Annotated in this window: 160 protein-coding genes (1 of these 160 running past the window's edge); 85 read left to right on the top strand and 75 right to left on the bottom strand. The window is 55.3% G+C overall.

The features are described 5' to 3' along the window. Positions 1 to 260 precede the first annotated feature (260 nt). The gene (locus KSF73_14975; GenBank protein MBV1777020.1) at positions 261 to 845 is read right to left on the bottom strand and encodes a thymidine kinase; all 585 of its coding nucleotides are present in this window, start codon (positions 843 to 845) and stop codon (positions 261 to 263) included. Between the two features lie 105 nt (positions 846 to 950). Here KSF73_14975 and KSF73_14970 point away from each other — a divergent pair, with 105 nt between their 5' ends. Together KSF73_14970 and KSF73_14965 are read left to right on the top strand one after the other, a co-directional pair. Further along, positions 951 to 2105, top strand: a complete 1155-nt coding sequence (locus KSF73_14970) for a hypothetical protein (protein MBV1777019.1) — start codon at positions 951 to 953, stop codon at positions 2103 to 2105. Between the two features lie 23 nt (positions 2106 to 2128). Then, the gene (locus KSF73_14965) at positions 2129 to 2542 is read left to right on the top strand and encodes a hypothetical protein (GenBank protein ID MBV1777018.1); all 414 of its coding nucleotides are present in this window, start codon (positions 2129 to 2131) and stop codon (positions 2540 to 2542) included. A gap of 70 nt (positions 2543 to 2612) precedes the next feature. On the opposite strand, the gene nemA is transcribed toward KSF73_14965, so the two are convergent. Both nemA and KSF73_14955 read right to left on the bottom strand, forming a co-directional pair. Then, positions 2613 to 3707 (bottom strand): N-ethylmaleimide reductase, encoded by a 1095-nt coding sequence (gene nemA, locus KSF73_14960; protein ID MBV1777017.1) that lies wholly within the window; start codon positions 3705 to 3707, stop codon positions 2613 to 2615. A 121-nt stretch (positions 3708 to 3828) separates the two neighbouring features. Continuing rightward, positions 3829 to 4437, bottom strand: coding sequence for a TetR/AcrR family transcriptional regulator (locus KSF73_14955; GenBank protein MBV1777016.1), 609 nt, complete (start codon positions 4435 to 4437; stop codon positions 3829 to 3831). A gap of 162 nt (positions 4438 to 4599) precedes the next feature. Here KSF73_14955 and KSF73_14950 point away from each other — a divergent pair, with 162 nt between their 5' ends. Next, on the top strand, positions 4600 to 5787 hold the full coding sequence (locus KSF73_14950; protein MBV1777015.1) for an NnrS family protein: 1188 nt from the start codon (positions 4600 to 4602) through the stop codon (positions 5785 to 5787). Here KSF73_14950 and KSF73_14945 read toward each other — a convergent pair. Continuing rightward, positions 5784 to 7439: a cellulose biosynthesis protein BcsE gene (locus KSF73_14945; protein ID MBV1777014.1), complete on the bottom strand. Its 1656-nt coding sequence runs from the start codon at positions 7437 to 7439 to the stop codon at positions 5784 to 5786. The genes KSF73_14950 and KSF73_14945 overlap by 4 nt on opposite strands. A gap of 205 nt (positions 7440 to 7644) precedes the next feature. Between KSF73_14945 and yhjQ the strand changes: the two genes are divergently transcribed. From yhjQ to KSF73_14920, 5 genes are read left to right on the top strand one after another with little or no spacing between them, the layout of a single operon-like run. Then, complete coding sequence (yhjQ, locus tag KSF73_14940) at positions 7645 to 8622, top strand: cellulose synthase operon protein YhjQ (GenBank protein ID MBV1777013.1); 978 nt, start codon at positions 7645 to 7647, stop codon at positions 8620 to 8622. Next, on the top strand, positions 8619 to 11153 hold the full coding sequence (gene bcsA / locus KSF73_14935; GenBank protein MBV1777012.1) for a UDP-forming cellulose synthase catalytic subunit: 2535 nt from the start codon (positions 8619 to 8621) through the stop codon (positions 11151 to 11153). The genes yhjQ and bcsA overlap by 4 nt, the downstream gene beginning before the upstream one ends. After that, a complete protein-coding gene (locus KSF73_14930) occupies positions 11146 to 13653 on the top strand; it encodes a cellulose biosynthesis cyclic di-GMP-binding regulatory protein BcsB (GenBank protein ID MBV1777011.1) in 2508 nt (835 codons plus the stop codon). Before bcsA ends, KSF73_14930 begins: the two co-directional genes overlap by 8 nt. 11 nt (positions 13654 to 13664) lie before the next feature. Continuing rightward, positions 13665 to 14807 carry a cellulase gene (bcsZ, locus tag KSF73_14925; protein MBV1777010.1) on the top strand — a complete coding sequence of 381 codons (1143 nt, stop codon included), beginning with the start codon at positions 13665 to 13667 and terminating at the stop codon, positions 14805 to 14807. Continuing rightward, positions 14774 to 18511 carry a BCSC C-terminal domain-containing protein gene (locus KSF73_14920; protein ID MBV1777009.1) on the top strand — a complete coding sequence of 1246 codons (3738 nt, stop codon included), beginning with the start codon at positions 14774 to 14776 and terminating at the stop codon, positions 18509 to 18511. The genes bcsZ and KSF73_14920 overlap by 34 nt, the downstream gene beginning before the upstream one ends. Positions 18512 to 18521: 10 nt before the next feature. Here KSF73_14920 and cheD read toward each other — a convergent pair whose 3' ends face one another. The 4 genes from cheD to KSF73_14900 all read right to left on the bottom strand — a co-directional run bounded on the left by cheD (position 18522) and on the right by KSF73_14900 (position 22874). Next, positions 18522 to 19130, bottom strand: a complete 609-nt coding sequence (gene cheD, locus KSF73_14915) for a chemoreceptor glutamine deamidase CheD (GenBank protein MBV1777008.1) — start codon at positions 19128 to 19130, stop codon at positions 18522 to 18524. 86 nt (positions 19131 to 19216) lie between these two features. Beyond that, positions 19217 to 21940, bottom strand: a complete 2724-nt coding sequence (locus KSF73_14910; GenBank protein ID MBV1777007.1) for a HAMP domain-containing protein — start codon at positions 21938 to 21940, stop codon at positions 19217 to 19219. A 39-nt stretch (positions 21941 to 21979) separates the two neighbouring features. Beyond that, the gene (locus KSF73_14905) at positions 21980 to 22453 is read right to left on the bottom strand and encodes a chemotaxis protein CheW (protein MBV1777006.1); all 474 of its coding nucleotides are present in this window, start codon (positions 22451 to 22453) and stop codon (positions 21980 to 21982) included. Between the two features lie 55 nt (positions 22454 to 22508). Continuing rightward, entirely contained in the window at positions 22509 to 22874 is a 366-nt protein-coding gene (locus KSF73_14900) for a response regulator (protein ID MBV1777005.1), read from the bottom strand. 291 nt (positions 22875 to 23165) lie between these two features. On the opposite strand from KSF73_14900, the gene KSF73_14895 reads away from it, so the two are divergent. Beyond that, positions 23166 to 24278, top strand: coding sequence for a response regulator (locus KSF73_14895; protein ID MBV1777004.1), 1113 nt, complete (start codon positions 23166 to 23168; stop codon positions 24276 to 24278). Between the two features lie 93 nt (positions 24279 to 24371). Here KSF73_14895 and KSF73_14890 read toward each other — a convergent pair whose 3' ends face one another. Next, the gene (locus tag KSF73_14890) at positions 24372 to 27734 is read right to left on the bottom strand and encodes an NPCBM/NEW2 domain-containing protein (GenBank protein MBV1777003.1); all 3363 of its coding nucleotides are present in this window, start codon (positions 27732 to 27734) and stop codon (positions 24372 to 24374) included. A 153-nt stretch (positions 27735 to 27887) separates the two neighbouring features. Beyond that, entirely contained in the window at positions 27888 to 28745 is an 858-nt protein-coding gene (hpnC, locus tag KSF73_14885; GenBank protein ID MBV1777002.1) for a squalene synthase HpnC, read from the bottom strand. A gap of 121 nt (positions 28746 to 28866) precedes the next feature. Between hpnC and KSF73_14880 the strand changes: the two genes are divergently transcribed. The 3 genes from KSF73_14880 (at position 28867) to KSF73_14870 (ending at position 30995) form a co-directional block, all read left to right on the top strand. Further along, entirely contained in the window at positions 28867 to 29493 is a 627-nt protein-coding gene (locus KSF73_14880) for a YchE family NAAT transporter (GenBank protein ID MBV1777001.1), read from the top strand. A 99-nt stretch (positions 29494 to 29592) separates the two neighbouring features. After that, positions 29593 to 30393, top strand: a complete 801-nt coding sequence (gene nudC / locus KSF73_14875) for an NAD(+) diphosphatase (GenBank protein ID MBV1777000.1) — start codon at positions 29593 to 29595, stop codon at positions 30391 to 30393. After that, positions 30390 to 30995, top strand: coding sequence for an SRPBCC family protein (locus tag KSF73_14870; protein MBV1776999.1), 606 nt, complete (start codon positions 30390 to 30392; stop codon positions 30993 to 30995). Before nudC ends, KSF73_14870 begins: the two co-directional genes overlap by 4 nt. Here KSF73_14870 and KSF73_14865 read toward each other — a convergent pair whose 3' ends face one another. The 6 genes from KSF73_14865 to radC form a co-directional block, all read right to left on the bottom strand. Continuing rightward, positions 30996 to 31721 carry an ABC transporter ATP-binding protein gene (locus KSF73_14865; protein MBV1776998.1) on the bottom strand — a complete coding sequence of 242 codons (726 nt, stop codon included), beginning with the start codon at positions 31719 to 31721 and terminating at the stop codon, positions 30996 to 30998. After that, positions 31718 to 32488, bottom strand: coding sequence for an ABC transporter ATP-binding protein (locus KSF73_14860; protein MBV1776997.1), 771 nt, complete (start codon positions 32486 to 32488; stop codon positions 31718 to 31720). The genes KSF73_14865 and KSF73_14860 overlap by 4 nt, the downstream gene beginning before the upstream one ends. Then, positions 32481 to 33626: an ABC transporter ATP-binding protein gene (locus KSF73_14855; protein ID MBV1776996.1), complete on the bottom strand. Its 1146-nt coding sequence runs from the start codon at positions 33624 to 33626 to the stop codon at positions 32481 to 32483. Before KSF73_14855 ends, KSF73_14860 begins: the two co-directional genes overlap by 8 nt. Before the next feature lie 16 nt (positions 33627 to 33642). Then, positions 33643 to 34566: a branched-chain amino acid ABC transporter permease gene (locus KSF73_14850; protein MBV1776995.1), complete on the bottom strand. Its 924-nt coding sequence runs from the start codon at positions 34564 to 34566 to the stop codon at positions 33643 to 33645. A 108-nt stretch (positions 34567 to 34674) separates the two neighbouring features. Next, a complete protein-coding gene (locus KSF73_14845) occupies positions 34675 to 35862 on the bottom strand; it encodes a branched-chain amino acid ABC transporter substrate-binding protein (GenBank protein MBV1776994.1) in 1188 nt (395 codons plus the stop codon). Between the two features lie 208 nt (positions 35863 to 36070). Beyond that, on the bottom strand, positions 36071 to 36757 hold the full coding sequence (radC, locus tag KSF73_14840; protein ID MBV1776993.1) for a DNA repair protein RadC: 687 nt from the start codon (positions 36755 to 36757) through the stop codon (positions 36071 to 36073). Positions 36758 to 36861: 104 nt separating this feature from the next. On the opposite strand from radC, the gene coaBC reads away from it, so the two are divergent. Together coaBC and dut are read left to right on the top strand one after the other, a co-directional pair. Beyond that, positions 36862 to 38058 (top strand): bifunctional phosphopantothenoylcysteine decarboxylase/phosphopantothenate--cysteine ligase CoaBC, encoded by a 1197-nt coding sequence (gene coaBC / locus KSF73_14835; protein ID MBV1776992.1) that lies wholly within the window; start codon positions 36862 to 36864, stop codon positions 38056 to 38058. Continuing rightward, entirely contained in the window at positions 38055 to 38504 is a 450-nt protein-coding gene (gene dut / locus KSF73_14830) for a dUTP diphosphatase (protein ID MBV1776991.1), read from the top strand. The genes coaBC and dut overlap by 4 nt, the downstream gene beginning before the upstream one ends. A 19-nt stretch (positions 38505 to 38523) precedes the next feature. Here the strand turns inward: dut and KSF73_14825 are convergent, their stop codons facing one another. The 6 genes from KSF73_14825 to KSF73_14800 form a co-directional block, all read right to left on the bottom strand. After that, the gene (locus KSF73_14825) at positions 38524 to 39741 is read right to left on the bottom strand and encodes an EAL domain-containing protein (protein ID MBV1776990.1); all 1218 of its coding nucleotides are present in this window, start codon (positions 39739 to 39741) and stop codon (positions 38524 to 38526) included. Between the two features lie 81 nt (positions 39742 to 39822). Continuing rightward, entirely contained in the window at positions 39823 to 41820 is a 1998-nt protein-coding gene (locus KSF73_14820) for a chemotaxis protein CheA (GenBank protein ID MBV1776989.1), read from the bottom strand. A gap of 59 nt (positions 41821 to 41879) precedes the next feature. Further along, positions 41880 to 42485 carry a protein phosphatase CheZ gene (gene cheZ, locus KSF73_14815; protein ID MBV1776988.1) on the bottom strand — a complete coding sequence of 202 codons (606 nt, stop codon included), beginning with the start codon at positions 42483 to 42485 and terminating at the stop codon, positions 41880 to 41882. A gap of 202 nt (positions 42486 to 42687) precedes the next feature. Continuing rightward, positions 42688 to 43077, bottom strand: coding sequence for a chemotaxis response regulator CheY (cheY, locus tag KSF73_14810; protein MBV1776987.1), 390 nt, complete (start codon positions 43075 to 43077; stop codon positions 42688 to 42690). A 66-nt stretch (positions 43078 to 43143) separates the two neighbouring features. After that, a complete protein-coding gene (locus KSF73_14805) occupies positions 43144 to 44079 on the bottom strand; it encodes a chemotaxis protein (protein ID MBV1776986.1) in 936 nt (311 codons plus the stop codon). 23 nt (positions 44080 to 44102) lie between these two features. Continuing rightward, positions 44103 to 45074, bottom strand: a complete 972-nt coding sequence (locus KSF73_14800; protein MBV1776985.1) for a chemotaxis protein — start codon at positions 45072 to 45074, stop codon at positions 44103 to 44105. A 205-nt stretch (positions 45075 to 45279) separates the two neighbouring features. Between KSF73_14800 and KSF73_14795 the strand changes: the two genes are divergently transcribed. From KSF73_14795 to fliJ, 10 genes are all read left to right on the top strand, one after another. Beyond that, positions 45280 to 46446, top strand: a complete 1167-nt coding sequence (locus KSF73_14795; GenBank protein MBV1776984.1) for a GHKL domain-containing protein — start codon at positions 45280 to 45282, stop codon at positions 46444 to 46446. A 145-nt stretch (positions 46447 to 46591) separates the two neighbouring features. Next, positions 46592 to 46897 carry an STAS domain-containing protein gene (locus KSF73_14790; protein MBV1776983.1) on the top strand — a complete coding sequence of 102 codons (306 nt, stop codon included), beginning with the start codon at positions 46592 to 46594 and terminating at the stop codon, positions 46895 to 46897. A gap of 89 nt (positions 46898 to 46986) precedes the next feature. After that, complete coding sequence (locus KSF73_14785) at positions 46987 to 47781, top strand: hypothetical protein (protein MBV1776982.1); 795 nt, start codon at positions 46987 to 46989, stop codon at positions 47779 to 47781. 58 nt (positions 47782 to 47839) lie between these two features. After that, entirely contained in the window at positions 47840 to 49195 is a 1356-nt protein-coding gene (locus KSF73_14780; GenBank protein ID MBV1776981.1) for a sigma-54 dependent transcriptional regulator, read from the top strand. Positions 49196 to 49456: 261 nt separating this feature from the next. After that, positions 49457 to 49783 (top strand): flagellar hook-basal body complex protein FliE, encoded by a 327-nt coding sequence (gene fliE / locus KSF73_14775; GenBank protein MBV1776980.1) that lies wholly within the window; start codon positions 49457 to 49459, stop codon positions 49781 to 49783. Between the two features lie 15 nt (positions 49784 to 49798). Beyond that, complete coding sequence (fliF, locus tag KSF73_14770; GenBank protein ID MBV1776979.1) at positions 49799 to 51541, top strand: flagellar M-ring protein FliF; 1743 nt, start codon at positions 49799 to 49801, stop codon at positions 51539 to 51541. Positions 51542 to 51633: 92 nt separating this feature from the next. Beyond that, positions 51634 to 52650, top strand: coding sequence for a flagellar motor switch protein FliG (gene fliG, locus KSF73_14765; GenBank protein MBV1776978.1), 1017 nt, complete (start codon positions 51634 to 51636; stop codon positions 52648 to 52650). Positions 52651 to 52774: 124 nt separating this feature from the next. After that, a complete protein-coding gene (locus KSF73_14760; GenBank protein MBV1776977.1) occupies positions 52775 to 53644 on the top strand; it encodes a flagellar assembly protein FliH in 870 nt (289 codons plus the stop codon). After that, positions 53632 to 55038, top strand: coding sequence for a flagellar protein export ATPase FliI (gene fliI / locus KSF73_14755; GenBank protein MBV1776976.1), 1407 nt, complete (start codon positions 53632 to 53634; stop codon positions 55036 to 55038). Before KSF73_14760 ends, fliI begins: the two co-directional genes overlap by 13 nt. Positions 55039 to 55047: 9 nt before the next feature. Then, on the top strand, positions 55048 to 55488 hold the full coding sequence (gene fliJ / locus KSF73_14750) for a flagellar export protein FliJ (GenBank protein ID MBV1776975.1): 441 nt from the start codon (positions 55048 to 55050) through the stop codon (positions 55486 to 55488). Positions 55489 to 55505: 17 nt separating this feature from the next. Here the strand turns inward: fliJ and KSF73_14745 are convergent, their stop codons facing one another. Together KSF73_14745 and KSF73_14740 are read right to left on the bottom strand one after the other, a co-directional pair. Beyond that, positions 55506 to 56273, bottom strand: a complete 768-nt coding sequence (locus KSF73_14745) for a hypothetical protein (protein MBV1776974.1) — start codon at positions 56271 to 56273, stop codon at positions 55506 to 55508. A gap of 144 nt (positions 56274 to 56417) precedes the next feature. Then, positions 56418 to 56696, bottom strand: coding sequence for a polyhydroxyalkanoic acid system family protein (locus KSF73_14740; GenBank protein ID MBV1776973.1), 279 nt, complete (start codon positions 56694 to 56696; stop codon positions 56418 to 56420). Between the two features lie 237 nt (positions 56697 to 56933). Between KSF73_14740 and KSF73_14735 the strand changes: the two genes are divergently transcribed. The 7 genes from KSF73_14735 (at position 56934) to KSF73_14705 (ending at position 67610) form a co-directional block, all read left to right on the top strand. Continuing rightward, a complete protein-coding gene (locus tag KSF73_14735) occupies positions 56934 to 58082 on the top strand; it encodes a PLP-dependent aminotransferase family protein (GenBank protein MBV1776972.1) in 1149 nt (382 codons plus the stop codon). A gap of 356 nt (positions 58083 to 58438) precedes the next feature. Beyond that, a complete protein-coding gene (locus KSF73_14730) occupies positions 58439 to 59104 on the top strand; it encodes a TetR family transcriptional regulator (GenBank protein MBV1776971.1) in 666 nt (221 codons plus the stop codon). A gap of 23 nt (positions 59105 to 59127) precedes the next feature. Further along, on the top strand, positions 59128 to 61578 hold the full coding sequence (locus tag KSF73_14725) for an acyl-CoA dehydrogenase (protein ID MBV1776970.1): 2451 nt from the start codon (positions 59128 to 59130) through the stop codon (positions 61576 to 61578). Between the two features lie 88 nt (positions 61579 to 61666). Then, positions 61667 to 63142, top strand: coding sequence for an OmpP1/FadL family transporter (locus KSF73_14720; protein ID MBV1776969.1), 1476 nt, complete (start codon positions 61667 to 61669; stop codon positions 63140 to 63142). Positions 63143 to 63270: 128 nt separating this feature from the next. Further along, positions 63271 to 65640 (top strand): 3-hydroxyacyl-CoA dehydrogenase/enoyl-CoA hydratase family protein, encoded by a 2370-nt coding sequence (locus KSF73_14715; protein MBV1776968.1) that lies wholly within the window; start codon positions 63271 to 63273, stop codon positions 65638 to 65640. An 80-nt stretch (positions 65641 to 65720) separates the two neighbouring features. Continuing rightward, a complete protein-coding gene (locus tag KSF73_14710; protein ID MBV1776967.1) occupies positions 65721 to 66926 on the top strand; it encodes an acetyl-CoA C-acyltransferase in 1206 nt (401 codons plus the stop codon). Positions 66927 to 67043: 117 nt separating this feature from the next. Further along, positions 67044 to 67610 (top strand): chalcone isomerase family protein, encoded by a 567-nt coding sequence (locus KSF73_14705; protein ID MBV1776966.1) that lies wholly within the window; start codon positions 67044 to 67046, stop codon positions 67608 to 67610. A 5-nt stretch (positions 67611 to 67615) separates the two neighbouring features. On the opposite strand, the gene KSF73_14700 is transcribed toward KSF73_14705, so the two are convergent. Then, positions 67616 to 67804, bottom strand: a complete 189-nt coding sequence (locus KSF73_14700) for a hypothetical protein (GenBank protein ID MBV1776965.1) — start codon at positions 67802 to 67804, stop codon at positions 67616 to 67618. Positions 67805 to 67920: 116 nt separating this feature from the next. Between KSF73_14700 and KSF73_14695 the strand changes: the two genes are divergently transcribed. Further along, positions 67921 to 68505, top strand: a complete 585-nt coding sequence (locus KSF73_14695; GenBank protein ID MBV1776964.1) for a hypothetical protein — start codon at positions 67921 to 67923, stop codon at positions 68503 to 68505. 70 nt (positions 68506 to 68575) lie between these two features. Here the strand turns inward: KSF73_14695 and KSF73_14690 are convergent, their stop codons facing one another. The 3 genes from KSF73_14690 to KSF73_14680 all read right to left on the bottom strand — a co-directional run bounded on the left by KSF73_14690 (position 68576) and on the right by KSF73_14680 (position 72134). Continuing rightward, positions 68576 to 70360 carry an acyl-CoA dehydrogenase gene (locus KSF73_14690; protein ID MBV1776963.1) on the bottom strand — a complete coding sequence of 595 codons (1785 nt, stop codon included), beginning with the start codon at positions 70358 to 70360 and terminating at the stop codon, positions 68576 to 68578. A gap of 83 nt (positions 70361 to 70443) precedes the next feature. Then, positions 70444 to 71382 carry an FAD-binding protein gene (locus KSF73_14685; protein MBV1776962.1) on the bottom strand — a complete coding sequence of 313 codons (939 nt, stop codon included), beginning with the start codon at positions 71380 to 71382 and terminating at the stop codon, positions 70444 to 70446. 2 nt (positions 71383 to 71384) lie between these two features. Then, positions 71385 to 72134, bottom strand: coding sequence for an electron transfer flavoprotein subunit beta/FixA family protein (locus KSF73_14680; GenBank protein MBV1776961.1), 750 nt, complete (start codon positions 72132 to 72134; stop codon positions 71385 to 71387). A 356-nt stretch (positions 72135 to 72490) separates the two neighbouring features. Between KSF73_14680 and KSF73_14675 the strand changes: the two genes are divergently transcribed. From KSF73_14675 to gspK, 10 genes are all read left to right on the top strand, one after another. Continuing rightward, a complete protein-coding gene (locus tag KSF73_14675; GenBank protein MBV1776960.1) occupies positions 72491 to 72886 on the top strand; it encodes a MaoC family dehydratase in 396 nt (131 codons plus the stop codon). Between the two features lie 82 nt (positions 72887 to 72968). Then, entirely contained in the window at positions 72969 to 73823 is an 855-nt protein-coding gene (purU, locus tag KSF73_14670; GenBank protein MBV1776959.1) for a formyltetrahydrofolate deformylase, read from the top strand. A gap of 145 nt (positions 73824 to 73968) precedes the next feature. Beyond that, on the top strand, positions 73969 to 74355 hold the full coding sequence (locus KSF73_14665) for a hypothetical protein (protein MBV1776958.1): 387 nt from the start codon (positions 73969 to 73971) through the stop codon (positions 74353 to 74355). A 62-nt stretch (positions 74356 to 74417) separates the two neighbouring features. After that, positions 74418 to 74972 carry a hypothetical protein gene (locus KSF73_14660; protein MBV1776957.1) on the top strand — a complete coding sequence of 185 codons (555 nt, stop codon included), beginning with the start codon at positions 74418 to 74420 and terminating at the stop codon, positions 74970 to 74972. 3 nt (positions 74973 to 74975) lie between these two features. Continuing rightward, positions 74976 to 76187 carry a type II secretion system inner membrane protein GspF gene (gene gspF, locus KSF73_14655; protein ID MBV1776956.1) on the top strand — a complete coding sequence of 404 codons (1212 nt, stop codon included), beginning with the start codon at positions 74976 to 74978 and terminating at the stop codon, positions 76185 to 76187. A 92-nt stretch (positions 76188 to 76279) separates the two neighbouring features. Next, complete coding sequence (gspG, locus tag KSF73_14650; GenBank protein MBV1776955.1) at positions 76280 to 76699, top strand: type II secretion system major pseudopilin GspG; 420 nt, start codon at positions 76280 to 76282, stop codon at positions 76697 to 76699. Positions 76700 to 76701: 2 nt separating this feature from the next. After that, positions 76702 to 77220 carry a GspH/FimT family pseudopilin gene (locus tag KSF73_14645; GenBank protein ID MBV1776954.1) on the top strand — a complete coding sequence of 173 codons (519 nt, stop codon included), beginning with the start codon at positions 76702 to 76704 and terminating at the stop codon, positions 77218 to 77220. Then, positions 77183 to 77578 carry a type II secretion system minor pseudopilin GspI gene (gspI, locus tag KSF73_14640; GenBank protein ID MBV1776953.1) on the top strand — a complete coding sequence of 132 codons (396 nt, stop codon included), beginning with the start codon at positions 77183 to 77185 and terminating at the stop codon, positions 77576 to 77578. Before KSF73_14645 ends, gspI begins: the two co-directional genes overlap by 38 nt. Then, positions 77541 to 78197 carry a type II secretion system minor pseudopilin GspJ gene (gspJ, locus tag KSF73_14635; GenBank protein ID MBV1776952.1) on the top strand — a complete coding sequence of 219 codons (657 nt, stop codon included), beginning with the start codon at positions 77541 to 77543 and terminating at the stop codon, positions 78195 to 78197. Before gspI ends, gspJ begins: the two co-directional genes overlap by 38 nt. Continuing rightward, on the top strand, positions 78194 to 79126 hold the full coding sequence (gene gspK / locus KSF73_14630) for a type II secretion system minor pseudopilin GspK (protein ID MBV1776951.1): 933 nt from the start codon (positions 78194 to 78196) through the stop codon (positions 79124 to 79126). The genes gspJ and gspK overlap by 4 nt, the downstream gene beginning before the upstream one ends. Before the next feature lie 270 nt (positions 79127 to 79396). Here the strand turns inward: gspK and KSF73_14625 are convergent, their stop codons facing one another. The 9 genes from KSF73_14625 to KSF73_14585 form a co-directional block, all read right to left on the bottom strand. Continuing rightward, positions 79397 to 80098 carry a transporter substrate-binding domain-containing protein gene (locus tag KSF73_14625; protein ID MBV1776950.1) on the bottom strand — a complete coding sequence of 234 codons (702 nt, stop codon included), beginning with the start codon at positions 80096 to 80098 and terminating at the stop codon, positions 79397 to 79399. A gap of 71 nt (positions 80099 to 80169) precedes the next feature. Beyond that, a complete protein-coding gene (locus KSF73_14620; protein ID MBV1776949.1) occupies positions 80170 to 81546 on the bottom strand; it encodes a phosphomannomutase/phosphoglucomutase in 1377 nt (458 codons plus the stop codon). Between the two features lie 15 nt (positions 81547 to 81561). After that, positions 81562 to 82617 carry an alpha/beta fold hydrolase gene (locus tag KSF73_14615; GenBank protein MBV1776948.1) on the bottom strand — a complete coding sequence of 352 codons (1056 nt, stop codon included), beginning with the start codon at positions 82615 to 82617 and terminating at the stop codon, positions 81562 to 81564. 144 nt (positions 82618 to 82761) lie between these two features. Further along, positions 82762 to 84120: an SGNH/GDSL hydrolase family protein gene (locus KSF73_14610; protein MBV1776947.1), complete on the bottom strand. Its 1359-nt coding sequence runs from the start codon at positions 84118 to 84120 to the stop codon at positions 82762 to 82764. 435 nt (positions 84121 to 84555) lie between these two features. Continuing rightward, the gene (locus tag KSF73_14605) at positions 84556 to 85041 is read right to left on the bottom strand and encodes a hypothetical protein (GenBank protein MBV1776946.1); all 486 of its coding nucleotides are present in this window, start codon (positions 85039 to 85041) and stop codon (positions 84556 to 84558) included. After that, positions 85038 to 85883, bottom strand: a complete 846-nt coding sequence (locus tag KSF73_14600; protein ID MBV1776945.1) for an FAD:protein FMN transferase — start codon at positions 85881 to 85883, stop codon at positions 85038 to 85040. The genes KSF73_14605 and KSF73_14600 overlap by 4 nt, the downstream gene beginning before the upstream one ends. A 7-nt stretch (positions 85884 to 85890) precedes the next feature. Continuing rightward, positions 85891 to 86457 (bottom strand): FMN-binding protein, encoded by a 567-nt coding sequence (locus KSF73_14595; protein MBV1776944.1) that lies wholly within the window; start codon positions 86455 to 86457, stop codon positions 85891 to 85893. Between the two features lie 95 nt (positions 86458 to 86552). Then, on the bottom strand, positions 86553 to 87923 hold the full coding sequence (locus KSF73_14590; protein MBV1776943.1) for a porin: 1371 nt from the start codon (positions 87921 to 87923) through the stop codon (positions 86553 to 86555). A gap of 50 nt (positions 87924 to 87973) precedes the next feature. After that, a complete protein-coding gene (locus KSF73_14585) occupies positions 87974 to 89257 on the bottom strand; it encodes a diacylglycerol kinase (protein MBV1776942.1) in 1284 nt (427 codons plus the stop codon). A gap of 296 nt (positions 89258 to 89553) precedes the next feature. On the opposite strand from KSF73_14585, the gene KSF73_14580 reads away from it, so the two are divergent. After that, positions 89554 to 90003, top strand: coding sequence for a hypothetical protein (locus tag KSF73_14580; protein MBV1776941.1), 450 nt, complete (start codon positions 89554 to 89556; stop codon positions 90001 to 90003). 231 nt (positions 90004 to 90234) lie between these two features. Further along, on the top strand, positions 90235 to 91596 hold the full coding sequence (locus KSF73_14575) for an MBL fold metallo-hydrolase (protein ID MBV1776940.1): 1362 nt from the start codon (positions 90235 to 90237) through the stop codon (positions 91594 to 91596). 69 nt (positions 91597 to 91665) lie between these two features. Here KSF73_14575 and KSF73_14570 read toward each other — a convergent pair whose 3' ends face one another. Beyond that, positions 91666 to 93363, bottom strand: a complete 1698-nt coding sequence (locus KSF73_14570; GenBank protein ID MBV1776939.1) for an isovaleryl-CoA dehydrogenase — start codon at positions 93361 to 93363, stop codon at positions 91666 to 91668. A gap of 219 nt (positions 93364 to 93582) precedes the next feature. On the opposite strand from KSF73_14570, the gene KSF73_14565 reads away from it, so the two are divergent. Then, positions 93583 to 95712, top strand: coding sequence for a prolyl oligopeptidase family serine peptidase (locus KSF73_14565; GenBank protein ID MBV1776938.1), 2130 nt, complete (start codon positions 93583 to 93585; stop codon positions 95710 to 95712). A gap of 3 nt (positions 95713 to 95715) precedes the next feature. After that, positions 95716 to 96066 carry a DUF3147 family protein gene (locus tag KSF73_14560; GenBank protein MBV1776937.1) on the top strand — a complete coding sequence of 117 codons (351 nt, stop codon included), beginning with the start codon at positions 95716 to 95718 and terminating at the stop codon, positions 96064 to 96066. Positions 96067 to 96170: 104 nt separating this feature from the next. Here the strand turns inward: KSF73_14560 and KSF73_14555 are convergent, their stop codons facing one another. From KSF73_14555 to zwf, 10 genes are all read right to left on the bottom strand, one after another. Further along, a complete protein-coding gene (locus KSF73_14555) occupies positions 96171 to 97778 on the bottom strand; it encodes an oligopeptide:H+ symporter (protein MBV1776936.1) in 1608 nt (535 codons plus the stop codon). Between the two features lie 213 nt (positions 97779 to 97991). After that, positions 97992 to 99770, bottom strand: a complete 1779-nt coding sequence (gene lpdA / locus KSF73_14550; GenBank protein ID MBV1776935.1) for a dihydrolipoyl dehydrogenase — start codon at positions 99768 to 99770, stop codon at positions 97992 to 97994. 108 nt (positions 99771 to 99878) lie between these two features. After that, positions 99879 to 100520: a glutathione S-transferase family protein gene (locus KSF73_14545; GenBank protein MBV1776934.1), complete on the bottom strand. Its 642-nt coding sequence runs from the start codon at positions 100518 to 100520 to the stop codon at positions 99879 to 99881. A gap of 107 nt (positions 100521 to 100627) precedes the next feature. Next, entirely contained in the window at positions 100628 to 102277 is a 1650-nt protein-coding gene (gene aceF / locus KSF73_14540; GenBank protein MBV1776933.1) for a dihydrolipoyllysine-residue acetyltransferase, read from the bottom strand. 66 nt (positions 102278 to 102343) lie between these two features. After that, positions 102344 to 104998 carry a pyruvate dehydrogenase (acetyl-transferring), homodimeric type gene (gene aceE, locus KSF73_14535; protein ID MBV1776932.1) on the bottom strand — a complete coding sequence of 885 codons (2655 nt, stop codon included), beginning with the start codon at positions 104996 to 104998 and terminating at the stop codon, positions 102344 to 102346. Between the two features lie 269 nt (positions 104999 to 105267). After that, the gene (gene pgi / locus KSF73_14530; protein ID MBV1776931.1) at positions 105268 to 106926 is read right to left on the bottom strand and encodes a glucose-6-phosphate isomerase; all 1659 of its coding nucleotides are present in this window, start codon (positions 106924 to 106926) and stop codon (positions 105268 to 105270) included. Positions 106927 to 107009: 83 nt separating this feature from the next. Continuing rightward, positions 107010 to 107858 carry a transcriptional regulator HexR gene (gene hexR / locus KSF73_14525; GenBank protein ID MBV1776930.1) on the bottom strand — a complete coding sequence of 283 codons (849 nt, stop codon included), beginning with the start codon at positions 107856 to 107858 and terminating at the stop codon, positions 107010 to 107012. Between the two features lie 19 nt (positions 107859 to 107877). Then, positions 107878 to 108894: a glucokinase gene (locus KSF73_14520; GenBank protein MBV1776929.1), complete on the bottom strand. Its 1017-nt coding sequence runs from the start codon at positions 108892 to 108894 to the stop codon at positions 107878 to 107880. After that, positions 108884 to 109582 (bottom strand): 6-phosphogluconolactonase, encoded by a 699-nt coding sequence (pgl, locus tag KSF73_14515; protein ID MBV1776928.1) that lies wholly within the window; start codon positions 109580 to 109582, stop codon positions 108884 to 108886. Before pgl ends, KSF73_14520 begins: the two co-directional genes overlap by 11 nt. Positions 109583 to 109588: 6 nt before the next feature. After that, positions 109589 to 111049 carry a glucose-6-phosphate dehydrogenase gene (zwf, locus tag KSF73_14510; protein ID MBV1776927.1) on the bottom strand — a complete coding sequence of 487 codons (1461 nt, stop codon included), beginning with the start codon at positions 111047 to 111049 and terminating at the stop codon, positions 109589 to 109591. Between the two features lie 341 nt (positions 111050 to 111390). Here zwf and edd point away from each other — a divergent pair, with 341 nt between their 5' ends. The 8 genes from edd (at position 111391) to KSF73_14470 (ending at position 119435) form a co-directional block, all read left to right on the top strand. Continuing rightward, positions 111391 to 113232, top strand: a complete 1842-nt coding sequence (gene edd, locus KSF73_14505; GenBank protein ID MBV1776926.1) for a phosphogluconate dehydratase — start codon at positions 111391 to 111393, stop codon at positions 113230 to 113232. Between the two features lie 24 nt (positions 113233 to 113256). After that, positions 113257 to 113862: a bifunctional 4-hydroxy-2-oxoglutarate aldolase/2-dehydro-3-deoxy-phosphogluconate aldolase gene (gene eda / locus KSF73_14500; GenBank protein MBV1776925.1), complete on the top strand. Its 606-nt coding sequence runs from the start codon at positions 113257 to 113259 to the stop codon at positions 113860 to 113862. Between the two features lie 216 nt (positions 113863 to 114078). After that, positions 114079 to 115131 (top strand): type I glyceraldehyde-3-phosphate dehydrogenase, encoded by a 1053-nt coding sequence (gene gap / locus KSF73_14495; protein MBV1776924.1) that lies wholly within the window; start codon positions 114079 to 114081, stop codon positions 115129 to 115131. Between the two features lie 152 nt (positions 115132 to 115283). After that, positions 115284 to 115961: a hypothetical protein gene (locus KSF73_14490; protein ID MBV1776923.1), complete on the top strand. Its 678-nt coding sequence runs from the start codon at positions 115284 to 115286 to the stop codon at positions 115959 to 115961. A 141-nt stretch (positions 115962 to 116102) separates the two neighbouring features. Further along, positions 116103 to 116501 (top strand): response regulator, encoded by a 399-nt coding sequence (locus KSF73_14485; protein ID MBV1776922.1) that lies wholly within the window; start codon positions 116103 to 116105, stop codon positions 116499 to 116501. Positions 116502 to 116544: 43 nt separating this feature from the next. Continuing rightward, positions 116545 to 117342 carry an HD domain-containing protein gene (locus tag KSF73_14480; GenBank protein ID MBV1776921.1) on the top strand — a complete coding sequence of 266 codons (798 nt, stop codon included), beginning with the start codon at positions 116545 to 116547 and terminating at the stop codon, positions 117340 to 117342. A gap of 45 nt (positions 117343 to 117387) precedes the next feature. Continuing rightward, positions 117388 to 117948, top strand: coding sequence for a heme NO-binding domain-containing protein (locus tag KSF73_14475; GenBank protein MBV1776920.1), 561 nt, complete (start codon positions 117388 to 117390; stop codon positions 117946 to 117948). A 2-nt stretch (positions 117949 to 117950) separates the two neighbouring features. Beyond that, positions 117951 to 119435 carry a hypothetical protein gene (locus KSF73_14470; GenBank protein MBV1776919.1) on the top strand — a complete coding sequence of 495 codons (1485 nt, stop codon included), beginning with the start codon at positions 117951 to 117953 and terminating at the stop codon, positions 119433 to 119435. Here the strand turns inward: KSF73_14470 and KSF73_14465 are convergent. The 10 genes from KSF73_14465 to KSF73_14420 form a co-directional block, all read right to left on the bottom strand. Beyond that, on the bottom strand, positions 119432 to 119983 hold the full coding sequence (locus tag KSF73_14465) for a response regulator (protein MBV1776918.1): 552 nt from the start codon (positions 119981 to 119983) through the stop codon (positions 119432 to 119434). The two genes, KSF73_14470 and KSF73_14465, sit on opposite strands and share 4 nt — an antisense overlap. 67 nt (positions 119984 to 120050) lie before the next feature. Then, on the bottom strand, positions 120051 to 121367 hold the full coding sequence (hpnE, locus tag KSF73_14460) for a hydroxysqualene dehydroxylase HpnE (GenBank protein MBV1776917.1): 1317 nt from the start codon (positions 121365 to 121367) through the stop codon (positions 120051 to 120053). Positions 121368 to 121491: 124 nt separating this feature from the next. Continuing rightward, positions 121492 to 121932, bottom strand: a complete 441-nt coding sequence (locus KSF73_14455; GenBank protein ID MBV1776916.1) for a hypothetical protein — start codon at positions 121930 to 121932, stop codon at positions 121492 to 121494. A gap of 110 nt (positions 121933 to 122042) precedes the next feature. Beyond that, positions 122043 to 123152, bottom strand: a complete 1110-nt coding sequence (locus KSF73_14450) for a chemotaxis response regulator protein-glutamate methylesterase (GenBank protein ID MBV1776915.1) — start codon at positions 123150 to 123152, stop codon at positions 122043 to 122045. Then, complete coding sequence (locus tag KSF73_14445) at positions 123149 to 123682, bottom strand: chemotaxis protein CheD (protein MBV1776914.1); 534 nt, start codon at positions 123680 to 123682, stop codon at positions 123149 to 123151. The genes KSF73_14450 and KSF73_14445 overlap by 4 nt, the downstream gene beginning before the upstream one ends. Before the next feature lie 31 nt (positions 123683 to 123713). Beyond that, entirely contained in the window at positions 123714 to 124085 is a 372-nt protein-coding gene (locus tag KSF73_14440; protein MBV1776913.1) for a response regulator, read from the bottom strand. A 49-nt stretch (positions 124086 to 124134) separates the two neighbouring features. Further along, positions 124135 to 125265: a methyl-accepting chemotaxis protein gene (locus KSF73_14435; protein ID MBV1776912.1), complete on the bottom strand. Its 1131-nt coding sequence runs from the start codon at positions 125263 to 125265 to the stop codon at positions 124135 to 124137. 156 nt (positions 125266 to 125421) lie between these two features. Beyond that, positions 125422 to 128727: a PDZ domain-containing protein gene (locus tag KSF73_14430; protein MBV1776911.1), complete on the bottom strand. Its 3306-nt coding sequence runs from the start codon at positions 128725 to 128727 to the stop codon at positions 125422 to 125424. Positions 128728 to 128862: 135 nt separating this feature from the next. Beyond that, positions 128863 to 129444, bottom strand: a complete 582-nt coding sequence (mog, locus tag KSF73_14425; protein MBV1776910.1) for a molybdopterin adenylyltransferase — start codon at positions 129442 to 129444, stop codon at positions 128863 to 128865. After that, entirely contained in the window at positions 129441 to 130034 is a 594-nt protein-coding gene (locus KSF73_14420; protein MBV1776909.1) for a DUF615 domain-containing protein, read from the bottom strand. Before KSF73_14420 ends, mog begins: the two co-directional genes overlap by 4 nt. Positions 130035 to 130091: 57 nt before the next feature. On the opposite strand from KSF73_14420, the gene pmbA reads away from it, so the two are divergent. From pmbA to KSF73_14405, 3 genes are all read left to right on the top strand, one after another. Beyond that, entirely contained in the window at positions 130092 to 131501 is a 1410-nt protein-coding gene (pmbA, locus tag KSF73_14415) for a metalloprotease PmbA (protein MBV1776908.1), read from the top strand. Between the two features lie 220 nt (positions 131502 to 131721). Next, positions 131722 to 133347, top strand: coding sequence for a DUF1800 domain-containing protein (locus KSF73_14410; GenBank protein ID MBV1776907.1), 1626 nt, complete (start codon positions 131722 to 131724; stop codon positions 133345 to 133347). A gap of 10 nt (positions 133348 to 133357) precedes the next feature. After that, on the top strand, positions 133358 to 134689 hold the full coding sequence (locus KSF73_14405) for a DUF1501 domain-containing protein (protein MBV1776906.1): 1332 nt from the start codon (positions 133358 to 133360) through the stop codon (positions 134687 to 134689). Between the two features lie 65 nt (positions 134690 to 134754). Here KSF73_14405 and KSF73_14400 read toward each other — a convergent pair whose 3' ends face one another. Beyond that, positions 134755 to 135489 (bottom strand): beta-ketoacyl-ACP reductase, encoded by a 735-nt coding sequence (locus KSF73_14400; GenBank protein MBV1776905.1) that lies wholly within the window; start codon positions 135487 to 135489, stop codon positions 134755 to 134757. A gap of 209 nt (positions 135490 to 135698) precedes the next feature. On the opposite strand from KSF73_14400, the gene KSF73_14395 reads away from it, so the two are divergent. Continuing rightward, positions 135699 to 136820, top strand: coding sequence for an AFG1 family ATPase (locus KSF73_14395; protein MBV1776904.1), 1122 nt, complete (start codon positions 135699 to 135701; stop codon positions 136818 to 136820). Beyond that, positions 136817 to 137803, top strand: coding sequence for an NAD(P)H-quinone oxidoreductase (locus KSF73_14390; protein ID MBV1776903.1), 987 nt, complete (start codon positions 136817 to 136819; stop codon positions 137801 to 137803). Before KSF73_14395 ends, KSF73_14390 begins: the two co-directional genes overlap by 4 nt. Positions 137804 to 137834: 31 nt before the next feature. Here KSF73_14390 and aroA read toward each other — a convergent pair whose 3' ends face one another. After that, complete coding sequence (aroA, locus tag KSF73_14385) at positions 137835 to 139151, bottom strand: 3-phosphoshikimate 1-carboxyvinyltransferase (protein ID MBV1776902.1); 1317 nt, start codon at positions 139149 to 139151, stop codon at positions 137835 to 137837. A gap of 167 nt (positions 139152 to 139318) precedes the next feature. Here aroA and KSF73_14380 point away from each other — a divergent pair, with 167 nt between their 5' ends. The 5 genes from KSF73_14380 to KSF73_14360 all read left to right on the top strand — a co-directional run bounded on the left by KSF73_14380 (position 139319) and on the right by KSF73_14360 (position 147347). Continuing rightward, a complete protein-coding gene (locus KSF73_14380) occupies positions 139319 to 141583 on the top strand; it encodes a S9 family peptidase (protein MBV1776901.1) in 2265 nt (754 codons plus the stop codon). 172 nt (positions 141584 to 141755) lie between these two features. Beyond that, positions 141756 to 142112 (top strand): FHA domain-containing protein, encoded by a 357-nt coding sequence (locus KSF73_14375; protein MBV1776900.1) that lies wholly within the window; start codon positions 141756 to 141758, stop codon positions 142110 to 142112. Between the two features lie 12 nt (positions 142113 to 142124). Further along, positions 142125 to 144302: a serine/threonine-protein kinase gene (locus KSF73_14370; protein MBV1776899.1), complete on the top strand. Its 2178-nt coding sequence runs from the start codon at positions 142125 to 142127 to the stop codon at positions 144300 to 144302. Positions 144303 to 144440: 138 nt separating this feature from the next. Further along, positions 144441 to 145964, top strand: a complete 1524-nt coding sequence (gene ubiD / locus KSF73_14365) for a 4-hydroxy-3-polyprenylbenzoate decarboxylase (protein ID MBV1776898.1) — start codon at positions 144441 to 144443, stop codon at positions 145962 to 145964. 138 nt (positions 145965 to 146102) lie between these two features. Then, complete coding sequence (locus KSF73_14360) at positions 146103 to 147347, top strand: serine hydroxymethyltransferase (protein MBV1776897.1); 1245 nt, start codon at positions 146103 to 146105, stop codon at positions 147345 to 147347. A 92-nt stretch (positions 147348 to 147439) separates the two neighbouring features. Here the strand turns inward: KSF73_14360 and KSF73_14355 are convergent, their stop codons facing one another. Beyond that, entirely contained in the window at positions 147440 to 148213 is a 774-nt protein-coding gene (locus KSF73_14355) for a transporter substrate-binding domain-containing protein (protein ID MBV1776896.1), read from the bottom strand. A 240-nt stretch (positions 148214 to 148453) separates the two neighbouring features. Here KSF73_14355 and KSF73_14350 point away from each other — a divergent pair, with 240 nt between their 5' ends. Then, entirely contained in the window at positions 148454 to 148888 is a 435-nt protein-coding gene (locus tag KSF73_14350; protein MBV1776895.1) for a YkgJ family cysteine cluster protein, read from the top strand. 13 nt (positions 148889 to 148901) lie between these two features. On the opposite strand, the gene KSF73_14345 is transcribed toward KSF73_14350, so the two are convergent. The 4 genes from KSF73_14345 to KSF73_14330 all read right to left on the bottom strand — a co-directional run bounded on the left by KSF73_14345 (position 148902) and on the right by KSF73_14330 (position 157041). Further along, positions 148902 to 150356, bottom strand: coding sequence for an NAD(P)H-hydrate dehydratase (locus tag KSF73_14345; protein ID MBV1776894.1), 1455 nt, complete (start codon positions 150354 to 150356; stop codon positions 148902 to 148904). Positions 150357 to 150841: 485 nt separating this feature from the next. Then, positions 150842 to 151684, bottom strand: coding sequence for a hypothetical protein (locus KSF73_14340; GenBank protein MBV1776893.1), 843 nt, complete (start codon positions 151682 to 151684; stop codon positions 150842 to 150844). A 250-nt stretch (positions 151685 to 151934) separates the two neighbouring features. Further along, positions 151935 to 155363: a DNA polymerase III subunit alpha gene (dnaE, locus tag KSF73_14335; protein ID MBV1776892.1), complete on the bottom strand. Its 3429-nt coding sequence runs from the start codon at positions 155361 to 155363 to the stop codon at positions 151935 to 151937. Positions 155364 to 155445: 82 nt separating this feature from the next. Further along, positions 155446 to 157041, bottom strand: a complete 1596-nt coding sequence (locus KSF73_14330; protein MBV1776891.1) for a peptide chain release factor 3 — start codon at positions 157039 to 157041, stop codon at positions 155446 to 155448. A 287-nt stretch (positions 157042 to 157328) separates the two neighbouring features. Here KSF73_14330 and KSF73_14325 point away from each other — a divergent pair, with 287 nt between their 5' ends. From KSF73_14325 to KSF73_14295, 7 genes are all read left to right on the top strand, one after another. Further along, positions 157329 to 158114, top strand: a complete 786-nt coding sequence (locus KSF73_14325) for a ferredoxin--NADP reductase (protein ID MBV1776890.1) — start codon at positions 157329 to 157331, stop codon at positions 158112 to 158114. Between the two features lie 14 nt (positions 158115 to 158128). Continuing rightward, positions 158129 to 158593: a hypothetical protein gene (locus tag KSF73_14320; GenBank protein MBV1776889.1), complete on the top strand. Its 465-nt coding sequence runs from the start codon at positions 158129 to 158131 to the stop codon at positions 158591 to 158593. Between the two features lie 388 nt (positions 158594 to 158981). Beyond that, on the top strand, positions 158982 to 160100 hold the full coding sequence (locus KSF73_14315; GenBank protein ID MBV1776888.1) for an aromatic ring-hydroxylating dioxygenase subunit alpha: 1119 nt from the start codon (positions 158982 to 158984) through the stop codon (positions 160098 to 160100). A 10-nt stretch (positions 160101 to 160110) separates the two neighbouring features. Then, positions 160111 to 160560 carry a DUF695 domain-containing protein gene (locus KSF73_14310; GenBank protein MBV1776887.1) on the top strand — a complete coding sequence of 150 codons (450 nt, stop codon included), beginning with the start codon at positions 160111 to 160113 and terminating at the stop codon, positions 160558 to 160560. 309 nt (positions 160561 to 160869) lie between these two features. Further along, on the top strand, positions 160870 to 161490 hold the full coding sequence (locus KSF73_14305) for a hypothetical protein (protein MBV1776886.1): 621 nt from the start codon (positions 160870 to 160872) through the stop codon (positions 161488 to 161490). Positions 161491 to 161746: 256 nt separating this feature from the next. After that, positions 161747 to 162550, top strand: a complete 804-nt coding sequence (locus tag KSF73_14300; GenBank protein MBV1776885.1) for a hypothetical protein — start codon at positions 161747 to 161749, stop codon at positions 162548 to 162550. Between the two features lie 43 nt (positions 162551 to 162593). Beyond that, complete coding sequence (locus KSF73_14295) at positions 162594 to 163388, top strand: MOSC domain-containing protein (GenBank protein MBV1776884.1); 795 nt, start codon at positions 162594 to 162596, stop codon at positions 163386 to 163388. A gap of 68 nt (positions 163389 to 163456) precedes the next feature. On the opposite strand, the gene dapD is transcribed toward KSF73_14295, so the two are convergent. Continuing rightward, the gene (gene dapD / locus KSF73_14290) at positions 163457 to 164281 is read right to left on the bottom strand and encodes a 2,3,4,5-tetrahydropyridine-2,6-dicarboxylate N-succinyltransferase (protein MBV1776883.1); all 825 of its coding nucleotides are present in this window, start codon (positions 164279 to 164281) and stop codon (positions 163457 to 163459) included. A 355-nt stretch (positions 164282 to 164636) separates the two neighbouring features. Here dapD and KSF73_14285 point away from each other — a divergent pair, with 355 nt between their 5' ends. The 8 genes from KSF73_14285 to KSF73_14250 all read left to right on the top strand — a co-directional run bounded on the left by KSF73_14285 (position 164637) and on the right by KSF73_14250 (position 172659). Next, complete coding sequence (locus tag KSF73_14285; protein ID MBV1776882.1) at positions 164637 to 164978, top strand: hypothetical protein; 342 nt, start codon at positions 164637 to 164639, stop codon at positions 164976 to 164978. 56 nt (positions 164979 to 165034) lie between these two features. Next, on the top strand, positions 165035 to 165226 hold the full coding sequence (locus tag KSF73_14280) for a putative motility protein (GenBank protein MBV1776881.1): 192 nt from the start codon (positions 165035 to 165037) through the stop codon (positions 165224 to 165226). A 214-nt stretch (positions 165227 to 165440) separates the two neighbouring features. Then, a complete protein-coding gene (locus KSF73_14275) occupies positions 165441 to 167297 on the top strand; it encodes an ATP-dependent DNA helicase (protein ID MBV1776880.1) in 1857 nt (618 codons plus the stop codon). Positions 167298 to 167394: 97 nt separating this feature from the next. Continuing rightward, on the top strand, positions 167395 to 168354 hold the full coding sequence (gene mltG / locus KSF73_14270; GenBank protein MBV1776879.1) for an endolytic transglycosylase MltG: 960 nt from the start codon (positions 167395 to 167397) through the stop codon (positions 168352 to 168354). A 21-nt stretch (positions 168355 to 168375) separates the two neighbouring features. Next, the gene (gene tmk, locus KSF73_14265) at positions 168376 to 169008 is read left to right on the top strand and encodes a dTMP kinase (protein MBV1776878.1); all 633 of its coding nucleotides are present in this window, start codon (positions 168376 to 168378) and stop codon (positions 169006 to 169008) included. A 301-nt stretch (positions 169009 to 169309) separates the two neighbouring features. Continuing rightward, positions 169310 to 169810, top strand: a complete 501-nt coding sequence (locus KSF73_14260; GenBank protein MBV1776877.1) for a hypothetical protein — start codon at positions 169310 to 169312, stop codon at positions 169808 to 169810. 61 nt (positions 169811 to 169871) lie between these two features. Further along, positions 169872 to 170705, top strand: coding sequence for a glutathione-dependent disulfide-bond oxidoreductase (gene yghU / locus KSF73_14255; GenBank protein ID MBV1776876.1), 834 nt, complete (start codon positions 169872 to 169874; stop codon positions 170703 to 170705). A gap of 355 nt (positions 170706 to 171060) precedes the next feature. Then, on the top strand, positions 171061 to 172659 hold the full coding sequence (locus KSF73_14250) for a M4 family metallopeptidase (GenBank protein ID MBV1776875.1): 1599 nt from the start codon (positions 171061 to 171063) through the stop codon (positions 172657 to 172659). Positions 172660 to 172748: 89 nt separating this feature from the next. Here KSF73_14250 and KSF73_14245 read toward each other — a convergent pair whose 3' ends face one another. After that, on the bottom strand, positions 172749 to 173315 hold the full coding sequence (locus tag KSF73_14245) for a hypothetical protein (protein ID MBV1776874.1): 567 nt from the start codon (positions 173313 to 173315) through the stop codon (positions 172749 to 172751). Between the two features lie 311 nt (positions 173316 to 173626). Here KSF73_14245 and KSF73_14240 point away from each other — a divergent pair, with 311 nt between their 5' ends. The 3 genes from KSF73_14240 to KSF73_14230 all read left to right on the top strand — a co-directional run bounded on the left by KSF73_14240 (position 173627) and on the right by KSF73_14230 (position 175605). Beyond that, a complete protein-coding gene (locus tag KSF73_14240; protein ID MBV1776873.1) occupies positions 173627 to 174391 on the top strand; it encodes an energy transducer TonB in 765 nt (254 codons plus the stop codon). 71 nt (positions 174392 to 174462) lie between these two features. Next, positions 174463 to 175200, top strand: a complete 738-nt coding sequence (locus KSF73_14235; GenBank protein ID MBV1776872.1) for a MotA/TolQ/ExbB proton channel family protein — start codon at positions 174463 to 174465, stop codon at positions 175198 to 175200. Then, positions 175201 to 175605: a biopolymer transporter ExbD gene (locus KSF73_14230; GenBank protein MBV1776871.1), complete on the top strand. Its 405-nt coding sequence runs from the start codon at positions 175201 to 175203 to the stop codon at positions 175603 to 175605. It begins immediately after the preceding gene. 108 nt (positions 175606 to 175713) lie between these two features. Here KSF73_14230 and KSF73_14225 read toward each other — a convergent pair whose 3' ends face one another. From KSF73_14225 to KSF73_14195, 7 genes are all read right to left on the bottom strand, one after another. Continuing rightward, positions 175714 to 176367 (bottom strand): hypothetical protein, encoded by a 654-nt coding sequence (locus KSF73_14225; GenBank protein ID MBV1776870.1) that lies wholly within the window; start codon positions 176365 to 176367, stop codon positions 175714 to 175716. Positions 176368 to 176606: 239 nt separating this feature from the next. After that, positions 176607 to 177077, bottom strand: coding sequence for a cytochrome c (locus KSF73_14220; GenBank protein MBV1776869.1), 471 nt, complete (start codon positions 177075 to 177077; stop codon positions 176607 to 176609). A 65-nt stretch (positions 177078 to 177142) separates the two neighbouring features. Further along, complete coding sequence (locus tag KSF73_14215) at positions 177143 to 177526, bottom strand: hypothetical protein (protein MBV1776868.1); 384 nt, start codon at positions 177524 to 177526, stop codon at positions 177143 to 177145. Beyond that, positions 177523 to 178128 carry a peroxiredoxin gene (locus KSF73_14210; GenBank protein ID MBV1776867.1) on the bottom strand — a complete coding sequence of 202 codons (606 nt, stop codon included), beginning with the start codon at positions 178126 to 178128 and terminating at the stop codon, positions 177523 to 177525. The genes KSF73_14215 and KSF73_14210 overlap by 4 nt, the downstream gene beginning before the upstream one ends. Beyond that, positions 178125 to 178505: a cytochrome c gene (locus tag KSF73_14205; protein MBV1776866.1), complete on the bottom strand. Its 381-nt coding sequence runs from the start codon at positions 178503 to 178505 to the stop codon at positions 178125 to 178127. The genes KSF73_14210 and KSF73_14205 overlap by 4 nt, the downstream gene beginning before the upstream one ends. Before the next feature lie 24 nt (positions 178506 to 178529). After that, the gene (locus KSF73_14200; protein ID MBV1776865.1) at positions 178530 to 179975 is read right to left on the bottom strand and encodes a DUF1501 domain-containing protein; all 1446 of its coding nucleotides are present in this window, start codon (positions 179973 to 179975) and stop codon (positions 178530 to 178532) included. Between the two features lie 57 nt (positions 179976 to 180032). Beyond that, the gene (locus tag KSF73_14195; GenBank protein MBV1776864.1) at positions 180033 to 182510 is read right to left on the bottom strand and encodes a DUF1549 and DUF1553 domain-containing protein; all 2478 of its coding nucleotides are present in this window, start codon (positions 182508 to 182510) and stop codon (positions 180033 to 180035) included. Between the two features lie 341 nt (positions 182511 to 182851). Here KSF73_14195 and KSF73_14190 point away from each other — a divergent pair, with 341 nt between their 5' ends. Further along, positions 182852 to 183322 (top strand): hypothetical protein, encoded by a 471-nt coding sequence (locus KSF73_14190; protein MBV1776863.1) that lies wholly within the window; start codon positions 182852 to 182854, stop codon positions 183320 to 183322. A gap of 17 nt (positions 183323 to 183339) precedes the next feature. Continuing rightward, complete coding sequence (locus tag KSF73_14185) at positions 183340 to 183822, top strand: hypothetical protein (GenBank protein ID MBV1776862.1); 483 nt, start codon at positions 183340 to 183342, stop codon at positions 183820 to 183822. A gap of 16 nt (positions 183823 to 183838) precedes the next feature. On the opposite strand, the gene KSF73_14180 is transcribed toward KSF73_14185, so the two are convergent. Further along, positions 183839 to 184385, bottom strand: the 3' portion of a protein-coding gene (locus KSF73_14180) for an amino acid ABC transporter permease (protein MBV1776861.1). Its footprint extends 128 nt past the window's final position; 547 of the gene's 675 nt are visible here — the last part of the coding sequence; the start codon falls outside the window, past its right edge; its stop codon occupies positions 183839 to 183841.

The following is a 184385-nucleotide window of genomic DNA, read 5'->3' as shown; positions in this document are numbered from 1 at the left end:
CCCACGCCTTCCCATTTCGAACAGGACCGTGAAACGAAGCTGCGCCGATGATAGTGCGGGTTCCCGTGTGAACGTAGGTCACCGCCAGGCTCCACAACATCGTTAGATGTATGCAAACCCCGATCAGAAGACTGGTCGGGGTTTTTGCGTTTGGCCTGGTAGCGGGGATACGAGTCCGGGCATCAGGGGCTGAATAGCGTACCTATAACCAAATGGTCAACCGTGCGACTGAGGATCTGGATCGACCGGTTGCTTTTAATTCAAATAAATTTAGATGTATCCAACGCTGTGTAGAAACATTTTGCGCACATTTGACGATAACGGTCATTCCCGCCAATCTCTACTTGGGCGCCATGAGTGACCGGCCTGCCTTGAGCATCTACTCTTAGATTCATGGTCGCTTTGCGGCCACAGGTACAAATACTTTTCATTTCTTCTATGGAGTCAGCCAGCGTTAATAAGCACGCTGCGCCAGGGAACGGCTCACCCAGAAAATCTGATCTAAGGCCATAGCACAGGACTGGGATGCCCTGTAGTGCCGCTACGCGATGGAGTTGCCTCACTTGCGTGGGCGTCAGGAACTGGGCTTCATCGACAATAAGACAGGCAACGATTTGCTGAGAGGCGGACAGTGCTTGTTCGAAATTAAATTCCGGATCAAAGCATTCTGCATCACGCTGGATTCCTAAACGAGATGCGATTTTGCCCATGCCGTAACGATCATCCATGGCAGCTGTAAACATGCGAACAGACTGGCCTTGTTCTTCGTAATTGTGTGCAACCTGAAGCGCATAAGTGCTTTTCCCTGCATTCATGCTGGCATAGCGAAAGTACAGCTTGGCCATGATCGTAACTTTCTCATGCAAAATCACATTGTACTCTTGTATTAATATTGCATTGTAATTGGATCATGCCTATACCCAAGATGTTTACGGTGCAAGGAGTAGGACATGATTCGTTCTTCGGGTTTCAAAGTTGCCTCGGTTCTATTGGCATGTTCGGGTATCGCAATGGCTGCCGACTTGAGCATGAGCGGATTTGCTACCTTTACGGCAGGAAAGGTGCTGAGTGGGACAGAGCATGTTTGGCAGCCGGGGACTAATTTGCCTATTCAATGCCCATGTAATTTGGCCGGCTGGGAATATGCGCAGCTGTATCATGCGGATGGCTGGCAGTTTAAGCCGGAGTCCGTCGTTGGTTTGCAGATGGATGCGAAAATTGATGAGCAACTGGCTGCAACTGTTCAAATCGCAGCCAGAGGTGCAGAAGATTATAAGGCGGCGGTTGATTGGGCCTATTTAAGTTATAAATTGGACAATCGATTTACTTTGCAGGCTGGCCGTAAGCATTTGCCCATCTATTATCTTTCTGATTCAACATATGTGGGGTACACCTACCCTTGGGTTCGTCCGCCGGGTGAAGTATACGGGTGGGAGATTGCGAACTACGATGGCGTGAATGTCATGTTTCGGGATGCTTCCGGAGATTGGTCTTACTTTGGCAATGCCTGGCTTGGAAGGGAAGAGTCAGCAAATAATCCGGTACAGAGTAAAGTGATTTACGGTGTTCCGATTCAGGAAAACTGGCGCAATATCATGGGGGCATCATTATCCGCGACGAATGATATTGTCGAGATTCGCGGTGTGTACATGCAGAATCAGGTTGATGCATCAGCTATCCAAAGTGATGGTTCTGTCGAGTATTTGTCACAGGGAACGATGACTTATAAAGGCTTGCGGCAAAGGCTGTATGGCGTATATACCGGCATTGAATACAATAACTGGATTGGTAAGCTGGAATACAATATCGTTCAGCGCGGAGAGTCGTACTCTGCGCCAGCGGGGATGCTGGCTGTGGGGTATCGCTTTGGTAGTGTTACTGCAATGTTGAGCGGTGCACGGTATTGGGAAAAACAAGCCGCTGATGATCCCCTGCCGACTCGATTTTCAACAACAAGTGCCTTACTTCGCTGGGATTTTTCAAAATCTGCAGCCTTGAAAGTGCAATATGATCGCACGAGGGATAGTAGTATGAATCCTCCCTCGGGGCGGACCTACCTCGGCGACAGCAATTTGCTGACCGTATCGATTTCAACGGTATTTTGAGCGGAGGGGAGCCAATGAAAACGATTAAGCGGACAATTTGGATGCTGATACTATCCGGCTTTGCCGTGGGTGTGGCACATGCGGGTTCTTACGTTGTCATTGTTCACCCTGCTATGGCGGGTGCGACCAACATGGATGAGGTGCCCAATATTTTTCTAGGTAAAGTCACCTCTTACGCGAATGGCAAGCCTGCAGTGCCTTTTGATGGGGCGGAAGGTGCTACGCGGACAGAATTTTGCGATAAAGTCCTCAAAAAAGAAGCTTCGACGGTAAAGGCTTACTGGGCCAAGATGAAGTTTACCGGTAGAGGTCTGCCGCCTAAGGAACTGGCGAATGATGACGAAATTCGTAAATCTGTGGCGGCAACGCCTGGCGGTATTGGTTATATCAGTAAAAGCGCCGTGGATGGTACGGTTAAAGTTGTTGGCGAGTTCTAGTTTAAGTGCGTGATCTGAAGGACGGGCTGTCAGCATGGCAGCCCGTTTTCAATTGGAAGTAAGTATTGGACTAGCCCATCACTGGGTAGTCGATATAGCCTTCTGCGCCACCGCCATAGAAGGTAGCTGGATTGGGTGGGTTAAGGGGCGCATTGTGCTGCAACCGTTCGACCAGATCAGGGTTGGCAATGTAGGCTCGGCCAAAAGCGACTGCATCAATAAAGCCAGCCTTAAGCATTTGCTCGGCCTTTTCCTTGGTATAGCCACCTGCACCAATGATGACACCAGGATACAGGCTGCGGACTTTGTCGCGGAACGCATCCGTCAGCGCTGGGCCACCAGCCCAATCTGGCTCAGAAATATGTAAAAATGCAAGTTTGCGCTTGGCCAGCTCGGTAACCAGATAGACCGCCAGTTCTTCCTGACCGACATCGGATAAACCATTGAACATGCCCAGGGGTGAGATGCGGATGCCTACATGATCAGCATCCCATTCGCCAACAACAGCATCCACGACTTCCAGCACCAAGCGGGCACGATTTTCAATACTGCCACCATACGCATCCGTGCGATGATTTGCTTCTTCACTCAGAAACTGGTTAAGCAGGTATCCATGAGCAGCATGAATTTCGACATAGTCGAATCCAGCTCTCCGAGCGTTCTCGGTTGCGTGGCGGTAGTCATCCAGTAAGTCCGGGATTTCGGCAATTTCGAGCGCGCGTGGCTCATCGGTAGGCGCGCGGGTGAGGCTGCCATCTTCCTGACGGATGTTGGTGTTGCTATTGGCACGAATGGCGGAAGGTGCCACCGGGGCGACGTGATCTGGTTGCAGTGAACGATGCGAGATGCGCCCCGTGTGCCAGAGCTGAACAGCAATACGACCCGCTCTATCGTGAACTGCATCGGTTACTTTTTTCCATGCATTGATCTGCTCTTCGCTGTAGATACCCGGAGCGCCTGCATATCCCTTTGCGGTCGGCGAGATATGTGTGCCCTCGGCAATCAGTAAGCCTGCGCTTGCACGCTGCGCATAATATTCAGTCGCCAGATCGGTTGGCTGATCGCCCGGCTCTGTATTGCGCAGCCGAGTCAGGGGCGCCATCATGATACGATTGCTCAGGGTTGTCTGACCCACTTTGAGCGAGGTAAACAGCTGCGAAGTCATGCGGGGTTCTCCTTGGGCTGCACCGGCAGCCAATTGACGGTCTGATTGAATTAGACTGGTCGTCTAGTAAATGTGTCAAAAAATGGCGTGTACAAAAGTACAAGCCGGATGAATGATTGAATCAGTGATTGCCTGCAGATTGTTCACCTGACAGCATGTGCTTCGATTGGATCAGCGCAAGCTTCATGGGTTCGGCACTATGCTGAACTTTGGCCAGCAATGCGCTACCCACCCAGAAGGCATACAGATTGGCTGCAAGCTGCTCTGGGGCTTGATCTGTCAGGATTGAGCCATCAAGCACTCCATCACGCAAGCAGGCAGCAAACTTCTCAATTACTCTCGTCATGCCACGCGATAGTGCCTCACGCATGGGCTCTGAAAGATCGGATACCTCGCCTGCAAGTTTGACTGCCAGGCACGACTGTGATGGCATATCGCACTGACGATCGATCCATCCGCCAAAGTAGGCCAGTAGACGATCTCGCGCAGATAACTCGCAACGGTCGACGATCAGGTGCTGAAGTTGATGGGCATACTGTGCAAAGTAGCGCTCCAGCATTTCCACTCCAAAGCCTTCTTTTGAGCGAAAGTAATGATAAAACGATCCTTTAGGCACACCTGCGCTAGACAGGATTTCAGCTAGGCCAACGGCAGCAAACCCCTTGCCCAGGATGATAGCCTCGCCTGTGGCAAGCAGATGTTCACGGGTATCGGTATATGGCTTGTCCACGACTGCAGGATCCGCTGGTTTGGTTAAACAATCTGGGTGCTATTCTATTAGACCAGTCGTCTAGTTGCAATATCATAATCATGACGCTTGTCGGATAAGAACGGAATTGATCAATCTGGCACCATACTAATCACATGGCCCAATAAGCGTATGGAGTGGTCAATGGGCGTAGTTGTTATGGAACCCGGCATGTTGACCCGCTTGTGGCACGTACCACATCGGCTCAGCTTCTTTCTGGGATTACTGTCAATGCAGTTTATGGCGGTGTGGTGGGCCATGGCGTTGATCTGGCCTGGGATGCCGCGGTTTCAGCCTGTGCTGGTTCACGGACTGATGATGCCGCTTGGGGTATTCCCACTGTTTTTCCTCGGATTTTTGCTGACTTCGGGGCCGCGCTGGTTGGCGGTATCTCCTCAGGTGGGCCATCCATTGCCATTGGTAGCCTATTTTGTCGGTGTATGGCTTGCCATGACGGGTTTTTTGCTGGGTAACCGGCTTGCGAATGTGGGCATGCTGGTTATGCAGGCTGGCTGGGCGATCGGCTTGCTTCGCTGGTTGCATTGCATTATCCAAAGTAAAGCCGGAGATAGTCTGCATCCTGTCCGGCTGGCATTTATCATGACCGCCGGGCAGATTGCCATGATGCTGGTGACGCTTTGGACCCGCTCGGGGGATGGGGCGATGTGGACCGCAGCGCGTGAGCTATTGCTATGGGGATTCTTACTTCCGCTTTTCCTGACGATCGCTCATCGCATGATTCCGCACTTTGTGCGTGGCCGAGATCCTGAGTCGGCTTTGTGGCAGCCGCGTCTTTTGCTTGATGGCTGGTTGATCGGCTGTGTATTGATGGTCGCAGGCAGTTGGTTTGATATTGATGGATTGCAGCTCGTGGCGTGCTTTGTCGTGGCCGTCAGCGTTATCTGGACGATCTGGCGATGGGGCTTGTTTGCGACTCCTGCACGTGATCCCTTTTTGTTCATGATGCATTTGGGGTTTTTGTGGGTGGCACCTGCATTGATTCTGGAGGCTATGTTTGTTCTGGGCGCACCCATCGGTGCCTCGGGTGTGCATGCGCTGACGCTGGGATTTTGCAGTACCACGCTGATAGCGTTTGTTAGCCGTTTGTCTCTCGGTAATAGCGGCAGATCATTGCGGGCGGGTCGGCTAGACTGGGTAATTTGTATCGGGATGCATGCGATTGCTATCGCAAGGGTGCTGATTGCGCTAACCAGCACAACGGGATTACTCGTCTCCTTGCTGGCTTGTATGTGGTGGATACTGATTGCGATGTGGACCTGGCGACTGGTGCCGATTTATTGTCTGCCGCGTGCCGATGGTAAAGCGGGTTAGGGCGCCTCGGTATTACGTCGTTTAAGGGGTTCACTGCGAATCATGAACGGAAGCACATCGCCTTGAGACGCGGGGTTCCAGAGCGGTAGAATCGTGTAATGTGCAGGGTCGACTGAATCACGGATATCTTCAGTTTCTGCATCACTTCGCCATGCGCGTACATCTGGGAGCGAGCGAGAATAGTCGGGCACCGGACTCCGTTCGATTCGTCGATATAGGTCGCTCAGAGTGCCCAGAATACCGTCCGAACTTTGCCAGCGCACCTGACCCTCGAATAAATCATTCACGGGTTCGCGGAACATGCGTTTCAGTGCTGCTTCGGCATTGATGTCGCGGCATGCAAAAAGAAAGACATAGATACTGTTTGCATCTGCGGTGGCGATATCGCCGGGGCGGATGGCATGCAAGGCATCCAGTGCTTCAAGGTGGGAGACACCTTTGCGTAGCGTCAGACGAATCAGGACGTTGACCAGATTAAGGCGCGCGGCACGACGCATGATTTCTTTGGCATGCTGGCAAAAGCGCATTGCCGGCAAATATCCAGCTTCTCCTGCAGGCGTGGCGGCCTGATAGGCGCTGAGAAAATCTTCCGGTACATCTCCTCCGTAGCGTGCAGATCTTTGATAATGAATGAGTTCGGGAATGCGGGTAAAAGGTGTACTTTCCTGAATGATCTGATTGGCACCAATATTCAGCAAAAGCCACGATTGGTTGTAACGCAAGCGGAACTCCCGCTCACGAATCAGTATCTTGAGGCGATTACCTCTGGATAACCGCAGATGGTGTACTGTCTTAGCAAGATCGGCCAAATGAAAAGTGCTGGTACCTTCAAGGAGGATGGTTGCGCCAATGCAATCCGCCGCCGCCGAGCGAGCTGCATGATGATCCGGAACTATCATCCAATTTGCTGGAATGTGGGTTTCACCTTCGAGCGCGGCATGTGTAGCAATGACAATATGGAGATCTGGTGGGGTAAAGCTATCCAGATCCGGTAGACCTTTGTCATTGCTGACATACAGTAATCCCCGGCCATCTGCAATCAGATGGATTTTTTCGGTCTCTGTGCCGGGCCAGCGAAGAATTTCCCAGTAAAGGTGCTCCGATTCATCATGCAATGATGCAATGCCATTAAATGGAAGTACGCCGATATTTAAGTCTGGGTTGATGTACTCCACTACCACCAATGTGGTGATGTCATGCATACCCAACTGACTTTGCCAGCGCCTTAGAAATCTGCCGACGCTTGCTGTGTCTTTGCCGAGCCAGCGGAGATCAAGCTCCACGACAAGCAACGCCCGATCAGGCACCAGCGTTTCGAGTTCATCCAGCAAAAGCGGCGCGCCATACTGCTTGAGCATGTGTACCCAATCATGCTGGATATCCAGCACATTGAGCGCCGACGCTGTTAATGCACTGCTAATGTTCCAGCCTAGATGAGCGGCTTCGGTTTGGCGTTGTTCAGGCTTGCTCGTGATGAGGGTTGCGCTACCCCCGTTGGCAATGAAATGTCCTAATGTGGCCATGATAAGTGGCCCTGCAAAGGGACTGCGACCCAGCGCGAGGAGATGAAGTCCACCCGTGCTCAGCTGTGCTTGCTCTGGTGTGAATCCCTCAATCCAGAGTGATGGGATGTGGGTCTGATCGGATGTCATGCCAGCATCAACTATGAGGACATCATGAAGGATAGGATGGAATATCCTAGCATGCTGAAAGCAATCAGTTACTTGCAAATGTTGTAGATTCGATTCACTGCCTGTGATTTTCTGGGGGCGAGTTTACTCACTGTCCCCAGGTAAACTTGCGTTGCTAGCCGCTGGCGTGCAATCTGAACTATCAACGATATGATTGTTCACCTTCATGAGTAGTGACACTAGGACACTTTTCTCTCGCATTGGCAAGGCATTCCCGACCTACCGTGGTTTCCGGCCGGCTCACAATGCGGATGAGGCGAGACAGTCGTCTTTACTCAAAGATGCGGGCATTCGTGCGCCGGCATCGATTGACGAAGGAACGCGAGAGTTTGTTGCTCCTCCGCAACATTGGATCGATTTTGCAACACGAGATACACATGTTGTAACAGTCAGTAGTGTGACTGGCGGGATGGGGCGCAGCACCATTCTGGCGAGTCTTGCTTCGATCATCTCTGATGGCGGCATTGATGTTCTGGTGATCGATTTTGACCCGTGCAATGTGCTGAGCCAGTATCTGGGCGTACCGGCAGGTTATCGCGATGGCATCGTCAGACGCGTGGTGGATGGCGATGACTGGATGAAAGCCGGATTACGCTGCGCTACACATCTGCAGTTGCTGCCATTTGGTTATGCCGACATCGGAGAGATCCGACGTTTCGAGCAGGCAATGCTGCTCCGACCGGACTGGCTGCGTGAACGTGTTGCGGAGATTGAATTTCCTGGGCGCGCCATTATTCTGATCGATGCACCTCCTTTGCCATCATTGTTTGCCCAGCAGGCTATTCGAGCTGCAACGCTCAACGCAGGCGTGTTGCGACCCGATGCAGGTGCACCGTTGCGCCTAGCACGGATGGATGAATGGTTTAAGGGCGAAGGCATGCCCTATCCAGATCCAATTATCATGAGCGGATTTCATCCCGCCCAGCATTTGCATGCCTCTGTCGCTGACTTGCTGCGCCTTCAGCTTAAGCGGCGTCTTGCACCATTTCCGATTCATCACGACAGCGCGGTTCCTGAAGCCATGGCTGCCGAAATTGCGGTGGTCGATTTTGCGCCACACAGTCAGGTAGCACACGATATACAAGGTCTGGCAAGTGCTTTGCTTGCAGATATTTCAGCTCGGGCACTGGAGGCAAGAGGATGAATCCGCGTGCGCGACTTGCCGCGATCCTGATGGCTTTTCGCCAGTGGATCTGTGCAGGCGTATCGGTGCAAAGTGATGCGCCTTGGCGCTTGATCATCTGGCGACTCTTCATTTTGCCCCCCGCATCCGCTGAGGCGATTGCGCGCGATCCGGTATTGCGCTGGGGTTTAATCTTTCATCGCGTCATCGCTCAGGAGTTAGGCATTCCACCGGGAACTCCGCCCGGGCGTTGGCTGTGGCGACTCTTTTTTTTGACACCCGCACGCAAGTTGCCGTGGATCCCTGCGCCGGTGCGCTGGCTGGCGGTGGAACCTGTCCGCATCTTTTGGCGCTGGATCGATCGGATCGATTACGAGCGACTGGCCAGGCATCTGGATGCAGTGACTCCCGTGCTAGCGTCGCATCACCCCTGGCAGCGCGCGGGCTTGCTAATGCTGGCTAGTTTGGGCCTCTGGGTGACGATCTCGACACCGCTGAGTCCGATAGAGCAGGTTGTGCTGGCACTGATCATGTGGCTGGTCACATTAATTGTGGGGCGAATTCCACGTGAGCAGGGTGTCACGCTGATGATTGCGTTATCACTTACCGCTTCATCGCGCTACTTGCTCTGGCGATTGACTGAAACCATGGAAGTCGAAACCAGCATGGATCGTTTCCTCGCGTGGGTGCTGTTTCTGGCGGAGGGCTATGCGTGGCTGATATTGGTGCTGGGTTTTTTGCAAACCGCCATGCCACTCAAACGCAGGCCCGTGGTGATGCCGGCGGATGTTCGCCAATGGCCCAAGGTGGACATATTTGTACCAACCTATAACGAACCGTTGCATGTCGTCAGACCGACCGTACTCGCCGCCATGAGCCAGGATTGGCCTGCGGACAAGTTCAATGTCTACATTCTTGATGATGGCAGGCGAGAACAATTCCGCGAATTTGCCCGGGAGGCGGGCTGTGGCTACATCATTCGCCCAGATAATCATCATGCCAAGGCGGGCAATCTGAATCATGCGCTGAAACTCACTGACGGTGAGGTAGTGGCGATTTTCGATTGCGATCATATTCCAACCCGATCCTTTTTGCAGATGACGGTTGGCTGCTTTATCGAAGATCCGAAATGCGTCATGGTGCAGACGCCACATCATTTCTTTTCGGCTGACCCGTTCGAACGTAATCTGGGTACATTCCGCAATGTACCAAATGAAGGTGAATTGTTTTACGGCGTGATTCAGGACGGCAATGATCTTTGGAATGCGACTTTTTTCTGCGGTTCGTGCGCGGTGATCAGGAAAAAACCGCTGCTGGAGGTAGGGGGCATTGCGGTCGAGACAGTGACCGAAGATGCCCATACAGCACTCAAACTACATCGTCGCGGATACCGAACAGCCTATATCAATTTGGCGCAGGCTGCTGGCTTGGCAACAGAAAGTCTATCAGGACATATTGGCCAGCGTATCCGCTGGGCCCGTGGCATGGCGCAGATTTTTCGGATCGATAATCCATTTTTGGGCAAAGGACTGCACTGGATGCAGCGTGTATGCTACGCCAATGCCATGCTGCATTTTTTCTATGGCATTCCGCGCCTTGTATTTCTGACTGCGCCACTGGGGTATCTGTTTTTTCAGGCACATATCATTGAGACTAATACGGCGTCACTTGCCTGCTATGTGATTCCGCATATTCTGCTGGCCAATCTGACGAACTCGCGTATCCAAGGCAAGCATCGCCATTCTTTCTGGTCTGAGGTATACGAGGCTGTTCTCGCCTGGTATGTCGCACGGCCAACCACATTGGCATTCATCAATCCCAGAATCGGCAAATTTAATGTAACCGCCAAGGGGGGATTGATTGAGGAAGACTTCTTTGACTGGACGATTTCCCGCCCCTATCTCATTTTATTGCTGGCCAACCTGGTCGGGTTGATTTTGGGATGTTTCAGACTGTTTTACTGGAATACCTTTGAAATCGATACGGTATTGTTGAACATGATCTGGACCGTCTATAACCTTGCGATTCTGGGGGCAACACTGGGCGTCGCCATGGAATCCAGGCAGGTACGCGTGTCGCATCGGATTGCTATCCGTTTGCCGGCCGTATTGAGTCTATCCAATGGACGAACCCTTGCATGTGAAACCGAGGATTACTCGGAAGGGGGATTGGGGCTGACGATTCCTGCCGGGATGGATATTCCGGATGGTGCGCTGGTCTCGATCACGCTGACCGCATCAGACAATGAATATGTGTTTCCGGCACGTGTGTCGATATATCGTGCCAGTCGACTGGGATTACGTTTTGAAAATCTGACGATGGAAGAAGAACGTAATCTAGTGCAATGTACATTTGGCCGGGCAGATGCATGGGTTCGCTGGTCGGAAGGACGGGAAGCAGACAAGCCGCTGACGGCACTGAAAGAGATTCTGTTTTTCAGCCTTCAGGGCTACCGGCGTTTCCCGGGTTTCGTTTGGCAGCGACTCTCTATTGAATGGCGGAATGGGCGCAGTGTGATCAATAAATTCTGGTTCAGGTGGGCAAATGGCTGAAATCCTGAAACGACTACTGGCCAAAGCAGGCTTGCTGATTTGCGCACTTGCGGTGCATGCAGCGGATGGTGACTTGCCCAAAGAGGGGGAACGTTACTTTTCGATAGAGATGACGCATGCGGCCAGCGTTGAGGCATTGCGCGACTCTGCGCGGCAGCTCGGTACATTTCAGTGGCTGCGTGCGGTTAAAACCGGTAATGGCTATGCGATGCGTGGCGGTTTCTGGAAAGATCGCAAAAGTGCGGATACGCAGTTAGCTACCGTGCAAAAGCGATTTCCCGATGCTGTGATCGTGCCCTCACAATACTTACGCGACATGATGATTCCACTGGAGGTGATGCCTGCCGCAATGGAAGCGCGAGCCGTGAATCTAACTTTTCAGTCGCTCGGTGTGGCATCCGCAATGAATCTGCGGGGCGTAGAGGGTAGTGGCAGCGTAGGCTTTGGATTGCGGCAAGACGAAGTAGTGAACCGTGCGAAGCTTCATTTGAAATACGAATATTCCCCTGCCTTATTACCCGCGTTGTCGCATCTTAAAGTGTACGTCAATGATGAGGTGATTGGCGTCGTTCCGTTCCCTGCAAATTATCAGCGTGGACAACAGCTGGCTGATCTTGAGATTGATCCGCGTTATTTCAGTAATTACAACACCATTCGTGTGCAGTTGATCGGCCATTACAGCATGGACTGCGAGGATCCGACCCATTCCAGTTTGTGGGCAACCGTTAGTTCCGGCAGTAGCATTGATCTTGCTGTCCAGTCTTTGCACCCTGCAAATGATCTCGCTCAGTTACCCGCCCCCTTTTTTGATCGCTTCGACAATCGACGGGTAGAGGTTTCACTGGCGTTGCCCGTTCATCCCTCTCACACAATCGTGCGCTCGGCGGGCGTGCTTGCCTCTTGGTTTGGGACACTGGCCAAATATCGCGATGCGCGATTTAAGGTACTTGGGGATGCTATTCCCAAAGGAAATGCGCTGGTAATGGCAACGCCATCCAATGCGCCCGCTTTTATGCATGACTGGTTGCTGGCAAATCCCGTGACCGGACCTGCGATTGCTATTATTCCCAACCCGGCTGACCTTCGCAGCAAGCTTCTGCTGATTTTGGGTCGCAATGATGCGGAATTGGCGAAAGCGGCTGACGCCTTGGTGCTGGGCCAGGTGACGTTATCGGGTACGTGGGCCAATGTGCGCGAGGTGCGTTATGGCGATCCGCGCAAACCTTACGATGCACCAAACTGGATGCCAACAAATCGGCCGGTAAAATTTAGCGAGCTGGTAGATTCACCGTACCAATTACAGGCAACCGGACATGCTCCGGATCCATTGCGCATCAATATGCGTATGCCGCCAGATTTGCTTCCTTGGCGGAATCGCGGAGTGCCGCTCGATTTGCGTTATCGCTATACCCCGCCAAGTGATGCGGACAATTCAACCTTGTCGATTAGTTTGAATGAGCAATTTGTGCAGTCGTTCCGGCTGAAGGCACAAAACGCAGCGGGAGGACGGACACTCACCCTCCCATTGCTGGACGACGGCTCAGCCAGCGAACGTGATCAATTGCGCATCCCCTCGTTCAAACTGAGTGGGAATAATCAGCTGCAGGCGGCCTTCAGGCTCGATTTTGTGCGTAAACATGCCTGCCAGAATACAGCCCTGGACAATAGCAAGGCGGCATTAGACCCAGATTCAACCGTGGATTTTTCTGATTTGCCGCATTTCACCACCTTACCTAATCTGGCCTTTTTTGCAAATACAGCGTTTCCTTTCAGCAGGATGGCAGACTTATCGGAAACCGCTATTGTCATACCGGAAAACCCGGATACGCCAACCATTGAGACACTGCTGTTTGTGATGGGGCGTATGGGAATTGCCGTTGGCTTTCCATCCATACGATACACGCTGGTGAATCCAGACCAGTTGGATAGCGTAAAAAACAAGGATCTGGTGTGGATTGCCCAAACCGGACTGGATCCTAAACTTCACGCTTGGGGCGAGTCTCTGCCTGCGCTCATTGAAGGGCAGCGCAAATGGTTTGCTACCCCCTACAGATATCCGGACAAACTCGATCCGGTCGATAAGGTGATTCAAGGGGGAGGAAGCCAGCGGTCTGCGCTGACAGATATGAATACCAATGGCCATTTTGGTGCGGTCATCGGGTTCGAGTCGCCACTGAAGTCTGGCAGGAGCATCGTGGCGCTAAGCGTCAGTGATCCTCAGTCCTGGGGTTTGGTACAGGATGCGCTCGAGAAGCGGGATATGATCGAGCAAGTGCATGGTGATGTCGCTTTGGTACGGGCGCAGCAAGTCGAAAGTTTTCAACTCGGGAAAAACTATGATGTGGGCAGCCTGCCATGGTGGATGTATGTATGGATTTTCTTGTCCAGACATCCACTGGTGCTGGCTGTTCTCGGATTGATGTCCGGGCTACTCATGGGTGGATTCGCTTATATCGCTCTGCGACGCGTTGCAATCAGACGCCTGTCGGGGAAGGGGTGAGGATGTTGGGCATGAACTGGCGACGTGCCTGGAAGCAGCTAGCCCTGACTACCTGCGCGGTGTTCGGTGTACAGGGGGCAGAGTGCAGCGAGTGGGCTGGATGGATTCAATATCGTGATGCGCTCATGGAGCCGTCAGGACGCATTGTCGATCCGGGGGATGCTCGCAAAATAACGACCTCGGAAGGTCAGTCATACGGATTGTTCTTCGCGCTGGTGGCAGGAGATCGCAAGTCGTTTGATCTCATTCTCAAATGGACCGAGGACAATCTCTCTCGGGCAGATCTGACCTCCAATTTGCCCGCATGGTTGTGGGGGAAAAAAGACAGCGGCGAGTGGGCGGTGATTGATAGCAATGCTGCGAGTGACGCAGACGTGCTGATCGCCTATACCTTGCTAGAAGCAGGACGACTTTGGCATATCCCGCGATATGAAGCACTGGGTAAATTGCTTGCGCGCCGCATCCTGAAGGATGAGGTCAAAGAGTTGCCTGGACTTGGCCCGGTTCTGCTCCCAGGCCCTGTCGGGTTCGAGTTGAAAGCAGGTGAGCGGTGGAAACTCAATCCGAGTTATCTGCAACCCTCTATCCTGAAGGCACTCGCCGTGCGGCATCCTGGTTCAATTTGGTCGCAAGTGTATCGCAGCAGCGTACGTATCTTGCAGGAAACAGCGACCAAAGGATTTGCGCCTGATTGGGTGGAGTACCGTGCTAAAGAAGGTTTTCAACCCGATGAGAAAGATGGCGTAGAGGGAAGCTATAACGCGATCCGCGTCTACATGTGGGTCGGGTTGATGGACAAGTCGGAGAACGATAGCAAACTACTCGCTAAACGATTTGCCCCCATGGCAGAAGAGGTAAAGCGGCAGGGCGTACCGCCACGCGTGGTGAATGCGCAAACAGGGGCGCTTGTTGATGGCACTGGCCCTGTGGGGTTCTCGGCTGCGGTGATCCCCTTATTGCGCGCACTAGACGAAAAAGAGGCATTGCAGTCTCAGGTTGACCGACTCATTGCACGTCCGCCCGCCCGTGATGCTTACTATGATCATTCCCTTACCTTATTTGGACAAGGGGCGGTTGAAGGACGATTCGCTTTTCAAGCTGATGGATCATTGATAACAGCATGGCAACATTGCAAACCTTCCTTACCCCGATAGCGCTGGTGTTGGTCGCGCCGCAATGGGTCATTGCCGGCGAGATGTCGCCAGAGTCAGTGCTGCGCGAAAGTGCGACGCTTTGGAGCATCAAGGGGCGCGATGATTTGGCGCGTGCCGCATGGGAGAAGTTGCTGACAGCACGTCCGGGCGATATTGGCGCACAGGCCGGCCTCGCCATGATTGAGGCTAGAGCGGGACAGGTGCCGCAAGCCAGTAGCAAGCTGAAACAGCTTGAGCGGATCGCGCCGACAGATGCCAGTGTAATTGCGCTATCACAACTCTTGCGGATTTTAGGACCGGACAAGGCCAAACTTGCACAAGTGAGGCTGATGGCGAGCACTGGGCGAGGTGCTGATGCACTACCCATGCTCAAGTCCCTGTTCCCGGAAGGATTGCCTCCGGGACCACTTTTGCCAGAATACCTGCGTATTCTGGCCAGTGCGCCAACGGCGCGCCAGGAGGCGATGAGCGAATGGCAGGCTTTGGTGCATCGCTACCCGACTGAGCCACTATTCCGCTTGCGATTGGCACAGCTGCAGCTTGATAAGCCTGCGATGCGGATGGAAGCGCTGGCAACGCTAGAGCAATTGGTGAAAGCCGGCAAACTCAAGGATGAGGCGCTTCCGATGTGGCGGAATGGCCTAGTCGCATTGGATTCCTTGCCTGCAAATGTCCGAATGTACGAGTCCTACCTATTTTTCGATCCGAAAGACTCGGTGGTACGCGAAGCACTAGAGAAAGCTACCCGAATCAGTGTAGAAGTCGCGCGCAAGTCGGCTGATCCGGATGAAAGCGCACTCAAAACAGGGATCACTGCCTTGGAGCAGGATGATGCACTCGGTGCCAGGGCTGCGCTGGATAAGGTCAGTGGCAAGCTGCGCGACGATGTACGCTGGATAGGTGCATGGGGACGCCTGATGCTCAAATCGGGTGAACACTCCAAGGCCGCGAGTCAGTTCCTGCGTGCTGCCGCAAAAGATCCCGATAATCAGCGCAAATGGTCTTCACTTGTGGAAACCGCGACATATTGGGGATTGCGCAAGCACGTACGGCAGGCACTCGATGAAGGAAAAGTTGAACGCGCAGAAGCACTGGCGTTTGAGGTTTACAAGGCACGACCAGAGGATGCAAGTTCACGCCTATTGCTCGCCGAGGTTGCGGAGGCGCGCGGACGACTGGAAGAAGCCGAACGCCAGTATGTCGCGGTACTCAAGCAGTCTCCAGATAACCGGGATGCGTGGGTCGGGCGGATTGCACTGGCCTTGCAGACAGGGCGCGACGCAGAAGCGCGGGATTTAATGACACAAGCCATTGCCCGCGATGCATCCATGGAAACCGACCTTGCTTCTGCGCGCGTCACCTTGGAGCGACATGAGGCTGATCGGCTGCTGATGGCAGGCAAAACGCTCGCAGCCCGACACCTGCTTGAGCAGACGCTTGGTCTGGCACCTCGCGACATCTGGCTGCGTTATGATCTGGCGCGGGTATTGCAGCAAAATGAGCAAGCTCAGCTTGCGAGAGAAACCATGCAGGGTGCGCCCGCCGAGGTGATCGCATCGCCCCAGTGGAAGTATGCCTTTGCATTGATTCTGGCAGGTATGGACGAATGGGCAGAGGCGGGTAATGTGCTTGCTGCTGTGCCCGACCGTGATAGAACCCCATCAATTACCCGACTCGTTCGCCGAATTGCGATTCAATCAAGCCTGCAGGAGGCACTGTTGCAGCGCACTGCAGGCCGGACATCTGCCGCCAATCAGCTATTAGTGCAGGCGGAGGCAGATGCCGCGGGTGATCCTGAGAGTCTAACGGATATTGCACGGGCCTGGATGCGTGCGGGCGAGGTAATGCAAGCCCAATCATTGGCTAAGCGGGGGCTGGCACTGGCTCGACCTGATGATGCAGAACGTATTTTGGATCGGGCAGATCTTGCTGCTGTGGCCAATCTGGTTGAGTCACTCGGCGAAGAGTTGAAGTGGCTGGCCGGGAGATCGCTGGAGCGTGCGCAACAGAACCGGCGTCACGTGCTGGAAATCGACTGGGCGCGACAAACCGGCGACACCCTTGTGGCCACGGGAGATGTCGAAGGCGCCATTACGCATTACAAACGCTTGCTAGCGGTATCGCCAGACGAGGGAGTGCTTCAATCTGCTTTGGCTGAAGCATATGAATCAACTGGTGCCGCGGATAAGGCACTGGTATGGGTGCGCCGGCGCCTGGCTGCGGAGCCGGATAATCTTGACCTCAAGCTGGACGAGGTTCGGCTTCTGGGCAAGACGCGTGCGCGACCAGCAGCCATTCAAGCTTTGCATGCTGTGCGGCCGCGCATTCCGCCGGACGATATTGCCATGCGGCTCACACTGGTGCGCAGGATGGTTGGACTGGGTCTGGATCAGGAGGCGGAACGCGAACTGGCATTGATCGCACAATCTGCACCCGAAGATGCGCGCATCGCATTGCAGGCAGGTCAGATGGCACGTAGCAAAGGGCAATATGATGCGGCGCTTGTCCACTTCCAGCAGGCTAGACAAACACCGTCGGCCAAGGCTGATGCCGAGCGGGCAATGGATAGCATCAGCGACCTGACACGTCCCTATCTAAGCTCATCACTGCAAATCAGAAATAAGCCGGGAGATCCCGGTATCTCAAGTATTCACCAGATTGAGACGCCCCTGGAAGTACGTGGACGCTGGAATGCGGGTATCCGCTGGTTTGCCCAGCTTGATCCGATGCGTCTTGATGCGGGCACTTTGCCTGCCGGGAACTATTTTGCTACCTATCGGTATGGCAAGTATGCAGCCACCCTCGATCGGGCTAGCGGCTTGCAGACACCTACCGGCCAGCGGGCACGTGGAACCGCGATTGGAGTAGGTATCGAAGGTGACCAGTATCGACTCGATGCAGGGACGACGCCGCTCGGTTTCCCAGTAGTGGATCTTGTGGGGGGGGCCAAGTTTGGCGGAGATCTGGAAAATGGTAGCTGGTCGATCATCGCTGCCAGACGACCAGTGACATCAAGTTTGCTCTCATTTGCAGGCATTCGCATGCAAGATGGCACGGTAACGGGTGGGGTAAGGCAGTTCGGTCTTGATAGCCGTATCGCCAAAGATGTGGGCGTATGGAGCATGTCTGCATCTCTAGGTGTACACGGGTATTCCGGACGTCATGTCGAAGATAACCATAGTATCGAGACACGTTTCGCAGCCTCACGTCCTGTCTGGCAGAATAATAGCCAGCGAATCGAAGCGGGCGTGGCGATATCTCACTGGCGTTATGCTCAGGATTTAAGTCACTATACATTCGGGCAGGGTGGCTATTACAGTCCACAGCGCTACACCAGCCTGGCATTGCCTGTGGAGTACAGTGGCTATTCTGGCAAATGGGCTTGGGATATACGTGGCTCACTGAGTGAGTCGCGTACCTGGACGAAGGATATGCCTTGGTATCCGACCGATGCAGCACTGCAGGCATCACAAGGTAATCCCGTCTTTCTGGGCGGGGCAGGGGGCGGAGTAGGACGCAGCCTGAATGGGATGCTGGAATTTCGGCCCTGGCCGGGCTGGCGCTGGGGTCTGGAGGGATCAATGGATCATTCAGCAGATTACGCGCCAAACTATGTTGGCCTGTATTTACGGGTTGATCTGGACAAGCCGGTGCAAGCACCCGCAACACCAGAAAAGGTAGTGACACCCTATACCCGTTATTGAATCCGAGGCACTAGAACAGTTCAGCGTCACCGCTAAAGTTGGCATGGCTGAGACGTGTGCCGTACTCGCGCTCGCGCTGAACGATGGTGTCGTTGTGAACCGACTTCAACTTTTTAATCAGAACGCGGCCGGTTTTGGGGAAGTAGTAGACCTTACGCGGGTAGATGTCGTTCAGATCTTCTGCAAGAATGGGAATACGCTCTGCATCCAGATACTGATGCACAAAGTCGGCATTGCGCTCGCCAATATTTGAGACAGTGAAACCGCGTAGTACCTGTCCGCCGCCAAAGATTTTGGCTTCTAGATTACGACGCTCCGCACCCAGTTTAATCAGATGGTTGATCAGCATTTCCATGGCATAGCTGCCAAATCGGCTAGGCAAACCAATTGGATCCATATTGTCCTGACTGGAGTCCGGTAGCATGAAATGATTCATGCCACCGATCCCATGCTTGCGATCACGAATACAGGCTGATACGCAGGAACCTAAAACGGTGACCAGTAACATATCCCGTTGCGTGGCGAAGTATTCGCCTGGCAACAGCTTCACCGCTTCAATTTCGAAGTACTTGTCGTAATAACGGTGAGGTGACAGTACTTCTTCAAATCCCTGGCTCATCTCGTTTTGTATTTCCCGGCTAACTGCCCCTTATCGGGAACAGGATGCATCCAGTTCGGCGGCGGTTGAGCAGATAGTGGAGACCATTAATATTCCTGCCACTCTCCGTCACCATTGGCTGTCAGGCGAGTTGCAACTGGCTTGCCGCGCGATTGTGGCCCTGCAATCCGGCGTGCCATAGGCGCCTGACCATTGCGAACACCCGCCTCAGCGCCAGACTGCCCCGGTAAGCGGAACACAGATACAGATTCAGCGAGGGACGCCGCTTGCTCGGACATGCTCTCTGCAGCTGCCGCCGCTTCCTCAACCTGTGCTGCGTTTTGCTGAGTGTTTTCATCCATATGGCTGACGGCGATATTGACTTGCTCGATACCCGCGCTTTGCTCGGTAGACGCCAGGGAGATTTCGCTGACCAATTGTGCGACATTGCCAATCGATTCGACGATTTCAGTCATTGTTTTACCGGCCTCGTCGACTAGACGCGTACCGGTTTCCACTTTCAGGACGGAATCACCAATGAGTGCCTTAATCTCTTTGGCAGCAGAGGCGCTGCGCTGGGCGAGACTACGCACTTCGCTTGCCACTACTGCAAAGCCGCGACCTTGCTCACCTGCGCGTGCCGCTTCGACGGCTGCGTTGAGTGCCAGGATATTGGTTTGGAAAGCGATTCCATCCACCACGCTGATGATATCGACCACTTTTTTAGCCGATGTATTGATTTCACCCATGGTTTCGACAACCTGCTCGACCACCTGACCGCCACGTTGGGCGACCCTGGCCGAGGTGATGGCTAGCTGGTTGGCTTCCTGCGCATTGGCTGCATTTTGCTTCACCGTACTGGTCAGCTCTTCCATACTGGATGCAGTTTCCTCGAGACTGGCCGCTTGCGATTCTGTTCGCTCGGACAAGCTCTGATTGCCCTTGGCAATATCGCGCGATGCTGCACGTATGGTTTCTACTGCACCCAGAATATTGGAGATCAGATCGTTCAGATTATCGACGGTGCGATTACTGTCGTCTTTCAGCTTGCCAAACAGCCCATCGTAATCGCGCTCGATTTTGTATGTCAGATCGCCCTTGGATAAATGATCCAGAACAGTTGCGACTTCATGCAGGCCATCCGATGCGGTCTGGACAAATTTGTTCAGCTGCTGCGCCAGTTCGAGGAAAAATCCTTCCTTGTTCTCCAGGGACAGGCGTTGATCAAAGTCACCCGCAGCGGCAGCGGCGATGATTGCAGCAACTTCTTCCTGTGCGGCAACCTCGGCGGTGCGGTCTATCCACTGAATCACTGTACCGAGACGGGCACCATGTTCATCAATGACAGGATTCGCGACAACCTGAACCGTCATGGAACCGACCTTCATATTGGCGGTATGTGTGCTTTTCAAATTAGACAAAAGCTGCGACTGGTGCTCCGGGCGTTTGTGAAACTGATCCATATTGGAGCCCAGAATGCCTGTACTCCTGAATTCTGGCAGCACCTGTCGGAATTCGTGTTCCGCACTCGAGAAGAATTCAAGTACAGCCGGATTGGCGTAGATGATGCGTCTTTCACTGTCCGCAATCATCACTGAGGTGGTGACACTATCCAGTGCAATCCGGATACGAGCATTCTCAGACGCACTCTGGCGCTCGCGTTCAATGGTCTCAGCCAGTTGTTTGCGCATGTCGTCCAGTGCACGCAGCAAGCGGGCGGTTTCACTATTGCCGTTTACTACCTGACCATTGCTCTCAAGATTACCGTCGGCAATTTTGCGTGCATGCTGCATGGCGCGCTGAATCGGAGCGGTGATTGAGCGAGCGATAAAAAATGTCAGCAAGGCCAGGATAATGGCTAGACCCGCAAACTGCAGTGCCATGATGCGGACTTCACCGGCGAGTTTTTTATCACGTGCAATCAGGGCTTCATCTAAATGATCCAGTGCGAGCAAATTGTTCTTTTTGAGCGCCTGATAGGGCGGGTCGATCAGCTCGGTGTACTTTTCGCTGACAATACCGGTGGTTGTGCCGTATACGAGTCCGCGTACCAGTTCAGTGATCTTGTTGGAGCCATCCTTGGTACTCTGAACTTCGCCTTTTAATTGCGCGGCAAGAACCGGATTGGCATCCATGATTTTTGTGGAGATATATTCCAATTGCTCAAGGCGCAGCGAAGTGGTAGCGGCGACTTGTTCAAATCGCTCACGCAGCACCGCATCCGACTTGCCCTCTACAATGACCTGCCGGCCAATAGGGCGCATTTGCGCCATCAGATCGCTTAATTGCGGATGCACAGTGGCACCGAGAAATGCGAGGAAATAGCTATCCGTATCTGGATCAAGCGTGATACCGAACGCGTCTGATGTATCTGAAATCAGGTAGCCTATGCGTCCGATCAACTCCGAGTGGCGCTTGACAGCCTCTGGCCGACTGGGTGTGCCGGCCATAAACTGATCCAGCTGCTCGACAGAGGATTGTAAGGTACGAATATTTGTATTGAGTCTGGTATCACTTGCACTGTCCGCAGCTTTGCTGAATTGTGCAATTGCTTGCAAACTTGCATCTTTGGCCTGGCGATAACGTTCCCGTCCATTCGCTGGGTTGTCCAGCAAAGCATTGGCGGCCGCACGCTGTTTGATAAAGGCGTCCTGTATATCCAACGATGCACGAAGCGCGGGTATGCCTAAGCGCTCCTTGGCGGTAAATGTCTGGTCTTCCCGCTTATGCTTGAGTAGTTCCCATGAGGGAATGCTAAGTGTGGCGACTGCAATTAAGGCAATCGTGGCAATACGGGGCAATAAGCCCACGTTCTGGCTCAATGAACGCATGGTTTCCTCCTGCGATACAACCTGGATAGTTTGACTTGATCAGGCCGCGACTTCGTCGAACAACCCCATATCTTCCGCACTCATCATTTTTTCTATGTTAACCAAGATGATCATGCGGTCTTCTACAGTAGCCAAGCCTTCGATGTAATCACTTTGAACAGCAGCCCCGAACTCGGGCGCCGGGCGGCATTGATCACCTGCGATATGCAGTACATCAGAGACGCCATCTACCACGATGCCCACAACGCGATTCTTGACGTTGAGGATGATGACAACCGTGAACTCGTTGTAAACCGGTTCTGGCAGATTGAATTTGAGGCGCAAATCCACAATCGGGACAATGGCTCCCCGTAGATTCACCACACCCTTGATGTGCGTCGGTGCATTTGCGATGCGGGTTACCGCCTCATAGCCTCGGATCTCCTGTACTTTCAGAATATCCAGACCATATTCTTCTTGGCCAAGCGCGAAAATGAGTACTTCTGTGTCTTGGCCGTTTGCTTCATTGCTCATGTCGTGTGTGCTCCATAAACCACCCGAACATCATCCTGTTGCGTGTGCGACAGACTTAGCCGATCAGTCGTTTGACCACATCAAGCAACTTGGTGGGATCAAATGGTTTAACCAGCCAGCCAGTCGCCCCGGCTGCTTTCCCTTTGACCTTCATTTCGTCGCCCGCTTCAGTGGTGAGTACCAGAATGGGCGTGGACTTGTAGTTGGGTAGCGACCGTAGTGAAGTGGTCAGCCCAAAGCCATCCATACCCGGCATATTGATATCGGTCAGTACGAGATCAAATTGCCCACCTTTGGCTGCATTGAGTCCGGCATTGCCGTCATTGGCCTCAGTGACTTGATATCCGGCAGTACGTAACGTAAAACCGACCATCTGGCGGATGGACGGGGAGTCATCCACCGCAAGAATTTTTTTGGCCATCGCGGTCCTCCTGTGGGTTCAGCCCCAGCGGGCGGAAACAATCAAAAAGCGGTTTACTCGCCCTGAGGGCAAGTTCGCGGAAATTTCCGCTCTCTTTATCATGGCTGGCCTATCTGGAATTTCAACCCGATGTGAAAGGAAAGTGCATGGAAAGCGAGATCCACTAAAAAACTGCCGACTTTGCGATGAGCTGCTATTGTTTTTTTATGAGGATCCACGAAGGTGGGCACCACATGACTGAGCCGACCGGCATCCGTAATGTCGTAACAGGCGGAAACAGGAAAGCACACTATGCGCAAAGCCGTTCTGATCGTAGACGATGACATATACGTCTATGCCATTCTGAAGGCCGTGCTGGAGCACGACTTCGAGGTGCGCTATGCCCGCAGCGGCGATGATGCAATGGAAGCCGTGTCCCGGAGTAAGCCCGATGTCGTCCTGCTTGATATTGAAATGAGCGGTATGGACGGCTACGACGTGTGCAGACTGATCAAAGGCGGTAGCGACCCTGAACCACCGTCCGTCATTTTTGTGTCGGCACATAGTGAAGCAGAAGAGCGATTGGCTGCCTATGCCGCGGGCGCAGATGATTTCATTGTTAAACCGTTGAATGTGGAAGAGGTGTATACAAAGGTCGCGCAAACGCTAGAAGCCAGAAATGAGATCGAAACCCTGCGTTTGTCGGCACGAGAAGCACTGGAGACAGCAAAGCATGCGCTGGGTGGTGATGTCGAGAGCCGGGAGCAGGCGCTACGTGCAGTGAGTAAAATCGTAGAAGCGAGCGCCGCAGAGCAGATTGCCCAGGCGATGTTGAACGCTATGTCGAGTGCGGGGCTGGAGGGCGTAGTACAGATCAGAGGTCAAAACGACTTTACCATGAATTCCGCCGGCAAGCGGAGCACGATGGAAGCAGTGCTTCTGCAAGGGCTGTCAGCGCCTGGTACACCTAAAATCTCGACTTACGGGAGCCGCACTTCGATCACGCAGGGATGTGTTTCCCTCATGATAAAAAATATGCCGGAAGACGCGCCAGAACGAAGTGAAGCCATTCAGAGTCAATTCTGTACCATGGTGGACGTAGCCGACTTACGTGCGTCTGCGCTGAATAACGGCCCTCAGGATGATTTGCTGCAGGCGCTGCGAGAGGTTTCCGACGATCTGTTTGTTCAGCTGCAACGACAACAAAGTACGCGTTCCGATGCACTTGCCGATATTCGGGAACACCTGGAAGCCGAGTTGCGGCAAGTGGGCTTTTTGGGCAGTCAGGCACCTGTATTCAATAGCCTGTTACAGCAGTTGCTCACGGTGGAGAAGGGCGACGGCGGCCAGTTACTATTTGGCGCTCGTCAAAAACTGACTACAGCCATCGCGGCACTGACCAGGGAAGCGCCGCCGGCACCATAGCAGCACTATCCTGGCGGCTATTCTGACGGGATCATCATAAAAAACGGGACATTGCTGTCCCGTTTTCATATTGATGAGGCCGTACCTAGCCTATCAGTGTGTACCGATCGAATCGCCTGATAAACCGGTCACCATTGCATTTGCCCAGTTTCCGCATACCTCGGCAGGCTTGCTGCCTTTGGCGCCCAAGGTGCGCAGACTCAACTGGCGAATGCCGCGAATATCCAGCTCGGGTTTAACAACAGCTGGCGCTTTGATCAGGCCGCTGTCATACAGAAGGCGATCATCACCCCACAACTGGAACTGCAAGCCACCTGCATCTCTACACGCGTCATCCACGCCAATATCCGCACGGAAAAGGTGCCAGTTACCCTTAAGCGTATAGTCGATGCGACTGTTGCCGCTGACGCCGAGCCCCTTACGGAATGCCAGGCCATTCATGCGCATGGAGTCGGCACTGGGCTTCCGCGTACCTGGATGATTGAGTGCAACGGATCGAGCACTATTGTCAGCCTTATCCCACTTAGCCTCGGACAAATATTGCTGTTGCTTAGGCTGATTAGGCTGCTGGAACTCCAGAATCTTGAATGTCGAAATAATCACAGACGATATGTCTTGCGGAATAAAGGCATTAAAAGCCTTAGGTGGCGCATCGCTTGCCTCGGCAGCCAGTACCATTGGATCGGAGTTGTTACCTTCAGCATCTTCGTCATGCGTGCTCAGGATACGTACACGCAGCAGACGACCGGCATGCGGCGCAAACTCGATTGTTTTCAGGCTATCCGATAGTGGCACCGTCCCGCGATAGATCGGCTTGCCCCAATCGCCATTATTGTCGCCGAGGTACAGTTCAATGTCTTTCGGCTGACCATAACGCCAGTGCTTGTCTGTGCGCCCGGTGATCTGGATGCCGTCAATCATCCGGCGCTCACCCAGGCTCAGTACAAATTCATGCGGACCGGTCTTGACGGCCAGATCGCGTATGGTTCGGAACCAGGTATCAGGTTTTTCGTCCAGTGCGTTTTCTAGCGGATAGCCGGGTTCCTCTGCCGGTCGATTCACGACACGAATCGAATCACTTGGTACGGTACGACCAAGATCCGGAGCCGCAGGATAGCCTGCGGTGGGTGTGACGACAGCCTGGGTATCTTGCTGAATCAAAAAGGATGTTGACTGGCGGATTGACGCCCTGCTCGTTTTGATGGTCAGGATGCCGTATTTGTCCGTCGCATCAAAGAACCAGCCTGAATCGGCCTGATCCAATTCAGCACGGCTGGCGAGGGCGCGTAGCGCGGTATCACCCAATTGAACCTGACGTGGTGCTGTGCGTGTATGAATCTGCAAAATGGTGCGACGTTCTGCTTCCTGTCCGTCGTAGCTACCCGCAATTGCACCGACTTCAACTCGGATGCCGGCGGCACTATCGGTGAACACACTGACACGTTGCTGGCTGAACTTGCCTGACTGATAGGCGCGGGTATTGCCATCATCTTCATACAAGGTAAACGCGCTGTTTCCCTTGGGATAGATGTCCCATGTCACAGTATCCTTGGGAACCTGACCGTCAAACAGTGCAGTCGGGTACATCGGAATGATGGCGCCTGCGCGTACGAAAACCGGCAGTGTGTCTAGCTTCACTGCGTAATCGAGCAGCTTGCCATGCTTGTCTGCTTCTACGACGCGACCATCGTTGTAGTCGATCCATTCTCCCTCGGGCAGATACACTCCGCGCCGCCATCCACCGCTTGTCGCCTGGCTACGGTAAACGGGGGCAACCAGGAAATCACGACCGAGGAAGAACTGATACTTGTAGTCTTCAGTGTGGGCGTGCGGATCATTGGGATGATCCCACATCAAACCTCGAACAATCGGTGCGCCGGTTTGTTCAGCGTCATGCGCATAGGTGTAGATGTACGGCATCAGACGCATGCGATGCTTGAGAATCTCGCGGTTAATGCTGCGATAGGGTTCATCAAACCACCAGGGATGCTTGCGTTCGGCATTGGACCAGCCTGACATGCCCATCAGTACAGGTGTAAAGGCCTTCCATTGCAGATCGCGCATAAAGGTTTCCGGACTGCCACCAAAAATGCCATCCACATCACCCGTGGCGTAGACCTGACCGGAAAGACCCGAGCCAATCAAGGTCGGAATATGCCAGCGGATGTAATCCCAGCTACCGGTCTGATCACCTGTCCAGGTAATGGCGTAGCGCTGGATGCCTGCCCAGCCCATTACTGTCCACACAAAGGGGCGGGAGTCCGAGTTTTTCAGAATACCGTCGGCGGCCGCCTGATTGGCATCAAGCGCAAATTGGTAGCCTTTCCCTGTCCATGCTACATCCAGTTTTTGAGCGCGCGTGCCTGCCTGACCGACTTCCCATGCAATTTTGTCGACGCCATTCTCAGTCCACAAGCCTGTTTTGAAACCGTAGTCCTGCAGTCCCTTGACCACTTTGGGGAGATCGGTATAACCGCAGCCATAGCCGTCATTGGGCAGAATCCAGCCACCGGGCATGTCGTGCTCACGGTATTTGGCGGCAACGCTCTTGATTACATCAGGCGTGGTGCCCGTTGGACCATCACTCCAGCCGGTTGGCACGGTACCTGGCTTTTTGACATTGTCGCCATCGTTATAACAGTCAGCATCACCGTATTCGTAACCCCAGCGTGGCAGTTTGCCCGCACGTCCGGTCAAATCAGTAAAAGCGGACAGCAGTTTCGCTGGTGTATCGCCCACAAAGTAATAGGCGTCAAAGCGTTCTTCCTGATGTCCCGCGGTCAGGAATTCCTGGGCTCGGAAATCATAGCTGCCATTTGCCCATGTATTGCGCAGTACACCATAACCACGGGTACTGAAGTAGAACGGGGCAGGGCTGGGGCGATCGCCCTCTTCCCAGCCACCGGAGTAGGATACTTCCAGTGATTTACCCTTGAACTCGAACTGACCATTTTGCTGGCCACCGCCAAAAAAGTGTTCAGCAGTGTTGCTGTCCAGTGTTTGTACGGACTCACGCTTGCTGACCTGCAGTGGCTGTACTTCTTGCCAGATCAGCGTAGCGTTATCTGCCTTGTACAGCGCAAATCGGAGCGGCTTGGAATAGATGCGCAGCGCCATGGCATCTGTGCGCAAGAGCTGATAGTCACCCTCGGTGCTCAGGGTATGGTTGATTTTGTCACCATATTGTTTGATGACGATGGGCGCAGCCTTATCACCCGCGCCTGTGAACTGATCGCCAGTACCCGCCTGAATACGGAACATGTCCGGACGCAGGAGATTAATTTGCACATGCATCCCGTTATCAGTGCGGATATCGACTGATTGCGTCGATGCCTCTGCACGTAGTGTCTTCACATTGCCCGCAGTCAGTGCCTGTGCAGGCAAATGCGTCAGGGCGAGCAATGTTGCAGTTGAAATGAATGAGTGGCGAAAACGAACGCGGGATCGTGGGCTCATGTTATTCCGTACGGTCAGGGAGCGTAACCTTCCTGATCCTAAGTGGTGACGATGGCCAGCATCTTAATCACAAACACCATAAATGAATAGTATTTGAAAATGAAAAGAAAAGAAAACGAAAATATTGTTGTTGAAATGCTATTCATCCATGCATCAGTGTCCGCAGGTGTGATGTCGGCGTTTTTCCGGGCCACGTACTGAGCGCCATACAATATTGAGCCAGTCTCGGGGGCGTAATGCTGGACGATGTCGCCACACATCGCCGTGTGACGCATGCAATTTCCGCAAAATGGTATCGCCGCCCAGCACGGTCAGGCGAATTTCCCAGCCGAGACGTCCCGGGAGTGTCAACGCCAGTGGAGACCCCGCTTCCAGCATCTTTTTAGTACGCTCGATCTGAAACTGCATCAAGGGCCAGAATCCGCCAGAGGTATCACCTGCAAACAGTTGCGCCTCACTGACACCGAATCGCGCCAATTCATCCTGTGGCAGGTAAATCCGGCCTTTTTGCAAATCGATGGCAATGTCCTGCCAGAAATTGATGAGCTGCAGCGCGGCGCAGATACCATCCGATTGTGCCAGCTTGCGTGGTTCGGCCTGACCGGCAATGTGTAATACGATCCGGCCCACGGGATTGGCGGAGCGACGGCAGTACTGCATCAGCTCGCCAAAATCTGCGTATCGCTTTTTCACGACGTCCTGACTGAATGCATCCAGCAGGTCGATGAACAACTGAACGGGAACCTGATAGGCCTCAATCACTTCATGCTGCAAATCCCGAAATAAGGCAGTTTCGGGTGGCGTTCCGTTTGAAATCCGCTGTAGTTCATCCCTGTAAGCTTGTAGTTGCGCAAGCCTGTCCTCATCGCTGGCAACACCTTCGTCAGCAAAGTCGTCTGCACTGCGAGCGAACTTGTACACGATACTGATAGGACGGCGCATCTTGCGAGGTAGCAAGATAGATGCAACCGGAAAGTTTTCGTAATGATCAATGGCGTATTCAGTATTCATGGTCGATGATTATAGCGATTGGGACTGAACAAAGTCTGGTACTTTGATACAACGCAGGAACAGCCAGATATAGAACGGCTATGATGCGCCCTTTGTTTTACTTTTGCTGGTTGCTGCTGCCATGGATGCACTTAAAACTTTCATTTCATTGCTTGTGCTGATTAATCCACTCGGCAATATCCCGATGTTCATTAGCCTGACTGCCAATCAGACACACAAAGAGCGGCGCAAGACTGCGCGCATTGCCTCTATTGCGGTGATGATGGTGATTATTGTGTCAGGTTTTCTGGGCGACTGGATCATTCGCTTTTTCGGCATCAGTATTCCGTCATTTCAGGTGGGGGGCGGCATTTTGATCCTGCTGGTGTCGATATCGATGCTGAATGCGCAAATCGGCAATGCCCGCCAGACCAATGAGGAAAAGGTGGAGGCAGAGCACAAGGCCAATATCGCAGTCGTCCCATTGGCGATTCCGATGCTGGCAGGGCCGGGCGCCATGAGTGCAGTGATCATCTACGCGCAACGCATCCAGCATTGGTACGAATATCTCTACCTCATCGCCGGTGCTACCGGTATTGGCATCCTGATCTGGCTGGCGCTGAGTCTGGCAGATCCGATTTCGCGCGCAGTCGGCCAAACCGGTATCAATATTGCCACACGTATCATGGGTCTGCTTTTGTCAGCGATTTCTGTTGAATTCATGGTCAACGGGCTTATCCAGCTGATTCCTGCTTTGGGTCGCAGCTAACGGTATGTGCTGAAACCGAACTGACATGGATTGTGTGCCGTACATTTGCGTATACTGTGGCCGTCGCGCCTAATTCGCTTTTGTGTGCCGGTACACGCCATGCCTCAATTTGTTGCATCTGTCGTTTCCCCCATCGGCATTCAGTCTGATGCCTATAGGCTGCCTTTTTCCGGGCAGCACTTCCTCAATGCCGATGCATCTATGTCCGTCATGCTTGAAGATGGAAGGCTGGATAAGCAGGCCTCCACTTCGTTGTTTCTAGGTTACCTGGATCAGAGAGAGGTATGGACCATTTCTCTGGATCACGTGCCGGACGGCTATACCGCAGTGTCATTGCGTGCAGCGATGATGCAGATGGATGAAACGGCTTCGGCGTTGGCCGGACGAGCTGCACAATTGCTGGAATGGAGCCGAACTCACCAGTTTTGCGGTGTGTGCGGAACGCCCATGGAGATGCTCGTGGCGGAACGTGCGCGTGCCTGCCCTTCATGCGGGCATCGCGCGTGGCCGAGAATTAATCCGGTCATGATGGCGTTGATTTATCGTGAAGGTGAAATGCTTCTGGCACGTCAGGCGCATTTTGTTCCGGGTATGTATAGCGCGCTGGCAGGTTTTGTCGAGGCGGGAGAGTCACTCGAAGACTGTGTTCATCGCGAGATCATGGAGGAGGTTGGTGTAAAAGTAGGCAATCTCCATTATTTTGGCAGCCAGTCCTGGCCATTCCCGAATAGTCTGATGCTGGCGTTTACCGCCGAGTGGATATCCGGTGAGATTGTCCCACAGGACGGCGAAATTGAAGATGCACAGTGGTTTCCTATCCATTCACTCCCCCTCATTCCTCCCGAATTTAGCATTTCAGGCCGCCTGATTCGTGCGACGTTACGGGAGATGGGCGCATGATTGCGCGTCTAGGGCGGCGGGTGCTTAGCTTGGTGATGGCTGCGGACATCGTACAGGCGGCGCCCCTGCCTGATTACCACTCGATTGCTGTGCATGAAGGAAGCGAGTGGACGCTTAAACTGAGTTTTGTTGTACCTTATTCTGTGTCAGAAGTCTGGCAGGTGATGACCGATTACACGCACATGCCATCCTTCATGCCCGATGTTACGGAAAGCAGAATCGTGTCGGGGAATGAACAGGTATTTCGCCTGTATCAGAAGACGCGATTACGGGCAGGTGTCTTTTCGAATGAAGTCGTATCGACCCGTGATGTCGTGCTCGAACCGATGCGAAGTGTAAAGGCTCACGCGGTGGGTGGCACCGCTAAACATATGGATACAGTCACGACCTTTATGCCAGAAGGCCGACATACCCGCGTTGTGTATGAATCGAGCTGGATTTACGATGGTATCTGGGCATCGTTTGTGACGGATGATCGGGTCAAGCAGCAGGCGCAATCCCAATTCGAGCTGATGTACGACGAAATGATTCGCAGACATGGTGTACTGACTGCCGGGGTTGCGAGCGAGCGCACAGCTGTGGCTCGCTCTGCACACGACTGATTACTCCCCCAGATAAGCCCGCTGCACACCTTCATTATCCAGCAGCGCATCTGCAGCATCGGAGAAAGTGATGCGGCCACTTTCCATCACATAGCCGCGATCAGCTGTTTTCAGCGCCAAACGGGCATTCTGTTCCACCAGCAAAATCGTGACGCCTTCCTCCGAAATCTGTTTGATGATTTCAAAGATCTTCTGCACGATCAGCGGTGCCAGACCCATTGAGGGCTCATCCAGCAGCAGTAACTGCGGACGAGCCAAGATGGCGCGACCCATGGCGACCATTTGTTGCTCGCCTCCTGAAAGGGTGCCTGCAAGCTGGCGGAAGCGTTCCTTTACCCGCGGAAACAGGCCATAGACCTTTTCCAGATCGGCCGCGATACCATCCTTGTCATTGCGATAGTAAGCTCCCATCAACAGGTTTTCTTCTACCGTCAGACGTCCGAAAATACCGCGTCCCTCAGGTACCATGGTCAGGCCATTTGAGATATAGCGGTGTGTATGCATGCGTGCCGTATTTTCGCCACGATACTCAATTGTACCCGCGCTGGGTTTGATCATGCCTGCAAGCGTTTTGAGGGTAGAGGTCTTGCCAGCACCATTGGCGCCAATCAGGGTGACCAGTTCGCCTTTGCGCACCTCCAGATCAATACCTTTCACTGCCTTGATGCCACCATATGCGACTTCGAGACCGCTGACCTTGAGCAGGATGTCTTGCTTGTCGTTCATTCTGCCGCTACTCCCAGATACGCCTCGATCACGCGTGGATTATTCTTCACTTCTTCCGGTATCCCTTCGGCAATTTTTTTGCCGTAGTCGAGCACCGCGATCCGGTTGCACAGTCCCATCATCAGTTTCACATCGTGTTCGATCAGCAAAATGGTGACACCATCGGCACGAATCTTTTCCATTAGCGCACGCAGGTCTTCGGTTTCCTTGCCGTTCATGCCTGCGGCGGGCTCATCCAGCGCAAGTAGCTCCGGATCCGTCGCCAGCGCGCGCGCAATTTCCAGTCGGCGCTGATCGCCATAGGACAGATTACGTGCGAGTTCATCCTGATGCGACTTGATGCCGACATATTCAAGCAGTTCGACTGCACGGGCGCGGATAGCCGATTCTTCGCGTTTAGCGGCCGGCGTGCGCAGGATGGCGCCAAAGGGGCCAGTACTGGTGCGCACATGGCGGCCAACCATCACGTTTTCCAACGCCGTCATGTTGTGAAACAGGCGAATATTCTGAAATGTACGTGCAATACCCGCTTCAACAATGATGTTTGGTTTCTTGCGGAACAGGTCAATGCCCTTGAAGGTGAACTTGCCTTCATCGGGCTGATACAGGCCGGTCAGCACATTGAATAACGTGGTTTTGCCCGCGCCATTGGGGCCGATCAGGCCGTAGATTTCACCACGATTAATGGTCAGACCGACGTCATTGAGCGCGTGCAAACCACCAAACCGTTTGTGAATGCCGGAAATTTCAAGTAGCAGTTCAGACACTGGCTTTCTCCTTCTCCAGGTCGCGAGCCGCCTTGGCATCGCCTTCGTGGAACTCTGCCTTGCGGCGCTTACTTGGCCAGATGCCCTCCGGGCGAACCAGCATCATGACAACCAGTGCGATGCCGAACAGCAACATGCGCAAGTTCTCGGGGTTGATCAGGCGCTGACCAAGGAGCTTATCCTGCAGCGGATCGGCAATGTCGCGCAGCACTTCAGGCGTTGCGAACAGAAGCAGTGCCCCCACAATTACGCCGGGTACATGACCCATCCCACCCAGCACCACCATGGCCAGAATCATGATGGATTCCATCAGGGTAAAGCTCTCAGGGGAGACAAAACCCTGAAAGCCGGCAAACATGGTGCCGGAAATGCCGCCGAAGCTTGCACCCATGGCAAACGCCAGCAATTTCACATTACGCGTATTGATCCCCATCGCATTCGCTGCGATTTCATCTTCGCGAATGGCTACCCAGGCGCGGCCGATGCGCGAATGCTGCAGGCGGATGGATACCATCACCACGACTGAAACCAGCGCCAGGAACAGGTAGTAGTAGAGGTATAACTGCTTGATCTCGAATCCACCGATGGTAATAGCGTCGCTCAGCTGATGTCCGAACAATGAAACCGGCTCGACCATGTTAATGCCCTGTGGGCCATTGGTGATGTTGACCGGACGATCCAGATTGTTCATGAACAGGCGGATGATTTCACCAAAGCCCAAGGTTACGATTGCGAGATAGTCGCCACGCAGCTTAAGGGTAGGTGAGCCAAGTAGCACCCCGAACAATGCCGCTAGCGCTGCACCGATGAGAACTGATACCCACAGTGGCGGATGCAGTAGTCCCATTAGGATGGTGCCCTCGAGGAGCGGCGTGAGGTGAGGTGAGTTGAGCAGGGCGTAAACATAGGCACCCACCGCATAAAAGGCGATGTAGCCGAGATCAAGCAGACCTGCGTAACCCACCACAATGTTCAGGCCTACTGCCAGCATGACGTACAGCAATACCATGTCGATATTGCGTACCCAGGTATTGCCGAATCCGGCACCAATTACCCAGGGCGCAATCGCGACCGCCACGGCAAAGAGCCCATAGCCAATCAGTGCACCCTTGGGCGTTTGTTTCAATTGGGACAACATAAATAGTCTTTCCTCCTCAGGCGCGTTCTGCGACGCGCTCGCCCATCAGACCGGATGGACGGAATACCAGCACCAGAATCAGCACCAGGAAGGCAAAAATATCCTGATACTGGCTACCCAGTACATTGTTTGTGAGTGGGCCGAGATAGCCAGCCCCGAAGCTTTCGACCAATCCAAGCACCAGTCCGCCGATCACTGCACCTGCCAGATTGCCGATGCCGCCCAGCACGGCTGCCGTGAAGGCTTTCAGTCCTACCATAAAGCCCATGGTCGGATAGGCGAGGCCATAGTTGGCACCGACCATGACGCCTGCGACACATCCCAAGCCCGAGCCAATCACAAAGGTAGCGGCCACGATCTGGTTGACATTCACTCCCATGATGCTGGCCACTGACGGGTTTTGCGAGACTGCTCGCATGGCACGGCCCAGACGTGTACGTTCAACCATCAGCAACAGTCCGACCATAATGACGATGGCCAGCACAATGATGCCAACCTGCAACTGGGTAATACTGGCGCCGCCAATTTCGTAGATATCGTGTGGCAACACATCAGGGAAGGTCCGTGGGGTATTGCCCCAGAACAGAACCGCAAGCTGCTGGAGAATGATCGACATCCCGATGGCGGTAATGAGTGGCGCGAGACGCGGCGCTTTGCGCAGGGGACGATAGGCGATCCGTTCTATAGCAAAACCAATCAGCATTGTCAGTGGCATGGCAATCAGCGTCGCCAGCACCAGCGCAACCGGGCCCGGCAAATGTATGGGCGCGATAATATTGAGTGCAGAAATTGTTAGCATGGCGCCCATCATGACAATTTCGCCGTGAGCAAAATTGATGAGCTGCAAAATGCCATACACCATGGTGTAGCCTAGTGCGATCAGAGCATAAATTGCCCCGACTACCAGGCCGTTAATGAGTTGCTGCAGGAAAATGTCCACAACGCCACCCTTTCGATGGACGTAATACACCCGGTCTTTGTGGGACCGGGCTTAACGAATGAATGCGAGAGTCATTGCGGATCCGGGAACGAAGGACCCGCCTGAATATTACTGGCTGTCAGCAGCGTTAACGGTTGCAACGGTTTCCCATTTGCCGCCCTTAACTTGATAGATCGTGACTGCACCGGCTTTCAGATCACCTTTGTTGTCAAAGGTGATATGTCCAGTGATGCCGTTGTAATCAGTTTTGCTGATTTCTTTCAGATACTTGGAGGGTTCTGTGGAGCCCGCACGTTTCATTGCTTCAACCAGTACCATCATGGCGTCATAAGCAAACGGGCCGTAGATCTGGATGTCTGCATTGAAGCGAGCCTGATAGCGTTTGTTGAATGCTTCGAAACCTGGCATTTTATCCTTGGGCAGACCCGGTTGAGATGCATATTGGCCTTCAGCCGCATCGCCAGCATTTTTCAGGAAAGCTGCATCCTGAAAACCATCGCCGCCAATTAGCCTGGCTGCAATACCCAGCTTTTTCATCTGCTGTGCCATCGGCGCAGCTTGCGGATCCATGCCGCCATAGAAGATCAGATCCGGCTTTTTGGCTTTCACATTGGTCAGAATGGCCATGAAGTCAGTGGCCTGATTGGTAGTGAATTCGCGCTGAACGATGTCAACACCATTTGCCTTGGCGGCTTTTTCAAATTCGTCAGCCAGACCTTGTCCGTAGGCGGTGCGGTCATCAATGATTGCCACTTTTTTGGCATGCAATGTCTGGGCTGCATAGGTGCCCAAGGCTTTACCCTGAGCTAAATCATTGGCAATAACGCGGAAGGTGGTGGCAAATCGTTGGTTGGTGTAAGGAACGGCGGTCGCAGATGGGGAAATCTGCGGAATACCTGCTTCAGCATAAATCTTGGATGCTGGAATGGTTGTGCCGGAATTCATGTGGCCAATCACGGCGGCAACCTTAGCGTCGACTAAACGCTGCGCAACAACGGTGGCTGTTTGAGGCGTAGCCTGATCGTCTTCACTTTTGAGTTCGAACGTATACTTTTGGCCACCAATGAGAACGCCGTCCTTGTTCAGATCTTCAATCGCCAAGCGAACCCCATTCTCGTTATCTTTTCCGAGATGGGCCTGGTTGCCGGTGAGCGGGCCGCCATGACCGATCAGGACAACATGATCGCCCGAGGTGGCTGAATGAGCCGCATCTCCTGTCGGGGCTGCATCTTTCTTTCCGCATGCGCCAAGTGCCACAACTGCTGCCGCGATCACGCTATATTTTGCCAACTTCATGTCTTTCCCCTGATGCGCTGCATCTTTTGTTCTGAATCGGGCCGCATGTTGTACAAAAGCCTTAAAATACGAGGCCTGCGGCGCGGCAATATTGCGCTGCCGTTTTGACCCATGTCAACGAACGGACGGGACGGACAGTCAGGGTTGCGAACCTTTTGCAACACCTGATTGAGCATCGTCGCATTTTGTGCTTGCTAAGATGACAGATTCACGACAAACACTCTGACCAGCCACGTTCGGCGAAGGAAACCGACTGATATCGTGATACAACGACATGGTCGAGCAGACGAATGTCCAGCAATCCCAGTGATTGTCTAAGTTGTTCGGTCATGTGCCTGTCTGCGCGACTGGGTTCAGCGACGCCTGACGGATGATTGTGGGCTACGATGACCGCGGCCGCATTGAGGCTTAAGGCGCGCCGGGCGACTTCACGGGGGTGAACGGATGCTTGAGTCAGTGTGCCGCGAAACAGAATTTCCGCAGACAGCACCGCATGTTGGCTATCGAGAAATAGTACGCCAAATGCTTCGCGGGTTTCACTCCCGATCCAAAGGCGCAGATAGTCGCGCACAATGGCGGGGTTGCTCATTACGTCGCGCTGCTGCAGCGGCTCGCCAAGGGCACGACGAGCCATTTCGAGTACTGCTTGGAGTTGGGCATATTTTGCATCTCCCATGCCGGGGACGGCACTGATCGCTGTGTGGCTGGCAGTAAAAAGTCCGCCCAGCGAGCGAAATTCACGCAAGAGATCGTGGGCTAGATCGACAGCACTTTTGCCTCTTATGCCCACTCGGAGGAAAATGGCGAGTAATTCGGCATCACTCAGCATGCCTGCGCCAAGATTCATTAGGCGCTCACGCGGACGCTGGTCATGATTCCAGTCTCGAATGCTCATGGCAGGGCAGACCTGAAGAGTGATTGATATAAAATATATTTGCAGATCAACAAGTCTTGAGCAAGCAACCAAGTGCTTGCCAAGTAGATGGGAGATCCACACGGATGAGCCGTGCAAAAAGACTGCTTTTAGGTGTGACAGGCGGCGTGGCTGCTTACAAATCAGCTGAGCTCACCAGACAATTGATCAAGGCGGGATATGATGTTCAGGTGGTCATGACTGAGGCTGCCACTCGATTTGTCGGCGTCCCGACTTTTCAGGCCTTATCTGGCCGTCCGGTATTTACCGATCAATGGGATAGTCGCATTGACAATCATATGGCGCACATTGATCTGCCGCGTGGCGCGGATTTGATCCTGATTGCGCCCGCCAGTGCCGATATGCTGTTCAAGCTTGCCCATGGTGCCGCGGACGACTTGCTGTCCTTACTCTGTACTGCGCGCAATTGCCCCCTGATGGTGGCGCCTGCCATGAATCGCCAAATGTGGGAAAACCCGCCCAATCTGCGAAATGTCGCGCAACTGAAGTCGGACGGCGTGCTTATTCTCGGGCCGGATCAAGGGGAGCAGGCATGTGGTGAAACGGGTATGGGTAGAATGCTGGAACCGGATGCCATTCTGGATTACGTCAACGCATTCTTCCAGCCTAAGTACCTGAACGGCCTGAAAGTGATGATTACGGCTGGGCCAACCTTTGAACGGATTGATGCCGTGCGCGGCATTACCAATTCCAGCAGCGGAAAAATGGGTTTTGCGCTTGCGCGATGCGCAGCCGATGCCGGGGCGGATGTCACATTGATTGCGGGCCCCACCATGCTGGAAACGCCGACAGGTGTACAGCGTGTGGATGTGGGTAGTGCGCAGGAGATGTTTGATCGTGTGCTTGCCGAGGTATCGCGTACCGATATGTTTATTGGCGTGGCTGCGGTGGCGGACTATCACGTGGTGAATCAATCCGAGCAGAAAATCAAAAAGAGCAGTGAAAATCTGCGTCTGGAACTGGCACCGAATCCGGATATTCTGGCAACGGTTGCGGGACTGGCGGAACCACCTTTCTGCGTGGGTTTTGCGGCAGAAAGTGAAAACCTGCTGGAATATGCCGAGCAAAAACGTCGTCGCAAGAAGCTGCCGATGCTGGTGGCGAATCTGGCACAATCCGCGATTGGCGCAGACGATAACGAAGTCATTCTGCTGGATGATGCAGGACAGCATCGTGTCGGACGAGCGCCCAAAGATGACATTGCGCGTACCATCATCAAGCATGCCGCGCGTCTTTACCAACGATACCACCCTGAATCATGACCTCTATTGACGTAAAAATTTTGGACGCCCGCCTGCATGAGCAGTTGCCGGCCTATGCAACCAGCGGATCCGCCGGCCTGGACATGCGCGCCTGTCTAGATGCCCCTCTAACTTTGCAGCCCGGAGAAACCACTTTGGTGCCGACCGGCATGGCCATCCACATCGGTGATGCGTCGCTTGCTGCGATGCTGCTGCCGCGTTCGGGCTTAGGGCACAAGCACGGTATTGTGCTGGGTAACCTGGTTGGACTGATCGATTCTGATTATCAAGGGCAGATTTTTGTGTCGGTGTGGAATCGAGGCAAGGATGCGTTTGTGATTCAGCCTATGGAACGCATCGCGCAAATGGTGATGGTGCCGGTGGTGCAGGTTGGATTCAATATTGTGGATTCGTTCGAAGCCAGTGAACGTGCCGAGGGTGGATTTGGTAGCACCGGCAAGGGGTGATTACAGGATTGGGCGTGATTTACACGCCCAATTCTTCCACCCACTGCAAGGAAGACACATGTGCCTTGTTTAGCATGTGCGGTGTAATTTGCAGCAGGCTACAGAGGTCGGTGACATCTGCCATTTCGGGGTCCTCACAGGCTTCTGCAAGCTTGAGGAAGGGGCCATACAAGCCACTGCGTTCCAATAGCGCATCCTGCACTGCTGCCGGGAGCAGCAGCGTATCCAGAATGTCCGGCATGGGCATATCGAGCATGACATCCAGTAATGAAAATACGCCCACAATAAACAGGTTATCGAGATCTGGCCCATCCAGCATATGCTGACCCAGTAACTCCACCAGGCGACCGCGTGTAATGGCTGTTTTCATCAATGCAGGCGAACTGCTCGAGTCCGGACTGGCGGTGACCAGCAACAAAGTGAGCCAGCGATACAGTTTCTGGTAACCGAGTATCGTTACGGCATGACGGAAAGAGTTAATTTCGCACGATAAGCCGAAGCCTGCTGAATTGATGTAGCGCAGCAGCTTGAATGACAGTGCAACATCGCGTTTAAGCGCATTCTCGATATCTATCATTTCCGCATTATTGCGGAGCATATTCAGCAGATTAAGAATGTTGGTGTAGGCGGGATTAATGACCTTTGCCGATAGGGTTTCCGGTTTGGCAAAGTAATAACCCTGAAACGCATCCAGTCCGATATCCATGCAATGGCGGAATTCGGTTCGCGTTTCCACTCGCTCCGCAATTTGCAGCATGGAAAATTTGCGTAGCTCGCGCGACATTCCCTGCACATTGTCCAGACCCAAGCTTTGAATATCGAGCTTCGCGTAACTGGCGATTTCCAGAAATGGAGCAACTTGCGATGAATAGGCAAAATCATCCAAGGCGATACCGAAGCCTTTTGCGCGTAGTTCCCTGGCGCGTTGTACCAGCTCCGGTGTGGCATTGACGGACTCGACAATTTCGATCACGACCCGCTGTGGTTGAAGCAGTTCGATGAACTTGCTTTCAAGCATCGAGGCGGCAACATTGATGAAGGCGAGTTTGTTTCCCACCAGCCATTCTGCGCCCATGTCTGACAGGGTGTTGACCAATACGGTGGTGCCTGCCTGCATATCGCTGGAAAACTCGGCGGAATCTGCATGCTGGTCTAGACGAAACAGCAACTCATATCCAATGATTTGCTGTTGTCTGTTGACGATTGGTTGGCGTCCGATAAATGCGCTTTTGTTCATCTTGGCTCACGGATGCGGTTGCGCCATTCGGCATGCTGGGCGAAAGCGGGCTGCATGCGGAAGCCGTGCAGCCCCTTTGGCTTAGCTTGTTTCTTTGCTCAATGCCTGAACGAACAGATCACTCTTGATTGCAGACTGCTCGGAGGTGCTGGATGCCAGCAAATCTTCCATATCCAGTACCAGTACAACCGAACCATCGCCGGACAGTGTTGCACCGGCAATGCCGCGCGGCCGGATATTCTGCAGAGGCTTAATCACCACATCATCACGACCGACAAAGCTATCAATGGCAAGGATGAAAGAGTGTTCGGTCGACTGCATCAGTACGCCGAATTGTGGCGACTGAGTTTCTTCCCAGCCAATTAGACGCGCCAGCGATCGAACCGAGAGTACCTCGTCGCGAACGACGATGGTGGCGCGGCCGGATACTTCCTGCACCTGATCGGAGCGGATCGGGATAATCTCGCGCACCATGGCCAGCGGCACACCAAATGGCTGATTGCAGACCTTGACCACAAGAACCGGCAGAATCGCCAGTGTCAGCGGCAGCGAGATGGTGAAGCGTGTACCTTCGCCGACGGTGGACGAGATATCGATACGGCCGTTGAGCTTCTGGATGTTGGTCTTGACCACGTCCATGCCCACGCCACGACCGGAGATACTCGAAATCTGATCCTTGGTGGAAAAACCGGGCAGGAACACCAGCTGCAGCGCCTGCTTGTCATCCAGACTATTGGCTGCTTCGAGGTCGATAATGCCCTTTTCGACGGCTTTGCGACGCAGCACATCCGGGCGCATACCTTTGCCGTCATCGGCGATATCGATCAGGATATGGTCGCCGACCTGTGTCGCTGACAGCGTCACGATGCTCTTGGGCGGTTTGCCAAGCTGGTTACGTTCCTCGATGGTTTCGACACCGTGATCAACGGCATTGCGAACCAAGTGAACCAGCGGATCATTCAAGTCCTCCAGCATGGTCTTGTCGAGTTCGGTTTCCTCACCGGAAATGACCAGTTCGACGTCTTTCCCGAGTTGGCGAGCAAGATCTCGTGCCAGGCGAGGATATTTCTGGAACAAGCGGCCGATAGGCTGCATACGGGTTTTCATCACCGCATTTTGCAGGTCGCTGACCAGCAGATCGAGCTGGCCAATTGCTTCATCCAGCGCTTTCAGTGTCCCTGTGTCGGTTCGACCCTGCAGGATATCGGTACGCAGTGTGGTGAGCCGGTTTTTGGTCAGGCCGATTTCGCCGGACAAATTCAATACCTGATCCAGGCGGACGGTATCAATCCGAATGGTGGTTTCCTGCGTAGACAATTGCTGTGCCGCTGCAGGCTTGACACCCGTTGGTGCGCTTGCCAAACCACCAGGCGCTGGAGCGGGCATGGGGGGCTTGGGTGCAGGTGCAGGAACCGGCGCTGCCGCGAGTGGAGCGGGCGCGGCGGCAGGTGCGGGTGCAGGCGCTGCAACAGGAGTCGGTGCTGGGGCAGGGACAGGAGCGGTCATGGCAGGTGCTGGAGCTGATGTGGCAGATGGGCCAAGCAAGCCCTCGTAGAGCTGTACCCAGTCCGGTTCATCCGGTCGCTGTGCAGCACTCATGACGGAAGCTGGCGCGGGGGCTGATGCAGGGGCAGCAGCGGGCGCTGGTGCAGGTGCTGGAGGTGGGGGAGCAGATGCGCTTACTTCTTTGCCTTCCAGCGCGGCATCTAGCTGGGCGATCAGGGTAGGATCTGCCGCAGCTGGCATGCGTGCTTGCCCGAGATAACCGAACATGTCCCGCACTACACCTGTTGCGGCGAGAATCACATCCATCAGTTCGGACGTCAGTGAAATCTCTGAGTTTCGCAGCTTGTCGAACAGGTTTTCCGTGCGATGGCACAGGTTGACCAGAGAATCGACATTCAGGAAGCCTGCTCCACCCTTGATGGTGTGAAAGCCACGGAAGATTTCGTTGAGCAACTGCTTGTCGCCCGGACGCTTTTCCAGTTCGACCAGTTTGTTGTCCACGTCGGAGAGCAATTCAGAGGCTTCCATCAGGAAGTCCTGAAGCAGCTCTTCCATACCGCTGAAATCGCTCATGTCCCTATCCTTACAAAGTGAGTCAGGGGCAGCACATTATGCGTGCCCCTTTCCGGGGATCAGAATCCCAGGCTGGCCAGCAAGTCGTCGACCTGTTCCTGATTCGTGACGACGTCGGTGCGGCCTTCTGTCTTGTAAACCGGTCCATTGAGTAGATCGGGTGAAGTATCTGCCACCGTTGGGGTTTTGCCCGCTGCAGGCGAGAATTGCACCAAGAACTCAAGCAGGCCGCCTTCCATTTCCTTGGCCATTTCCACCACCTTCTTGATCACCTGACCTGTCAGATCCTGGAAGTCCTGAGCCATCATGATTTCCAGCAATTGCTGATTAGTCGAGCGAGCCTGGTCGGTGGTGCGCTTCAGATGCTCTCGTGTTTTGATCGCCAGATCGCGGAATTCATCCACAGTCATTTGTTTGTTAAACAGGCGATCCCATTCTCTACTCAGCACTTCGGATTCAGCCTCGACCTTATCCTGAATGGGCTGAGCAACATCGATGGCATTTAATGTCCGATTTGCTGCCTGCTCGGTCAGTGTGGCGATATAAGATAGCCGGTCTCGCGCATCCGGGATGGCTGCCGCAGCTTTCTCTAGGGACTTGTCATACCCAAGCTCTCGCAGGGCATCGTGCATTTTTCGCGTAAGCTGGCCGATGCTTGAGAACATGGATCGTGCGGGCTCGTCCAAGTTCGCGAAATTGGCTGCCACCGCTGCAGCATCCGCAACTGCACCTGCACTCACTTCTACGGGTGAGGGCGCTGCTTCTGGAGGCGCTGCGGGTGTCGAGGCGCTGACGATGCTGTCAAACAGAGCCTGAAGTTCGTCAGAGTCGCCGGTGTTGTTGGTCTGGTTGCTCACACGCGCCTCCTTACTTGTTCATGTTCGCAAAGATCTTGCCGAGCTTCTCATCCAGCGTGGCGGCGGTAAACGGCTTGACGATGTAGCCACTGGCACCAGCCTGGGCTGCTTCGACAATGTTTTCCTTCTTCGCCTCCGCGGTGATCATCAGAACCGGGAGATGCTTGAGTGACGGATCAGCACGAATGGCTTTCAATAGCTCGATCCCTGTCATGTTCGGCATGTTCCAGTCCGTGACTACGAACTCGTAAGTACTGGATTTGAGCTTGTGGAGTGCCACTTGCCCATCTTCCGCCTCTTCGACGTTACCGAACCCGAGCTCCTTGAGCAGGTTCCGCACAATACGGCGCATCGTCGAAAAGTCGTCGACCACCAGAAAGCGCATATTTTTGTCTGTCATAACTCACTCCGTCACGGGTGCGCGAATATCAAGCTGCCAGAGCCTGGGCGGTATCTTGCCCGGGTATTACATTTGCAGGTACGGCATAATGGTTTCGGCCAAAATGACCGGGTCGAACTTGGCGACATAGGAATCCACGCCTACGCTGCTGCCCATTGCCCGATTGGCATTGGATGACAGCGAAGAGTGCATCACTACGGGGATGCCCTTGAATCTCTGGTCCGACTTGATGTGCTTGGTGAGCACATAGCCATCCATTTCCGGCATTTCGGCATCGGTCAGAATCAGTTTCAGGTGATCCTGCAGACGTTCTCCGTCGTGCTGGTAGCGATTGGCCAGATTCTGCAATTTGTCCCAGGCTTCCTTGCCATTGTTGGCCTGATGGTATTTCACGGAAATCTTGTCGAGCACACCAATGATTTCCTTGCGGGCGACCATCGAGTCGTCCACGAAGAACATGAATTTTTCCGTGTCCAGATTGGCCTTCGGAATATCCGGAACAACGGTTTCACCGATGACACTGGACAGAATCTGTTCCACGTCCAGAATCGACACCAGTCTCCCGCCTTCCAGTTCGGTGATGGCGGTAATCAGTGCCTGCGAACCTGCCAGCATCTGCTCTGGTTGCCGAACCTTGTTCCAGTCAACACGGATGATGCGATCAACCGAATGCACCAGAAAGCCCTGAGTGTGCTTGGAGAATTCCGTCACAATCATGGTCTGTTCGGAGTCCTTGTCATATTCGGCAGGACGAACAAAGCGTGTGAGTGAAATCACCGGAATGATATTGCCGCGAAGGGAAATCACGCCCTCAACGCCGACCGGCATATTCGGGGTACGGGTGATCCTGGGTGTTTGTGAGACTTCGCGCACCTTGAACACGTTGATGCCGAAAGTTTCCCTTGAACCCAGGGAAAACAGCAGGATTTCCATCTTGTTCGAGCCGGCGAGCTTGGTTCTCGCGTCAACCGCTTCGAGCAATGTGCTGTTATCAAGCGCCATGAAGAATGTCTCCGGTCGATAGACTAGCGATGCGAAGGCGCATCATAGTTTCCACGCAGCATCGTCGCGACTGCATCGGTGAGCTTTTGTGGCTCGAATTTCGCCACATACGCGTCCACCCCCACTGACTGTCCGAGCTTCTGGTTAGACATGCCCGACAGCGACGAATGCATGAGGACAGGAATGCCAGCAAAGCGCGGATCACTTTTCACTTGCTTGGTCAGCATGTAGCCGTCCATTTCCGGCATTTCTACGTCAGTTAGTATCATATGGACGAGATCCTTAACGGCCTTGCCCTGCGTTTCAGCATAGACGGCAATCTTTTGCAGTGCTTCCCATGCTTTCTTACCGTTGATGGCAAATTCGTAATTGATTTTCAGCGCATCAAGGGTGCGTTCAATCTGTTTGCGTGCAACTGCCGAGTCATCCGCAAAGAAGACCGTTTTTCCGATCAGATCTGCCTGTGGCTGGATCGCGCGGAATTCGTGGGAGTCATCCGCTTCGTTGGTTTCAGCCAGTACTTTTTCAACGTCCAGCATCATCACCAGCTTGTTGTTTTCAAGTTCGGTGACCGCAGTGACTAGTCCGCGCAAGGTATTGGCGAGCATCTCGGGCGGAACACGCATTTGTGACCAGTCCAGACGCAGAATGGTATCAACGGCCTCGACCAGGAAGCCCTGAGTGTGTCCGTTGTATTCGGACACAATCATGATTTCCGGCTTGGTTGTAGTCTGAACACCCACGTATTTAGCCAGATCAATCACTGGAATCAGGATGCCGCGCAGGCTGACCATGCCCTCTACAGCGGGAGGCATGTCGGGCGCCTGGGTAATTTCCGGGGTACGCATGACTTCGCGCACTTTAAAGACGTTGATACCGAAGTTCTCGCGACGACCACTGCGCTCGTCGAGCCCCAGCGTGAACAGGAGGATTTCAAGCTTGTTTGTCCCTGCAAGCTTGGTGCGTGCGTCGATATTCTTCAATAGGTCTGACACTTTACCGCTCCTGTATCCGATGTCGTCGAGCGCTTGTCGATGCGCTGTCCTTAGTCGTTATAGCCACAGAATTGCGCATAAACCAGTTTGTCGATTGCAATCTTTGTGCACGTGTGGGGAAGATGCTCTGTGTAACGTGCAATCAAAGTTGGCAAAGCCTGAGATTTTTATAATGCAAGGTAAGGCAAACCCCCAAGAGGAAATCATGACTCTGGACGACGAGCGCAAAAATGCGGACCGCGCGGAGCTGGAACAGGCCTTTTCTCTGTTCACTGAAGCATCGCGGCAACTGGTGGAGTCCTATCAGGAGCTTGAGCAGCGAGTGACTTCGCTCACCACTGAACTTGCTGTGGCCAATGGTGCTTTACGCAAGCAATTCGAGGAGAAGGCGGCCTTGTCTGCACGCTTGGAAGCATTACTGGATGGCTTGCCCGCAGGTGTGGTCGAAATCGATCCGAGCGGGTGTCTCAGTATGGCGAATGCGGCAGCGCTGGAGTTATTTGGCGACGGTTTGACCGGTAAGGACTGGCATGCAGGCGTCGAAAGTACCTTGAAGGCAACTGCGGTATCTGGCGAGTTCGAGTTTACTGACCCAACCGGCAATGAGCGGCGGATCGGCGTGGTTAACCGGACGCTGGGAGGCGGGGAACGCATTGTGCTGGTGACCGATTTGAGCGAACGCTGGCGTTTACAGCGTCAGCTCGAACACCACAAACGGCTCGCATCCATGGGGGAGATGGCTGCAGGGTTAGCCCACCAACTCCGAACACCGTTATCGACCGCTCTGCTCTATGTCGCAAATCTGTCGCGACAGCAATTGCAGGAGCCAGACCGGATCCGCTTTAGCAACAAAGCGCTTGGGCAGTTGCGGTATCTGGAAAGCCTGATTCAGGACATGCTGAGTTTCGTACGTGGCCAGCAGGCTCATACCGAGCGAATCAATTTGAAAGATTTGGTCAGCGAAGCTGTGCAGACGGTGGAGCCGCAGGAACGGGCGATGCATCGTGATTGGCACATCGCCATGCCGGATGCCCCCATCTGGGTCAATGTATCGGGAAAGGATATGTTGGGCGGCGTCATTAATCTGCTCGAGAACGCGGTTGAAGCAACGACGGACGGTGGCCGGATTGCAGTTCGTCTGAATGTTTATCGGGACAATGCATTCCTGGAGGTTGAGGACAACGGCTGCGGTATTGCTCAAGAGCTTCAGGAGCGCTTGTTTGAGCCCTTTTTCACGACTCGAAAAGAAGGGACCGGGTTGGGATTAGCAATTGTACGGAATTTGGTTACGGCCTATGCTGGAGAAATCGGGGTTCAGTCTGCACTGGGAAAAGGTGCGCGATTTACCATCCGATTGCCTATTGTGAAATAACATCTCCACGAAGCGGGTTGTCTCGTGGCACAATAAAGTTTTTGGGTTTTTCATGCGAGATTGAAAAAAGCTATCAATCTGGCATGGCTAGCCGCCAGCGGATCGTGAAGTCCAGTGGATATTCGTAGAAGGGAAACAGGTCAACATGACAGCAACCGTGCAAATTGAGGGCGCAACAGGGCGCCTTGTTCTGACCGGACAGTTTGATTTCAGTGCACACCGTGATTTTCGTCATGCTTGCGATCAGCTCCTGGCTCAGGATGATGTCAAGGAAATCGTGGTTGATTTTGAGAGCGTGGACTATCTGGACAGTTCGGCCTTGGGGATGTTGCTGTTACTTAAAGAAAAAGCATCGTCCGGCGGTCGTAAGCTGGCATTGGCCAATTGCAAGGATGCGGTTCGGCAAGTGCTGGAAATTGCTTGCTTCGGCAAGATTTTTACCATCCTGTAATTGACGGCTTCCTGTCTGATTCAGTCCATGCCGGAGCTGCTGGTGTGGCACTGGATCAGTGAGGAATCGGCTCATGATCCACGTGCGCAATGTCAGCCAGCCTGCATGGCGTTCATTCGATGGGCCATGGTGAGGGCGATCGCCTGATGGCCAGGGATACTGATACCGATGTCTTGCGGTCGGGGTCCAGATTAGGGCATCTGGATACCGGGGTTCGTCCCGAGCGTCCCGCAGGGCACATGCAGGTTCTTCCTTCACACAATGCGGACGTCATTCTTCCGCTGCAAATCCGCAAACCGGTTATCCGCGAAACGATTATTGCCGTTGGCGCCTCAACAGGTGGAACGGATGCCATCAAGGCATTCCTTCAGCCGATGCCTTCCATTATTCCCCCCATCATCATCACCCAGCATATGCCGGCGCAATTTACGCGCTCGTTTGCCTCAAGATTGGATACGCAGTGTCGTATTCATGTCAAAGAAGCTGAGGATGAAGAACCCATCCTGCCGGGAACAGCCTACATCGCACCCGGGAGTGCGCATCTGATGCTGGTGATGCGCAACAACAAATATCACTGCAGTCTCTCGGAAGGCTTGCCAGTCAATCGTCACAGGCCTTCTGTCGATGTCATGTTCCGTTCGGTGGCCAATCTTGCCGGAGCCAATGCAGTGGGGGTGATGCTCACCGGAATGGGTCGTGATGGGGCTCAGGGGATGCTCGAAATGCGTCAAGCAGGCGCATATAACTTTGCACAAGATGAGCAAAGTTGCGTGGTATTTGGTATGCCTAAAGAGGCGATCGCAATTGGTGCGACTCATGAAGTCATCTCGCTAAAGGAGATGACGCACAGGGTTCTGATGGTGGTTGCCAAGCGCGGGCGCTAAAATTGCTTAAGCAATGCTCCGCGCGTTCGGCATACACGATACGAGGGAGCAGTGTTTCATGGCAGCACTACCGATTCTCATTGTTGAAGATGACAACGACCTGCGCGAGGCGCTGGCCGATACGCTGAAAATTGCAGGCTACCGCGTGATTGAGGCTGATGATGGCAGCCGTGGTCTCGAACAGATATCCAGCCACAAGGTCGGTCTGGTTTTGTCTGATGTGCAGATGCAGCCAATGGATGGCGAAGCACTGCTGTCCCAGATCAAGATAGATTATCCGCATATCCCCGTGATTCTGATGACGGCCTACGGCATGATCGAAAAGGCTGTGGCGGCCATGCATGCGGGCGCGGCTCACTATCTCCCAAAACCCTTCGAGCCTGAGGATCTGCTGGTTCAGGTGGCTCGCTATATGTTGCCTTCGGTGAACGATGATGCCTTGATCGCCGAAGCGCCGGGTATGCTGGATCTGCTGGATGTGGCACAGCGCGTGGCGATGTCGGATGCGTCGGTGATGATCACAGGCGAAAGCGGCACGGGCAAGGAAGTGCTGGCGCGCTATATTCATCGTCATTCGCCGCGCGCCAACGGCCCCTTCGTTGCAATCAATTGTGCGGCCATTCCAGAGAACCTCCTCGAGTCCACCCTGTTTGGCCATGAGCGCGGCGCGTTTACCGGTGCGGCAAATCAGCACATTGGCAAATTTGAACAGGCCAATGGCGGTACGCTGCTACTGGATGAAGTGTCGGAGATGCCACTTGAGCTTCAGGCCAAGTTACTGCGTGTTCTGCAGGAGCGCGAAGTAGAGCGGGTTGGGGGGCGCCACCCCATCCCTGTGAATATTCGTGTGCTGTCTACCTCCAATCGCGACATGGAGCTGGAAGTGGCAGAGCATCGTTTCCGTGAGGATTTGTATTACCGGCTGAATGTGTTTCCGCTGAAATTGCCGGCATTGCGCGAGCGTCCTGACGATATCTTGCCGCTTGCACGTACTATTCTGGCGCGGCATTCGGGGCTGACGCATCGACGGATGCCCACCATCAGTGATCAGGCTGCTGTAGTGCTCAAGTCGCACACCTGGGACGGCAATATTCGCGAGCTTGAGAATGTCATGCAGCGCGCACTGATTCTGGCGCCCGGTGACGATATCGAGTGCGCGCATCTGTTCTTGCCCGGCAGCTCTCGCTTGCGGCAAATGTTACCGGCAAGGATTGCCGCCGAACCGGAAAAGCTTGCCGTTTTCCCGGCAGAACCTGTCACGGATATCAAGGTACTGGAGCGGCAGCATATTCTCGATACCCTGAATGCTGCGCAAGGTGTACGAAAGCTTGCCGCCGAGCGATTAGGGATGAGCGAGCGTACGCTTCGATACAAGCTGCAACAGTATCGCGAAGAGGGTTTTCTGGTTGAATAGGGTCGTAGCGCAATACAAAAGCAGGGGGGAGATGACAAAAATACGACAGCAACCGTTTGTCGTCTACCCCGTGAAAACTGGCTTGGGCGTTCAAGTTTTCACAATTTTTGCCGTTTAAGAGGGTGAAGACCGATTGGGCGTGAAATCTGGCCTGGCAATTGCTTGGCAATGATGAAACTGCTTCCTATATTCAAAATGTAGATGCCGGAAATACCTGATTGCGTTTTGTTGGGGTTTCCGACCTACCGAGGTTCGAGGTGCATGATGGGCACACCAGGTATTGATCAATTGTTGGGGGAACTGAAGGCGATGTCGTCGCTGGCTTCAAGCCAGAAGTCGACACCTGCTGCGGACATTCCTGAGGGCGGAGACTTTGCCTCGGTTCTCAAAAGTTCGATTGATCAGGTAAACCAGATGCAGCTTGATGCGCATGCTAATCAGCAGGCCTTCGAATCCGGCGCACCCGATGCGAATCTACAAGACGTGATGGTCTCGCTGCAAAAGGCGAGTCTGTCGTTCCAGACAATGGTGCAGGTTCGTAACAAACTGGTTTCCGCTTACCAGGACGTGATGAACATGCAAGTGTAATGACCTGGATGAACCATGGATGAGGCAGTTGTAGCTCTAGATCACGCAGAAGCGCCGCCGAACCCGATTACCAAGTTGGTTCAGCGTTTCAACAGACTGTCGAATCCCCGCAAGATTGCAATTCTTGCCGGTGTGGCACTTGCCGTTGCGGCAATGTTTGCCAGCGTGATGTGGTCACGCGATCCCGGATACCGAATTCTCTTCTCCAATGTTGCAGATCGTGATGGCGGCCAGATCATCCAGTCGCTGCAGCAGATGAATATCCCCTACAAGGTCGAGATGGGCGGGGCCATTGCCGTTCCGGCTGACAAAGTGTACGACATCCGACTTCGTCTGGCGTCGCAAGGCTTACCGAAAGCCGGCTATGTCGGCTTCGAACTGATGGATAACCAGAAGTTCGGCATCAGCCAGTTCAACGAGCAGGTCAATTATCAGCGCGCAGTGGAAGGTGAGCTATCGCACAGCATTGAATCGCTTTCTGCGGTGCAATCGGCGCGTGTGCACATTGCCATGCCCAAGGAAAGCGTGTTTCTGCGCGATAAGGTACATCCGACGGTTTCCGTGTTGCTGACACTGTATCCCGGACGTCTGCTGGAGGCATCGCAGGTGGCCGGGATTGTGCATCTGGTATCGGGTAGCATTCCGAGTCTGCAAGCCAGTGATGTTACCGTGGTGGATCAGGACGGCAATATGTTGTCCACCAATCCGGATAATGTCGGCAATAACCCAAACACTGGTACAAATCTCAGCCGCAAACAGCTGGCTTACACCCATCAGGTCGAGGCTGATCTGGCTGAACGCGTACAGAAAATTCTCGAGCCGATTGTCGGGAAAGATAACGTCAAGGCTGAAGTGACTGCCGAGCTGGATTTTTCGGAGCAGGAACAGGCTAGCGAAAATTATCGCCCGAATTCCACGCCCAATGCCTCAGCGATTCGTAGCGAGAAATCGCAGGAATCCAGCAATACGGCCAACAACAATGCACCTGCTTCTGGCGTGCCCGGTGCTTTGTCCAATCAGCCTCCGGGTGCCGCTTCGGCGCCGGTGAATCTACCCAACCCACCCGGTGTGAGTCCGAGTGGCGGTGCTGGACAGACCGGTTCATCTAATAAGGAAATGACGCGTAACTACGAAGTGGATCGTACTGTTGCGCACGTTAAGCAGCCGCTTGGCCAGATCAAGCGCCTGTCCGCAGCTGTCGTGGTGAACTACAAACGTGTGAACCAAAAAGATGGCGGCGTGAAGTCGGTGCCGCTGACCCAGCCGGAAATGACGCAAATCGACCATCTGGTGCGCGAAGCCATCGGCTACAGCGAGTCGCGCGGAGATTCGGCAAAGGTCGTGAATGCAGCGTTTGCCGATCGTATCCTGGATATTGAAGGCAAGTCCTTCCTGGTTAAGCTGACCGAATACCTGATCGCTCATACAACCGACATCATCAAGGTTGCCCTGATTGCGATGGTACTGGCTTACCTGCTGTTTGGTGTACTGCGTCCGATCCTGCGTGATGTGATCCGACCGCAGCGTGAACAGCAGCTGGCCGGTGAGGATGGTGCGGTTGCACTGACTGCGGAAGAGCTGGCACAGAGCGAAGTCGAGGCCGAGGCAGTGGCCGAAGCCGAGGCTAATGCTCAGTTGATTGCCTTCTCCGAGTTGATGCAACGTGCCAAGGAAATGGCTCGCGAAGACCCGCGTATGGTCGCCACCATTATTCGCGAATGGCTGAATGCGGATGCGGGCGATAAGGAAACGACATAAGGTCAGCAACGATTGAGATAGCAGTCTCACCCAGAGACCGACACTAGCATCGGTCACGCCATCGGCGATCAAGAATATGGGAGCGGCAGGACATGGCAGCCAAGGATAGTGGCAATAACGAAGAGGCTATTCGCAAGAGCGCGGTATTGCTCATGAGTCTGGGCGAGGATGCTGCAGTCGAGGTATTCAAATTCCTTGGACCGAAGGAAGTCCAGAAAATTGGTCTGGCCATGGCCAATATGGACAATGTCACCCGTGAACAAGTTGAGGCTGTGCTGGGCGATTTCCTGTCCAGCACGCAAAACCGTGCCAACTTCGGTGCCGCTGACGAATATATCCGTTCGGTGCTGACCAAGGCATTGGGTTCCGACAAGGCGGCCAATCTGCTGGATCGAATTCTGCAGGGTGGTGATAACACTGGCATTGAAGCGCTTAAGTGGATGGATGCGGCTGCAGTGGCCGAACTCATCAAGAACGAACACCCGCAGATTATTGCCACGATTCTGGTGCACCTTGAACCCGATCTGTGTTCCGAAGTGCTGAGCTATTTTGTGGAACGGCTGCGTAATGATGTTTTGCTGCGGATTGCCACACTGGAAGGCGTCCAGCCTGTCGCGTTGCGCGAATTGAACGAAGTGCTGACGCAGCTGCTGTCTGGCGCCGATCGCATCAAGAAGTCTGCCATGGGCGGCGAAGCCATGGCTGCAGAAATTCTCAACTTCATGGGTGGTGTGGTCGAAACCTCGGCGCTCACCGCCATCCGCGAATACGATCCCGAACTCGCTCAGCGCATTCAGGACAAGATGTTCACCTTCGAAAACCTGGTGGATATCGACGACCGCGGCATCCAGACCTTGCTCCGCGAAATTGCATCGGATGCATTGATTACCGCCATGAAGGGAACGAGCGAAGCCCTGCGCAACAAGATCTTCAGAAATATGTCCTCGCGGGCGGCAGAAATGCTCCGCGACGACTTCGAAGCAAAGGGTGCCGTCAAGGTGTCCGATGTGGAAGCCGAACAGCGCGAAATCCTCAAAGTGGTGCGTCGTCTGGCAGACGAGGGACAGATTGCTATTGCCAAGGGCGGTGGCGAAGGCTTCCTCGAGTAAACCGTGTATCTCGGCGAAGGGCAAATCATTTCGCCGGCTGTGTGAAACAAGCGGGTGGACGCAGCTTCACGTACTGGCGTGAGGCTGGGGCGTCTCCGGCAAGAAGTGGATGGGCAGGTGGCATATGAAAGCGTGGGGCAGCAAAAACATTCTGAAAGGCGAAGAAAGCCGTCAGGCGGAACGCTGGAATATGGGGAACTTCCCGGGCGGGTCTATTCAGCATCCATCCCATCATGAACACAGTAATGTGGTGAGACTGGATACCGGACAGGTGTTGCAGCTCGAGCAGCCATTGCCCGAGGTTGCGCCAGAAGTCATTCCAACTCATACCGTGACGACCACTGCGCGAGAACCCGTTCCGGAGGTCGATGAGGCCGAGCTGGACGCAATTCGCGATACTGCGCGCAATGAAGGGTTTGCTGCGGGCATGGAGGCGGGACGCAAAGCGGGCTATGACGAAGGCTATGCACAAGGACGAGATGCTGGCTATAAAGTCGGGCACGCGGAAGGGGTGGAGGCAGGGAAGGAAGTTGGCGAGAAAACCGGGCATGATTCTGCACAGTCGCTGGTTCAGCAAGCTGTTCAGCATTTTGAAACAGTCATTGCCGGGCTAGATGCATTGACGCACGATTGCGAACGGCAGCTTGCACCGATCATGGTCGATCTGGCACTGATGGCCGCGCGGCAGATGGTTCGGGCAACAATCCAGGCGCAACCTGAACATCTGACTCAACTGATTCGGGAGGCACTGCATGAAGCAGGGGAACAGCCGGGCCGGGTAAAAGTTCGACTGCACCCGGACGATGCCGACGTCGTATCACGTATGGCTGAAGAAGAAGTATCGGGTGGGCGCTGGAAGATTATCCCGGATGGCGATATCGAACGAGGAGCATGCCGACTGGATTCTCCCACTATGGAGCAGGAGCTTGATCTTGAAAGCCGGTGGCAGCGTATCACCAGCACGCTTGGGAGCTGTGTACCGTGGAAACAGTAGCGCCCAGTGTTGCGAGGCTGGAAGCCTACCTGCAGGATTGCCGTGAAGCCATTGCCAATGTCGGCTTGCCGCCAGCATGTGGTCGACTGACCCGTGTTGCAGGGATGGTGCTGGAGGCTGTTGGTCTAAAAGTGCCTGTGGGCGAGAGCTGCATGATCATATTGCCCGATGGCGAGCGGGTAGAGGCCGAGGTAGTAGGGTTCAATGGCGATCGCCTGTTTCTGATGCCTGTCGCCGAGATTCATGGCCTTGAACCCGGTGCCATTGTGATGCCTTTCGAGGCACTCGACCAACAGGTTCCCGTCTATGGAGAACCTGTTCATCTTCGCGCATCCAAACATGAGAAAGGGCGCCAGGTTGCCGTTGGAGACAGGCTACTGGGTCGTGTGCTGGATGGCCTGGGCAGGCCACTGGATAAGCTGGGTCCTCTTGCTACCGTAGATCATGTTCCCTTATTCAGTAAACCATTCAATCCACTCGACCGAGCGCCCGTGACTGATGTGCTGGATGTTGGCGTGCGGGCGATCAATGCGATGCTCACAGTCGGTCGCGGCCAGCGTCTCGGGCTGTTTGCCGGTTCCGGCGTGGGCAAAAGCGTATTGCTGGGTATGATGGCGCGCTACACCACGGCAGATGTGGTTGTGGTAGGGTTGATTGGCGAGCGCGGCCGTGAAGTCAAAGAGTTCATCGAAAACATTCTCGGCGAGGAAGGCCGGCGGCGCTCTGTTGTCGTAGCGGCACCTGCTGACACGCCCCCTCTGTTACGTTTGCATGGTGCAGCCTATGCAACGGCGATCGCTGAATATTTTCGTGATCAGGGAAAAAATGTGCTGTTGATCATGGATTCTTTAACGCGCTACGCCATGGCCCAGCGTGAAATTGCACTGGCGGTGGGGGAGCCTCCAGCAACCAAAGGCTATCCGCCATCGGTGTTTGCCAAATTACCCCATCTGGTTGAGCGTGCGGGCAATGGCCGCCCGGGGTCCGGATCGATTACTGCCTTTTATACTGTACTGGTCGAAGGGGATGATCAGCAGGATCCGATCGCCGACTCGGCTCGCGCCATTCTTGATGGTCACTTCGTATTAAATCGATCGCTGGCAGAGGCCGGACATTATCCTGCGATTGATATCGAACAATCGATCAGCCGGGTAATGACTGACCTGGTGAGCCAGGAAGAGCTTTACGATGTACGCAGGTTGAAACAACTGTATTCTCGTTTCCAGCGGAGTCGCGACCTGATTTCAGTGGGCGCCTATGTAAAGGGGAGTGATCCATTGCTGGATGAGGCCATCGCCAGAATGCCTGCCATCCAGGCTTTTCTGCAGCAAGGCATGCATGAACGGGAGCCCTACCTCGGCGCACGTGCGCGACTGGCAGAATTATTGCGCTGAGTGTGATACATGGCGGCACCGTTTCAGTTCGAATTTTTGCTTAACCTGGCACGTGACAAGCGCGAGGACGCGCTGAATCACCTGCGCGACGCGACCCAGAATCTGGAGCAATCCAGGCAACGGTTGATTCAGGTAGAGGCCTATGCGCAGGAATACCGAAATCGTCTGGCCGAAAAGGTGAATCAAGGGATTACTGCGCCGCAATACAGTGACTATCAGCAATTTCTGGCGCGGCTCGACCAGGCCGCCACCCAGCAGGGATTTGACGTGCAGCGCTGCGAGCAGGTGCTGGAAGCAACTCGGCGTTTCTGGCAGGAAACCGAGCGCGAGCTAAAGGCTTACGAAACGCTACAGGAGCGGCATCTTCGCGGAGAGATTGTCCGCGAAGAGCGCCGCGAGCAGAAAATGATGGACGAGTGGGTGTCCATCAGTATCCGTAATAAGCGGTAGCGTATGGTGGACGGTGCTTACTGCTTGATCCAGCCGAAGTAGGGCACCACATACTGCCGGCCGCTGTCAGTTAAGGCACCATAAAGTGCGCCAGTCTTATTTTTAAACATCACGCCCGCGACGGACTGACCCGCGAAAGTGCAGGGTGCAGCCCCGAACGTCAGAGTGACATCAAAGACATTGGCATCGGTACGGGGCTTGATGGTGCCCGTTTGCGCACAGCCATTGACCAAGCCTGTCAGGGCACCCGATTCAGCAATGGTAAGCGTTTGCGATGTATCGACAGCAGTCGCTGCCCAAGTGCCCGCCAAGGATTTCAACGTGGCACCATCTGAATAGGTGCTGTCGTATGGCAGATCAAATCCGATACTTCCGGCGAGCGTGCTCACGATACCGGTGAATGCGCCTTTGCTGGCATAGGTTGCCGCAACCGTGCCGGTGAATCGGGTGGATTTTTCCAGGCTGAACTGAACAGTGTTGCTTGAAGAAAAATAGCCTGCGACGGTCTTATCCGAGATACCGGTTCCCTGAACCACACCGGCGAGCGTGGTTGGGGCATTGATGCCGGAATACAAGAAGACGTAGCCACCATCACTCAAAACCACACCCTGAATCGCACGGCCTTCGGTGGTTTTTCCGCCCCAAAAACCTTGAGCAGAGCCGCTGGTCGCCACTGGTGGTGTGGTATTGCCATTATCCTGTTTGATTTCGCCGGATGTACCACCGCCACACGCCGCGAGCAAGCCCGCTACAGACAAGGTGACCAGTATGGAAGACAGCTTCATGTTTTATCTTTCCTGAAAAGCATCGGTGCCGACGAAACAGCATGGTACAAATTTGACCAAGCGTATGCTACACCGCGCAACTGGTCAGACCAAGCATGAATAGGATGATGTGAATCGAGTGCAGCCATCCGGGCGAAGAATGAATCAAACCGCAAACGATTCCCTAAGCATCCGAGTGGCTTCACTTTCGATTTTGCCCTTTAGACCCTTGAGCAGAAAGCCCAGTGTCACGCTCAGCACTACCTGATCAGACTCGACACTGAAGGTGCCATTTACGCCCAGTCGTTCAAAGTGCAGTACATTTTCTTGCCAGCGATGTTGAATGGAAAACTCCTTGGCGAGTTCGGCTCCAACATGTTCGACGCGTTTCTTTGCGTCATCTTGGGAGAGGGAGTGCGGATGGCGAATCAGAATATCGGGCATGGTCTGCAAAAAAATGTTGGAAAAGTCAGCTGGCAAGTTTACCTGATCCAGACATCATTTGCCGCCCACGCGCCACTGCTGCTTGTGGCATAATTGGCGAATGGTGCAATGGAATGCACTGGCGGATGACCAGCACGCTTCCGTCATTTTCGCCATCTCGGCACGCGCCAATAATGATTCGAGCATGCGTGCACGAACGGGACAACATTTAAAGCCATCTTGCAGGAACACCCCCTTATGCAATTTTCCGAACGCATTAATCGTTTGCAGGGCTCCCTGGTTCGCGAAATTCTCGCGGTTGCTGGTCGCCCGGATGTGATTTCCTTTGCCGGCGGCCTGCCAGCACCGGAAGCCATGCCAAAGCTTGATTTTACGAATGTACCAGCCGGCCTGTCGCAATACGGCCCGAGTGAAGGCGAAGCCTGGCTGCGTGAAGCCATTGCTGCCGATATGAACAAGATCGGTGTACCGGCCAAGCCCGAGCACATCCTGATTCTGACTGGCTCCCAGCAAGGTCTGGATCTGGCTGGCAAGCTGTTTGTCGATCCGGGTACACCCGTTCTGGTAGAAGCCCCGACTTTCCTGGCTGCGGTTCAGGTATTTGGCCTGTTTGGCGCCAAGTTCCTGGAAGTGAACCTGAAGTCATCCGGTCCTGACCTTGAACAGCTGGAACAGTTGCTGATCAAGGAAAAGCCTGTGATGGCCTACCTGATCCCGACATTCCAGAATCCGGCCGGCTTCTGCTACGACGACGCAACCCGCCGCCGCGTGGCCGAGCTGTTCGATGCACACAATGTAGTGTTGCTGGAAGACGAACCGTATCGTGAATTGGTGTACGACAAGTGCGATCGCCAGCCGATCGTGTCGTATCTGAAGAAGGCCGACTGGATTCATTTCGGCACCTTCTCCAAGACCGCGATCCCAGGTCTGCGCGTGGCATGGCTGGCAACGACCGAAAACCTGTATCCGCACCTGTACCGCCTGAAGCAGGCGGCTGACTTGCACACCAACCGCCATGGTCAGTGGGCAATGCATCAGCTGCTGACTTCGCCGGACTACCCGGATCACATCGAGCGCCTGCGTCTGCACTACAAGGAAAAGCGCGATGCGATGCAAGCCGCGCTGGAAAAGCATTTCACCGACATCGCTGACTGGGTGGTGCCGCCGGGTGGCCTGTTCTTCTGGCTGAAGCTGAAGAAGCCGCTGGATACCTACAAGCTGCTGCAACCGGCGCTTGATCGCAAGGTCGCCTTTATGCCGGGTGCACCGTTCTATGCATCAGCCCGTGTATCGAACGAGCTGCGTCTGAACTTCAGTAATGCCAGCCTCGAGCGTATTGAAGAGGGTGTGCGCATCATGGCGGAAGTGATCCGCGAACATTTCTAAGCGTATTTCGCCTAGCGGGACGCGCAGCGTCCGAGCGGGTGTAAACACTCGAAGGCCACTCCAACGGAGTGGCCTTTTTCTTTGCTCATTAGCCAGCTTGAGCGAACCTCATTTGGTGTGAGTGTGGTGAAAGCATCTAAAGAGTCGAGGTGTGATGGTTGATCCAAATATGACACGCAGACGGCATCCACAAGCCAATCTTCTGTTGTGCGCAAACCATAGCGCCGGAAAAATTCAAGCAGTTGCTTGACAGGTTGGAGGGCGGGAACGTAATGTTCAAACAATCGTTTGATTGCCTGCTATGCTTCTTGAGAGAATGTCAGGCAATTCAACTGACTTTCGATACAAGGTGACTGATGGAACTCGGCCTCGAACCCAAACAGACAGATACGGCGACCCGCATTCTTGATGCGGCGGAGGCCCTGTTCGTCGAACACGGCTTCGAAGCCACGTCGATGCGCATGATCACCCAGCGGGCAGGCGTGAACCTTGCAGCAGCCAATTATCACTTTGGCAGCAAGGATGGCCTGTTTCAAGGCGTATTCACCCGCCGTCTGGCGCCGCTGACCGAGCTTGCTGTCCGCAATCTGGACAAGCAGGAAAAGGCAGTAGGCGGCGTTGCGCTGCCGGCGAACGTGATTCTGGGTGCGCTGATTGATTCGGCCCTGGAAATTGCCCGTGACGCATCGCGTGGCGGGGTCATTTTTGTCCGTCTGATGAGCCGGACATTTGTCGAGCCGCATCCTGTGCTGAAGGAGACGCTTCCCAAGCACTATGCGGAACTGGTGGGGCGCTTTACCCGCGCCTTTTCGCGTGCGCTGCCGCATCTCACTGAAACCGAGTTGCAGTGGCGGATTCATTTTGCATTTGGTGCGGTGTTCAATGCCTTTGCCGGCAACGACATCCTGAAGCTCTTTGTGACCGATCCGGTGGTGCATGCGCGCGAACCTGAGCGCATCGCTGCCTTTCTTGTTCCCTTCCTCGTAGCCGGGCTCAATGCGCCCGCGTCTGCCGAGGTCTGATTCACCTATAGCTGGAGAGTGTCATGGCGATAACTGCCCTGATCATTGTGCTGGCGGTGCTTGTGCTGGGTTACCTGCGCGCACCCCTGATCGTCTGGACGATCGGCATCCTGGGTGGCATTGCTGCCGCCGTTTTCAACTGTGGCGCTGCAATGGCCTGGCTGTATGCCGGTGTTGCGGTTGGCCTGATCCTGAACGTGCCGGCGCTGCGCCGTATCGTTCTGACTGGCCCGATCTTCGGTATTTTCCGCAAGATCACCCCGGCGATGTCGCAAACCGAACAGGAAGCCATCAACGCGGGTACCGTCTGGTGGGATCGTGACCTGTTCTCCGGCAAACCTGATTACACTCGTCTGCATGGCTTTGGCGCACCGAAGCTGAGCGCCGAAGAGCAGGCCTTCCTCGACGGTCCGACCGAAGAGTTGTGCCGCATGATCGACGACTGGAAGATTACCCACGAATTGAAGGATCTGCCGCCGGAAGTGTGGCAGTTCATCAAGGACAAAGGCTTCCTGGGCATGATCGTCAAGAAGAAATATGGCGGTCTGGAGTTCTCCAATTACGCGCATGCTCGCGTCGTAACCAAGATCGCTACCCGTGGCGGTACGGCTGCGGTGAGCGTGATGGTGCCGAACTCGCTCGGACCGGGCGAACTGCTGCAGCACTACGGTACTGAAGCACAGAAGAACTACTACCTGCCGCGTCTGGCCAAGGGTGTGGACGTGCCATGTTTCGCACTGACCAGCCCCTACGCCGGTTCCGATGCAGGCGCGATTCCGGACTTCGGCGTGGTGTGCCGTGGTTCCTATACCGATCCGATCACCGGTCAGCGTCATGAAAATGTGCTGGGCGTGCGTGTGACCTGGGAAAAGCGCTGGATTACGCTTGCACCGGTTGCCACTGTGCTGGGTCTGGCATTCAAGATGTACGATCCGGATCACCTGATGGGTGACAAGGAAGACATCGGTATCACCTGTGCACTGGTGCCGACGGCGCACGAAGGCGTGCAGATTGGTCGGCGTCACTTCCCGGGTGGTTCCGCATTCATGAATGGTCCGACCATGGGTAAGGATGTCTTTATCCCGATGGACTGGATCATCGGTGGTCAGGACTTCGCAGGTCAGGGCTGGCGCATGCTGGTGGAATGTCTGTCGGTGGGTCGTTGTATCTCCCTGCCAGCCATGTCGGTAGCGTCCGGCAAGATGACCAGCTTCGTGACCGGTGCCTATGCCCGCGTTCGTGAACAGTTTGGTCTGTCGATCGGCAAGTTCGAAGGTGTGGACGAAGCCATCGCCCGCATCGGTGGGATGACCTACCAGATGGATTCCGCCCAGCGTCTGGCCCTGGTGGGTCTGGATACCGGTGAAAAGCCGTCGGTGCTGTCCGCCATCCTGAAGTACCACAACACCGAGCGCATGCGTAAGGTGATTAATGATGCGATGGACGTGCATGGCGGCAAGGCCGTGGTGCTGGGTCCGCGCAACTACCTGGCCCGTGCATACCAGTCGATCCCGATCGGTATCACCGTGGAAGGTGCCAACATTCTGACCCGTTCGATGATCATCTACGGTCAGGGTGCGATCCGCTGCCATCCTTTCGTGCTGCGTGAAATGCGTGCTGCACACGAAAATAATCTGGCTGAATTCGATACCGCCATCATTGGCCACATCGGATTCGTTGCCTCGAACTTCATCCGCTCCTTCGTGCTGGGTATCACCGGTGCCAAGATTGCAGGCTCGCCACGTTCCGGTGAAACCGCACAGTACTACCGCGATATTACCCGTCTGTCTTCGGCTTTCGCGCTGCTGTCGGACATGGCGATGTTCTCGCTGGGTGGTTCGCTGAAATTCCGCGAAAAGCTGTCGGCTCGTCTGGGTGACATGCTGTCCAATCTGTACATCGCTACTGCTGCACTGAAGCGTTTCGAAGACGAAGGCGCACAACGTGACGACTTGCCGCTGGTCAAGTGGGCGGTTGAGCAAGCCTTGTACGATTGCCAACAGGCAATGGACGGATTCCTGGCTAATCTGCCAAGCAGTGGTCTGGCTTGGGTGCTGCGTCGCGTGATTTTCCCGGTTGGCCGCCATTTCAAGCCAGCCAGCGACAAGACCGGTACCGCAATTGCACGTCTGCTGATGGAACCGTCCGGCGCCCGCGAGCGTCTGACCAAGGATGTTTTCGTACCACAGAACGAGACCGACCCGGTCGGCGTGCTGAATCTGGCCTTCGCTGCGCACATCGAAGCAGAGCCTGTAGAGGGCAAACTGCGGAAAATGCAACGCGAAAACAAGCTCTCAGCCTTGAATGCTAAGGGTCGACTCGAAGAAGCACTGCACAAGGGTGCCATTACTCAGGCAGAATTCGAGTGTGTGACCCGTGCACGTCGCCTGAAGCGCGAAGTGATCATGGTCGACGATTTCGATTACACGCTGACGCATCACGACGCCAACATCTCGGCTCGCGAGCCCGTGTAAGTCGCAATGGGGGTACTCCGGTACCCCTGTTCCCAACCTGCATGCGCGATCTGGATTGCGTCCAGCAATAAAACGGAGACAACACCATATGAAGCACCAAGCCATTCGCATTTCAGCCCTGATGATTGCTGCGGCATTCGCTCAAAGCGCATTCGCATCCGGTTACCATTTCGGTACCCAGTCCATCAGTGCGCAGGGCACCGCAAACTCAAATGCCGCCGAAGCTGGCGATGCAACCGTGCTGTTCTACAACCCGGCCGGTATGTCCTACCTGCAGGGCGATCAGTTCTCCGGTGTGCTGGCCATCGTCAATCCGAACGTATCGTTTACCGATAAGGGTTCGTATACCGCAGGGGGCGTGCCGACCAAGGGTGGCAATGGTGGCGATATCGTCAAGCCAACTGCCGTGCCTCACTTGTATTACACCCACAAGATGGACGATGCCCTGTCCGTCGGGGTAGCCGCTTTTGTGCCCTATGGTGACGCCATTTCTTACGACGAGAACTGGGCCGGTCGCTACAACATCATCGAAACCAAGCTGGAAAGCTTCAATATCAACCCGTCGTTTGCACTCAAGGTGAACGACCGTCTGCGTATTGGTGGCGGCATTTCCGCTCAGTACATGACCGGCACCCTGGTGAAGGGATCTGATTTTGGTTCGGGCGTGGCAAGCTTGGTTGCGCCAATGTTGCCGGGCATGCAAGCGGATGTATTGGCTGGCCGCATTCCTGCCGCCGCCTTCCAGGCATTGGTAGGCGAGGTTAAAACCATGCAGGGTAACCCGAAGTACGACGGTAGCGTGACCGTGAAAGGTGACGACTGGGGTTTTGGGTGGAATGTCGGCTTGATGTTCGATATCGACGAAAGCAACCGCTTTAGCTTGGCTTACCGCTCGCAGATTCGTCAGAAGCTCACGGGTGATGCCAAATGGACACTGCCTTCCTCACTGGCCGCAATGCCACTGGTAGGCACAACGGTCAGCAATCTGCTCAAAACTAAGGGCTATGTTGCTGGCGGTGCATCGATCTCGATCGTGACGCCGGAAAGCCTGTCCATGTCTTTCCTGCATCGTGTCGACAAGGATCTGGCGCTGACTGCCAGCCTGACCCGTACCGATCATTCCCGCCTGCAGAATCTGACCATCAAGCTGGATTCCGGTCTGCCGCAATCCAACACAGTCGAAAACTGGCGCAATACCTGGGCAGGTGCCATTGGTGCAACCTACCGCCAGTCTGAACAACTGACATTGCGTGCCGGCATGTCGCAAGATCAATCACCGGTGCAAGATCAGTTCCGCACGCCATCGCTGCCGGACGGTGATCGCAAGACATTTGCCTTTGGTGGCAACTATGCGCTCAACAAGGGCAATAACATCGACTTCGTAGCCTCGTATACCACGATGGGTACGTTGCCGATCAAGCAGTTTGATAACGGCGGCATCACTGATGCCAACGGTACGCCGGTGTGTAACCAGGCGCTGAATCTGTCCAGCTGTGCCACCATGGTCGGCGAGTACAAGATCACCGCCTGGACCTTCGGGATTCAATACAACTACAAGTTCTAATCTGTCAGTAGCCAACCGGGTGGTGCAAGCCACCCGGCGTTTGACGGCGGTTTTTGCTTTAGGTGAAAAAGCTTTCAGGCGCGTAAAGGCGAACGCATTACTCTGACTATCTCTCCATGAGGAATACCATGTCTCAGAGCAAATTCAACGTCCGCAAGGTAGCCGTCCTCGGCGCCGGTGTGATGGGTGCGCAGATTGCTGCCCATCTCGCCAACGCCGGTGTCGAGCCGATTCTGTTCGATCTGGCTGCCAAGGAAGGCAACCCGAACGGTATCGTGCTGAAGGCCATCGAAGCCCTGAAGAAGCAGAATCCTGCGCCGCTGTCGCAAAAGTCGCGCGCCGATTACATCACCCCAGCTAACTACGACCAGCATCTGCATCTCCTGAAGGAATGCGATGTGGTGATCGAAGCCATTGCCGAACGCATGGACTGGAAACTGGGTCTGTACGAAAAGGTGGCACCGCATCTGGGTGAAAACACCATTTTCGCGACTAATACCTCCGGTCTGTCGATCAACAAGCTGGCAGAAGGCTGCCCGGCTTCGATGCGTTCGCGCTTCTGCGGCATTCACTTCTTCAACCCGCCGCGCTACATGCATCTGGTTGAAATCATTCCGTGCGCGACCTCCGACGCCCTGATGCTGGATCAGCTGGAAGCCTTCCTGGCGACCACGCTGGGCAAGGGTGTGATCCGCGCCAAGGATACTCCGAACTTCGTGGCCAACCGCATTGGTGTGTTCTCCATGCTGGCCGCGATTCACAATGCCGAAAAGTTCGGCATCCGCTTCGACATCGTTGACGACCTGACCGGCCCGCGCCTCGGTCGTCCGAAGTCCGCTACCTTCCGTACCGCCGATGTGGTCGGTCTGGATACCTTCGCACACGTGGTCAAGACCATGCAGGACACCCTGCCGAATGATCCGTGGCATGGCCTGTTCAAGTCGCCGGAATGGCTGAGCGGCCTGATCAGTGCCGGTGCACTGGGTGCCAAGACCAAGGTCGGTATCTACAAGCGTGAAGGCAAGACCAAGCTGGTGCTGGACCCGAAGGCCGGTGCCTACGTCGAGTCCGACAAGAAGGGCGACGACGCAGTTAAAGAACTGCTGAAGATCAAGGATCCGGGCAAGCGTCTCTTGAAGCTGCGCGAATCCAGCCATCCGGAAGCCCAGTTCCTGTGGGCCTGCTTCCGTGACGTGTTCCATTACATCGCTTTCCACCTCGACACCGTCGCTGACAACGCACGTGACGTTGATCTGGCCATCCGCTGGGGCTTCGGCTGGAACGAAGGTCCGTTCGAAACCTGGCAAGCCGCTGGCTGGAAGCAAGTGGCCGAGTGGGTCAAGGCTGACATCGCTGAAGGCAAGGGTATCGTCAACGCTGCGCTGCCGGCATGGGTGGATTCGGTTGAAGGCGTGCACAGTGCTGCCGGTTCCTTTAGCGCGTCCAAGAACGCTGTCGTGCCGCGTTCGACCCTGGATGTGTACCAGCGTCAGCTGTTCCCGGCCCGTCTGGTCGGCGAAGCTGCACCGGTGTACGGCGAAACGGTCTTTGAAAATGAGGGCCTGCGTGCCTGGACTCAGGGCGACGGCGTACTGGTGCTGAGCATTCTGTCCAAGGCGCACGCCATTGGTCCGGCTGTGCTGGAAGGCATCAACAAGGCTGTCGACATCGCTGAAGCCCAGTTCAAGGGTATTGTCGTGTGGAGCCCGGATGAGCCGTTCTCGGTCGGTGCTGATCTGTCCTCCATGCTGCCCGCCTTCATGGCCGGTGACTGGGACACCATCGAAAACATGATCGCCGAATTCCAGAAGGCATCCATGCGCCTGCGTTACTGCCAGGTGCCAACCGTAGCTGCAACTCGTGGCTACGTGTTCGGCGGCGGCTGCGAACTGGCCATGCACTGCGATCGCATCGTGGCGCATCTGGAAAGCTACATCGGTCTGGTTGAAGTGGGCGTGGGTCTGCTGCCAGGCGGCGGCGGCTGTAAGGAATTCGCACTGCGCGCAGCGCAAGAAGCCCGTGGCGACCTGTTCTCCGCACTCAAGGATCGCTACATGGCGATCGCCACTGCCAACGTGGCCAAGAGTGCAGAAGAAGGCAAGGACATCGGCTTCCTGCGTGCTTCCGACATCATCGTCTTCAATCAATACGAACTCTTGCACGTGGCCAAGCAGCAGGCACTGGCGATGGCCGAAAGCGGTTACCGCGCGCCGCTGAAGGTGAAGGGCTTCCCGGTTGCAGGTCGTCCGGGTGCGGCCTCCATCAAGGGTCAGCTGACCAATATGGCCGAAGGCGGCTTCATCTCCAAGTACGACTACCAGATCGCCGCACTGATCGCCGATGTGGTGACCGGTGGCGATGTGGAAGCTGGCGCGCTGGTGGATGAAGAGTGGATCCTGAAGCTGGAACGCAAGGCATTCATGCAACTCCTGAAGAACGAAAAGACTCAGGAACGCATTGCCTACATGCTCCAGTACAACAAGCCGCTGCGTAACTAATTCTGTGAATGGTGGTGCCGCCCTGCGGCGGCACAGCGTTCACTTTTCACAGTATGAATTGACTCCAAACGGAGAATGAAATGAGCAAACAAGTTCAGGAAGCCTACATTGTTGCCGTGCAGCGCACGCCGGTAGGCAAGGCCCCGCGTGGCATGTTCAAGAGCGTCCGTCCGGATGATCTGCTGGCACACTGCATCCGCGAAGCCGTGGCACAGGTTCCGACACTGGACCCGAATCTGATCAACGATTGCGTGGTGGGCTGTGCCTTCCCGGAAGCCGAGCAAGGTCTGAACATGGCGCGTATCGCCGTGCTGCTGGCCGGTCTGCCGGATACCGTGGGTGGTATCACCATCAACCGTTACTGCTCGTCCGGTATCAATGCCGTGCAAGTCGCAGCTGACCGCATCCGCATGGGTGAGGCCGATGTGGTGATCGCCGGTGGTGCCGAGTCGATGTCCATGGTGCCGATGATGGGTAACAAGATTGCCCTGAATCCGGAAATCTTCACCAAGGACGAAAACGTCGCCATCGCCTACGGCATGGGTCTGACCGCCGAGAAGGTGGCCGAGCAGTGGAAGGTGAGCCGCGAAGATCAGGATGCATTCGCTGTCGAATCGCACAATCGCGCGCTGGCTGCCATCGAAGGCGGCAAGTTCAAGGATGAAATCAGCCCGCTGAAGGTGACCTACCGTACGCCGGATCTGGCCACTGGCGAAGTGAAGACGGTTGAAAAGCTGATCGATACCGATGAAGGTCCGCGTGCCGGTACCTCGCTGGAAACACTGGGCAAGCTGAAGCCTGTGTTTGCTGCCAAGGGTTCGGTGACCGCCGGTAACTCCTCGCAGATGTCCGATGGCGCCGCTGCGGTGATTCTGGTATCCGAAAAGATCCTGAAGCAATTCAACCTGGTGCCGCTGGCCAAGTACGTTAGCTTCGCCGTGAAGGGCGTGCCGCCTGCGATCATGGGTATCGGTCCGAAGGAAGCCATTCCGGCTGCCCTGAAGAACGCCGGCCTGCATCAGGATGATCTGGCCTGGATCGAACTGAATGAAGCCTTTGCCGCTCAGGCATTGGCTGTGATTCGTGATCTCGGTCTGGACACCAGCAAGGTCAATCCGCTGGGTGGCGCGATTGCGCTGGGTCACCCGCTGGGTGCAACCGGTGCGATCCGTACTGCTACTGTGGTTCACGGCATGCGCCGCGAAGGCATGGCAGGCAAGTACGGCATGATCACCATGTGTATCGGTACCGGCATGGGTGCCGCTGGGATTATCCAGTCGCTGTGATCGGCTCCGGCTGTTGCGTAACAGCCATGTATCAACGGGGTAGCGGTCAGCCGCGCCCCGTTTTTTGTACGATTGTTTGGTAAGATCCAAAGCATACTAAGAATGAGGGGACAAGCAATGAAACGAATGATGAGCCTGATGCTACTGGTGCTGCCTTTGCTGGGATTTGCAGCCGATGTGGATGGTGTGAAGCTGGATGATTCAGCGGTTGTTGCGGGGCAGAAGCTGAATCTTGCGGGTGCGGGGGTGCGTTCGAAGTGGGGTATTGCCAAGGTGTATGTGGGTGCCTTGTATACCGTTGCCAAACCGACCAATGCAGATTCGGTGATTGGGGATTCGACCAATCCGCGCCGTGTAACCTTGACCATGATGCGTCATGTAGATGGTGATCGATTCCGTGAATCGCTGATTGATGGTCTGGAAGCCAATGCAACTGAGGGCGAACTCAGCAAACTTGGTAGCCAGATCAAGGAAATGGAAGCCTATTTCGCCCAATTGAAAGAAGTGAATGAAGGCGATCTGGTGACACTGGATTTTATGCCGGGCAAGGGCACACAGGTGACCGCACGCGGCCAGACTCGCCTGATTGGCGGCGACGATTTTGCCCGCGCCATGTTACGCATCTGGGTGGGTAAGCAGCCGGTGAGCAATTCACTGAAGAGCGCGATGCTGGGGTTGAAGTAATCACCTCATCGACATGCAACTGAACAATAACGAAGGCCACCGTTTCCGGTGGCCTTGTCGTATCGAACATCTACCAGCTGGCGTTTGATGTCCTGTCGCCCGTTCTGGCGCTGACGTTTTCGGGAGGGCGCGTGTGCACCGCCTTTGCGCATGAGGGACGCACAGGCATGCGGATTGCGTGGTTTAAGCAGCATGGTGTACTCCTGTTCAGTGTGCGCATACGATACAGGTGCGGGCCGCTTCACGCAATTGCAATACCTCGGGATTAGCATGTGCTAACCCTCTGATTTGCAATTCTTCGGTGAGTATCATGATTTACACCAAAACCGCTGCTGGCCGCGCTGAAATCGAACAACGCACGCTTGGCTTGTCTGCGCTGAGCAGGCGCGCCCTGATTCTGATGGATGGCAAGCGTTCGATTGGCGAGCTGACGCCGGTGTTTGGCGCTGGTGTCGAGTTGACTGCCGTGGTGCGGGAACTGCAGGAAAATGGACTGATCTCGGTGGTTGACGGCCGTCATGAAGTTGCCTCGCAGCAGCAGGCCATTGATCCGATCCGACTGCCAGACGCAAAGCCAGGCCGTGCGCCGATGCCGCAGGCAGCGACGTTGGCACCGGCCAAAGCGCCCGGCATTCAGTCCGAACCGCTCATTGCCGAAGCTGATCCGCTTTCCCCGATTGTGCTAGCACAGGTTCAAGCAATCCTGAAGAGTACCGCTACCGAATATCTCGGCTTGCTGGGGGCAGATATCTGCCGCCGGGTTGATGCTGCACGGGACAGAACATCACTGATGCGCTGTATTGCCAAGTGGAACATGGCGATGCGCGAAGGACGGGATGGCCGCGAGATGGCCGAGCGCTACCTATTGCAGGTTAAAGCGCTGATGGAAGATTGAACCGTCAAAGACAGTACATAAAAACAGGGCGCTTGGGGCGCCCTGTGTTATTTCGTGCCTTGATGCCTGATCAGAACTGATCGTCTGCCAGCGCCATGGTGGTATCGGCACCATTGAGGATGCTGTCGACCAGACCACCAACCTGCGGCAGCATGTGTGCTGCAAAGAAGCGTGCGGTGGTGATCTTGGCGGTCAGGAAGCTTTCGTCTGCGCTGACATCGGTCAGCTTGTCCTTGGCGACCAGTGCAGCGCGGCCCAGTTGCCAGCCACCCAGTACCAGACCCATGGCCTTCAGGAAATACACCGAACCGGCAGCGACATCGCGTGGTGCACCACCGAATTGCTTCACCACAAACTCGGTTGCCGATTGTGCGGCCTTGGCGGCGTCAGCCAGCTTGGTGGCGATATCGCCCAGACCTGCGGCGTTCAGCTTAGCCACGGTCGATTCTACTTCGCCCAGCAGCCATTTGGCGGTTGCACCTTGCTCGGAGGCAGTCTTGCGTCCCACAAGATCCATTGCCTGAATGCCGGTGGTGCCTTCGTAGATCGCGGTGATGCGCGCATCGCGCAGATGCTGTGCCGCGCCGGTTTCTTCGATAAAGCCCATACCACCGTGGATCTGTACGCCCAGCGAGGTGATCTCGTTGACGGCTTCGGTATTCCAGCCCTTCACGATCGGGATGAGGAAATTCACCAGCGCCTGATTCCGGGCACGTTCGGCGGTATCCGGATGCGATGCGGCCTTGTCCAGCGCAGCGCCTGCGTAATAGGCGAGGGCGCGCTGTGCTTCGATCTGGCTCTTCATGGTCATTAGCATGCGACGGATATCCGGATGCTTGATGATGGCCACCGGAGCCGGATCGCTAGAACCCAGTTCGCGTGATTGCACGCGATCCTTGGCGTAGGCCAGTGCATGCTGGTAAGCGCGTTCGGAAATGGCCATACCCTCGATGCCCACGCCCAGACGGGCATGATTCATCATGGTGAACATGTACGACAGGCCCTTGTTGGCTTCGCCCACCAGATAGCCGATCGCACCGCCATTGTCGCCATAGCTCATCACGCAGGTCGGACTGCCGTGGATACCGAGTTTGTGTTCCAGCGATACGCAGCGCACATCATTGCGCTCGCCCAGCGAGCCATCGGCGTTCACCAGGAACTTGGGCACCACAAACAGGGAAATGCCCTTCACACCTTCCGGCGCATCCGGCAGGCGTGCCAGCACCAGGTGCACGATATTGTCCGACATATCGTGCTCGCCCCAGGTGATGAAAATCTTCTGGCCGGAGATGCGGTAGGTGCCATCGTCAGCAGGCACCGCCTTGGCGCGCACCTGTGCCAAATCAGAACCGGCTTGCGGCTCGGTCAGATTCATGGTGCCGGGCCATTCGCCTGTCACCATCTTCGGCAGATAGGTCGCCTTGATCTCGTCGCCAGCGTGGTGGTGCAGGGCTTCCATTGCGCCCAGCGTCAGCAGCGGGCACAGCGAAAAGGCCACATTGGCGGCACACCACATTTCTTCGGTTGCCATGGCGACCAGCGCAGGCATGCCCTGACCGCCGAAGTCCACCGGACCACGCAGACTCACCCAGCCATTTTCCACGAACTGGCCGAATGCTTCCTTGAATCCCGGCGCAGTGGTCACCACGCCATCATTGAGCTTATTACCGTGCTGATCACCCACGCGATTGAGTGGTGCTACCACGTTTTCTGCGAACTTGGCGGCTTCTTCGACGATCGCATCTACCAGTTCGGCATTCACTTCTTCGTTGCCGGGCAGGGCGGCGACTTCGGTCAGTCCGGCCAGCTCGTTCAGCACAAAACGAATATCGTTTACGGGAGCACGGTAGCTCATGGGATTCTCCAATCAAGCAGTTGCTTGGTTGATTAATTCAAAAAAACGGTCGCCTATGACGACCGTTGTATACCAAAGGTAGCTTACTTGCTCAACTCGGCGATCAGTTCCGGCACAGCAGTAAACAGATCTGCCACAAGACCGTAGTCGGCCACCTGGAAGATCGGTGCTTCTTCATCCTTGTTGATCGCGACGATCACCTTGGAATCCTTCATACCGGCCAGATGCTGGATCGCGCCGGAGATACCGACAGCGACATACAGTTGCGGCGCGACGATCTTGCCGGTCTGACCGACCTGATAGTCGTTCGGGGCATAGCCTGCATCCACAGCTGCACGGCTGGCACCGATGGCGGCACCAATCTTGTCGGCCAGTGGCTCCAGTACTTCGTGGAACTTCTCGCTGGATCCCAGTGCACGGCCACCGGACACGATGATCTGGGCATTGCCCAGTTCCGGACGGTCGGACTTGGTCAGCTCCTGACCCACAAAGCGCGAGGTACCTGCATCAGCACCGGCACCCACGTTTTCGATAGCGGCAGCGCCACCGGTGGCAGCAACCGGATCGAACGCAGTGGTACGCACGGTCAGCACCTTGATGGTATCAGCCGATTGCACAGTCGCAATCACGTTACCGGCGTAAATTGGGCGCTGGAAGGTATCGGCGGATTCGACAGCGATAATGTCGCTGATCTGAGCCACATCCAGCAGGGCAGAGACGCGCGGCAGCACGTTTTTGCCGAATGTGGTGGCGGCGGCCAATACATGGCTGTAACCCTTGGCCAGCTCAACCACAACAGGGGTGACGTTTTCAGCCAGCTGATGCGCCAGATGTGCGCCATCAGCCACCAACACCTTGGCCACACCGGCTGCAGCGGCAGCAGCAGTGGCAACAGCGCCGGCATTGTGACCAGCGACCAACACGTGCACATCGCCACCGATTTTCTGGGCAGCGGCCAGCGCGTTCAGGGTAGACGCCTTCAGCTGGGCGTTATCGTGTTCTGCAATCACCAGAATGGTCATGATCAGATCACCTTTGCTTCGTTCTTCAGTTTTGCCACCAGCTCGGCAACCGAGCCCACCTTCACGCCAGCACTGCGCTGTGCAGGTTCAGCGACCTTCACCAGCTTCAGGCGCGGTGCAGCGTCTACACCCAGATCAGCCGGGGACAGCTTGTCCAGCGGCTTCTTCTTGGCGGCCATGATGTTTGGCAGCTTCACGTAGCGCGGTTCGTTCAGGCGCAGGTCAGTTGTGACCACAGCCGGCAGGTTCAGCGACACGGTTTCCAGACCGCCGTCGATTTCACGGATGACTTCAACCTTGTCTGCATCCACGCCCACCTTGGATGCGAAGGTACCTTGCGGCCAGCCTAGCAGCGCAGCCAGCATCTGGCCTGTCTGGTTGGCGTCGTCATCAATGGCTTGCTTGCCGAGGATGGCGAGTTGCGGTTGTTCCTTGTCGGCCACTGCCTTCAGCAGCTTGGCTACAGCCAGCGGCTGCAATTCGACGTCGGTTTCCACATGGATGGCGCGATCGGCACCCATGGCCAGCGCGGTGCGCAGCGTTTCTTCGCATTGCTTCACGCCCAGCGACACCACCACGATTTCCGTGGCCTTGCTGGCTTCTTTCAGACGAACCGCTTCTTCAACTGCGATTTCGTCGAACGGGTTCATCGACATCTTGGTGTTGGCAATATCTACATTGCTGCCATCAGCCTTGCACCGTACTTTGACGTTGTAATCAACAACGCGCTTCACTGCGACCAGAACTTTCACGCTTCCTCCGCTGGGGTCGGATCGAAAATATCGTCGAGACGGACCAGGTCCGGCTCCTGAAAACCTGCGGCATCGAGACGGCAAAAAAGGCCAGCCTCGCGCCTAACGCGCCAATATAGCACCCTGACACTTCATTCGTCACCGGTGCTGTTGTCACCGTAGGGGCGACTACATCGCGTTTTCTCACATGTCTAATCATAAATCCTTGTATTCAGGTAAAACAAGCGTTTGATTTGCAAAAATCGCACTGGCGTTCGATTGTGTTTGCGCGTTGCAACATTGCACGTTCACAATCGTGATTGCCGCAGACCATCCATGCGGTGCCAGGAGGACATGTGACTGTTTACTTTGACGAAATGTATATCGGCCAGACCGCCCAGTTCCGCAAAACGGTGACTGAGGCTGATGTGGTCCTGTTTGCCGGCATCACCGGCGATCACAATCCCGTGCATACCGATGAAGAATATGCCCGTGAAACGCCCTTCAAGGGACGCATCGCCCATGGTTTGCTGACCGCCAGTCTGGTGTCGACCGTGCTCGGCAATCAATTGCCGGGACCGGGCACCATCTACGTGTCGCAGACCATGAAATTCACCGCGCCGGTGCATATCGGCGATACGGTGGCCGCCATCGTAGAGGTGGCTGCGCTTGATCCGGTGAAACATCGCGTGACCTTTAATATCCAGTGCCGCGTGCGTGATGTGCAGGTGCTGAAGGGCGAAGCTGTGGTAATCGCACCCACTCGCGCCTGATGTAGTCATCGCTGCGTTGCAGTACAAATGCGCTGTCGGGCAAGATCGGGGCATACCAACGAAATATGCTCCGATACGTCTGATGAAAGATACTGCCACCCTGCTGATTTCCTGCCCTGATCGCAAAGGGCTGGTCGCGGCCATCGCCAATTTTCTTTACACCTACAATGCCAACATCCTGCATGCCGATCAGCATCAGGATGATGAGGGTGAGCTGTTTCTGATGCGGATCGAGTGGGATCTGCAGGGATTTACGCTGGACCTGTCCGCGTTTGACGCAGCGTTTTCGCCTATTGCTGATCGCTTCGGCATGCGCTGGCAATTACAGCGATCGAGCCAGCGCAAGCGTGTCGCCATATTCGTCTCGCATTACGATCATTGTCTGGTGGATTTGCTGCATCGCTGGCAAACCGGCGAGCTGGATTGCGACATTCCGCTGATCGTCTCCAATCACGAAACCTGCAGGCGGATTGCAGAATTTCACGGCATAGATTTTCAATATATTGACACGCCCAAAGGCCAGAAGCCGATGTTCGAACAGGCGCAGCGCGAATTGCTGGCCGCTTACCGGATCGACCTGATTGTACTGGCGCGCTATATGCAGGTGCTGTCACCGGAATTTACTGCCGCCTGGCCGCAGCGCGTGATTAATATTCATCACAGTTTTCTGCCGGCATTCGATGGCGCCAAACCCTATCACCGCGCCTACGAGCGCGGCGTGAAGCTGATCGGGGCGACCAGTCATTACGTAACGGATGTGCTGGATGACGGTCCCATCATTGAGCAGGATGTGGTGCGAATTTCGCATCGTGATAGTGTGGCTGATCTGATCCAGAAGGGGCGGGATCTGGAACGTATTGTGCTTTCCAGAGCATTGCGCTGGCATCTGGATAATCGGGTACTCGTGTTTGGCAATAAAACGGTTGTATTCGATTGACGCTAATGTGTTTCAGTCATGGCCATGTGTCAGATATGTAACAAAGTCGTGCGTTCGCTTCATACCGAGTGAATGCCTGATTATGCTAACGTAGTTACACACGATCAGCGTCATCTTGGCGCTGCTCATTTGTAGGAGGCATAACATGAAATACACGATCTTGGCCGTACTCGTTGCAACTGGGCTGTCGGGGTGCAGTACGATAACCAATACGTCGCTACTGGATGGCAAAAATGAATTTGGTCGCGTCGATTTCAAGCTTCATCCTGTGCGCGTCGTGGCGATTGATGGCGATTACACGGTAGATCGCGATCCGGTTCGTGCCGAGCCGGGTGTGCGTACCTTGAGATTGCAGACCGCACCGGTAGCGGGATTCCACACCCCTCCATCCAAAGATGTACAGCTGTCCATTGAGCCGTGTACTCGCTATTACCTTGCGGCTCGCCGTGAAAATCCGCTGACTCAGGATTTTCAGCTGGTGGTACATGATAAAGAGCCTGTCGCTGGTTGTGTCGTTCGGCAAGGCACCTGAAGACTTGTTCCGGTGTGCGGGTGATCGGTCGCATGCCGGACGCTTTCCAGTTCAAGGACACTATGCGCCAAATCCTAGACGATGCCTTGGATTTTTCTGCATTCCGGTTCAGGTCGTTAGACCATTATGTCTATCCCGCGTGGCAACCATTGTTATGGCTGGCGGCGATTGCGACTGTTAACGCGCTTGGTGCGGGCGAATTGCGTGCGGATGTGGTAGATCGCACAGTCTTTTTTATTGTGTTATATCTGCTTTCCACTTCGGCTGCGGCCTTGTTTTTTCAGCGTTTCTGCCGCGCCAGTCACCGCTGGCGTGAGCCGGGAAGCCTGTTTCCGCTCATGGTACTGGTATCCAGCATCGAGATATTTCAACCGCTCGGCGCCCTCTTGCCCTATGATGCGGGCTTCATTCTGTCCTTGATGTTGCTCGGGTATCAGCTGGTGTTGCTGGCTCGCGGCTTGCAGGCCTCCACAGGATTGCCCATGCCGTATATCACCAAGGGCGTGCTTTTATTTATACCAATCATGCTCGCCATCATCCTGCTGGCCTCGGCAATCATTGATCTTGCCGGATGGATACCGGCACCATTCGATGGACAGGCGGGCGGAGGAATGTAACTCATGGCAGGTTTCCGCTATCGCGGGATCGACGCTCGGGGCAAGCAGGTAGAAGGCGTAGTCGAAGCGGATACCGCCAAACTTGCGCGTGCTAATTTGCGCGATCAGGGCATCTGGGTGTCCGACATGTCGGAGATCAAGGCTGATGAAACTGGCCAGCCGGGGAAGTCATCCCGCGCAGCGATTCCGACTGCCGCACTCGCATTGCTCACACGTCAATTCGCCACACTCCTCGATGCGGGGCTTACCATTGAGCAAAGCTTGAACGTACTCATCGAACAAGCCGAAAATCCACGAATCCGCGATGTATTGGCGGGTGTGCGTAGCGAAATCCTGGCGGGTTCGCCGATGTCGGTGGCAATGTCCCGCCATCCGCGCGTTTTTCCCGAGTTGTACCGGACGATTGTGCGTGCAGGGGAAGAAAGTGGCCGCGCAGCAGAAGTGATGCGCCGGCTTGCCGACTACATTGAAGCACGTCAGGCGCTGGCCAGTAAGGTCGGCCAGGCGTTTGTTTACCCCATTGTTTTGGTGGTGGTTTGTCTACTGATCGTCACCGGTATGCTGTACTGGGTGGTGCCGCAAATGGTGGCAGTGTTTGAATCTCAGAAAGCAACACTCCCCTTACTGACCCGCGCGCTGCTGGCTGTATCGAATTTTGTACGACACGATGGCATTTACCTGATTGCTTCCCTGGGCGTTATTGGCGCTGTGTGCTGGAAGGCAATGCAAAAGGAGCATGTCCGGATCAAAGTTGACCGTGCAGCCCTCAGTATGCCTTTATTCGGAAGATTTAACCGGACAGGTAATACAGCAAGGCTAGCCAGTACACTTTCGATTTTGGTCGGCAGTGGCGTACCCCTCCTAACCGCCATGTCGGCTGCAGGTGGCGTGGTGCAGAATCGTGTCATGCGTGCCGCTGTCGCAGACTCATCAAAAGATGTGCGCGAAGGGGCAAGTCTGTCTGTGGCGCTCGGACGCAAGAAACTATTTCCGCCTGTGCTGATCCATCTGATTGCCTCGGGCGAGGCTTCGGGGCGACTGGAAGTGATGCTGGAAAAGGCAGCACAGCAACAATCAGCAGAGCTTGAGCAGCGTGTCGGCACGTTTACCAGCTTGCTCGCGCCGCTGATGGCGTTGTTCATGGGTGTGGTGGTATTGCTGATTGTACTAGCGATATTGCTGCCCGTATTTGAAATGAATGAGCTGGTTAAATAGAATCATCGCTCACTAAATGTCACACTAGCGTAAACAAACTAGCGGATACAGTCTGCACAGGAGGCACCTTGAACAATACCCATACCCAACGTATGCCCTATGCGCTTCAGCGCGGCTTTACCCTGTTAGAAATTTTGATTGCAGTGACCATCATTGCCATTCTTGGTGCAGTGGTTGCGCCGAAGTTCATGGGCAAGCCCAATGAAGCCAAGATTGTGGCAGCCAAGGAAGATATTCGCGCTATTCAGGCCGCGCTGAGTATGTACAAGCTCGACAACTCCCGCTTTCCAACGACAGAGCAGGGCTTGCAAGCGCTGGTGACCAAACCGACAACCGGACAGGTACCGGCCAATTGGAAGGCATACCTCGATCGCCTGCCAAAAGATCCTTGGGGCTTTGAGTATGTGTATCTGAACCCCGGACTGCATGGTGAAATCGACATCATGAGTTATGGCAGCGCAGATGGCCCATCGGCAACGGATACGACGCATCAGATTGGCAACTGGATGTAGTGATGGCGCATCGACGCACCGGTGGCTTTACGCTACTGGAAATCCTGATTGTCGTGGCCATTGTCGGCATCATTGTCGCAATGGCCAGTGTCAATTTCACCGATAGTGACGCAACACAGATCAAACGCGAAGCAGAGCGTATGCAGGCGCTGCTTGAACATGTGAATGATGAGGCGATTGCAACCGGTGAAACCTTTGGCTTCGGCCCTGATCTGGCGGTTCCGGGTCGCTACGCATTCTGGAAAATGAATGCGCTCGGTGCCTGGATTCCCGTCGATACAATCGAGACCTTGCGCTCCAGAGATCTCCCTGCTGGCATGCATATCACGGCCATTGAAGTGAATCGAACGACGTTACCCGCAGAAGAGCATATCCGCTTTGCACCCTCTGGCGTGAACGCGCCATTTTCCCTGATGCTCACGCAGGGGCACGATCGGCTCACAGTCGAATCAGATGCCATGGGACGGATTACATTTGGAAATCATGGTGAGCCATCCGCCACACCTCAATCGGCGAGATAGAGCCGGTTTTACCTTGATAGAAGTGCTGGTGGCACTGGCTGTGATTGCCATTGCCCTCAGCGCAGCCGTGCGCGCAACCGTCGGAACCATCCGCGGTGCGGATTCGCTCAAGCATCATGTGGCAGCGGGCTGGGTCGCCCAGAACCGAATCAACTTTTACGTGGCAAGTGGCCAGTTTCCAGATTTAGGCAAGCATGAGGGAGATGAGTCGCAGGCCGGAATGAGTTTTCATTGGGTGGAAGATGTCGGCGGTACGCCAAACCCTGCTTTTCGGCGTCTAGAGGTGAAAGTATACGCGGACGAGAATCGGGAGCATGCCGATGCCATTCTGGTGGGGTATATCGCCAATGTCCGCTAATCGTATGTCTGCTAATCGTTTTCAAACGCGCAAGCGCGGAAAGCGCAATGGCTTTACCCTGATCGAAATTCTGATCGCGCTCGCCATTTTCGCCATCATGTCGATGATCGCCTATCAAGGTCTGAGCCGGATGATGCGAACCAAGGAGCATCTCGATGCTCAGGTGCGGTACTGGCGCGAGCTGACGCTGATGATGGGGCGGTTCGAGGAAGATATCTCGCAAATTGTCGATCGAAGCTGGCGCGATGATGGCGGGACATTGCAACCCGCGGTGCGAGGGGCTGCGGGTCCGCTTGATCGTCATGGCGCTCAGCTCGAGATGGTGCGACTGGATGGCGGCAAGCCCGTGCATATTGGCTATCGGGTCAGTAATGGACACCTTGATCTGCTGGTGTGGCAGGCATTAGATCAGGCGCCGCGTACCGAGCCGCAAGTTTATAAAATGATGGATGGCATTCAGGCAATGCAGGTTCGATTCAATGATGGTGCGGGACAATGGCAGTTTGCGTGGCCCAATGCCGGGCAAACGCAAACCAATGAACGGTTGCCGCACGGTATCGAACTCAAACTTGTCCTGAAAGATGGGCAAACGATTAGCCGTCTGGTGTCCTTACGATGATGCGTAAACAACGTGGCGTAGCCATTATTACGGCGGTCGGGATTGCAGCGATTGTGGCAGGCCTTGCCATGTTTATGGTGTGGCGCTACAGCCTGTGGTTCCGTCAGGTCGAGAACCAGCATGATCTTGCAGAGGCACGCAGTATTGCTCGCGCAGCGCTGGATTTTACGCGCATGGTGCTGCGTGATGACGGCAATCAGAATAACGGCGCCGATCACGCGCAACGGCCATGGAATCAGCCTATTCCCAATTTGCCTGTTGAGAATGGTTCGGCTGGCGGGCGACTGAGTGATGCGCAAGGACGCTTTAATTTCAATAATCTGATCAATGCCAATGGTGCGCGAGCGGAGAGTGAGGTTACTGTCTTCAAGCGGCTGCTGGCCAGTTTATCGCTGGATCCGGAATTGGCCGACCGCCTGGCGGAGTACCTTGATCCACAAGGGAATAACCGCCCCAATCAGCCGCCAGTTGATCAGGGCTACCTGGCGCTGCCCGAACCTTACCGGGCAGCGGGTGCGCCACTGGCTGATGTATCCGAGCTGGCTCGCGTCAAGGGATTTACGCCACAGATCATTGATAAGCTGACCCCATTCGTAGTAGCAGGGCCAATTGAAACCGTCCCGTCGCTCAACGTGAATTTTGCCAGTCCGCAGGTACTGGCAGCGGTGATCGGCGAGCAAGGTGAGGCCATTGCTCAGAAACTGGTCGCAAAACGCCGTGCACAGCCTTTTACCCAAGTGAATGACTTGCGTCCGTATTTTGCGGATGGCACGGATGGGGTCATCAACACCAATCGTGTGGGCGTCGCATCCACCTTATTCTTCTCCGATGTTGAAGCGCAATTTGGTCGGATTACCGTACGTTACCATGCGCTCATTCAGCGCCTCCCCGGACGATTCCCCCGTGTGCTGCTGGTGCAACGCCGGTAGAGTGTGACTCGACACGCTTAGCTCACCATACAAAAGACCCGCCCACCTACCCAATTAGCGCTGTCCGACAACTGCGGCATGGCAGTTGAAGTTTGCAAGTTGTGTTGCAAGGCTGGAGAAATGCAATCGAGAACACGATGCGTCTGTTTTGGCTTATGCCTGGTGAGGTGTTGGCGGCTTGCATGGCGGCTATGCCGCCTCATTTGACTGCAGCTCATTTTGATGTCGTGACCGAATTTCCGTGTGATGGCTTCGCTGGGCTGTGCTGCGCTAGCGTATCGACTGATACACGATATGGGGTAGGGCATTTTGCAGGCGATCAATCTGATGCTTTGGCATGGCCAGATTGCAGGCAAGATACAGCTGGTTGCGGCGGTATTCGTATTTAGGCTCGACCTGATCGCTGAGCTGAAGCTGAGTCAGCACGCTCTGGCCGTCTGTTAAGCTATTGGCCCAATAATCCGCTACGCCGCGAGCCACATTGCGGGCGCAGGTTTCTGGTGCTGTTGCGCCCACGATTCGAAAGCCTCGTGCCTGTAGATATTCGCCCGGACCATCGTTGAGCAGGGCGCAGATCAGCTTTTCCCTGACCGACTCAAGTGATTCTGGCGGCAGTTGGTCTGGCCTCCCCCATAGTACCCACGATGAACTGGCAATGGGGCCGACCCATTGAAACATCGCCTCCCGCTCGGGGAGTCTGGCGGTACTGAATACGCAGGCATTGGATTGGCGCTGCGCGAGCTTAAATGCTCGCGACCACTCGGTAATGGTGATGCTGTACGGAATACCGGTTTTCTTGAACGCCGCACGTAATCGATCTACCGCAATCCCTTTGGCTGTTTTGCCATCTGCACCCAGATAGTTGTTCGGGACGGCATGTTCGGCATATAACACCATTTCACCTGCACACACCTTTGCCACCATGAGTAAGGTGGTGATAAGGGGAAGGTGCAAATAGCGATTGACCCGCAAGGTGGTATCCTGTGTGAAGCGTTGGCGTGCCCCTATTATGCGGGTCTTTGCGGCGAGATTGAAACTGTTGTTCAAAATGGCAGCGTCACACCGGGCATGTCCTTGCTCAGTATTTTCCGGAAAACGGCCTGAATGCGCTTAAGCGCCTTGGCATCGTCGCCCTCGAAGCGGAGCACCAGTACTGGTGTGGTATTGGATGCACGGATCAGGCCAAATCCATCTTCGTAATCGACGCGGATGCCATCTATGGTGCTGATGTCGGCATCGTCGCCAAATTTGGCGTTGGCGCGGATGCGGTCAACCAGTTCGTGCGGCGATCCTTCAGTTACAGGGACATGTAACTCGGGCGTGGATACTGCCTCGGGCAGGGCATCGAGCAGTGCATTGGCATCTTCAACCTGTGACAGCACTTCTAACAGGCGCGCGCCGGCATACATCCCATCATCGAATCCATACCAGCGTTCGTTGAAAAAGATATGGCCTGATAGTTCGCCGCCCACCAGCGCACCACTTTCCTTCATCTTGGCCTTCATATAGCTGTGGCCGGTGCGTGCCATAATGGGTTTGCCCTTGTGCTGCTTGATCCACGGCGTGAGCAGGCGAGTGGATTTGACGTCATAGACAATTTTGCCGCCACTTTGACGCGACAGCGCATCGGCCGCAAACAGCATCAAGAGTCGATCAGGGTACACAATGCGCCCCGATTTAGTCACCACGCCCAGCCGATCGGCATCACCATCAAACGCCAGCCCGATTTCGGCATCGGTCATTTTCAATGCGCGGGCCAGGTCTTCCAGATTGTGGGGTTGCGCAGGGTCCGGATGATGATTGGGAAAGGTGCCATCGATTTCGCAATACAGACCGCGCACCCGGCAATCGAGGCGGCGGAATAGAACGGGCGCCAGTTCACCTGCAACGCCATTTCCGGCATCCACCACGATACTCATGCGCCGGGCCAGTTTGACGTCACTGGTAATGCGGTCGAGATAGGCCGGTCGAATGTCGTGTTGCGACACCTTGCCATCGCCCACCACAAAATGGTTGCTCTGTACGCGTTTCAGCAAGTTTTGAATCGCGTCACCCGCTAGCGTTTCGCCGCCCAGCATGATCTTGATACCGTTGTACTCGGGTGGATTATGACTGCCGGTAATGACCACGCCGCAGCCCGTCTCCAGATGATGTGCCGCAAACCAGACAACAGGGGTGGGAACACGGCCGATATCGGTGACGTGAATGCCCGTGGAACAAATGCCATCAATTAATGCCTGTGACAGCGCAGGACTGGACAGGCGGCCATCCCGACCCACTGCAATACGGCTTTGCTTCCGGGAGAGTGCCTCGCTACCAATGGCTTTGCCGATAAGAAGGGCGGCATCTTCCGTGAGCGTATCGCCCACAATGCCACGGATGTCGTACGCCTTGAACATGCCGGATGCAATCTCTGCCATGTGTCGCCTGTCTGGTTATGCCGGTGTTCGCCGGTCGTTACTGGAGTTCACATTGGTCGTGCTGTTAGATGCTTTGGGCGGATGCGCCTGCTGCACCTGTTGAAAGTATCGCAGAATGGTGCGGGGAAGCCAGTGAATATTGCCCGGAAATGCGCCTTCAACAAATCCGACATGACCGCCGCGCGCTGGTTGCATGAGGGTGACAGCCGGCGATACTTCATGTCGTCCGGGTAGCGCATGCGCGGGCAGGAAAGGATCGTTGCGCGCGTTAATCAAAAGAGTAGGTATGTCAATCTGGCGCAGGAGCGGCTTTGAAGAGGCGCGCTTCCAGTAGTCGAGCACCCCTTTGAATCCATGTAAGGGGGCGGTGACGTGATCATCAAACTCGCGAAAGGTTTGCGAACGGGCAATGTGATCAGGGTGGACACTGACCCCGGGCAGACCGGCTTCAAACTTGGCAAGTTGCCCCAGTGTTTTCGGGCGCAATGTCTGCAGGAATACTCGCGTATACACTTGCCGATTGAAACCGGTATCCAATACCGAACCCGCTGCAATCAGATCAAGCGGCGCGGATACGACCGCAATGGCGGCCGCAATTTTTTTGCCATGCACACCTTGTTCTCCGGCCCATTTGGCAAGTGCATTGCCACCGAGTGAGACCCCGACCGCATACACCGCCTGCTGCGCGCGCTCTGCAAGCCGGCGGAGCACCCAGTCAATCTCGTGGCTATCGCCAGCATGGTAAGCGCGCGGTAATTTGTTGGGATGTCCGCCGCAGCCCCGAAAATGCACAACTGCTCCCTGCCAGTCGTGCTGGCGCAACGTGTGCATGAGTGCAACTGCATAATGGCTGTGAGAGCTCCCCTCCAGACCATGGAAATGCACGCAGAAAGGCCGATCGGTGCGGACACGGGCATGCAGGAAATCAACGGCAATTTCATCGCCATCCGGGGTGGTCCAGACCTCGCGCTGATAAACGGGGGCGCGCATCTTGAGCATCAATGCCGGGTAAATCGTTTCCAGATGTGCGCCACGTAACCAGCGCGGTGGACGGTAATCGCTGAGTTTCATGACATCGATTGTACTGTGGCCATGTGAGTCATCGTATTTAAACTTGGTGACAATTCGACGGGTGTTGCAAGTAGGGTATCTCCGCCATGGATCATCAAAAGTAAAAAGACCCGCAAATGCGGGTCTAATCGTTGGTTAAATAGGCTATTTGCCGAGTGCTGGGGCAAACTGGCTGTTGACGAAGTTGGCGACCTTGCTGCCGAGCACTTCGTGGGTACGCGTGGTAGGATGCAGCGTGTCCCAGAACAGGTAGTTCGCTACCGACGTGCTTGTGCAGCCGGGGCGTGGATGTTGAGCAGTTGTATAATTAAACGCCGAGGTGGAATTGATATCGAGGCAAGACTCCGTGGTATTGCTCACACCATATGTGGATGGATTGGCTATTACGTCATTCAATAGGGTGTAGGTATCGAACACCTGGATATTGACACCGCGCGATGCGTATCTGGCCTGCAAATTGGCGACGGCAATGATCAGCTGGTTACGCAGATCCACGATCTGTGCCTGAATGGTTGATCCATCATTGCGCAACTTGAAGACGGGTGCTTTGGAGACATCCGGCAAGGTCAGCACCAGAATATGCTTGGCGCCGGCATCAATCAGCTTTTCGAGTGCAGCGCTTTCACCACGGATAACATGGGCAACATTCCTGCCGTAGTTCACCAGATCATTGGCGCCAATCAGCATGGTAAACAGCGTGTGAGATGCTGAATAATTGACCGCCTGATTCATGTATTGCTTCCATGAATCGACCTGTTCCTCTACGCCGGGGATAATCAGTTCCTCCCGGTTGACGCCTGCTCCGCCCACAGACCAGTTGTAAACTGTCAGGCCAAGATTGTTCCCGAGATATTCAACCCAGTTTGCGCCATTGGTGAAACGGCCAATGTAGTACGCACGTTGACTTGGCAAAATCCAGTTTGACTCGTTGTACATGTTTTGCGCGTCGGACAGGCTATCACCAAATGCCACGATGCGATTGATTTTGCCGGACTGTGGCGTGCTGTCGTTCGTCCATACGGTGTAGTTGTAGGACAGTGCATGATTGGCCACAAAGTAGGCGGCAAGGGGCTGCCTGATGCCCTTTTGCGCCAGTGTGGACTGACAAGCAGATCGAATATCGGCCTGGCTAGTAGTGGTGTAGAACAGATTCCCGATGACGCCCGCACTATACCAGTAGCCGGAGAGCTTATAGTAGCTGCCGGAAGCAGTTTGCCCCCAGACGTAGTCAGTGGCAGGCTGAGTCCAGTCATCGCTGGTGTGATAATAGCAGCGTAGATAGGTATAAGTATTGGATGCTTGTGTGCCGAATGGATGCGTCAGGCTGTCGCTTGCCATTTGGGTATGATTTGATACCACTTCTTCCGCGCTTAGGGGGCCGCTGTTTGACACGATACGATCGAACCTGTGGCTCGGACGTGTCGGCGTCAGATTGTCGATAGCGAAGGTGTGACTTGCACCGAGCAGGATGATCCCTGCCATGATAGCTTTGCGTGAATGCATGATTGATGGTTCCCAGTATTAGCTGGATGCTGCACGCTAGTGTCTTTGTAATTCAATTAAGTGCTTGCTAGAAATTGTGGCGATAGCATTGACACAAAAAACGATATAAGCGTGTTCATCCTACAGTCGCATTCAGCGGAAAAGGTGTTTCTGTAACATACAGTAACATTATTATTTACTTATATACATGCCACTCGTCTGAACACGGTAAGCATGAACTCACGTTATATCCTGTCCCGTTTTGGAGGAAAGTAAGGTGTTCACCTGTCATGTGCCGGTACCATGACTGTCGTTGTCAGCTTATGAAGCTGAACCGAAGCATTGTGGCTGAGTGAACTGCCAAGACGCAGATTGCGGGGAGGAATGCGGAACCACCCAGGCAAGTATATTGATATGTCGCTGCTTGAATTGTGCTGCAAGTGAGGTGCAACCGGCTCAGGCATGCACCCGCTGGCGGCGACGCTGCCGACCCGTGGCAATGTGCAGCCAGAGGAGAGGACACACCAGTGCGCCGGCGCCCCAGTGCATCCATTCGTCCCCTTGTCGCCAGTTTTCATCGCCCAGGTAATACAGCCCCCAGCCACTGATGACGAGTAGCAGTAAAACACTTGCCAGAATCACGCCGGTCTTGCGATTCTTTTTCAAGGCCCATGCGGTCAGCATATGCTGGAACAGCATGGTGCCGGACAGAAACAGCAAGCCCATGGTTGCGGCTCCATGAATCTGCATGACTCTGGCAGGCCAAGAACCCGGTAGGTCGTCGGGCGAGCGGCCGAACTTCAGCGCAAGCCAGACTGCACCGGTGATGAACAGCACGGACAGCAACAGGTAGATCAGACGCCTGCGTGCATTGCCCAGCCGGAGTGCCGGTCCGCTAAATCGGTGATGCGAGGGGCGGGAATGGTGCGGTTGGGTGTTCATACAAAATGACTGTATTCGGTTCGGGCTGAAAATACGCTCAGCGCAGGATGGTGCGGGTTCCGGCTCAGCAAGACAATCTTCGTCAGCGCATCGGCGTGCACGCAACGCGGCGCCATGATGGTGACGCCACTACCATGTTTCGGCGAAGCATCACCCGCAACCGGATGTACGATGGACGGCGGCAGATCGTGTTGACGGGGCTGAAGTCTGCCCACGGCCGAGCTGGCCATTGCCCGATTGTACAGGCTAATCGGATGCATGATGCGGCCGGGACTGGCTGGATCGCGCAGCTGGATCTGCACGGGCTGACTGCCTGCATGTGCCATGTCGCCTCCTGCATTGATCAGCACCTCGGTGGCACCGCCTCCGAGCAGGGTGGCGAGTGCGCAATCAACCGCGTATCCCTTGGCAATACCGCCCAGATCCAGTCGATGCGGCGAAGTGCGCCAGGCGGAGTGATCTTTCCGTCCGACACAAGGGCCTGATGGGGCTGTCAGCGTGCCGACTGCGTGGCCGGGAAGCAAGCCCGATCGCACTAGATATTCACCAGCGCGAATGTCAAATAGCCCTTCCGATGCCTGCTGGATCGCCAGCGCAATATCCAGCACGGCAAGGGTATCTGCCTGCAATGTGACAGGTGTATCCGGAGGCGCCTGATTCAGGCGGGATAGATCGCTATCTGCCTCATGAAAGCTCATGAGCTGATGAATGCGGGTAATGGCTGCAAATCCGGATTCGATCAGCGCAAGACCATCGACTGAATCGGGGAAAGAGATATGCAGATCAACCAGTGTACCCAGAAGCGGACGAGCGCGTCTTAATTGCTGCTGTTTACCGTACATGCGTGTGTCAGCGCTTGCCAGCCGCAAGTGTATCCAGCACGGCAGTCATCTTGCGTACTGCATCGGTGACGTGGGTGCAGGATAGCGTGGCACCGCTGATATTCTGGATATCGCTGCCGATATGCAGCGCCGATTGCCGACCCTTGCCGGTGAACTGATTCCGCCAAGCTGCATTGCGGATTTCAAATCCATGCGTTTCGCGGTAGGCCAGAATCTCTAGATGGCGCAGGGTTAGATCTGGCGCAAAGGCTACGGCGAAGTCGATGAGCTGCTCCTTGCCCAGCACCGCATCGCTGCCGATATAGCCGAGCAGTGTCTCCCCTTTGTATACGGCGGATAGTTTCAAGCGCGACAGGGTGAGGGGAATGCCTGCCAGCCGGCTCGCCAATTGTGTTCTCTGATCCGCAGACAGCAGCAGGGGCACGGGCGTGAGCGCGGTGGCCTCCGGAAATGTCTGTAATTTGAATGCATCGGCAGTCATGTATTCACCGGCAATGGCCTGTGTGATCATGAAACCGGGAACCGAGACTGCAGCGGCACACATCAGTACGATCGGAGCGGGGGAGTAGCGCATGAGGGATTTCCGCGGGTGAGGCGTCCGGTACAGGCAAAAAGGGAATGTTGCAGAACATTCCCTTGTGCAGTCAAGCCGTTACGCCGGTTCGGTGATTAAAACTGCAGGCCAAGCCCCAGATTGAAGCGCTTGAAATCGCGGTTCACGCTGAACTGCTGCATGTCTGCCTTGAAGACCACATTGGCATTCAGGTAGTAGCTCACGCCCAGTGTATTGACTGTGTCGTAGGGACGCGGCCAGTAGCCAGTCTTGCCGGATTCATCCACGACAACGCTGCCGGCCGGAATCACGCCCGAGCCGGGTGCTAGGCCTTCGGCAGAGGAAATCAGGTTGAATCGCTCGCTGCGGAAGAAAGGCACCAGCTTCTGCTCGCCATCTTCCCATGCTTTCCAGGCAGCTTGCAGATAGTAGCCATAGAACGCAGATGGCAGCGGATTTGCTGTACCCGGGTTCTGCGCATTGGCTTCGGCTGCGTGGCTGATACTGCCGTGTGCGTACAGGGCGGACAGATCAAACGGGCCGGGTGTCCAGCGGGCATGCACATCCCACAGCGTGGTGCGCATGGTTTCTACGCCCGCCACCGGTACGGCTTCACCTGTGAAGTAGGATGCACCGGCGCTAACACCCGGGATGCCGGTGTAGTTAACCGCTGCAAAGGTCGCCAGACGACGTGCATTCGCCTGCGACATTTCCTGATGGCTGGCCTGGAATGGCGCAGCACCGGACTCCTGCAGCTGCTGGGCAGTGGTGAACTGCGGGAATTCCGGATTGAATTTCCATTCGGACAGATTCAGCCCGGTGGTGATGCCGGCCTGCCAGCTGATGCCGCTCTCGGTGGTACCGAAGGCACTCACGCCACCTTCACGCCAGGTGCTTGGAATGATCAGGGTTTCCACGAAGTTGCGACGTACACCAAAGTACTGTGCTGGCTCGTGGCTGCGATTGAGGAATCCGGCGGGCATCAGAAACAGGCCACTGCGAAGGGTGACTGCATCGTTCAATGCATGATCAACATACAGCTGTTCGATTTCGAATTCGCCCTTATCATCGGAAGAAGTGACTGCATGTTCCAGTTCGAATTCGGAATTGAATGCTGTGCGCTCGTTAAAGCGGTAGCCAAGACCCAGTACCGCGCGGGAAATATCCGCAGTCGTGTTATCCAGATCCTTCGTCGGACGGGTGTAATTGACTTCGGCATAGCCCCACACGCTCAGTTTGTCGTTTGCAGCGGATTTCACCGGGGCATTTTGAACAGCTTCTGCCAGTTGCGTGGTTGTGCTGGCTTGTTCGCTAACTGTTTTGGTCAGCTTGCTCTGATCCGCTTTCAATGCCGCCAGTTCGGCCTGCATGGCCTGCAATTGTTTTTCCAGCAGGTCGATGCGTGACTGGGATGCATCGTCAGCGTGGGCAATGGAGTTGAGTGCGATCAGCGTCGCGAGGGTGATTGCTTTGGTAGTGGTGCGCATGGTCTGCTTTCCAGAATGTTCAATGATTCGTTTCGTTTACCGGCAGGGCATCAGGGTTTGTCCAGCTGACACTGGGCCGGCTTGCGGTAGGTATCGGGTTTGGCAGGGTCGTAGCCATCGGTGAGCGTGCACAGGAAGGCGACCACATCGCGGATTTCCTGCTGTGTCAGCGAGACTTGCAGCGCCGGGTTGTAAGGTGGCTCGGTGACGTTCACATTCGCCTGGAACATTTGCGGAATATCGTTGTACGAGCGATCCGGTGTCTTGCCGTCTGCTTGCACATACCAACGTGCGGCATTGGCATCGCGGGAGACATACCAGGTCACGACATCTTCCAGATTGTCGAATACACCGTTGTGGAAGAAGGCATTACGCAGCGCCACATTGCGCAGGGTAGGCACCTTGAATTTGCCGCAGGCGCTGGTCAGGCCGGGGCGATCGGTGCGCATTGGACCGCACACACCCATGTCGTAGTAGCGGTGTTCACCTGCAAACTGGGCACCGTTGGCGGGCGCATAGGCCGGGGCATTGGTATCGCTGTTGGCCTTCAGTTTCCAGTTGCGTGGCACGCCAAGATTGTCATAGGTGAAATCAGTAAACAGCGCAGGTACACCGTTCTTGCTAGCGGTGGTGTGGCAGGCCACGCAATTACCCTTGGAAGGATCATTGAACAGGCGGAAACCGTTGCTCTCTCGGGCCGTGAGGGTCGCCTTTCCTTGCGTCCACGCATCATATTTGCTGTCAAAGCGGTGGAAAGATTGATCCTCCGTTTCAAAAGCTGCAATCGCGCGGCCCATATTATTAAGCGTTTGATCGGCATCATTCAGTGAGGCTTGACCGAAAATGGCGACAAATTCAGCCAGATATGGGCGGGACTTGAGCCTGCCCAGCACTTCGGCGGCATCCTGATTGGCCATTTCGAAGCTGCTGACAAAAGGGCCGGTTGCCTGCGCTGCCAGTGTAGGCTGGCGGCCATCCCGCATGAATCCGCCGGTAACCTTGCCATCCGAGCCCACCGAAAATGCCGGGGTGTAATGGGCGTAACCGAGAGAAGGGGAGGCACGCAAGCCTTCCAGATTCATTGCCGGTCCGCCTAGCTGTGTCGGGCGGCCATCATCGGGCGAATAACCGTTATCCGGCACGTGACAGGTGGCGCATGACTGCTGGCCAGAGGCGGATAGCGCCGGATCCATAAACAGCCGCTTGCCGACTGTGGCAAGGGCGGATAACTGATTGGCAGGCTGTGCCGGCTGGGATGCGGGGGAACTATCGCCACCACCCGAGCATGCAGCGAGCAGGCCGAGCAGGGAAAGGGAAAGCAATCTAGACGTCATGAGCTGCAATGACCGGATTAGGAAAATAATCGTAAATATTTTAATGAGAATGATTATCAAAAGCAAATATAAGTAAGAATGGTTCGCATCTATGTTGATGTAGATCAACATTCAGCGTGGCCGATTTTCAGCAATTTCCATCGGTCATGCGTACATCATGTACTTGTCACCTTTTGTTAGTACGTCTGTCTTAATTACTGACTACGATCGCTGGCGCTGTAAGGGAGGCGCGCTACGCGCGTATTGCGATAAAACAAAAGGAAACAAGCATGAAATGGGTAATCATTGGCCTGACACTGCTGGCCGCAGCAGCAAACGCATCTACCGCAACTGAAAAAGCAGCCTGCACTAGAGCAGCCGGATCGTTCATGATCGGCAAGGTGCTCAGTGGGCCAAGTTATGTCTCCGGTAAGTATCTGGACGGCGTACAGCTGTCGCATACGCACATCCAGCTGCAAAACGAGGCAGACCAAAAGGTATACGATATTGCGATCGATAATGTGTTTGCCTCAGGCTATGACAACGCCGGCTATAACGTGCCCGCGCCTTTGAACAAGCTTGTGTATGGCACACGCGTCGAGCTGTGCGGCCTGCCATTCAGCGGCGGCATGCATTGGGTGCATACCAATTGCGGTGTGACCCCGACCAAATCCAAGCCGGATGGCTGGGTCAAAATTCTGGATAGCAAAGGTAATCCGGGCAGTAACCTTGAAAACAGGGAAGAATATTGCTATCTCTGGAATTGATGGAATAGTTTTTTCCTTATTGTGAAATGTGCAATTTCAGGCAGGGGTCCATACCCTGCCTTTTCTTTTTGTCTTTTCAAGTTTGCTCAGGTTTTGCGCAATTCACTTGTGCAAGTCCGCATTTGGAACGATGCTTGATACAGCTCAAGGTACAGTCTGCCTGATGGCGGCATCCTGTTCTCGCTTCTAGGCAAGTACAAATGTGCATTAAAGGGAGTCAACGAGATGTCCATCAGCCTGACCTTTCTGGGTGCCACAGGCACCGTCACCGGCTCGAAGTATCTGCTGGAAATTGATGGCCGACGCTTTCTGGTGGATTGCGGCCTGTTTCAGGGCTGGAAACAATTACGCCAGCGTAACTGGGCCAAGTTACCTGTAGACCCCGCCAGCATTCACGCCGTGATCCTGACGCACGCGCATCTGGATCACACCGGCTATCTGCCCATCCTGACCCGTGAAGGATTCAAAGGCAAGGTGCACTGCACCTGGGGCACCAAAGATTTATGCGAAATTCTGCTGCCCGATAGCGGCCACCTGCAGGAAGAAGAAGCCTATTACGCCAATCGCCGTCACAGTACCAAGCATGAACCTGCTTTGCCCCTGTATACCGAAGATGATGCCATGGCGGCCTTGCCCTTCCTGAAAGGGCATCCGTTTGGCCAGCCAATTGATCTGGGAGAAGGTGTCAGCCTGCGCTTTCATCAGGCCGGCCATATTCTGGGCGCCTCCATTGTCGAAATCACGGCGCATGGCAAACGGATTGTGTTCTCGGGGGATCTAGGCCGTCCGCACGACCTGATCCTGAAACCGCCTGCCCTGATCAAGGAAGCCGACTGGCTGCTGGTGGAGTCGACTTATGGCGATCGCCCGCACGAGCCGGAAGATCCGGGTGTGCGTTTAGGCCAAATTATCCGCAGTACAGTGGCGCAGAATGGTGTGGTGTTAATTCCGACCTTCGCAGTCGGCCGTGCGCAAAGCCTGATGTACCAGCTGCATCTGCTGAAATCGCGTGGCGAGATCCCGGATGTGCCGATTTTCTTGAACAGCCCCATGGCCGTGGATGCCACGGAAATCTTCCACCGTCATCAGGGTGAGCATGGCCTGACCCGCGGCCAGTGCGAGGCAATGTGCAGATCGGCGCAGGTGGTGCGGACTGTGGAAGAGTCGATGGCGCTGAACGAGCGCAAGGGACCGATGGTGGTGCTGGCTGCAAGCGGCATGGCGACTGGCGGGCGAGTGCTGCATCATCTGCAGGCGTTTGCACCCAATCCGAACAATGCGATTGTATTTTCCGGCTTTCAGGCGGGCGGTACCCGTGGTGCGGCGATTGCCGGTGGGGCGAAAACGGTGCGGATTTATGGCGAAGAAATCCCGATCAATGCCCGCGTGGAAACGCTGCACAATGTTTCGGCGCACTCCGATGCCAATGAGACGCTGGCCTGGCTGAAGCACTTTAATGCCGCGCCACGCCATACTTATGTGGTGCATGGCGAACCGGATGCGGCCGATTGTCTGCGCCGCCGGATCGGGCAGGAGCTGGGCTGGGCGGTGAGTGTGCCAGAGTACCTGCAGAAGGAAGTGCTGATGGCCTGATCGGGGCAGATCCCGATAGAGCAAGGCCGCGACGCGTCGCGGCCTTGTGCGTATTAGACGCTGGGCGCTTTAATCGAGCCGCGCCCGCTCGATGATCCTCCGCACATCAATGCCACGCGGCAGGGCCCCGTACTGATGCTGGCCGGTGCTATCGAGACGTGATCGGCAGAACGCGTCCAGCAGATCGGATGATTCGGTGCGCGCCAGTTGTGCGCCCTGCATCGCCAGCGCCATCTGGTCAACCACATGGCGGGCGCGGTATTCCAGCTCGCTCAGGTCGCGGAATTCGCGCTTCAGACGCTGGATATGCTGATCCAGCGAGGTGTGTACGCCCGTACTGCGGTCCAGTTCATCAAAGAAGGCCGGGACGACATCGGGTGTTTTCTGCATCGCGCGCAGCACATCCAGACACTGGATATTGCCACTGCCTTCCCAGATGGCATTCACCGGTGCTTCGCGATACAGGCGCGGCATGGGCGAATCCTCCATCACGCCACTGCCGCCAATACATTCCATCGCCTCCATGGCATGTCCGGCGGTGCGTTTGCAAATCCAGTATTTGCCTACAGCGGTGCCGATGCGCACCAGCAAGTCTTCATGTGGATCATCACGATGGTCCATGGCGCGGGCGATGCGCATGGTCATGGCCAGCGAAGCTTCGGATTCAATAGCCAGATCCGCCAGTACATTTTGCATCAGCGGCTGATCGACCAGCAGCTTTCCAAAGGCGCTGCGGCGCTGGCAGTGGTGCAGCGCCTGAGTCAGCGCCATGCGCATGCCAGCAGACGAGCCGATCATGCAATCGAAGCGGGTCATGGCCACCATATCGATGATGGTGGGGACGCCACGCCCTTCCTTGCCTACCATCCAGCCGAGTGCGCCGCGCAATTCGGTTTCACTGGAGGCATTGGACACATTGCCCATCTTCTTTTTAAGGCGCTGGACCTGCAGTGGATTCTTGCTGCCATCCGGTCGCCAGCGCGGCACCAGAAAACAGGATAGGCCACCCGGTGCGTGCGCCAGCACCAGGAAAGCATCGCTCATCGGGGCAGACACAAAAAATTTGTGCCCGACCAGCTCGTAGGCCTCGCCGGGGCCTTCCTTGCCCACCGGAATCGCACGGGTGGAATTGGCGCGCACGTCCGATCCACCCTGCTTTTCAGTCATCGCCATGCCGATGGTGACACCAGTTTTCTGCTCGATAGGCACGTTGCGCGGATCATAGGTGCGCGCCGTCAGCTTGGGGAGCCAGATTGACGCCAGTTCGGGCTGGTGCTTGAGGCAGGGGTAGGCCGCAAAAGTCATGGTGATCGGGCAACCATGCCCGGCTTCCACTTGCGACTGCATATAGAAGCGCGCAGCACGCGCCACATGTGCGCCGGGCACGGGGTGTGTCCATGGCGAACTGTGGATGCCTGATTCAATCGCCCGCTGCATCAGCTGGTGATAAGCCGGATGAAAGCGCACCTGATCGATGCGATTGCCGAAGCGATCATGGGTATCGAATTCTGGCGCATAGTGATTAGCCAGCCAGCCCAGTTCCAGTGAGGCGGCGCTGCCCGATAGCTCGCCAAATTGCGCCAGACTGGCCACCTCGTAGTCGGCGCCCTCGCGGATCACGGCTTCGGTAAGCGCCGTATCGGCACTGAAGAGATTCACGTCGGCGAATTCGCCAGACTGATTGATGACCTCATGCGTGACAGCGCCAAAGTCGTCAAACGGAGGTGTCTCCGCAGGTATAGGCGGGGGCGAGTAGGGGGTATTCATCGGCTCATTCAGCGCAAAGTGTGGAGATATTCCATTGTGGAATGAATGGACAAAACGTGCCGATATAAACGAGCGCTTGCTTGTCTTGCTGATCGATAAGCGGCATGTTTGCAACATCGGGATACTATGACGCATAGAAGCAAAGTGTTACGTCCGTGATTTGAATGTCGTCACGCAAGCTGAGATACTCGCGCATCCATTTTCTGACTGTGTGCCGCTATGCATGTCCGCCTCTGCCGCAAATTTGCGCTGATATCTGCACTTTTTTCCTCGCTGGCTGTGATGAGTGTGCCGGTTCCCTCCGCCAAAGACCCCTATCGCTGGCTGGAAGACGTCGATGATGCGCGTTCAATGAACTGGGTGAAGCGCGAAAACGCGATCACGGCGAAGCGTCTGGGCAGCAAGGCTGAGTATGCCGGGCTGTACAAGGATGCGATGGCGGCGCTGACCTCGGATTCGCGCATTCCGGGTATCAGCCAGCATGGTCAGTATGTTTACAACCTCTGGCAGGATCAGGCCCATCCACGCGGCATTTTCCGTCGAACTACACTGGACGAATACCGTAAGACCGAACCTGCCTGGGAAACCTTGCTGGATATCGATGCATTGTCGAAAGCGGAGGGCAAGAAGTGGGCCTTTGGCGGCGCGCATTTTGCCGAAGATGATTTATCACGCTGCCTGATCGAGCTGGCACCCGGTGGTGGCGATGCCGCTGAAATCCGTGAGTTCGATGTTGATCAGCGCAGCTTTGTGGAAGGTGGATTTCGCATTGCCGAAGCCAAAACCCGCCTGAGCTGGCGCGATAAAAATACGCTGCTGGTATCGACCGACGTAGGCAAGGATAGCCTGACCACTTCCGGTTATCCGCGCATTGTGAAGGTCTGGCAGCGCGGTACGCCGCTTGCTCAGGCGCAGACCCTCTATACCGGCGCGGTCGAGTCAGTCAGTGCGTATGCCTCCCACATCGATATGCCCGATTACGCGCCGATCGAGCTCATTACAGAAGAGCACGATTACTGGCATGTGGATTACACCCAGTTGGTAGAAGGCAAACTGCACAAGCTGGATCTGCCCGGATCGGTGCGAATGGCAGGCGCTTACGCAGGCAAGCTGGTGCTCTGGTTGCGCGAGGACTGGCAATTCAAGGGCAAGACCTGGCCTGCTGGCGCAGTGCTGCTGGCTGATCCGGCCAGCCTGCGCGGTGGTGAGGGCGAGCCCGAGTTGGTGGTAGCGCAATCTGCTCATCTGATCGTGGAGGATGTGCGTGCGACCGCCAAGGGCTTGCTGATTAGCGCGCTGGACGATGTAAAAGGCCGTTTCTATCGCTATACCCCGTCTGCCAGCGGCTGGCAGGCGACGCAGATTGCGTTCCCCGATATGGGCGCGCTCACCATTGCCGATGTGGACGAGCGCACGGGCGACGCACTGGTTGAATTCCAGACCTTCCTGACCCCGCCTACACTCTACCGCGTAAGCGCGTCGTCCACTACGCCCGAGCAATTGAAGGCACAGGCTCCGACTTTCGATGGCAGCCAGTTTGAGGTACAGCAACAATGGACGACCTCGGCCGACGGCACGCGTGTACCGTACTTTTTGGTGGGCAAGAAGGGGATGCAGCTCAACGGCAAGCAGCCGGTGTGGATGTTCTCCTATGGCGGCTTCGAGAACTCGCTGCGCCCATCCTACTCCGGTTCATATGAAGACATGCATGGCGCCTATGGCAAGCTGTGGCTGGAGCGAGGTGGCGTCTTTGTGCTGGCCAATATTCGTGGCGGCGGCGAATTCGGCCCGGGCTGGCATCTTTCAGCCATTAAACAGCATCATGTGAAATCATTTGAAGACTTCGAGGCGGTGGCTGCCGATCTGGTGAGGCGCGGCATCACTTCGCCACGTCATATCGGCATTGAAGGCCGTAGCAACGGAGGCCTGCTGGTGACGGCCACCATGATGCGTCATCCGGAGCTGTACGGTGCCGTGGTATGCGGTAATCCGCTGATCGATATGCAGCGTTACAGCCATCTGCTGGCGGGTGCGAGCTGGATTGGCGAGTATGGCGATCCGGACAAGGCCGAAGACTGGGCCTATATCAGCCAGTATTCGCCCTATCAGAAGGTCAAGGCTGGCCTGAAGCTGCCACCGGTGATGTTCTATTCCACCACCCGCGATGATCGCGTACATCCCGGCCATGCGCGCAAAATGGCCGCGAAGATGAAGGCAGCAGGCTATCCGGTGGAATACTTCGAGAATATCGAGGGTGGCCATCATGGCCCGGTGGTCACTGAACAGCTGGCCACCCGTGTGGCGCGGACGTTTACCTTCCTGTGGCAGACCATCGGCGCGGGTCGCTAAACCATGCCGTGGCTCATCACCAAATATCTGGTGACTGCAGGGGTGATTGTGGCAGTCACAGAAACTGCCAAGCGCAGTGACCGTCTGGGCGGACTGATCGCTGCACTGCCACTGGTCACCATTCTGTCCATGATCTGGCTGCATGTGGAACGGCAGGGCGCCGACAAGGTCGCCAACCATGCCTGGTACACCTTCTGGTATGTGGTGCCGACACTGCCGATGTTTCTGCTGTTTCCGTGGTTGCAGAGCAGGTTTGGTTTCTGGCTGGCGCTTGGTGTATCTGCACTCGTGACGATTGCCTGCTTTGCGGGCTTTGCCCTGGTGGTCAGGCGGTTTGGAATTGCACTGATGTGACCGGTGCGTGTAAGAAGGGCGCCTGTTGAACGTGCCGTCTTTGTTTGTCCGACGGCACGTTTTAACAGTAAAGAAAGGGTATTGGCTGCTTAGCCACCCCCTGCTTAATCGCGATAATTGTTGAGCACCTTATAACTGCGGGCATATAGCGCAAATAAGGCTGCGGCGACCAGTGCGAATCCTGCAAAGAAAAACATCTGGAAGGCCGACACACTCAGGCCAGTGGTGCCGATATAGTTGATCACACCTTTGCTTTGTACGGTGTGATTGCTCAGTAGCACCCACAGATTGCCAATCGTGGTGGTTAGATTCCAGAAACTATTGATGGTACCTTTCATGGACAGCGGCGCCTGACTATAGGCGAATTCAAGACCGGTGGCCGACACCAGTACTTCACCGGTCGTCAGGATAAAGTAGGGCAGAATTTGCCAGGCAATATGCATGGCCTTGCCTTCATCCATCGACAACTGAATCATCCCGATCACGATCCACGCCAAACCGGCAATCGCAATCCCAGCACCCATGCGGCGCAGCGGTGTGACCTTGAGGCCGAATGATTCCAGCATCGGAAACAGCACAAAGTTATTGAAGGGGATCAGCAGCATCACCAGCAGCGGATTAAGCGACTGCATCTGCGAAGGCTCGAACCAGTCGGGCTTGACCATATCGTTGGCCTGAATGATCCAGGTAGACGCCTTCTGATCAAACAGCGAATAAAACGGCGTCACCAGCGCGAACAGAATCAGCAGACGCAAAACCGAGCGTACGCCCTCGATAGCCTGTCGTTCGTGCTTGCGTTCGGTGCGATCCAGCTGCATCCACACGCCCCAGCCGGAAAATGCCATGAACACCACCAGCGCCAGACAGAATGCTTTGACGAAATCCAGTTGTGGCAGCGCCAGATCAAGCGTAGTGCTGACCGAGCAGGCCAGGCACAGCACGGCAAGTGTCGTACCGATACTGGCGATTAGCAGACCCTTGCGGAAGCGCATATTGCCGGATACATCGGTGCGAGCAAACAGCGCTGTGCGGGCAATAGCCAGAAAACTGTCCGGATCCTTGCCCTTGGGCGGAATGTGAATATACGTATGGCGACCCGCCCACAGGATCAGGGTGGCGATCCCCATCAGTATGCCCGGAATACCGAATGCCACACTGGCACCGTAATGTTTGAGCAGGAAAGGCATCAGCAAGGATGCAAAGAACGAACCAAAGTTGATAATCCAGTAAAAGGCATCGAATACACGACGTGCCAGATGACGGGTACTTTTATCAAACTGGTCGCCCACAAAGCCGCTGACCAGAGGCTTGATCCCCCCTGAGCCAAACGCGATGAGAAACAGCCCGGTAAAGAAGCCGTTTACACTATGTTCGAAGATGGCCAGGCAGGCGTGACCTGCGCAGTAAATCAGGCTCATCCAGAAGATAGTGTTGTACTTGCCAAAGAAACGATCGGCCAGCCAGCCGCCGAGCAGCGGAAAGAAATACACACCGATCACAAAGGTATGGAAAACTTCTTTGGCTTCTGACTTGCGCATGTCTTCCGGGACAGCCATCAGCAAGCTGGTCATCAGAAACACGGTGAGAATATTGCGCATGCCGTAAAAGCTGAAACGTTCGCATCCTTCGTTGGCGACGATATAGCCAATCTGGCGGGGAAGCTTGTCAGACGCTACTGCGGCATCTGCCGGGGTGTGGGGTACGGAGCTCAAGCCGAAATCCTTTGTGCTGTTTTATTCTGTATTGTGCCTATCATGCAGACGGCATTTTATATCGTCTACTTGCAGCGCCATAGTATTGTGCACTTGGTGTGGTTTATGTCCCTTGATTATTCAGGCGTGATTTGCAGTTCTTTACCTGAAGCGAACTAGCAAAAAAACGGGCCAGACAGCGTCTGACCCGTTATAGCCTGAAGCGAGATGTGATTAGCGCTTTTTCTGCGGCGGCAAATCGGTACACGCCCCTTCGAATACTTCGGCCGCCAAGCCAATCGACTCACCCAGTGTCGGGTGTGCATGGATGGTTTTGCCGATATCGGTCGGATCACAGCCCATTTCGATAGCCAGACAGATTTCGCCCAGCATATCGCCCGCGTGCGTACCGACAATCGCGCCACCGATCAGTCGATGCGTTTCGGCATCGAAAATCAGCTTGGTGAAGCCTTCGTCGCGGCCATTGGCAATGGCACGACCGGATGCCGCCCACGGGAAGACCGACTTTTCGATTTTGATGCCATTCTTCTTGGCTTCATCTTCTGTCACACCTACCCAGGCCACTTCCGGATCGGTGTAGGCCACACCCGGAATCACCCGTGCATCGAAGAATGCCTTGTGGCCTGCGGCGACTTCGGCGGCAACATGGGCTTCATGCACAGCCTTGTGTGCCAGCATTGGCTGACCGACGATATCGCCAATGGCGAAGATGTGTGGCACATTGGTGCGCATCTGGTTGTCGACCGGAATAAAGCCGCGCTCGTTCACTACCACACCGGCTTTTTCCGCGCCGATCAGCTTGCCATTGGGTGCGCGGCCTGCAGCCACCAGCACCAGATCGTAGCGCTGCGGCTCCTTCGGGGCTTGCTCGCCCTCGAAGGTGACATAGACGCCGTCTGCCTTCGGCTCGACGGCAACCGTTTTGGTCTTCAGCATGATGTTGTCGAAACGGTGTGCATTCACCTTCTGCCAGACCTTGACCAGATCGCGATCCGCGCCCTGCATCAGGCCATCCATCATTTCCACGACATCAAGACGCGCGCCCAGTGTGGAGTACACCGTACCCATTTCCAGACCGATAATGCCGCCGCCAATCACCAGCATCTTCTTCGGCACGGAGGCGAGTTGCAGTGCGCCTGTGCTGTCCACAATCCGTGGATCTTCCGGAATGAAGGGCAGCTTCACCACGCGCGAACCAGCGGCGATGATGGCCTGTTTGAACTTCAGAACCTTCTTCTGGCCGGTGGTATCGCTGCCGTCGCCAGAAGTGAGCTGAACTTCGACATGATGCGGATCGATAAAGCTGCCGACGCCACGCACGACATCCACCTTGCGTGCCTTGGCCATGCCAGCCAGACCCGAGGTCAGCTTGCCGATCACCTTTTCCTTGTAGCCACGCAGCATGTCGATGTCGATTTCCGGCTCGGGATATTTGATCCCGTTGGCGGCCAGATGGCGGACTTCATCGATGACGGCGGCGTTATGCAGCAGCGCCTTGGACGGAATGCATCCTACGTTCAGGCACACGCCACCCAGCGTCGAGTAACGCTCGACCAGTACAACCTTCAGGCCCAGATCTGCGGCGCGGAATGCAGCGGAATAACCGCCGGGGCCAGCGCCCAGTACCAGCACATCGTATTCGCCATCGCTGTTGCCACCAAAGCTGGCTGCCTGCGGGGCCGGGGAGGCAGCCGGAGCGGAAGTTGCGGCCGGTGTCGGAGTGGGTGCAGCGGCGGAGGCAGTTGCACTTGCAGCAGACTCGATGACCGCAACAATGGACCCTTCAGACACCTTGTCTCCCAGCTTGATGCGCACTTCCTTCACGACACCAGCATGTGACGCAGGCACTTCCATCGTGGCTTTGTCTGTTTCCAGTGTGATCAGCGATTCGTCCTTTTTGACGCTGTCGCCAGCCTTGACAAACACTTCGATGATTTCCACATCTTTGTAGTCACCGATATCCGGGACCTTCAGTTCGATGGTTTGACTCATGTTTAGTCCTTAGTGGAAGGTGTGAAGGGTGAGGGGTGAGGAGGCGTGGTTGCTTGATCAATTCAGCGAAACGAAATACCTCACTCCTTACGCCTTACACCTCACAAATTAATACCAGGGCTCGACGATCTCTTCGCGCGCAAACACAGTCTGTGTCGCCGCACGCGCATGTACGCGCTGCAAATACGGTCCGATATGCGGCCAGCTGCGAGCAGGACGCTCGAAGCGGCGCGTCCAGCGGCAAAGCGTGAACACATAGACATCCAGTGCGCTGTATTCCGAGCCACTAAACCACTGATCCCCATTGCGGGCGATTTCGGCATCAATCTGATCCAGCAAGGTATGCACCTTGCGGGTGGCATGATCCTTGACCTGATCGATCGAGCTGGCATCTTCTGCCCAGCGTTCCGGATAGAAATGCAGAATCAGCGACGCTTGCAGGGTATTGGTCAGCCACATCAGCCACTTGTAGAAGTGCGCTCGTGCGTGGGTGCGGATGGGCGGAATCAGACCGCTATCCGGATGCGCATCCAGCAGGTGCATCAGAATGGCGGCTGTTTCGTAGATCACCAGATCGCCATCAATCAGCGCCGGGATCAGACCGTTCGGATTCAGCTTCAGGTATTCGGCCGATTTGTGCGCCTTGTCGCCCGTATCGAATGTCTTCAGCTCGAACGGCACACCCATTTCTTCCAGCAGCAGATGCGGAATCATGGAGGCAGTACTCGGGCTATAGCACAGCTGCAGCATGTCTTTTCCTTTCGGAGTGAAATGTGAAACGTGATGCCGCTTCGCGGCGGTGAAACGTGGTCAGGCAACCCCACATTTCACTTCTCACATTTCACGTTTCACAAGCTTTACAGCATTAAGCGGCGAATATCGCCCAGTACCTGGGTGAGGTAGGTGGTGAAGCGCGCAGCGGATGCGCCATCGATCACGCGGTGATCGTAGGACAGCGACAGCGGAAGCATCAGGCGCGGCGCAAATTCGCGGCCGTTCCACACTGGCTTGATGCCGGACTTGGACACGCCCAGAATCGCCACTTCAGGTGCATTGACGATCGGCGTAAAGGCCGTTCCACCTACGCCACCCAGACTGGAAATGGAGAAGCAGCCACCCTGCATATCTGCCGGTGCCAGCTTGCCATCGCGAGCCTTGGCGGCCAGTGCGCCAGTTTCGGTGGCGATTTCGATCAGGGACTTTTTGTCCGCATCACGAATCACCGGTACCACCAGGCCATTTGGCGTATCAGCCGCAAAGCCGATGTGGAAATACTGCTTCAGCACCAGATTGTCGCCATCGAGGCTGGCGTTGAATTCCGGGAACTTCTTCAGTGCGGCGACGACGGCCTTGATGATGAAAGCCAGCGGCGTGATCTTCAGATTCTGCTTCTTCAGCTCTTCGCCCATCTCCTTGCGGAAGGCTTCCATATCGGTGATATCGGCTTCGTCAAACTGGGTCACATGTGGAATCATCACCCAGTTGCGCGACAGATTGGCACCGGAAATTTTCTTGATGCGGCTGAGCGGCTTGGTTTCGATCGGGCCGAACTTGGCGAAGTCGACTTTCGGCCATGGCAGCAGGTCCAGACCCACGCCGGAGCCATTGGTCGGTGCAGGCGAAGCGGCGGCAGCGATTGCGCCGCTCATCACGGATTTCACGAAGGCTTGCACGTCTTCATTGACGATACGACCCTTGGGGCCGGAGCCCTTCACGCGACTCAGGTCAACACCCAGCTCGCGGGCGAACTTGCGCACGGACGGGCTGGCGTGAGCAGCTTTGAAGCCAGCAGCGTCGACTGTGGCGGCAGGTGCAGGTACGACCGGTGCAGCTTTCGCGGCAGGTGTCGGCGCAGCGATAGGCGCTGGAGTCGACACGGGTGCAGCAGCCGGGGCAGGTGCAGCAGCGGCAGCACCTTGTGCGGCGAGCGTCACAATCGCCACACCCTCACTGACTTTGTCGCCCACCTTCACCAGAACAGCCTGCACCACGCCGTCATGCGTAGCCGGCACTTCCATGGTGGCCTTGTCGGTTTCCAGCGTGATCAGCGAGTCGTCCTTTTTGACGGTATCGCCCACCTTGACCAGCACCTCGATCACATCCACGCCCTTGTAGTCACCGATATCCGGGACTTTGACGTCGATATTGCCCAATGTAGCCGGCGCAGCGACGGGTGCGGTTGCTGCAATGGCTGGCGCAACTGCAGCGGGTGCCGGGGCTGCGACTGGCGCCGGGGAGGGGGCCGGTGCAGCAGATACATTCGCACCTTCGGCCTCGATGATTGCGACGATCGAGCCTTCGGACACCTTGTCGCCCAGCTTGATGCGCACTTCCTTGATGATACCGGCGTGCGACGCTGGCACTTCCATGGTGGCCTTGTCGGTTTCCAGCGTGATCAGCGACTCATCCTTGGCAACCTGCGCGCCCACTTTCACGAACACTTCGATGACTTCGACATCCTTGTAGTCGCCGATGTCCGGAACTTTCAATTCGATTTGATTGCTCATCTCAATTCCTCGTGGAAGGTGAATCGTGAATGACTATTGCTATTCACGATTCACCGCTCTCACTATTTAGACAGTCCAGGGGGCAGGCTTGCTCACATCGATGCCGTACTTGGCGATCGCTTCAGCAACCTTGGCGCGCGACAGCTTGCCTTCGTCTGCCAGTGCCTTGAGTGCGGCGACCACAACGTAGTGACGGTTCACTTCGAAATGGCTGCGCAGCTGCTCGCGGGTGTCCGAACGGCCAAAGCCATCGGTACCCAGCACCACGTATTTGCGTGGTACATAGGCGCGGATCTGTTCCGCAAAGGCACGCATGTAGTCGGTGGCGGCAATGATCGGCCCGGAGGTCGACGCCAGCTGGGCTGTGACATAGGCCTGCTTGGGTTCGGCTGCTGCGTTGAGCATGTTTTCACGCTCGACAGCCATGCCTTCGCGAGCCAGTTCAGTAAAGCTTGGGCAGCTCCACAGATCGGCCTGCACACCCCAGTCATCCTTGAGCAGAGATGCGGCAGCAATGACTTCATTGAAGATTGTGCCGGAGCCCAGCAGCTGCACGCGCAGGTCGCCTGCATCCGCCTTCCTGAAGCTGTACATCCCCTTGATGATGCCGGCTTCCGCGCCTTCCGGCATCGCCGGGTGCTCGTAGTTTTCGTTCATCAGGGTGAGGTAGTAGTAGACATCTTCCTGTTCGGCATACATGCGGCGCATACCATCCTGCACCACCACGGCGACTTCGTAACCGAAGGTCGGATCGTAGCTGATACAGTTCGGGATGGTGGCGGACAGCATGTGCGAGTGACCGTCTTCGTGCTGCAGACCTTCGCCATTCAGCGTGGTCCGGCCAGCAGTGCCGCCCAGCAGGAAGCCGCGTGTACGCATGTCGCCTGCCAGCCAGGCCAGATCGCCAACGCGCTGGAAGCCAAACATCGAATAGTAGATGTAGAACGGAATCATCGGCACGCCGTGTGTGCTGTAGGCCGTACCGGCGGCAATCCAGTCACACATGCCACCGGCTTCGTTAATGCCCTCCTGCAGGATCTGGCCGTCCTTGGATTCTTTGTAGAACATCAGCTGATCAGCATCCTGCGGGATGTATTTCTGACCTTCCTGATTCCAGATACCCACCTGACGGAACAGACCTTCCATACCGAAGGTACGCGATTCGTCCGGCACGATCGGCACGATGTGCTTGCCGATGTTCTTGTCTTTCAACAATTGTGTGAGTAGACGCACAAAAGCCATCGTGGTGGAGTACTCACGGCCTGCACCCGAGCCCTTGAGCAGTGACTCGAAGGACGACAGCGCCGGAATTTCCAGCGGATAGGCAGTACGACGGCGCTGCGGCAGGTAGCCACCGAGATTCATGCGGTGATCGCGCATGTAATTCAGTTCAGCCGAACCTTCCTCGAACTTGATGAAGGGTACTTTTTCCAGCTGATCATCCGGCACCGGCAGATCGAAGCGATCGCGGAACTGGCGGATGGAGTCGATATCCATCTTTTTCTGCTGGTGGGTGATGTTCTGTGCTTCCCCCGCGTTACCCATGCCATAGCCCTTGATGGTTTTGGCTAGAATGACGGTTGGCTTACCCACGCACTCGCTGGCAGCCTTGAACGCAGCGTAAATTTTGGCCGGATCATGGCCGCCACGGTTCAGGTCCCAGATGTCCTTGTCGGACCAATCCTTGACCAGCTCTTTCAGTTCCGGCGTATTGAAGAAGTGCTCGCGCACCCATGCACCATCCTTGGCCTTCATGGTCTGGTATTCGCCGTCGACAATTTCGGCCATGCGCTTGGCCATGATGCCATTTTTGTCCCGTGCGAACAGGGCGTCCCACTTGTTACCCCAGATCAGCTTGATGACATTCCAGCCTGCACCACGGAATTCGCCTTCGAGTTCCTGAATGATCTTGCCATTGCCACGCACCGGGCCATCCAGGCGCTGCAGATTGCAATTGATCACAAAGATCAGGTTATCGAGCTTTTCACGGCCAGCCATGCCGATGGCACCGAGCGATTCCGGCTCGTCCATTTCGCCATCGCCGCAGAAGGCCCAGACCTTGCGGTTAGCAGCATTGATAAAGCCACGATCCTGCATGTACTTCATGAAACGGGCTTGATAGATCGCCAGCAGCGGCCCCAGACCCATCGATACGGTCGGGAACTGCCAGAAATCCGGCATCAGCCATGGATGCGGATAGGAGGACAGACCCTTGCCGCCGACTTCCTGACGGAAATGGGCCAGTTGTTCGTCGCTGATGCGGCCGAGCAGGTAGGCCCGGGAGTACACACCGGTCGCCACGTGGCCCTGCACGAAAATCAGATCACCGCCGTGGGTATCGCTTGGAGCATGCCAGAAATGGTTGAAGCCCACGTCATACAATGTCGCCGAGGATGCAAACGACGCGATGTGACCGCCGACATTGGTGTCCTTATTGGCCTGTACCACCATAGCCATCGCATTCCAGCGCGTATAGGCGCGGATTTTATGCTCGATGGTGGTGTTGCCGGGGTAGGGCGGTTCAGCTTCCAGCGGAATGGTATTAATGTACTTGGTGGTGGCGCTATAGGGAATATTGGCGCCACGTTCGCTGGCTTCTTCAATCAGTTTTTCGATGATGAAATGCGCGCGTTGCGGGCCTTCCGCGTCGATCACGCCGTCGAGTGCTTGCAGCCACTCGCGGGTTTCTTGTGGATCGATATCTTCAAAGTGCTCAGCCATCTTGGGTACCTTGCTGATGTGTCAATATGAATCGGATTGTGTGACTTCCATGCCAGCGTAAACTGGCTATTTTTATTGTCTGCAGAAACCTGCTTAGCCATTCGGCAATATGTAGTTGTTTATCTCTGCAATGAGTGTTTGTCGTTTGTCTGCTCAGTTGGTGAAAACCGAATGTTCCGCAGGTGGTTTTATAGCGGAAATTATCTATTTTCACTGCTGTCAGAATTGCAGGAAAGGCGCATTTATAACCGATTTGCGCCATTTTTTCCTTAGCTGCGATCAACCTTTCGATCTTGCAAAGCAGCACGTGCGCGCATGATGAGCTGTGTGGTTGAGCTATCGTGTTGCACTGCATCGTTGCCTGAGGTGAGTTCGTTTTCAATTGTTTTAGCTAATTGCTTACCCAGTTCTACACCCCATTGGTCATAGCTGTTTACGCCCCAAATGCTGCCCTGCACAAACACTTTATGTTCATATAATGCGATCAGTGAACCCAGGTGGAAAGGATCAACTTTTTTCAGAAGAATCGTGCTGGTTGGTCGATTTCCCGGGAAAATTTTATGGGGCAGCAGTCGTTCAATTGCATCATCAGCCAGTCCCTGTGCTTTCAGTTCACTGCGTGCTTCTTCCGCTGTCTTACCCTTCATCAGCGCTTCGGTTTGCGCCAGGAAATTGGCTAGCAAAATGGTATGGTGATGCTCACTGCTGCCGGGATTGTCGAGCGCGGCAATGAAGTCGGCCGGAATGAGGCGCGTACCCTGATGCACTAACTGATAGTAAGCATGCTGCGCATTGATGCCCGGCTCGCCCCAGATCACCGGTCCCGTATCGTAATCGACAGCTTCGCCATCCAGACGGATGCGCTTGCCGTTCGACTCCATGTCCAATTGCTGCAGGTAGGCGGGAAGACGATGAAGTGGCTGGTTATAAGGCGAAATCAGATGCGATTGCGAGCCCATCCCGTTCACATACAGCACACCGAGTAGCGCCAGAATCACCGGCATGTTTTGCTCAAGCGGTGCGGTACGGAAATGGGTATCCATCGCATGCGCGCCTGCCAGCAATGACTTGAAATGATCGGTACCGATCGCCAGCAGGATGGGTAGTCCAATGGCCGACCACATCGAATAGCGACCTCCTACCCAGTCCCAGAAGCCGAACATATTATTGGTATCAATCCCGAATGCACCGACCGCCGTAGCATTGGTGGATACCGCCACAAAGTGTTTGGCGACAGCAGCTTCGTCCGCTTGCTGTACCAGCCAGGCTCGTGCAGCGCGTGCATTCGTCAGCGTTTCCTGGGTGGTGAAGGTTTTTGAGGCCACAATAAAGAGCGTGGTCTCCGGATCCAGTTGCGCCAGAATATGGTTGATCTGCCAGCCATCGACCGTTGATACGAAGTGCAGCTTGAAGCGTCCGCCCGCATCCTTGAGCGCCTCAGTCGCCATGAAAGGGCCAAGATCCGACCCCCCGATGCCGATATTGACGATGTCGGTGATGGATTTTCCGGTGTACCCCTTCCAGTTGCCATTGCGCACGTGCTCACTAAACGCATACATACGATCAAGCACGGCATGGACTTGCGGTACGACATTTTCACCATTGACGGTAATCGACGCTTCGCGAGGCGCACGCAGAGCCGTATGTAAAACAGCACGGCCCTCTGTCATATTGATTGCCTCACCGCCAAACATGGCATCGCGAAGGTCTTCCAGATTGCATGCGCGAGCCAGCGAGAATAGTGCAGATAAAACCGAATCGTTGATCAGATGACGGGAATAGTCGAGAAAGAGGCCACTGGATTCCAGGCTATAGCGTTCGCTTCTACCCGCATCCTGATTAAATGCCTCACGTAGATTGATCTCTGCTGCTTCGTGTGCTCGTTGTACAAATGTTTGCCATTCCGGAAGGCGAGTAAGCGACGTCATCATATCCTGTCAATCAATCCAATCTATTCAAACCAAGCATGTACCGGTGAGTCTTGCGATCTCATGATGTACCACCTGCATTTCTAACGATCCTCGTAGCCGCGTACTCGCCGCTCCTTCAGATTGCGTTTGACCTTTTCCAGCTGATCAATCAGTTCGGGGCCGCGCCGAAGTGCAACACCCACGGCCAGAATATCTACTACCACCAGATGAACAATCCGGGTAATCATAGGAGAGTACAGATCCGGATCTTCCGGAGTATCCGCATACAATGTGACATTACATCGCTTTGCCAGTGGCGAATTCGAGTGGGTAATGCCAATGACTTTAGCGCCCGAGTCACGCGCCAATTCGACTGAACGAATCAGGTCAATCGTGCGTCCTGAATTGGAAATAGCGACAACAGCATCACCCGGCCCCAGCAACGCGGCCGACATGCCGTGAATATGCGGATCGGAATAGGATATGCAGGGTACACCCAGGCGGAAGAACTTGTGCTGAGCATCCTGCGCGATAATCCCGGAATTACCCAGACCGTAAAATTCAATGCGTTTGGCGGACGCCAGAATGTCGATTGCGCTTTCGACTGCATCGGGATTCAGTTCATTGCGCGTGCGCATCAAACTGGAAATGGTGTTATCGAACAGCTTGGCTGCCAGATCATGGGCGGTATCGCTTTGTTCGACAGCGCTATGAACGTAGGGCACACCAGAAACCAGGCTTCGAGTGAGTCGCAGTTTGAAGTCCTGTAAACCGCTGCAATCAATCGACCGGCAGAATCGGATGACGGTTGGTTGCGACACACCAGCCATATCGGCGATCTGGGCAATGGGCGCATGAGCAACAAAATTGGGTTGCGCCAAGACCAGTTCCGCAACTTTGCGTTCCGACTTGGATAATTCGAGTAGCAGTGATTTGATTTTTTCCAGCATAACCTCAGTGCATTCCTGATCAGGTAGCGTGCAGTTGTATTAGGTAATCATCCAGCGCGGCAGCCGCGCCCAGCAAAGCCGGATTATGCGCCCGTATGAGCATTGCAGGAACCGGATTCAGGTACTGACCCAGTCGTCCCTTATCTTCAAACCGCTCACGAAATGGTGAGCGCGCAAACCGATCGCCTAAACGTGGAACAATACCACCACCAATAAAAACACCGCCAAGTGCACCCAGTGTCAGCACTAGATTTCCTGCGACTGTACCCAGCATGCCACAGAACATATCCAGTGTTTGGCTGGCAAGGCTACTCGGTTGGCTGAGACCGATGTGAGTAATGTCGGCTGGCGTCGTCGCATCAATCGGTTGTTTACGCACAGTGGCGAGTGCTTCATGCAGATTAAGAAGACCGGAGCCGGACAGGATGCGCTCTGCGGAAACATGGCCAAATCGCGCACGCAGTACACGGATCACGTCATCTTCTTCTTCGTTGGTCGCAGGCAGCGTAACGTGACCACCCTCGCCGCGAATGGCCTGAAAACGCAGTAAGCCCTGATGATCTGCATACGGGAACAAGCCGGATACGCCCAGCCCGGTTCCCGGACCCAGTAGCGCAACTGGCTGCTTCCAGTCCAGCTTGCCGCCGCCCACTTGCTCAAGCGTTTCGATAGGCAGATAGGGAAGCGAATTGGCCAGTGCGGTGAAGTCATTGATGACAACCAGTACCGCCAATCCAAGTGATGACTTCATCTCGCTGATCGAGAATGACCAATCGCGATTCGTCATGGATACCTGATCACCGGAGATGGCGGTGGCAATGCCGATACCCGCTGCGGTAGGCTTGACTTGATGCTGCTCACAGTAAAAGCGGATTGCCTCTTCCAGGCCGGCAAAATCATCGGCTGGTAAAACCTGTTCGTGGCTGATGCTTGCACCATCCTCGAGAATCAGAGCTAGGCGGACATTGGTGCCGCCAACATCGCCAATCAAGCGAGGATAGAGCGTGTGCAGGGTATCCATTGCATCAATCCGCATAATAAACGTGCGCCCCGACGCGCGCCGAGGTCAGTACACGGGCAATCGGTGCAAGCGGGGTGGGCGCCGACAATGCTTTATCCAGCACGGATTTCTTTTTGTCGCCGTTAATATGCAGCAAGACGTGGCGAGCCTGAATAATGGCAGCAAGTGTCAGCGAAATGCGTGCATATGGCGCGGTTGTCGGATGAACTGCCGCGAGCAATGCCGGATTACCCGGATCAGCCGCGCATGCCAGTTCTGCCGCACACGGGAAAAGTGAAGCAGTGTGGCCATCCTCTCCCATCCCTAGGTGCACCACGTCGAACGGCTGCGGAATGCCAGCCAGGCGAGCGGTGAGTGCTGGGATGGCGGCCTCGGGTGAGGCATCTTCAGTATGAAGACTGACAAAATTGGCTTCAGCAAGTTGATGGCGAAGCAGAAACTGTCGCGCAAGACCCTCGTTGCTATCAGCGTGATCGACTGGCAGCCAGCGATCATCCACAAGGGTGATCCACACTTTTTTCCAATCGAGGCGCATCTGGCGTAGCTGCTCAAACATCCCCATCGGCGTTTTTCCACCGGATAGTGCGAGACTCGCCGCACCGCGAGCGGCAATGGCGCGCTCAAGCGAAGCAGCAATTTCCCGCGCGAGACAAATGTCCAGATCGACACGCGAATCGAAAGAATGAAACTGAATGTCTGGCATCGTAGCTTAACCTTCTTCGTGCCAGCACAGGCCGTCGCGAGATAGCAGGGCTGAACTGGCTGCAGGCCCCCACGTGCCTGCGGTGTAGGGTTTAGGTGGTTCGGAGCTGGCGGCCCATGTATCAAGAATCGGCTCAACCCAGCGCCAAGCCTCATCCAGCTCGTCGCGGCGCATAAACAGAGTCAGGCGTCCACGAATCACATCAGTCAGCAGGCGTTCGTAAGCATCCGGGCGGCGAGTCTTGAATGTTTCGTCAAAATCTAGATCCAGATGCACGCTGCGCAGCTTCATCGTGTCGCCGGGTTGCTTGGCCAGCATGTATAGCTTCACGGATTCTTCCGGCTGCAAGCGGATGACCAGGCGATTGGGTGTTGATGCAGCGGGAGGTTGCGCAAAAATCGAATGCGGCACTTCGCGGAAATTGATGACGATTTCGGCGAGGCGTTCCTGCATGCGTTTGCCGGTGCGCAGGTAAAACGGCACGCCTGCCCAGCGCCAGGTGTCAATTTGTGCCTTGATGGCGACAAAGGTTTCAGTTGGGCTGCCCGGCGTTATCCCGGCCTCGTCCTGATAGCCGACTACGGGGCCACCGGCGACTGCACCTGCACGATATTGGCCGCGCACGGTTTTTTGGGCGACATCTTGCGGGGTAAACGGGCGCAAAGCGCGCAGGATTTTAAGCTTTTCATCGCGCATTGTGTCCGGATCGATACTGGCCGGCGGTTCCATGGCGATAATACAGAGCAATTGCAGCAAGTGATTCTGCACCATATCGCGCAGGGCACCTGCTTTTTCGTAGAATTCACCGCGGCCTTCCACCCCGACCTGCTCGGTGACGGTGATCTGCACATCGCGAATCCATTCGCGGCGCCACAGCGGTTCAAACAAGGTATTACCGAAGCGCAGTGCCAGTAGATTCTGCACGGCTTCCTTGCCTAGGTAGTGGTCAATCCGGTAAATCTGACTTTCTTCGAAGTACTGGCCGACGGCTGCATTGATTGCCTGTGCACTCTTCAGATCGTGGCCAAGCGGCTTCTCGAGTACGACTCGCGCACCCGCAGCATTCAGCCCGACCGAAGCCAGATGTTCGCAGATGCCCGCAAATAGATTGGGCGCAGTCGCCAGATAGAACACGCGAACATGATTCGGGCATTCATTGAGTTTATCGGCCAGCGCAGGGTAGGCACTCTGATGTTGAGCGTCGAGTTTCAGGTAATGCAAACGCTGAGAGAAGCTGGCCCAGTCTGCTTCATTGTAACTTTTGCCCAGGTACTGGCGAGCATGCTTGTCTGCGGTCGCAAGATAGGCAGCCTGATCGGGCTGACTGCGGCCGAGACACAGAATACGACCTTCCTCTGGCAGGTTCTTATCCTGGTGCTGGCGATAGAGTGCTGGCAAAAGCTTGCGCATCACCAGATCGCCGGTGCCCCCGAAAAGTACCATGTCAAAAGCCTGGATTGCAGTCATTGATCTTCCCTCATGAGCAACTGACACAATGGGCATGTATAACCGCGGCTGGCGGGAACATGCAGAACGATGGTGTAACAATACTACTTTACTTTGTGCTTTGCAATGTAGTCGAACTTCTGATTTGTAGTTCGGAACACAATCAATCAGATCGAACTACACGACGAGTGTACGCAAGTACATGAGTTGAAAGCGTTGATGCATGCTGTTGATGTGCGATCTTCATGGAAATCGTGAAAAGTTGCTTGCATTCATTCCGTAGTAAAACTACTATATTCACTCAGGCGCCCACCCGGGGTTGCCACTGAACGGTATGCGCCCTGATCTGGGTGCGCAGGAGAATGTCCTTGAAGCTGCATCCACGCCTGGTTGAAGTCACCGAGCGAATCAAATCCCGAAGCGCGCCGTTGCGCCAAGCTTATCTGCAGCGTGTTGCAGAGGCGGCGGGCAGGGAGCCTGTTCGCAAGGGAATTTCCTGTGCCAATCTTGCTCATGCATTCGCGGCCATGCCAAGCAACGACAAGATTGCCCTGAAAGAATTGCGCGCGCCGAATCTCGGCATTGTCACGGCATACAACGACATGCTGTCGGCGCATCAGCCCTATGAAGGCTATCCCGAGCAAATTCGTGCAGTTGCGCGTGCTAACGGGGCAACCGCACAGGTCGCGAGCGGCGTACCCGCCATGTGTGACGGTGTGACGCAAGGGCAGGACGGGATGGAGCTCAGTCTGTTCTCCCGCGATGTCATCGCCATGTCGACTGCCATCGGTTTGAGCCACCAGATGTTTGATGCTGTGCTTTGTCTTGGCATTTGCGACAAAATTGTCCCCGGCTTGTTGATGGCGGCATTGCAGTTCGGACATCTGCCGACGATATTCGTCCCTGCAGGCCCGATGGCATCCGGTATTTCCAACAAGGAAAAGGCGCGAATCCGTCAACTGTACGCCGAGGGTAAAGCGACTCGCGAAGAGCTACTGGCATCCGAGTCTGCCTCTTATCATAGTGCCGGAACATGTACGTTCTACGGCACAGCCAATTCCAACCAGATGCTCATGGAAATCATGGGCTTGCATCTGCCGGGTTCGGCATTTATTCATCCGGGCTCACCTCTGCGCGACGCATTGACTGCCGCTGCAACCATGCGGGCCATTGAGATTTCGGGTGCAGGTAGCAATCCGATCCGCATCGCAGACGTGGTTGATGAGCGTGCCATTGTGAATGCGATCGTGGGACTGCATGCAACGGGCGGATCTACCAATCACACGATTCACCTGATTGCCATCGCACGCGCCGCCGGTATTGTGATTGACTGGCAGGACTTCGACGAACTATCGGGCATTGTGCCGTTGCTGGCGCGCGTGTATCCGAATGGCAGCGCCGATGTAAACCATTTCCATGCCGCCGGTGGTATCGGCTTTGTCATTCGCGAGCTGTTAGACGCCGGCTTGCTGCACGAAGATGTCATGACCATTGCGGGTCCGGGCTTGCGACGCTATGCATCCGAACCAACATTAACCGATGGCCGGGTAAATTGGGTACCAGTGCCCGCCGTGTCCGGTGACGATACTGTCGTGGCGACTATTGCCAAGCCGTTCTCGGCAGATGGCGGTTTGCGTTTATTGAAGGGAAATCTGGGGCGCGCCGTCATAAAGGTGTCTGCTGTCGCACCCGAACATCGCAAGGTGAGGGCGGCAGCCCGTGTATTCGATTCTCAAGATGCCATGCTGGACGCTTTCAAACGTGGCGAGCTGGAGCGTGACTTGATTGCGGTGATCCGCTTTCAGGGGCCTCGCGCAAATGGCATGCCCGAGCTCCATAAGCTGACGCCTCCGCTGGGCGTTTTGCAGGACAGAGGATTTAAAGTCGCCTTGGTGACGGATGGACGCATGTCCGGCGCATCGGGCAAAGTGCCTGCGGCGATTCATGTGACGCCGGAATGCCTGAATGGCGGCTGGCTGGCGCGTGTTCAGGATGAGGACATCATCGAACTGGATGCTGATGCCGGCAGTTTGCGTATCGAGCTGAGTGACGCAGAGCTGGCCGCTCGCGTGCCAGCCAAGCCCAACCTTGGACGCAATCGTTTCGGTATGGGGCGCGAGTTATTTGAAGTATTCCGTCGAAATGCAACGGGTGCCGAGCAGGGCGCTGTAAGCCTGTGCCTGCCCGAACTGGATGAGGAGTAAGACATGAGCCGTATTCGCGACATTATGCGCGCATCGCCGGTCATGCCGGTCATTGTGCTAGATCGTGTAGAAGATGCGGTGCCACTTGCAGCTGCGCTCGTGGAAGGCGGCATCCGCGTACTGGAAGTGACCTTGCGCACGGCGGCAGCCATGGCTTCACTTGAGGCAATTGCCAAGCACGTGCCGGATGCGATTCTGGGTGTTGGTACGGTCACCCGCCCTGAGCAATTTGTTCAGGTACGGGATGCCGGTGCGGTTTTCGCCGTGACGCCTGGTCTGACCCCTGCGCTAGCCGAAGCAGCGTGTGCGGCTGATTTGCCACTGTTGCCCGGCGTGATGACGCCATCTGAAGTCATGCTGGCTCGCGAAGCTGGTTTTGATGCCATGAAGCTGTTTCCCGCCGAGCAGGCTGGTGGACTCGCCATGTTGAAAGCACTGGGCGGCCCGTTTGCCGATGTACTGTTTTGCCCAACAGGTGGCGTGTCGATTGAAAGCGCACCGCAGTTTCTTGCTTTGTCCAATGTGGGCTGCGTGGGCGGTTCCTGGCTGGCACCCAAAGCAATGGTGCAAAGCGGTGACTGGGCATCCATCACCCGTCTGGCAGCAGAGGCAGCAGCTTTACGCAGCTAAGCGCAGTATTGATTTGACACCCTCCGGCTGCTCACCCCTGTGGCCGGTACGCACAACAGCATGATTACAAAACTGCCCGTTATCTGAAACGAAACGTAGCAGCTATACATTAAAAGACTAGAGCCCGTTTGCTTTGTATCACCCGTTCGCTTGAACCACGCAGGCAACCAGACCACAGCAGTTTAGGTTAGCCGCATTTGCATCAGGGAGCATGACATGACAATTCGCATCGCCATCAATGGATATGGCCGTATCGGCCGCAATGTGCTGCGCGGGCTCTATGAGTACGGGCGTCGCAACGATTTCCAGATTGTCGCCATCAATAATCTCGGCGAACTGGATGTAAATGCCTACCTTACGGAATTCGATTCTGTTCACGGCCGATTTAACGCAGATGTCTCGTTCGAAGGAAATGAGCTCATCATCAATGGCGATCGTATCCGCTACCTGTCCGAACGCGACCCAGCCAAACTGCCATGGGGCGAAATCGGTGTCGATGTGGTGTTTGAGTGTACCGGTCTGTTTACCTCCAAGGCAAAAGCCCAGGCGCACATTGCCGCTGGCGCACGCAAGGTGATCATTTCGGCTCCGGGTGGTGAGGATGTCGACGCCACCATCGTCTTTGGCGTGAACGAGCAGGTGCTGAAAGCTGAGCATACCGTCATTTCCAATGCATCCTGTACCACCAACTGTCTGGCGCCGCTGGCCAAGGCGCTGAACGATGCGATCGGTATCGAGCTGGGTCAGATGACCACCGTGCACTCTTACACCAATGATCAGGTGCTGACCGATGTCTATCACAGCGATATGCGCCGTGCTCGCTCGGCGACGCAATCCATGATCCCGACCAAGACCGGTGCAGCCGCAGCCATCGGTCTGGTACTGCCAGAACTGGCTGGCCGACTGGATGGCCTGGCTGTGCGCGTGCCGACGATCAATGTCAGCCTGGTCGATTTAACCTTTACGGCTGCACGTGATACCACCAAGGAAGAAATCAATGCGGTAATGAAGGCTGCAGCGGCATCCATGCGTGGTGGCGTGCTGACCTATCAGAGCAAGCCATTGGTCAGTATCGATTTCAATCACAACCCGGCTTCCAGCAATTTTGATGCGACTCAGACCAAGGTCACGGGCAAGCGTCTGGTGAAGGTGATGTCCTGGTATGACAATGAATGGGGCTACGCCAACCGCATGCTGGATACTGCCAAGGCACTGATGGAGGCGGTACCCGCAACGCAGACTGCTGCAAAGGAAGCTGTTGTCGCGTAAGTTCCAATTGTGCTCGTGTTGTCCGGCTGCCCTGTGACGGGGTAGACTGATTCAATCGACCTACTACGCCCGGTGCAACGCATCGGGCGTTTGTACATATGGCACGGCAACAGTCATTTGTTGAGTAGCGTGCATCAGTATGGAATCATGAAATGAGGCAACTTTTCGTCGTCGCATGCATCGTAGCTGCGTCTATTTATTGCCCGGCTGCGGAATGGCAATTACCGGGAAAAGTCAGCCCGCTTGATCGCAAAGTATTACAGGATGCCCTTAAAGAAATGCAGGGTGTCACGCCTCTGGATGACGGGACACTCAAGCTGATTGCACCGACTGGGCACAATGCGCATTGGCGTGTCGAAATTTCAACGGCGGTTCATCGCGATGGTTCTGTGTGCAGACTGGATGATTACCGCCTGGATGCAGGCAAACTGCTTCGGCGCAGTGCAGATGCGATTGAGTTGGCAGGCAGTGATGCGTGGCTTAGTCAGGGGGCGCAGTGTCAGATGGCTGGCGTGCAATCTGCACGGTTTGGATCGAGCATGGATGCCGAGATGATGGCGATTGTGCTGCGCGAGCGCAATCAACTGGAGAAACTGGCCTCCAGAGTGGTAAATGCAAGCAGCAGCTGCGCGCCCAAATATTATGGCTGCAATATGAAACTGGTGGCTGCAACCCAGGATATCAAGGCGGGTCGACGCTATGTTCGACTAGAGTTGCTCCCCAAGCCGGTGCAGGGTACTGGATGTCGCGATCAAGGGCTCGCCATCGCCGAAATGGAATACAAGCGAAAGGAATTCTGGCCAGCTTATGCATCGTGCCCATCACTATAGCGGATGTGCGCGTGCGATAAAAATGCTAAAAATGATAGTAATAATGAATTTGCTGATTTGATGATGCCGGATTAATCTTTGTCTCACGAAGGAAGTGAATGCGCGATGCTCGCTGAAGCGGAAAGACAAGGAGACAACATCATGAAGCCACTGATCCTGGTTGTTGAAGACCAAACGGACATCCGCAAGCTCATCCGTATGACACTGCAATTCGGCCCATATGAAGTGCAGGAGGCCGATCATGGGTTACTGGGGTTCAATATGGCTCAGGCCATCCGACCCCGGCTCATGCTGCTTGATGTCATGATGCCGGGCGAGCTGGATGGCCTGCAGGTGTGCGCCAAAATCAAGCAAGATCCCGAGCTGAAGGACATTATCGTGATTCTGCTGACTGCCCGCGGTCAGCAAGCCGATTTCGAAGCTGGGCGTGCTGCCGGTGCCAACGCTTACCTCACCAAGCCATTTAGTCCCTTGGAGCTGATTGAAACAATCAAGCAGCATCTGGGCGACGCAGCTGCCAACGACTCACTTGCTGCTTGATACCCAATCCGTTCGAACGGTACGCGGACTTTCGGAGGATATCATGGGCGAGATTTCCAATATGGCAGCCATCACACCTCAACAAAACAGTCAGCCTGATGACGTAGCGATGGCCTACGGCCAGCTATTCCGGGTGATAGAAGACATGCGGGTGCTGATCGGTGAGCGGGATGCTGCGCTTCAGCAAACCCGCCGTGCTCAGCAGGAATTGATGACTCGTCTCGCTGCGGCGTCGGTGTGGAATGATGGTGAGGCCGGTCCGCATATTGTCCGGATTGGTTTGTGGTCGGCAATGCTGGCCACCTGGCTGGGACTGCCAGACGATGAGTGCGAGCGTATCTTTCGCGCCGCGCCCATGCACGACATTGGCAAGGTTGGTTTGCGGGATGCGTTTTCCCGTTCCACATCCGCATTGGGTGATGACGAATCAAAACGCCAACGCCAGCATGTCAATTTAGGTGCAAAGCTGCTGGGTGGATCAGATATTCCCGAATTGCAATTGGCTGCCGATATTGCGCAATCGCATCATGAACGCTTCGACGGCGGCGGGTATCCGCTTGGCTTGATCGGAGAGGCAATTCCCATAGCCGCACGTATTGTTGCTTTAGTTGATTGCTTTGGCTGTTTGACGATGTCACGTCCTTATCAGCCAACTATGTCGGATGCAGATGCTGCCAACATCATCAGCATGAATCGCGGCGGCCAATTCGACCCCGTGATTGTGGATTGCTTTCTTGCTCATCTATCTCAAATGAGTGCTGCCCGGGAAGCTATAGAGGTGATGCCTGCCTCCCTGAGCGCACTGACCATGCCTGAAGGTTTCTGGCGGCGATTTGTCTAACCGGGTGAGCCTTCGGCGCTCATCTGCTTAGAGAGGAGGTGCATTATGTACGGACTCGTTAATCGTGCAATCGAGCAGATGGTGGTAGCCAAGCTGGGTGTAGCTGGCTGGCAAAAGATCTGCCTGAAAACCGGTATTGATGCAGAAGGATTTCTGGCGCTCAAATCTTATCCGGACGAGATAACTTACAATCTTGTCGGTGCAGTCTGCGAGGAAACAGGCTTGTCTGCGGCACAGGTGCTGGAGGCGTTCGGCGAGTACTGGATCATGTACACCGCTGACGAAGGGTATGGTGCACTACTTGGCGCCGCAGGTTCGGATATGCGCACCTTTCTGCATCATCTGGATGAAGTGCATGCCAGGGTGGAAACAGTGTTCCCGAACATGACATTACCCTGGTTCCGCATTGAGGACACGTCGCCCGATGCGTTCTTGGTGTACTACGGATCGAAGCGAGAGGGGCTGGCGCCGATGGTCGTCGGCTTACTTAAAGGGCTGGGGAAGCGCTTCGGGCAGGTAGCGGAGATCAAGCACCTTGAGGGGCGCACTGCAGAAACACAGACTGATCTGTTTAGCGTCCGTATTATCTCGAAAGAGGGAGCCTGATCATGGGTACGCTAGATAGCCGGGAGTTTGCTCAAGCCTTTCCGTTTTATCTCGAAGTCGGATCGGACGGCGTGATTGTCAATGTGGGCGCCTCACTACAAAAATGTAGCCCGGTTGTATTGCCGGGGCAGGCATTTGACCGGCGCTTCAAAGTGAACCGCCCGCGCCAAATTCATGATTGGCCTGAACTGCTGGCACAACAAGATGCACGGTGTGTTGTGGTTGAAAGTCTGGATCAATCGCATATCAAGCTGAGAGGCTCGATGCTCTTTCAGGAAGGCCGGGTGCTGTTTCTATTTGCCCCCGTGCTGGTACACATTGATCAGGTGTCACAATTCGGACTCACGCTCAACGATTTCCCTGCATACGACGCTGTCGCAGACATGCTGTTAGTGCATCGCACGAATCAGCTCTCGCTGGCGGATGCGCAACGTATGGCTGACGAACTCAAGCGGAAGCGGGAGCAACTGAATCTCGTGATTGAAATGGGCAAGGATGGGGTTGTTTATCTGGGGACTGAGGACACCATCGAGCATGCCAGCACGCCATTTGCCGAGATGCTGGGTGTACACGTGGCCGATCTGATCGGCATGCCGGGTAAGGAGGTGATCAAGCTCATCATTGATCGTGCGCACCGCAAAGGGAAGCATGACAATCTCGATATCAGACTGGAAGCAGGTGAAGATGTCGAGCTGTCCCTCCTGATGCCATACCCCCGCATTATTAAGCTGAACCAGAAGGCTACGCAGACGGGCGGACGCATACTATACGTACGAGATATCACGCGTGAGGCTGAAATTGACCGAATGAAAAGCGAGTTTCTCGCGACAACGGCACATGAATTACGCACCCCTATGTCGAGTATTCGAGGCTTCTCCGAACTATTGAAATTGCAGAAGATGGAATCGCCCATTGTGGCTGACATGATCGATACAATTCATCGACAGTCAGAACGCATGACCGAGCTGCTGGATGAGTTGCTGGACTTGGCCAAAATCGAGCGCGGGGCTGCAGCCTTGCAACGTCAGCCGCTGTCACTGGTAAAGCTCGTGTGTCATACGGTGGATGAGTGCATGGCCACGCACCGAGATTTCAATGTCAGTATCGACGTTAAAGATGAATGCCCCGAAGTCCGTGCGGATCAGGCTGCTTTGGGGCGCATTTTTAGCAACATACTCGATAACTCTGTGAAATTCAGTCCGGATTGCCGGCAGATTGATCTGCGCATTGCACCTGAATCACGTGCCGGACGTGATGGCATTGGCGTGGAAATCAAGGATCATGGCATCGGGATGGCGCCGGAGGTGGTCAACAGAGTATTTGAACGGTTTTATCGCGCCGATGCTTCCGGGCACTTGCCCGGCTGCGGTCTGGGGCTGTCGGTTGTGCGCGAACTCGTGGCCTTGCACGGCGGGGAGATTGGACTGCAGAGTCAGCCCGGAAAGGGGACGCGAGTGGCGATCTGGTTGCCTGCCATGGCCGCCTAAGCGAGACGCGCAGCCTTACGTACAATCTGCTCCAGTACGGCAAAATCGACAGGTTTGGAGAGGACGCGAATATCGGCGGGTAAGCCTTCTTTGGCGACGACCTCTTTGGGCATCGCGGTCACCGCCACGATCTGCATGCTGGCACACATGGGGTCGGCGCGTACCTGACGCACCACTTCAAAACCATCAACAGACGGCATCATCAAGTCGGTAATCAGTAAATCGGGCGGACGGCGGGCGATGCGCAGCAAAGCCTGCACGCCATTTTCAAAAATTTCTACATTGCCGCCCATTCCCCATTGATCAAATAGCAGACGATAGAGTTTGCGCAAATCCTGATCATCCTCTGCGATGACAATATCGAGAGGACGCTGACTGGAGGAGGCAAGTAAAGCATCCACCGAATCCTTGAAGATACGGCGGTGTCCGCCAGAGGTTTTCCATGCCCGTAATTTGCCAGACTCAACCATTTGCTGGATGGTGGCGACGGACACGCCCAGAATGGCGGCTGCATCTCGCGTGGTCAGGAATTCCGGGCTATTGGTCATGAATGGTGTGCTGCGGACAAAAACTGGACTTACAGACAGTGTAGCCGATACCACCGCACTATGGTGATCAGGAGCGAATGTCTTGTCGCCGCAAATTGGCAATGAGGCTGTACGCCGCAGCCTGTCCCGAGCGTACGGCACCTTCGATGGTAGCGGGATAGTCGCCTTGTGTATGGTCTCCGGCAAGATACAGCGACGTATCCAGCTGATTGGGTAAGCGCTGTATACCGGGCACACATGCGAATGTTGCCCGCTTTTCGGTGATGACTTTTGTCCATTCAGGCTCAGGCAAATCTGGCAGACGCGTACGCAATTCGCCCAGAACATGATCAGTCAATTGTGCCTGCGTCCATGCTTGATGGGATCCTTCGGCACTGATCACCACAGCCAGCAGGCCTGGCCGCTGACTGATGTCGCCATGGTCAAATATCCATTGTGCGGTTGTTCCCACCAAACCCATCATGGCTTTGCCAAGCCTAAACGTTGCCGGAAACTGAAGATAGAGTGTCGTGATAGGCTGGTACGCCAGCTCTTTGAGCGTTTGGCAGACTGATGACCAGCCAGGCCAGTCTGTCTCCAGCATATCTACCCGATGCGGCGGTAGCGCGATGATGACATGGTCGAAATGCTCGATGCGATCGTCCACACACCACTTACTGTTGTTGCGAGCCAGTTTGCGCACCATTTTGCCGGGCAAGAACTGGCCGCCATGTTGCTGGACATAGCGCATGGCAGGCAATGGAAACAGTTCACTTAAGTCCGTTACAGGGATTAAAAAATCACTATCCTGTCGTGAGCCACCGAGCGAGTCGCGCAAAACATTCAAAAGCACCTGTGCCGAGGCCTTTTGAATGGGTGTATTGAGTGCCGCCAGCGTGAGCGGTTCCCACAGGCAGCGGATCATCTGCTCCGATTGTCCGGCCATCTGAAGCCAGTGCTGCACGGTGGTATCGCTTGATAAACGATATCCGGTGAGTCGTGCATGCGTCATTGCACGCAATGCACCCAGACGGTCAGCGAGTGACACGCCTTTTGCACCAAGCAGGCCAAAGAGCGCGTGCAATGGAGAAGGAAGGGCGGGGCAGCACAAGCGGAACGTGTCGCCCATATCCAGATCAAGTGCCTGACGCTTGAGTACCCGTTCCGGATCAACGCCAACTAAACGCATCATTGAAAGGGTGCTTTGATACGCACCAATCAGCAGGTGCTGGCCGTTGTCGAGCGCATGCATCCTGCCTGCTATGGACAGTTCGACCCTGCGAGCCCGACCACCCGGCAGCGGACCGGCTTCAAAGACGCTGACATGATGTCCGGCTTCAGCCAGGGTGACCGCTGCAGCACAGCCAGCAAATCCTGCACCGATGACTGCTACTGCATGGTTCATGATCAGCTCGTTTGACAAGAAAGGACGGAGCTGGATTTTAGCGGGTTTGCGGGGGTTGAACGATCACTACTGCGATTTGGCGTGCATTAATTGGCCTGATTCGCACTAAATGGTTTGATACGCACTAAATATGCTCGCCAAACAACTGTGCATACATGTCCGGATGGCGCACCAGTACCTGTCGCGCCCGCGCAGGCTTGATTGGGTGAACGGTCTGGATAAAGTGAAGCGAATCTTCCGGATCAATGGCGACCAGTTCCAGAATAAAGAAGAGTTTGCGTTCAGGTACGAAATAGAGCCACTGGGCACTACCGTGTCCGTAGCGGACAATTTCATTATTCAGTTCAAGCAAGCGCCGGGAATTGGCCGCGCTATACAAAAATACCTCGCTCACATGATCATCGACATAGATTGTCCGACTGACACTAAAGTTGGCCAGCGCCTCGCGTATTTTGCGTTTGCGCGCCGCGATGAGATCGGCACGGCGCATTTCACTCCATGCAGATAGCACAATGGCGAGCAAAACCAAGGCCGCAGCGACATAGAGCCACGGCGGAATGGTCATGAGGGACTGGAGGAGAATGTCGGTTTTCACCGGTTTAGATTGGCACAGCTTTGGCGCTTGTAAAAGCACAGGCAATATGCTGCTGCGATATTCGCAACAAAGCGCGAGGGCTAAACCGTTGACTTCCCCTGTGACAACATGATTCTGGGGATAGACTCCAATCCGGTGATCATTTTGGCGGCACCGAGTTTGATCGCCTCTTTGGGCATACCAAATACGACGCAGCTTTTTTCATCTTGAGCAATGGTGTATGCGCCCGCATCGTACATTTCTTTCAATCCTTTAGCGCCATCATCGCCCATGCCGGTCAGAATGACGCCAACTGCATTGCGTCCGGCTGATTTGGCAACGGAACGGAATAGCACATCAACTGATGGCTTATGCCGGCTCACCAGCGGGCCATCAATGACTTCAATCTGATACTGGGCGCCATTACGATGAACGAGCATATGCTTTCCGCCCGGTGCAATCAGGGCTAATCCGGGCAAAACGCGATCCCCATTTCTGGCTTCGCGAACGTCCATGCCGGAGATACTATTGAGCCGCTCAGCAAAGGCTTCGGTAAATTTTTCAGGCATATGCTGCACAATGACAATCCCCGGACTAGTTGCCGGCATTTGCCGGAGCAACATATCGAGTGCCTGTGTTCCCCCTGTGCTGGTTCCGATCGCAATAAACCGCTCAGTCGTGGTGTGCATCGCCCCTGGTGTGGGTGGGGCAAGTACTACATCAGGCGATAGCTTGGTGCGATCCGGCAGGATAGGCGATGTGTTTGAGGAGGGGGGGACGGATTGAGAGACTGGTGGGGATGACAGGCGCTTGACTCGTGCGTGCGCGGCTTCCCTGATCGCACCAATCAAACCTGTCGAACGATCCTCAAGAAAGCTTTTTAGCCCCAAACTAGGCTTGGTAATGATGCTGACAGCGCCGTTTGCCAGCGCCTCAATGGTGGCATGCGCACCCTCTTTGGCGAGCGATGAGCAGATAATGACAGGCGTTGGACGCTGCTGCATGATCTGTTTGAGAAAGGTCAGACCATCCATGCGCGGCATTTCAATGTCCAGTACGATGACGTCTGGCCACTGTGTTTGCATCATTTTCATCGCAAAGATCGGGTCGGATGCCGTACCGATGAGCTCAAGGCCTGGTTCCTTGGCGATCAATTCGCTCAGTACCTGACGAACGACCGCTGAATCATCGACACCTAATACCTTTATCATGATCGTCCTCCAGATTTCATCGCACCCTGGAATGGGCCATAACTTACATTCACCTGACCTGTACCAAGATCGAAATCCAGCCGCCTGTACCGGCGCCCACCTACATCGGCATCGGCCAGCTTAAGGCCATATGCTGCCAGCAAATCGAGCCCCGCCGCAATGTTGCGCAAGCCGATTTCAAGCGCGGCATGACGCGATGACGTTGTTTCAGTCCCGCCAAACATTCGCGTTACGTACTCTGCAGGTTGAGTTTGAAAGCGTGTCATGTGCATGACGAGCTGGGAAACGGCCAGCGTGGCGTAGCGACCATCATCGGACGCGGTGGGTTTACGTGGATCGGGTTCCGGCAGTAAATAGTGGCATAGACCGCCAAGTTTGCGTTCGGGATGCCAGACTGTTATGGAAATACAGGTGCCGAGCAAGGTCAGAATGTGCCCCGGAGCTTTATCGAAACAAATTTGTCCCGGATGGACGAAATGCTCGATGGCCTGAATGGCCGGGGTCGCCTGATTGGGCGGGGAGGAGGTCATGGTGGTAGCCCCATGGCCATCCGCATACGCATTACGGCAGGACGAGCTTACTGACGGCGGCCAGCATTTGCGCTGGCTGGAATGGCTTCAGCACCCAGGCCTTGGCGCCTGCCGCCTGGCCTTCCTGCTTTTTGCTCTCATCACCTTCCGTGGTCAGCATGATCACAGGCGTGAATTTATAGGTTGGATTCTGCTTCATATTCTTCACGAAAGTAATGCCGTCCATATTGGGCATGTTCACATCTGAAATGACCAAATGGAATTTGCGACCATCTAGCTTGGTGAGCGCATCCTTGCCATCTGAGGCTTCGACTACTTCATATCCGGCACCACTGAGTGCAATATTGACAACCTGACGAAGCGACGAGGAATCATCAACGACGAGAATGGTTTTCTTGCTCATGAGTTCTATTCCCAAGGTTAGTCGACTGGAAAGGGTGAGCTTTCAGTGACTAGAAATAGGTGATTTCTGTCGCACCGGTCTGCGCATGTTTGCCGTGATGAACCGAACGCTGCTCAAGGGTGGTGTAGGTTTTTTCAAGTGCTTGCATCCATTGCTCGATATTCACCGAAAGAATGGCACCTTGCTGCATGGCTTCCTGCATTTTCTTCATGTCAGTAATGACATGGGACAGTATCTGGCTCATGCGATCCTGATACTGCAAATCAACGAGTACTTGCTCGACCTCATGCTCCAGCGTGGCGGCATGCTGGCTTTCCTCGGATAGTTCGGCCTGCAGACGGCGTACAGCTTCATCAAACTGACTGATCACACGATGGATGACTGTGTTGGCATCCCCAATAATCTGCCCATCTGATTCGGCTGATACGCGTGCTATCTCTACCAGAGAACTCATGGCCTGATTGGCATTTACGATCTTTTCGGCAATCCGCTTACCCGTCTCGCCGGAGAGCGTAGACAGTTTGCGCACCTCATCGGCCACCACAGCGAATCCACGTCCATGCTCACCAGCACGGGCGGCTTCGATGGCTGCATTGAGTGCCAGCAGATTGGTTTGTCCGGCAATGGTAGCCACGTCGGATGCCATGACCTTCAGCTCTTCGGTGAAGCGCGACAGCTCGACGATATCTGAATGGAAGCGTTGCCGGGATGCTACGGCCTCTTGCAGCTTGCCGATGATTGTTCCTAAATCCTGCTCGCCGTCGTGAATGGAGCTGACGATTTCATTCGCATTTTCGCCGTGTGAATTGAGGCTAGACTTATGCGTACTCAGTATTTGCGAGAATCGCTGAATCAATGCATTGGTAGATGACTCGGTCTGACTTCTTGCCAGTTCGACGTTGCGCTCCCAAATGGGCACCACATCTGCAATCACGCGCTCCAGCTTACGCGCCAGATCGTGATCACTACTGGATGAATGATCTACCGCAGCAGACTGCCGCTCCAGGGTCTGCTTCTGCGTAGAGAGTGCATTGTCGATACCCTGCCACCCCATCCACGCCAAGCCCAGACTTCCTGCCAACATCAACCACGCTGTCAGGGATCCATCTTGAGCTGCGCTGACCAGCATGAGAACGCATAGAGCTACGAGCGCTGCTTTACCTTGTTGTGACGGAGACATGTGAATCTGCCTGTAGAAAGGATGGGGCACCCTTTGTTTTAGACAAGACAGATGCAAAAGCAAAGATGGATTTGGGGAGAGAACTAGATGAAAACGGGGCCGAAGCCCCGTGTAAACACTGATTGTTTCAGGTGTTAGATAGCTGCTGGTTAGTCGCTATTTAACTGACTTACCAACGGGTGGGATCGCACCTTGAACTAAAGGTTTGATGGGTTCACGTGTCAGTTTGTCCTGCAACCACTGAATGGCTGCTTCAAGCTGTTTATCGCCCCCTTCGAAGGTATGGCGCGGTGGGTTCTCGACGAGGATATCGGGTTCTACCCCGATACCTTCCACCATCAGCTCACCGGTTTTTACCGAGAACACGCCATTTTCAGCTGCGCGCGCCTGTCCGCCATCGACCAGTCGGTTGCCATCCGACAGCCACACACCGGCGCCGGCCGTGCGCTTACCAATCAGCGGCGCAATGCCCAGCTCCTTGATACCTGCAGCAAAAGCTTCGCCGTCAGAGTACGATTGCTCGTCAATCAGCACCACCAGATGTCCACGGAAGGTTTGCTGCATATTGGTGTATTTGAAATCGGGCGAGCCATCGCGCGGACGCCAGAAGGCCCAGGCACGGCGCAGCAGTTTTTCGATGATCCAGCTATCGATATTGCCGCCGTTGTTGCGGCGGACGTCGATGATCAGACCGTCGCGATTGATATTGGCATAGAACTCACGCGCAAAATTGGCGATATCATTGCCGCCCATGGCACGCAAATGAAGGTAACCAATCCGGCCCTTACTCGCTTCATCGACCTTACGGCGCAGTGACTCTTCCCAGTCACCATAGCGCAGACCGCTATTTGTCATGGCATTGGCCGCAATGATGATGGCTCGACGGGCATCCTGTCCACGCTTGAAGTCGATCAGGATTTGCTGGCCAGCCTGATTGCGCAGCAAATCGCTCAAGTCGCGCGCCTCGATGGTCAGCTTGCCGTTAATGGCGGTAATCACATCGCCTTCACGAATGTCGACACCGGGCTTCAGCAGTGGCGAGGCTTCATCCGGCAACTCCGGATCACCACGATAAATGTGCGTAACCTTGTATCCATCCGTTACCTTTTCAACTGTAGCGCCAAGGAAGGCCGGGGTACTGCCATCTCCGGCATTACGCACATCGCCCGGCCGCATCTGTGAGTGCAGGGTGCTGACTTCGCTGTTCATCTGCGCAATCAAGTCTTCCAGTTCCAGACGATCATTCACGCGCGGCAGCAATGCCTCGTATTTGGCGCGAACGGTCTTCCAGTCGGCTCCGCGCATATTGGGGTCGAACAGGAAATCACGGTGCATGCGCCATGCGTCGGCAAACATCTGGTTCCATTCGGCACGCGGCTGCAGGGTGACGTTCCAGTCGCCCGTGCGAACGGCCAGCTTGCTGACATCATCGGGCAACTTGGCACCTGCATCTGCGATCAGCAAGTCATTGTTTTGCTTGCGGATCATCACTTTCTTCTTGTCAGACGACAGCACTGCTTCGCGGACATCGTTGGCAAATACAAGGGCTTGCGGAGACGTAGCCTCGATGGGCAGCGTCTTCAGCACATGCTTGCCTTGTCCGCTTGCCTCCAGAATGTAGAGTCGCTTGTCATCGAGGTCGAGCCCGCGATAGTTGCCTGCAGCAAGCGGGACCTCAAACAGGCGTCCATTCAGACCATTCCAGACGATTGCAGGCAGCGCCTTGCTATCAGGTTTGGCCTTATCACCTTCGCCAGACTTGTCCTTGTCGGCTGACTTCTTGTCATGATCTTTGCTATCCGCTGCCTTATCGCCCTGGCTGACTTCCAGTTCATCCTTGGGCTGGAACGGGAAGCGCAGACCATCTTGCAGTGCCAGAGCATACACCTTGGTACGCTTGTCGAAGAACGGACCCATATTGCGATCGCCCCACGGACCCGCGATGCTCGCTTCAAAGTTGCGATCTGACAGGAAATACAGCCACTTGCCATCAGGACTAAAGGCGGGATCGTGGCTATCGTATTTTTCTGTGGTGACCATGTGTTTGCCACCACTGCTCATCTCAACGAGCACAATCTGGTTGCGCTGACCGGTGGCGCCGGTGCGCGACAGGGCGAGCGTCTTCGAGTCTGGCGAGAAGACAATATTGCTGTAGTCGCCGCTGATGCTTTCGTCCAGCAGAGTATTCTTGCCCGAGGCGATGTCGAGCAGCCACAGCTTGCCGAATTTGTTCCCGTGCACAATCCATTTGCCATCCGGCGATTCGACAAGGGTAGTGCGATACCCGGCCTGATCGCTGGTCAGCGCTTTGCCACCCTGGCTGCCATCGGCCGGGAAGCGCCAGATTTGCTGCTCGCCATTGGCATCATTGATGGCATATACCCATTTCCCGTTATGGCTAATGGTGGCCAAGCGCGAGCGGCTGCCAGCAGGGGTCGCGATATCGATGCGGCGCAGCTGGTTCTGACCCGCCAGTGCAATCTGACCACGGGCAACCAATGCGACGCGATTGCCGCTGGCGGCGAGATCCACAGACTCGAGCCAGTTCAGCGGATTACGAATCGTCCGTTCGGCTTGTTGACGGAAATCTGAAGAGAGATGGATATCCGGCACGCTATCTTTGCCGGACGCCAGGTCGAAGACATGAATGTCGGCACCCAGCTGGTAGACGATGTGACCCTGATCCAGACTTACGCCGCGCATATCCCACCCGCTATTGCGGGTTTCCTGGCGTAAGTCGCTGCCGTCAAAGGTACTGGACCATACGTTGTCTGTACCATCCTTGTCGGTGACAAAGTACAGACGACCCTGCCAGACCATGGGGCGTTTAGCCGGGAAGTTGAAAGCCAGCTTCACGGCCTCCGATTTGCCATTCACATCAAAGCGCCAGATTTCGGCAGCCAGACCACCGCGATATAGCTTGAGATTGTCATTGCGCACGGTTGGCCCATGGCGCACCACAAACAGTGTGTTGCCATCGTCACTCATCTCCGCATCCGTGACATCGGCCAGCGGAAAGGTGCGACGGGCGAGCGTATCCGGATGGACTGTCGAGATGACGCGTTGATTGTTCGGCCCGACACTATTGAATGCGCTGTATAGCACTTCACCTTTTGGCGTCCAACCCAGTACATGAACTGCGCCGCCCTCAAAGGTGAGCCGGCGTGGCTGTCCGCCTGCAGCAGGCATCACCCACGCTTCCTGCGTGCCTTCGTAGCTGGCAACAAATGCGATCAGCTTGCCATCTGGCGAGAGATGCGAGCGACTTTCTTCACTCTCGTGCGAGGTGAGACGATGTGCCTCGCCGCCCGTGATTGAGGCAGTCCAGAGATCGCCCTCGGCAGTAAAGACGAGCTGATTGCCGTGAACCGTAGGGTGACGGAAATAGCCATTCGAAGCGGATGCGGCGGATACAACACCAACAGCCAAAAGCGTGGCACGAGCCAGACGCGACAATCTCATTCAGGTCTCCTCCTGATGGGTGTGCAATGGTCTGGGAGTGTAGCGGAAACAATATAAAAGGCACACGCCATGCGATAAGCTGGCGTCAGGCTGGATGAGTGGTGATTCAGTCTTGTGAATCACCACTGGGATGCTTCAGGCGGGAACGGGCTTTTGTGCGCTCTTGGGGCGGAACGCTGAGACGACTTCCGGGTGGGTATCCATCCAGGGTGCGCCAATCAGATCGAGGCAATAGGGTACCGCGGCAAAAATGCCATGTACGCGCGTACTGCCATCTTCATTGCGCAGACCTTCCAGCGTTTCCTTGATCGACTTGGGCTGACCCGGCAGATTGAGGATGAGTGCTTGCTTGCGAATGACGCCAACCTGACGCGACAGAATAGCGGTTGGCACAAAGTTCAAGCTGATCTGGCGCATCTGTTCGCCAAACCCCGGCATTTCGCGATCCGCCACCGCCAGCGTGGCTTCCGGTGTGACATCGCGAATAGCAGGGCCAGTTCCACCGGTTGTCAGCACCAGACTGCATCCGACATCATCGACCAGCTCGCACAGCGTGGCTTCGATGATGGGCTGTTCATCGGCAATCAGTCGGGTATGCAGCTCGAAAGGCGTGGACAGCGCACGGCCTAACCAGTCGCTGAGCGCCGGAATGCCTTTATCTTCATACACGCCCGAACTGGCCCGATCGCTAATGGAGACGAGTCCGATGCGGATCATTCGTCATCATCCTCGTCATCATCATCGTCCTCGTCGTCCGTTGCCTTGGCAGGCAAGAGAGAGGGCGCCGGGAATAGCTCCTTCAGCAACTGGAAGAGCGAGCGAAAGTGCTTGGGCGGCTTGCCCGCAGCTTTTTCTGTGCGCGCATTGCGAACCATGGTGCGCAGCGCCTGAATATCAAGATCTGGATGATCATTGATCAGTTTTGCAACAGCGGCGTCGCTTGCGACCAGTTCGTCACGGGTGCGTTCCAGCATGTGTAACCAGGCCGTTTGCTGGTCGTTGTCACCCCGAAGCGCGGCGAGATAGGCCTGGATTGGCTCGGGATCGATGCTGCGCATCAGCTTGCCGATGTACTGCTTCTGGCGGCGGATGGCGCCATTGGCAGTCAGCCGCTTGGCTTCGGCGATGGCCGTGACCAAAGCTTCAGGCAGATCGAGCTTCTTGAGCTGATCCTTACCCAATGCGATAAGTTGTTCGCCCAGATCCTGAAGTGCGTCCATTTCGCGCTTCATCTGGGATTTGCTGACGAACTCAATTTCGTCGTCGTCGTAATATTCTTCGTGGTCGGATGCGTTTTGGCGAGCCATACTGATCAGTGAATTGAATCATCGTGAATTGTCATATGGGCTGTATGATACCGGATCATGACCCGACTCGCCGGATTAGTCGCCGGAGGGTCTTCGAGAGGAAGAATAAATATGAACGACAAACATCGAGGCAATACCGGGTTTTCTATGGCGCAGGCACAGTTACAGCAGCTGGTAAGCGATGCGCTGAATGAGGCAAAACAATTAGGTGCGACTGCCTGCGATGTCGATATCACTGAGGGTGTGGGGCAGAGCGTAGCGGTGCGCCTGGGCGAAGTTGAAACCATTGAATACAATCGCGACAAGGCTATCTCGATTACTGCCTATGTAGGTCAGGCGAAGGGACATGCCAGCAGCTCGGATTTTTCACCGGCCGCCATTGCGCAAACTGCGGCAGCTGCGGTCGCCATTGCCCGCCATACCGCTGCTGACCCGTGTGCAGGTTTGCCAGATGCTGATCGTCTGGCCACCACGTTTCGCGAACTGGATCTTTATCACCCCTGGTCAATTGATGTCGAAAGCGCCATCACCATGGCGCTGGACTGCGAGGCGGCGGCGCGTGGCGTGGATCCGCGTATCAGTAACTCCGAAGGTGCCAATGTCGCCAGCCATACCTCACACTCGGTATTCGCCAATTCGCTCGGTTTTATGGGTTACCAGCAATCCAGCCGCCACTATCTGTCCTGTACGGTGATCGCACAGGAAGGGGAGGCCATGCAGCGCGACTACTGGCATTCCAGCCAGCGGTGTCCGGATGATCTCGATACGCCAGAGGCTGTGGGACGCAAAGCGGGGGAGCGCGCACTGTCGCGTCTCGGAGCGCGACGGATTCCAACGGGTGAGTATCCAGTCTTGTTTGAACCAGCGATGGCTGCCGGGCTGCTTGGCCATTTCGTGTCAGCCATTTCTGGCGGCGCGTTGTATCGCGGTGCGACCTTTCTGGCAGATAGCCTTGGCAAACAAGTGTTTTCACCCATTGTGCGCCTGAGCGAGGATCCGTTTATTCCGCGTGCCTTTGGTAGCGGCAATTTCGATGCAGAAGGCGTAGCGACGCAGGCGCGAGATCTGCTTGTCGATGGTGTGGTTCAGGGCTATATCCTTGGATCGTATTCGGCACGCAAGCTGGGGATGCAATCCACCGGTAATGCTGGTGGCACGCATAATCTGATTCTTCATTCTACCGCAGGTGATTTCACCGATATGCTGAAACGGCTGGGTACCGGATTACTGGTCACTGAAATGCTGGGGCAGGGCGTGAACTCGGTGACAGGTGACTACTCACGCGGTGCGGCGGGTTACTGGGTAGAAAATGGCCAGATCATGTACCCGGTCGAGGAAATTACCATTGCGGGCAATCTGAAGGATATGTTCCGGCAGATTGTGGCGATTGGCAGTGATGTGGAAATTCGCGGCGCGAAACGGCTCGGGTCGGTGTTGATCGAACGGATGCGCGTGGCTGGCTTGTAAACGCCGCAGCCGGAGCGCCATTCATCGGAAGAATCGGCAAGTGAGCAAATATGATTTTGAGCCACTTGCCGACTCTGTCTAATAAATCATTGGCTTGTATTAGTGTTATCGATATTGTGAGCCAATTGTCCTATCTGTAAATTCCTCTGTCATGGGCTGGACTTCTGAATTGGACTGAGTATGCTACGTGCATAACTCTGTCCGGTACGGGAGTGCAAAGATGTCAGCAAAGAGAAAATGGGTGAGTGCAATCGCTGCTATCGCATGTGCCTTGCCTGCGGCGTGTGCCACGCTTACCTCTCAGGAAGCATCACGTTTTCTGGAACAAGCCAGTTTTGGCCCGACGACGCAATCGGTGGCTGACGTACAGCGCCTGGGTGTGGGCGGCTGGCTCGACCAGCAATTCGCCACGCCTGCTACCGGTTACGCCGGATTCAGCTATATGGATCCGAGCAGCTCGGTCGGCTGCCCCAAGGATACGGCGCCACCAACCTGTCATCGCGATCACTACACGCTCTATCATCTGCAGCGCCGCTTCTTTATGAATGCCCTAACTGGTCCCGACCAGTTGCGTCAGCGTGTGGCCCTGGCACTGAGTCAGATTATGGTGACGTCTGGCGTACGCATTAATCAGCCGTATGCCATGGCTGCCTATCAGCAAATTCTGCTGAATGATGCATTTGGCAATTTTTCGACCTTGCTCAAGGATGTTTCGCTGAGTCCCGCTATGGGCCGTTATCTGGACATGGTGAACAATGATAAAGCCAATCCCGCCAAAGGCACGGCTGCCAACGAAAACTATGCGCGGGAGCTGATGCAGCTCTTTAGTCTGGGACTGGTGCAACTTAATGCCGATGGCAGCATTAAAAAGGATAGCGCGGGCAATCCGCTGGCCTCGTACACTCAGGAGCAGATTGAAGAAACCGCGAATGCCCTGACTGGCTGGACCTTTCCGGCTCGTCCCGGCGCTGCGCCTAAATGGACCGACCCTGCCTATTACCTCGGACAGATGGTGGCGATCGAATCACATCACGATGTCACACGCAAAACGATTGTTAGCGATACGGTTATTCCTGCAGGGCAAGCGGCAGCGAACGATGTCGAGGGTGTGATCGCTGCCATTTCACGCCACCCGAATGCAGGGCCATTTATTGGCCGTCAGCTTATTCAGCACTTGGTTACCAGTAACCCGTCTCCGGCTTATGTGGCACGTGTCACGGCCGTGTTCAACAATAACGGCAATGGTGTACGCGGTGACCTGAAGGCAGTGATTAGCACTATTCTCACTGATCCGGAAGCGCGTAATCAGCCCACATTAGTCGCCGAGTATGGCCGCCTGCGTGAGCCAGTGCTTTACCAGCTTGCGCTGATGCGTGCATTGGGCGGAACATCTGACGGTGTGTATCTGCGTGGACAGGCTGCTGTCATGCTGCAGGACATCTTCAATTCGCCGACGGTATTCAGTTTCTATCCGCCGGATTATCTGCTGCCCGGGAACAAGTCGTTGCAAGGCCCACCTTTTGCAATCTACAACGCTTCTTCTTCTGTGGCGCGTAGCAACTTCACCATAGGCATCTTGAATAAGAACGGGATCGCAGCCGATGCCAGTGTGCCGGATTCCATTGGCACCAAGATCGATTACGCCACGTGGTTGCCACTGGCTGCCACACCCACGGCACTGGTCGACAAGATTGATGCAACGCTGTTTCATGGAACGATGTCGGCTGATCTGCGTACGCTGATTTTGAATGCGGTGAACGGGGTGAAGGCATCGGATAGTTTTAATCGGGTTCGCAGTGCGCTCTATCTTGCCGCGATGTCCCCGCAATTCCAGATTCAACGCTGAGGAGCCACCCATGAGTGTTTCACGCAGACATTTTCTGAAGGGTGCTGCTGCAACGGCTGCGCTGTCGCAACTCAGCTGGTTGAATGCCATGGCAGCAGGTACAACCACATCGGGAGCGGGTGACTACCGCGCTCTGGTATGTGTGTTTCTGTTTGGCGGTAATGACGCCAATAATATGGTGATTCCGACTGATGCCAATGGATACGCAGCCTACCAGAAGGCAAGACAGGGGCTGGCGCTGGCGCAGAATACACTGGCACCGCTCGCGGGCAGCAATTTTGGACTGCATCCCGATCTGGCTGATCTGGCGAATATTTGGCAGCAAGGCAAACTGGCGGTGCAGTTCAATGTCGGCACGCTCATGAAGCCGACAACGCAGGCACAATACAAGGCCGCTGGTGCTATTTTGCCGGCGAATCTGTACTCCCATTCGGATCAGCAATCACAATGGCAATCCTCGATCAGCGCAGGACAAGGGACAACAGGCTGGGGTGGCCGACTGGCCGATCTGTATAACAATGGCGGTGTGGTGCCGCCGGCTTTGTCGATCAGCGGAAGCGAATTATTCGTTACAGGCAAAAGCACGACCGGACTTGTTATCAGTGCATCCGGCGGGTTGGGGATGAGTGGATTCGGCAGCACCCCCTCCACCAACCCACTCTATCAATCACTGAGCAGGATGCTGGCGCTGGATGCGGGTAATAGTCAGGGTCGGGCAGCGGCCACTACCCTCAAGTCGGCAATGGCGGCAGGCGATCTGATCAATCCGGTTGTAACTGCTACAACGCCGGTAGATGCCTTGTTCAGTGGACTGACCGGCACGCTGGGTAAGCAGCTCTGGCAGGTGGCTAGACTCATTAATGCGCGTAGTCAGCTGGGCGGTGGACGCCAGGTATTTTTCGTGAGCCTTGGCGGGTTTGATACGCACACCAATCAACTCAACACCCAAAGCCAGTTGTACAAGGATGTGGGGGCGTCACTCAAAGCATTCTACGATGCCATGAATCAGCTAGGTGTTGGCAATCAGGTCACGACATTTACCATGTCCGACTTCGCCCGGACGCTAAAACCCAATAGCAGTGGAGGTTCCGATCATGGCTGGGGTAGCCACCATTTGGTGGTGGGTGGCGCAGTGAAGGGCGGGACGTATGGCACCTTCCCGAACCACACACTAGGCGGCCCGGATGATACCAGTGACGAAGGGCGCTGGATTCCAACAACCTCGGTTGATCAGTATGGCGCAACATTGGCCGGCTGGTTTGGCGTGCCGGAAGCGGGCATGACCGGTATTTTCCCGAATCTGGCGGCATTTCCGGGGGCACGACCCGCGTTCATGGGCTAGGGTGATCCGAATGACCAGAAAAAAACGGGGCAATCTGCCCCGTTTTTTATTGACGCACAGGCATATTAGAACATGTGCTGACCGCCATTGATGGCGATATTGGAGCCAGTAATAAAGCCCGCGTGCTCGCCAGCCAGGAACGCTACCAGATCGGCGACTTCGCCCGGTTCGCCCAGTCGACCCACCGGAATACCGGAGATGATGGCGTTACGGACTTCTTCCTTCACTGCCATGACCATATCGGTGCCGATGTAGCCCGGACTCACGGTGTTCACCGTCACGCCCTTGCGCGCCACTTCCTGTGCCAGCGCCTTGGTGAAACCATGCATACCAGCCTTGGCTGCCGAGTAGTTGGTCTGGCCAAACTGGCCTTTCTGGCCGTTGATCGAGGAAATATTGATGATGCGGCCAAAACCGCGCTCAAGCATATTGTCTACAAAGGGCTTGGTAACATTGAACACGGAATCCAGATCGGTCCGCATCACGACATCCCAGTCGACCTTGGTCATCTTGCGGAAGGTGGTGTCTTTGGTGATGCCGGCGTTGTTCACCAGGATGTCTACATGGCCAACTTCAGCTACGATTTTTGCTGCCAGCGCCTGGCAGGAATCGAAGTCGGCAACATCGCACTGGAATGCGCGGAACTCAAAGCCTAGTTCGCGCTGATCTGCAAGCCACTTGTCTTCACGTCCCGGACGGCTGAAAGTGGTCAGCACCGTATAACCATCTTTGGCGAGACGCTGGCAAATGGCTGTTCCAATGCCGCCCATACCACCGGTTACAAGTGCAATTCTGGTCATGCTTCATTCTCCTCATTTTTTCGAAGTACGTTGCCTACACAGGGTGCTGCAGTTCGGTCATGTCGCTGTAACCATAGACACAGACTATATCCGAGTAGTATGTGTTCGTCATGTTACAAATGCTTTAGCTATAATCTACGTCAATAAATTTTTTTGCGCTGGCTGAACCGATGTCTCAACACGTATTTACTGCCCACATTGTCGCGGGGATGCCACCATCCGAATGGTATGCAGAAGCGATCAAGCTGGAAGGCTTTCAGCATGATGCCGCTCAAGAGAACGCCATTCGCCATCTGCAGCGCCTGTTTGACGATCTGGTCGAGTTCAAACGCAAGCGTAATCGCTGGTTTGGGCGTAGTTTGCTACCTACACCAGACCTGCCCAAGGGCTTGTACTTCTGGGGTGGGGTGGGGCGCGGCAAGAGCTTCCTGATGGACGGCTTTTTTGCCTGCCTGCCTTACAGTCGCAAGCGACGCCTGCACTTTCACCATTTCATGCACGAGGTGCACGATGGACTTCGAAAACTAAAAAATGAAGCCGATCCACTGGCAAAAGTAGCAGCAGATATCGCCAGGGACACACGCGTTTTGTGTTTTGATGAGTTCCATGTGTCCGATATCGCCGATGCCATGATTCTGGGGCGACTGTTTACGCATTTGTTCGATCTGGGCGTGGTGCTGGTGGCAACGTCGAACTACGCGCCAGATGAGCTCTATCCGAATGGACTGCAGCGCCAGAATTTTCTGCCAGCCATCGATCTGATCAAGCGCCACGTTGATGTTGTGAATGTGGATGGCGGTAACGACTACCGTATGCGCACGCTGGAGCAGGCCCGGATCTATTTTTCGCCGGTTGATACACAAACCGATATCGAGCTGGGCAAATTGTTTACCGCACTGGCTTCCGGCGGAGATCTGGACACAGATCTGGTGATCGAGTCGCGCCCGGTTAAAGCACGACGACATTCGGCGGGCATTATCTGGTTTGATTTCAAGGAGCTGTGTGGTGGCCCGCGCTCGCAAACAGATTACCTGTGGCTGGCACGGCAATTCCATACGGTGATTGTTTCCAATATTCCCAAGCTGGAAGCCAAACAGAGCTCAGAAGCCCGCCGTCTGACCTGGCTAGTAGATGTGTTTTACGACTATCGCGTGAAGCTGGTGATCTCGGCAGATACAGAGGCAGAAACCATTTACACCGAAGGCATGTTTGCCAACGAATTTTTCCGCACAGCCAGTCGTCTGACCGAGATGCGATCACACGATTATCTCGCCTTGCCGCACGAAATCGGCAAGCCAGACGATGCAAGCCTGATGGTAGCCATGACATGATCGACGAAATGATGCAGTCCATTACGCAATCCGCGCCCGGCGGCAGTGATACCCTCGTCTGGGCGGCTGTACCCATGCCTGTACCGGGCGAACGGCAGTTACTGGTGCGCGTGCGGGCTGCAGGGGTGAACCGTGCCGATATCGTCCAGCGTGAAGGTAAATACCCGCCACCACCCGGTGCGCCATTGACGCTGGGCTTGGAAGTGGCAGGTGAGGTGGCCGCGGTCGGCTCGGGATGTACGCGGTTTAAGGCGGGCGATGCGGTGTTGGGGCTGGTGGCGGGCGGCGCGTATGCCGAATATGCCTTGCTGGATGAAGACCTCGCACTTGCCAAGCTGGACGCCTGGAGCTGGGTGGAAGCGGCCAGCCTGCCGGAAGCCTGGATGACAGCCTGGTTCAATCTGGTCGAGATTGGTCAGCTTAAGGCTGGCGAGACAGCCTTGATTCATGCCGGAGCCAGTGGCGTCGGTACGGCAGCAATTCAGCTAGCAGGCTTACTGGGTGCGCATGCGATTGCCACGGTCGGTAGCGATGAAAAGGCAGACTGGTGCCGCAATATGGGCGCGTCCTCGGTCTTCAATTACAAGTCCGAACCGGATTTTCATCAGCAGATAAAAGCACAGGGCGGCGCAGATTTCATTCTCGACTGTGTTGGCGCGGACTATCTGGCGGGTAATGTCGCCTGCGCCAAACAGGATGGGCGGATTGTCATCATTGGCGGCATGTCTGGCCGTCAGGCAATGCTGGATATCGGACTGCTGCTCATGAAGCGGGTGACTTTACGCGGCTCGACGTTGCGCAGCCAGCCACTGGCGGTGAAGGCGCGTCTGACTCAGGCACTGCGCGATACGATCATACCTGCGCTGCAAGCGGGTCAGCTCAAGATGACAATCGATTCGACTTATCCCGTGCAGGCGGTTGCCGATGCACATGACTATGTCGAGGCCAACCGCAATCTGGGGAAAGTGGTGCTGGTCATGTAGCAAGTGCGGGATCGCCCGATCCCGCCACTGCTTAGCGCTTTGTGACGGTTTCGAGTGCTGAAAAATACTCGGGAAAGGTCTTTCCCACACACTTGGGATCGTTGATCACGATGTGCGTACCGCCCACTGCTACAAGCGAGAAGCACATTGCCATACGGTGGTCGTCATAGGTGTCGATCACCGCATTGGGTGTGAGCTCTGCGGGCGGGGTGATGCGAATATAGTCCGCACCTTCCTCTACAATGGCGCCAACTTTGCGTAGTTCAGTAGCCATGGCGGTGAGACGGTCGGTTTCCTTAACGCGCCAGCTGGCCACGTTACGAATGGTGGTGGTGCCGTCGGCAAAGAGTGCCAGAACGGCAATCGTCATTGCAGCGTCGGGGATGTGATTGAGGTCAATATCCAGTGCGCGCAACTTGCTACCTTCGGCGACCTTCGGGCCACTCGCATCGATGTAGCCTTCGCCGATGCTTACCAGCGCACCCATCTGCGCCAGTGTTTCGGCAAAACGCACATCGCCCTGAATACTATCGCGCCCCACGCCCTCCACCCTCACCGGTCCGCCGCCAATGGCACCTGCAGCCAGGAAGTACGATGCCGAGCTGGCATCGCCTTCAACATGAATGAGGTCAGGGCTGCGATAGCGTTGCTGCGCAGGCAGGATAAATTCTTTCCATCCACGGCGTTCTACATGCACGCCAAATCGACGCATCAGGTTCAGGGTAATTTCGATATAGGGCTTGGAGATCAGCTCGCCTACGACTTCGATGCGCGCATCCACGCCGGTCAGTGGCAGCGCCATCAATAGTGCGGTCAGAAATTGGCTGGAAACATTGCCATTCACCTTGGTGCGCAGACCGGGCGAGGTGTCATCCGGTTGCTGGAAGGGGCTGATACGCAAGGGAGGGAAGCCCTCGTTGCCCAGAAAATCCACGTGTGCGCCCAGTTCGCGCAGTGCGTCGACCAGATCGCCGATCGGACGCTCGTGCATGCGCGGCACGCCGCTTAATTCGTACTGTCCTTGCATCAACGCCAGTGCAGCAGTCAGCGGCCGGAATGCGGTGCCTGCATTGCCGAGAAACAGCTTGGCATCGTGCGCCGGAAACTTGCCGTTGCAGCCATGCACGCGATAGTCATCGCCCTCGCCCAGTTTTTCCCATTGCACGCCCAGTGCGGTCAGTGCTTCCAGCATGCGCTGCGTATCATCCGAATCGAGCAAGCCGCGAACCTCGGTGACACCAGAGGCTAGTGCAGCCAGTAAAAGGGTGCGATTGGAAATACTTTTTGAGCCGGGCAGGCGAATAGTGCCTGAAGCAGAGCGGGCGGGAGCAAGAGCAAGCGATTCCATGAGACTCATTCATGTTGCAGTGCAAGAAGGAGGGTCAGTGTAAACGGCAATCCGTCCATTTGGCTAGGCGCATTAGTCACAAACTTATAATCTGTCGCCATCTGTGTCTGGACAAATTTTTCTGACTCGGCACACTGCACGCATTTCAAGCAATATCCGGTCAGATAATGGGCCAGGGAGACAAAGTGAGAATCAAGACGCTTGCACGCGCCATCTGTTTAGTGACGGCTGCTGCCAGCCTGCATGTGGCTGCGGAACAACTGAATATTGACGCCATTTTTGGCGGGACATCGCTGGCTGGCCCCACACCACGCGGTGTGCGCATGTCGCCGGATGGTAATCAGGTTGGTTTCCTGCGCGGGCGTGCTCAGGATCAATATCAGCTGGATTTGTGGGTGTATGACCTCGACAAGAAGTCGACGCATCGTTTAGTGGATTCGCGCGAGCTGGTGCCGGAAGAAGAACTGACTGACGCCGAAAAGGCGATGCGCGAACGCGCCCGAACGGCAGGATTGCGCGGCATTATTGATTATCAGTGGTCGAGCGATGGGCGCAAGCTGCTGTTCCCGCTGGGCAAGGCACTGTACTTTCTGGATCTGGACAAGCAGTCGGCAGGCGCACGCAAGCTGGTTGAAGGTGAAGGCCTGCTTGATCCGAAGATTTCGCCAAAGGGCCATTATGTATCGTGGGTTCGTGATCAGAATCTGTACGTGATTGATCTGGCGACCAATGCAGTGCGCCAGTTGACTCAGGATGGTAAGGGCACGGTTCACAATGGTGAGGCCGAGTTTGTCGCGCAAGAAGAGATGGATCAGCACAGCGGCTACTGGTGGTCGCCTGATGACGCCTCGATTGCGTTCAAGCAATACGATGAGGCACAGGTGCCGGAAGCACAGCGTTTCGAAATCTATGCAGATCGCACGGAGGTGATCCGCCAGCGCTACCCCTATGCGGGCGCCAAAAATGTGACAGTGAAGTTGGGCGTATCAACGCTGAAAGATGGTTCGATCCGCTGGCTGGATCTGGGGGGAGATGCCGATATCTATCTGCCGCGCGTCAGCTGGATGAATGCGAGCACGCTCACGTTTCAGCGTGAAAGCCGCAACCAGCAATCGCTGGAGCTGATCGCAGCCGATCTGGCGAGCGGCAAGCAAGCGCCACTGCTGAGCGAATCTTCCGCGACATGGATCAATCTGCATAACGATCTGCGCTTCCTGAAAAAGCGTGATGCTTTTATCTGGGCGTCCGAACGCTCCGGCAACAAGCATTTGTATTTGCATGACCGCAGCGGCAAGCAGGTTCATCCGCTGACTACGGGCGACTGGAATGTCGATCATGTCGAGGCGGTAGATGAGGCCGCTGGCGTGGTGTATTTCTCCGCCAACCTTGACGCAGTGACCGACAAGCAACTGTACGCGGTGAAGCTGGATGGGAGCAACGCAGGCAAGCCGGTGCGCGTATCGCGTGAAGATGGCTGGCACGATGTGTCCTTTGCCGGTGCGGCCAGCAAAACTGCCATGTATGTGGATACCTGGTCGGATGCGATGAATCCGCCGAAAACGGCCATTCGGGGCATGGATGGCAAGGTGTTGAGCTGGATTGAGGAAAACAAGCTTGATGCAGCGCATCCCTACAGCAAGTATCTCGATGCGCATATCAAGCCTGAATTTGGCACGCTTAAGGCAGAAGACGGGCAGACATTGCAGTACCGCATGTACAAGCCGCTCGGCTTTGAGGCAAGCAAGCGCTATCCCGTGTTTATCAAGGTGTATGGCGGCCCAACTACCCAGTTGGTCAATCGCGGCTGGAATCGTGATTTATTCGATGAATACATGGCGCAACGCGGCTATGTGGTGTTTACCCTGGATAATCGGGGCTCCTCGCGCCGCAGCCGCGCGTTCTCCGATGCCATCTACAAGCATCTGGGTCGCGCCGAAGTGGCGGACCAACTGGCAGGTATTCACTGGCTGAAGTCGCAACCTTTTGTTGATTCGCAGCGTATTGGCATGTTTGGCTGGAGCTATGGCGGCTATATGACCTTGATGATGCTGGCAAAGGCATCAAACGAACTTGCTGCCGGCGTATCGGTCGCACCTGTGACGGACTGGAGTCTGTACGATAGCCATTACACAGAGCGTTTCCTGTCGTCGCCGCACACCAATGCGGCGGGATATGCCGGCAGTAAGGTAGAGGCCTATCTGGACGGGATGACATCGCCGCTGCTGCTGGTGCATGGCATGGCGGATGATAATGTGCTGTTCACCAATAGCACGCAGTTGATGGCATCCCTGCAAACCAAGGGCACGCAATTCCGTCTGATGACCTATCCGGGCGGCAAGCATGGCATGTCTACGCCCGCGATGAAGAAGCATGTCTACCACTTGATCGCAGATTATTTCGACGAAAAGGTTAAAGGTAAAGCCGTTCACTAGGCTGAACAATTGCCTGTAAGCGGGAGGACGCCATGACGGTGTCCTCTTTTTTTATTTAACTGTATCTAAATAGACTGATGAAAGCTGATGATCCGTCCCATCATCGGCTTCTCGTCGTATTGGTGGTTTTCTCCGTGATACCATGGCACATAGTCTAATGGGGAGGTTTGCTGTGAGTGCATATTTTTGCTTGAACCTGATGGTGGGAAAGGTGATTGCCCATCGCTTCCCTCTGGTGTCGGGCAGCAATTTGATTGGCCGCAGCAGCGATTGCCACATTAATTTGGTTGATGGCACTGTCAGCAGTATTCATGCCGAGATTCTGGTGCAAGAAAATCCCGAATCTGCCGAATTCGTCGATATCACCATCCACGATTGCAAAAGCACCAATGGTGTGTGGGTGAATGAACGCCAGATTATGGATGCGCGCTTGAGAGTCGGGGACCAGATTCGCTGCGGAGAAGCCATGCTGGTACTCGCATATCCCGAACACGCAACCGCAGACCTCACCAACGTATCAATGGCCTGATGCCATATGAGCATGGATGCAGTATCCCGCATCAGTCGGCGGCAAATGCTGCTGCAATCATTGGCGCGCCTGTCGCCAGGTGAGCGGGAGGCCTGGCTGCATGAGCATTGCGCCGACGATCCCGAACTGGCTCAGGAAGTACTCGCCCTTTTGCAGCAAACGCGAACAGTCGTGAAATCCTCCGATGGACGCGCGCCGGAGTCCATGATCGGGCGTCAGGTGGGGCGCTATCGAATCGTGTCGCAGATCGGTGCTGGCGGCATGGGTGAAGTCTATCTTGCAGAGCGCATTGATGACTTTGCCATGCAGGTTGCGCTCAAGCTGATTACCCGCAGCTCTTCCGCGCATGCAGATCTGTTCGCTCGTGAAAGGCAGATGCTGGCCAGCCTGCAACATCATGGCATTGCGCAGATTTTTGATGGCGGCAGCGATGAGTCGGGCAATCCTTATTTCGTCATGGAATACGTGGATGGCCACCCGATTACCCTGTACGCTACCTTGCATAAGCTGGATATCCGTGCCCGCTTGCGCCTGTTTTTGCAGGTCTGCGAAGCGGTATCGCATGCGCATCGCAATATGATCGTGCATCGTGATATCAAGCCGGGCAACATCCTGGTGACGTCTGCAGGTGTCGCCAAACTACTGGACTTTGGTATCGCGACCGCCCACGCCCAGCCTGATGCACCCGACGAACTCACTTCCACTGCGCATACGCCCGGCTACGCGAGCCCGGAGCAGCGTGCAGGCGGACGCGTGGTATTTGCATCCGACCAGTACGCGCTAGGCATGTTGCTATACGAGCTGCTGACCGGTAAGCGCCCCCCCGTTGCCGATGCGCAGGGACAAACGCTTGGGACGATGCTCGCCAGCGATCTTGTGATAATGCCGCAAACACTTGCCTCATTGCCACCGGCCATGCCAGAGCCCGCATTGCGGCAGGCACTAAAGGGCGAGCTGGATGCGATTCTGCTGCGCGCGACTACCTACGATCCGAATGCGCGTTACCCATCGGTTGGTAATCTGGCTGCGGATGTCCGTCGCTATTTGTCTGGCAAGCCACTCGCGACCATGCCTCGGTCCAATCGCTATGTGTTACGCAAGTTTATTGCGCGGCATAAAGTCGAATCACTGGCAACGGGATTGTTGCTGGCGGGTTTGATGGTGGCCGGCACATTTACAGTCTTGAGTTGGCGTGCCGAGTTACGTGCGCACGAAGAAGCCTCCCATGCAGCAGCGGAGGCGGCGGCGGTGAATGACTTTCTGGTATCGATGCTGTCCGCTCCAGACCCCAGGGTATCGGGCAAGGATGCGCGCATTGTCGATTTGCTTGATGACGCTGCCAAGCAGATTGAACAACGCTTCGCCGGGCAACCCATTGTTCAGGCAAGACTTTACAAAACATTGGGTGTCAGCTATTCAGGATTGGGCAAACCCGAGCTCGCTGGCAAATTACTGGAACGTGCCTGGCATTTATACGAGCAGCACGTCGGACCGCTCTCGCTTGAGTCCCTGACTGCCGAAAACGATTGGCTGGAATCGCAGGCTGATGTGATTACGCCTGACCGCGGATTGGCGCTGGCCGAGTCCTTCTATAACAGAACGGTACCCGTACTAGGGAAGCGCCATCCACTGAGTTTGACCGCCCTCAATAATCTGGCGGTTCACGTCATTATTCATGCGTATGCACATACCCCGCCCGATTTCACAAAAGCCCTGGCGCTGTCGGACGAAAACTACCGTCTACGGATGGAGGTATACGGGGAAGGTGACAAGCGTACAAGCCATGCGCGCAATAATCTTGCCAATCTCGAAGCACGCCTCAATCACCACGATATTGCATTGGAGCTGTACGCAGAAAACCTGAAGTGGCAGCAGCAGACGTTCGGCAATCTGAATTTCTATACGCTCGATACCATGGCGAATATGGCGTACTCTGAGGTTAAAACCGGCCATCCGGAACGCGCACTGCCGCTGCTGGAAGCGTCGCTGGCAGGTATGAGCAAAGTCATGGGTGATGATCATCCACGTACCATTTCGGTGATGCTGGAAAAAGGGCGGGTGCTGCTCAAGATGGGCAAGTCTGAGGAAGGCCGCGCCTTACTGCAAAGCGTTCAAACGCATGCGAGCGCCACCGATCCGGATATACAGGATAGCGTGGCGCAAGCGAGCAAGCTCCTGGCGCCTAAATAATCGCTTGTCGAAAAATAATCCATGCATGAATGTTCCTGTCGCCTGCATGGCGGTATGATCGCGCCTCACCGCGCGGTAGAGGCGCATGTGTCGTTTGAGCGTCGGTCCTCAGGCGACTGATAGCAACAGGTAGATGCCATGAAATATTCCGATCTTCGCGACTTTATCAATCAGCTTGAGGCTCAGGGCGAGTTGAAGCGTGTGAGCGTACCTGTGTCGCCCAAGCTGGAAATGACGGAAATCTGCGACCGCACCCTGCGCAAGGGTGGACCGGCGATTCTGTTTGAAAATGTACCTGGGTACAGCATGCCAGTGCTAGGGAATTTATTTGGCACACCGCATCGTGTTGCACTGGGTATGGGGGCGCAAGATGTCAGTGCGCTACGCGAAATCGGCCAGCTGTTGGCCTATTTGAAAGAGCCAGAGCCGCCCAAAGGCCTGAAAGATGCCTGGGACAAGTTACCCTTGCTAAAGCAAGTGATGAATATGTCCCCCAAAGTGCGCGCCAGCGGACCGTGCCAGGATGTGGTGAAAGAGGGCGGAGCCGTTGATCTTGGCAGTATTCCGGTACAGCATTGCTGGCCTGGCGATGTCGCACCTCTGATTACATGGGGGCTTGTGGTGACACGTGGGCCGCATAAGTCGCGCCAGAATCTCGGCATTTATCGCCAGCAAATCATTGGCCGAAACCAGGTGATCATGCGCTGGCTTGCGCATCGTGGCGGGGCGCTGGACTTCCGCGAACACGCTATCAAATCACCGGGTACACCTTTCCCCATTTCGGTGGTGCTGGGGTGCGATCCGGCCACCATTCTTGGTGCAGTGACGCCTGTACCGGATTCATTGGGTGAATACCAGTTTGCTGGCTTGTTACGCGGCAGCAAAACCGAACTAGTGAAATGCATCGGAAATGATCTGAATGTGCCGGCCACAGCGGAGATTGTGCTGGAAGGCGTGATCCCAACGTGCGAAGCTGGCTTCCGAGGCGTCAGCGAAGCGGGCGTGCCGCTTAAGGAAGTCAACGGTTACCTGTATGCGCTCGAGGGACCTTATGGCGATCACACTGGCTACTACAACGAGCAGGACTGGTTCCCGGTGTTTGAAGTTCAGCGCATCACGCATCGAAAAGACCCGATCTACCACAGCACCTATACCGGCAAACCGCCAGATGAGCCGGCCATTCTGGGGGTAGCACTCAACGAAGTGTTCGTCCCCATCCTGAAAAAGCAGTTTCCGGAAATTGTCGATTTTTACCTGCCACCGGAAGGGTGTTCCTACCGCATGGCGATTGTGTCGATGAAAAAAGCGTATGCAGGCCACGCCAAGCGCGTGATGATGGGCGTTTGGTCGTTCCTGCGTCAGTTCATGTACACCAAATTCATTGTAGTGGTGGATGATGATGTCGATACGCGTGACTGGAAGGAAGTGATCTGGGCGATTACCACCCGGATGGATCCGGTGCGCGATACGGTGATGGTGGATCATACCCCCATCGACTACCTCGATTTTGCCTCGCCGATTTCCGGCCTTGGCTCAAAAATGGGGATGGATGCCACTAACAAGTGGCCAGGTGAAACCAATCGAGAATGGGGTGTTCCGATTAGTCGGGACGCTGATGCGAAGGCCAGGGTTGATGCGCTGTGGGATTCGCTTGGACTATAAGCACTGCTGAACGCCCGCCATGCGTCCTCATGGCGGGGGATGAACATTGCTTCAGTCTGTAGTGATTTTTTTCACGCCTTTAAGGTGAAATTGCGTGATAAAATAATGGCCTTCCCAACGTGCACAGGTTGCCGCCCCATGTTCAAGCCGCTGTCCATTGCCGAATTCGATCCTGATCTGTCCGCCGCCATTCAAGGTGAAGTTGTCCGCCAGCACGAGCACATCGAGCTGATCGCGTCTGAAAACTACACTAGCCCGGCCGTGATGGAAGCTCAGGGCTCCCAGCTGACCAACAAGTACGCCGAAGGCTATCCGGCCAAGCGTTTCTACGGTGGCTGTGAATACGTGGACAAGGTTGAGCAGCTGGCCATCGACCGCGTGAAGCAACTGTTCGGTGCCGAATACGCCAACGTGCAGCCGCATTCTGGTTCGCAAGCCAATCAGGCGGTGTACTTCTCCATTCTGAAGCCGGGTGATACCGTGATGGGGATGAACCTCGGCCACGGCGGTCACCTGACCCACGGTTCGCCTGCCAACCTGTCCGGCAAGCTGTTCAATATCGTTGCCTATGGTCTCAATGAAAATGAAGAGATCGACTACGACGATATGGAACGCGTCGCCATGGAAAAGAAGCCGAAGCTGATTATCGGTGGCGCATCTGCATTTGCCCTGCGTTTTGACTGGGCGCGCATGCGTGAAATCGCCGACAAGGTGGGTGCCTACTTTATGGTAGACATGGCCCACTATGCCGGTCTGGTTGCCGCAGGTGTCTACCCGAATCCGGTACCGCATGCGCACTTCGTGACCTCCACCACCCACAAGACCCTGCGTGGTCCGCGTGGTGGCCTGATTCTGGCCAAGGCCGAATTCGAAAAATCACTGAACTCCAATGTGTTCCCGACCCTGCAGGGCGGCCCGCTGATGCACGTGATCGCCGCCAAGGCCGTAGCCTTTAAGGAAGCGCTGCAGCCGGAATTCAAGGCGTATCAGGAGCAAGTGCTGAAGAACGCTTCCGCCATGGCCAAGACACTGGCCGAGCGCGGCCTGCGCATTATCTCCGGCCGTACCGAAAGCCACGTATTCCTGGTTGATCTGCGTCCGAAGGGTCTGACCGGCAAAGCAGCCGATGCTGCACTGGGTCTGGCACATATCACCGTGAACAAGAACGCGATTCCGAACGATCCGGAAACTCCGTTCGTGACCTCCGGCATCCGCATTGGTTCGCCGGCCATCACTACCCGTGGCTTCAAGGAAGAAGAAGCGATTCAGGTGGCCAATCTGGTTGCTGATGTACTGGATAACCCGAACGATCAGGCTAATCTGGACGCCGTGAAGGCCAAGGTACATGCCCTGACTGCTCGTTTCCCGGTATATGCCAAATAATCGCGGCGTGTATCCGTGACAAAGGGGCCACTGGCCCCTTTTCCTTTTGCTGTGTCCGGATACGATTCAATCCGGTACGACTGGCTAGCTGCTCACTTGGTTGCGCGAACTTCACTCTGATGCAGGGTCGGCAGTGAAAGACTGCGTGATGTTTGCGGGTCAAAATGCTGGCTGAGGATTTTCTCCATAGTGCCATCATCACGCATGCCTTTGAGATGGGTAATGAGTAGCTGCAAGTCTGCCTCACTGAGTGGCGGATTGAGTAGGGCCGGTCCAACATCGACCGTCGGCAACTCTTTTAGATGCACGATGAGAAAGTCATCGGCATGCGCCATCTGTTTGAGGTAGTAGCGATAAACGTAATCGTTACCAAAGGTAGCCTGAATTCGCCCGGCCTCCATCATGCGGTAGATATTTTCGACGGAGTTAACCACTACACGCTGTGCGTCAGGAATGCTGCTGATGAATTTGTCCGCCCAGTCGCCGTAGCGTGCGCCGCGCATCACCCCGAAGCGGATATTCGGATCGCTGATGCTGTGCGCCGAGATACCTTTAGCAAATTGCTTGTGCACGATCAGGTCCATGTGCGATACGAACATCGGCACAAAAATCGACCCTTTGTATAGGTTGACGACTGCCGCCGAGCTGGGGGCGACCATGGGAATCTGATTATGATCACGCATCGCCATCATGCGTGCGGGTGGAATGAGTTGCACATCGACGGGGCAAGCGCTGCGTCTGCCCAGCTCGCGATACATGTCCACGATAATACCCGCAGGCTGTCCATTCTGGTCGCGAAACACGGCCAGCCCCAGTTCAGCTGTGGCGCCCAGCATGGATGAAGGGCAGGCTGCACGTGCCGCCACGATCATTCCGCTGGCTATGCAGGTTATCCCGCACAGGTGGAGCACGCGGAGGCATGTGCGCACGAGTCCTGACCGGGGGTAGGGCAGATGCATGGTCTGGCCTCCTAACGGAATGGGATGCTATGACTGTAGTCTGCAGCGAACCCTACTGCATGGCCTTCCGCTATCTGGCAAACAGTTGGGCGGGCTGATATGGCCGGGATCAGGTAAAATGTGGTTTGATTGCCGGAAGCACACATCATGAATATCCCGATTCGCCATATTTCCAATCTTGACCGACTGGGTTCCTGGGTCAAATTCCGTCAGGAATACTGTGAGCACTGCATGGCTGCTTGTTGCGCCATGCCGGTAGAGGTACGCCTGAGCGATCTGGTTCGTCTGGGGCTGGTTGATCCTTTCGAGGCCGAACATGAAGCGCCCAAGAATATCGCCAAACGATTGGAAAAGGCGCGTGTCATCGAGCATTTCAGTCACAAAGCGAATATCTTTACGCTGGCGCGCCGCGCCAATGGCGACTGTCAGTATCTTGATCTGCACAGCCGCCGCTGCACGGTCTATGAGAAACGCCCGAATACCTGCCGCAAGCACCCCGAAGTCGGCCCTCGCCCCGGCTACTGCGCATTTCAGGCCAAAGAGGCGGTGAAGTCCATTCGTGGACTGATTGACGAGGAATGAGTGTGGATGTGCGCTAGGCGTAATCTGCCAGCAAAAAGCCTGCCTCGACCAGTACGTCGGATGCCGGGGTGACAAGGCGGGGTCTTTGGCGGAGAAGCGCATCGCTTGCCTGGCCATGGATCAGACATCCCAGATTGGCCGCTTCCCATGCGCTGCAATGCTGCCCCGCCAGTGCGGAAATGATGCCGCCCAGTATATCGCCCTGTCCAGCATTGGCGAGTGCAGGGCTGCCACTTTTATTCACGGAGAGCTGTGTTTGATGGGCGATGATGGTGCCTGCACCCTTCAGCACGACAACCGAAGCTGTTTGTCGAGCAAGCTGGCGGGCTGCAGCAAAGCGATCACGCTGAACAGTGGCGGTATCCGTTTGCAATAAGCGTGCAGCCTCTGCGGGATGCGGCGTGAGGATGGTTGCAATGCGACGTTGAACCAGTTGTTGCATGAGGTGGGAATGGCTTGCAATCAGGTTCAGGGCATCCGCATCCAGTACCAGAATGGTTTCAGCTGCCAAGGCCATTGCGACGACACGCTCAGCACCATCAAGTCGCCCCAGACCCGGCCCGACAAGCAGTACGTCAGCGATATCGGCTGCTTCTGCATGTCCGCCACGAATCATAAGCTCCGGTTGCATGCAGTCAACCAAGGGCGTGTCGCTGGTTAGGCAGTCGATCAATACTTTGCCTGCGCCCGCATGCAATGCCGCACGCCCTGCCAATAGCGCCGCACCCACCATGCCTTTGGCTCCGCCAATCACGCGGATTGTGCCAAAACTGCCTTTGTGGGAGTCGGGTTGTCGATGCAGTCTAATTGAGCTACTCACCTGGTCTGACGTGGTAACATCAGCACGCAGCGCGTCCAGCACACCCAAACCCAGATCGGCCAGATGCCGTTCTCCCACAACATTTCGTGCCGCGCCAGTCAGCAAGCCCTTGGCATGAGCGATAAAGCTCAATGTCCACGTGGCCTGAATTGCGCTGCTGTCGATATGTCCGGTATCGGCATATACGCCACTCGGCACATCCAGAGCCAGTACTGGCCAGCGGCGCGCATTCACCGCATCAATCAGGCTAGACCAGAATGCATTCAGCGGGCGATTAAAGCCGATACCAAATAGGGCATCGATTACTAAATCGGCATGGCGCGGCAGCTTGTCGGTGACTGTACCGCCCATGGCGAGCCATGCACTTTGCGCATGGGCAGCAGGTTGCGGGAGCGAGGTGGCTTGATCTGGCATCCATACAGTGACTTCATATCCTGCCGCCTTCAGATGAGCTGCCGCAGTCAGGCCATCCCCTCCATTGTTACCCGGGCCAACCAGAATCAGAATCTGGCTCCCCGCCCGGCGACGACGCATCACAAAATCGGCTGCGGCCATCCCCGCAATGGGCATTAATGCTTTGCCGCCAGCAACGGCTTCCCGCTCGATTTGCCGAATGGTGGCGACATTGAGGAATTCATCATGGTGCATGCCGGATGCTCGCCTGTGAAGGAATGATCAATCTGTCGATGTGTAAGTCTGGCATGGACACCGGTACAGGTGTCAATGAGGCAACTGTTGCGGAATTGTCTCAATAATACAAATGTAATCAGATTGGTATTCGAGTGGATTGATTGTGGTCTGATTTTTGGAGTACAGTGTTTTCACCGTTTCCGGTCAGGGGTGGCTGGAAACGCTGGATGGCTGATAGGGGCGTCATCCAGATTGCATTTGGGTTCCTCTTGTACGTTGTGACTCGGGATGGCTTAGGCCATCCCGCTTTTTTTGTGCTGTTGTGCGATTCCAGGATGCATAAAAGTGGTCTTATTCACTCACCTGAATTCAGGCCAAAGCGGCACAATTTCATGTGATCGAATACGCGATTTTTTAAAGTGGTATTGTGATCTGGATGGTATAGGCAAAAAACAGCCACCCAGACCAGATCATGGCCGAGTGGCTGTGTGTGCGTTTATCGCTTAACGCTTGATGGGTGAGAGCAACTCTGGCTGCGTAACCAGATTGCGTACGCCATGTGCGTGGTCTTCCTTAAACGCATTGGCTTTACACCAGTTACCGACTGATTCGGCATTCACTTTAATTACCTTGGGACGCACGCTCCAGCTCACCTGGAAGGGTGAGCCAGCTTCGTTGTAGGCGGGGCCGGTTGTGGAGCCAGCATAGCGAACAGGCTTGCCAGTATGGTTGGGCAGATTGATCGCCTGATGATAGCCATTGCGCTGCTCAACTTGTGCAAGCTTGCCAAAATCCTGCGCCTTGGCATCATTTACCAGCACGAGCACCTGTGCTTCCACACGCAATTGCGGGTTTTTAATGGCATCGTTCATGCATGCACCCAGGGTTGCACCGGGCGAAACTTGCGCCGAGCTATGCACGTAATGCAATTCGATGGTGTCACCGGCATTCAGACCGCCATGCTCACTCGAGCAAACATCTTGCGGTAACTTGGTGGCCTCTTCCTTGCTCAGGCGTCCTGTGTAGACATAACCAGACTGGCCGCCCTTGCCATCACCGTTACCGGCATAGCGGGTGAATTCGCCACCAGCGTGTTCGGCATTCTTATGGAAATGGATGTTGCACAGATTCATTTTCGAATACTGCGGCGCTTCGCTGAAGCGTACCGGATTGGTGCCGGCAACGGCATTGATATCACGAGGTGATTGCGGGCCGAAGCCTTTGCCTGCGGTATTTTTAGCAAGTGCATCACGCTGCGCAGCGATCACTTCATTGGCTACTGCGCCATGCTCATCGGCATGACCATCATTTGCGAGTGTGGCGACCGATGCCGCTGAAAGAGACATCAAAAAACCAAATGCTAAGACCTTCATGAACATATCCTCTAGCGAGTGAACAGAGCTATCAAATGTATAGGCTGTTTGCACGGATCTTCGTGCACTAAACCACTACCATTGGTCGACTAGCGATTTTGAGCTAGTACACGGCATGGCAAGGGCATATTTTGCACCAGAACGAGTGATTTGCAATGCTTGAGCTAGATTGGTTAGTAAATAGTTAGTCGCTATTGATGGAGGCGCTGGTTAGGCGGACATCCTAAAACAAAACCTGCACCGATTCCTTGCCTAGCCATTTGCCTAGTTCAGTCATGAGTTCTTCACGCAGCGTTACCTGCCAGCCTTCACCCAGACGAATATCGCAGCGTGCGGCGGCTTGCTGATAGCGAATATCGACCGGGCAGGTACCGCCCACATAGGGTTCGAGTAATTTGCGCAATTTGGCGCCATCGGCCTGATCTTTACTGATCGACAAACGCAGCGCTTGCGCAAAATAGCTACGCGCCTCGGCCAGATCAAACACCCGATCCGCGACAATACGCAAACCGCCCGAGTAGCGATCTTCGCTGACCTTGGCGTCGACCACCAGCAGTGCATCCTCGCGCAAGCGGTTGCGATGCTCGTCAAAGGCTTCGTTGAAGAAGGCAATTTCCAGTTTGGCCGTACCGTCATCCAGTGTTACAAATGCCATCTTGCCGCGCTGACCGATTTTGGTGCGGATTTCGGTGACGACACCGGTCAGCCACTGGTTTTCCTTGCGCGGAGCAACGCGCTGCAGGGTCTGGCGCACAAAACCGCGCACGTGGCGGGCTTGCGCTTCAAACGGATGACCAGAGAGGTAAAAGCCAATCGCACTTTTCTCTTCCGCCAGCTTGACTGCATCATCCCAGCGCTCGGTGGGCACCAGTTGCAACGCATGTTCAGGTTCGGGCTCGAGCATGTCGAACAAGCCGCCCTGACTGGCATTGGCTGCAGCTTGATCCGCCGCTTCGAGCGCAAAGCTCACGGACGCCAGCAGTCCGGCGCGATGATCTTCGATCGAATCAAATGCGCCGCCACGGATCAAAGCTTCGATCACCCGGCGATTTACCAGACGCTTATCGGTACGCTTGCAGAAGTCGAATAGATCGGTAAATGGCCCACCTTCTTCGCGGACTTTGACGATATGCTCAATGGCCGCTTCGCCGGTACCCTTGATGGCTCCTAGCGCGTAGCGGATTTCCTTGCGCGAAACCGGTACAAAACGGTAGAAGCTGGCGTTGACATCGGGCGGCAGCATCTTGATGCCGTTAAGCACCTCGCAATCGTCGTAGAACACCTTGAGCTGGTCGGTATCGCCCAATTCAGTAGACATCACTGCAGCCATATAGGCCGCGCAGTGATGCGCTTTCAGCCATGCAGTGTGGTAGGCAACGAGTGCATAGGCGGCCGCGTGCGACTTGTTGAAGCCGTAGCCCGCGAATTTCTCCATGTAGTCGAAGATTTCGTTGGCTTTGGCCTCGGGAATCTCCAGCTTGGCCGCACCTTCCACGAACATCGCCCGCTGGGCGACCATTTCCTCGACCTTCTTCTTACCCATGGCACGGCGCAGCAAGTCGGCGCCACCAAGCGAGTAGCCCGCACACACCTGTGCGGCCTGCATCACCTGCTCCTGATACACCATAATGCCGTAGGTCGGCTCCAGTACAGGCTCAAGCAGCGGGTGCAGGTATTCGAACTTTTCGCCATGCATCCGGCGGATAAAGTCGGGAATCAGATCCATCGGACCCGGACGATAGAGCGCAACGAAGGCGATAATTTCTTCGAATTTCGACGGTTTCGCCTCCACCAGCATCTTCTTCATGCCCGTGGATTCAAACTGGAATACGGCGGTGGTATTGCCGCTGGCGAAGACCTTGTAGGCGTCGGCGTCATCCAGTGGTAGCTTGGCGACTAGCACTTCTTCGCCGGTGAGCCGTTTGATATAGCGTTCGGCCAGCTCGATAATGGTCAGGTTGCGCAGACCCAAGAAGTCGAACTTCACCAGACCGATTTGTTCAACGTCGTCCTTGTCATACTGCGAGACGGGCGAGGCATCTTCGCCCGAGGCAATATAGAGCGGACAGAAATCTGTCAGCTTGCCCGGTGCAATCAGCACGCCCCCCGCATGCATACCGATGTTCCGTGTCAGATCTTCCAGCGATTTTGCCAGTTCGATCAGCTCGCCGGCATCTTCCTTTTCGATGATCTCGCGGATTTGCGGTTCCATCTCCATGGCCTGTTCCAGGCCCACGGGCTTGTTGGCCTCCAGCGGAATGAGCTTGGAGAGCTGGTCGCACAGGCCAAATGGCAGATCCAGTACGCGGCCCACGTCGCGAATCACCGCCTTGGACGACATCGTACCGAAAGTGGCGATCTGGCTCACGGCCTCGACCCCATACTTCTGGCGTGTGTATTCAATCACGCGCCAGCGATTGTCCTGACAGAAGTCCACGTCAAAGTCGGGCATGGACACCCGTTCCGGATTCAGGAAACGCTCGAACAGCAGCGCATATTTGAGCGGATCGAGATCGGTAATTTTGAGCGCGTACGCGACCAGTGAACCCGCACCAGAGCCCCGGCCCGGACCCACCGGACAGCCGTTGTTCTTACCCCAGTTAATAAAGTCCGCCACGATCAGGAAGTAGCCGGGGAAGCCCATCTTGATGATCGTATCGGTTTCGAATTTCAGCCGCGCTTCATATTCTGGGCGCTTTTCCTCGCGTTCGGCAGGATTCGGAAAGAGATGCTCCAAGCGCTCTTCCAGACCCGCCTTTGCCTCCTGCACCAGAAAATCATCCAGTGACATGCCGTCCGGTGTCGGGAAAAGTGGCAGATAGTTCTTACCCAGCACCACGGTCAGATTGCAGCGGCGGGCTATTTCGACGGTGTTTTCCAGTGCCTCGGGGATGTCCGCGAACAGCTCTCGCATCTCGTCGGGCGACTTGAAGTACTGTTCCTCTGTAAAGCGCCGCGGGCGACGCTTGTCCGCCAGCACGTAGCCTTCGGCAATACAGGTGCGGGCTTCGTGTGCCTTGAATTCGTGCGGATCGAGGAACTGGATGGGGTGCGTGGCAACGACGGGCAAGTCCAGCTCGTGCGCGATATCCAGTGCGCCCTGAATCGCAACTTCGCAACTGGCGTCACCTGTTCTCTGCAATTCCAGATAGTAGCGATCCGGGAAGAGATTGGCCCACCATTGTGCATGTTCGCGGGCTATGGCTGCCTGTCCATTGAGAATGGCCTGGCCAACATCACCCAGCTGCGCGCCGGACAGCACAATCACGCCGGTATTGTCACCTTCGGCAATCCATTCACGCTTTAGCTCGGCACGGCCACGATATTGATTCTGGCGGAAGGCGCGTGTCAGCAATTCGCACAGGCGCCCATAGCCGCCGCGATCACGGGCGATCAGCAAGGCGCGCGAGGGACGATCACGGTCTTCCGGATTTTCGATCCATACATCCGCGCCGCAGATCGGCTTGATCCCGGCTCCCCGGCAAGTCTTGTAATGCTTGACCATGCCAAACAGGTTCATGAGATCAGATACCCCGAGCGCCGGCATGCCATGCTTCACGGCACGCTTGGCTGCATCACCGAGCCGGACGATGCCGTCAGTGACTGAATATTCGGAGTGGAGGCGGAGATGGATAAAGGCGGGATGCGTCATCCACCGATTTTACCGCAGACAGGGGTGAGAGGAGAAATCCCGGCATGGCTTTGTCATGCCGGGGCAACGTAAAGCCTTGATCTTACAGCTTGGCTGCGTGTTCTCGTGTAGCGTGAAAACGGATCTTCGGCCAGCGTTCCTGCGTCAGTTCCAGATTCACGCGATTCGGTGCAAGGTAGGTGAGGTTGTCGGCCGCGTCGCGGGCCAGATTCATACCTACGGCGTTTTCGAAATCCTGCAGCATGCGCGCATCGTCACAGCTCACCCAGCGGGCGGTGTGGATCGAGCAGGACTCGAACACGGCATCGACGCCGTATTCGTTTTCCAGGCGGCTCTTCACCACTTCATACTGCAGCACGCCCACCGCGCCGAGAATCATGTCGGCGCCGGACAGCGGCTTGAATACTTGCACAGCGCCTTCTTCGCCCAGCTGCTGCAAGCCCTTTTGCAGTTGCTTCAGCTTCAGCGGATTCTTGATGCGCACGCTGCGGAACAGTTCAGGCGCGAAGAAGGGAATACCGGTGAACGCGACTTTTTCGCCTTCGGTGAAGCTATCGCCAATCTGGATATTGCCGTGGTTCGGCACACCAATAATGTCGCCGGCAAACGCTTCTTCCACCTGTTCGCGGCTGGAGGCCATGAATGTAACAACCGAGTTGGCAGCTACATCACGATCCAGACGCAGATGCTTCATCTTCATGCCGCGCTCGAACTTGCCGGAACACACGCGCAGGAAGGCGATGCGGTCGCGGTGCTTCGGGTCCATATTGGCCTGAATCTTGAATACAAAGCCGGAGAACTTTTCCTCGGTCGGATCAACCGAACGCACCGTCGCATCGCGCGGGGCCGGGGCAGGGGCCCAGTCGACCAGCGCATTGAGAATCTCGCGCACACCAAAGTTATTAATCGCGGAACCAAAGAACACCGGCGTTTGCTTGCCCGCAAGGAATCGTTCCAGATCAAACGGGTGGGATGCACCACGCACCAGTTCCAGTTCCATCCGGGTGTTTTCGATTTCCAGCGGGAACAGTTCGTCCAGACGCGGGTTGTCGATGCCCTGAATGATTTCGGTCACGCCCTGACCTGCATGATCAATACCAGCAGCGAACAGCAGAATCTCATCCTTCAGGATGTGGTACACACCGCGGAAGGTCTTGCCCATGCCGATTGGCCAGGTGACAGGCGCGCACTGAATGTCCAGCACGCTTTCCACTTCATCCAGCAGCTCCAGCGAGTCGCGCACTTCACGGTCGTACTTGTTCATGAAGGTGACGATCGGCGTATCGCGCAGGCGGCAAACATTCAACAGCTTGATGGTTTGCGCTTCTACACCCTTGGCAGCATCGATCACCATCAGGGCGCTATCCACGGCGGTCAGCACGCGGTAGGTATCTTCGGAGAAGTCCTGGTGGCCCGGGGTGTCCAGCAGGTTGATCACGTGCTCGCGGTAATCAAACTGCATCACCGACGAGGCCACGGAAATCCCGCGCTGCTTTTCGATTTCCATCCAGTCAGACGTCGCAAACTTGCCCGTCTTCTTGCCCTTCACCGTACCGGCGAGCTGAATCGCACCGGAGAACAGCAGCAGCTTCTCGGTGAGGGTGGTCTTACCCGCATCGGGGTGGGAAATGATGGCAAAGGTACGTCGCCGGGCGACTTCCTGGGCAATGCTCGACATGTCTGGCGCCAGTGGGAATAAGAAAAACGCGCCATTTTAAGGACTTGCGCTCGCCAAGTCGATGGTGGAATGCACTAACGGAGAATGATTTAACTCAAAGACAGCTTTTGTCAGATCTGTTTGAATACGAGGCTGGCTCCGCTTATATCAAATTGCAGTTTGCAAATGCCAGCAAAATCAGCCCTTTGCCTTAGCATTCTGATATGATCGCGGCCTTGTTTTGCCAGACAAACGCGACACAGCGCCGCTGGCACCGTTCGTTTACATGCTTCAAAGTGCCCAAAGACATGTCCGCTTACCCGAACTACTACACCGAAACCGTCACTTCCGTTCACCACTGGAACGATACCCTGTTCAGCTTCAAGACGACGCGTGATCCGGGTCTGCGCTTCGAAAATGGCCACTTTGTGATGATTGGCCTGGAAGTGAACGGCAAGCCGCTGATGCGCGCCTACTCCATTGCCAGCCCGAACTACGAAGAGCACATGGAGTTCTTCAGTATCAAGGTGCAGAACGGTCCGCTGACCTCGCGTCTGCAACACTTGAAGGTGGGCGATCAGCTCTTGGTGAGCAAGAAGCCAACCGGTACACTGGTGATTACTGATCTGAAACCGGGCAAGAATCTGTTCCTGTTTGGTACCGGTACTGGCCTCGCACCGTTTATGAGCATCATTCAGGATCCGGAAACCTACGAACATTTCGACAAGGTCATCCTGTTCCACGGCGTGCGCTTTATTAGCGAACTGGCCTACGAAGATTTCATCCAGAAGGAACTGCCGAATCACGAGTTCTTTGGCGACATGGTCAAAGACAAACTGGTGTACTACCCCAGCGTGACCCGTGAAGAATTCCGTACCCAGGGTCGTCTGATCGAGCTGGTTGAAAGCGGCAAGATGTGCGCCGACATCGGTATCCCGCAAATCAATCCGGAAACCGACCGCGCCATGATCTGCGGCAGCCCCGCCATGCTGGCTGACACAGCAGCCATGCTGGATCGCCTCGGTTTCAAGGTGTCGCCGCGTGTTGGCGAGCCGGGTGACTATGTGATTGAACGGGCGTTTGTGGCGAAGTAATCAAGGTTGAAGGTGTGACAATTTCCGAGTTGCAACAACTATTGGATTGCCTCAAAGGCGAAGTTGTCTTCGAAAGAAAAATCGTCGGCAATGCAATATGTCTTTGGTTTTCTGTTAGCCCTCAGTCATCCAACGCCCAATGCCTTTGGCTGGATGTACCTTGGCGATTAGAGAGTGCGGATAAAGTTGTAGCCTCCAGCTACGGGTTTCCGTGGGAGAGAGATGAGGGTGAGTCTGCGGAGCAATATCGTTCTCGCTTTGACTCTGCTTGCTCGAAGTCTAATGTTGTGAACAAGGCACAAGTAGTTGATGTAGTTGTCGATCATTTGACTCGTGATCTAACAATCGTTTTTCAAAGTGGCCTGACCTTGAAAACCTTTGTGGTCGACTTGGAAGAAGAAAATTGGCACTTTACTGATTACCGTGCCGGGAAACGATATGGTGTGTCTGTGGCTATGATTGATGTTTCAACTGTTTGAAGTAAATGCCTCCCCGCGAGGCATTTTTTTATTTTCCGGGCTATGTATTTCTTTTTTAAGGTGGTTTCGGGCTGAAATGCCTTGCCTCGGCGGGGGAATTCGGTCAGAATCCCGCCTTCGTTTTTTGCGTGTCGAACCGTGTTTCGGCATGTGAGTAGTGGACAACATCGTGTTGTCCAGTGCTTGCCCTACGGCCCAGGAGGCTAGGGGGGGAGGCGATTCGCCGAACTCCGGTTCACTCAGTGGACCGACTCGTAATCCATCAAGGCAAGACGTTCTTAGACCTTCGGGTGTTGGGGTATCGCTTGGGCTGCCGGGCTGCGCGGAGAATCCGTGTGGTGTGCGTGTGTGAGTGGTTCCCTATCCCGGCAACTTGGGGGTGTGGGATATGTCCAACCTGGATCAATCCAAACTCGTGCATGCTGCCCGTGCACAACTGCCTATCGGCGTCTATTTCGACGAAGATTTCTATAAACTCGAACAGGAACTGCTGTTCAAGCATGGCCCGAAGTATGTCGGTCATGAGCTCATGGTGCCCGAAGTGGGCGATTACCATGCGCTGGAAATGTACGACAAATCCCGTCTGCTCAAGCGTACCGAGCAGGGGGTCAAGCTGCTATCCAATATTTGTCGCCATCGTCAGGCCATCATGGTCGACGGTCGTGGCAACAGCAATCACATCGTGTGTCCGCTGCATCGCTGGACCTACGACAATCACGGCGTGCTGAAAGGCGCTCCGCACTTCCCGGAAAACCCCTGCCTGAATCTGCCCGTTACCGGCCTGCAGAACTACAACGGCATGCTGTTCGAACTGGGTACCGGTGGCCGTGATGTCGAAGCTGATCTGAAAGACCTCGGCGTCCGCAAGGATCTCGATTTCAGCGGCTATCGTCTGAACAATGTGCAGGTGGATACCTACGAAGGCAACTGGAAGACCTTTATCGAAGTCTATCTGGAAGACTATCACGTTGATCCCTTCCATCCGGGTCTGGGCCGCTTTGTAGAATGTGGCGACCTGAAATGGGAGTTCGGCGACTGGTACTCGGTGCAGACCGTGGGCATCCACAACGAGCTCGCCAAGCCGGGTTCCAAGGTCTACAAGGACTGGCACAATCAGGTGCTGGGCTTTAACCGTGGCAAGGTGCCGAATTTCGGGGCGATCTGGCTCACTTACTATCCGAACGTGATGGTGGAGTGGTATCCGCATACGCTGGTGATTTCTACCATCCTGCCGCAAGGCCCGCGCAAGTATGTGAACATCTGCGAATTCTACTATCCGGAAGAAATCGCGCTGTTCGAGCCGGAATTCATGGCGGCCGAGCAAAAGGCCTACGAAGAAACCGCCGTGGAAGATGCCGAAATCATCCGCCGTATGGAAGAGGGCCGTCTGGCGCTCTGGCGTGAAGGCCGCGACGAGTGGGGTCCTTACCAGAGCCCGATGGAAGACGGCATGCTGCACTTCCACGAGTTCATGCGCCGGGAGATGGGGGCGCATATTAAGGGGTAGCGTTAATCATATGGCCGATTGTAAATGTATTCCAAGTGCTGATGTTGATGAGTGGACAATTGTCGAAGGTATGGACGGCGGACGTCCGCACTTGGTGCGTTTTAGACCTAGATTGACTGAATTTTTGGGGGATAGTCGTTTCCCCAAAAGGCTCCAGATTGCTTGGAAATTTGTCGAAGATGAAAGCGGCATGCCAAGTGAGATGGAATCAGATGCAATGAACCAAATGGAGGATTATTTGGTGAGTGCGTTGGAGTCTAAAAATTCAGGAATTTTGGCTTTGGCCTGTACCTCAAAGGGGTTCAGATATTGGCAATTTTATGTTTCCCCCGCTGAGGATCTAGGCATAACTATCAATGACGCTCTTGCAGCTCTGCCACAACTTCCGATTACCATCGAATTGTCCGATGATCCCGAGTGGAACGCATTAGCAGAGTTGTTTGATTCGGTTTTGGATTGAGATTTTTGCCTGATTATGATTTGACGCTGGCAAATGATAATAAAAGATACCCTCCGCACATTTCCCCTCGCAAAGCCCGCACCAGCGGGCTTTGTCACATCTAGCGGCAGGGTTTTCATCTGGCGGCGGCAGTTCATGCCGTTCCCCTTGCCGTTTCATCGATCACTGATTTTCTGATGGTTCTCCGCTCGGGTTCTGTTGCGCCTTTACACGATTTAACGCTGCTGGCACGAATGCTGCTTTCTGCTGTGCATGGAAAAACCGGGTGCCCTGAATGGGGCACATATACACGGATAGCGGGAGGTCATCATGAGCACGGTTGCAACAGTGGGTGGAAACAACTCATACAACCAATGGCAATCATTCCAGCAGCAGGCACAAGGCCAGCAGGTGGGGTCGTCACAGGCGGTGAGCGCGCAATTGAGCGGTATGAGCGGCTTTTCGCAGAGCTTTCTGCAAACACTGGAGCAACTGGGTATCAGTCTACCGGGTCAGCCATTTCAGAGTATTGGTAACGAGAATGCCAAAAAGTCGGCAGCGGCGAGTGCCGGTCAGCAAGCCGGACAGCAATCGACTTCGCAGGTTGTGCATGCCTTTATGCAAAATCTGTTTGCCGCCATGCAGGCTAGCGCCTCGCAAGGTGCTCAGACAGAGAGCCGCTCGGGTGGGCAGCAAGGTCGTGGCAATATGGCGACGGCCATTGCTAATCTGGCGGGCGGACTCAGCCAGCATACCAGCGGCGGCAAAACCGTTGATACCAGTGCTGCAGCGTATGAGTCTTTAGGGCAATCGTGGCGGCAATTGCTGGCAGCGAGCGAGTCGTCAGGTAAAAATTCGGCCAGCAATCAACCAAGTCTGCAATCCTTTCTGCAGACCTTATCCAGCAATGTGGCAAGCCGTGGCGGTCATGTAGTCAGTACCACGGCTTAAGGTAATCAGTCGAACAGCAGGGCATTGGATCACACGAGGGAGCTCAGTGACGCCGGCCATAAACGGCCGGCGCGCTGAGTTCAATAAAGGCCAGACCACCCAGGTACGGGCCGCCATCATACCAATATGCGGATCGGTTCATGTAACCACCGCACTGGTGACCGAGGGATGCGCGCCGGCCTCCCAGCGGGCTCGCCAGTTGCATGACAGGCGAGCCGGCAGGCAACTCAAGGGACGATGCGTTCGGCATGGCCGGATGCGTCCATTTCGTCCCGATTGTCTGAGCAGTCGGGATGGTCAGGAGGCGATCGTGATCAGCATGTCCAGCATGAGCGTGGCGTATGCCAGCTATACCACTTCTACTTATTCTCCATCCTCGGTGCAATCAAAAGCTTCGCTTGGCGCATCATCCGGTACTCATCCAGTCAAAACCACGGGTAATCCTACCGGCAAGGTTACCGGCCCAAGCACGCCGGATTACTTTGCCAGTGAGGTGATCAAAACACTGAAAGACTTTGGTGTCGATGTCAGCAAAGTCAGTGCGGCGGGCGGCGATCTTGCAACGGCTCAGCCGGGGTCGGCGGAAGCTGCGCTGTCCAACTTCATTCAGTCGGTCAAGGATGCCATGAGCGCCAATCGCGCGGCCAATACCGGAACGGGGACGTCGGCACAGGTTTTCATGGTGTATATGCAGAAGCATTCGGGTTCATCCGGCGATATGCTGGCCGGGCAAACGGCGAGTCTGGAAAAGCTCATGTCAGCCAATTTCACCAGCATGACGTCAATGCTGGGACAGACCAGCAGTGGCGAAGACCCGATGGCACAGGTTAAGAAATCGGTACAGGAGGCGTTCCAGAGTTTGCTGGTGGCGCTCGGCGCTGCTCAGCCATCGAAGTCTGAGGATGGTAAACAGTCTGCAAAAGGTGAGGGCAGCACGGGCAGTGGCAATCAGCAATCAGCGCCCTCGCTACAGGCTTTTTTGCAGAGACTGACTGGAAATCTGGCAAACGATCAGGGGAATCTGCCGCAAGCCTCGTCGTCGGTCAGCATCAAGGCTTAAGCTGGTGCATAATGCCCGCTCACCTGAAACTGGGAGCGGGCCGATGCAGCTAAAGGAAATCTACATTCATCCACTCAAATCCGGGCGCGGGCAGCAGGTTGATGCTGTGCAGATCGAGGCACTTGGTCCGCGTCATGATCGCCGCTGGATGCTTTGCGATGAAAATGGTCGCTTTCTCAGTGCGCGTAACTATCCGCGCATGGTGCTGATCGAGTCGCAAGTAGATGAAAAAGGTATCTGCTTTAGCGCACCGGGCGCAGACCCATTGCGTGTTGAGATGGCTGACATGACGGAGCCACTGCCAGTTTCGGTATGGAAGCACGCATTTTCTGCATTTGCAGGCTACCCTGAAGCTGATTTCTGGTTCTCCGAGTGGCTGGGCACAAGTTGCCGCCTTGCATACACAGACGATCGCACCGCCCGCCGCACCACGGCTGACCCCACTTCGCCGGTGGGATTTGCTGATGGCTACCCCGTATTGCTGATCGGATCGGCTTCACTGGCTGATTTGAATGCGCGATTGGTTCAGCCGGTGAGCATGCGCCACTTCCGACCCAATCTGGTGATCGAAACAACCGAGCCGTATATCGAGGATCGCATTGCGCAGGTTCGGATTGGCGATGTCGTATTTGATCATGTCAAACGCTGTGCGCGCTGTGTGCTGACAACCGTCGATCCCGATAGCGGCATCCCCGATGCGGACATGCAGCCGCTGGCAACACTCAATGACTATCGCAGTGCCGACGACGGCACTTGTTTCGGGATCAATCTGATTCCGCGTGCACTAGGTGAGCTTGTACACGGGGCGCCTGTAGAGATTCTGAGCTGGCGAGCCTAGATCGCCCGCGCTGACATCAAACATGCCGCCCTCGGGCGGCATGTGTATATGTAAACGGCTTGCGTAGATCAGATGCCGCGCAACAGTTCGTTGATGCCGACCTTGGAGCGGGTCTGGGCATCCACCTTCTTCACGATGATGGCGGCGTACAGGCTGTACTTGCCATCGGCAGACGGCAGGTTGCCGGACACCACCACCGAGCCAGCCGGAACGCGGCCGTAGTGGATTTCGCCGGTTTCGCGATCGTAAATGCGGGTCGACTGGCCGATATACACGCCCATCGAAATTACCGAGCCTTCTTCCACCACGACGCCTTCCACGATTTCCGAGCGGGCGCCAATAAAGCAGTTATCTTCGATGATGGTCGGATTGGCCTGCAGTGGCTCCAGCACGCCACCGATGCCGACGCCGCCGGACAGGTGCACGTTCTTGCCGATCTGTGCGCAGGAGCCCACGGTGGCCCATGTATCAACCATGGTGCCTTCGTCAACATACGCGCCGATGTTCACGTAGGACGGCATCAGTACGACATTTTTGCCAATGAAGGAGCCACGACGTGCCACCGCAGGCGGCACCACGCGGAAGCCGCCGTTACGGAAATCAGCATCGCTGTAACCATCGAACTTGGATGGCACCTTATCGAAGTAACGGGTCATGCCATGTTCCATCACCGCGTTGTCATTGACGCGGAAGGATAGCAGTACAGCCTTCTTGATCCATTCGTTGACGTGCCACTGGCCGTTCAACTTCTCTGCGACGCGGATCTCGCCACGATCGAGTTCAAGAATGACCTGGTTGATCGCATCACGCAGCTCGGGACTGCAAGAGGTGGGCGACAATTCAGCGCGGCGTTCGAAGGCTTGTTCGATAACGGGACGAATGGGATGAGACATGGGCATTTCCGTGAGCTTGAGCATGAGTGGGCGCACCCCGTAAATCGGTCGATGCTTCTGCAATCTGGCACATGGATTCGCGGGATGCCAACTGTATGACGAGCAAAAAAAGCTGTCGCAGGCTAAAAAACCTGACCACCATACAGGGTGTGCCGAAACCAGGGTTCAGTGGGTTTGTGCAATCGCCAGACTGGATGAATGAGTCCAGTTTAAGGCTTGAATGGACAAGACCGGACGCAATTATATGGGAAGTTGCACTGGTTTTGTGATGCACTGCGTTTTGAAATTTCACAATGAGCCGGTAGACTTTGTGGTTTACGGCGATTTGCCTCCCACAATCAGGAGAGAAATAAAAATGAACATCGTGCAACGCTATGGCGTGCTGCTGGCCGCCTCACTTGCCCTTGTCCTGCCGATTGCACAGGCAGATGCCGAAGGTCTGCCGCAAGGAGGGGATGCGCCTCTGGTGGGCGATACGCCGCTGCCGGCAGTGAATCCATCCCGTAAGTCTTATGCGAAGCAAGCTGCCAAGGTCGAGGGCAAGCGCCCGCAGCGCCACGGTATGCGTCACGCCAAAAAGCGCCGTCCGCATGCCAAATCCCACGCGACTGCCAAGCATCATGTAGCGGTTAAGCCTGCTGCCAAAGCGGCGCATAAGCGTGTAAAAGCGAAAAAGCACTCAAGAAATCGCGCCTAATGCCGATATGGGGGAGTGAGGCCGTCAAGGCATCACTCTTCTGATCGGAGCGCATCATGGATGTCTCGTCTATTGCAAGTGCCGCATCTGCCAACGCAGCGCAACAAACTGAGCTGGCTACCACTCTGCTGGTGATGAAAAAGTCGATGGATATGCAACAGCAGGCTGCTTTGCAGCTGCTGCAGGCCTTACCGCAAGTTGCCAGTAATCCGCCGAATCTGGGTAATTCTGTCGATATTTCGGCGTGATCCTGAGGGCTGATCTCATGTTTGCGGGCAGCGCGTGACCGTCTGGGTGGCGCGTTTGTTTTTGTGCGACATGGTGCTTGGCGGTCTGCATGATAGAATCTGACGTTTAGATGTCTATCCACTTTTCCTCATGACCTTAGATGACGTCTTTGGCGAGTCTGGCTCGTTTGCGCGTGCGGTAAAGGGCTATAAGCCCCGTCCGCAGCAGATCGAGATGGCGCAGGCGGTTCAAAATGCGATTGAAACCAAGCGTCCGCTGATTGCCGAGGCTGGAACTGGCACGGGTAAAACCTACGCCTACCTGGTGCCTGCGCTACTGTCGGGCGGAAAAGTCATTGTTTCAACCGGTACCAAAACCCTTCAAGATCAACTTTATCATCGTGATTTGCCCCGCGTGCGCGAGGTGCTTGGCGTACCTGTGACCATTGCACTGCTGAAGGGGCGCGCCAATTACGTCTGTCGCTATCATCTGGAAGTAGCAGAATCAGATGGCCGATTTGCCCGCAAGGAAGATGTCGCCCAGCTGCACGAAATCGTCCGGTTTGCAAATCGCAGTCAGGATGGTGACAAAGCAAATTGTCCTTCCGTTCCGGAGACGTCGCCTGTGTGGGGCAATGTCACGTCAACTCGCGATAACTGTCTGGGCTCCGATTGTCCGCATCACGAAGACTGCTTTGTGATGAAGGCTCGGCGCGAAGCCATGGAAGCCGATGTGGTGGTGGTGAACCACCATCTCTTCTTTGCCGATGTCTGGCTGAAAGACGAAGGCGCCGGCGAATTACTGCCGCGCTGCAATACCATTATTTTTGACGAAGCCCACCAGCTGCCTGAAGTTGCCAGCCTGTTTTTTGGCGAGACAGTGGCATCGGGACAGCTGCTGGAACTGGCACGCGACAGCCGCGCCGAAGCATTGGCCGCTGCCAAGGATTTCATTCATCTGCCTGCGGCTGCGCAAGCACTGGACAAGGCTGTGCGTGATGTCCGTCTGGCATTTGGTCAGGAGACACTACGGGCGCCGCAGCATGCGCTGGCCGAGCGCATCGAGTTTCACGACGCGCTTGCCATACTGGCCGACAAGCTTGAGGAGCTGGGCGATCTGCTCAGCAAGCAGGCTGATCGCTCCGAAGGGCTGGAAAAGTGCCGTGTCCGCACGGCAGAACAATACGAGCTGTTACAACGCTGGCGCAACCAGTCCAGCGAAGACGCTGTGCACTGGATCGAGGTCACTGCCCATGGCTTTCAGTTGAATGCCACGCCGCTGGATATTGCCAAACTATTCTCCCGCCAGATCAATCAGGAGCGCGCCTGGGTGTTTACCTCGGCTACCTTGGCCATGAACGGCGATTTTCGTCATTACGCATACGAGATGGGCTTGTGGGAAGCTGATCACGCCACGTGGGATTCGCCCTTTGCCTACAAGCAGCAGGCTGTGATGTATGTGCCGCAAGGGTTGCCAGATCCCAATAGTAGTGGGTACACCGCGGCGGTGATCGAGGCGGCGCTACCGCTCATTCAGCGCGCCGAAGGTCATGCCTTTTTGCTGTTTACCAGCCTGCGCGCCATGCGTGAGGCTTATGATCTGCTGAAAGTCAAGTTACCGGCGCTAGGGCTCGAGTATCCCTTGTTGCTGCAAGGCGAGGGATCACGCTCCGAGTTACTTGAGCGCTTCCGTCAGGAGCCGCATGCCATTCTGGTGGCCAGCCAGACCTTCTGGGAAGGGATCGACGTCAAGGGCGAGCAATTGCGGCTGGTCGTCATCGACAAGGTACCGTTTGCATCACCGGATGATCCGGTGCTTGCTGCGCGCGTAGACAAAATCAACAAGGCAGGGCGCAATGCGTTTATGGAGTATCAGCTGCCGCGTGCCACGATTACCCTAAAGCAGGGCGCAGGCCGCCTGATCCGTGACGAGCAGGATCGCGGTGTGCTGATGATTGCCGATCCGCGCCTGATCGACAAACCCTACGGCAAGCGCATCTGGCAGAGTCTGCCGCCTATGCTGCGCACTCGCGAGCTGAGTGTGGTGCAACGATTTTTTGACAGGATGAATGATGGCACGACGAAAGCCTGATGCCAGCAAACGTGCGGTGCGTACAGCCGCGTCAAACGGTAGCAGTGCCGGCGTACGCCTGCTGAAAGGCTTGCTGGCGGTATTTGCACTGGCCGTCATGGGTGCTGCTGCTGCCGGATTCTGGGCGTTTCACGAACTGAGTTCGCCGCTGCCGATCGCAGGCCAGACCCGGGACTTTCTGCTCGAGCCTGGTACCACCATGCGCGCAGCTGCTCGCCAGCTGGAAACCGAGGGCATTCTGGAACATGGCTGGTTGTTTAGTCTGTATGCCCGCGCCACTGGCCGCGCACCGCGCATCAAGGCAGGAAGCTACGAGATTTCGGGCGAAACGACTGCATTGCAACTGCTGGATAAACTCACCGATGGCGATGTGAGCAGCGCGACGGTAACCATCGTGGAAGGCTGGAACTGGCGGCAGGTACGTGATGCGCTGAATCGCAATCCTGATCTGAAACATGATCTGGTCAGCTTGAAAGATTCGGACGTCGTACAGCAAATCGGGATGGATGCACCCTCACCGGAAGGGTTGCTGTTTCCTGACACCTATCATTTTGCCAAGCACAGTTCTGACCTGAGTGTCATCAAACGGGCGGCTTCAATCATGCAAAAGCGCCTGGAAAAGGTCTGGGCGCTGCGTAGTGCCCGTACGTCGGTAAAAACACCTTATGAAGCACTCACACTGGCCTCCATCATCGAAAAGGAAACCGGTAGATCGTCTGATCGCACACTGATTTCAGCGGTGTTTAATAACCGCCTGCGTATCGGCATGCGTCTGCAAACAGACCCTTCAGTTATCTACGGCATGGGTGATCAGTATGAAGGCAATATCCGTCGCAGTGATCTTGAGCGCGATACGCCTTACAACACTTATACGCGATCCGGCCTGACGCCCACCCCCATTGCCATGCCGGGAGAAGCATCGCTTATGGCGGCGGTGAACCCTGCAGAGTCAAAAGCGCTGTATTTCGTGGCACGTGGTGATGGCTCTTCGCAATTTTCAGAGTCGTTAGATGATCACAATCGCGCCGTGAGACATTTTATCCTCGGCAAAAAATGAATTTCGTAAAAAGGTAAGTGCATGAGCAAGGGTTGCATGATTGTGTGCGATGGCGGCAATGGCGCGGGTAAATCCACTGTGCTGAAGGCCATCGAGGCGCACTTGCGCGCACGTGGACACGAACCCGTGATGACACGCGAGCCGGGCGGCACGCCAATTGGCGAGAAAATCCGCGAGATTCTCCTGAGTCCGGACACGCCGGAAATGTGTGATGTCACCGAGCTCATGCTATTTACGGCCGCTCGGGCGCAGCACGTGCGTGAGCGAATTATCCCGGCCATTGAAGCAGGCAAAATTGTAGTGAGCGATCGCTTCGATTCCGCCACCATCAGTTTTCAGCACTATTCCCGTGGCCTGTCACTGGAGCTGATCCAGCAGCTCAATGGCATCGCCATCGGCAGTCTGCGGCCGGACATGACCATTATCCTTGATCTCGACCCGGAAGTCGGTTTGCGCCGCGTCATTGCGCGCGAAAACGGCGCACTCGATCGTATGGAGCAGGAAAGCCTGGTGTTTCTGCACAAGGCTCGCCATGGTTATCTGGAACAAGCCAAGGCCGACCCCGATCATTTTGTGGTGATCGATGCCGCCCAGTCGCTGGAGAAAGTGATTGCGGATGTGCTTGCTGTGGTTGATTTGCTGATTCCCGCCTGATGTATTAGTCATAATGTGCTGATTTTAAATTCAATGCTGTCTGCCAAGTCAGGGCGGACGGCAGAGCCGCACGTGTCAATTATGAAATCAGGCTGACATGTCATTACCTCAAGCTAGCTATTGAGGGACGATGCATGAACTTCAGGCTTGAGCCTAGTTGAATGACTGCCATAGTATGCGATACCGGCGGTTACCTGTTCGCTGATTTCAAATTTACCTAGCGCACATATGAAGTGCGAACGCATTGACTGACAATCCATTCTATGACAATGTCATTTAATGTGTATGAGTGAAAGCGATCATGACCGATGATGCTAACACGCGAGGACGTGTGTACTTGGGGGGGATGGTCATCGTCACCGCATGTATGCTGGTGCTGGCCGGTATGTATGTGGCGTTCCAGCTATCTTTTATCCCGTTTGTGCTGCTTATCGCGCTGGTGGAGCTGGGCTGGCTTGCGCGCCGATACGGTGAAATGCTGCGGGCGAGCAAGCGGCGTACCTGTTTTTGGCATGCTGCCCGATCCTTCGTGGTCATTCAGGATGATCGCGAGTACCGGGGAGAGGAAACCATAGTGGTGTTTCCCGATGCTGACATTGAACAAGCGCACCAGCGATTTGCAGTGTCGTGGTTGTGTCTGACTAAAAATGGCAGCTGGTTCTGGCTTGATATTCGGTTACATGGCCATGTGATCGAACGCACCGCGGTCACGCCGCTGGATATGGTCATGGCACGACATGCAGTGGCGCTGCATTGTCCGCACAAGTATCGCCAGTTTTTTGCTGCGCCAGAACTTGCTTGAACATGACACAATGCGTGTGGGCTCGCCTGATCTGGCGGGCAATAGCTTGGAGCAAGTTCAAATGAGCGATTCGTGGACACCGCCGAAAGTCTGGGAATGGAAACAGGGAAATGGCGGCGCGTTTGCCAATATCAATCGACCCGTCGCTGGCGCGACACATGATCAGGATCTGCCTGTCGGTCAGCATCCCTTGCAGTTGTACTCCCTTGCCACGCCCAATGGCATCAAAGTAAGCATTCTGCTTGAAGAACTGTTAGCGCGCGGCGTCTCAGCTGCTGAATACGATGCATGGCCTATTCGTATACAGCAGGGAGATCAGTTTGGTAGCGGCTTTGTGGCGGCCAATCCAAACTCCAAAATTCCGGCACTGGTTGATCACAGTGGCGTGGCGCCGATTCGCATTTTCGAGTCCGGGGCGATTCTGGTTTATCTCGCGGAAAAATTCTCCGCCTTCTTGCCAACAGAGTCCGCGGCTCGGGCCGAGTGCCTATCCTGGTTATTCTGGCAGATGGGAAGCGCGCCCTTTGTGGGTGGCGGGTTTGGACATTTTTATGTGTATGCACCCGTCAAAATCGAATATGCCATTGACCGCTATGCCATGGAAACCAAGCGGCAACTGGATGTACTGAACCAGTTGCTGGCTACACGTGACTATGTGGCTGGTGACGATTACACCATTGCCGATATGGCCATCTGGCCCTGGTATGGTCAGCTGGTACTGGGTGATCTCTATGGTGCAGCGGAATTCCTGCAGGCAGATGCTTACCCGCATGTAATCCGCTGGGCTAGGACAATTGCAGCGCGTCCTGCGGTGATACGTGGCCGCCGGGTCAACAAAACCTGGGGTGATGACCAACTACCAGAGCGTCATTCCGCTGAAGACTTCATGCGCTAGGTGTCATGGGCAATCGGTTTGACATGATTTGCCCATGAATCGATTGCCCTATTGATCCACGTATTATGTGAAAAATGCGACAGTACTGTTGCAGTGCAAAGAAATTGTGAGATGAGATTTACTGGATAGCATTATCTATGTGTGAAATTTTGTTAAATTTTAAGTGATTGATTTTATATGAATATTTGATCTTTATTTCTCCGAGTCGGCACGCTCGTCGGAAAAGGCGCTCTATTGAGAGTCTATCCGAATGTGCTTATAAAGGTCGCTGACCTGTTGCACGCAGACAGTGCGTGCATGTGAGCCAGGTTGTTGTACCTACACAAATGTGCGTTCGACACACTCGGAGAAATACATGAAGCTTCGTCCTTTGGTTTTTGCCGTTACCGCTGCGATGGTGGTGCTTCCACTGACCGTATCTGCCGCTGATCAAGACAAGAGTGCCGCCATTACTCGTGCGCTCAAACTGCTGAATGATAACCAGCAGTCAGGTAGTTCAGCCAAGGGTGTGAAGGCTGCTGCTGCATCGAATGAGGCCTGGGAAGCCAGCGATGTGGTGTTCGACAATGATGGTAACGAACACGTTCGATTTGACCGTAAAATCAAGGGTCTGCGCGTGCTGGGTGGCGATGTGGTTGTCCACTCCAAAGGTGGCAGTCTGAATAGCTTCACCATGCCGCAACCGCGTGGCTTGAGTATCCGTAACGGCGGTACAATTGCAGGTTCCACTGCTGTGGCGATCGCCCGCGCCTATTTTAACGGCACCGAGAGCGGCCATACCGATGCAGAGTCCATCGTGTATGCACGCGATACTGACCCGGCACTGGCTTACTCGGTCACGGTTTCCGGCCTGAAGCGCGATCAAACCCCAAGCTCCATGGAGTTTGTGATTGAAGCAGCATCCGGCCGTGTGCTGGACATGATCGAGCATGTGCATACCACTGCAACTGCAGGGACAGGCACAGGTGTCTTTTCCGGCAAGGTGAATCTGACCACCGATAGCACCACAACAGGGTTTGCGCTGCGCGATCCAAGCCGTGGTGGTCATTACATCAACAACAGCGCCAATGGCACCGGCAATGGCACGCTGATGACCAGCACGACCAATACCTGGGGCAATGGTTCCAATAGCAACGCACAGTCTGCCGCTGTGGATGCATTGTACGGCCAAAACATGACCTGGGACTATTTCAAGTCGGTCCACGGACGGAGTGGGATTGCCAATGATGGCAAAGGCGCATATTCCCGCGTGCATTACAGCAAGAACTACGCAAATGCCTTCTGGGATGACAGCTGCTTCTGCATGACCTACGGTGATGGCGATGGCAAGACACTGGGGCCGCTGCTGTCCCTGGATGTAGCTGGCCACGAAATGTCACACGGTGTGACATCGCGTACCGCCAAATTGGTCTACTCCGGCGAGAGCGGTGGCCTGAACGAAGCAACGTCCGATATCTTTGGCGTGTCCGTTGCTTTCTATGCCAATAACCCCAGCGAGCCGGCAAGCTACGCGCTGGGCCGCAAGCTGTTCCTCACCGGCGATGGCACACGTGGTTTCCGCTACATGTTCAAGCCGAGCCTCGATGGTTCGTCTGCCGATTGCTACAGCAGCAGCGTGGGCTCGCTGGACGTGCATTTCTCCTCAGGTGTGGCTAACCACTTCTTCTATCTGCTGGCTGAAGGTGCGGTGGTACCCGCAGGTTATGGTTCAGGCACAACCTATAACGTGACACCCGCCAAGCTGGTTTGTAATGGCGATACCACCCTGAAGGGCATTGGTCGCGATGTGGCTGGCAAGATCTGGTACCGCGCGCTGACCGTTTACATGACCTCAACTACAAACTACAAGGCTGCACGCACTGCAACGCTGAATGCTGCGAAGGATCTGTATGGTACGACGTCGACTCAGTACGCTGCCGTGGGTAAGGCCTGGGCAGCTGTGAGTGTGAATTAAGCACCGCACACCCATCAAACTGACGATCTGGGTCAGTGAAAAAAACCTCCGCTACGATGACTGGCGGAGGTTTTTTATGCATACATGTTTCAAATCATATGCACGGTAAATCCCTCTGACAGATAGCCTGCAATAACTGCATCAGGCAAGCCTTGTGGAATCTCCAGAATGATATTGCGCGGTGCCAGCTCGAAATGTGCCATCAGTTTGGCAAATGTCTTGCCATGCGCTGTTTTCACATGCTGGAACAGCAGGGGATGGATCGGTAGCACCAGCGGCCCGGGCCGGCCGCCAATCAGGAAATGATTGAGCGTATGGATCAGGCGGCAGAGCCGATCCAGTTTGAGAATACCGTCGGCACCTGCAGGTAGCTGATACAGCTTGTCGCGGCTGAGCGGTTCGCCGTTTGGTCCCGTGGCAAGTGTTTCTCCGCGCACCAGATTGGCCAGACCGATTTTGTAGGGCGAAAACTGGCTGCGGATTTCCCCTTTGAAATAGCGACCGTATACGCCATGTGCATCCAGTCCCAATGGTAATCCGGCCACCCATTGCGCAGGCATGGTGGCAATACGTGCAGACAGCGCGTGCCTGACAGCTTCCGAATCTGGCGGCAGAGGTTCATCGAGCGTGTCGATCAGGGGAGTGGAGAAAGACATGTGGTGTCCTGTTATGCGAGTTGACCCGGCGATAGATACACGAATCCGAGCGTGCCGCTGCGCAGTATAAGCGAATCAATCTAAATTAAACGGAATAAAAGATTCATTCAATATTTCCATGTGGAATTTACGGAGAGCTGTTTTGCTTTGCACAAAATGTGCTGCATTTGCAGCAGTCTTCGCAGGGTCTATCACGGTTGGAAATCATGTAAGTGAATGATCTATATGTGATTTGATGGGCTGGCATCATTCCTGCAAATGACTTCGTGAACCGCAGCTGCCTCTGTGCTGCGAATGAAAGGAGTCAACTCATGGAATCGCTGGCATTTTCTGCGCGAGCCTTCGCTGCCCCGCCTAGACGACATCCTGCGCGTCGTCCGCCGGTTCGGTCTGCCCAGCAGGCGCAAGTAAAGGTGCATGCGGTGACACGGCCGCCCATTGAAGCCCCGCCGCGTGGCCGCTGGTGGATCGGGGTGGCAGTGCTGGTGCATGCAGGCATTGCGGGTTGGCTGTTCTTCGGGCCAAAGCAGCAGTCTGCAGCGGCTGAGCCGCCGCACGAACTCAAGCTGAAGTTTTTCAAGCCGGAAGTGGTCGATCCACCCAAGCCGCCACCCCCTCCGCCGCCACAGGCGGAAAAGAAAACAGTGACGCCCAAAGCATCCACTCCCACCACGCCGGTTGAATTGCCCAAAGTGGCTGAAAGCACCAGTAGCACGGGAGAAGCGGTTGCAGTCCAAAGCGGGCCAGTCGCCCCCCCGGCGCCTGCACCCGCTCCGCCGCCTCCCGCCCCGGAGCCCGTCATTGAAGCGCGCGGTGGGATTGGTTACCTGAACAATCCGCCGCCTGATTACCCGCGCCAGGCGCAGGTTCAGGGCTGGGAGGGCAAGGTGGTGCTGCGTATCCGGGTGAGTCCGGACGGGCATCCGCAGGAGGTGCAGGTGAAAACCTCCAGTGGCCGCAAGATTCTGGACGATGCCGCCATCAATACTGTGCAGCGCTGGCAATTCGCGCCCGCCAAGCGTGGTCAGACCGCCGTGGAAGGCTGGGCGACCGTCCCGATCGAATTCCGTCTGTAGCTGCAAGCAAAAGCAGCCTCAGGACACAACGCATATCCGATTTCAACATTCAATTTCAAGGACACACGATCATGATTGATACCCAATCCATCCCTGGCGCACAGATTACTCTTTGGGCATTACTCGGCTTTTCAGTTGCTACCTGGAGCCTGATTCTGGTGAAAGCCTGGCAACAGTACAAAGTGGGCAAGGAAAACCGCCGCTTCTCGACCCAGTTCTGGGAGGCGAATGATCTGGGTGAAGCGGCCCGTTCTACCGAGTCTGCCGAGGGCACCCTTGCCCGGCTTGCCAAAGCTGGTTTTGGTGCACTCAGCGATGATGGCTCCAGTCACAATCTTGATCACCAATGGGATAGACAGGAATTGCTCGAGCGCCATCTGCGCCAGCAGATCCATCGCGAGCATCGTGGTCTGGAAACTGGCCTGACTTTGCTGGCCAGTATTGGGAGCACCGCGCCCTTTGTTGGTTTGTTCGGCACGGTGTGGGGCATCATGAATGCACTCACGCATATCGGAAAGCTGGGTAATGCCAGCATCGACGTGGTGGCGGGGCCGATTGGCGAGGCGCTGGTGGCAACCGGGATCGGTATTGCCGTGGCGGTACCGGCAGTGCTGGCTTACAACTTCTTTGTGCGCAAAATTAAGCTGGTATCCGCCGATCTGGATGACTTCGCAACTGACTTCCTGAACCTGGCCCAGCGCGCCAATTTCCGCCACCCGCTGATTCAGCGCGCTGATGATGGCAAGGTGGTCGAACTGAAGGCAGGTAATCTGCAACCGGGCAACCCTGGCCGCGAGGTATTTGCATAAATGGCGATCTCGACAAGACAGGAATCCGGCGCGGTGCTCAGCGAAATCAATATCACACCACTGGTGGATGTGATGCTGGTGTTGCTGGTGGCGTTTATGATCGCCATACCGGCCTTGAATAATGCCGTGCACGTTAATCTCCCCAAAACAGCGCCTACTACTACACCACCGCTGCAAAAGCAAGTGATTGTAAGTGTGGATGTCGAGGGCAGGGTGTACATCGACAAGCGGGAAATTCAGCCCGCAACATTAGAAGCAGAGCTCAAGACTCTGCTCGCCGACAGCCCCGAACTGGCGCTGCGTCTGCAGGGCGACGAACACGTCCCTTATGGATCAGTCGCGCGGGCCATGGCCGCCATCGAGCGCAGCGGCGTGGCCAATGTATCGGTGCTGACGGCGCAATAATCACGCATCAGCGTACGCCCAGACGCAGGATGTGAATTTGAACCACGGGTGGAAGCTCGTGGTTTTTTTGTAATGCTTTGGGCGAATGAGAGTCAATTGGCGAGCCGATTAGTTTTTAGTTGGCAGGGTGTAGGATACCTTCTCTCCATTAATTTTGGCGTGCCCATTCTTTATTAGTAAAGAGAATACTTGATCAGTGATTTCTCCAGAAATACCTTTGCCAATTTTTGCTTGGATAGTACTTTTTAGTGTTTTAGTTGTTCTGGGTTTTGATGATTTTCTATTGATCAAGTCTTCTATTGCTATTTTTAGATAGCCCTCCAGTGTTTCTTGCTTGGTGAGGGAGGGGGCTTGAGGGGCAACTTTATCCTCGTGTTTTGCCTGACTAATCTGAGTCAGGCAAAAGATTTCCTCGATTGACGATGAGCGGCTGCACGAAATTTTACGTGACTTTAAATGTTGTATTAGTGGGTCAAAACCCGTATCTCGTGAAATAATATGAAAGATACCCTTTGGGTCTGTTATTGCCAAATTTCCAAGATAGTATGCAATGTGAAAGTCTAGTGCATTGGTTCCCGGAGTCTCCAGTGTTATGTAGCTGGATCTTTGCGCTATTTTATGCATTGCTAAGACAAAGTCTACGCGAAGCTTTGTATTAGTTGGTCCAAGAAAGGCGATAACCTTAAAGTGCTCATCATTGAGTAAATGCAATGACTGAGTTTGCACATTTTCATAATCAATTAAAACGTAATTTGTACGCAATCATATCTCCTAGTTGAGACTTTATTTATGCATGCTGGGTTCAATGAATCCACGCGTTAAATACGCTTGGGAACATCAAAAATGTTCTAATCTGCACCTACAATATTGCCAGACCTATAGTCGCCTCACAACTGAAACCCATTGCTTGCAACTGTAGTATTTAACACTGTGCATGAAAAAAAGCGGCCCCACCAGAAGCCGCCCGTTTCCCCTCATCCCCCGATGATTAGCGAATCATCTCACTCACTTCGCTTGAACGCATCATGACAGGCCTTGCAGGTGGCGGTGAGTTTCACGAATTGCGGTTTCAGTGCCGCCGCATCGCCCGCCTGTGGCGCAAGCTGGGCGAGGGCGGTGGCTTCGCGGGAGAAGTGGGTGGCGAGTTCGCTTACTTTGGCGGTATCGCTGAAAAATTCCGGTTTCACCGTGGTGTCGTGCCAGCCCTTGCCGGTTTGCGTATTAGCGGCGAACAGATTGCCGAGGCCGGAATTGGCCAGTGCGGCGATGCTGTTGGCGGCGCGAACCACTTCGTCTTTGTTGTATGGGCCTTCGAGTTGAGCCTTGATGCGGCCCGTGTTCCAGGCGATCACCTGAAACGCGGACTGACGCCATTTAATGAGTGATTCGGGTTTGGGGGCGTCAGCGGCAACGGCGCTGCCAAGGCTAAGGGTGATCAGGGTGGCGATCAGGCTGAGGCGCTTGAAAGTCATAGTCAGTACCTGTGTAGGGCAGCGAGGCTGCGTGGATGGAAAAGCGGAGACCGCATGAGCGGCCTTTATTCATTGATCGGACGGTATTGATCGTGGCACGGCATGCAGGCTTGACGGATGCCAACGGCCAATTCGCTGGCGCGCGTCCAGTTGGATTCGTCGAGCGCAGTCAGTACATACTGGCTGCGCGCCACATCGTCCCGCGATAGCTTGGCCGCGCCTGGCTTGCCCGTTTCATCGAGGTAGGCGGCCATGGCGGCATAGAGCGTTTGCAAGGATTCGGCCCGTAGACGGGCACGCTGGCTGTCCTGTTCCAGCAGCGCATGCTGAAGGTCGCTGCTGTATCGATCGATCTGCCGCATCCAGACATCAAACTGGAACAACGTGGCCCCCCGACCGGGCAGACCCATCAACAGCAAGACAGCCAGCGTGATCTGGCGCCATTTCATGGCGTATTTGCCTGTAGCTTCTGCACCGCCTGCAAAGCCTGTTCCACATGCTGATCCGGTGGCAGATCGCTCAGGGTGACGGCGATATGGCCGTCCTGCGCAATCACGAATGACACCCGCTCGGCAAAGCCGTGATCAATGGCCTCTCCGCGTGTATCGACAGCGCCCTTGCGTACCTCGCGCACATTCACTGCGAACAGCTTCGCAATCCGGCCATCCGGATCGGCGGCAACAGGCAGTTTGCCTGCGCAATATTCGGGATCAGCCGAAAAGGCCTTCAGGCGGGCAGGATCATCGAGCGAAACACCCACGACTGACGCATGTGCAGCGCGGAAGGCGTCAATACGGGTTGCAAAGGTGTGCGCTTCGATATTGCAGCCTTTGGTAAAGGCCGAGGGGTAGAAGTACACCACCACCGGGCCTTGGCGCAGCGCGTCCTTGAGTGAGACTTGCACCGCCTGGCCATTGAGTGCGGCGCTGGCAGTAAAGTCGGGCGCCACTGCACCGGGATTCAGTGCGGCCTGTGCAGGCAGGGATAAACTCAGACAGGTAAGAAGGCCTGACCCGATGGCGAACAGACGTGTCGTTGCGGTTGTGTTCATGATTTGTACACCGAATGGCAGGCCTTGCAGGTTTTGGTAACTTTGTTGATGCCTTGTGATGCTCCTTCAAAGTCCTGGTCGCTGATCTGCTGCTTGATGGTGGTGAGCTGCAGGGTGATGTCGCGCGAGTACGTCTGCCCCTTTTCTGCATCAGGATGCTGCTGGTAGTAGTCAGACACCTGCGCAAACAATTCCAGCAGGGCATCGGTATTCTGAGCTGAAGCCACGGCGTTCTTCTGCAGCAGATTGGAATCCAGATCGCGTGTCGCGTCCTCGATATCGTGCATCAGGTCCTCGCCAATGCCGGGTACATTGGCAAACGAATCAAAGGCAGCAATGGCGAGGATCAGGCCCGCGATGATCAGTGGGCGTTTCATGGTTCAGTTCCTTGTGTATCCGGGTCAGGCAATCAGTTCGTGGATGACTTCACCGTGCACGGTGGTGGCGCGTTCGCTGCGGCCATCGTGCTGGAAGGTGAGGGTGCGGTGATCCAGTCCCAGTAGGCTGAGGATTGTGGCCTGCAGATCATAGGTATCCACTTCGCCGGAGACAGCGCGCAGGCCGATTTCGTCCGTGGCGCCGTGGGTGTAGCCCGCCTTGCTGCCGCCACCGGCGATCCACGAGGTGAAGCCCCACGGATTGTGGTCGCGACCATCGCCGGTCTGGCCATACGGCGTGCGGCCAAATTCGGAGGTCCACACCACCAGCGTTGAGTCGAGCAGGCCGCGTTCCTTCAAATCCGCCAGCAAGCCTGCAATTGGCTTGTCCACGGCGCGCGCCATCACGGCGTGATTCTTTTCGAGACTATTGTGGGCATCCCAGTCGCCGTAGGTTTTGTCACCAGAACCGGAAATCACGTGCACGAAGCGCACCCCGCGTTCTACAAGGCGTCTTGCGCGCAGCAGATTGGTGCCATATTCACGGCTGATCTCGTCATCTAGCCCGTAGGACGATTTGGTGGCGGCGGTTTCCTTGCTGAGGTCGACGGCTTCCGGTGCCGAGGTCTCCATGCGGTAGGCCAGATCGTAGCTGCGCAGACGGGCTTCCAGCTCGGTATCGCCCTGATACTTGCCTGCATGCTTCTGATTGAGTTGCTTGAGCAGATCGAGGCTGGCACGCTGGTCGCTGGCACTCAGGACATTGGGGCGATCCAGATGAAGGATGGGCGAATCGCCCTGACGGAACGCGGTGCCCTGATAGACTGCTGGCAGGAAGCCGGAACTCCAGATCACCTGTCCACGTCCGCCACCCGCATTGCTATTACCGGTGGGTAGCACGACGAAGGGGGGCAGATCCGGATTGGCCGCTCCCAGCGCATAGGTCACCCATGCGCCCAGCGCCGGACGACCCGGTACCAGCCCGCTGGTGTGCAGCTTCAGCGAGGAAATGACGTGGGTTGACCCCTCTGTTTTGCTGCCTTTGATAAAGGCGATCTTATCGGCATGCTTGGCAAGGTTGGGCACCAGATCGGAGAACCATGCGCCGCTGTCGCCATGCTGTTTCCATTCGCGCTTGCTGGCAAAGAGTGCGCCCACACCGCCATCGGTGGCTGTTTTCAGGCCCTTGCCGAAGGAGTCGGGCAGCGGCTTGCCATGCAGCTTGATCAGGTCGGGTTTGTAATCAAACAAGTCCAGCGTGCTCGGCGCACCGGCCATGTGCAGCCAGATGACCGCCTTGGCTTTGGCCGGGAAGGGCGGGTTTTTCGGCGCTAGCGGATCGTCGAATGCGGTTTCTTCGCCTGCTAATGCACTGGCGCTGATGACGCCGCCGAAAAGACCTGTTGCCAGCAGGCTACCCAGCCCGAGGCCGGTGGTACCGAGAAACTGTCTGCGTGAGTGACTCATGATAGTTGTCCTTGCAATGCGTATCGTGTCTGTATGGATGGCCGGTGTGATGCTGCTCAGCTAGAAGCGGTAAACAAATTCATTGGCATTGGCCAGGGTGTGTACCAGGCTGACCAGACCCGCTTGATGCGCCAGCACCGTGCGCTTGTCGCTGCCTTTCTGCTTGCCCGCTTCGCTGCCGGCATCGCTGGCGATGTCTGCGCCGCCATCTTCATCACCGCCACCGCCTTTGCTGGCCTGCAGCTTGCGCTGACTATCAATGAATTGCTGGAAGGCCACCTGTTCCAGGCGGTCTGCCTTGCGGCCATACAGCGACTGGTACGCACGATCGAGACCATTGGCGGCTTCGGCGGTGATGCCGTAGCCAATTACCTGTGGCACTGATTTGCCGGCCTGCAGCTTTTTCAATGCGGCGGATTCTTGTTGCTTCCAGAATGCGAGCAAGGCCGTGCGTTCGCTGTCGCTTGGTTTGCGCGAATATAGGATGCTGTAGATGCGGTCGATCTTCTGCTTGTCGTCCTTACCTGCTTCTTTCTCTACCCGACCTGCCAGTGCGCGCGACCATTCAAACACTAGATCACTGTTCAGCAACGCCAGTGCCTGTGGTGCCGTGGTGGTCACTTCGCGGGTCTGATGCACCAGCTGCGGATTGGCCCAGTCGAAACTATCGAGGAAAGGATAGGGCGAATTGCGGCGCACAAAGGTATAGACGCTGCGGCGGTAGTAATCGTGCGGATCATCCGACGTCTTCCAGAAGTTGGCTGCATTGAGCGCCGAGTTAAAGCTCTTGGGCACCGGAGGGAAGACCGATGGGCCACCTTGCTTTTCATTGAGCAAGCCCGCTGCATAGATCAGCGAATCGCGAATCTGTTCGGCATCCAGGCGCTGGCGCGGGAAGGTGGCCAGCAGTTTGTTGGCCGGATCGACTTTGGCGACATCGGCACGCGGGATCGAGGCTTGACGGTAGGTATGCGACAGCAGGATTTCACGCTGCAGCGGCTTCAGCTTCCAGCCGCCTTTCACAAATTCGCTTGCCAGATGGTCGAGCAACTCCGGATGAGTCGGTTTAGCGCCTTGCTTGCCGAAATCCCCCAGTGTTTCAACGATGCCCTTGCCGAAATATTGCGCCCACACGCGGTTCACATAGACGCGCGCGGTGAGTGGGTTATCGGGGCTGACAATCCAGTTGGCGATGGCGGTGCGGCGACCGGAGGAACGATCAGTTGGCTTGATCTCCGGCGAATTCCCGCCCAGCAAGGCCGGCACCCCCGGTTGGACTTCTTCCAGATGGCGGTCGTAAATGCCATTGGCGAGTACATAGGTGGCAGGTGTGTCCTTACCCAGTTCTACCATGGCCGAGATAAAGCCCGGATGTTTAGGTTTCAGGTGGTCAAACTCTTTTAGCTTGGCATCCAGCTTCTGGTATTCGGCGTAGCCTTCCTTGTCCTTGGTTTTCAGGGTGTTCACAGCATTGCGTGTACGGCCGGATAAGGTCCACAGGCTGCGGTTATAAATCCAGCGTTCATAGGCATTGCGCTGCTCGGCGGGCTTTTCGATGGCCTCGCGGGTCGCAGGGGTAAAACCTTGCAGGCGATCGTCTTCCAGCTTTTTGATGACAGGCTTCAGAATCTCGGTCTGGCGATCCCGAATCTCTTTAGTTGCTTCTTCCCACCTGGCCTGTTGAGCCAGAAAGGTCTCCCGCTCCTTCCCTTGCGCCGCCAGAATGTCATCCTGTGCGCTAGCGTTCACAAAGTAGGATTGCAGCTGGTAGTACTCTTTCTGTGAAATCTTGTCGAACTTGTGGTTGTGGCAGGCGGCGCAGGCGACAGTCGTGGCAAGCAATACCGATCCCACTGTGTTGGTCAGGTCGGTGGCGACTTCTACCTGTTTCAGGTTCAGGTCGCGGGCATTGATTTCATCGGGATAGTTGCGCAGGAAACCGGTGGCAATTCTGGCTTCGTGGCTGTCCGGCCAGAGCTCATCGCCTGCCAGCTGCTCCTTGATGAAGCGGTCGTAGGGTTTGTCCTCGTTGTAGGCCTGGATCACATAATCGCGGTAGCGCCAAATATTGGGTCGGGTGCCGTCGGCGTTGTAACCATCGGAGTCCGCATAACGGGTCAGATCCAGCCAGCGGCGGCCCCAGCGTTCGCCATAGCGAGGGGAAGCTAGCAGCCGGTCAACCAGCTTTTCGTAGGCCTTGGGCGATTTGTCATTCACAAACGCACTGACTTCCTCTGGCGTCGGGATCAGGCCCCATGCATCCAGCGTGGCGCGGCGTATATACGCTTCGCGCTCGGCATCTCGCGAGGGTTTCAAGTGCTTTTCTTCCAACTTTTGCAGCACAAAGCGATCAACTGGCGTAAGCACCCAGCGCTCGTCCGCCACCCTGGGCAATGTAGGCGCTTGTACAGGAGAGTAGGCCCAGCCTTTGCTATTGCTTCCGGCTGGATTAGGCGTAGTGGCTGCATGGCTGCTGCCAGCCAGCGAGACGCTGGTATAGGCAAACAGCACCGCCGTAGCGTGCAGGGTTTTTCTCATGGCAGTTTCCTTGATCACAATGGCAGCTCCGCTGGTACATCGCGCCCACATAGTGGAAACGGTTATAAAGCGGATGAAAGTAGAGTTGCATTGTTATTAGCAAGGGGTGTGCCAGTGGGCGATTGAACTGATTTAGTTATTGTATGTCTGTGTATTTAAATGAGAAATGATGGTTTTGATGGGTCGAGGGGGAGTGGGGGGTGATCAAGGGGGCTGGTGAAAATGAAGCATGGATGTTGTGCAGGCTGTTTGTGATGAAACAGCCCGATACATCAGCCTGTGTATTGTGTATTGGTAATAGAGGCATTTAAGCTATCGAAAAATGCTATCGAGAGGGAAATATGAAAGCACTAGTCTGTGCAAGTGTGCTTAGCGTTGCGTGTCTGCTGCCAGCTAAGGCAGCCTCTGACGTATGTCATATTGCAATTGGCGTCGATGGCGGATCTGCCATGGTCTCCAAAGATGGGAAGGTAAACATTGATGGCCTGACGCCGTTAGATCACGCGCATGCCGACTGGATTGGCACATGGCATGGCGCCGACAGGCAATACACGTTTGACCAGTCGGGCTGGGTACGGCTGGAACGCCGTCATGTGAAACACTACAGGTGTGGTGGAGAACTTAAGCAGAAGGATTTTCAGTCAAAGGCGATGAACTACTCGCTTGTTACCCTACAGGCACCACTGACTTTCACCGAGGGCGGATTCAAGATGGTGGCCAGCACCATCCGGGTTCAGCAAGCACCTGTCCTGAAAGAGGGGCGAATGACGATGGTGATTGAGGGGCAGACGTTTGTGCGGCAGCCACAATAATGCGGGTGCCCGATAAGATGCAGATCTTTAAGGGCATTTCAGCAATTTTGCTGTGTGCTTCTGCCTTGGCAACGGAGCCATTACAGGATCAATTCGAATCTTTCGATCTGAAGGGCACTATTTTCTCTGAGGCGTCACTTTCGATGCCCGTGCCTCAATCCTCTATTTTGCTCACTCGGAGACGGGAGGATAGATGCTCTGCAATGGGCGGCCCAGTTGGCGTATTTTCCTTGCGGGATGGCGCGCTCTGGCTTGTTAGATTTAGATCATGCGGTAGTGATGAAATTCCGCTGTCGGAAATCTACCCCGATACACATGACGCGATAAAGGCCGAGTGGCTTAACGGAATATTTACTGTTTTAGCCGGCAAGCAGTGCGTGGAAGCAGGTGGGAAACTACGCCACGAAAAAACAATAAAAATACGTATCAAGCATGGCAATGTAGAAAATATGGCGGTGAAGGCAGATGACATATTGCATTGCGGTTCCACGATCAATTGAGTGTCTGGGCACTTATCTACCCACGCCACCGCCCCTCCACCCAGCCGCCCAGGCGGCTCACCCCGGCACACAGCACAAAATACACCAGTGCCAGGAGCAGATACACCTGCACTGGCTTGGTCAGGACTTCGTTATTGATCTGCGATGCGGTCCAGGAGACCTCGGTGAGGCCGATGATATAACCCAGCGAGGTATCCTTGATCGTACCGACAAACTGGTTGATCAGCGAGGGCAGCGTGCGGCGGCCGACTTGAGGGAGTACCACATAGCGGAAGGCTGCTGCATGGCTCAAGCCAAGCGAGCGCGCACTTTCATACTGGCCCCGTGGCAGGGCGCGGATGCCCGCTGCGACGATCTCCCCGATATAGACACCGTTGAAGATGATCAGCGTGATCAGCATCGTGCTGAACTGGCCGGTTTTGTGGCCGGTGAGTGCGGGCAGGAAGAAATAGATCCAGAACACTGCCAGCAGCAGTGGTGTCGCGCGGATCGCAGTGGTTAGGATGGCGATTGGCGAGCTGATCCAGCGCTGAGTGCTCACACGCGCCAGACCGAATGCCAAC

The sequence above is a fragment of the Burkholderiaceae bacterium DAT-1 genome (assembly GCA_019084025.1).
Taxonomy (GTDB): Bacteria; Pseudomonadota; Gammaproteobacteria; order Burkholderiales; family Chitinimonadaceae; genus DAT-1.
This window is presented reverse-complemented; position numbering and strand designations above follow the sequence as displayed.

What these genes read in the sequence shown, in the direction of transcription:
- KSF73_14305 (MBV1776886.1), top strand. Translation starts at nt 160,870, where the DNA reads ATGAGCACGGTTGCAACAGTGGGTGGAAACAACTCATACAACCAATGG.
- edd (MBV1776926.1), top strand. Translation starts at nt 111,391, where the DNA reads ATGTCCTTGAAGCTGCATCCACGCCTGGTTGAAGTCACCGAGCGAATC.
- gspG (MBV1776955.1), top strand. Translation starts at nt 76,280, where the DNA reads ATGCCCTATGCGCTTCAGCGCGGCTTTACCCTGTTAGAAATTTTGATT.
- KSF73_14970 (MBV1777019.1), top strand. Translation starts at nt 951, where the DNA reads ATGATTCGTTCTTCGGGTTTCAAAGTTGCCTCGGTTCTATTGGCATGT.
- nemA (MBV1777017.1), bottom strand. Translation starts at nt 3,707, where the DNA reads ATGACTTCGCAGCTGTTTACCTCGCTCAAAGTGGGTCAGACAACCCTG.
- KSF73_14545 (MBV1776934.1), bottom strand. Translation starts at nt 100,520, where the DNA reads ATGCTGCAGCTGTGCTATAGCCCGAGTACTGCCTCCATGATTCCGCAT.
- pgl (MBV1776928.1), bottom strand. Translation starts at nt 109,582, where the DNA reads ATGCCAGACATTCAGTTTCATTCTTTCGATTCGCGTGTCGATCTGGAC.
- fliE (MBV1776980.1), top strand. Translation starts at nt 49,457, where the DNA reads ATGATGGGCACACCAGGTATTGATCAATTGTTGGGGGAACTGAAGGCG.
- KSF73_14805 (MBV1776986.1), bottom strand. Translation starts at nt 44,079, where the DNA reads ATGGCGCTTGATAACAGCACATTGCTCGAAGCGGTTGACGCGAGAACC.
- aceF (MBV1776933.1), bottom strand. Translation starts at nt 102,277, where the DNA reads ATGAGCAATCAAATCGAATTGAAAGTTCCGGACATCGGCGACTACAAG.
- KSF73_14350 (MBV1776895.1), top strand. Translation starts at nt 148,454, where the DNA reads ATGAATATCCCGATTCGCCATATTTCCAATCTTGACCGACTGGGTTCC.
- KSF73_14470 (MBV1776919.1), top strand. Translation starts at nt 117,951, where the DNA reads ATGGGTACGCTAGATAGCCGGGAGTTTGCTCAAGCCTTTCCGTTTTAT.
- KSF73_14740 (MBV1776973.1), bottom strand. Translation starts at nt 56,696, where the DNA reads ATGCCCGATATTCTGATTCGCCATCCGCACTCCCTCTCCCAAGATGAC.
- KSF73_14205 (MBV1776866.1), bottom strand. Translation starts at nt 178,505, where the DNA reads ATGAAACGCCCACTGATCATCGCGGGCCTGATCCTCGCCATTGCTGCC.
- tmk (MBV1776878.1), top strand. Translation starts at nt 168,376, where the DNA reads ATGAGCAAGGGTTGCATGATTGTGTGCGATGGCGGCAATGGCGCGGGT.
- KSF73_14345 (MBV1776894.1), bottom strand. Translation starts at nt 150,356, where the DNA reads ATGCACCATGATGAATTCCTCAATGTCGCCACCATTCGGCAAATCGAG.
- KSF73_14590 (MBV1776943.1), bottom strand. Translation starts at nt 87,923, where the DNA reads ATGCGCACCACTACCAAAGCAATCACCCTCGCGACGCTGATCGCACTC.
- KSF73_14715 (MBV1776968.1), top strand. Translation starts at nt 63,271, where the DNA reads ATGTCTCAGAGCAAATTCAACGTCCGCAAGGTAGCCGTCCTCGGCGCC.
- KSF73_14895 (MBV1777004.1), top strand. Translation starts at nt 23,166, where the DNA reads ATGCGCAAAGCCGTTCTGATCGTAGACGATGACATATACGTCTATGCC.
- KSF73_14785 (MBV1776982.1), top strand. Translation starts at nt 46,987, where the DNA reads ATGTCAGCCAGCCTGCATGGCGTTCATTCGATGGGCCATGGTGAGGGC.
- KSF73_14910 (MBV1777007.1), bottom strand. Translation starts at nt 21,940, where the DNA reads ATGCGTTCATTGAGCCAGAACGTGGGCTTATTGCCCCGTATTGCCACG.
- KSF73_14645 (MBV1776954.1), top strand. Translation starts at nt 76,702, where the DNA reads ATGGCGCATCGACGCACCGGTGGCTTTACGCTACTGGAAATCCTGATT.
- KSF73_14280 (MBV1776881.1), top strand. Translation starts at nt 165,035, where the DNA reads ATGGATGTCTCGTCTATTGCAAGTGCCGCATCTGCCAACGCAGCGCAA.
- dnaE (MBV1776892.1), bottom strand. Translation starts at nt 155,363, where the DNA reads ATGACGCATCCCGCCTTTATCCATCTCCGCCTCCACTCCGAATATTCA.
- KSF73_14400 (MBV1776905.1), bottom strand. Translation starts at nt 135,489, where the DNA reads ATGACCAGAATTGCACTTGTAACCGGTGGTATGGGCGGCATTGGAACA.
- fliJ (MBV1776975.1), top strand. Translation starts at nt 55,048, where the DNA reads ATGGCGGCACCGTTTCAGTTCGAATTTTTGCTTAACCTGGCACGTGAC.
- KSF73_14585 (MBV1776942.1), bottom strand. Translation starts at nt 89,257, where the DNA reads ATGACGTCTAGATTGCTTTCCCTTTCCCTGCTCGGCCTGCTCGCTGCA.
- KSF73_14920 (MBV1777009.1), top strand. Translation starts at nt 14,774, where the DNA reads ATGGCAACATTGCAAACCTTCCTTACCCCGATAGCGCTGGTGTTGGTC.
- yghU (MBV1776876.1), top strand. Translation starts at nt 169,872, where the DNA reads ATGAGCGATTCGTGGACACCGCCGAAAGTCTGGGAATGGAAACAGGGA.
- KSF73_14560 (MBV1776937.1), top strand. Translation starts at nt 95,716, where the DNA reads ATGCCGTGGCTCATCACCAAATATCTGGTGACTGCAGGGGTGATTGTG.
- KSF73_14250 (MBV1776875.1), top strand. Translation starts at nt 171,061, where the DNA reads ATGAAGCTTCGTCCTTTGGTTTTTGCCGTTACCGCTGCGATGGTGGTG.
- KSF73_14190 (MBV1776863.1), top strand. Translation starts at nt 182,852, where the DNA reads ATGAAAGCACTAGTCTGTGCAAGTGTGCTTAGCGTTGCGTGTCTGCTG.
- KSF73_14600 (MBV1776945.1), bottom strand. Translation starts at nt 85,883, where the DNA reads ATGTACGGTAAACAGCAGCAATTAAGACGCGCTCGTCCGCTTCTGGGT.
- KSF73_14275 (MBV1776880.1), top strand. Translation starts at nt 165,441, where the DNA reads ATGGCGCAGGCGGTTCAAAATGCGATTGAAACCAAGCGTCCGCTGATT.
- KSF73_14285 (MBV1776882.1), top strand. Translation starts at nt 164,637, where the DNA reads ATGAACATCGTGCAACGCTATGGCGTGCTGCTGGCCGCCTCACTTGCC.
- yhjQ (MBV1777013.1), top strand. Translation starts at nt 7,645, where the DNA reads ATGAGTAGTGACACTAGGACACTTTTCTCTCGCATTGGCAAGGCATTC.
- KSF73_14565 (MBV1776938.1), top strand. Translation starts at nt 93,583, where the DNA reads ATGCATGTCCGCCTCTGCCGCAAATTTGCGCTGATATCTGCACTTTTT.
- KSF73_14420 (MBV1776909.1), bottom strand. Translation starts at nt 130,034, where the DNA reads ATGGCTCGCCAAAACGCATCCGACCACGAAGAATATTACGACGACGAC.
- KSF73_14720 (MBV1776969.1), top strand. Translation starts at nt 61,667, where the DNA reads ATGAAGCACCAAGCCATTCGCATTTCAGCCCTGATGATTGCTGCGGCA.
- aroA (MBV1776902.1), bottom strand. Translation starts at nt 139,151, where the DNA reads ATGGAATCGCTTGCTCTTGCTCCCGCCCGCTCTGCTTCAGGCACTATT.
- KSF73_14675 (MBV1776960.1), top strand. Translation starts at nt 72,491, where the DNA reads ATGTATATCGGCCAGACCGCCCAGTTCCGCAAAACGGTGACTGAGGCT.
- KSF73_14855 (MBV1776996.1), bottom strand. Translation starts at nt 33,626, where the DNA reads ATGTTGTCCCAATTGAAACAAACGCCCAAGGGTGCACTGATTGGCTAT.
- KSF73_14825 (MBV1776990.1), bottom strand. Translation starts at nt 39,741, where the DNA reads ATGAACAAAAGCGCATTTATCGGACGCCAACCAATCGTCAACAGACAA.
- KSF73_14445 (MBV1776914.1), bottom strand. Translation starts at nt 123,682, where the DNA reads ATGACCTCCTCCCCGCCCAATCAGGCGACCCCGGCCATTCAGGCCATC.
- KSF73_14725 (MBV1776970.1), top strand. Translation starts at nt 59,128, where the DNA reads ATGGCGATAACTGCCCTGATCATTGTGCTGGCGGTGCTTGTGCTGGGT.
- KSF73_14325 (MBV1776890.1), top strand. Translation starts at nt 157,329, where the DNA reads ATGTCCGCTTACCCGAACTACTACACCGAAACCGTCACTTCCGTTCAC.
- gspI (MBV1776953.1), top strand. Translation starts at nt 77,183, where the DNA reads ATGGTGAGCCATCCGCCACACCTCAATCGGCGAGATAGAGCCGGTTTT.
- KSF73_14705 (MBV1776966.1), top strand. Translation starts at nt 67,044, where the DNA reads ATGAAACGAATGATGAGCCTGATGCTACTGGTGCTGCCTTTGCTGGGA.
- KSF73_14975 (MBV1777020.1), bottom strand. Translation starts at nt 845, where the DNA reads ATGGCCAAGCTGTACTTTCGCTATGCCAGCATGAATGCAGGGAAAAGC.
- KSF73_14450 (MBV1776915.1), bottom strand. Translation starts at nt 123,152, where the DNA reads ATGATAAAGGTATTAGGTGTCGATGATTCAGCGGTCGTTCGTCAGGTA.
- KSF73_14215 (MBV1776868.1), bottom strand. Translation starts at nt 177,526, where the DNA reads ATGAAATGGCGCCAGATCACGCTGGCTGTCTTGCTGTTGATGGGTCTG.
- cheZ (MBV1776988.1), bottom strand. Translation starts at nt 42,485, where the DNA reads ATGTTCTCAAGCATCGGCCAGCTTACGCGAAAAATGCACGATGCCCTG.
- hpnE (MBV1776917.1), bottom strand. Translation starts at nt 121,367, where the DNA reads ATGAACCATGCAGTAGCAGTCATCGGTGCAGGATTTGCTGGCTGTGCT.
- KSF73_14310 (MBV1776887.1), top strand. Translation starts at nt 160,111, where the DNA reads ATGGCCGATTGTAAATGTATTCCAAGTGCTGATGTTGATGAGTGGACA.
- KSF73_14395 (MBV1776904.1), top strand. Translation starts at nt 135,699, where the DNA reads ATGCCACCATCCGAATGGTATGCAGAAGCGATCAAGCTGGAAGGCTTT.
- KSF73_14605 (MBV1776946.1), bottom strand. Translation starts at nt 85,041, where the DNA reads ATGAACACCCAACCGCACCATTCCCGCCCCTCGCATCACCGATTTAGC.
- KSF73_14660 (MBV1776957.1), top strand. Translation starts at nt 74,418, where the DNA reads ATGCGCCAAATCCTAGACGATGCCTTGGATTTTTCTGCATTCCGGTTC.
- KSF73_14710 (MBV1776967.1), top strand. Translation starts at nt 65,721, where the DNA reads ATGAGCAAACAAGTTCAGGAAGCCTACATTGTTGCCGTGCAGCGCACG.
- KSF73_14410 (MBV1776907.1), top strand. Translation starts at nt 131,722, where the DNA reads ATGTCAGCAAAGAGAAAATGGGTGAGTGCAATCGCTGCTATCGCATGT.
- KSF73_14230 (MBV1776871.1), top strand. Translation starts at nt 175,201, where the DNA reads ATGGCGATCTCGACAAGACAGGAATCCGGCGCGGTGCTCAGCGAAATC.
- KSF73_14700 (MBV1776965.1), bottom strand. Translation starts at nt 67,804, where the DNA reads ATGCTGCTTAAACCACGCAATCCGCATGCCTGTGCGTCCCTCATGCGC.
- KSF73_14615 (MBV1776948.1), bottom strand. Translation starts at nt 82,617, where the DNA reads ATGAAACTCAGCGATTACCGTCCACCGCGCTGGTTACGTGGCGCACAT.
- KSF73_14360 (MBV1776897.1), top strand. Translation starts at nt 146,103, where the DNA reads ATGTTCAAGCCGCTGTCCATTGCCGAATTCGATCCTGATCTGTCCGCC.
- KSF73_14610 (MBV1776947.1), bottom strand. Translation starts at nt 84,120, where the DNA reads ATGCATTCACGCAAAGCTATCATGGCAGGGATCATCCTGCTCGGTGCA.
- purU (MBV1776959.1), top strand. Translation starts at nt 72,969, where the DNA reads ATGAAAGATACTGCCACCCTGCTGATTTCCTGCCCTGATCGCAAAGGG.
- KSF73_14845 (MBV1776994.1), bottom strand. Translation starts at nt 35,862, where the DNA reads ATGAAGTTGGCAAAATATAGCGTGATCGCGGCAGCAGTTGTGGCACTT.
- KSF73_14930 (MBV1777011.1), top strand. Translation starts at nt 11,146, where the DNA reads ATGGCTGAAATCCTGAAACGACTACTGGCCAAAGCAGGCTTGCTGATT.
- KSF73_14235 (MBV1776872.1), top strand. Translation starts at nt 174,463, where the DNA reads ATGATTGATACCCAATCCATCCCTGGCGCACAGATTACTCTTTGGGCA.
- ubiD (MBV1776898.1), top strand. Translation starts at nt 144,441, where the DNA reads ATGAAATATTCCGATCTTCGCGACTTTATCAATCAGCTTGAGGCTCAG.
- cheD (MBV1777008.1), bottom strand. Translation starts at nt 19,130, where the DNA reads ATGAGCCAGGGATTTGAAGAAGTACTGTCACCTCACCGTTATTACGAC.
- KSF73_14295 (MBV1776884.1), top strand. Translation starts at nt 162,594, where the DNA reads ATGCAGCTAAAGGAAATCTACATTCATCCACTCAAATCCGGGCGCGGG.
- KSF73_14220 (MBV1776869.1), bottom strand. Translation starts at nt 177,077, where the DNA reads ATGACTTTCAAGCGCCTCAGCCTGATCGCCACCCTGATCACCCTTAGC.
- KSF73_14790 (MBV1776983.1), top strand. Translation starts at nt 46,592, where the DNA reads ATGACAGCAACCGTGCAAATTGAGGGCGCAACAGGGCGCCTTGTTCTG.
- cheY (MBV1776987.1), bottom strand. Translation starts at nt 43,077, where the DNA reads ATGACAGACAAAAATATGCGCTTTCTGGTGGTCGACGACTTTTCGACG.
- KSF73_14620 (MBV1776949.1), bottom strand. Translation starts at nt 81,546, where the DNA reads ATGGCAGAGATTGCATCCGGCATGTTCAAGGCGTACGACATCCGTGGC.
- KSF73_14520 (MBV1776929.1), bottom strand. Translation starts at nt 108,894, where the DNA reads ATGCGGATTGATGCAATGGATACCCTGCACACGCTCTATCCTCGCTTG.
- radC (MBV1776993.1), bottom strand. Translation starts at nt 36,757, where the DNA reads ATGAGCATTCGAGACTGGAATCATGACCAGCGTCCGCGTGAGCGCCTA.
- KSF73_14570 (MBV1776939.1), bottom strand. Translation starts at nt 93,363, where the DNA reads ATGAATACCCCCTACTCGCCCCCGCCTATACCTGCGGAGACACCTCCG.
- KSF73_14210 (MBV1776867.1), bottom strand. Translation starts at nt 178,128, where the DNA reads ATGAACACAACCGCAACGACACGTCTGTTCGCCATCGGGTCAGGCCTT.
- KSF73_14405 (MBV1776906.1), top strand. Translation starts at nt 133,358, where the DNA reads ATGAGTGTTTCACGCAGACATTTTCTGAAGGGTGCTGCTGCAACGGCT.
- gspF (MBV1776956.1), top strand. Translation starts at nt 74,976, where the DNA reads ATGGCAGGTTTCCGCTATCGCGGGATCGACGCTCGGGGCAAGCAGGTA.
- KSF73_14475 (MBV1776920.1), top strand. Translation starts at nt 117,388, where the DNA reads ATGTACGGACTCGTTAATCGTGCAATCGAGCAGATGGTGGTAGCCAAG.
- mog (MBV1776910.1), bottom strand. Translation starts at nt 129,444, where the DNA reads ATGATCCGCATCGGACTCGTCTCCATTAGCGATCGGGCCAGTTCGGGC.
- KSF73_14300 (MBV1776885.1), top strand. Translation starts at nt 161,747, where the DNA reads ATGCGTCCATTTCGTCCCGATTGTCTGAGCAGTCGGGATGGTCAGGAG.
- KSF73_14185 (MBV1776862.1), top strand. Translation starts at nt 183,340, where the DNA reads ATGCAGATCTTTAAGGGCATTTCAGCAATTTTGCTGTGTGCTTCTGCC.
- KSF73_14595 (MBV1776944.1), bottom strand. Translation starts at nt 86,457, where the DNA reads ATGCGCTACTCCCCCGCTCCGATCGTACTGATGTGTGCCGCTGCAGTC.
- bcsZ (MBV1777010.1), top strand. Translation starts at nt 13,665, where the DNA reads ATGAACTGGCGACGTGCCTGGAAGCAGCTAGCCCTGACTACCTGCGCG.
- KSF73_14865 (MBV1776998.1), bottom strand. Translation starts at nt 31,721, where the DNA reads ATGAACGACAAGCAAGACATCCTGCTCAAGGTCAGCGGTCTCGAAGTC.
- eda (MBV1776925.1), top strand. Translation starts at nt 113,257, where the DNA reads ATGCGCGCATCGCCGGTCATGCCGGTCATTGTGCTAGATCGTGTAGAA.
- KSF73_14480 (MBV1776921.1), top strand. Translation starts at nt 116,545, where the DNA reads ATGGGCGAGATTTCCAATATGGCAGCCATCACACCTCAACAAAACAGT.
- fliF (MBV1776979.1), top strand. Translation starts at nt 49,799, where the DNA reads ATGGATGAGGCAGTTGTAGCTCTAGATCACGCAGAAGCGCCGCCGAAC.
- gspK (MBV1776951.1), top strand. Translation starts at nt 78,194, where the DNA reads ATGATGCGTAAACAACGTGGCGTAGCCATTATTACGGCGGTCGGGATT.
- dapD (MBV1776883.1), bottom strand. Translation starts at nt 164,281, where the DNA reads ATGTCTCATCCCATTCGTCCCGTTATCGAACAAGCCTTCGAACGCCGC.
- KSF73_14370 (MBV1776899.1), top strand. Translation starts at nt 142,125, where the DNA reads ATGGATGCAGTATCCCGCATCAGTCGGCGGCAAATGCTGCTGCAATCA.
- KSF73_14900 (MBV1777005.1), bottom strand. Translation starts at nt 22,874, where the DNA reads ATGGCCAAAAAAATTCTTGCGGTGGATGACTCCCCGTCCATCCGCCAG.
- KSF73_14695 (MBV1776964.1), top strand. Translation starts at nt 67,921, where the DNA reads ATGATTTACACCAAAACCGCTGCTGGCCGCGCTGAAATCGAACAACGC.
- KSF73_14440 (MBV1776913.1), bottom strand. Translation starts at nt 124,085, where the DNA reads ATGAGCAAGAAAACCATTCTCGTCGTTGATGATTCCTCGTCGCTTCGT.
- fliG (MBV1776978.1), top strand. Translation starts at nt 51,634, where the DNA reads ATGGCAGCCAAGGATAGTGGCAATAACGAAGAGGCTATTCGCAAGAGC.
- KSF73_14730 (MBV1776971.1), top strand. Translation starts at nt 58,439, where the DNA reads ATGGAACTCGGCCTCGAACCCAAACAGACAGATACGGCGACCCGCATT.
- KSF73_14820 (MBV1776989.1), bottom strand. Translation starts at nt 41,820, where the DNA reads ATGAGCGATTTCAGCGGTATGGAAGAGCTGCTTCAGGACTTCCTGATG.
- KSF73_14490 (MBV1776923.1), top strand. Translation starts at nt 115,284, where the DNA reads ATGAGGCAACTTTTCGTCGTCGCATGCATCGTAGCTGCGTCTATTTAT.
- KSF73_14390 (MBV1776903.1), top strand. Translation starts at nt 136,817, where the DNA reads ATGATCGACGAAATGATGCAGTCCATTACGCAATCCGCGCCCGGCGGC.
- dut (MBV1776991.1), top strand. Translation starts at nt 38,055, where the DNA reads ATGACCTCTATTGACGTAAAAATTTTGGACGCCCGCCTGCATGAGCAG.
- nudC (MBV1777000.1), top strand. Translation starts at nt 29,593, where the DNA reads ATGCCTCAATTTGTTGCATCTGTCGTTTCCCCCATCGGCATTCAGTCT.
- KSF73_14945 (MBV1777014.1), bottom strand. Translation starts at nt 7,439, where the DNA reads ATGACATCCGATCAGACCCACATCCCATCACTCTGGATTGAGGGATTC.
- KSF73_14780 (MBV1776981.1), top strand. Translation starts at nt 47,840, where the DNA reads ATGGCAGCACTACCGATTCTCATTGTTGAAGATGACAACGACCTGCGC.
- KSF73_14665 (MBV1776958.1), top strand. Translation starts at nt 73,969, where the DNA reads ATGAAATACACGATCTTGGCCGTACTCGTTGCAACTGGGCTGTCGGGG.
- KSF73_14890 (MBV1777003.1), bottom strand. Translation starts at nt 27,734, where the DNA reads ATGAGCCCACGATCCCGCGTTCGTTTTCGCCACTCATTCATTTCAACT.
- KSF73_14950 (MBV1777015.1), top strand. Translation starts at nt 4,600, where the DNA reads ATGGGCGTAGTTGTTATGGAACCCGGCATGTTGACCCGCTTGTGGCAC.
- KSF73_14870 (MBV1776999.1), top strand. Translation starts at nt 30,390, where the DNA reads ATGATTGCGCGTCTAGGGCGGCGGGTGCTTAGCTTGGTGATGGCTGCG.
- KSF73_14760 (MBV1776977.1), top strand. Translation starts at nt 52,775, where the DNA reads ATGAAAGCGTGGGGCAGCAAAAACATTCTGAAAGGCGAAGAAAGCCGT.
- bcsA (MBV1777012.1), top strand. Translation starts at nt 8,619, where the DNA reads ATGAATCCGCGTGCGCGACTTGCCGCGATCCTGATGGCTTTTCGCCAG.
- gap (MBV1776924.1), top strand. Translation starts at nt 114,079, where the DNA reads ATGACAATTCGCATCGCCATCAATGGATATGGCCGTATCGGCCGCAAT.
- mltG (MBV1776879.1), top strand. Translation starts at nt 167,395, where the DNA reads ATGGGTGCTGCTGCTGCCGGATTCTGGGCGTTTCACGAACTGAGTTCG.
- gspJ (MBV1776952.1), top strand. Translation starts at nt 77,541, where the DNA reads ATGCCATTCTGGTGGGGTATATCGCCAATGTCCGCTAATCGTATGTCT.
- KSF73_14465 (MBV1776918.1), bottom strand. Translation starts at nt 119,983, where the DNA reads ATGACCAATAGCCCGGAATTCCTGACCACGCGAGATGCAGCCGCCATT.
- KSF73_14435 (MBV1776912.1), bottom strand. Translation starts at nt 125,265, where the DNA reads ATGTCTCCGTCACAACAAGGTAAAGCAGCGCTCGTAGCTCTATGCGTT.
- KSF73_14315 (MBV1776888.1), top strand. Translation starts at nt 158,982, where the DNA reads ATGTCCAACCTGGATCAATCCAAACTCGTGCATGCTGCCCGTGCACAA.
- KSF73_14685 (MBV1776962.1), bottom strand. Translation starts at nt 71,382, where the DNA reads ATGACCATTCTGGTGATTGCAGAACACGATAACGCCCAGCTGAAGGCG.
- KSF73_14745 (MBV1776974.1), bottom strand. Translation starts at nt 56,273, where the DNA reads ATGAAGCTGTCTTCCATACTGGTCACCTTGTCTGTAGCGGGCTTGCTC.
- KSF73_14330 (MBV1776891.1), bottom strand. Translation starts at nt 157,041, where the DNA reads ATGTCGAGCATTGCCCAGGAAGTCGCCCGGCGACGTACCTTTGCCATC.
- KSF73_14880 (MBV1777001.1), top strand. Translation starts at nt 28,867, where the DNA reads ATGGATGCACTTAAAACTTTCATTTCATTGCTTGTGCTGATTAATCCA.
- KSF73_14260 (MBV1776877.1), top strand. Translation starts at nt 169,310, where the DNA reads ATGACCGATGATGCTAACACGCGAGGACGTGTGTACTTGGGGGGGATG.
- hpnC (MBV1777002.1), bottom strand. Translation starts at nt 28,745, where the DNA reads ATGAATACTGAATACGCCATTGATCATTACGAAAACTTTCCGGTTGCA.
- pmbA (MBV1776908.1), top strand. Translation starts at nt 130,092, where the DNA reads ATGACCCGACTCGCCGGATTAGTCGCCGGAGGGTCTTCGAGAGGAAGA.
- KSF73_14380 (MBV1776901.1), top strand. Translation starts at nt 139,319, where the DNA reads ATGGGCCAGGGAGACAAAGTGAGAATCAAGACGCTTGCACGCGCCATC.
- zwf (MBV1776927.1), bottom strand. Translation starts at nt 111,049, where the DNA reads ATGACTGCAATCCAGGCTTTTGACATGGTACTTTTCGGGGGCACCGGC.
- pgi (MBV1776931.1), bottom strand. Translation starts at nt 106,926, where the DNA reads ATGACGTCGCTTACTCGCCTTCCGGAATGGCAAACATTTGTACAACGA.
- KSF73_14690 (MBV1776963.1), bottom strand. Translation starts at nt 70,360, where the DNA reads ATGAGCTACCGTGCTCCCGTAAACGATATTCGTTTTGTGCTGAACGAG.
- hexR (MBV1776930.1), bottom strand. Translation starts at nt 107,858, where the DNA reads ATGCTGGAAAAAATCAAATCACTGCTACTCGAATTATCCAAGTCGGAA.
- lpdA (MBV1776935.1), bottom strand. Translation starts at nt 99,770, where the DNA reads ATGAGTCAAACCATCGAACTGAAGGTCCCGGATATCGGTGACTACAAA.
- coaBC (MBV1776992.1), top strand. Translation starts at nt 36,862, where the DNA reads ATGAGCCGTGCAAAAAGACTGCTTTTAGGTGTGACAGGCGGCGTGGCT.
- KSF73_14245 (MBV1776874.1), bottom strand. Translation starts at nt 173,315, where the DNA reads ATGTCTTTCTCCACTCCCCTGATCGACACGCTCGATGAACCTCTGCCG.
- KSF73_14905 (MBV1777006.1), bottom strand. Translation starts at nt 22,453, where the DNA reads ATGAGCAATGAAGCAAACGGCCAAGACACAGAAGTACTCATTTTCGCG.
- KSF73_14430 (MBV1776911.1), bottom strand. Translation starts at nt 128,727, where the DNA reads ATGAGATTGTCGCGTCTGGCTCGTGCCACGCTTTTGGCTGTTGGTGTT.
- KSF73_14795 (MBV1776984.1), top strand. Translation starts at nt 45,280, where the DNA reads ATGACTCTGGACGACGAGCGCAAAAATGCGGACCGCGCGGAGCTGGAA.
- aceE (MBV1776932.1), bottom strand. Translation starts at nt 104,998, where the DNA reads ATGGCTGAGCACTTTGAAGATATCGATCCACAAGAAACCCGCGAGTGG.
- KSF73_14455 (MBV1776916.1), bottom strand. Translation starts at nt 121,932, where the DNA reads ATGACCATTCCGCCGTGGCTCTATGTCGCTGCGGCCTTGGTTTTGCTC.
- KSF73_14735 (MBV1776972.1), top strand. Translation starts at nt 56,934, where the DNA reads ATGCAATTTTCCGAACGCATTAATCGTTTGCAGGGCTCCCTGGTTCGC.
- KSF73_14340 (MBV1776893.1), bottom strand. Translation starts at nt 151,684, where the DNA reads ATGTCTCTTTCAGCGGCATCGGTCGCCACACTCGCAAATGATGGTCAT.
- KSF73_14485 (MBV1776922.1), top strand. Translation starts at nt 116,103, where the DNA reads ATGAAGCCACTGATCCTGGTTGTTGAAGACCAAACGGACATCCGCAAG.
- KSF73_14240 (MBV1776873.1), top strand. Translation starts at nt 173,627, where the DNA reads ATGGAATCGCTGGCATTTTCTGCGCGAGCCTTCGCTGCCCCGCCTAGA.
- KSF73_14195 (MBV1776864.1), bottom strand. Translation starts at nt 182,510, where the DNA reads ATGAGAAAAACCCTGCACGCTACGGCGGTGCTGTTTGCCTATACCAGC.